197 protein-coding genes, 2 tRNA genes, 3 rRNA genes, 1 pseudogene and 3 riboswitches (2 of these 206 running past the window's edge) are annotated in these 230,686 nt (G+C 44.1%); of the genes and pseudogenes, 40 read left to right on the top strand and 163 right to left on the bottom strand.

Annotated elements, in window-relative coordinates:
- Positions 1-156, top strand: partial view of a sugar phosphate nucleotidyltransferase gene (locus CEF13_RS09895; protein WP_243864570.1) — the 3' end only. 1,068 nt of this gene lie to the left of the window's left edge; only the last 156 of its 1,224 coding nucleotides appear in the window; its start codon lies beyond the left edge, outside the window; the stop codon is at positions 154-156.
- 76 nt (positions 157-232) lie between these two features.
- On the opposite strand, the gene CEF13_RS09890 is transcribed toward CEF13_RS09895, so the two are convergent.
- From CEF13_RS09890 to CEF13_RS09870, 5 genes are all read right to left on the bottom strand, one after another.
- Positions 233-676: a YtxH domain-containing protein gene (locus CEF13_RS09890; RefSeq protein WP_102710522.1), complete on the bottom strand. Its 444-nt coding sequence runs from the start codon at positions 674-676 to the stop codon at positions 233-235.
- Between the two features lie 49 nt (positions 677-725).
- Positions 726-1,205, bottom strand: a complete 480-nt coding sequence (locus CEF13_RS09885) for a DUF948 domain-containing protein (protein WP_102710521.1) — start codon at positions 1,203-1,205, stop codon at positions 726-728.
- 232 nt (positions 1,206-1,437) lie between these two features.
- Positions 1,438-2,103, bottom strand: a complete 666-nt coding sequence (locus tag CEF13_RS09880) for a helix-turn-helix transcriptional regulator (protein WP_279588882.1) — start codon at positions 2,101-2,103, stop codon at positions 1,438-1,440.
- 86 nt (positions 2,104-2,189) lie between these two features.
- The gene (locus tag CEF13_RS09875) at positions 2,190-2,609 is read right to left on the bottom strand and encodes a DUF86 domain-containing protein (protein WP_102710520.1); all 420 of its coding nucleotides are present in this window, start codon (positions 2,607-2,609) and stop codon (positions 2,190-2,192) included.
- 151 nt (positions 2,610-2,760) lie between these two features.
- Positions 2,761-3,048 carry a Dabb family protein gene (locus tag CEF13_RS09870; protein WP_102710519.1) on the bottom strand — a complete coding sequence of 96 codons (288 nt, stop codon included), beginning with the start codon at positions 3,046-3,048 and terminating at the stop codon, positions 2,761-2,763.
- A gap of 106 nt (positions 3,049-3,154) precedes the next feature.
- On the opposite strand from CEF13_RS09870, the gene CEF13_RS09865 reads away from it, so the two are divergent.
- Positions 3,155-3,421, top strand: coding sequence for a hypothetical protein (locus tag CEF13_RS09865; protein WP_102710518.1), 267 nt, complete (start codon positions 3,155-3,157; stop codon positions 3,419-3,421).
- A gap of 64 nt (positions 3,422-3,485) precedes the next feature.
- On the opposite strand, the gene CEF13_RS09860 is transcribed toward CEF13_RS09865, so the two are convergent.
- The 6 genes from CEF13_RS09860 to CEF13_RS09835 form a co-directional block, all read right to left on the bottom strand.
- Positions 3,486-3,878: a cupredoxin domain-containing protein gene (locus CEF13_RS09860; protein ID WP_102710517.1), complete on the bottom strand. Its 393-nt coding sequence runs from the start codon at positions 3,876-3,878 to the stop codon at positions 3,486-3,488.
- A gap of 135 nt (positions 3,879-4,013) precedes the next feature.
- A complete protein-coding gene (locus CEF13_RS09855; protein ID WP_102710516.1) occupies positions 4,014-4,415 on the bottom strand; it encodes a YhjD family protein in 402 nt (133 codons plus the stop codon).
- Between the two features lie 693 nt (positions 4,416-5,108).
- Positions 5,109-6,989, bottom strand: a complete 1,881-nt coding sequence (locus CEF13_RS09850; RefSeq protein ID WP_102710515.1) for an ABC transporter ATP-binding protein — start codon at positions 6,987-6,989, stop codon at positions 5,109-5,111.
- Entirely contained in the window at positions 6,986-8,713 is a 1,728-nt protein-coding gene (locus tag CEF13_RS09845; RefSeq protein ID WP_102710514.1) for an ABC transporter ATP-binding protein, read from the bottom strand. The genes CEF13_RS09850 and CEF13_RS09845 overlap by 4 nt, the downstream gene beginning before the upstream one ends.
- 77 nt (positions 8,714-8,790) lie before the next feature.
- A complete protein-coding gene (locus tag CEF13_RS09840; RefSeq protein ID WP_102710513.1) occupies positions 8,791-9,024 on the bottom strand; it encodes a hypothetical protein in 234 nt (77 codons plus the stop codon).
- Positions 9,025-9,144: 120 nt separating this feature from the next.
- Positions 9,145-9,720, bottom strand: coding sequence for a GNAT family N-acetyltransferase (locus tag CEF13_RS09835; RefSeq protein WP_102710512.1), 576 nt, complete (start codon positions 9,718-9,720; stop codon positions 9,145-9,147).
- 117 nt (positions 9,721-9,837) lie between these two features.
- Here CEF13_RS09835 and CEF13_RS09830 point away from each other — a divergent pair, with 117 nt between their 5' ends.
- Positions 9,838-10,509 (top strand): class I SAM-dependent methyltransferase, encoded by a 672-nt coding sequence (locus CEF13_RS09830; protein WP_102710511.1) that lies wholly within the window; start codon positions 9,838-9,840, stop codon positions 10,507-10,509.
- 25 nt (positions 10,510-10,534) lie between these two features.
- Here the strand turns inward: CEF13_RS09830 and CEF13_RS09825 are convergent, their stop codons facing one another.
- The 4 genes from CEF13_RS09825 to CEF13_RS09810 form a co-directional block, all read right to left on the bottom strand.
- Positions 10,535-12,097, bottom strand: coding sequence for a sensor domain-containing diguanylate cyclase (locus CEF13_RS09825; RefSeq protein WP_244917069.1), 1,563 nt, complete (start codon positions 12,095-12,097; stop codon positions 10,535-10,537).
- Between the two features lie 172 nt (positions 12,098-12,269).
- A complete protein-coding gene (locus CEF13_RS09820; protein WP_102710509.1) occupies positions 12,270-13,643 on the bottom strand; it encodes a hypothetical protein in 1,374 nt (457 codons plus the stop codon).
- Positions 13,644-13,767: 124 nt separating this feature from the next.
- Complete coding sequence (locus CEF13_RS09815; RefSeq protein WP_102710508.1) at positions 13,768-14,373, bottom strand: DUF2087 domain-containing protein; 606 nt, start codon at positions 14,371-14,373, stop codon at positions 13,768-13,770.
- Positions 14,374-14,552: 179 nt separating this feature from the next.
- Positions 14,553-15,107 (bottom strand): SLOG family protein, encoded by a 555-nt coding sequence (locus CEF13_RS09810; protein ID WP_102710507.1) that lies wholly within the window; start codon positions 15,105-15,107, stop codon positions 14,553-14,555.
- Between the two features lie 89 nt (positions 15,108-15,196).
- Positions 15,197-15,299, top strand: a riboswitch (TPP riboswitch).
- 31 nt (positions 15,300-15,330) lie between these two features.
- Here CEF13_RS09810 and CEF13_RS09805 point away from each other — a divergent pair.
- From CEF13_RS09805 to thiD, 4 genes are read left to right on the top strand one after another with little or no spacing between them, the layout of a single operon-like run.
- Positions 15,331-16,158 (top strand): ABC transporter ATP-binding protein, encoded by an 828-nt coding sequence (locus CEF13_RS09805; protein ID WP_102716316.1) that lies wholly within the window; start codon positions 15,331-15,333, stop codon positions 16,156-16,158.
- Positions 16,139-16,915 carry an ABC transporter permease gene (locus CEF13_RS09800; protein WP_243864568.1) on the top strand — a complete coding sequence of 259 codons (777 nt, stop codon included), beginning with the start codon at positions 16,139-16,141 and terminating at the stop codon, positions 16,913-16,915. Before CEF13_RS09805 ends, CEF13_RS09800 begins: the two co-directional genes overlap by 20 nt.
- Positions 16,912-17,958: an ABC transporter substrate-binding protein gene (locus CEF13_RS09795; protein WP_102710506.1), complete on the top strand. Its 1,047-nt coding sequence runs from the start codon at positions 16,912-16,914 to the stop codon at positions 17,956-17,958. The genes CEF13_RS09800 and CEF13_RS09795 overlap by 4 nt, the downstream gene beginning before the upstream one ends.
- A 23-nt stretch (positions 17,959-17,981) precedes the next feature.
- Positions 17,982-18,806 carry a bifunctional hydroxymethylpyrimidine kinase/phosphomethylpyrimidine kinase gene (thiD, locus tag CEF13_RS09790; protein ID WP_102710505.1) on the top strand — a complete coding sequence of 275 codons (825 nt, stop codon included), beginning with the start codon at positions 17,982-17,984 and terminating at the stop codon, positions 18,804-18,806.
- Here the strand turns inward: thiD and CEF13_RS09785 are convergent.
- A complete protein-coding gene (locus CEF13_RS09785; protein ID WP_102710504.1) occupies positions 18,803-19,144 on the bottom strand; it encodes a hypothetical protein in 342 nt (113 codons plus the stop codon). The genes thiD and CEF13_RS09785 overlap by 4 nt on opposite strands.
- 111 nt (positions 19,145-19,255) lie before the next feature.
- Positions 19,256-20,065 carry a helix-turn-helix domain-containing protein gene (locus CEF13_RS09780; RefSeq protein WP_211297040.1) on the bottom strand — a complete coding sequence of 270 codons (810 nt, stop codon included), beginning with the start codon at positions 20,063-20,065 and terminating at the stop codon, positions 19,256-19,258.
- 261 nt (positions 20,066-20,326) lie between these two features.
- Between CEF13_RS09780 and CEF13_RS09775 the strand changes: the two genes are divergently transcribed.
- Positions 20,327-21,400 carry an alpha/beta hydrolase family protein gene (locus CEF13_RS09775; protein WP_166742819.1) on the top strand — a complete coding sequence of 358 codons (1,074 nt, stop codon included), beginning with the start codon at positions 20,327-20,329 and terminating at the stop codon, positions 21,398-21,400.
- A 13-nt stretch (positions 21,401-21,413) separates the two neighbouring features.
- Here the strand turns inward: CEF13_RS09775 and CEF13_RS09770 are convergent, their stop codons facing one another.
- From CEF13_RS09770 to CEF13_RS29670, 3 genes and pseudogenes are all read right to left on the bottom strand, one after another.
- Positions 21,414-22,076: an HD domain-containing protein gene (locus CEF13_RS09770; RefSeq protein WP_102710502.1), complete on the bottom strand. Its 663-nt coding sequence runs from the start codon at positions 22,074-22,076 to the stop codon at positions 21,414-21,416.
- Positions 22,077-22,225: 149 nt separating this feature from the next.
- Positions 22,226-22,546 carry a hypothetical protein gene (locus tag CEF13_RS09765; protein WP_243864567.1) on the bottom strand — a complete coding sequence of 107 codons (321 nt, stop codon included), beginning with the start codon at positions 22,544-22,546 and terminating at the stop codon, positions 22,226-22,228.
- A gap of 15 nt (positions 22,547-22,561) precedes the next feature.
- A pseudogene (locus CEF13_RS29670) lies at positions 22,562-22,696 on the bottom strand (helix-turn-helix domain-containing protein); the annotation flags it as partial.
- A gap of 198 nt (positions 22,697-22,894) precedes the next feature.
- Between CEF13_RS29670 and CEF13_RS09760 the strand changes: the two are divergent.
- Both CEF13_RS09760 and CEF13_RS09755 read left to right on the top strand, forming a co-directional pair.
- Positions 22,895-23,014, top strand: coding sequence for a sporulation protein YjcZ (locus CEF13_RS09760; protein WP_102710500.1), 120 nt, complete (start codon positions 22,895-22,897; stop codon positions 23,012-23,014).
- A 239-nt stretch (positions 23,015-23,253) separates the two neighbouring features.
- Positions 23,254-24,602 (top strand): IS3 family transposase gene (locus tag CEF13_RS09755; RefSeq protein ID WP_102710499.1). Its coding sequence is split into 2 segments (ribosomal slippage): positions 23,254-23,698 and positions 23,698-24,602, totalling 1,350 coding nucleotides; the frame shifts between segments, so codons are not numbered across the junction.
- Between the two features lie 72 nt (positions 24,603-24,674).
- Here CEF13_RS09755 and CEF13_RS09750 read toward each other — a convergent pair.
- From CEF13_RS09750 to CEF13_RS09690, 13 genes are all read right to left on the bottom strand, one after another.
- Entirely contained in the window at positions 24,675-25,862 is a 1,188-nt protein-coding gene (locus CEF13_RS09750; protein ID WP_102710498.1) for an acyltransferase family protein, read from the bottom strand.
- Between the two features lie 18 nt (positions 25,863-25,880).
- Positions 25,881-26,813 carry a carbohydrate ABC transporter permease gene (locus tag CEF13_RS09745; RefSeq protein ID WP_102710497.1) on the bottom strand — a complete coding sequence of 311 codons (933 nt, stop codon included), beginning with the start codon at positions 26,811-26,813 and terminating at the stop codon, positions 25,881-25,883.
- Positions 26,814-26,864: 51 nt separating this feature from the next.
- Positions 26,865-27,758, bottom strand: a complete 894-nt coding sequence (locus CEF13_RS09740; protein WP_102710496.1) for a carbohydrate ABC transporter permease — start codon at positions 27,756-27,758, stop codon at positions 26,865-26,867.
- A gap of 16 nt (positions 27,759-27,774) precedes the next feature.
- The gene (locus tag CEF13_RS09735; RefSeq protein WP_102710495.1) at positions 27,775-29,991 is read right to left on the bottom strand and encodes a DUF5696 domain-containing protein; all 2,217 of its coding nucleotides are present in this window, start codon (positions 29,989-29,991) and stop codon (positions 27,775-27,777) included.
- 16 nt (positions 29,992-30,007) lie between these two features.
- Positions 30,008-32,059, bottom strand: coding sequence for a tetratricopeptide repeat protein (locus CEF13_RS09730; RefSeq protein ID WP_102710494.1), 2,052 nt, complete (start codon positions 32,057-32,059; stop codon positions 30,008-30,010).
- Between the two features lie 20 nt (positions 32,060-32,079).
- Entirely contained in the window at positions 32,080-32,988 is a 909-nt protein-coding gene (locus CEF13_RS09725) for a carbohydrate ABC transporter permease (RefSeq protein ID WP_243864961.1), read from the bottom strand.
- Positions 32,989-33,005: 17 nt separating this feature from the next.
- The gene (locus CEF13_RS09720; protein WP_244917068.1) at positions 33,006-33,953 is read right to left on the bottom strand and encodes a carbohydrate ABC transporter permease; all 948 of its coding nucleotides are present in this window, start codon (positions 33,951-33,953) and stop codon (positions 33,006-33,008) included.
- A gap of 38 nt (positions 33,954-33,991) precedes the next feature.
- Complete coding sequence (locus CEF13_RS09715; protein ID WP_166742994.1) at positions 33,992-36,943, bottom strand: extracellular solute-binding protein; 2,952 nt, start codon at positions 36,941-36,943, stop codon at positions 33,992-33,994.
- Positions 36,944-37,033: 90 nt separating this feature from the next.
- A complete protein-coding gene (locus CEF13_RS09710; protein ID WP_102710492.1) occupies positions 37,034-38,377 on the bottom strand; it encodes an ABC transporter substrate-binding protein in 1,344 nt (447 codons plus the stop codon).
- Positions 38,378-38,515: 138 nt separating this feature from the next.
- Positions 38,516-39,613 carry a DUF4855 domain-containing protein gene (locus tag CEF13_RS09705; protein ID WP_102710491.1) on the bottom strand — a complete coding sequence of 366 codons (1,098 nt, stop codon included), beginning with the start codon at positions 39,611-39,613 and terminating at the stop codon, positions 38,516-38,518.
- A 27-nt stretch (positions 39,614-39,640) separates the two neighbouring features.
- A complete protein-coding gene (locus CEF13_RS09700) occupies positions 39,641-40,573 on the bottom strand; it encodes a helix-turn-helix domain-containing protein (RefSeq protein ID WP_102710490.1) in 933 nt (310 codons plus the stop codon).
- A gap of 61 nt (positions 40,574-40,634) precedes the next feature.
- On the bottom strand, positions 40,635-41,480 hold the full coding sequence (locus CEF13_RS09695) for a Gfo/Idh/MocA family oxidoreductase (protein WP_102710489.1): 846 nt from the start codon (positions 41,478-41,480) through the stop codon (positions 40,635-40,637).
- 22 nt (positions 41,481-41,502) lie between these two features.
- On the bottom strand, positions 41,503-42,561 hold the full coding sequence (locus CEF13_RS09690; RefSeq protein WP_102710488.1) for a Gfo/Idh/MocA family protein: 1,059 nt from the start codon (positions 42,559-42,561) through the stop codon (positions 41,503-41,505).
- A gap of 259 nt (positions 42,562-42,820) precedes the next feature.
- On the opposite strand from CEF13_RS09690, the gene CEF13_RS09685 reads away from it, so the two are divergent.
- The gene (locus tag CEF13_RS09685) at positions 42,821-43,021 is read left to right on the top strand and encodes a DUF6199 family natural product biosynthesis protein (protein ID WP_102710487.1); all 201 of its coding nucleotides are present in this window, start codon (positions 42,821-42,823) and stop codon (positions 43,019-43,021) included.
- Positions 43,022-43,119: 98 nt separating this feature from the next.
- Here the strand turns inward: CEF13_RS09685 and CEF13_RS09680 are convergent, their stop codons facing one another.
- The 9 genes from CEF13_RS09680 to CEF13_RS09640 form a co-directional block, all read right to left on the bottom strand.
- The gene (locus CEF13_RS09680) at positions 43,120-43,800 is read right to left on the bottom strand and encodes an FMN-dependent NADH-azoreductase (protein ID WP_424992005.1); all 681 of its coding nucleotides are present in this window, start codon (positions 43,798-43,800) and stop codon (positions 43,120-43,122) included.
- Positions 43,801-43,994: 194 nt separating this feature from the next.
- Positions 43,995-44,432 (bottom strand): Rrf2 family transcriptional regulator, encoded by a 438-nt coding sequence (locus CEF13_RS09675; RefSeq protein ID WP_102710485.1) that lies wholly within the window; start codon positions 44,430-44,432, stop codon positions 43,995-43,997.
- 180 nt (positions 44,433-44,612) lie between these two features.
- Entirely contained in the window at positions 44,613-45,110 is a 498-nt protein-coding gene (gene queF / locus CEF13_RS09670) for a preQ(1) synthase (RefSeq protein ID WP_102710484.1), read from the bottom strand.
- 31 nt (positions 45,111-45,141) lie between these two features.
- Positions 45,142-45,873: a 7-carboxy-7-deazaguanine synthase QueE gene (gene queE / locus CEF13_RS09665; RefSeq protein WP_102710483.1), complete on the bottom strand. Its 732-nt coding sequence runs from the start codon at positions 45,871-45,873 to the stop codon at positions 45,142-45,144.
- Positions 45,860-46,312 (bottom strand): 6-carboxytetrahydropterin synthase QueD, encoded by a 453-nt coding sequence (gene queD / locus CEF13_RS09660; RefSeq protein ID WP_102710482.1) that lies wholly within the window; start codon positions 46,310-46,312, stop codon positions 45,860-45,862. The genes queE and queD overlap by 14 nt, the downstream gene beginning before the upstream one ends.
- Positions 46,312-46,977, bottom strand: coding sequence for a 7-cyano-7-deazaguanine synthase QueC (queC, locus tag CEF13_RS09655; RefSeq protein ID WP_102710481.1), 666 nt, complete (start codon positions 46,975-46,977; stop codon positions 46,312-46,314). The genes queD and queC overlap by 1 nt, the downstream gene beginning before the upstream one ends.
- 145 nt (positions 46,978-47,122) lie before the next feature.
- A riboswitch (PreQ1 riboswitch) is annotated at positions 47,123-47,166 on the bottom strand.
- A gap of 124 nt (positions 47,167-47,290) precedes the next feature.
- Entirely contained in the window at positions 47,291-47,815 is a 525-nt protein-coding gene (locus tag CEF13_RS09650; protein ID WP_102710480.1) for a hypothetical protein, read from the bottom strand.
- Between the two features lie 154 nt (positions 47,816-47,969).
- On the bottom strand, positions 47,970-49,079 hold the full coding sequence (locus CEF13_RS09645; RefSeq protein ID WP_102710479.1) for a rhamnogalacturonan acetylesterase: 1,110 nt from the start codon (positions 49,077-49,079) through the stop codon (positions 47,970-47,972).
- A gap of 186 nt (positions 49,080-49,265) precedes the next feature.
- A complete protein-coding gene (locus tag CEF13_RS09640) occupies positions 49,266-49,745 on the bottom strand; it encodes a DinB family protein (RefSeq protein WP_102710478.1) in 480 nt (159 codons plus the stop codon).
- Positions 49,746-49,957: 212 nt separating this feature from the next.
- Between CEF13_RS09640 and CEF13_RS09635 the strand changes: the two genes are divergently transcribed.
- Positions 49,958-50,860, top strand: a complete 903-nt coding sequence (locus CEF13_RS09635) for a type 2 periplasmic-binding domain-containing protein (RefSeq protein WP_102710477.1) — start codon at positions 49,958-49,960, stop codon at positions 50,858-50,860.
- Positions 50,861-50,941: 81 nt separating this feature from the next.
- Here CEF13_RS09635 and thrS read toward each other — a convergent pair whose 3' ends face one another.
- Positions 50,942-52,855: a threonine--tRNA ligase gene (gene thrS, locus CEF13_RS09630; protein WP_102710476.1), complete on the bottom strand. Its 1,914-nt coding sequence runs from the start codon at positions 52,853-52,855 to the stop codon at positions 50,942-50,944.
- Between the two features lie 793 nt (positions 52,856-53,648).
- Here thrS and CEF13_RS09625 point away from each other — a divergent pair.
- Entirely contained in the window at positions 53,649-53,969 is a 321-nt protein-coding gene (locus CEF13_RS09625; protein ID WP_102709796.1) for a helix-turn-helix domain-containing protein, read from the top strand.
- 35 nt (positions 53,970-54,004) lie between these two features.
- Positions 54,005-54,901, top strand: a complete 897-nt coding sequence (locus CEF13_RS09620; RefSeq protein WP_102709795.1) for an IS3 family transposase — start codon at positions 54,005-54,007, stop codon at positions 54,899-54,901.
- Positions 54,902-55,119: 218 nt separating this feature from the next.
- On the opposite strand, the gene CEF13_RS09615 is transcribed toward CEF13_RS09620, so the two are convergent.
- The 10 genes from CEF13_RS09615 to CEF13_RS09570 form a co-directional block, all read right to left on the bottom strand.
- Positions 55,120-55,845 (bottom strand): FadR/GntR family transcriptional regulator, encoded by a 726-nt coding sequence (locus CEF13_RS09615; RefSeq protein ID WP_341806450.1) that lies wholly within the window; start codon positions 55,843-55,845, stop codon positions 55,120-55,122.
- 36 nt (positions 55,846-55,881) lie between these two features.
- A complete protein-coding gene (locus CEF13_RS09610; RefSeq protein WP_102710475.1) occupies positions 55,882-56,607 on the bottom strand; it encodes a LutC/YkgG family protein in 726 nt (241 codons plus the stop codon).
- On the bottom strand, positions 56,600-58,132 hold the full coding sequence (locus CEF13_RS09605) for a LutB/LldF family L-lactate oxidation iron-sulfur protein (RefSeq protein WP_102710474.1): 1,533 nt from the start codon (positions 58,130-58,132) through the stop codon (positions 56,600-56,602). The genes CEF13_RS09610 and CEF13_RS09605 overlap by 8 nt, the downstream gene beginning before the upstream one ends.
- A 1-nt stretch (position 58,133) precedes the next feature.
- Positions 58,134-58,856, bottom strand: a complete 723-nt coding sequence (locus tag CEF13_RS09600; protein ID WP_102710473.1) for a (Fe-S)-binding protein — start codon at positions 58,854-58,856, stop codon at positions 58,134-58,136.
- Positions 58,857-58,969: 113 nt separating this feature from the next.
- The gene (locus tag CEF13_RS09595) at positions 58,970-59,728 is read right to left on the bottom strand and encodes a DeoR/GlpR family DNA-binding transcription regulator (protein WP_102710472.1); all 759 of its coding nucleotides are present in this window, start codon (positions 59,726-59,728) and stop codon (positions 58,970-58,972) included.
- Positions 59,729-59,741: 13 nt separating this feature from the next.
- Positions 59,742-61,238 carry a rhamnulokinase gene (locus tag CEF13_RS09590; RefSeq protein ID WP_102710471.1) on the bottom strand — a complete coding sequence of 499 codons (1,497 nt, stop codon included), beginning with the start codon at positions 61,236-61,238 and terminating at the stop codon, positions 59,742-59,744.
- Entirely contained in the window at positions 61,235-62,455 is a 1,221-nt protein-coding gene (gene rhaI, locus CEF13_RS09585; protein ID WP_102710470.1) for an L-rhamnose isomerase, read from the bottom strand. Before rhaI ends, CEF13_RS09590 begins: the two co-directional genes overlap by 4 nt.
- Before the next feature lie 30 nt (positions 62,456-62,485).
- Positions 62,486-62,860, bottom strand: a complete 375-nt coding sequence (locus CEF13_RS09580; RefSeq protein WP_102710469.1) for a sensory rhodopsin transducer — start codon at positions 62,858-62,860, stop codon at positions 62,486-62,488.
- A gap of 9 nt (positions 62,861-62,869) precedes the next feature.
- Complete coding sequence (locus tag CEF13_RS09575; protein ID WP_102710468.1) at positions 62,870-64,939, bottom strand: bifunctional aldolase/short-chain dehydrogenase; 2,070 nt, start codon at positions 64,937-64,939, stop codon at positions 62,870-62,872.
- 600 nt (positions 64,940-65,539) lie between these two features.
- The gene (locus tag CEF13_RS09570) at positions 65,540-66,445 is read right to left on the bottom strand and encodes an ArsR/SmtB family transcription factor (RefSeq protein WP_102710467.1); all 906 of its coding nucleotides are present in this window, start codon (positions 66,443-66,445) and stop codon (positions 65,540-65,542) included.
- A gap of 190 nt (positions 66,446-66,635) precedes the next feature.
- On the opposite strand from CEF13_RS09570, the gene CEF13_RS09565 reads away from it, so the two are divergent.
- Positions 66,636-67,802: an iron-containing alcohol dehydrogenase gene (locus tag CEF13_RS09565; protein ID WP_102710466.1), complete on the top strand. Its 1,167-nt coding sequence runs from the start codon at positions 66,636-66,638 to the stop codon at positions 67,800-67,802.
- 15 nt (positions 67,803-67,817) lie between these two features.
- Positions 67,818-68,645, top strand: coding sequence for an aldo/keto reductase (locus tag CEF13_RS09560; protein ID WP_102710465.1), 828 nt, complete (start codon positions 67,818-67,820; stop codon positions 68,643-68,645).
- Between the two features lie 64 nt (positions 68,646-68,709).
- On the opposite strand, the gene CEF13_RS09555 is transcribed toward CEF13_RS09560, so the two are convergent.
- The 3 genes from CEF13_RS09555 to CEF13_RS09545 form a co-directional block, all read right to left on the bottom strand.
- Positions 68,710-69,870: a sn-glycerol-1-phosphate dehydrogenase gene (locus CEF13_RS09555; RefSeq protein ID WP_102710464.1), complete on the bottom strand. Its 1,161-nt coding sequence runs from the start codon at positions 69,868-69,870 to the stop codon at positions 68,710-68,712.
- 148 nt (positions 69,871-70,018) lie between these two features.
- A complete protein-coding gene (locus CEF13_RS09550; protein WP_102710463.1) occupies positions 70,019-71,071 on the bottom strand; it encodes a Gfo/Idh/MocA family protein in 1,053 nt (350 codons plus the stop codon).
- Between the two features lie 30 nt (positions 71,072-71,101).
- A complete protein-coding gene (locus tag CEF13_RS09545; protein WP_102710462.1) occupies positions 71,102-71,989 on the bottom strand; it encodes a sugar phosphate isomerase/epimerase family protein in 888 nt (295 codons plus the stop codon).
- Positions 71,990-72,113: 124 nt separating this feature from the next.
- Here CEF13_RS09545 and CEF13_RS09540 point away from each other — a divergent pair, with 124 nt between their 5' ends.
- The 3 genes from CEF13_RS09540 (at position 72,114) to CEF13_RS09530 (ending at position 74,633) form a co-directional block, all read left to right on the top strand.
- On the top strand, positions 72,114-73,001 hold the full coding sequence (locus tag CEF13_RS09540; RefSeq protein ID WP_102710461.1) for a helix-turn-helix transcriptional regulator: 888 nt from the start codon (positions 72,114-72,116) through the stop codon (positions 72,999-73,001).
- A 69-nt stretch (positions 73,002-73,070) separates the two neighbouring features.
- Positions 73,071-74,000 carry a DUF4358 domain-containing protein gene (locus tag CEF13_RS09535; protein ID WP_102710460.1) on the top strand — a complete coding sequence of 310 codons (930 nt, stop codon included), beginning with the start codon at positions 73,071-73,073 and terminating at the stop codon, positions 73,998-74,000.
- Between the two features lie 81 nt (positions 74,001-74,081).
- Entirely contained in the window at positions 74,082-74,633 is a 552-nt protein-coding gene (locus CEF13_RS09530) for a GNAT family N-acetyltransferase (protein ID WP_244917067.1), read from the top strand.
- Between the two features lie 93 nt (positions 74,634-74,726).
- Here the strand turns inward: CEF13_RS09530 and CEF13_RS09525 are convergent, their stop codons facing one another.
- The 6 genes from CEF13_RS09525 to CEF13_RS09500 form a co-directional block, all read right to left on the bottom strand.
- Positions 74,727-75,905: a sugar ABC transporter permease gene (locus tag CEF13_RS09525; RefSeq protein WP_424992004.1), complete on the bottom strand. Its 1,179-nt coding sequence runs from the start codon at positions 75,903-75,905 to the stop codon at positions 74,727-74,729.
- Positions 75,902-77,407, bottom strand: coding sequence for a xylose ABC transporter ATP-binding protein (locus tag CEF13_RS09520; protein ID WP_102716308.1), 1,506 nt, complete (start codon positions 77,405-77,407; stop codon positions 75,902-75,904). The genes CEF13_RS09525 and CEF13_RS09520 overlap by 4 nt, the downstream gene beginning before the upstream one ends.
- Positions 77,408-77,505: 98 nt before the next feature.
- Positions 77,506-78,582: a D-xylose ABC transporter substrate-binding protein gene (gene xylF, locus CEF13_RS09515; protein ID WP_102710459.1), complete on the bottom strand. Its 1,077-nt coding sequence runs from the start codon at positions 78,580-78,582 to the stop codon at positions 77,506-77,508.
- 132 nt (positions 78,583-78,714) lie between these two features.
- The gene (locus CEF13_RS09510; RefSeq protein ID WP_102710458.1) at positions 78,715-80,262 is read right to left on the bottom strand and encodes a response regulator; all 1,548 of its coding nucleotides are present in this window, start codon (positions 80,260-80,262) and stop codon (positions 78,715-78,717) included.
- A complete protein-coding gene (locus CEF13_RS09505; RefSeq protein ID WP_102710457.1) occupies positions 80,255-81,706 on the bottom strand; it encodes a sensor histidine kinase in 1,452 nt (483 codons plus the stop codon). Before CEF13_RS09505 ends, CEF13_RS09510 begins: the two co-directional genes overlap by 8 nt.
- Positions 81,703-82,680, bottom strand: a complete 978-nt coding sequence (locus tag CEF13_RS09500) for a substrate-binding domain-containing protein (protein ID WP_243864953.1) — start codon at positions 82,678-82,680, stop codon at positions 81,703-81,705. The genes CEF13_RS09505 and CEF13_RS09500 overlap by 4 nt, the downstream gene beginning before the upstream one ends.
- Positions 82,681-82,915: 235 nt before the next feature.
- On the opposite strand from CEF13_RS09500, the gene CEF13_RS09495 reads away from it, so the two are divergent.
- Positions 82,916-83,686 (top strand): aminoglycoside adenylyltransferase domain-containing protein, encoded by a 771-nt coding sequence (locus CEF13_RS09495; protein ID WP_102710456.1) that lies wholly within the window; start codon positions 82,916-82,918, stop codon positions 83,684-83,686.
- 24 nt (positions 83,687-83,710) lie between these two features.
- Here CEF13_RS09495 and CEF13_RS09490 read toward each other — a convergent pair whose 3' ends face one another.
- From CEF13_RS09490 to CEF13_RS09470, 5 genes are read right to left on the bottom strand one after another with little or no spacing between them, the layout of a single operon-like run.
- Positions 83,711-83,920: a hypothetical protein gene (locus CEF13_RS09490; protein WP_102710455.1), complete on the bottom strand. Its 210-nt coding sequence runs from the start codon at positions 83,918-83,920 to the stop codon at positions 83,711-83,713.
- Positions 83,921-83,953: 33 nt separating this feature from the next.
- Positions 83,954-84,388 (bottom strand): L-fucose mutarotase, encoded by a 435-nt coding sequence (gene fucU, locus CEF13_RS09485; RefSeq protein ID WP_102710454.1) that lies wholly within the window; start codon positions 84,386-84,388, stop codon positions 83,954-83,956.
- Between the two features lie 21 nt (positions 84,389-84,409).
- Entirely contained in the window at positions 84,410-85,906 is a 1,497-nt protein-coding gene (locus CEF13_RS09480) for a rhamnulokinase (RefSeq protein ID WP_102710453.1), read from the bottom strand.
- A gap of 56 nt (positions 85,907-85,962) precedes the next feature.
- Positions 85,963-86,622, bottom strand: coding sequence for a class II aldolase/adducin family protein (locus CEF13_RS09475; RefSeq protein WP_102710452.1), 660 nt, complete (start codon positions 86,620-86,622; stop codon positions 85,963-85,965).
- Between the two features lie 15 nt (positions 86,623-86,637).
- Positions 86,638-88,428, bottom strand: coding sequence for an L-fucose isomerase (locus CEF13_RS09470; protein WP_102710451.1), 1,791 nt, complete (start codon positions 88,426-88,428; stop codon positions 86,638-86,640).
- A gap of 126 nt (positions 88,429-88,554) precedes the next feature.
- Here CEF13_RS09470 and CEF13_RS09465 point away from each other — a divergent pair, with 126 nt between their 5' ends.
- Positions 88,555-89,577, top strand: coding sequence for a LacI family DNA-binding transcriptional regulator (locus tag CEF13_RS09465; RefSeq protein WP_102710450.1), 1,023 nt, complete (start codon positions 88,555-88,557; stop codon positions 89,575-89,577).
- Between the two features lie 63 nt (positions 89,578-89,640).
- On the opposite strand, the gene CEF13_RS09460 is transcribed toward CEF13_RS09465, so the two are convergent.
- From CEF13_RS09460 to CEF13_RS09440, 5 genes are all read right to left on the bottom strand, one after another.
- Positions 89,641-90,402 carry a hypothetical protein gene (locus tag CEF13_RS09460; RefSeq protein ID WP_102710449.1) on the bottom strand — a complete coding sequence of 254 codons (762 nt, stop codon included), beginning with the start codon at positions 90,400-90,402 and terminating at the stop codon, positions 89,641-89,643.
- A 91-nt stretch (positions 90,403-90,493) separates the two neighbouring features.
- Complete coding sequence (locus tag CEF13_RS09455; RefSeq protein WP_102710448.1) at positions 90,494-91,111, bottom strand: DUF2812 domain-containing protein; 618 nt, start codon at positions 91,109-91,111, stop codon at positions 90,494-90,496.
- 16 nt (positions 91,112-91,127) lie between these two features.
- The gene (locus tag CEF13_RS09450; protein WP_102710447.1) at positions 91,128-91,436 is read right to left on the bottom strand and encodes a PadR family transcriptional regulator; all 309 of its coding nucleotides are present in this window, start codon (positions 91,434-91,436) and stop codon (positions 91,128-91,130) included.
- Positions 91,437-91,637: 201 nt separating this feature from the next.
- Positions 91,638-92,645, bottom strand: coding sequence for a DUF1835 domain-containing protein (locus CEF13_RS09445; RefSeq protein ID WP_102710446.1), 1,008 nt, complete (start codon positions 92,643-92,645; stop codon positions 91,638-91,640).
- A 128-nt stretch (positions 92,646-92,773) separates the two neighbouring features.
- Positions 92,774-93,631, bottom strand: coding sequence for an AraC family transcriptional regulator (locus tag CEF13_RS09440; RefSeq protein WP_102710445.1), 858 nt, complete (start codon positions 93,629-93,631; stop codon positions 92,774-92,776).
- Between the two features lie 155 nt (positions 93,632-93,786).
- Here CEF13_RS09440 and melA point away from each other — a divergent pair, with 155 nt between their 5' ends.
- Positions 93,787-95,085, top strand: coding sequence for an alpha-glucosidase/alpha-galactosidase (gene melA, locus CEF13_RS09435; RefSeq protein ID WP_102710444.1), 1,299 nt, complete (start codon positions 93,787-93,789; stop codon positions 95,083-95,085).
- A gap of 54 nt (positions 95,086-95,139) precedes the next feature.
- Here the strand turns inward: melA and CEF13_RS09430 are convergent, their stop codons facing one another.
- The 3 genes from CEF13_RS09430 to CEF13_RS09420 all read right to left on the bottom strand — a co-directional run bounded on the left by CEF13_RS09430 (position 95,140) and on the right by CEF13_RS09420 (position 97,857).
- Entirely contained in the window at positions 95,140-95,412 is a 273-nt protein-coding gene (locus tag CEF13_RS09430) for a DUF6171 family protein (protein WP_102710443.1), read from the bottom strand.
- Positions 95,413-95,424: 12 nt separating this feature from the next.
- A complete protein-coding gene (locus tag CEF13_RS09425; RefSeq protein ID WP_102710442.1) occupies positions 95,425-96,918 on the bottom strand; it encodes an alpha-N-arabinofuranosidase in 1,494 nt (497 codons plus the stop codon).
- A 201-nt stretch (positions 96,919-97,119) separates the two neighbouring features.
- The gene (locus CEF13_RS09420; RefSeq protein WP_244917066.1) at positions 97,120-97,857 is read right to left on the bottom strand and encodes an MOSC domain-containing protein; all 738 of its coding nucleotides are present in this window, start codon (positions 97,855-97,857) and stop codon (positions 97,120-97,122) included.
- 199 nt (positions 97,858-98,056) lie between these two features.
- Between CEF13_RS09420 and CEF13_RS09415 the strand changes: the two genes are divergently transcribed.
- Both CEF13_RS09415 and CEF13_RS09410 read left to right on the top strand, forming a co-directional pair.
- Positions 98,057-98,350: a hypothetical protein gene (locus tag CEF13_RS09415; RefSeq protein WP_102710441.1), complete on the top strand. Its 294-nt coding sequence runs from the start codon at positions 98,057-98,059 to the stop codon at positions 98,348-98,350.
- 171 nt (positions 98,351-98,521) lie between these two features.
- On the top strand, positions 98,522-98,869 hold the full coding sequence (locus tag CEF13_RS09410) for a VOC family protein (protein ID WP_102710440.1): 348 nt from the start codon (positions 98,522-98,524) through the stop codon (positions 98,867-98,869).
- A 187-nt stretch (positions 98,870-99,056) separates the two neighbouring features.
- On the opposite strand, the gene CEF13_RS09405 is transcribed toward CEF13_RS09410, so the two are convergent.
- The 6 genes from CEF13_RS09405 to CEF13_RS09380 form a co-directional block, all read right to left on the bottom strand.
- Positions 99,057-99,141, bottom strand: a tRNA-Leu gene (locus tag CEF13_RS09405).
- A gap of 15 nt (positions 99,142-99,156) precedes the next feature.
- Positions 99,157-99,232: transfer RNA gene (locus CEF13_RS09400), tRNA-Lys, on the bottom strand.
- 109 nt (positions 99,233-99,341) lie between these two features.
- Positions 99,342-102,386: ribosomal RNA gene (locus CEF13_RS09395) — 23S ribosomal RNA — on the bottom strand.
- Positions 102,387-102,693: 307 nt separating this feature from the next.
- Positions 102,694-102,810, bottom strand: a 5S ribosomal RNA gene (gene rrf, locus CEF13_RS09390).
- Between the two features lie 170 nt (positions 102,811-102,980).
- Positions 102,981-104,535: ribosomal RNA gene (locus CEF13_RS09385) — 16S ribosomal RNA — on the bottom strand.
- The 16S, 23S and 5S rRNA genes sit together here with 2 tRNA genes alongside, the layout of an rRNA operon.
- A 1,454-nt stretch (positions 104,536-105,989) precedes the next feature.
- Positions 105,990-106,769 carry an alpha/beta hydrolase gene (locus tag CEF13_RS09380; RefSeq protein WP_102710439.1) on the bottom strand — a complete coding sequence of 260 codons (780 nt, stop codon included), beginning with the start codon at positions 106,767-106,769 and terminating at the stop codon, positions 105,990-105,992.
- Positions 106,770-106,986: 217 nt separating this feature from the next.
- Between CEF13_RS09380 and CEF13_RS09375 the strand changes: the two genes are divergently transcribed.
- Both CEF13_RS09375 and CEF13_RS09370 read left to right on the top strand, forming a co-directional pair.
- Positions 106,987-107,967, top strand: coding sequence for an aldo/keto reductase (locus CEF13_RS09375; RefSeq protein ID WP_102710438.1), 981 nt, complete (start codon positions 106,987-106,989; stop codon positions 107,965-107,967).
- A 167-nt stretch (positions 107,968-108,134) separates the two neighbouring features.
- Positions 108,135-108,617, top strand: coding sequence for a C40 family peptidase (locus tag CEF13_RS09370; protein ID WP_102710437.1), 483 nt, complete (start codon positions 108,135-108,137; stop codon positions 108,615-108,617).
- Positions 108,618-109,034: 417 nt separating this feature from the next.
- Here the strand turns inward: CEF13_RS09370 and CEF13_RS29430 are convergent, their stop codons facing one another.
- Positions 109,035-114,425: a LamG-like jellyroll fold domain-containing protein gene (locus CEF13_RS29430; protein WP_102710436.1), complete on the bottom strand. Its 5,391-nt coding sequence runs from the start codon at positions 114,423-114,425 to the stop codon at positions 109,035-109,037.
- Between the two features lie 393 nt (positions 114,426-114,818).
- Positions 114,819-115,481 carry an ATP-dependent DNA ligase gene (locus CEF13_RS09360; RefSeq protein ID WP_166742814.1) on the bottom strand — a complete coding sequence of 221 codons (663 nt, stop codon included), beginning with the start codon at positions 115,479-115,481 and terminating at the stop codon, positions 114,819-114,821.
- Positions 115,482-115,614: 133 nt separating this feature from the next.
- Here CEF13_RS09360 and CEF13_RS09355 point away from each other — a divergent pair, with 133 nt between their 5' ends.
- Positions 115,615-115,824 carry an alpha/beta-type small acid-soluble spore protein gene (locus CEF13_RS09355; RefSeq protein ID WP_102710434.1) on the top strand — a complete coding sequence of 70 codons (210 nt, stop codon included), beginning with the start codon at positions 115,615-115,617 and terminating at the stop codon, positions 115,822-115,824.
- 59 nt (positions 115,825-115,883) lie between these two features.
- Here the strand turns inward: CEF13_RS09355 and CEF13_RS09350 are convergent, their stop codons facing one another.
- Both CEF13_RS09350 and CEF13_RS09345 read right to left on the bottom strand, forming a co-directional pair.
- Positions 115,884-116,312, bottom strand: coding sequence for a MarR family winged helix-turn-helix transcriptional regulator (locus CEF13_RS09350; RefSeq protein ID WP_102710433.1), 429 nt, complete (start codon positions 116,310-116,312; stop codon positions 115,884-115,886).
- Positions 116,313-116,349: 37 nt separating this feature from the next.
- The gene (locus CEF13_RS09345; RefSeq protein WP_102710432.1) at positions 116,350-118,182 is read right to left on the bottom strand and encodes a UbiD family decarboxylase; all 1,833 of its coding nucleotides are present in this window, start codon (positions 118,180-118,182) and stop codon (positions 116,350-116,352) included.
- A 249-nt stretch (positions 118,183-118,431) separates the two neighbouring features.
- On the opposite strand from CEF13_RS09345, the gene fabV reads away from it, so the two are divergent.
- Positions 118,432-119,622 carry an enoyl-ACP reductase FabV gene (gene fabV, locus CEF13_RS09340; protein ID WP_102710431.1) on the top strand — a complete coding sequence of 397 codons (1,191 nt, stop codon included), beginning with the start codon at positions 118,432-118,434 and terminating at the stop codon, positions 119,620-119,622.
- A 75-nt stretch (positions 119,623-119,697) separates the two neighbouring features.
- Here fabV and CEF13_RS09335 read toward each other — a convergent pair whose 3' ends face one another.
- From CEF13_RS09335 to CEF13_RS09275, 14 genes are all read right to left on the bottom strand, one after another.
- Positions 119,698-120,330 (bottom strand): hypothetical protein, encoded by a 633-nt coding sequence (locus CEF13_RS09335; RefSeq protein WP_102710430.1) that lies wholly within the window; start codon positions 120,328-120,330, stop codon positions 119,698-119,700.
- 118 nt (positions 120,331-120,448) lie between these two features.
- Positions 120,449-123,016 carry a beta-mannosidase gene (locus CEF13_RS09330; RefSeq protein ID WP_102710429.1) on the bottom strand — a complete coding sequence of 856 codons (2,568 nt, stop codon included), beginning with the start codon at positions 123,014-123,016 and terminating at the stop codon, positions 120,449-120,451.
- 44 nt (positions 123,017-123,060) lie between these two features.
- Positions 123,061-124,536 (bottom strand): glycosyl hydrolase, encoded by a 1,476-nt coding sequence (locus CEF13_RS09325; RefSeq protein WP_341806303.1) that lies wholly within the window; start codon positions 124,534-124,536, stop codon positions 123,061-123,063.
- Between the two features lie 49 nt (positions 124,537-124,585).
- A complete protein-coding gene (locus CEF13_RS09320) occupies positions 124,586-125,620 on the bottom strand; it encodes a glycosyl hydrolase (protein WP_102710428.1) in 1,035 nt (344 codons plus the stop codon).
- 58 nt (positions 125,621-125,678) lie between these two features.
- Positions 125,679-126,635, bottom strand: a complete 957-nt coding sequence (locus tag CEF13_RS09315; RefSeq protein WP_102716304.1) for a carbohydrate ABC transporter permease — start codon at positions 126,633-126,635, stop codon at positions 125,679-125,681.
- Positions 126,636-126,706: 71 nt separating this feature from the next.
- A complete protein-coding gene (locus tag CEF13_RS09310; protein WP_208414507.1) occupies positions 126,707-127,606 on the bottom strand; it encodes a carbohydrate ABC transporter permease in 900 nt (299 codons plus the stop codon).
- Positions 127,603-130,179, bottom strand: coding sequence for a DUF5696 domain-containing protein (locus tag CEF13_RS09305; RefSeq protein WP_102710427.1), 2,577 nt, complete (start codon positions 130,177-130,179; stop codon positions 127,603-127,605). The genes CEF13_RS09310 and CEF13_RS09305 overlap by 4 nt, the downstream gene beginning before the upstream one ends.
- A 14-nt stretch (positions 130,180-130,193) precedes the next feature.
- On the bottom strand, positions 130,194-130,814 hold the full coding sequence (locus CEF13_RS09300) for a Yip1 family protein (protein WP_102710426.1): 621 nt from the start codon (positions 130,812-130,814) through the stop codon (positions 130,194-130,196).
- Positions 130,811-132,304 (bottom strand): NHL repeat-containing protein, encoded by a 1,494-nt coding sequence (locus CEF13_RS09295; protein WP_146022692.1) that lies wholly within the window; start codon positions 132,302-132,304, stop codon positions 130,811-130,813. The genes CEF13_RS09300 and CEF13_RS09295 overlap by 4 nt, the downstream gene beginning before the upstream one ends.
- 14 nt (positions 132,305-132,318) lie before the next feature.
- A complete protein-coding gene (locus CEF13_RS09290) occupies positions 132,319-133,185 on the bottom strand; it encodes a carbohydrate ABC transporter permease (RefSeq protein WP_102710424.1) in 867 nt (288 codons plus the stop codon).
- Positions 133,186-133,189: 4 nt separating this feature from the next.
- Positions 133,190-134,155 carry a carbohydrate ABC transporter permease gene (locus tag CEF13_RS09285; protein WP_102710423.1) on the bottom strand — a complete coding sequence of 322 codons (966 nt, stop codon included), beginning with the start codon at positions 134,153-134,155 and terminating at the stop codon, positions 133,190-133,192.
- Positions 134,112-137,042 carry an extracellular solute-binding protein gene (locus CEF13_RS09280; RefSeq protein ID WP_244917064.1) on the bottom strand — a complete coding sequence of 977 codons (2,931 nt, stop codon included), beginning with the start codon at positions 137,040-137,042 and terminating at the stop codon, positions 134,112-134,114. Before CEF13_RS09280 ends, CEF13_RS09285 begins: the two co-directional genes overlap by 44 nt.
- On the bottom strand, positions 137,039-137,191 hold the full coding sequence (locus tag CEF13_RS28740) for a hypothetical protein (RefSeq protein ID WP_166742813.1): 153 nt from the start codon (positions 137,189-137,191) through the stop codon (positions 137,039-137,041). Before CEF13_RS28740 ends, CEF13_RS09280 begins: the two co-directional genes overlap by 4 nt.
- 38 nt (positions 137,192-137,229) lie before the next feature.
- On the bottom strand, positions 137,230-138,582 hold the full coding sequence (locus tag CEF13_RS09275; RefSeq protein WP_102710422.1) for an ABC transporter substrate-binding protein: 1,353 nt from the start codon (positions 138,580-138,582) through the stop codon (positions 137,230-137,232).
- Between the two features lie 515 nt (positions 138,583-139,097).
- Here CEF13_RS09275 and CEF13_RS09270 point away from each other — a divergent pair.
- On the top strand, positions 139,098-140,102 hold the full coding sequence (locus CEF13_RS09270) for a LacI family DNA-binding transcriptional regulator (RefSeq protein WP_102710421.1): 1,005 nt from the start codon (positions 139,098-139,100) through the stop codon (positions 140,100-140,102).
- 188 nt (positions 140,103-140,290) lie between these two features.
- Here CEF13_RS09270 and CEF13_RS09265 read toward each other — a convergent pair whose 3' ends face one another.
- Positions 140,291-141,256 carry a glycoside hydrolase family 113 gene (locus CEF13_RS09265; protein WP_208414506.1) on the bottom strand — a complete coding sequence of 322 codons (966 nt, stop codon included), beginning with the start codon at positions 141,254-141,256 and terminating at the stop codon, positions 140,291-140,293.
- 204 nt (positions 141,257-141,460) lie between these two features.
- Between CEF13_RS09265 and CEF13_RS09260 the strand changes: the two genes are divergently transcribed.
- The gene (locus CEF13_RS09260) at positions 141,461-142,303 is read left to right on the top strand and encodes an AraC family transcriptional regulator (RefSeq protein ID WP_102710420.1); all 843 of its coding nucleotides are present in this window, start codon (positions 141,461-141,463) and stop codon (positions 142,301-142,303) included.
- A gap of 59 nt (positions 142,304-142,362) precedes the next feature.
- On the opposite strand, the gene CEF13_RS09255 is transcribed toward CEF13_RS09260, so the two are convergent.
- From CEF13_RS09255 to CEF13_RS09230, 6 genes are all read right to left on the bottom strand, one after another.
- Complete coding sequence (locus CEF13_RS09255) at positions 142,363-144,735, bottom strand: CBM35 domain-containing protein (protein ID WP_166742812.1); 2,373 nt, start codon at positions 144,733-144,735, stop codon at positions 142,363-142,365.
- 200 nt (positions 144,736-144,935) lie between these two features.
- A complete protein-coding gene (locus CEF13_RS09250) occupies positions 144,936-146,396 on the bottom strand; it encodes a cellulase family glycosylhydrolase (RefSeq protein WP_102710418.1) in 1,461 nt (486 codons plus the stop codon).
- 632 nt (positions 146,397-147,028) lie between these two features.
- Entirely contained in the window at positions 147,029-147,694 is a 666-nt protein-coding gene (locus tag CEF13_RS09245; protein WP_102710417.1) for an HNH endonuclease, read from the bottom strand.
- A gap of 75 nt (positions 147,695-147,769) precedes the next feature.
- A complete protein-coding gene (locus tag CEF13_RS09240) occupies positions 147,770-149,209 on the bottom strand; it encodes a DHA2 family efflux MFS transporter permease subunit (protein ID WP_102716300.1) in 1,440 nt (479 codons plus the stop codon).
- A gap of 59 nt (positions 149,210-149,268) precedes the next feature.
- On the bottom strand, positions 149,269-149,853 hold the full coding sequence (locus CEF13_RS09235) for a TetR/AcrR family transcriptional regulator (protein WP_102710416.1): 585 nt from the start codon (positions 149,851-149,853) through the stop codon (positions 149,269-149,271).
- A 170-nt stretch (positions 149,854-150,023) separates the two neighbouring features.
- Positions 150,024-151,256 (bottom strand): multidrug effflux MFS transporter, encoded by a 1,233-nt coding sequence (locus CEF13_RS09230; protein ID WP_244917063.1) that lies wholly within the window; start codon positions 151,254-151,256, stop codon positions 150,024-150,026.
- A 359-nt stretch (positions 151,257-151,615) separates the two neighbouring features.
- Between CEF13_RS09230 and CEF13_RS09225 the strand changes: the two genes are divergently transcribed.
- The gene (locus CEF13_RS09225; protein ID WP_102710415.1) at positions 151,616-152,557 is read left to right on the top strand and encodes a ribose-phosphate diphosphokinase; all 942 of its coding nucleotides are present in this window, start codon (positions 151,616-151,618) and stop codon (positions 152,555-152,557) included.
- A 399-nt stretch (positions 152,558-152,956) separates the two neighbouring features.
- On the opposite strand, the gene CEF13_RS09220 is transcribed toward CEF13_RS09225, so the two are convergent.
- From CEF13_RS09220 to CEF13_RS09200, 5 genes are all read right to left on the bottom strand, one after another.
- Positions 152,957-153,712, bottom strand: a complete 756-nt coding sequence (locus CEF13_RS09220) for a DUF3891 family protein (RefSeq protein ID WP_166742811.1) — start codon at positions 153,710-153,712, stop codon at positions 152,957-152,959.
- A gap of 59 nt (positions 153,713-153,771) precedes the next feature.
- A complete protein-coding gene (locus CEF13_RS09215) occupies positions 153,772-154,071 on the bottom strand; it encodes a chorismate mutase (protein ID WP_102710413.1) in 300 nt (99 codons plus the stop codon).
- Positions 154,072-154,231: 160 nt separating this feature from the next.
- On the bottom strand, positions 154,232-155,305 hold the full coding sequence (locus tag CEF13_RS09210) for an LLM class flavin-dependent oxidoreductase (protein WP_102716298.1): 1,074 nt from the start codon (positions 155,303-155,305) through the stop codon (positions 154,232-154,234).
- A gap of 270 nt (positions 155,306-155,575) precedes the next feature.
- Positions 155,576-156,526, bottom strand: a complete 951-nt coding sequence (locus tag CEF13_RS09205; RefSeq protein ID WP_102710412.1) for an aldo/keto reductase — start codon at positions 156,524-156,526, stop codon at positions 155,576-155,578.
- A gap of 20 nt (positions 156,527-156,546) precedes the next feature.
- Complete coding sequence (locus CEF13_RS09200) at positions 156,547-157,548, bottom strand: Gfo/Idh/MocA family protein (protein WP_102710411.1); 1,002 nt, start codon at positions 157,546-157,548, stop codon at positions 156,547-156,549.
- Between the two features lie 119 nt (positions 157,549-157,667).
- Here CEF13_RS09200 and CEF13_RS09195 point away from each other — a divergent pair, with 119 nt between their 5' ends.
- On the top strand, positions 157,668-158,504 hold the full coding sequence (locus CEF13_RS09195; protein WP_102710410.1) for an AraC family transcriptional regulator: 837 nt from the start codon (positions 157,668-157,670) through the stop codon (positions 158,502-158,504).
- Between the two features lie 129 nt (positions 158,505-158,633).
- Positions 158,634-159,716 carry a Gfo/Idh/MocA family protein gene (locus CEF13_RS09190; protein ID WP_102710409.1) on the top strand — a complete coding sequence of 361 codons (1,083 nt, stop codon included), beginning with the start codon at positions 158,634-158,636 and terminating at the stop codon, positions 159,714-159,716.
- 69 nt (positions 159,717-159,785) lie between these two features.
- Here CEF13_RS09190 and CEF13_RS09185 read toward each other — a convergent pair whose 3' ends face one another.
- The 9 genes from CEF13_RS09185 to CEF13_RS09145 form a co-directional block, all read right to left on the bottom strand.
- Positions 159,786-161,222 carry a sialate O-acetylesterase gene (locus CEF13_RS09185; protein ID WP_166742810.1) on the bottom strand — a complete coding sequence of 479 codons (1,437 nt, stop codon included), beginning with the start codon at positions 161,220-161,222 and terminating at the stop codon, positions 159,786-159,788.
- A gap of 243 nt (positions 161,223-161,465) precedes the next feature.
- Positions 161,466-162,173 (bottom strand): ECF transporter S component, encoded by a 708-nt coding sequence (locus CEF13_RS09180; RefSeq protein WP_102710407.1) that lies wholly within the window; start codon positions 162,171-162,173, stop codon positions 161,466-161,468.
- Positions 162,158-163,798: an ABC transporter ATP-binding protein gene (locus CEF13_RS09175; RefSeq protein ID WP_102710406.1), complete on the bottom strand. Its 1,641-nt coding sequence runs from the start codon at positions 163,796-163,798 to the stop codon at positions 162,158-162,160. Before CEF13_RS09175 ends, CEF13_RS09180 begins: the two co-directional genes overlap by 16 nt.
- Positions 163,771-164,652, bottom strand: coding sequence for an energy-coupling factor transporter transmembrane component T (locus CEF13_RS09170; protein WP_102710405.1), 882 nt, complete (start codon positions 164,650-164,652; stop codon positions 163,771-163,773). The genes CEF13_RS09175 and CEF13_RS09170 overlap by 28 nt, the downstream gene beginning before the upstream one ends.
- A gap of 5 nt (positions 164,653-164,657) precedes the next feature.
- Entirely contained in the window at positions 164,658-165,497 is an 840-nt protein-coding gene (locus tag CEF13_RS09165) for a DUF4430 domain-containing protein (RefSeq protein WP_243864526.1), read from the bottom strand.
- A gap of 11 nt (positions 165,498-165,508) precedes the next feature.
- Positions 165,509-167,008: an S-layer homology domain-containing protein gene (locus CEF13_RS09160; protein ID WP_102710404.1), complete on the bottom strand. Its 1,500-nt coding sequence runs from the start codon at positions 167,006-167,008 to the stop codon at positions 165,509-165,511.
- A gap of 69 nt (positions 167,009-167,077) precedes the next feature.
- Positions 167,078-170,212 (bottom strand): S-layer homology domain-containing protein, encoded by a 3,135-nt coding sequence (locus tag CEF13_RS09155; protein ID WP_102710403.1) that lies wholly within the window; start codon positions 170,210-170,212, stop codon positions 167,078-167,080.
- Positions 170,213-170,377: 165 nt separating this feature from the next.
- Positions 170,378-170,577, bottom strand: a riboswitch (cobalamin riboswitch).
- 163 nt (positions 170,578-170,740) lie between these two features.
- Complete coding sequence (locus CEF13_RS09150; protein ID WP_102710402.1) at positions 170,741-170,920, bottom strand: hypothetical protein; 180 nt, start codon at positions 170,918-170,920, stop codon at positions 170,741-170,743.
- Positions 170,921-171,105: 185 nt separating this feature from the next.
- Positions 171,106-171,585: a hypothetical protein gene (locus CEF13_RS09145; protein ID WP_102710401.1), complete on the bottom strand. Its 480-nt coding sequence runs from the start codon at positions 171,583-171,585 to the stop codon at positions 171,106-171,108.
- Between the two features lie 189 nt (positions 171,586-171,774).
- On the opposite strand from CEF13_RS09145, the gene CEF13_RS09140 reads away from it, so the two are divergent.
- On the top strand, positions 171,775-172,242 hold the full coding sequence (locus CEF13_RS09140) for a MarR family winged helix-turn-helix transcriptional regulator (protein ID WP_102710400.1): 468 nt from the start codon (positions 171,775-171,777) through the stop codon (positions 172,240-172,242).
- A 75-nt stretch (positions 172,243-172,317) separates the two neighbouring features.
- Here CEF13_RS09140 and CEF13_RS09135 read toward each other — a convergent pair whose 3' ends face one another.
- Positions 172,318-172,545 (bottom strand): hypothetical protein, encoded by a 228-nt coding sequence (locus tag CEF13_RS09135; protein ID WP_102710399.1) that lies wholly within the window; start codon positions 172,543-172,545, stop codon positions 172,318-172,320.
- 176 nt (positions 172,546-172,721) lie between these two features.
- Between CEF13_RS09135 and CEF13_RS09130 the strand changes: the two genes are divergently transcribed.
- On the top strand, positions 172,722-172,958 hold the full coding sequence (locus CEF13_RS09130; protein WP_102710398.1) for a hypothetical protein: 237 nt from the start codon (positions 172,722-172,724) through the stop codon (positions 172,956-172,958).
- A gap of 603 nt (positions 172,959-173,561) precedes the next feature.
- Here the strand turns inward: CEF13_RS09130 and CEF13_RS09120 are convergent.
- From CEF13_RS09120 to CEF13_RS09085, 8 genes are all read right to left on the bottom strand, one after another.
- Positions 173,562-173,756 carry a DUF2188 domain-containing protein gene (locus tag CEF13_RS09120; protein WP_102710396.1) on the bottom strand — a complete coding sequence of 65 codons (195 nt, stop codon included), beginning with the start codon at positions 173,754-173,756 and terminating at the stop codon, positions 173,562-173,564.
- 142 nt (positions 173,757-173,898) lie between these two features.
- Positions 173,899-174,678 carry a squalene/phytoene synthase family protein gene (locus CEF13_RS09115; protein ID WP_102716296.1) on the bottom strand — a complete coding sequence of 260 codons (780 nt, stop codon included), beginning with the start codon at positions 174,676-174,678 and terminating at the stop codon, positions 173,899-173,901.
- 223 nt (positions 174,679-174,901) lie between these two features.
- Positions 174,902-175,117 carry a hypothetical protein gene (locus CEF13_RS09110; RefSeq protein ID WP_102710395.1) on the bottom strand — a complete coding sequence of 72 codons (216 nt, stop codon included), beginning with the start codon at positions 175,115-175,117 and terminating at the stop codon, positions 174,902-174,904.
- 75 nt (positions 175,118-175,192) lie between these two features.
- A complete protein-coding gene (locus tag CEF13_RS09105) occupies positions 175,193-175,633 on the bottom strand; it encodes a MarR family winged helix-turn-helix transcriptional regulator (RefSeq protein WP_102710394.1) in 441 nt (146 codons plus the stop codon).
- A gap of 203 nt (positions 175,634-175,836) precedes the next feature.
- Positions 175,837-176,874, bottom strand: coding sequence for an NADH:flavin oxidoreductase/NADH oxidase (locus tag CEF13_RS09100; RefSeq protein WP_102710393.1), 1,038 nt, complete (start codon positions 176,872-176,874; stop codon positions 175,837-175,839).
- 135 nt (positions 176,875-177,009) lie between these two features.
- Positions 177,010-178,167, bottom strand: coding sequence for a TlpA disulfide reductase family protein (locus CEF13_RS09095; RefSeq protein WP_102710392.1), 1,158 nt, complete (start codon positions 178,165-178,167; stop codon positions 177,010-177,012).
- A 35-nt stretch (positions 178,168-178,202) separates the two neighbouring features.
- Positions 178,203-179,105, bottom strand: coding sequence for a LysR family transcriptional regulator (locus tag CEF13_RS09090; protein ID WP_102710391.1), 903 nt, complete (start codon positions 179,103-179,105; stop codon positions 178,203-178,205).
- Complete coding sequence (locus CEF13_RS09085; protein ID WP_102710390.1) at positions 179,102-179,542, bottom strand: MerR family transcriptional regulator; 441 nt, start codon at positions 179,540-179,542, stop codon at positions 179,102-179,104. The genes CEF13_RS09090 and CEF13_RS09085 overlap by 4 nt, the downstream gene beginning before the upstream one ends.
- Positions 179,543-179,712: 170 nt before the next feature.
- On the opposite strand from CEF13_RS09085, the gene CEF13_RS09080 reads away from it, so the two are divergent.
- The gene (locus tag CEF13_RS09080) at positions 179,713-180,570 is read left to right on the top strand and encodes an SDR family NAD(P)-dependent oxidoreductase (RefSeq protein ID WP_102710389.1); all 858 of its coding nucleotides are present in this window, start codon (positions 179,713-179,715) and stop codon (positions 180,568-180,570) included.
- 78 nt (positions 180,571-180,648) lie between these two features.
- On the opposite strand, the gene CEF13_RS09075 is transcribed toward CEF13_RS09080, so the two are convergent.
- Positions 180,649-182,424, bottom strand: coding sequence for a glycoside hydrolase family 2 protein (locus tag CEF13_RS09075; protein WP_102710388.1), 1,776 nt, complete (start codon positions 182,422-182,424; stop codon positions 180,649-180,651).
- A gap of 182 nt (positions 182,425-182,606) precedes the next feature.
- On the opposite strand from CEF13_RS09075, the gene CEF13_RS09070 reads away from it, so the two are divergent.
- The gene (locus CEF13_RS09070; RefSeq protein ID WP_102710387.1) at positions 182,607-183,521 is read left to right on the top strand and encodes an ArsR/SmtB family transcription factor; all 915 of its coding nucleotides are present in this window, start codon (positions 182,607-182,609) and stop codon (positions 183,519-183,521) included.
- Between the two features lie 18 nt (positions 183,522-183,539).
- On the opposite strand, the gene CEF13_RS09065 is transcribed toward CEF13_RS09070, so the two are convergent.
- The 7 genes from CEF13_RS09065 to CEF13_RS09035 all read right to left on the bottom strand — a co-directional run bounded on the left by CEF13_RS09065 (position 183,540) and on the right by CEF13_RS09035 (position 193,301).
- Positions 183,540-185,165: a response regulator gene (locus tag CEF13_RS09065; protein ID WP_102710386.1), complete on the bottom strand. Its 1,626-nt coding sequence runs from the start codon at positions 185,163-185,165 to the stop codon at positions 183,540-183,542.
- Complete coding sequence (locus tag CEF13_RS09060) at positions 185,158-186,978, bottom strand: cache domain-containing sensor histidine kinase (RefSeq protein WP_102710385.1); 1,821 nt, start codon at positions 186,976-186,978, stop codon at positions 185,158-185,160. The genes CEF13_RS09065 and CEF13_RS09060 overlap by 8 nt, the downstream gene beginning before the upstream one ends.
- Positions 186,979-186,988: 10 nt before the next feature.
- On the bottom strand, positions 186,989-188,302 hold the full coding sequence (locus tag CEF13_RS09055) for an ABC transporter substrate-binding protein (RefSeq protein ID WP_243864525.1): 1,314 nt from the start codon (positions 188,300-188,302) through the stop codon (positions 186,989-186,991).
- 38 nt (positions 188,303-188,340) lie between these two features.
- Entirely contained in the window at positions 188,341-190,092 is a 1,752-nt protein-coding gene (locus tag CEF13_RS09050) for a family 43 glycosylhydrolase (RefSeq protein WP_102710384.1), read from the bottom strand.
- A 91-nt stretch (positions 190,093-190,183) separates the two neighbouring features.
- A complete protein-coding gene (locus CEF13_RS09045; protein ID WP_243864524.1) occupies positions 190,184-191,017 on the bottom strand; it encodes a carbohydrate ABC transporter permease in 834 nt (277 codons plus the stop codon).
- Entirely contained in the window at positions 191,018-191,914 is an 897-nt protein-coding gene (locus CEF13_RS09040; RefSeq protein WP_243864523.1) for a carbohydrate ABC transporter permease, read from the bottom strand.
- A 103-nt stretch (positions 191,915-192,017) separates the two neighbouring features.
- A complete protein-coding gene (locus tag CEF13_RS09035; protein ID WP_102710383.1) occupies positions 192,018-193,301 on the bottom strand; it encodes an ABC transporter substrate-binding protein in 1,284 nt (427 codons plus the stop codon).
- Positions 193,302-193,531: 230 nt separating this feature from the next.
- Between CEF13_RS09035 and CEF13_RS09030 the strand changes: the two genes are divergently transcribed.
- Entirely contained in the window at positions 193,532-194,887 is a 1,356-nt protein-coding gene (locus CEF13_RS09030; protein WP_102710382.1) for a dipeptidase, read from the top strand.
- 71 nt (positions 194,888-194,958) lie between these two features.
- Here CEF13_RS09030 and CEF13_RS09025 read toward each other — a convergent pair whose 3' ends face one another.
- The 5 genes from CEF13_RS09025 to CEF13_RS09005 form a co-directional block, all read right to left on the bottom strand.
- Positions 194,959-195,573 (bottom strand): glycerol-3-phosphate acyltransferase, encoded by a 615-nt coding sequence (locus CEF13_RS09025; RefSeq protein ID WP_102710381.1) that lies wholly within the window; start codon positions 195,571-195,573, stop codon positions 194,959-194,961.
- Entirely contained in the window at positions 195,570-196,664 is a 1,095-nt protein-coding gene (locus tag CEF13_RS09020; protein ID WP_102710380.1) for a glycosyltransferase family 2 protein, read from the bottom strand. Before CEF13_RS09020 ends, CEF13_RS09025 begins: the two co-directional genes overlap by 4 nt.
- Before the next feature lie 190 nt (positions 196,665-196,854).
- Complete coding sequence (locus tag CEF13_RS09015) at positions 196,855-197,730, bottom strand: carbohydrate ABC transporter permease (protein WP_166742809.1); 876 nt, start codon at positions 197,728-197,730, stop codon at positions 196,855-196,857.
- Between the two features lie 20 nt (positions 197,731-197,750).
- Positions 197,751-198,554 (bottom strand): carbohydrate ABC transporter permease, encoded by an 804-nt coding sequence (locus CEF13_RS09010; RefSeq protein ID WP_244917062.1) that lies wholly within the window; start codon positions 198,552-198,554, stop codon positions 197,751-197,753.
- Positions 198,555-198,713: 159 nt separating this feature from the next.
- Entirely contained in the window at positions 198,714-200,054 is a 1,341-nt protein-coding gene (locus CEF13_RS09005) for an ABC transporter substrate-binding protein (RefSeq protein ID WP_102710378.1), read from the bottom strand.
- 312 nt (positions 200,055-200,366) lie between these two features.
- Here CEF13_RS09005 and CEF13_RS09000 point away from each other — a divergent pair, with 312 nt between their 5' ends.
- Positions 200,367-201,053 (top strand): cupin domain-containing protein, encoded by a 687-nt coding sequence (locus CEF13_RS09000; RefSeq protein WP_102710377.1) that lies wholly within the window; start codon positions 200,367-200,369, stop codon positions 201,051-201,053.
- A gap of 72 nt (positions 201,054-201,125) precedes the next feature.
- Here CEF13_RS09000 and CEF13_RS08995 read toward each other — a convergent pair whose 3' ends face one another.
- From CEF13_RS08995 to CEF13_RS08895, 21 genes are all read right to left on the bottom strand, one after another.
- Positions 201,126-203,144 (bottom strand): glycoside hydrolase family 2 TIM barrel-domain containing protein, encoded by a 2,019-nt coding sequence (locus CEF13_RS08995; protein ID WP_102710376.1) that lies wholly within the window; start codon positions 203,142-203,144, stop codon positions 201,126-201,128.
- Positions 203,145-203,173: 29 nt separating this feature from the next.
- The gene (locus tag CEF13_RS08990) at positions 203,174-204,046 is read right to left on the bottom strand and encodes a glycoside hydrolase family 16 protein (protein ID WP_102710375.1); all 873 of its coding nucleotides are present in this window, start codon (positions 204,044-204,046) and stop codon (positions 203,174-203,176) included.
- 13 nt (positions 204,047-204,059) lie between these two features.
- On the bottom strand, positions 204,060-204,995 hold the full coding sequence (locus tag CEF13_RS08985) for a carbohydrate ABC transporter permease (protein ID WP_102710374.1): 936 nt from the start codon (positions 204,993-204,995) through the stop codon (positions 204,060-204,062).
- A gap of 13 nt (positions 204,996-205,008) precedes the next feature.
- A complete protein-coding gene (locus CEF13_RS08980; protein WP_102710373.1) occupies positions 205,009-205,869 on the bottom strand; it encodes a carbohydrate ABC transporter permease in 861 nt (286 codons plus the stop codon).
- On the bottom strand, positions 205,869-208,124 hold the full coding sequence (locus tag CEF13_RS08975) for a DUF5696 domain-containing protein (RefSeq protein ID WP_102710372.1): 2,256 nt from the start codon (positions 208,122-208,124) through the stop codon (positions 205,869-205,871). Before CEF13_RS08975 ends, CEF13_RS08980 begins: the two co-directional genes overlap by 1 nt.
- Positions 208,111-210,150, bottom strand: coding sequence for a YIP1 family protein (locus CEF13_RS08970; RefSeq protein WP_102710371.1), 2,040 nt, complete (start codon positions 210,148-210,150; stop codon positions 208,111-208,113). Before CEF13_RS08970 ends, CEF13_RS08975 begins: the two co-directional genes overlap by 14 nt.
- An 11-nt stretch (positions 210,151-210,161) precedes the next feature.
- Positions 210,162-211,034, bottom strand: coding sequence for a carbohydrate ABC transporter permease (locus tag CEF13_RS08965; RefSeq protein WP_102710370.1), 873 nt, complete (start codon positions 211,032-211,034; stop codon positions 210,162-210,164).
- Positions 211,035-211,045: 11 nt separating this feature from the next.
- On the bottom strand, positions 211,046-211,933 hold the full coding sequence (locus CEF13_RS08960) for a carbohydrate ABC transporter permease (RefSeq protein ID WP_102710369.1): 888 nt from the start codon (positions 211,931-211,933) through the stop codon (positions 211,046-211,048).
- Positions 211,930-214,902: an extracellular solute-binding protein gene (locus CEF13_RS08955; protein ID WP_102710368.1), complete on the bottom strand. Its 2,973-nt coding sequence runs from the start codon at positions 214,900-214,902 to the stop codon at positions 211,930-211,932. Before CEF13_RS08955 ends, CEF13_RS08960 begins: the two co-directional genes overlap by 4 nt.
- 81 nt (positions 214,903-214,983) lie before the next feature.
- Positions 214,984-216,399 (bottom strand): type 2 periplasmic-binding domain-containing protein, encoded by a 1,416-nt coding sequence (locus CEF13_RS08950; RefSeq protein ID WP_102710367.1) that lies wholly within the window; start codon positions 216,397-216,399, stop codon positions 214,984-214,986.
- 196 nt (positions 216,400-216,595) lie between these two features.
- The gene (locus CEF13_RS08945) at positions 216,596-217,609 is read right to left on the bottom strand and encodes a LacI family DNA-binding transcriptional regulator (protein WP_102710366.1); all 1,014 of its coding nucleotides are present in this window, start codon (positions 217,607-217,609) and stop codon (positions 216,596-216,598) included.
- A 233-nt stretch (positions 217,610-217,842) separates the two neighbouring features.
- Positions 217,843-219,447 carry a response regulator transcription factor gene (locus CEF13_RS08940; protein WP_102710365.1) on the bottom strand — a complete coding sequence of 535 codons (1,605 nt, stop codon included), beginning with the start codon at positions 219,445-219,447 and terminating at the stop codon, positions 217,843-217,845.
- The gene (locus CEF13_RS08935) at positions 219,440-221,218 is read right to left on the bottom strand and encodes a cache domain-containing sensor histidine kinase (protein ID WP_244917061.1); all 1,779 of its coding nucleotides are present in this window, start codon (positions 221,216-221,218) and stop codon (positions 219,440-219,442) included. Before CEF13_RS08935 ends, CEF13_RS08940 begins: the two co-directional genes overlap by 8 nt.
- Before the next feature lie 79 nt (positions 221,219-221,297).
- Positions 221,298-222,677 (bottom strand): ABC transporter substrate-binding protein, encoded by a 1,380-nt coding sequence (locus CEF13_RS08930; RefSeq protein WP_102710364.1) that lies wholly within the window; start codon positions 222,675-222,677, stop codon positions 221,298-221,300.
- Between the two features lie 33 nt (positions 222,678-222,710).
- On the bottom strand, positions 222,711-223,541 hold the full coding sequence (locus CEF13_RS08925; protein WP_102710363.1) for a carbohydrate ABC transporter permease: 831 nt from the start codon (positions 223,539-223,541) through the stop codon (positions 222,711-222,713).
- 10 nt (positions 223,542-223,551) lie between these two features.
- On the bottom strand, positions 223,552-224,421 hold the full coding sequence (locus CEF13_RS08920; RefSeq protein WP_102716290.1) for a carbohydrate ABC transporter permease: 870 nt from the start codon (positions 224,419-224,421) through the stop codon (positions 223,552-223,554).
- 264 nt (positions 224,422-224,685) lie between these two features.
- Positions 224,686-225,105 (bottom strand): HIT family protein, encoded by a 420-nt coding sequence (locus CEF13_RS08915; protein ID WP_211297039.1) that lies wholly within the window; start codon positions 225,103-225,105, stop codon positions 224,686-224,688.
- Between the two features lie 106 nt (positions 225,106-225,211).
- Positions 225,212-226,072, bottom strand: a complete 861-nt coding sequence (locus CEF13_RS08910; RefSeq protein ID WP_102710362.1) for a sugar phosphate isomerase/epimerase family protein — start codon at positions 226,070-226,072, stop codon at positions 225,212-225,214.
- A 4-nt stretch (positions 226,073-226,076) separates the two neighbouring features.
- Positions 226,077-227,222, bottom strand: a complete 1,146-nt coding sequence (locus CEF13_RS08905; RefSeq protein WP_102710361.1) for a Gfo/Idh/MocA family protein — start codon at positions 227,220-227,222, stop codon at positions 226,077-226,079.
- A 2-nt stretch (positions 227,223-227,224) separates the two neighbouring features.
- On the bottom strand, positions 227,225-228,112 hold the full coding sequence (locus CEF13_RS08900) for a sugar phosphate isomerase/epimerase family protein (RefSeq protein WP_102710360.1): 888 nt from the start codon (positions 228,110-228,112) through the stop codon (positions 227,225-227,227).
- The gene (locus CEF13_RS08895; RefSeq protein ID WP_102710359.1) at positions 228,109-229,032 is read right to left on the bottom strand and encodes an AraC family transcriptional regulator; all 924 of its coding nucleotides are present in this window, start codon (positions 229,030-229,032) and stop codon (positions 228,109-228,111) included. The genes CEF13_RS08900 and CEF13_RS08895 overlap by 4 nt, the downstream gene beginning before the upstream one ends.
- A gap of 274 nt (positions 229,033-229,306) precedes the next feature.
- Here CEF13_RS08895 and uidA point away from each other — a divergent pair, with 274 nt between their 5' ends.
- Positions 229,307-230,686: the 5' portion of a beta-glucuronidase gene (uidA, locus tag CEF13_RS08890; RefSeq protein WP_102710358.1), read on the top strand. Its footprint extends 420 nt past the window's final position; the window shows 1,380 of its 1,800 coding nt (coding positions 1-1,380); the start codon lies at positions 229,307-229,309; its stop codon lies off the right edge, out of view.

Raw genomic sequence — 230,686 nt, 5'->3', positions numbered from 1 at the left:
TATATAGGCCGATTGGATGATGAAATATGTGTAGTCGGTCCAGGAGAAGTGGTTGCCGCCAGCTCCAAATCGATGAACGATTATAATCTGGAGCCGTTAAGCAGTATACTAAGCATAGCCTCAGATCATGAGCATAGCAATAGCAATATCGGATAAATAAAATAAGAAAAAAGCTTCGCGCTGTGAGTTTAGCAACTCCATTCGCGAAGCCTTTTGGCATGTATAGGTAATGCTAATTGTTAACAGAGGTTGAAATCTCCTTTGTCACTGCAGCTTCTGTTTCACCTGCTTCAACTGAATTCACGGTACTTGCTTGTGCCTCATTGTCCTCGATCGAAACCGCAATAAGCGCTGTAGAATCCGATAACGACTCTGCTTCATCCGTACCCTTACTCCGATTTCTCACACTGCATGCGACCTGAGCTGCAGCCTGTTTGGTTTTATCAACAATTTGTATGGCATGACCGCCAATTTGCTTGGCAATACGGCCAGTCGTGTCACTTACCTGAGAAGCAACCTCAACCGTTTTCTCACCAACCTTCTGGGCTCCTGCTGAAATATCGCTGCGCAGCTCTTTGCCTGCCTTTGGTGCCAGCAACAGAGCAGTGATCGAACCAATAACACCTCCAGCTAAAGCACCTAGCAAAAATCCTTTTGTTTGTTTACTTGTTGACATCCTATTCGCTCCCTTCGTTCATCATGTGCCCTTCGTCTCTGCCCCTTGATTAGGATTCCGATTCATTCGCGGTGGACTGAGCATTATTGTTGGCAGGCGCCGCTGCCTTTCGGCTAGTTTGCCACAGCTGCCACGCAGCCATTCCTAGCTCCGCCCATCCAAGTACTTCTCCGACTTGACGCTTTGTTTCATGACGATTCGCATGAACCTCTGCTGATTCCGACAATACAGCCGTTACCCGTTCGACAGTCGAAGTCGTATGTGCAATTGCTCCTCCGACCTGACCAGCCGCTTCGAACAGCTTGCTCACCGATTCCAGCTGTTGGTGTGCCGCACGTATCGCTTCCTCCGTGGGCTGAATAAGCCCACTCAGCTCGGATGCCAGCTTATGCATATCCAGCTGCATCTCTGCTGCTGCTGCTTGCACATGTCCAAGTCGGATAATCGCTGACCGCAGTGCAATTAGTATGCCTGCAACTAAGACGACAAATGCACCGGCAGCGATTGCCGCACTCCATGATATAACCATGCCCGCTTCCCTCCTCTTCCATCAATGGCAAGGCAAAACGTATGCTCATCTAGACGAATGCCCATTTGCTTAATGACAGTATAAGCAGCATGGGCTCGTCTTGACACAACCTAATCGAAATCGGTTATTCCATTACGATTAGGTTCCTATATCCAGATCGAAATAAAAAAAGTTGCCCAGGCAGATATTTAGGTCTGCTTAGACAACTCTATATATAATTCCAACTACTCATTTATCCAATTTGATAGCTGCATTTGCCGCCGCCCTTAGCTAAACATTCCGTACGTTCAACTGGAACCTCAAGCAAGGCTTTGAACAAAGACAACTCACATCTGCACGCTTGCTGATATTTGCCAGCAACCTGCGTAATGGGACAATTATATTCATACAACACGAAGCCGCCGTCACTTTGTGCTTCTACTTCAACCATATATCCGCCTGCGTTCTGGATGGACGCCAGCTCAGAAACCTTTTCTTCCAAGCTCTTGCCAACCATTCTTGGGGCATAGCGTTCTATGAGCTTCTTCTTGCGCCCTTCAAACATTCGGTCAATAAGTTCGGCAGTATCGGGATCATCAGCCAGCTCATCGAGGAGGTCCAATGTAAGTAAATGATAGTTTTTGGGAAACAACTCATCCGCCTCAGCCGTTAGCTCGTATGCATGAAGCGGTCGGCCCATGGCCTGCCGAACAGATACGATGCTGACACTTCCTTCGCGCTCTAACACATACATATGTCTACGTATAGCCATTTCCGTTAAATCAAGCTCACTGGACAAATCGCTTGCACTCATTCTTCCGACCGTCTTCAACAGCATTAATATTCGCTCGCGTGTTGAGCTGTCGCCTTGCAAATGTGCCGTAACAGTACCTGTACGCACCGTTCCACTCCGCTTCAATCCTTCACCACCCCTACAGGCTTGATAGCGTCATTGTAACGTATTTTTACATTTTCGTAAATTAACAAACTTTTCATTCGTACACATTATAGTTCGCGATCCAAATAGTTCTCAACCTCCTGCTTAAAGGCAGGCAAGAGTACGGAAAGCGTCCTTGTTAGCGGGTGGAGCTCACTTCTTGGCCAAGCATAATAGTCCTGTACAAGGGGCTTCCGCAGCTTGACAAGCTCTGTAAGCGTCCCAAGCATGTCCGCTGGAAATGCGTCTGCCTCAGCCGTAATTTCAATAATGTCCTCATAGCTGCTCGCATCTCTTAGTATAAAACCATCGATAAGGTAGCTCCCGACGTCGGTCACCGTTTCAATCGACAAATGGAGTGCTCTTTCCTGAGCAAGCCCTTCCAGCATACTACCCTGCCAATTCGCTGCAAGTGTATCCAGCACTGCTGCAATTTCAGGCAATGTCTCCAGCCTTACCGCTATTTGTTCACGATTCACATAATACATCAATCATTCGCCTGCTTTCAGCGTTTCTTTTTGTTTTTCGCTTTGATCTTCAACCATGCTACCATAATAATGCTGCTAATGATAATAACTAGCAAATAAGTAAACATTTCATATACATCTCTCATGTCTGCCATAATTCGTTACCTGCCTCTCAGCTTTCGAAGTCGATGGAGACAGAAGCTTCACGGACCTGGAGCATATGCTCAATTACTTTTTTATGAACAGGATGCACTTGATATATATCCAATGCTTCCATCGATTCAAATTTCGTAATAAGTGCGATGTCGTAAGAACGCTCCGAATGCAAAATATCGATACCGACTTCAATTGATTTCAGCACCTCAATTTTGCCTTCCATATCCCTTAATACTTGCGCCGTGCGTTCAACATTTTCTGCGTGGTTATCCTTTAATTTAAAAAACACGATATGAGTAATCATTCGTAATTCCTCCTCAGATTTCATCGCATGACTTTCTTCCTTTTGTCACATAATACCCTAAGCAGTCTCATTACGGCAATCGTTAACGTAAAGGGGTCGGTTCGTTATGCGCTATCCAGTAACCATTGCAGCTACAATTATTGGACTTGCAATCAGCTTATTTAATTACACGGGCTATGACCCGCACAACTTCATTTTCTTTATGCTAAGCATTCCCGCGTGGGTTGTTGATTTGTTTGTTGATGTGCATGAGGTAAGCGTCATGCTTATGTATGTGCTTACGGTCATTACTTGGGGACTGCTCGGATTCGCAGCCGATGTAATTATCGCGCGCGAAAGAGAACTTAATCCTAAACGCAGGTCAGCAAGTTAACGGTTTTTCCAACAAAAAGGAGCCTTTCGGCTCCTTTCGCATTTTCAGAGGATGTTTAGCCGCATTACGCCGCTTCAACAACCAGCTTCGATTTCATTGTTGGATGCCCTTGTCCACATGGGATAGAACAATAAATTTCATATTCACCTGGCTCAGTAAACTCCAGATCCGTTTCCGGATGGTCGTTGTCAAGAGCAACGTTCAGCGCATCAATATGAGCGCCGTGAATACCCAATTTATTCTCAAGCTTAAGCTTTACTTTGTCACCGACCTTAACGGTGTACACTTCTTCATTAAACTTGAAATCACTTGTTGTTGCTACAAGCTTCACTAGCACTGTGCCTTCTGGCAACGAAGCAGACTCGTCAACAGGCTTCTCAGGTAAGGCAAATGCGAGCAAATATACACCTAGCAACGATGCAGCAGTAAATAAAGTAAACATAATCCACTTGTGCATAGCTTCATACTCCCCCTTGCGATCATAATGTCTACCTCTTATATTACCTAAGATCGTCCGATGTTCTCAACCTTAAACTACAGAAAGAGGAAAATTTTTTTTGTTATTTTGACAAAACCATGAACATTTCCGTATTTAGCTGGACAAATACTGTTTCATCACTCGTTCGGACTCCGCTTTCACAAACCCCCACAGCATAAAAAAACGATGGTGGTAGCCTCGGCATACGTATGCGGCATGTAATCCGTCCGTTTCCCGCTTCTCTTCATACACCTTAATGCCCGTTTCACGAAAGTTTCTTTTGATGGCCGCGAGATCAAGCAGCACGCGATCTTGAATTCCTCGTAGCATCGATTCATAAAAACGTGGCAGCTTGATCGTCGACGTACCAATCACACGAATATCATGATCCAAAATACGCATTACAATACCAAGCAGCACATAATGCTTCACCCGTTCCAGCTCCTCCTCTGTCTGTATCGGCGGATGCGAAGCCGTCCTTACTCTTACGCGAGCCAATTCCTCATTACTCGCCATTGCCACCCCTCCACACAAGAACGTATGTTCTTATTATAGCGAGGAAAAGTTATTTCATGCAAGGGAAATTACGTGCTGTTAAATTTTACTTGTTCGTACCCTCATTCTTATTCTTCAGCACTTCGATTATTTTGCGCAGCCGCTCCGGCAACGGCAAACCGATTCGCCCATAGAGATATTGAAGGTTGTCCCCAGCGCAGCTAAGGAACTGGTAGTATTCTACGAAATAGGCAGCTGATTAGATTAAAATGTAAATAATGAGAAGAAACAGGAAACTTTCCGGTTAAGGTCGTAACAATTAAATGGATATCATACAGCTAACTTTGCTATTGAGACTTGTGTCCAAGGTCTACCTGTAAAATCTGCATCTAATTCGGTGATTATCCATATAATTCGGGGTTCAGCACGAGATTAACTGCAGCTTTTCCATTTAAATAAACCAAAAAAGCATTTGAGGGTAAAATTAGCTGTAGCTTTTGCAGTTAGCTAGGTTAGCTAGGTTAGCTAGGTTAGCTAGGTTAGCTAGTGCATGCATTATTGCATGCTTTTTCCCAAGTCAGATCGTAACTATTCGCTCCCCGTAAAACCGAGTACTGAATATAATGAAGGGGGATGTCCCTCAAGTAGATTATCTACTTGAGGAACATCCCCTGTTTCCATAAAGATTATAAGCGAAGCTCCTTCACTCCAGCATCAAGCGACCGAGTCTGGCTCATCGGAAAACTGACTATTATATAAATCTGCGTAGAAGCCTCCGGCAGCAAGCAATTCCTCGTGGCTGCCTTTCTCGATTACATCACCATGATTCATAACGAGAATCATATCGGCATCCTTAATCGTAGACAGTCTGTGAGCAATCACAAAGCTTGTTCGTCCTTCCATCAATTTGCTCATTGCTTTCTGTATTTGTGCTTCTGTCCGCGTGTCGACGCTGCTTGTCGCCTCATCCAGAATAAGAATGGCAGGATCGGCAAGAATGGCGCGCGCAATCGTAAGCAGCTGTTTCTGCCCTTGTGAAATGTTCGAAGCTTCTTCATTCAGAATGGTAGCATAGCCTTCGGGAAGCGTTCGTATAAAATGGTCCGCATGCGCTGCTTGCGCAGCCTCGATAATATCCGCTTCGCTTGCTCCCTCGCGTCCGTATGCAATATTATCTCGGATTGTGCCGTTGAACAGCCAAGTGTCCTGCAGCACCATGCCGAACAGCATACGCAAATCACCTCTGCGCAAATCTGTAATATTGACTCCGTCTATTGTAATACTGCCCTCTCTAATCTCATAGAAGCGCATTAACAAATTGACAAGAGTCGTCTTCCCTGCGCCCGTAGGTCCTACAATGGCGACCATTTGTCCCTGCTTTACATCAATATTCATGTCTGTTATAAGCGTGACGTCCTCCTTATAGCCGAACTTCACATGTTGGAACTGGACATTGCCCTGAGGCGATGCTAGTACAGCCGCATCCCTTGCGCTTGGTTCCTCAGATTCTTCTTTCTCGTCGAGCAGCTCGAATACTCGCTCTGCTGATGCGATCGTTGACTGAATAATATTCGCTATATTCGCTGTCTGCGTCAGCGGCTGCGAGAATTGCCGCGCGTATTGAATGAATGCTTGAATATCACCAATCTTGATCGCATGTCGAGTGACGAGAATACCGCCGACAACGCTAATCAGCACATAACCAATATTTCCGATGAATCCCATCAAGGGCATCATTATGCCAGTAATGAATTGCGCCTTGCGTCCGGAATGATAAAGCCGATCATTAATTTCGTCAAACGCATCAACCGATTTACGCTCATGCCCAAACGCTTTAATGATTTTGTGGCCTGTATACATTTCCTCAACATGGCCGTTCAGCTTCCCAAGCTCAGCTTGCTGCGACTTGAAGTAGCCCTGCGACCTTGACGCTATCGCCTTGATTACAACAAAACTAAGCGGCAGTGTAACTAACAGAATAACGGTCAATAGAGGGCTAATCGTCAGCATCATAATGATCACTCCGACCAGCGTAACAATAGAAGTAATAAGCTGTGTTAAGCTTTGCTGCAGCGTATTGCTAATGTTATCAACATCATTAACGGTTCTGCTCAATATTTCACCGTGTGTGCGAGAATCGAAAAATGACAGCGGCAGCCGTGCCAGCTTATGATTCACCTGATTGCGAAGCTCGTAGACCGTATTTTGAGCTACACCTGCCATGACGTATTGCTGCACATAATTAAATAGCGAGCTAAGCAAATACAATCCAATCAGAATAAACACAATGCGCATAATAGCATCAAAATTGATGCCGCTGCCTACAATGCCTTCATAAATTTCCGTCGTCGCGTTCCCCATCAGCTTGGGACTGACGATCGAGAACACCGTACTTAATACGGCCATCAACAGCACAATGATCAGCTTCATCCGATACGGCTTTAAATAAGCCAACAAGCGTCGAAGCGTTCCTTTGAAATCCTTTGCCTTCTGCACAGGCATCCCGAGCGCACCCATCGGCCCGCCGCCAGGAGGACCGAAGCCGGGTCTTGGACCCATGCCCTGCGGCCTTTTATCATGTGGACGCTCACTCATGCGATCTCCTCCTCAGACAGCTGTGACGATACAATTTCACGATAGACGCTGCAGGATTGCATTAATTCACTATGAGTGCCCATACCCGCAATCTCGCCTTCATCAAGCACGATGATTTTATCGGCATGAATAACTGTGCTGACGCGCTGCGCCACGATAATGACTGCTGATTGCTTCGTCTCTTCCTTCAAAGCCGCCCGCAATAATGCATCCGTCTTCAAATCAAGTGCGGAGAAGCTATCGTCAAAAATATAAATATCTGCTTGTCGCACAAGTGCTCGAGCGATCGACAGCCGCTGCTTCTGGCCGCCGGACACATTCGTCCCGCCCTGAGCGATGATCGATTGATAACCATCCAGCATCTCAGAAATAAACGAAGCAGCCTGCGCGACTTCTGCCGCATGGCTGATCTCCTCCTCCGTGGCATCTTCCTTGCCATATCGGATATTTTCACTGATTGTGCCTGTAAATAATACCGCCTGCTGCGGCACATAGCCGATCTTCTCCCTCAAGCTTTGCTGCGATAGGTTCCTTACATCTACGTCATTAATAAGCACGCTTCCAGACTGAATATCATAGAACCTTGGAATAAGATTGACGAGAGTCGATTTCCCGGAGCCAGTTCCACCAATAATCGCAGTTGTTTCACCATTCATAGCCGTAAACGAAATAGCTGACAATGCCGGCTTCTCCGCACCCGGATAACTAAAAGTAACTTCGCGAAACTCAACAAAGCCGCTTCCCGCTGCCAGCCCGCTAGTCTCCTCCGCATCCACAATATCCGGCTTCATCTCAATCACCTCATTAATACGAACAGCTGATACAGATGCACGAGGCACCATAATGAACATCATGGCTACCATTATAAGCGAAAACAGAATCTGCATTGCATATTGAAGAAAAGCCATTAAATCGCCAATTTGCATATCCTCATTACCGATACGAATGCTGCCGAACCATAAAATGGCTACACTCGATAAATTCAAAATAAGCATCATTATCGGCATCATAAATGCCATTACTTTGTTAACCTTAATAGCGGTTTGGGTCAAATCCTTATTCGTCGCATCGAAGCGGCGTTGTTCAAAGCCGGTTCGATTGAAGGAGCGAATGACACGAATGCCCGTTAAGTTCTCGCGAAGCACCAAATTAAGCTTATCCACCTTAATCTGCATCGCTTTGAACAACACGACACCCTTCGACCCGATAAAAATAATCGTCGCAGCGAGTACTGGAATAACAACGACGAAAACCAGCGACAGCGTAGCATCCTTAGAAACGGCCATAATAATGCCGCCAATGCACATCATAGGTGCCATTACCATCATTCGAAGCATCATGATAAGCACCTGCTGCACCTGTGTTACATCATTAGTCGTACGCGTTATGAGCGATGCTGTTCCGATCTTATCAAATTCGTTCAGGGAGAAATGCTCTACATGATTAAAAAGCTTCCTGCGAATCCGTTTGCCGAAGCCTGCTGCAATGGTCGAGGAGTAATAGCTTGCGGCTATTGAGAACACCACGCTCGCAGCGGTAATTAGCAGCATCAGCCCGCCGATCTTTACAATGTAGTTCGTATCGCCTTTACCAATTCCGATGTTCACGATGTCCGCCATCAGCGTTGGTAGATAAAGCTCAGATAATGATTGCAAAAACACAAGTAAAAATACAAAAGCGATCATTATCCAGTACGTTCTTAGGTCACGAAACAGTTTTAACAGATGCCATCATCTCCGCTCATCTTTCATTGGTTACCTACTTATTCTACCACAGGGAATTTATGTGATTCAAAGGGTGCTTAACCGATCAGCGTTTGTGTTTTTGTCGCCTTTAACATGCAAAAGGAACCATCGCTATAATTCGCGTGATTCCTTCGGTGTTTTCTATTTAGCTTCATCTGCTTCTCCTGCAAAGTCGGTGTGCGTTTGATTATTGGATTGACGCCCTGCCAGCTGCCTCGCAGCGCATCCGGCGCTATTTTCCCTTGCTTCTCCAGCTTCAGCCTTGCTTTCTTAGACTTGCTTATCGCCATGATTGATTCCTCCAGAGTCTTATTTAATTTTGTAATCCATATGCTTTGTTTTACACTATTTTATTATATGCTGAATTTTTATTTTCTGAAAGGAGCATTATTACTGCATGACGATTCTAATCAGTCCGGATAACGATCCATGTAATCACTGCGCAGCAGCGAATATAAATAAAGGTCGGAAAATGTTTCCTTTTCGAATACGTTTTCTCTCAATTTGCTCTCTTCCATGAATCCAAGCCTCGAAAGCAGCCGGATAGACGCTTTGTTACGGGGATCAACCTTGGCCACGATCCGATTTACATTCAAATCATTAAATCCAAAATCCAATACCGCCTCTGCTGCCTCAGACATAATCCCTCTTCCCCAAAAGCTTGGCGCCAGATCATAGCCTATTTCAATACGGCTGTGCTCCTTCAAATAGTTCAAATAACCACAGCTTCCGATCACCTTGCCTGATTCCTTATCCTCAATGAGCCATCTCAAGCCGATTTGCTGAGTATAAATTTCCCAATGCCAAATCATTTCCTGCCAAGCATCCTCACGAGTAATGAATGCATCCATAGGCGTGTGCTTCACCACCTCTTCATTCGCATACATTTCATATATGTCTTGAAGATCCCGCTTCTCCGTCTTGCGTAATATTAATCGCTTCGTCTCTCTACATGGAAATTTTTGAAAGGAAAATGCCTGCTCCATTTTTTCACAACACCCTTTCATTCTATAGTGCTTATTCAACGTTTCACTTCATAAACTTGTGAAATGAAGAAAGCTGATAATTGAACATTTCACTTTCGGCAGGAGGAATGATTATCGATGTCTAGTCCATTGAATCGAACGGAGGAAGCACGCTTCTTCATCTCAACGGATCCAAAGACAGAAACAATGGTTTATCCATTACCTGCGGCTTGGTGGAGCCGGCCGTATGAATACGAATGGTGCCGTACGCTCGTTTCACCTGAGGATGTTGCGCTTGATGCCGCCTGCGGCATTTCTCACCCGTTAAAATTTTATTTGGGCGGCGTATGTGCCGAGGTCTACGCTTGCGACTTCGATGCACGCATTAATTCCTGGCATACGATGCAGCAAGAAATCATTAATGACATTGGAGAGGATGCTCTCCATGCGATCGTCAGCCACAATGGCTGGTCCAAGGTACGCTATGCTCACGCAAGCATAACTGACCTCCCATATGAGGACGATACATTTGATATTATTTTTTGTGTTTCCGTTCTTGAACATTTGAATCATGTGGATCAGGATTTGTGTTTGAAGGAATTCGCCAGAACCGTGAAGCCCGGCGGCAGAATTGCGCTAACCTTTGATTATCCAACCGTGGATTTACAGCAGTTGAAACGATCGGCAGAATCTGCTGGCTTAGCCTTCGCCAACGAATTTGATGATATACTTGTCCAAAATGCCATTCATTCCGACATATGGGGCCGACTATATTGCTTTCGAGCCTTATTAACAAAACCGCAAATTTAACCGCAATTGTACATAAATAGGACAGCTAACACGGCTGTCCTATCTTGTCGTCCATGCAGACGGTTATTCTATTTCTGCCATTTTCTTTAGATTGATAGAGTGCTTTATCTGCCATTCTAATAATATCCATTGCCTCGAAATCTAGTTTATGAGAGCTGGAAATTCCAATAGAAACATAGATCGGGCTGCCAGAGGGACTTTCCTTAGCAGCGAAGCTTTCTCTTAATCGTTCCGCAGCTGCAGTCGCTGCCGTAATATCGCTAAACCGTGACAATACACCAAATTCTTCGCCCCCGTAGCGAAAACATAAATCATCGGTTTTGGAGCAAGCACGTATTTGCGAAGCGGTGTATTTCAGCACCTCATCCCCAACAAGATGGCCGTGTTCGTCGTTAATCCGTTTGAAATGGTCAATATCTAGCAGAATGAGAGCGAATGGGATATCGTCCTCCAGCCACTCCTTTATCGTTATATCAAATGTCTTCCTATTCGCAAGCCCTGTTAAGCCATCCAATTGGATTTCTTTATTCAATAGTTTCAAATGATTATTAATGCTTTCATTCAATTGCCTCACTTCATAAATAGATGATTTCGTTCTCGGGATTTCGGAACGGATCGCTTTCGCTGACGCAATCGCTTCTTCGGAGAACCTCGCCAGATCGTAAAGGGGCTTGGATATCAGAACCGAAACACGCCATGCTATGAGTAATATGAGAATAAAGAGCGGAAGCGATTTCAGCAAAATATCGAATATTAGTTTTTTTAATGGCTTGTCTAGAATTGAAGTAGGGGTCTGCGCCACAATCGCCCATCCGCTTAAAGGCTCATAAGCATAACCTGCATAAAATGATTTGCCTTTGGAATTAACAATTTGCTGTGCTCCGCTCTGTCCGGAGAGAGCGCGGTTCAAAACCTCATTATCCTTAATTATTTCTAAAAGTCGTGTTTTGTCTGGATGAAAAAGAAGTTGTCCAAGCTGATCCGTCACATACACATAAGAGCCGTTTCCGTAGAAATGCTCATTCAGCATCTTGCTAAGCACATTGCTCTCTTCTAAATAGATGGATCCTCCAATAAAGCCTAAATAGGATCCTTCATCATCGAATATAGGAGCAGAGACAAGCACGATAAGACGGTTCGTAACACCTAAGTAAGGCTCCGATATAAGATGCCTCTTCTGCTCGATCGCTTGGCGAGAGGCCACTGAGGATAATACAGTACCCACCTTCATACCGCCGTTTCTTGAGCTGACAGCCTGTACCCTGTTGTTCGCATCCACCATTATAATGGAATTGAAATAATGCTCATTTGCGTAATACCATATATTCATTTCATTCTGGGAAATGGTCTTTTTCCCCGCCATTGCAGCAATGGCATCTATATTGCTAAACATGATTTGAAGCATTTCAGTTGTATTCAAAGACAGCTTCTTAGCATACTGATAGTTGCTTTCCAAATAACCTGAGATTAATGAGGCTTTATTTGCCTTCCACGCATAATAACAACCAACAGCTGCTGTTAGAACGACGGAGCCAATGACCAAGAGCCCTAATATAAGGCGAAGCTTATAACCATTCCTGTTTCTCACAGCCGTTCCCTCTCTCGTTGCAAAAATACAATTCATTTTAGCCCATAACGATGTGAAAAGGAATAGTTATCTGGATATTACTACAAAAGACAGATTAAAAATGGCAGCTGACAAAACATGAAACAGCCCTGACTATCCGTCATAGTCAGGGCTGTTTCTCATTTAGTATCCATTATACTGATTCACCATGCAAATATCTGAAGAAAGGCTTATCTACCCAGAAATCCGTAGGTGTAATGATAGCTGCAGGATCAATCGCTTTCAAGCCTGCCACTACTTTAGCGGAATCTTCTTTCAGCGAGAAAGGATTTACGGTATAAGGACTGTCTTTTTCGGTAATAAAGTTGTTCGTAATAATTTCATAATTGTCTAATGCTGTTTTTGAATAGTACAACGGCTGCCACCAAGCGCTGGCGATTAAACCCGATTGGCCTGCTTCATTTTTTTTCGTATATGTTGAAATCACATTCTCGAAAGCTGCTTTATCTTGCACAGTTGCGAATTCAAATTCGAGATCATATTCCTTCGCATATTTAATAAAATTCCCATTTTCAATTTGAATCACATTTGGTCCTGGAGCGCCCCATTCCGCCAAATGGATGAATGCTGACGTTTTAGGCTCGAATTGCACTTTGGCATTAAGTCCCTCGCTGCGAAGCAATCCAATGAGCTGAATCGCATGCTTGAGATCATCATGCCCATAAATAAGCGATAATGAATCTATAAAGTTAGCATCGAAACGGGAATCCTTAATGTTGTAGCCTGTGATCAAATCCTGTTTCAAAGCTGTATTTACGAGATTTTTTAAGCTTGGGGCTTCAATAATATCGGATGATTCATATGCATGGCTCAGCTTCGCATAAATATCGCCATCGTTAATATATCCGATATATTTCTTGTAAAGGCCTTTGGTAATAAGCACTTTGCCTAGCAGCGTGTGAATCAATTGATCGCTTGCTGCGCTCTTCGGCTTGAAGCTGGCATACAAATCAGTAGTCAATAAACCCGTATCAACTGCAGCTGCTACCTCTTGTGCACCTTTTGTACCAAGCGCTTGGCTTGCAACATTCAGCTTGGCTAATGCTTTATTCACTTTAGCTGCCGGATAGGTATAAGCAAGCTCTTTCAAATCAGCTGCTCGTACAGCAATCGCAACAGCGACAGAAGCCGTCAACACTTGCTTGCCTTGAATGTCGGGGCCAGAAAGAATGCCCTTCTCATACAATGCCGCTGCTGATTGGTAGAGAGGATCATCTCCCTTTAAATCAGTAAAGGCTACAGCATTTCCTGAAGGCTCTATGCCTAGAATACTGGCTACCGCTTCAATAAATTGTCCTTTTGTAACCGTTCCTGAAAGTGTAACGCCATATTTTTCTTTCAAAAATTGCTTATACTCCGCTGCGCCATCCTCGTGCGGCACGGAAGCGGAAGTGACAGTTGCAGCAGCAGGTGACGCCGCAAAAGCGACCGATTGCGTGAAAACAATAGAGAAGGATAGGAGAAGGGCTGTCAGCAGTTTGATGTACGTCGTGCGTGATTTTCTCATGAATACGACCTCCAAATTGTAATAATTCCGATATGAACAGTTGGTTTATGTAATGTCTCATAGTATAGCAACCGATAACTAGCGGTGTCAATGATAATTTTTCCATGTCATCAAACGAACACCATTAAGCCAACGTCTCCCATTTCGCCCATAGCTCCTGAGGGTTCAGCTCATAAATGTCATTTTCTCGGAACATAAACTGGTGCATAATAAATTCTCTGCGTATAGTGGCAAAGTCCGCATGGAAGCCTTTGATAAAGGCGTTTATTTCCTTCTCCGTATATTTCTTATCCTTCGACAGTTGGGACACGATATGCTGCAGCACAATCAATTTTTTCTTAAGCTGGGCAGGTATATGTTTCAGCTTCCCATCTGTGGTGAAAAAATTTCTAATAACAGACTCTTGTAATCGTTGATGGCTCTCTTCCATGCTCTCCAATTCCCCTTCCACTGCGGCATTCCGATAAATAAGCTGTTCGGCTGCGCTCGCATTGCTTCTGATAAAATAATGATTCAATGAAAAATAAATCGTGTTCTTCTCCCTGCGCTCATTGATTAGGCTCGCCGCGCGCAGCTTAGATGCATGATGCGTAACCGTTGCAGGTGTAATGCCTAGCTTCTCTGCCAACGCTTGACCGTTAAGCTCGCCGCCTGCCAGCATAATCAGCATTTTGATTCTTGTCGTATCAGCCATCGCCTTGTGATATGCAACAACTTTATCCAACTGCATGAATAGCCTCTCCCTTCTGTATTAAATTTAACGTTTATCTAATTAGATATTCAACTAATTAGATAATAGTGAATCAAAACCGGAATGTCAAACTAATTTATTTCAAAAAAGCATTTATGGTTGTTTCCGTCCTCAGCGCAACGCCATCATTGCGCGGCAAGTCCTTCTCCCAACACATTCTAATCCGCGTACAAATTTTCATCATCCGCTATTGTTTGAATATCCTCCGAGCTTATGCTGATGTAGGCATATCCCTCTGCCTGCTGTTTTTTCAATGCCTTTTCTTTAAAAAACTTCGGACTGCCCTCGCCCGCATCTTCATCGTACACGAGCAAAATACCATCCGTCTTGCGAAACAACAGCTCGTCCCGGGCCGTAAATTGCCATATGCCGTCATAGGGCTGATTGCTTACCGAGGCGTAATAATCGACCCCTTTCAGCACCTGAGCATAATATTCCTTTTTGTCGTCCTTCCACTTTTCCTCTGGATTACTGTATGCCGAAATAATCGACAGCCGCAGATGAGGATATATTTCCTTTAGCGAGATCACGACCTCGCAAGCCCATAAATCAACGCCAAATTGTCCGGGAGTAATGACCCATTCTAATCCATCTTCAATAAGCGGAACCAGCTTTCCCGCCAACGCTTTTTTAATATAAACGATGCCCTCGTGCTTCTGGTTAAAAATATTAAGCTCATGCGCACGATAGCCGGTTACGAGTAAATTTTTCATTTGTGTTCCACGCCTTTTCGAATAATTATGGTTTACTTCTCTCCAGTGTATGCTATAGTATAAAAAATACAAATTGAATAAAGACCTATTTAATTCACTAGGGGGGCCTAACGGCTGAGATGGAGCGCAAGCTCTGGACCCTTGGAACCTGATCTGGATCATTCCAGCGGAGGGAAGTGGAGCTAAGGCTTTCATATCTACACACGCGCAAGCGTTGTTGAGCATGGGACCCGCTCGTTTCCTTTCGGAAACGGGCGGGTCTTTATTCGTTACAGGAGGGCTGCCTATTTCCGCCATCATTTCACTTCAGCAGATTAACTATTCCTTCGCCCAAGGGGATAAAGCGCCGATCATTACAGACTTGTCATTAGATGTGCGCGCAGGTGAATTCGTATCCATTATTGGTGTAAGCGGTTCGGGAAAAAGCACGCTGTTCAAGCTCATCGCCGGTTTGCTTGAGCCTCAAAGCGGAGAAATTCGATTGAACGGCAATCCAGCGCCGAAGCGGTTAGGTAAAGTCGCATACATGCCTCAGAAGGATCTGCTTCTTCCTTGGAGAACCGTCCTCGACAATTGCTTGCTTCCATTAGAACTGGCACGAGGCAAGAGGCGTGGCGATAAGGCATCCATTCGCGATAAGCTGGAGCGCTTTGGTCTTGGCGGCTATGCGGATGCCTACCCCGACGAGCTGTCAGGCGGCATGAAGCAGCGGGCCGCGTTCCTGCGTACGCTCGCATCCGGTCAGGATTTGCTGCTTCTTGACGAACCTTTCGGAGCCCTCGATGCCATGACCAAACGCGGCATGCAGCGTTGGCTGCTTGCGCTCTGGGGCGAGCTGAATAAAACTGTACTCTTCATTACACATGATCTGGAGGAAGCGATTTTGCTTAGCGATCGCATCTATATCATGCCAGGCAATCCCACACAAGCTTTACAAGAATGGAAGGTTACACTTCCAAGGCCAAGATATTACGAAATGAATTATGAGCCAGAGCTTATTATGCTTAGGCAAGATTTGGAGCAACAATTGCATGCGCAAACCACCTTTTAAAAAATGGCTTAATAACTACGGTCTCTTTGTCCTTCTGCTCATGCTCATTCTAGTCGCTTGGGAAGGGATTGTACGCTTCGGGTGGGTGCCTGCGTTTATTATCCCAGCTCCTACCTCCGCGGCCACTGCGCTGATCAAGGACAGCCATCTATTACTCGGTCGGCATTTGCTTGCTACATTAAGAGAAGTAGCGCTCGGTTTCCTGCTATCCACAGCTGTCGGAGTTGCTCTCGCAATCGCTATGCATTCGTCTCGAACGCTAGAGAAGGCGCTTTACCCCTTCATTGTCATTAGTCAAACGATTCCGCTCATAACTCTCTCGCCGATTTTCATCATGTGGTTTGGCTATACGATCTGGAGCAAGGTGGCGGTCGTGTTTCTCACCGCATTCTTCCCGATCATTGTCAGCACCTATGATGGTCTTCGCAAGAGTGACAAGGAATATAGCGAGCTGCTATTGACTATGGGTGCTTCAAGCTGGGACATATTTTGCAAAATAAAAATTCCGATGGCACTGCCCTCCTTCTTCTCCGGTCTCAAGCTGTCCATCGTCTATTGCGTTGTTGGCGCTACAATCGGCGAGTGGCTCGGTGGCAACGAGGGTCTTGGCTATTACACCAGACGGATGTCGAGTAATTTAAAAACGGACTCCATGTTCGCTTCCGTTATGGTATTGTCTCTGCTCGGCATGCTCTTATTTGCAGCCATTGTGCTTTTGGAGAAAATATTACTTACGAGACGAGGAAGAACAAAATGAAAAATCATTTCATATTGAAAATAAAAGAGTCGTTTGCTATTGCACTCGCATGCCTATTGCTAATTGTAATGAGCGGCTGCAGTGGTACGAACAGCGTGAATAGCAAAGATACGGTAGCCTCACCAGATACCGCAGCGGAGCAGCCGCTTGAGAAAGTGAGCATTATGTTAGATTGGTACCCTAACGCGGTCCATTCCTTTTTGTACGCAGCCCAGAAGAACGGATATTTTACAAAGCATGGCTTAGATGTCGACATTCAAATGCCAGCTGATACGAATGACGCTTTGAAACTCGTTGCAGCTGGCAAAATAGATTTGGCGCTGAGCTACCAGCCTCAGGTATTAATGGCGCGAGGCGATGCCATTCCTGTTAAATCTATTGCAGCGATCGTCAGGCATCCGCTTAATCATTTGATGGTACCGGAAGAGAGCGGCATTCAATCCCCTAAGGATTTGGTTGGCAAGAAGATAGGCTACTCTTCTATTCCTCTCTATGAAGCGATGATGCGCACCATGATCAAGCATGACGGCGGCGACTCCCAGAACGTCGACATGATTGATGTAGGCTTTTCCTTCATCCCTGCTATTTCTACCCATAAGGTCGATGCAATCATTGGCGGTTTTATTAATCATGAGCAGCTATTGCTCGCCAAAGAAGGACATCCCATGACGGCCATTAATCCGACCGACTTCGGAGTGCCCGATTATTATGAGCTTGTGCTTGTTGCTAGCGATGACGGCTTAAAGAACAAACAGGAGCGGTTTAAGAGGTTTATTGCAGCTGTAACTGAAGGCCAGCATTTTGTTGAACAAAATACGGAGGATGCACTGGCGATATTATTCCAGCATGAAGACGGAAGCTCACCGATGGATCAGGAAATCGAGAAAAAAAGCTTGAACATATTGAAGCCTTTAATGAATGCGGGAGATGCGGCTTTCGGTTATCAGGATGAGTCATCCTGGGCCAAAGTTAGAGATTGGCTGGTAGCAAACGAGCTGCTGCCCTCTGGAATCAAAGCGGAGGATGCATTCCTCAATCTGTAATTACATTTGGAGGAGACATGATAATGAAGGTATGCAAAGCTTTAACGATTGCCGGTTCAGACTGCGGTGGCGGCGCAGGCATTCAAGCGGATCTGAAAACCTTTCAGGAGCTGGGTGCATATGGAATGTCTGTTATTACGGCCGTTACCGCACAGAATACACTAGGCGTCCAAGGCATCTATCCGCTTGATCCTTTAGCTATTAGCAGGCAGCTAGATTCCATAGGAGAGGACTTAACGCCGGATGCCGTTAAAACGGGTATGCTGTTCAGCGGAGAAATAATTCGTATAACAGCCGACAAATTCAAACAATATAACTGGCGCAACCTCGTGATCGATCCCGTTATGGTCGCCAAAGGCGGCTCCTCCCTACTCCAGCAGGAAGCCATTCAGCCGCTAGTTGAGCATTTAATTCCGCTTGCGCTCGTCACAACACCCAACATTCCAGAGGCAGAGCTGTTAACGAGAATGCCAATTCGCAGTTTAAGCGACCGGGAAGAAGCGGCTAGACGATTGATTGGGATGGGCTCCCGTTATGTTGTTATAAAAGGCGGACATGATACACATAGTGAGCGAATTGTTGATCTTGTATACGATGGAGAAAGCTTCGTCTATATGGAGAGCGATCGAATCGAAACGCGTCATACGCATGGTACAGGCTGTACCTATTCTGCTGCGGTAGCGGCTGAGCTGGCGAGGGGTAAAACAGTTGTGGAGGCCGTTCAAACTGCCAAAAGCTTTATCCAAGCTGCTATAGAAGACCAGCTTGGAGTTGGCCGCGGCCACGGACCCACAAACCATTTTGCTTACAAACGAAGACTGCGGGGATTAAACCCGATTACGAGTTAGTAAATCCGGCGCAGGAGCAGGGAGCTTTTCTCTGATATGCTCCTTATGTACGAGGGGCTGCTGAACATGCTGATCGCTTGGCTGCTGCAGCTGTCCGCCTGATTCTTCTCAGGATGGGCTGGAGCATCCGCTTCAGCTTGCTCCTCTGAAGTGTTCTCTGCAATGTAACTGGTCCAATTTTCAAATTCTATGCGTGCTTCCTCTGACAACATCTTGGTCGTCTTCTTTTGTCCTTCAGAAATGTCAACGCTCGTCAATGCTGCGGCCAGCGTACATAATAAGACCGACATGCATAGAGCATTTTTAAAAATCGAATTTCCACTCATACTCTCACCCATTCTTTCCGTTCATCTCCTTATTATAGTGGTTTCCACAACAAAGCAAATGGACTTAAGGGACGGGCTTATACTGGACTTTAGACTGGGACGGCAGAAACTAGAAAATAAGTACTAGCTCTCTACCTGATCAATGTTCGAATGCGGTAAGCAAGCCTGTGAGATAACTCCCGGCTTTCCGATTGAGTGAAGAAGTACCCCTAGAAGCCGAAGAAGAACCTCCGCTTTAATACCTACCCGATAACCCCCTTTACCTTTTTCTATAATCCCCGAGTCGATCAGCTCATTTACAGCTATATCAAAGCGAGTATCTAAAGAGGAATCTTGCTGAAGTGACGTTTCCGTAATTGCGGCATCTGAATTAAAAAAATTTTTCTTCTGTGCCAATAGAGCTGTTATCACTGAATTCCATTCCGTTCGGAATAAATCAAATGGCAAGTGCTCATCATTCCAGACATTTTCCGTTTCACGTAAAGCTTCAATAGAAACATTACAAAAAAACTTGCCTTCCCACCACAATGTGACCCCTTCTGGCCCTGCATGCACAAAAGGCAATCTTTCTTCAACTGAATTGCTCTTTAACGAGGAACTGACATTTACTTCAGATATTTCGTCAATCAAATTAAAAATTTTAAACGCTAAATCGATTTTTTGACTTGGCTTCAATTCTCGCAAACGCGACTCCATCGATGGTATAAGTCGGTTAACATCACCAACCTTATCAGCGCCAAGTAAAAAATCAGTTGTACAATCAAGCGATTGAGAAATTCCAGCCAAAAGTGTGATGTCAGGCAATGAATCACCATTTTCCCACTTTGATACAGCTTGACCCGACACATTCAATTGCTTTCCTAATTGCTCCTGTGTCATTTCTTTACGATGGCGAAGCTCTACAATTCGCTTACCCATTTCTGAAATGGTCAATTTACAATCACCTCTCATTAAGAAAATAGAATAATTAGCGTGAGGGCGTTTCGGAAACTAGTCGTATCCCCCACCTTGCATTTTTATTATAGTTAATTGGTTATGGTTAAGGTATGGAGGCATGCTATATGTTCTCAACTCATAGTTGATTATTTCTACTGCAGGTTGGGGCTCGTTTTCTTATGGACTTTAGACTGGGACGGCAGTATATTAAATAAATTGAATATATTATACGATCTCGAAATAAAAGGATGGTATTTTATGAGAATCGGACGAGTGACTAGAGAGATGACCGATACAAGCAGAGATAACCCATTTAACCAAGATGGCAGCAAGCGGCGCTTTATGATCAGTATGTATTACCCTGCTGATCACGAACAAGACTTCACACATGAACTGATGTATCCTGAGTTATTTCATCCCGGTGAAGATGTTGCCCTCGCATTTTTCAGAAATATTGGAGCCGATATATCCTATCTCAGCAGCTTGAAAACGAATGTTTTTCATAATGTAAGCGCTTCGAAACAAGGGGCTTTTCCTGTTATTGTGTTCTCGCCAGCTTTCGGAATAGAACGAGATATGTATTGGTTTACTATTTCCAATCTGGTCGCTAATGGCTTTATAGTCGTGACAGTTGGAGCAACCTATGATTCCGTATTTACGGTTTTTCATGACGGTGAAAGCATTGAGCAATCGAAAACTCTCGCTGATTTGGAAGGAACAGATATGAACGGCTGGGAATCCTTGCTGGAAATAAGAGTAGATGATGTTCGTTATATACTGCATAAACTACCGGAAATTAATGAGAAGGATTTGGCGCTGCGAGGCGAATTTGATCTGCAAAGGCTAGCGCTAATCGGACATTCGTTAGGTGGAGCAGCGGTGTATCGGATAGCACAAACGGAGTCAAACATTAAGGCGTGCATACTATTAGACCCTAGCTTGCATTTGCTCGGTTCATTCACGACATCCCTTTCCATTCCGTTTCTGCTTTTGCGGCAAAATTCATCTACGTACGAGATGCTTATGGAGGATGGCTGGAACGCAGCCGTTGCTCATGAAACCATGGTTGGACAATCAAAACTAGCGAGTGTTCTAAGCGGCTATAAGTCCTTTATGAAAATTCATGGAGCTAATCATGTCACATTTAGTGATGCGCCTATTCACTTCAACGAACCTGAAATAGCAGAAAAACATCACATTATTAATGAACTGACAGCTGCTTTCTTTAAACAATTTGTTTGCGGCCAGTTTGGGGAATATTCGAATACAATTGGTCAAAGGACCGGCTGCAGTCAGATAGATCACGCTGGACATGCCATCCCCAACGATTGATGAGCAACGGGCTTTACCATTCCCCTGCCCATTCCCGGTAAAAGCGTTCTACATATTGCTCCATATACAAATGTCTTTCCTCCGCGATCAGCCGAGCAGAATTTGTGTTCATAAGATTTTTAAGCTTTAGCAGCTTTTCATGAAAATGGTTGATGGCTGTGCTTTTCTCATTGCGATATTGATCAGTTGTCATGGAAACTCGCGGCGCAAGCTCTGGGTCATGAATGGCGTCGCCTTTCCAACCTGCATACAAAAAAGCTCTAGCAATTGCAATGGCCCCAATCGCATCGAGCCGATCCGCATCTTGGACGACTTTGCCTTCCAGCGTGCGCATAGGCGGGTTCGTTCCGGCATTGTAGGACATCGTTGCGATTATGTCCACGATATGTGCTCTTTCTTCATCAGCAAACGAATGTTCCTTGAGCCAATCCGTTACTTTGCGAAGGCCGGCTTCCTTCGAATCATTAAGCTTCTCGTCAGCTACATCGTGCAGCAGCGCAGAAACACGGCAAATGAACATATCTGCGCCTTCTTCCCGGGCCAATCTCTCCGTCATTTGCGCAACGCGATGAATATGCCACCAATCATGACCTGTTGGATCGTTCTCCAATTCCGATTTCGCAAACTTTTCGGCTTCTAACAGCTGCGCTTGTTTTCTATTTTCTTGAGCTTCCATTCCTATATACCTTCCTTCTATTTGAAAAAATGGTTTGACAGCAGGAAAAAAAGATGGAAGCAGCATAGCTCACTTAAATGGGTAAATGAGAATGTATAATCGAATCTGTTCCAAGAAGTGCTCTGCCTCCATCATTGATGGTTTGGTCTTTATGAAATAACTTCGCTCACCGCGATAAGCACTCTTCCTACAAAATTAGGATTTCCCCAAATGGTATATCGGCCTTTCTTCTCCACATCATCATAAAAATATTGAAATTTGGCTTGCCCATGGTTTGGAGTTGATTCATTCATATAATGCATAAAGACTTCAGAAATTTTCCGAGCCTCCTCCCGCGTGTCAACATAGTAATCAAAAATGGTACATACTTGATTCTTACCCTCAATCACACTGGTTTGCCCACTAATAAATGATTGAATTTCCTCTGCGCTGTCTGCTTTAATCTCATTGATTCGTCCACCAATAAACATTTCTGCATCCTCCCTTCGGATTCTCCATTCTCCGCCAACCTTTGAAGCTTTAAGCTGATTCTCACGAATATAACGTCTGATTGTCCTGGGATGCATGTCAAGCATTTGGGCTAATTGTTCAACTTTCAGCAGCTCGCCGATCTCAAACACCTCCTTTATGTCCGTATAATTACATTTTATTACCTTTTGTTCCTTCTGTAAATAGATGGATATAAAAGAAATCTGTATATTTTTTATATACTAATTAGATGAATTGGGCTAACATCATTACCGTACAAACACCCAATCATGCGGAGGAATCGGAGCATAACCTACAAGGTGTTCAAATGTAAGGAGGTGCATTTAATAATGTCAGCAGGCTATGGTGGTGCTTCCAACAATATAGGCTTCATTCTGGTGTTATTCATTCTTTTGGTTATTATCTCATGTAGTTGCGGCTTCTTCGGTGGAGGCGGCTTTGGTTACTAACAATTAATGCTGCGATATAATCTTTGAATAAAATGTCTAAAATAATCCGTTTGAGAAAGCCCTTATATGGCTTTCTTCTGCGGATTATTATTAATTTATCTAATGACAGCCAGCACTCATTAACTAACCAAAATCATCGTGCAAACAATGATTTTTATAGTCTTAAAATAAAAAAAGCCACAGCTATGTGAACTGCACCCCATTTGTTAGACACCATCTAACAAGTGGGGTGCATTTTTGTGGGGAAGTTTTCCGAAAGGGAGAAGTATCAAGCCGTACAGGCCTATTTAGACGGCAAAGAATCCTTCAGGGAGATAGGTGTACGCATCGGTGTGGACCATAAAGCTGTTGAAAAGTGGGTAGCCCTTTACCAAATGAACGGCATGGAAGGTTTGGCTAAGAGATATACAACCTACTCAAAAATGTTTAAACTAGACGTACTGAATTTTATGAATGAGTCAGGGACGTCAATTTTAGAAACAGCTGCTAGGTTTAACATTCCTGCACCTTCAACCATTCTGCAATGGAAGAGGGTTCTTGAGCAGCGAGGTGAAGACGCCCTGTTACCGAAGAAAAAGGGGCGTCCATCCATGAAGGAAGAAACGAAGAAAGCAACTCCAGCTGAAGGCTCTGTCGAAGCGCTACAAGCCGAATTAGAACGTCTACGTATGGAGAACGCCTACTTAAAAAAGTTGAATGCCTTAGTTCTAAGCAAGGAAAAATTACAAAGCAAGACAAAGCGCAAGTAATCTTTGAACTAAGGCTAGAATATCCCGTTACATCATTGCTTGAGTTGGCTCAAATTCCGCGTAGCACGTACTATTACTGGGTCAGCACCTTTGACCGCCCAGACAAAGACGCAGCCTTAAAAGTTCGTATTACAGCGATTTATCACGAACACAAGGGCCTCTATGGGTATCATCGTATTACAGATGTGCTGCACAATGAAGATGAGCGTGTAAACCATAAGAAAGTGCAACGAATCATGCAGGAGCTTGGCTTAAAATCCGTCGTGCGTATGAAGAAATATCGTTCATATAAAGGGAATGTAGGTAAAATTGCGCCGAACATACTGGAGAGGAACTTCATCGCATCAAAACCGAACGAGAAGTGGGTAACAGATATTACGGAGTTCAAACTATTTGGAGAGAAGCTGTATCTATCACCAATGCTCGATTTGTTTAACGGTGAAGTCATCGCCTACTCAGTGAATTCCCGCCCGACCTACTCCCTTGTTTCAAAGATGCTGGATAATGCGTTTGAACGATTGAATGATAAAGATGTCCTTCTTATCCATTCTGATCAGGGCTGGCATTATCAAATGCGTCAGTACCAGCAAGCATTAAAGGATCATGGGATCACACAGAGTATGTCACGCAAAGGAAACTGTTACGATAATGCAGTCATCGAAAGCTTCTTTGGCACATTAAAGTCCGAGTTCTTATACACGCAGGAATTTGAGAGTGTTGAAGAGTTTAAAGCAGAATTAGATCAATACATCACGTACTACAATCACAAGCGGATTAAATCAAAGCTAAAGGGCATGAGCCCGGTACAGTACCGGACTCACGCCCTAGAAGTAGCCTAATAATATAGTGTCTAACTTTTGGGGGTCACATCATTGCGGCTTCAAATAAATATCTATTTTTCTTCTGCTAATTCATCCACCTACTTGCTGTCCTTTATTCGCTTTTCGATTCGGGTCGCGGTCAAAAATACGCGCGCTATGCTTGGATAAAAAATCAATTGTTGGCTGATCAACATATCGATTCATGAGATGTGCCAACCCGAAGATAACGATTAGTGAAACGAGTACGGTTATCATTAAATTGAAACCATACGATAAATAAGGGGAAAGCTTCAAGAACATAAAGCTGGAAAGCGTACAAATGACAGTGAAATGAACCAGATAAAGCGAGAATGAGATTTTGCCTAAAAATGCGAATGGCTTGCTCGCAAAAAGTGTCTGCATCCCGCTGGAATTGAGTACAGCCGTCATGATGAAGAAAGCTCCTATTACGTGGTAGAAAATAAAAAATGAAAACGTTGGCTGGTTCCATACGAGTGGTTCATAAATCGTACCAACCCAGTTCACATACGGAAATGAGCCTACATACAATCCGACAACCATCAGCATCACATTAATCCACGGTCGCTTAATGAATTGTAGTCGGTTCTTTTCATTACTGTTGTGCAAATCGCTTAGCAGCAAGCCTAGAATGAAAGCCAAATAATACGAATCCAAAAAATAATACATGATAATGGGGTAAATGATGAACCGAATTTTGAAATGTCCAAACAGCAGCAGAAATGCGAAAATCAAAAATGAACCAAATAGCTCATAAGTCATCGTCCACAACACCGGATTGAACTGAGAACCATACGTGAAAAAATTGTGGTATAAGCCTTCTTTCAGCAGAGTCCATACGCTGGGCATGATAGTGTAAGGGTCGTGCATGGACGATTTGGTTACTGCGCTAACTTCCCCAAACCAGCCCGCACCTACTAAAATGACTAGATAAGCTAGCAAAACTGAAGCAAATGCAGGAACGGCTAGTCGAAAATACCTTCTAGCCGCGCTCGAATATATGATTGCATTATCCTTGCTTCGAAAAAAACGATAGCTGAGAACGTAGCCGCTTAAAACAAAAAATAGACAAACGGAAAAATTACCGTTAAAAAGTAGATTGAAAGGCGTTTTTGAAGCCGGTAATTCAAAAGAAAAATGAGAGATTTGTCCATTCCCTTCAAACACCGACGGCAAAAAAACTTGAAAAAAGTGAGCAAGTACAACGATAAATGCAGCTGCACCCCGTAATCCGTCTAAAAATATTAATTTTGATTTCATAATTACCCACCTATTCTATTAACCGACAATACCTGAACGCTCAATACTCTTCATAAAGTATCTTTGTACTTCCAGGTACATGATCACAATCGGTAAAATAACCAGCATACAGGCAGCCATAATTGTCGATTGATCAATATTGGAGGTTACTGTTCCACCTGTCGATTTGTTCATCGACTCCCCGAGCAGCGGCAGCATCATCGGCAGCGTAAATTTATCACGATCAACGAGCATTATAACAGGTTCGAAGAAATCATTCCAATGCCAGACCGTAGAAAGAATCGATACAACAAGCAGTGGAGGTGTAACAACTGGAAGCACGATCCGGAAGAAGGTTTTGAATGCGCCACAGCCATCAACCCGAGCGGCATCCTCAAGCTCGACTGGCAGGCCGCGGAAAAATTGCCGGAATATAAAGATGAATAATGCCCCGCGCAAACCATGAGCAAAGAAACTAGGAACGATCATTGGAAGATACGTATTGATCCAGCCCAAAGCCTTATACTCTATGAACATTGGAATAATGATCGTTTGCGGCGGCACGATCATCGTAAACATGGCAAGTCCAAACAATATTTCCCGGCCAGGAAATTTGAATCTAGCAAATCCATAACCGACAAAAGCACAGGAAGCAACTTGGCCGATTACAGATAAGATCGTGAGAAATGCTGTGTTTTTAAAGTATTGCAGGAAGTGTAGAAGTGAGTATGCCTCATAATACCCTCTAAAGTTGAAGTTTTTAGGAACCCAGTGAACAGTAGGATCAACGAGATCGGTAACCGATTTGAAGGATGTTGTGATCATGAACAGAAATGGATATAAGAAAACAAATGATAACCCAATTAAAAATAAATAAATAAATAATCGGTAAAAACGAAAACCTAGTCCCTTTAATTTAAGAAGTACGGGGTTTGTGTTTTTAACTGCCAGCGCCTTAGGAACCGATTGCATACTTCTACCTCCCGTGCCTGTTGAGCAGGCTTATTCGTGAGTACATGCCAATCACATACCGGTATAAACTATTTTTTTGCGAGTTAGAACAAAGATCAACACAATCAATATAAACACGAACAAAAAGTAGATCCAGCCGAGCGCTGACGCATAGCCCATTTCAATATTTGTAAATGCAGCATGCTTAATATACTGCATGACCTGGTTCCGAACATCTGTAAAGGAATCGACGAGCGTGAAAATGGCATTAAGCAGCAGGACCGGTGTCATAAGCGGGAAAGTAATTTTCCAGAACATCTCCCATGGAGTAGCGCCATCACATTTGGCTGACTCGTAAAGGGATTCGGAAATGCCTTGAAGACCGGCTAGAAACAGTAGAATTTGGATGCCTGTTTTCCAAAAAATTAGCGTCAATCGGCCCAAAATATCTCCGAGTGTTTCTACAATGTTTCCGGGCAAATATTGTGCGATAATCCCCGGGAGCTGTAGACCATTCGTTACTCCGGCATTAACGACTGTAGGATCAGCAGCTACCGTTTGCAGTGCGCCCACGCCTTGTCCAAGGAGCTGCTCCATAACAAAACCTGAACCGATGACGACGGGCAGGAAGAAAGCGCTGCGAAAAAACACCCTTCCGACAACCTCATGGTTGAGCAGGATGGCCATGAACAAAGAGAATACCAGAATTAACGGTATTTCCATAAAGGCATCCTGAATGGCTTGATAGAAAAGCGGGATAAAGTTGATGTCTTTTAAAACAGCTCTTGAATAGTTTTCCCCTCCGGTATACTCCATCTCCATGCCTGATACGCTCAACATTTTGCGAAAACTCATATAGAGCGACATGATCAAAGGATAGACGAGGAAAGCTAGAAATCCGATGAACCACGGAGAGATAAAGATATAACCGCTAATTACCTTTCTCTTCTCGAGTCCGAACTTCATGTATGATCCCCTCCTCCTATTTATTGACGATATAGTCTAGTGGTTGAATGAAAATCGTGTTTTCTGAATAAGGAATCGAATTATAGTTAACAATTACTTTCGTTCCATCCTCATAGGTCGTTTCATAGACGCCATGGCTCAGAATGCGATGTCCAGTCATCTGCAGCGGCCAGGTATGCCCGAGATTCTCATTAATCTCCTTATATTGCTGAATTAACTGAGGAGACCATTGCTCAAAGGTAGAACTGAACAGCTCATCACTGTACCAGGTATAACGAAATTCCTCAGGTTTTGCATGGGTCAGTTCGTAATAAGGCATGCTCCCGTATTCCAGCCATTTCAAAAACAGCTGACGGCCGTTATAGTGGCTGTTGATCGGAATATCACCACTATAGGGAATGTAGCCGTGAACGACCATCTGGAAAAATGGAACGGCTTCATCCGAGTATACGAACCCGGTATCGTTCAAAGGGATATCCGATAATCGATCTGCTTCGGCCAAAACATATAAATTTCCGCCATGTACGGCAGCTTTGCCATTTTGTTCCCGCGATTTATTCATGATGTCTATCCATTTCTGTACAGTGCCTTCTCGGGTTAAAGGATGGTACTCATTATAATCCGCAAGCGCGATTTGACCTATTTCTTCAAAATCGATACCGGATGCACGATAGCTAGCCAACGTATTGCCCTGTTTCCCATCGAACTTGGCTCTCGCTCTCTCTGCATTTAACAAATACCAGGAGCCATAATAATTTTGAAGTGCGAGCTTACTCGGTGATTTCATCACATCAAGATTTTTTCGTAAGCCAAGATTATGTTCGAATGCGTCCACGATATTAAAATTCAAATACAAATCGATTTGATTATCCTTCGCATACTTCGTCAATTCGGTCAATTTCTTATTTCCGCCTAGCGTACTGGAAACGCGGTAATGATCTGGATAATCACCCTCCCCGTCCTTCATCCAGCCCCTAAGGCTGACATTCATGTTATTGACACCAGCAGTCTTTAGCTCCTGCAGAAATTGCTTCGTCTGATCAAAGGTGGTGATTTTGAGAAATTGCTTTCGAAGAACACTGTCTTCTCTGATTCCTGAGAACAAATCGATAGCTGTAGGTATTTCCTTTTGGCTATCTGGGATTCGTTTTTGCAGCTTTCCGGTCTCAATCAAATAAGAGCGATAAACCTGAGCCATTTCCGAATAATTCGCACGATCCGACTCGAGAAAGACATAACGAAGACGGTGATCGACAGGCATCATTTTTTCTTCTACACGCTGAGAGAATTCACCACGCCTTATTGCAGCATCATAGAAGCGGCGATAGAAAAACTCACCCGATACCCGATTCAAGTTCACCGTGTACCCGCTTGGATAGTAGTTAACTTTCGACTCGAATTCTCCCTCCGTGACATAGGCGACGAATCCATTCCCATTTTTTACAGATCCATAAACGGGAAGATAAGCATTTTCGGTAGGCTGCCCCGAAGATTTCAGAACCTCCTCCGAGCCGTATACGATTTGTGAATATTTGTCTTTATACTGCGGATGTGTCTCCTTGAAATAGGAGATCGCACCACTGCCGTCGGGAAAGAAGATGTAGCCCTTATCCTGATCGGTACCCGAACCAAGATTAGGAAGAATCTCAAGAGAAACCAGCAAATTAGTTGTTGTTTCTTGGATACTTGCTGCTGGAATATACACATCCAAATGGTCCTTTTCAATCGTATACTCAATTACAAAGCTGATCCCGAGTGTGTCGAAATCATAATGTACCCGAATTCCTTTATTGATTTGTTCTTTTGTTATTTTCGGGGGAAGCATGATTGAGTTCGTTACCAAAGAATCGTGAACGGGTCTAGAGTAATCGGCGTAGGTCATATTGAGCGGTGCCCTAACGCTGTTTTTGAGAAGCTGGCTGCCTCCGAGAGCTTCATCTGTAATGCTTGCAGCAGACATCCAGGTGACGTCATTCCTCTTGTCATTAACCGCAATGGAAGAAGTGACAGGCTCGAAATATAGAATGAGATCATTATTTTCCGAAACCTTCTCATAGCTTGCCAAACTGTTCAATTGATCGATGATCTCTTTAGGTACAGGTACAGGCTCTGCAGCCTTTCCTGAGCCGAGCACATTTCGTGGTATTTCGTAATTTTCCAATTGATAGATAGCAAATACGCATAATCCTAACACGAGGACCCAGGAAATGATCCGCAACGATCGTCGAAGCATCTGTTCGCCTCCTCCCTTAGAACCATCTAATATATAACTCAAGGAATAGTTCTTTTACGAAATCGAATACGTGATCAATCAAAACATAGAATAGTACACCTACAAGCAATAATCCCAATGAGGTTAGGAGAGAAATAATGATGACAGAAATGGTCTTTCCGACTGTGTAGTCATTCATGACACTGATGAGAATAAAGGCAATTACAACGATCCAACCATACATGATTACAGAGATCATGTTATAAATCCCTAATTCGTCTCTTGTTAGAACGTTGCTTAACAGCGTTTGGGCCACTGTTCCGATAATATACGGAATCATCGCATACGAGCATGCTGCTAAGATCTGCTTCAACTTCGATTCGCCATCCATTATCGATGTAATCATCCATAACGAAATTACGAATATGAGAAAGGGTATGAGCAGCTGCGAGACTTCCAAATATAGATTAGCGAATTCGGGACGTGTCAAATTAAAGTGAAAGCTCGTAAAAAAGATTTGGAAGAACCTTGCCGCCAAAACGCCTAGAATAAGCAAAACAGACGGGACATACTTGGGTGCCGACTGAATACGCATGAATGCTTCCTGTGGAGCGAAAATCGTGAGCACCGCGTTATCCATGGCACTTCGAGATCCTTCCGGTAATACAAGCACTCTTCGGCTGTAGCTCATCAATTTGACAACCGAATAGTATAACGCCATACCGAGCGCACAAATAATCAACACAATCCATCCAAATTGCGATCTTAGCAGCTCATGGCGGTACTCTCTAAAAGCATTGGAGTAATTCCCCATGTCTTCCCCTAAGCGAAACTCAGCCATAGCTTCTTTCCATTGTTCCTGTTTATACAGCGCTTTACCTATTCCCCGATGTGCCAGAACATAGTTAGAATCGATTTCAACGACCTGTCTCCAAGGCACGAGCGCTTCTTCATACCGTCCATTGCTGTACAGCTTGCTGCCGTTATGCACGAGTGTCGTAAATAGATTCGCCTTAAATACCTGTACCTGGCCTCTTGCCTGATCCAGAACATACAATAATCCTTCGGAATCGTTCGCAACACTGACTGGATCCTGGAAATATCCCGTCATGTCGCCGTTCCCACCGAATACGAGCAGATTGTTGCCCTCTTGGTCAAATTGATATACTTTACGATGATTGGAGTCTACAGTCGTAATGATTCCATTTTTATCCACGGCTACATCTACAATGTTTGGCGAGGTAGTTACACCGCCTCTAAACCTGAGCTCACCATATGATTTATCTACGGGATAAGTATTAATTCCTAATAGATTAAATCTTTTGACCTGATCAATAGATGTATTCTCGATGGCTGTGTATAGATAACCTTCCTTAAGATCAATGGTCACGTTGCGATGATTGGGTGGAACTACTTTACCTAAAGCTTCCCGCTGCTCCTTTGTCGCAAACTTTCGTAAAATATAATCCTTAAGGTTAAATTTCAGCTTATTGGGAGCAATATAGCCTTGGAAATTGTTATTCCCATCGATGACCATTAAGCCGTGGTAATCATTGCCGCTTTGGACATACATATTGCCACTGTGGTCAATTACAAGCTTCACGGGCATGTAAGGGAAATCCGGATCAATCAAATCCGATTGGGGTGCGACGAACTCCTCAATCATTACTCCGTCCGGAGAGAGATGGACAATTCGATTATTTCCTGTATCGGCGATATAAATATCACCGTCTTCTTCTACGAATATCCCACTAGGATCCATGAGATTCAGCTTATCTTCCTTCGTACCATATACCTTCAATACGATTCCCAATTTATCCATCTTGATGATCCGATTGTTACCCGTATCCGCAATATATACGAAGTCCTTTGAATCGATAAATAGGTCCTTCGGATTTTTGAACATGCCATGCTCATAATCTCCATTTAATGCCCGTTCTACGGAATAGCCAAGAGGTATGGAGATGTTTTTCCCATCCGGTGCAATGACATAGCCATCCGCTGGAACGGCAAATGCCGAAAGAGTTCCAATAAACATAGATGCAATCAACATGAATATGACGACCAACCCATGGCGCAAGCTTCTCACCTTCTATACCCCCCTTATTTCTACGATTTGATGCCGGAGTGAGCCATCGTGTCCATGACCTGACGCTGCAGAATAATAAATAAAATGATGCTTGGCATAACAGTAACGAAAGCTCCTGCAGCCGCAGCACCCATCCTGCCGACAGTGCCGTTGGACACGCCTAACATGGCTAGCGGAAGAGTTTTCATCGCTTCGCTTGTTGTATAGATAAGAGGGGTGGAGAAATCGTTCCAGTTGCCGATAAAGGAGAAAATGACGACTGTCATCCAAGCGGGCTTCACAAACGGCATCACGATTTTCCAGAACATGATCCATTCGTTGGCGCCGTCTACTTTGGCGGCTTCTAACGTTTGATCAGGAATTTGATCCATAAACTGCTTAACGAGGAAAAAGTTAAACGGAACAGCTAATTTGGGCAAAGTTAAAGCCCAATAAGTGTTCAGAATTCCCATGTTGGATATAACGAAGTATGTTGGAATTGCTGTCACCTGCGGAGGAAACATGAGCGCGGATATGATGACCGCAAATATAAATGCCGTGCCAGGGAGTTTATACTTTGAAATGATAAATGCTCCCATAGAGCTTATGACGACGCTGAAAAATACGATGGCGACGGTTGTTATCACACTGTTAAATAAATAGCGTGAGAAAGGAACAAGCGAAGAATCTGTAGCCATCAGCAAATCATTGAAATTTTTGAACGTTGGCTTCATGACTAAAAACCGAGGCGGATATAAAAACAATTCATCCAGCGGCTTAAACGCTGTGGAAATGACAAATATGATAGGCGCTGACGTGAAAACGACAAGCAGGATCATAACGATATATAATGAAATCTTTTTGACTGTGATCCCTTTAAGCCACTTTCTATAAAACAAATAAGCTGTACGGCTCACTGGCTTGAAGACCATTTTGGCTGCAGTAATCATTCCAAGCTCCTCCTTCCTTATTCATCTTTTGAAGAGAACATTCTCATGCTGATGCGACCAAGCGTAAAGGTCAGCAGAAACAGGACGACGGAAATGGCCGATGCATAGCCTAATTCAAATCGGATAAAGGCGTAGTCGTACAAATGTGAGACGATGGTATGAGCTGCATAATTCGGACTCGGCATACCCGTCAAGACCACCGCGATATCAAAAACAGCAAACGAAGCTACAATAGACATGACCGCTCCGAACAAAAGCTGCGGTTTCATCATCGGGAGAGTGATCATCCACATTTCTTGAAATTTGTTGCGAATGCCGTCAATCGAACCCGCTTCATATAAATCTTGAGGAACATTGCGCAGGCCCGCCAGAAATACAAGGAAGCCAGAACCCATACTCATCCAAAGCGAGACGAACATGACGACATATAACATATAGTCCGGATTGGCTAGCCAAATGATCGGCGTATCAATAATGCCGGAATCGATAAAAAACTTGTTAATTAATCCATAGCGATCGCCCGAGAAAATATAAGTCCATACAACGCTTAGGGCGATCGAACTCGTAATGGAGGGAGCATAAAAGGCGAGAGCAAATGCATTACTGAATCTCAGGTTGCTTATAATCCAAGCAAAAAAGAACGATAGCAAGTAGCTTAAAGGTCCTGTTACGATTGCAAAAGCAAAAGTATTCTTAAGAGAAATCAGAAAGATGTCGTCTTCTAGAAAGAGAATTTTGTAATTCGTCAAGCCGACCCATCTGGGCGGCTGGAGCATATTATAATAAGTAAAGCTGAGCACAAAGGAGGATAGGACCGGAATAATATAAAAGACAATAAATAATAGGATAAATGGCGCGAGCATTAAATATTTGATTTTATTCGCTTTCAAATGTGCAAGCCAAGTCATTTTTTTTATTTTATAAGCTGGGGGATGGTTGGTTGCCACCATCGTTTGTCCTGCCACCCGAATCCATCCTTTCTAGCAAAACGAATTTGTTCTTTTTATTCCTTTGGGGCGGTAATGCCGAATTCTTCCTGCTTCGCTTTCAGTTCCTTATTTATATCCTTCACGGCTTGTTCAATCGATTCTCTTGGATTTGTGCCAGAGAGCACAACACGGTTCCAGGCATTTGAAATATGCCGAGTTGTGAAATATCCTCCAGGTACAACTGGACGTTCACGATACCATTTCCATTGTTCTTGAAAAGCTTCCAAATCTTCTTTTGGCCATGGCAAATCCTTGAAGGCCTCAGTATTAGCGGTGTTCCAGCGCGCTTCAACGCCGATGAGGGATTCGAGCTCCTGGCCGAAACGAAGCTGAACCTCTTTACTCATCCACCATTTCAAAAACTCCCAAGCCTCCTGTTGATGTTCTGACTGTTTAAAGATGACCGATCCATAGACAGCTCCGCCTGCAGTGCGGTCGATTGTGCCATCTGCCTTTATCGTACCCGGCGAAGGTGCAATCCCCCATCTTCCAGTGAGCTCTGGTGCGGCAACCGAAAACTGTACATACGACGTGTAGTTGGCAATTCCTATCGGCATTTCGCCAGAGCGCATCCGATTGAAGAAATTCGCCTCAATGGGCAGCTGATAGTTCGTGTAAATATCCGTCCACTCTTTAAAAGCCGTATATGCTTCTGGAGTATCCAATCCAGTGCGATTTAGACTGTCGTTATAGAAGCTTCCTCCCTGCTGATAAAGAAAAGGATCTAGTGATGCCGGAATCCAGGCATTCATACCGTTCCGCTGCAAAATTGGAAGTATTTTGTATAAATCCTCCCACGTATTAGGAATACCTAATTTAAGCTGAGACAAAATGTCTTTACGATAAAACACAAGATTGAAATCCTGTGTTTCCGGCAGCGCGTAATCTCCGCCGTTGTATTTGAAGGGAATTAATGATCCTTGCAGAAACTGCTCAACGGTTTTTTCATAATCATCGAATTGATTCAAATTAATAACCGCATCGCGAATCGCAAATTCAACAGGCAGCGTCGCTTCAAGGTTCGTGGCCACGTCAGGCGCCCTGCCGGAGCTTGCGGCAAGCAGCAGCGTATTCGCTGAACCAGAAGCCATCTGTCCAGCGGGAACAGTATTGATATTGACCCGTATTCCTGAAGTCGGCGTAAAATCTTCATCGACCAAATCCTTAATTAATTCAGCCCATTCACGTCCATTACCGATCCACACATTAATGACCGCACCTTCCTCGTCATTAAACGTATCCCCTACGCTGTCATAATCTTTCGTAAATGATCTGAAAAAGTTTTGTGTCATCGAGACTAGCCGTTCAAAAAAGGATGACTTTACCTTCGTCCATTTTTTATCCGGAGAGGCAATTGCGAGATAATCAAGAACAAGCGGAGATTCCTTCAGGCTGAGCAGCCAATTCCCTAGCTGCCCTTGTGTGTTCGTAATATCATCTAATTGTTTAGGAATGTCATCTGGATTATTTGCCATTTTCTGATACTGCTCCCGAATAGCCTTTAGACTCTGGACTACCGCAGGATTACTGCTGGACAATTGCTCTAACAAATCGATTTGATAGCTAATGCTGTCTGCTATCGATTTCAGATCTTCGATTAAATTGGGTACTCGCCGTTCCAGCTCATAGCGAAAGTTCATATCGGGTTTTGTACCCGTCACCATTATGATTTTCCGGTTCAGCTCGGAGATGGTGAAGATCGTATCGGATAAAGATTGTAGGACGTCCCGGTATGGTCCGAGCTGTACAGTGATGCGCATTGTATGCATTCCTTTCGGCAAATAAAACAAGAAATCTCCATCTTCATTGCCGAGACTTGTCATTCTCCAGTCCTTTGAGAAAGGAAAGGCATACTCCTCCAGTTCTTTAAATGGGACCTTCCCATCGAGCTCAATCTTACGGTAGGACGGCAAGCCATCTCCCCACCATTGACCATTTTTTAATCCGATTTTGTAAAGCCCATCCTCGGGAACATCAATCATCCAGGTCAAGTATTGACCACCCTTACGCCAGCGAAAATCTCCAATAACATTTAGCCGTTGATTTCCGTTAGCAGGCGGTTCAACATTCGGATCGGAGTTTGACTCCCTGCGAAGCGTCGGCTCCGTTTTATACCAGACCTTTTCCGCTTGGATTTTGACCATTTGGTCAACCGCTTTCTTATACCCGTTGTGCTCGTTCTGTTGTTTCACCTCGCTATAAGTAGGAACGGTTTCTGGCGAAACAAGAGATATTTGGGAAATAGCGATTGGTTCTTTTATGGTGTCAAACCGCAGCGTATGTATTCCTTGTTTCATATAGAAACGGAATGGCTCCGCGTATTTTCCTTCGTTATCCGTTAACCTGACAGTCTCCCAGCGGGGGACCTCAACTTGTTTGGGCCTAATGTCATCTCCCTGACTGTTTATTTTAGGTTCTGCCTGATCGGCCCACATTCGGTAAAAGGTTAACCTCTGTGCTTCATTAAAAGAAAACTCGTTATCTATCTTAAGGCTTCGATCAATCGAAGAACGTTTTCCTTCGATAGGATAATAGGTGAGCTCAATATTATAAAATCCATCTTCTGGAGCTTCTACCGACCACTCGATCCAATCGATTTCATCCTGCCAGACAACAGCCTGATCAAGCGTGTCACCGATTCCCGTTTGTACAACAGGCTTCACGTTCTTTTCAGATCCAGAACCGATAAAGGCAGCAGCTGGGATATCCACTCGTGAATCTTGTACATCCTTGGCCCCAGATTTCCTCTGCTCATTCAGTACCACAGAATAGGTCGGCAGCTGCGATTCGCTGTACGCAGAAAAATCAATAGGCTTCAGGTTAAGAGCATTCTTATATTTTTCAGCTAATTTATCCGCCGCGTCCCCTCTCTCCACCGGGTATACCACAAAGCTAAGTATCAGCAGACTGAGAAGGAATGCTTTCAGCTTGAACGTCTTCGACATCCGTTTTAAATGGTTTCGCAAGTTTCTTCCACCCCCCCGTAGCATTTACATCACATGAAACTCCTGTCCATGATAGACGGGCAGGAGTTTCATGTTTAACTGCGAGCCTACTTACTTCTTGAATTTCGGAAGCTCAGCGGACATTCTGTCAGCAATTTGCTTGGCACCTTGCTCCGCCGAAATATTGCCTAAGAGAACCTCATTAAAGGCAACACCGATCTCGTTTGTGTATACTCCCATATAAGGCGATGCTGGAAAGCTCGATAACAGAGGGTTCTTTGAACTTTCCAGGAACTCCTTGAATCCTGGAACGTTATTAAACAATGGTGAGTCAATTGCATCGATAACAGGTGTTAGATTACCAAGGCCGGCATCAAATTCGGCAATATTTTCTGCCTGCATGAACCATTTGATAAATTGCCATGCCTCATCCGGATGCTTTGCACCTTTGGGGATATAAAGCGTGCTGGTATCAACGGATGCTGCGCCTTTCATTTCCGGATTATTCTCATCATACGGCAGTGGAGCAATGCCATAATTCAAATTTGGGGCAAATTTTTCAATGAATGAGCCAGTCCATTCGCCTCCGATCATCATTGCGTATTTACCCGTAAAGAATGGATCATCCGCCGTCAACCAACCGCCAAGAGTCGAAGTAAACTGATTGATTTTCTCACTGCCGCCTGCTTTCTTCCACAGCGCTGCACTTTGCTTCATTGCTTGTATAAATCCTGGATCCTGCGGGGTTATCTCATTGTTTGCTTCATCTACGAACTTACCTCCATAAATATAGGAGTAGTCATAGATTGGAAGCTGCGGTGAGATTGCAAGGGACTTAATTACGCCATTTCCTTCGATTTTGCTAAGGCTATCAAAGTATTCGAACAGCTGCTGTACAGTCTCTGGCGCCTGATCATACCCCGCTTGTGCGAGCAGGTCCTTGTTATAAAACAACATACTGAAATGCATAGCCAATGGAAGCGCATACGTTTCACCGTTGTACTGCTGCTGTTTGATAGCACCGGGCACGAAATAATTGTCGGTCATGCCGCTCTCTTCCATATATTTGTCTAGTGGAGTGTTGGCTCCATTCTCACCATTTGGCACAGTTGCATTACCGAAGTTGGACGCTACATCAGGAGGATCACCAGCTGTAATAGCCGTAAGCTGCTTGGAGTAATCGCCTTCCACCGTACCTTTAACGACGATTTGGTCTTGACTGTCGTTAAATTTCTTAATCATTTTCTCCATTAGTTCGCCTTCAACGCCACCCCAACCGTACCAAAAACTGATTTCGACTTTATCTTTTGAAGCGGCTGTTTCGGCAGGCTTGTTCGTGCTCTCCTTTGTCGTCGGTGTTTCCTTCATATCGTTATTCTTGGATGAGCAGGCTGAAACCACAGCAACTAGTAATACCATAATGGCTACAAGCGATATGAACGATTTCTTTTCCATGTACGACCCTCCCAAATAAATAATAGTGGACAGAAACGTGAAGAACTTATACTTATTTACCGAATTCTTTCAGCCACATCACCACCTTTTTGAAAGGATTTAAGTATGAAGCATCTATAATTTTCAGAAGTTTACTTTTCATTCCTCCCGGAATAGATTTAAAGATTGGCCGAATTTCCCTTTAATGAAAAGATAGAAATCATCATAAACCTTTCTTCCTTGGTCACCTACATCATGATATAACTCGTAGAGAGCTTGCACGTCTTGATAGAAGGCAAGGACAGAATGGTTCATGTAACCAAATTCAATCCCCCCTTTCAAATATTGATATAATGCTCGCCTATGCCACTGGCTGGAGATTACCTTTGTATCGAATTCGATCTGAATACCTTGATTTGTTTTGGAGGCCAATTCAGCGCAATCCTGTATTCGCTCTGCGGTACTTTGCTCCTGAAAGTAATGGTTAGGCTGGACAATTGTAAAGTCGAATCCGAACTTAGCTCCGTCTCCTTTATGCTTGGCGCCCCACCAAGGCAGCCATCCTAATTTCAAATTTCGTTTATGTAAATAATGAAGAGTAAATTGAATGTTTTCGATTTCTCCAGGCTCATCAGGTTCAACATCTTCCTGCATCCAATAAAAGCCGACAAATTCGAGATTTGAGAATTCAGCCTGATGAAACTTGGAAAGATACAAATCGACGTACCATTGGATAGCTTTGTTGCGATTTTCCAACGATTCCAAGCTTTCAATAATGCCTTTACCCGATAGATCTCCAAACTGTTTGCAGCGTCTTTCCGGAAAAGGAATCATGGTCATCACTTTAATTTTCTTATTGGGAACGTTAAGCTTCGCTCCAATTTCTGCTGCGGCTTCGTTCAATGCAAACAATTGGCGTTCTTCTTCAAATAACCGATCGATCGCCCATTTCCAGTCGCTCATCTTACCCGGTTCGGAATCCAGCTCCCAGTCATAATATCTATGAAAGCTTCCTCTTCCTGGTGATTTTAACGCTAAAAACAAAAAGGTGTCGAATAGATCGTCCTGCGGCTCTCCTGCCTTATTCAAATAGGCTACATAAGGTAGAAACTTTTCCTTGCTCCAGTCTCCATATAATTGCTTATCATCTCCTCTTTTGTCGTAATGGCCGTAATAGACAAGCATTATGTGCTCTGCACCTGCTGTCTTCTCACTGCCTGGAGGAAGATATCCTTGTAAGCGCAGTTCAGTTGTCATTTACCTTTTTGCTCCTTTTGATTATAATCAACTACTTTTCATAGCATATTTTTTATAATAAGACGGAGACAAACCGGTATGTTTTTTAAATATTCTTGAAAAATAAGTCAGATCGTTAAATCCTACTTTGAAACAGACCTCTGTTATAGTAAGGCCAGGTTGAAGCAGAAGCTCCGTTGATTTTTTTATGCGTAAATCCAGCAAATAATCGGTTAACGTCTTACCTGTGAAATATTTAAATAAATCACAAAAATACGTTTTGGAAAGCATCGTAATCTTACACATATGATCCAATCGAATTTCCTCATTATAATAATTATGGATATAATCAACCGCCACATTAATAAGCGGACGGTACTTATCTAACTTATCCCCCATATCCTTAACGGTATCTTTTCTGAATTCTCTAATAATTAAGGATAATAATTTAAGCAGATTCCCTTTCAATATTAATTCGTAATAGCTTCTTCGTTCCGAATACTCTTCCAGCATTTCCATAAGAATATGACTCACTTTTTGATCGATGGTGCCTGTTAGGGTGATTTTCGGGGTTACCTTGTCTTCAGTGGTCAAGAACTGTTCCAAATACGCATAGTCGAAAAAATCTTTATCTAGCGGAAGCTGTCCATAACGGTCGTTTATAAAGTCGGGGAGAAATTCACATCCGATGATTTCGACTTCTCCGAAATTCCACTCGACCCGATGAACAGCATAGGGGGGAATCACGAACAAATTACCGGCAACCATCATATATTGCTGGTTATTAATGCAATGCTTGAACTGCCCTTTTGTTACATACCAAATTTGGATGTAGTCGTGTGCATGCTCTTCCTGAATGCCTTGATAGTTCTCGTTGATTTTATAAAGCTTGCATGGGATGCCTGCACTCATCTCCAATTCAGAATGAAAGAAAGTGATATTATTGGATGCCAAGCCATTAGCCAATCGTCCTAGCTGCATATTTTCGATCACCCCGCCCTTTGGCTATTTCACTCTAACGCCTTATCCATCATTCGAACAATTACCCGACGCTTGGCAGGTTCAGCCACTTCGCTGGGTTCTTAGCTGCTTGAAGTCCATATTCTATTATTGAAATGACTGCTATCGTTTCTACTGCAGGAACGGCAGGCTTTCCAGATTCAAAGAAGGAGACTAAATGACGGATAAATAAAGTAAAAAAATCAGATTCCGGCTTAATGATTTGGCATTGGTTCGTATTATAGTTAACAGCCATCATAAAAGGGCATCCATCTCCAAAAAGGTTAATGGTCGCTTGCTTTCCTGCGCCGAAATCAATCAGCAATGCAGAAGACGCAGCGCTACCGATCGACATTACTCTTTGTGGACGGCTTCCCATCATGGCTACAATGGGCTCGATTTGATGAATAGAATAATTCTCAAACCGTCCTGGCCCCCAACTGCTGATCGTCTCAATCCCTTCCTTAGCCACTTTCACATATTCATCAGCATAGCGAAGTGCGGAAGTAGAAAATAACGGTGTCTCATGCTGCTTCGCCAGCTCAAAAAGACGAATCGCTGCTGCTCGATCAGGCGCAAAGGTTTTATCGATATAAGTAGGTTTACCGGATTGCAAGGGGAGCTTTGAAAGCTCTTCATGAAATTCCGGATTGTCTGGAGATAAAACAATTAAATAATCGCTTAAACGAACAACTTCCTCTATAGAAGAAAGAAGCTTAATCCCTCTTCGATTGCACCATTCTTGATTGGACACCCCCTTCTCCTTGTCGACCTTTCCATATGCGTATACAACTTTCATCGCTCCACCCGTAGCCTCGGCAATCCACTCCGGGTATTCATTTGCATGAAATTCATCTAAATAATAGTCAATAAATCCTATTTTTTTCATCTACATCACCTCCATGAACGAATTAGAAAGTTAGCTCTCTCCCTGATTCGGATGAGTCATAAATAGCCTGAAGAATTTGAGAAGTAATAATAACGGTATCGATATGAGAAGAAAGCTTCTCACCAGTTTGAATCGATTTTATAAACTGATCAATCTCATTTTGAAAATGGTCACCCATATTAAGCTTTGGCTTCGTTTCTAATAATGCGCCATGCTGTGCGCTCCATAAAGTAAAATCGCCACCGTAATTTAAACGGATTCCTCCTTTGTCACCTAGAAAGTCAATATACATCTCATCGACACCAATATTTTGTGCCCAAGCACCATTAAGGGTAATTGTTGGTCCTTCTGTTCGAATCATTCCGGTTACAAAATCGTCTACATCATACGTTCCAGAATAATCGGGTGGACCTGCCCACATATTTAAGTAAGAGTAGTCCTTCATATCCTTGCCTAGCTTGCAATAAGCAGTGCCGGAAACGGTCTTCGGCTTAGGATCACCCGTACAATACATGACGATATCAAGGAAATGAACACCCCAATCGATCAATACTCCGCCACCCGCAATGGACTTCGTTGTAAATGCGCCTCCTAAGCCTGGAATCGAGCGTTGGGAGCGGAAGCTTACATAAACATGATAAATCTCGCCAAGGCTTCCATCTTCAATCATTTTCTTCATAACATTCACACCCGTGTTAAAACGATTCACGACTCCGATATTAAGGATTTTACCCGTTTCATGCTGAACCCGCTGCATCTCTAGAGCTTCCGCATAGGTACGCGCCGCCGGCTTTTCACATAATACGTTCTTGCCTGCCTGCAGGCATTCCATCGCAATCGAAGCATGCGAATCATTGGGCGTACAGATTGAAACGGCTTCAATCTCGGGATCGTTTAAGATTTCTTGATAGCTTTCAACTGCTGTTCCACAGCCGTATGCAGTAACAGCTTTCTCTGCTTTTTCCTTAATGATATCGACAAAGTATTTTATTTCTACATGCGGATTAGCTATATACGCTGGAATATGTGCATTATTGGCAATCGTACCACAACCAATAATGGCGACTTTTGTTGTACTCAAAAATATCACTCCTCTTTAGTTTAATAGCAAAGGTCTGAATATTTTGGCATTAATTAAACTCTCGGTTCATTATACTTTGATAGCTGGATCAATGTATTTAATTTTCGAACAATCAATTTGTATAATCATCCAATAATCGAATGAGGGAAATCGTTATTCTGCAAGATCGTTCCCCCCATTTACTGCAGCGTTAAAACCGAGCTTGTTTTGAAACATTTACCAAATATTGAACGTAAATATGAATAAGGAGATGATCATAATGGTGTTATTCGCGATTCTGTTTGTCCTCATCGCGCTGCTTAATATTTTCTTCCCTGCATTCGGTTGGTATATGAGGTATGGGTGGATGGTTAAGGGGAAGTCCGAGCCTAGTGATGCTTATATTCTGATGAGCCGGATTAGCAGTATCATTGTACTGGTCGTCTTTTTCGTTGTTATACTTCCTATTTTATTTAACTAGTTATGTAGATTAAAGCAAAAGATTATAGGCAACAAGCAAAAAACAGCCGATCGGTGTAGAAACCCCGATCGACTGTTTTATTATTTTATCTATTACTATTAAAATTTCGCTGCAGCTTTTGCTACGTTTTCTAAACCAGCTGCAATAATATCTTGCGAGCGGTCCGGATACTGGTTATGTCCTTCGATAACTACTTCTTCAGGGTTTGTAATGCCCCATAGGCTAATAATGTTTTTCACTAGGTTAAGAGCCATTTCTGCGGAAGCCATGCCTTCTAATGCATAATCTGAACCACGAGCGTTCAACAGCATTACTTTTTTGTCGCCGGCATAACCAATTGGGCCTTCAGCAGTGTATTTGAACATTTTACCGGCTTGCGCCAGGTAAGAAAGGTAAGTGATCAGCGGTGCAGGAACAGTTGAATTCCATAATGGGAATGCAAACACAATTTTATCTGAACCAAGGAATTGCTCCAAGTATTGATCAACTAGCTTAGTTGCTTTCTCCTCTTCAGCAGTAAGATCCCAGCCTTGGTTGCGTTTATACATACCAGTAATCGCTGTGTTGCCATAGTACGGAAGCTCTTCTTTAAACAAATCCAGCTCCGTAATTTCATCTGTAGGATTCGCTTCTTTGTAAGTTTTTGCAAAAGCGTCATACATTTTTGCACTTACTGCTTGTTCTAAAGGACGATCGTTAACTTGGACAAGTAATACTTTTGACATTGTTATTCCTCCGTGTTGATGATCATGATGTTGATCATATAATTGTATATAAATATTTGAAAAACTAAAATTTAATCGCAATAGGATTCGAATGCAATGCATTAAGAATACCCATTACTTATTCTTTTTATTTGTGCTCACAGCAAGCACAGTATATCCCAAAAATAAAAGCGCAGCCGTAACTGCAACTCCTATAAGCACATTATAATCGAATTTTTGCTATTTGGCTAGTAGTAACTATAAAAAAGTTAGAACTTAAAAAAATCAATCCGATTCATCACATCCGCAATCGTAAATTGCCGTAAATAATCAATCGTTTGCTGTTCGGCTTCGTGGAGAATTTTCTCTATTTCCCTGTCTAATAAATGTCCGGCTTCTCCACATTCAACTTCAACCTCGCATTCAGCGGAAGCTGTACGGACTGCAAAGTAAACCTCGCCTAACGTAATATGGTCAGGGCATTTGCGCAAGGTATACCCACCCTCTCGGCCGCCCTTAGACTCAACAATCCCTGATACTGCCAACGCTTGCAGTACTCTGCGCATAAAGGTTGCGTGTGAATCCACCTGATCTGCGATCATAGCACTCGATAATATGCAGCCGCTTTTAGCTAACCAGACGATCGAATGAACAGCTATTTTGAAACGAGGAGGCCCAATGTTAACACCGCGGTTTGCTGTACTCATTTAAGATCACTCCTTGAAATCGGTCTGATTTATTATTTCATATAGCCCCAGGAAAAATATTGCAACTTCAATAAGCACATTATAGAACAAAAAAATGGTTTGTTCAAGAATAGCCGGGAGAAAGCAAAAGAAAACGGCTGCTGCCGTTATCTAAGCAGCAGCCATCCCCTTGCTCACCGACTAACGATTGTCAATTTTTTCTGGATAAAGATCATGATTCATCAAACGATGCTCAGCCATTTGTTCGAATTTAGTGCCAGGCTGGCCCCAATTGCAATAAGGATCGATGGAAATGCCGCCGCGAGGCGTGAATTTGCCCCATACCTCAATGTATCTCGGCTCCATGAGTGCGATGAGATCATTCATAATAATATTCATACAATCCTCGTGGAAATCACCGTGATTTCGGAAGCTGAACAAATAAAGCTTTAGCGCTTTGCTCTCGACCATTTTGCGATCAGGAATGTATGAAATATAGATCGTGGCGAAATCAGGCTGACCTGTCATCGGACAAAGACTTGTAAACTCCGGGCAATTAAATTTCACAAAATAGTCTCGATTAGGATGCTTGTTATCGAATGCCTCCAATATTTCTGGTGAATAATTAAATAAATATTGCGTTCCTTGATTGCCTAGCAGTGTCACACCGTTCAGTTCTTCCTTGCTTCTTCCTTCCATTCCTACATCCGCCCTTCTCATTATATGTGTACTATACACCTTTCTTATTTCCCCATACCCAAGTATGGAGCTGCGGCAATACATGAACTCGGTTTAAATCACAATTTTGCATAACCCGCTCAATTAGCCATTCATAACGCTCTACCAAATAGGGAAGCATACGGTTAGAATCTGTTTCCTGAAGCTGACCATTTCCTGCTTGCAAATAGAAGGGAATTCCAGGGTATCTCAAATGGACGTAGACGGCATATTCCAAGTCCGCTTCATCGAAAACAACCGTTTTTAATGAGAATGCAGTTGCTCGTTCAGTGAGCTTCGCGACAATATCGTCGAGCTTCGCCCAATCCGTCTTCATTCCAGAGCTGGGTGGCTTAGGGGATAACGTTAACTCATCGATTTCCCAAAACCAGTCCTGCCAGCGGCTGCCCTGTGTCTCCAGAGCAACTTCCATCTGCAAAGCGTGCAGCTTTTCAATCAGCTCCCCCATCTGAGGAAGTAAAGCTGGATTTCCACCGGAAATCGTAACATGCTGAAAGAAACGACCTCCCGTTTCTTTCAACTGATCTATAATTTCATCCGCTGTTAACATGCGAATATCTTCTTTCCCGCTGCCGTCCCATGTGAATGCCGAATCACACCAAGAACAGCTGTAGTCACAGCCAGCTGTGCGTACAAACATCGTTTTTCGGCCAATGACCATGCCTTCTCCTTGTACAGTAGGGCCGAATATTTCCATCACGGGAATCCGTTTATTGCTGCTCATGGGATCCCGCCTTTCTCTTCGGCCGATAAATGCAATAGCTGGTTGGCGTTTCACGCAAATACACCTGCACGCATTGCGGTTTATTGACCATTCCATCCAAATAGTTCTGGACAATATTGTAGATGGTGCGTGCTACCACTTCGGTCGTCGGGAAATAATCAGAGCTCACGTCATTAAAGCTCTCCTTATCGTCATTGAGCACGGAATGATCAAATCGATCGTGAATGAGACGTTTAATAATAGCGAAATTCACCAGAAAGCCTGCTGAATCAAGCGTATCACCCGCTACCGTAACGTTCGCGTAATACGTATGTCCGTGAAGCTCGCGGCATTTGCCTGCCTCTTCAGCTGGGACATAGTGCGCTGCTGCGAACTGAAAGTCCTTATTCAGCTCATATTCATAGGGATGTTGAGCTGCCGGATAAACTTGCTGAAGCATTAGCGGCCAGCCCCCTGTACACGTTTAGATAAATAAGCATCCAAGCCTTTTTTGCGTAGCTGGCATGCCGGGCAATCTCCACAGCCATCCGCAATAATTCCGTTGTAGCAGGTGAGCGTCCGCTGGCGTACAAATTCGAAAGCACCCAGCTGATCAGCAAGCTCCCACGTTTGCTCCTTATCCAGCCACATGAGCGGCGTATCGATCACGTACGGATAGTCCATCGATAGGTTCAACGTTACATTCAAGGACTTCACAAAAACATCACGGCAATCAGGATAACCGCTGAAATCCGTTTCACAAACTCCCGTTACGATATGCTTTGCCCCCATTCCCTTGGCAAGAACGGCAGCGAACGTAAGAAACAGCATATTGCGTCCATCTACAGTTGTAGAAGGAAGCTCCCCTTCCTTATGCTCGATCGCAATATCATCCCTAGTCAGCGCATTAGGCGCCAGCTGATTAAGCAAAGACATATCCAGTATGTGATGCTTAACATTCAGCTCCTTGGCAATTTCCGCCGCGCATTCCAGCTCAAGCTTATGCCGTTGACCATAATTGAACGTAACAGCCTCCACCTCAGCAAATCGCTCTAATGCCCAAAATAAACAAGTCGTACTGTCCTGCCCGCCGCTGAATACAACGACCGCCTTTTCCTTCTTCATGCTGTATCTCCCTCTCTGTTTGGAGAAGATAGAGATCGCTTGAAATCCTTCATATGAAGCTAAAAAACCAAAGAAACGGCGCGAAGCGGTAGGACCCGCATCGCGCCGAACGCAAAAACGACGATACCTCCTGACGGGGCAATCGTTTCGCATAGTTTTTTATAGAGGGAGTTCGCGAACCTCTCCCGACTGCCAAGCACAAGGTGCGGCACCGGAATTTCTTCTTTAGTTGTCATTCTTCTGTACTATAGCATAGACGCCTGTGAATGTAACAGACATTTTTTAACTTAAACAAGATACGATCAAGCATAGGTTAGCGTAAGCTTACCGTTTCCAGTTCTTTAAGTGTTTGAAGCATATGCTTGATCAGCTCGGGAATGTCATCCATCTGCTCCTCGCTTATTTTACGATTAAAGTCCAGCTCTATCGTATTTGAATATACAGGCGGTTCCTCACCGAATAGATAGCTTATCTTTTGCGTGGGCTGTATTTCCGGTACCCAAATCCGCTGCAAAATCCGTTCGATGTTCTTGCACTGTGCTGGCATATCCTCTACCTGCATATGAAACCGCAATCGCAGCGAGCAGGCCGGCGCTCCTCCTTCCAGTTCTAATATTTCTGAAGCAAGCTCCTTTAGTGAAGCGGTGAGATGAATTTCCGCAGAAACGTCCTTGTGTCCGGCGAGTGTGAATTGAAGCACGAGCTCCCGTGATAATACGGCCATATCCAGCCGATCTATCCGATTAATAATATCCAGCTTTCTATCCAAGGTGTCCAAATCATAGAGCTGATTCTCGAATGCTACCTTCAAATTCTCAAATACAGTTGGATCAAACATGCTTTACCTCGCTTATTCTTCGTTGTTTTTCTCCTTCATTAAACCTTATGCACATCAAATAAGCAATAGGTGCGGCAAGCCGCTCCTATTGCTTTTCAAGAAAACATTTCTATTGACTGAATAATCCACGTTTTCAATCGAATGCTCGCATGCCTTAAATTCCTCTTAAGTAAAGATATAACGGGGATAAGTCCAGCTCGCGCACCCCTTCTGCTACAAGACCTGCTATTTGAATACCGCCCAGCTCTTGGAAATGCGTATCGTCCTGCACACCCTCAGGAAATGAAATAAACTCGCCTGGATAAGCCCACATAAATAAAGCCTTTGATGGCTCGTCCCCCAGCTGCTCGTATAATGCTTTGCTCTTCGCAGCCAAATCAAGCAGCGGAACTTCAAGCTCCTCAGCCAGCTCCTTCATCCCAAGCAAATAATCGCCATGCGTATCGATTATGCGGCCTTCCCCATCGAATTTGCGGCGATGGACCGGCGTAATCAATACTGGCTTCGCACCCCGTGCAATTGACTCCTTCACATATACAGAAAGCATTTCCTTAAAGGAGCCAAAGGGCTCAGTAGCACGTTCAGCGTCAGGCTTCTCATCATTGTGTCCGAATTGGATCCACAAATAATCATTCGGTTTGATTTGCTCTAATATAGCCGCCAGTCGGCCTTCATTAATGAAGCTTCGTGAGCTCCTCCCCGACATCGCATGGTTATCTATAGCCACATCCGTCTTGAAATATAACGGAAGCATCTGCCCCCAGCCGGCATAAGGAAACGTATCCTGATCCGTAACCGTTGAATCTCCCGCCAAATAAATGGTAGTCGCTTGCTTTGCCTCATCGATCTGAAGTGCGTTAATCCGCGGAGCGACGCCCGAGAACGCAAGTTTTAACTGCCCATCCGTAACCTTTACCGTAAAGCTGTGGACGTTGTATTGCCCAGCCGAGGTGACTGCATGATGAAGAACAATGCGTCCTACGCCATATTTGAGCGTAGTTGAGGTCGGCGCGATAGCGTCGCCAATTGTAGCCGTCACGGTATAGCAGCCATTGGGCAAATCTACCGTGAATACCGCTTCAAGCGGGATGCAGAAAGCGCCGCGCAGACGATCCGATGTATCCCGATTGCGTGAGCTTATACGTTCATTCGGCTCGAAGCCGTAACCCGAAACCCCACTGTAGATCGTACTCGGAAGCACCTGAATATAGGAGGAAGCCGGCGCATCGCCGATTCCAAAATCAAATTTGTACGATACAGTCATAAGAGCACCTGCCTATATGTTTTTTCATCCTATAATAAGCATAACAAATCAGAGGAAGATAGGAAGTTAATTAATCGTGTATTTTGTTTAAATTTCCGACTCGCACACTCTTATTCCTTTATTAGTAGTTTATATTGGGAAACAAGACAAAGTAAAAAAAAAAGCCCTATTTCTAGGGCTGATGCATTAGGCTTGCTCGTGTTTTATTACTTTTAACAAACAAGAGATCGTGTTGCTGTGCATTGTCTCATGAATTGTAGCAAAAGAAAATATTTCACCAAATTTTTCGAAATTCATATGTCCTAATTGTACTGCAGGTTCAAGCACGTTATCCAAAACCATAGGAGAAATCTCAGATAATGCTTGAAGTTGTTCACTTAGTTGCTTTAAAAGTTCTTCCTTGGAAGGAGGAGTGATATTCCAATCAGAAGGCTTGCTTCCAGTAAGGAAAAGAGTACGATAATGATCAGGTATACTGAAATCCAAAGTAAATCCGCCACGTGATAACAATCCATTTAGCGATATGATGATATGCCCAATGTTCCAACGAATCGTATTGTTAAATGCTGCTGGTTGAATGTCAAAAAGTTGTTCTGGAATAGCGTCTACTTGTCTAATAACCATTTGACGCACTAATTTAGATGTATTAATAATAACTTGAGACATAATAACAGCTCCTCTTAGAGAATGGTATATGTATAATGTTACCTTTGTTTGTTGCAGTAATCAAGTTTAGTAGATGACGATTAATCTCGTCCTTTTGACGGTGAACGATATCCATATAAACCTGACAATTTCGAGATTTGCGTTAGTTGCGGAATTCCGTATACTAGTAGATAGGGATGATAGAGGAGCTACTTACTAATTGAGGTGAAAGAGTGGAAGAATTAAAGCTAGCTTACGAGACGATGGGGCTGCCAGAGCTTGCAGCCAAAGAAGAAGTGGAGAAGCGATATACGATTCTGATGCGTCAAGCACGCTCAAGAGCAAAGCAACAAAATCAAAGCGCTGAGGAAGAGGACGATTCCTTTGCTAAGATTACTCAAGCCTACCGGCTTATTTTGGAGTATGAGGATCGCAAGCTGACCGATGCTTTCAATGATCAGGAATACGGCAAATACAAAAAAATGGCTGGACAAGCTCAGAAAATGGACCATTTCTGGCGCTATTACAAATTCCATACAATTGGCGCAATTGCTGCGGTTGCACTTATTATTTATGGAATCGTAAGCTTTATGAACTACAGAACCGAGCAGGAACGGCTTGCTAGCTTGCCGCCTGTGGATTTATCGATATCATTTATGGGCAATTACATGCTGACCGACGACGCTCCCAAGGTTGAGCCATTAGAGAATGCATTATTGACAGCGTTTCCTGAGTGGAAAAGATTCGTGACTTCCATCACTATGGTGCCTTCAGATGAGCAAGCGCAATATGCTTATTTGCAGAAGGCAATCCTTGTTCTTGCGACTGAGCATCCTGATGTTTATATTATGGACCGTAATATTTTCAAGTGGATCGGAAACCAAGGCGTACTATTGAACCTCGACAGCTATGTGGAAGGTGATTTGAAGCCATACATGATCGATGGCATCGCCATGAAGCTGCAGACTGATGAGGACAAGGAAGAGCATGTGTACGGCATTGATATCAGCAACAGCACGCTAGCCCAAAGTCTTCCGCTTTACAAGCAGGACATGATCATCACGATCCGCATCGACAGCAAAAACCCGGATAAAGCGAAGGAATTTATTAAAAAGTATATGTCTACAATTCAATAGCATTATATAGGGTCTGTACCGATTGTCAGCTTAATGACATTTCGGCACAGACCCTATTTCTTGGTTTTCAATAGCTATTAACTATTTTCGTGCATTCACTTCAGCGCTAATTTGGTTAAGGAACATTGAAATTTCAAGCTCGCCGACATCTCCCTCGCCGCGTTTACGAACGGAAACCAGATTGGCCGTTTTTTCTTTCTCGCCTAGTACAAGCATATAAGGTACTTTCTCAAGCTGAGCTTCCCGAATTTTGTAGCCAAGCTTTTCATTTCGTACATCCAACTCAATACGAATACCTGCTTCTTCCAATGATTTCTTTACCTGCAGAGCATAGTCGATATAATTTTCTGAAACAGGCAGCAACTTCACTTGAACAGGCGAAATCCAAACGGGGAAAGCGCCAGAGTAATGCTCGGTTAAAATTCCCATAAAGCGATCAATCGAGCCATATACAGCGCGGTGTATAACGACCGGACGATGCTTCTGATTATTTTCGCCAATATAAGATAGATCAAATTTCTCCGGCATCTGGAAATCAAGCTGAATCGTACCGCATTGCCAGCTCCGTTTCAACGCATCTTGAATATGAAAATCTATTTTCGGCCCATAGAATGCGCCATCACCTTTATTGACACGATACTCGATACCCCGATTATCCAATACGCTCTGCAAAGACTTCTCTGCTTGGTTCCATAATTCCTCTGAGCCCATAGAATCTTCAGGACGTGTGGACAGCTCAATTTTATACTGAAATCCAAACACTCCATAAATATGGTCGATGAGTGAAATTACTCTGTTAATCTCATCCTCGATCTGATCGGGCCGAACGAAAATATGGGCATCATCCTGACAGAAAGTACGAACCCGCATCATACCGTTAAGAGCGCCGGATGGCTCGTGGCGGTGCACCTGTCCAAACTCAGATAGTCGAATGGGCAGCTCTCGATAGGAGTGCAGACTGTTTTTAAATATGAGCATATGCCCTGGGCAATTCATCGGTTTAAGGGCAAAATCAGTCTCGTCCACTTTTGTGAAATACATATTATCCTTGTAGTGGTCCCAATGTCCGGATTGCTCCCACATGCGTTGATTCATCATAAGCGGTGTCCGAACCTCATCGTAATCCCGTTGTCTTTGCAAGCCGCGTGCAAAGTCCTCAAGCTCGGTACGAAGCGTCATCCCTTTGGGCAGATAGAAAGGCATGCCAGGCGCTTCCTCAGAGAACATAAACAGCTGCAGCTCTTTGCCCAGCTTGCGATGATCGCGTTTTTTGGCTTCCTCCAACATGTGCAAATGCTCTTCAAGCGCTGATTTTTTCGGAAAAGAAGTGCCATAAATTCGCTGCAGCATTTTATTATCCGAATCTCCGCGCCAGTAGGCTCCTGCCACATTTAACAGCTTGAACGCTTTAATGCGGCCTGTTGATGGAAGATGCGGTCCTCGGCACATATCCGAAAATTCACCTTGATCATAGACCGTAATCTCCGTATCCGCCGGCAAATCCCGTATTAGTTCAAGCTTATACGGTTCTTCAAGCTCTTCAAAGAGCTTAATCGCTTCTGCACGATCAACGACGCGGCGACGAATCGGTAAGTTCTCGTGGATTACTTTTTCCATCTCTTTTTCAATCGCAGCTAGATCCTCAATCGAAAGCGGCTTTTCGATATCGATATCATAATAAAAACCATCCTCGATGACAGGACCGATTGCGAGCTTGACTGCACTGCTGCCATATATACGTTTAATAGCCTGAGCCATAACATGTGCTGTAGTGTGTCTGTATATCTCTAAGCCTTCTTTGTCATCCATTGTAATGATTTCGAGATGGCAGTCCTGCTCAATCATAGCGTGCAGATCAACTAATCTGCCGTTTATTTTTCCAGCTACAGCATTTTTCTTCAATCCGATACTTATCGACTCAGCCGCTTGCCCTATTGTGGTGCCTTGCTGATACCTCCTATTTGTTCCATCTGGCAAAATGACATTGATCTCCATGATTAAGCCTCCATTTCTTATTTATTCATTATTTTTGAACGCAAAAAAACGCATCTCTCCCGATAAGGGACGAGTGCGTTCAGCTCGTGGTTCCACCCTAATTCGACCTGCAGTTCAGCAGTTTTAGCGATTCGCCAAAGCATGCCTATACGAGGTCCTTATTAGTATCCGTTATCGGGGATAAGACGGTGCCGCATACTGCCGTCCAAACAAATGAGCCGGTTCAACGCCACGGCTGCAAAGGGGTAATTTCTCAACCGATAACGGAAGAAGCTTTCAGCATTGCTTCTCTCTCTGGACCGTTCGTATTGGAAATCATGTCTTTGGTCATAGCCTGCTATAACTTACTTTGCTAATATAACATAATCATATATGAAAAAGTCAAGCAGAAAATATTTCTTCTTGGTGCCACGAGAATGGTATCGCAATGTTAGCGGAAGTGAGAAGATTAAGAAGCAAGCTCTGCACAGGGCTCTCTCGTCTAATCTGCATTTTTACATGATAGACGAAATCTAGAGCCTATTATGGCGCTCTATAATGGATGTACGGCTATGCCGCCTAAATCCGGAGTCTTGCCCAAAAAATTATTCACTCTTAGGTATGCTCCTTCTTTCGAGCGATTACATAGCTGGATGGCGGTTGTGTTGGGCCTAATGTGCTGCACTTTTGCATTACATACGCTGGATAGCTGCGGTGCTGGGCCTAATGTGCTGCACTTTCTCCTAGGCCCCCTAATTAAACTGGAGTCCTCCCATCCAATAATTTAAACTTAGGACAAGGGAGATGAAGCAGTATGGGAAAAAGGCTGAATGAGGAAGCACGCCTTAAAATTGTTCGAGAAGCGTTAGCTGGTATCAAGGTGGGGGTGTTATCCCGCATGTATAGCATCCATCCGGAAACGATCCGTGCTTGGATCAGGGACTACCGTGATACAATCCCACTAGAGGAAATCCCAATGGCAGATGAACATCTGCAAGAGCTTCAACGGCTGCAAGAGGTAGAACAACGCTATGAAAAGGCCGTTAAGGTGCTCGGTGAGAAGGAACTCGAAATCGAGATTCTACGTGAACTGCTAAAAAAGAAAGCCCCCGCTTATCCGAGAAATTCGAAATAGCAGACCTATTTATTAAGCGGGGGGAAGCAACTGCAGTGGTTCTGCGCATCCTTGGGCTATCCGAATCCACCTACTACGACCGTAAAAAGCGAGCCACCAGCCAGACAGTGGAATGTCCTGCAGGTGACCGGAGAGGTCGACCTGTTCCAGGCTATTCATTCACAGTAACAGGGGAAAAAGTTAGTGACGAACAAATTAAGGAATGGCTGCTAGAGCTCATTGAAGGCGAAGAACACGTCTACGGCTACAAGTTGCTTGCACACTGCATCCGGAACCAACGTGAGCTCCCTCTGAACAAAAAGAAAGCGTACCGTCTCTGCAATGAGTTAGATATCCTTCAAAAACAGCGTAAACGAATTCCGGCACATCCGCGCAGACTACCAAAGAACCGGGTAGTAACGGGGGCTAACCAGCTGTGGCAAATGGACATTAAATACGGCTATGTCATCGGACAGGAGCGTTTCTTTTTCGTGCTCAGTATCATCGATGTGTTTGACCGCGTTGTCGTTGGACAATATAGGGGGCCGGTATGTGAAGCCAAGCATGCTGTCCAAACGTTATATGGGGCGCTTCAGAACCGCATAGAATCAGGCGATACGATGCCGGTGATTCGAACAGACAACGGACCGCAATTCGTTAGCAAATTGTTTGGAGACACGTGCGAGAGTCTGGAGGTCGTGCATGAACGCATCCCACCCCGGACACCGAATATGAATGCCTACATCGAGTCGTTCCATAGCCTACTTGAACGAGATCTTTTCAGCCTTAAGAGCTTCATGACCTTTGAGGAAGCCTATGAGGCACTCGATCACTATATGGACTTTTACAATAATCGCAAGATGCACGGCAGCTTGAAGCTGATGCCTCCAGTTAAGTTTTCAGCGTGGGTCAATACACTGGAAGACTCATCTGCCTTCCATAAAGCCATGTAATAACTCAAAAAAACAAGTGAGTCTACGAAACCAGTAAAATTGTAGGGCAAGACTCCAGAATTAGGGGGCCTAGCCGCTTTTGCATTACATACGCTGGATGGCTGTGGTGCTGGGCCTAATGAGCTGCACTCTTGCATTACATACGCTGGATGGCTATGGTGCTGGGCTTAATGTACTGCACTTTTGCATTACTTACGCTGGATGGCTGTCCTTCACTTTCAGCCCTTACCCAGATGCTTCCGTACAATATGCTCGATATGCTGCAGATGCTGCTTCATCCGTTCTGCAGCCAGCTCACAGTCCTGCTCCTCAATCGCTTGAAAGATCGCTGTATGCTCCAGGCAAAGCCGCTCTGCAACAGCCGTACTCGCATAAAGCTCGACCCGTCTAATATCATGAATCGCCGTTTCAATATGATTCATAATCGATTCGAATAATCGCACCATTATGGAATTATGGGTCGCATGCGCTAATGTGAGATGGAATTGGAGATCCAGCCGTTCTCCTTCCGCCTCATCGCCAACGAAACGCTTCATCTCTGCGACAAGGCCACGCAGCACGGAAAGATCCACTTCTGTACGTTTGGCAGCAGCAATCGCTGCATTCGATACTTCCAGAGATTCACGCGCCTCCAGCAGCTCCAGCACCGTTTCTCGGTTGAGACGCAGCGACTGTAATTCCGGCAGCTCGACCTCAGCCGGAGCACTACTGATTACACGGCACCCCCCACCTTGACGAATTTCAATCATTCCCATCGCCTTCAGCGCGCTCAGCGCCTCGCGGGTTGTCGAGCGTCCAACGCCGAATTGCTCAGACATTTGTTTCGTAGAAGGCAGCTTGTCGCCTACCTTCAGCTTCCCGTCCATAATGAGACGCTTCAGCTGCTCCGTTATTTCTTCATAATGATTTCGTTTCGACAGCTTCACCACATCCAGCGGCGGCATAGCTAACACCTCCCAAGTTTCATATATGCTATATGCTTACCCTACTAGCAGCGCATAGACAATTCCAGGTCCATGAACGCCGATCGTCAAATCATTCTCAATGTCGGAGGAGCGGCTTGGACCGGATATGAAATGGATGCCTGCAGGCAAATGGTCATGACCCGCTTCATCAAACGTTGCGAGTACTTCTCCCAATCTTGTCTTCAAGCGTTCGATTGGAATAATAATGATCAACACAGTCGGCAGTAAGCTTACTGAACGCCCTTTATTCTCAGCAGATAAGACAGTGACAGAGCCCGTATAGGCAACCGCATGATCCGCAAGCACGATTCCGAAATCAGCCTCGGCCGCGCGCGCTCTCCAGTATTGCTCGGAATCCGTATTCCATACGGATACCTTGGAAGCGGGCAGCGCTCCTTCCAAATCAAGCGCATCCAGCTCGGGCTGATTTTGCCGGACCACATATTTGGCGCTCATTTCATCAGCCTTCTGAACAATAAAGGACTTTGCCTCGTCCATCGTTTCCAGGCGAGCCACATGTCCGCCTACCGATAGAAAATTATCGGTAAATTGTTTAATGCGCTCCTCCACCGACCACTCGAACGCATTCCAGAAATCAGGAGCGCCACGGAATGGATGCTGAGGTTTCAGGGCCATTCTGGGATGCCTCAGCTTCGCAGCAATATCATTCATAAATTGCTCCTGCTTCGCGCGTGAATCAGCCTCCAGCTTCTCCAGCCACTGCTTATGCGTATCAGCCATGTCCATGTCCCCCTTTGCCCTGCTTCTCTTCTTGCTCACGCTTTTTAACGAGCTCTTCCATCCGGTTTTGCATCGTAGGATCCATTTGCTTTAATCCGTGCTTCAGCTCCTGATCCAGCGTATCCCAGCGATCACGGAAAGATTCCTTCGGAAGGCTAGGCGTAACGCGGTAGGTGTTCCAGCCTTTCAGAGGACCGAGCTTGGTCTTAATAACACCGCTTCGTACAACAAGCTTTTGCCCTAGCTTTCCTAGGCGGAGCACACCTCCAAGACGTGCGGAGCTGCCCATAACGGCAGCAAAGCCTTGCATGCCGATTGATTCCATCATGCTGCCGTTGCCGCTCTCGACTTTGCGTCGACGCAAATAGACGAGCATATCATGCAAGGGGATTTTGACCGGACATGCTTCATAGCAAGCACCGCATAAGCTTGAAGCATTCGCAATATCATCCCACTCTGCAATATTTTTATTAAGTGACGGCGTTAAGACCGCGCCAATCGGACCGCTATACGTACTGCCATACGCATGTCCGCCGATATGGCGGTATACCGGGCATGCATTCAAGCATGCGCCGCACCGAATGCAGTTCAGCAGCTCTTGAAACTCTGGATCGCCTAACTGCAGCGAGCGGCCGTTATCAATAATAATGATATGCATCTCATCAGGGCCGTCCGCATCCTCCGCTCTGCGCGGACCTGTAATGCCAGACATATACATCGTTAGCTTCTGGCCAGTCGCTGAGCGCGGCAGCAAAGTGGCCATAACCTCCAGATCTGCCCAAGAAGGAATGATACGCTCCATACCCATTAGCGTAATTTGAGTTTTGGGCACCGTACTGACCATACGGGCATTTCCTTCATTCTCGAATAAAACCATGGAGCCTGTCTCGGCAATGGCAAAGTTGCAGCCTGTCATGCCAATTTCAGCTTCAAGAAATTTCTCCCGCATCTTCTTCCGAACAAAACCGGCAAGCGCCGTCGTATCTGGCGGCAGCGTATATCCCGCTTCCTTAGACAGCAAATCAGCTATTTGGTAACGGTTTTTGTGAATCGCAGGAATAACGATATGAGACGGCATTTCGCCAGCTAATTGAATAATATATTCACCCAGATCGGTTTCTACTGCTTCAACGCCAATAGATTCAAGGGCATGGTTCAGATGCAGCTCCTCCGACACCATCGATTTTGACTTCACAACGGATTTGGCACCTGCATGCTCCGCAATATCAAGCGTAAGCTTTACGGCCTCCTCAGCCGTATTCGCGAAGTGCACATGAACCCCGTTAGCCCGGGCATTATTCACGAATAGGTTCAAATAATAATCGAGATGCGCAATTGTATGAAGACGGATTTGTCTGCCGCGCTCCCGCCATTCTTCCCAATTTCCATGCTCATCCGTCGCCTTTTTCTTGCCATTTCGCAGCCGCTCCGTCGTAAAACGAACCGCTTTGCGCAGAAATTCATCATTTAGGGCTAGATCTGCTCTCGCTTTTACAGTTGCTCCTGTTTTTGCACCCGTACCCATCTTATTTCACCCCTTCATACAGCAGCTCTGCCAGATGCATAACCCGAACTGGCTCGTTCCGATAGCGCAGGTTGCCGGCAATATTGAGCAGGCATGCCATATCAAGTCCAACCAGCACTTCCGCTTCCGTCTCTAATACATGATCAACTTTCTCCGATACCATCGCCCCGGAAATATCGGCCATCTTCACCGCGAAGGTGCCTCCGAAGCCGCAGCAATCCTCGGCGAAGGGCAGCGGAACAAGCTCAAGCCCCTTCACTTGCTGAATAAGTGCGAGTGGCTCATCCTTAACTCCTAATATCCTACTGCCATGGCAGGAAGGATGATACGTAACCTTATGCGGGAAAGCAGCACCTACATCCGTAACACCAAGCACCTGAACAAGAAATTGAGTAAATTCATAAGATTTGCTTTGCAGCTTATTCGCTCGTTGAAGCATGATGGGATCATCCTCAAACAGCTTCGGATAATGGTGAATCATCCCCGTACAAGAGCCGGAAGGAGAAATCACGAAATCACTGTCCTCGAAAGCATCCAAGATCGTTTTTGCCGAGTCCCGGGCTTCCTTCCAATAGCCGCTGTTAAACGCTGGCTGGCCGCAGCACGTCTGGACAGTAGGAAACTCCAGCGAAACACCGTATTTCGCCAGTAGTCTTACCATCGCTTCACCGACACGCGGAAACAGCGCATCGCTTAAACAAGTGATAAATAACGAAACCTTCATCCCTGTACCCCTCTCCAAAAAAATAGATAATTAATCAGGTTATCAGACAAGTCGATTTAAAAAACACCTCGTAAGATTGGCACTGCCCTCCATAAAGGTGCAGCGCCATTCATTTATACCGTTTTTACGGAAATCTGCTTCTCTTCCAGCTGTGACAACAGCTCTGATGACAGATATTTGTCCGTAATAATCGTATGAATATCCGTCAAATCAGCTACATGAGTGAACGCTTGGACGCCAAATTTGCTGGAATCCGCCAGAAGAATAACTTGATCCGCCATCCCGACCATTTTGTGCTTAATTCGCGCCTGCAGCTCATTCGACTCGCTTATCCCCCGCTCCAGATGAACACCTTTGCAGGAGAAAAACGCTTTATCCACATGATACGCATCAAGCGAGCGCTCTGCTAATGGTCCTACATAGGACAAGGAACGGGAAGCCAGAATGCCTCCGGTCGAGATAACTTCAATCTTCTCCTTGCTGCTAAGCTCCATCGCAACTTTAATGGAATTCGTCAGAACCGTCAGTGGGATGTCCGGCATACTGGCTGCCATATACCAAGCTGTCGAACTTGCATCAAGCAGAATACGATCCTTTGGTTGAATTAGCTTAATCGCATCCTCAGCAATTCGCTTCTTCTCCTCCGTATGCGTAACCTCACGCTCGAAGTAAGGAATTTCCGGCTGCTGATCCTTTACGCTAACCGCACCGCCATGGGAGCGGCGTAACCGTCCGGCTTGCTCCAAGCGGTCAAGGTCGCGCCGAATCGTTTCCTCGGTAACTTGACATAGCTCGCTCAGCTCCGTTACACGGATACTGCCTCTCTCATTGACTAGCTGTACAATTTTATCGTATCGTTCCGCAACCAGCATAACTTACCTCTTCCTAACTTATATTATTTTGTTTCTTACTGACCTGAATTCCTGTCTTCTCTTTGAAAGAAGCGTAAGCGTCCTGCCACTCCTTAGTCTGCTCTGGCTCGTATACATCAACCGGGAATGATTCGCGAATGACTTGACGCGCTTCCCATATATCAGCAAGCTCACCGCTTGCAATCCATTGCACGACCATGTTTCCGATGGCGCTGCCCTCTATGGGGCCTGCCCAGACCGGCTTGCCGATCGCATTCGCAGTCCACTGGCAGAGCAGCGTATTCTGAATGCCGCCGCCAACCATATGCAGCCCATTAAATGATTGACCTGATAATTGCTCGGTAAGCTCCAGCACATAACGATATTTTAAAGCGAGACTCTCCAGTATGCAACGAACGATTGAGCCAGCATCCTGCGCAAGCGTCTGTCCCGTGCGCAAGCCGTACTGGGCCAATCTGGCTGGCATATCACCAGGATATAGAAATAACGGATCATCCGGATCAATGAAAGCTGAGAAGGGCTTCGCCTCACTCGCCAGCTTAACTAATTCGGGGAATGTATAGGACATTCCTGCACGCTCCCAGGAACGTCTGCATTCCTGCAAAATCCACAGACCCATAATATTTTTCAGCAAGCGATACGTTCCGTAAGCGCCGCCCTCATTCGTGAAGTTCAGCTCCTGAGCCAGATCGTTAATGACCGGCTCTCCGACCTCAGTTCCCATTAGCGACCAAGTGCCGCAGCTTAAGTAAGCGAATGAACGATCAAGCGCAGGCACTGCCGCAACAGCAGAACCCGTATCGTGCTCGGCTACCGCATAGACCGGAACGGACTCGATATCCAGTTCCTCACAAATAGACGTTTGCAGCTGGCCTACTCTTGCCCCCGGCTGAACAACCTTTCCGAATATATCCGGCGAAATGCCGATCGCCCGAATAAGCTCTTCATCCCAAGCTTCTGTAACGGGATTATATAACTGCGTCGTCGTTGCATTGGTGAACTCATTGAGCATTTCCCCAGTAAGGAAATAGCGAAGCAAATCCGGAATCATGAGAAAATGCTGGGCTTCACGCAGTAAAGGCGAGTCAGCCTGCTTCATGGCAGCAAGCTGATAAATCGTATTAAACGGCAAAAACTGAATGCCCGTATGTTCGAAGATTGTTGCTGCCGAAAGCTCCTTCACGACCTGCTCCATAACCCCGTCTGTATGATGATCTCGATAATGATACGGATTGCCAAGCAGCTCACCATTGCTTCCGATTAAGCCAAAGTCGACCGCCCATGAATCAATTGCAATGCTGTCTAATTGGATTCCTCTGTGCTTAGCCTTGAGCAAGGCCATCTTAAGCTCATGAAGCAGCCGTAGAATGTCCCAATGCAGCCGATCACCGACTCCCACTGGATCATTCGGAAACCGATGCAGCTCCTCAACCTCAATCCTGCCTTCTTTCAGCCGGCCAAGCAGCGCTCTTCCGCTGCTCGCCCCAAGATCATAAGCAAGGATCGTCACCAGCTGGCACCGCCCTTGCCTCTCACCAGAATATCTTTGCCGTAGCTGCTGTTAAGGTATGTCTTCATCGGATCAAGCGGCAAGCCCTGCTCTTCACGAATCGCATGCAGAAGCGGTGTTACGTCGAATTCGAATGCGCGACGAACTGCATCCTCTGCGCCGAGCACATCATTGCGTGATGCAGCTTCTTCCACTTCGTCATGATTAATGAGAAGCGCCTTTGCATATTGCGTTTGCACATTCAGCACGGAACGAAGCATTGCCGGGATTTTCTGCTCAATATTATGCGATTGGTCAATCATGTAAGCAATATTGTCCACATTCTGGCGGATAGCAGCATCAGAATCACCCGCAGCATCCAAAATTTGATAGAAAATGAGAAATAGCTCATAAGGATTAACCGATCCAACAATCAGATCATCATCGGCATATTTACGGCTGTTGAAGTGGAAGCCGCCCAGCCGCTTCTCATCAATAAGATAAGCTACGATATGCTCGATGTTAGCGCCTTGCAGGTGATGACCCGTATCCACGAGCACCTCAGCTTGAGGCCCCAGCTTCTGAGCCAGATTATATGCCATGCCCCAATCAGCAAGATCAGTATGATAGAAAGCAGGCTCAAAGCATTTGTACTCAATAAGCATCCGCATGTCCGGTGTCATTGCTTTGTACATTTCAGCTAAAGCTTCATTCATCCATGCTTTGCGCTTGCGGATATGACCTTGTCCGGGATAGTTTGTGCCATCTGCAAACCACAAACTAAAATCCCTTGAACCGGTTTCCTTCGCAATGTCTACACACTCCAACAAATGATCAGTCGCTTTGCGGCGAATTGCTGCATCTGCATTCGTAATGCTCCCCAGCATATATTCTTCATCTTGGAACAAGTTAGGATTAACCGCTCCGATCGTAAGACCAAGACCTTCTGCATGGCTTCTCAATTTGCTGTAATCGTCAACCTTATCCCAAGGTATATGAATAGCTACCGATGGAGCAATTCCAGTCAGGTTGTGAACTTGTGCAGCATCCTCAAACTTCTCGAACGGATTGCGAGGAACGCCTTCCTTCTGAAACACCTTGAACCGAGTGCCGGAATCACCGTAGCCCCATGAAGGCGTTTCGATTTTGAGCGCTTTCAATTTGGCTTTGACATCTTCTAAATCAACACCTCTTGCCTTCTGCTGCTCCTCAAAAAGTACATATGCGCGATCAGACATCCATGTACACCCTTTCGTATAAGAGATTCGTTATTTAATAGCAAAAGCCATCGTAGACATAAGTGTGTTCTCCGCTTGTGTCGAATCGAGTCTGCTGTATTGGACAATAATCGGAATATCGCTTAGCACCTCTATCGCGTAAGGAACGCCAATTGGAATTGGCACCCCTTCCTTAATCAACGAACTCGTGCGTATATGCTTCGTGCGTCTGCCTGGAACGACAACAAGAATGTCCTCCATCGGTTCGCGGTCCTCAAAAAATATTGTAATACGTATAAGTGCCTCTTCAGATGAGCAATTCAGCACACAAACCGATTCATGGCTGGTAAGTGCTCCCGTGCTGTCCGGAGGAATATAGCCGTCCGGTATGAACCAATGCTTCTCTCCTCTTGCCTGGAACATCATAACTCCTCCTTAGCGGGTGAACGCTGCCGGTACACCGCCATCAATTGTAAGCATACAGCCTGTCGTTTTGTCTGATTTGGACGAAGCGAAGAATGCAATTCCTTCCGCAATATCACGCGGATATATGTTAACAAGCAAAGTTGTCCGTTTACGGTAATGCTCTTCCAGTTGATCCGGCTCGATGCCATAGGCTGCTGCACGCTCTGTACGCCAGCTTCCGTTCCAAATCGCTGAACCTTGCAGAATGGCATCTGGCAATATCGTATTCACACGAATGCCGAATTCGCCGCCTTCCGCTGCAATACAGCGCGCCAGATGCGCTTCGAGTGCTTTAACGGAGCTGTATGCGGAAGCATTCTTGCCCGCATAGATAGAGTTTTTCGAACCGATAAACACCATATTTCCGCCAATGCTTTGCTGCTTCATGAGTTTAAAAGCTTCACGTGCAACGAGGAAGTAGCCTGTACCGAGAACGTTCATGTTCAGGTTCCATTCCTTGAGTGAAGTTTCTTCGAACGGGCTTGATGTTGCAAGACCCGCATTGTTGACGATGATATCAACTCCGCCATAGGTCAATGCTGTCTCCGCATATGCAGCTGCTACCTGCTCTTCGGATGTTACATCCATCTTCACTGCGATCGCACGGAAGTCGCCGTATTGCGCATTGATTTCAGCTGCCACTTTCTGAGCGCCTTCCAGATTAAGGTCGGCCAGCACCACATGTGCTCCTTCCGATACTAAGCGGCGTGCAGTTTCGCTGCCGATCCCGCCCGCTCCGCCAGTAATAAAGGCAACCTTGCGCGAGAATTCCGTTTCAGCTGGAGCAAGCGATAATTTGTAAAGCTCAAGCGGCCAATATTCTACGTTGTACGATTCGTTCTCGCTAAGAGATACAAATTCACCAAGTGCTGTAGCTCCGCGCATAACGGCGATAGCACGGTGATAAAGAGCACCGCTCACACCTGCCATAGCCCAGCTTTTTCCTGTATTGATCATCCCGATGCCTGGGATTAAGATAACGCGCGGCGCCGCTTCAAACATAACGTCGCTTTCGTTTTTGTTGCGGTCAAAGTATGCTTTGTATTGCTCTTTGTAGGCAGCGATGCCTGCTTTTAATTTCTCCTTCAAGCCATCAATATCCTCTGCGTTAGGCGTCCAGTCAATAAATAATGGCACTACCTTTGTATGAACAAGGTGGTCTGGACAAGCTGCGCCGACTTGAGACAATTGCGGAGAATCCTGCCCGCTCACGAACGCCAGCACATCTGCTTCATCGTCGAAGGTCAAGATCATTTTCTTTGCATCGCTTACTGCGCCGCGGATGGTTGGCATTACACTTGCAGCAACGCTTCTGCGAACGTCTGCTTCAAGCACTTCATACTTCACTCCGCCGAACAGGGACGCTTCATCAAAGCGTGATTCGATGAACGCTTCCGCTTCGGAAATGATCTTGATCGTTTGTGCGTAGCATTCCTCGGAAGTTTCACCCCAAGTAACGAGGCCATGCTTCTCCATCAGCACAAGCTCGGCATTGGGATTAGCAAGTACGCCCTCTGCAATCATTTTCGACAGGTTAAAGCCTGGACGCACATAAGGAACCCACACGAATCGGTCGCCGAATATTTCTTTCGCGAGCTCCTTCCCGTTATCAGCGCAGCAAAGGCTAATGATAGAGTCCGGGTGAGTGTGATCCACGTGCTTAAATGGAAGGAAAGCATGAAGGAGCGTCTCAATAGATGCACGCGGGTGCTTGGAATCAATCATGCAGTTAACGAGGTAAGCAACCATTTCTTCGTCAGGCATTTCGGAGCGTTCGAATAGGGGACGAATATCATCCATACGCAGTCCTGTGAAATTGCCCGCCTTCATTGAAGCCAAGTCGGAACCGCTTCCCTTCACGTACATAACCTCTACGTCACGGCCGCGGAAATCCTTCACGATCGTTTTGCTGGATGTATTACCGCCGCCGTAATTACAGACGCGGCGATCTGCGCCGATAATGTTGGATCGATAAACGAGCTCGGCTAGGCCGCTTTCAAGCTGTGATGCTTTTTCGTTTTCCCATAAGCTTTGTACCATGAATTTACCTCCGGATAGTGTATTGTTTTATGTTTGAATTCATCTTATCATATTTGTTTATTTTTGAATATATGAATTTCAAACAAAAACGGAAGTAAAAATGCACTTGAATATAAAAAAAATAAGTTCAAAACAAACATGGTTTTGCTTCTTCATACTATTAAATAGGTGAACAGTTAAATTCAATGAAATCAAAAACCAATATGGAAGTTTGTTTATTAAAGAATGGCAGACGTTGGCGGGTATTGGGCGGGTTTTGTTTGGGTTGATAGGTTTTTGAGCTCTGTTGGAGGGCTTTTGAGGTTTAGTGAGCTTTCAAAAATTTTGTCGAGGGAATAATGAGCTGTTGTAGTGTAGTGAGAAATCCGATGTGTTGGTGTGGCTGATCAAGACCACCGAAAAAACTTAGAAAATGAAGCAGGCATCTATTCGCAATCTATTTCAGCGAATGATGCCTGCTCTCACGTATCAGATTAGTTGGGTAATACTATCAAGTAAAATCGTCAAGCCACATTCTCATTTAACATCATTATTTTGCATGATTTAATTTCAAATGTTGAAATTAACCCCCCTCATTTCGCGGGACGGTGAATCGATTGGCTACTGACAGCGCAGCGTTACTTCGATGTCCTGATTATAGTTTCCGAAGCCTTTGCCGAACAGCGTAACACCGCCGCAGTTTTTGGCTGTGGCGCTGCTCGTAATGCGAAATAAGATTTCTTTGTCGTAAGACAACTTAAGATGTTCGATCGTGACGTCGGACACATGGATGCCATCAATGAATGAGCCTTGCCGATTGACACGTATCGTCTTAATGAGCCCGTGCTGGATGTTCTTGTGCCACCATTGAGGCGTGTACAAGCCGCGAGCGGTGCCGAAATCGCCCGGATAAGTCCAGGTGCCGACGCCAACGCCGTTTAATGAAAAAGCAATGTCAGAAGGCAAATGATTAACCGTACATGGCGTTTCCGAACAAATTTCCATGGAGATCTCCAGCGATTCCGGGTTTTCGTTATTAACCATGTAGTTTGGTATGCGGTATTCCACAAACCCTGATCCGAACCATAACACTTTTGCACCAACATGCTCCGGATCTGCAAAATATCTTGGATCGTCGCACATGCCGATCATTTGGGTATCCGATGCCAGCCCGCAGGTCGGTTTTATTTGATAGCTCGAATAATGCCCCACCGGAAGCGATACTACGTAACGCTTTAAGTTTTCAACTGCCGGTGCTCCTTTAAATAGAAGAGTCGCTTGCGTGAGCTGCAAATGACATATCTTCTGCATTCCTCTTTTGCCGGCCACGCTCTCCGAACGGACAATTCCCGCTTCTTCCAGCATATGAATATGCCTGGTAACAATTGGGGACCTTATATCCAGCGCAGCAGAAAGACTCTTTATGTTCATAGGCTGAATATTCAGCAATTCAATTATTTTGACGCGTGTTAGCGATGAGAAGCATTCCAGAAACTTCATATTTCGACTACTTACTTCAACTTCCATTGCTGCTTCCCCTTCTAATGCCAATTCTCATTTCATTTATTCCATCATTATATAACTTAAAAGTTAACGTTTCAACAATAAATTTCGTTAAACTTGACAATTTTACTGCTTTTCACTAAAATAAACGGCATATACATAACTTATAAGATATTTAGTTACTTTTTTAGTTAACTAATAATTGGAGGTAATCATGAACTCTTTTCAATTCAAAAACCCAACTCACATCGTATTCGGTGAAGGTACAGCAGATCAAGTTGGAAAATTGGCATCACAATACGGCAAAACAATTTTGCTCGTATATGGATCTGGCAGCATTAAGAAGACAGGCTTGTACGATAAAACAATATCGCAGCTGACAAATGCTGGCCTTACCGTCCACGAGCTTCCTAACATTGAACCGAATCCACGTTTAACTACTGTGAACAAAGGGATTGAAATCTGCCGCACGCAAGGCGTTGACTTCATTCTAGCCGTAGGCGGAGGCAGTGTAATCGACGCGGCCAAAGCCATTGCAGCGGGTGTTCCATATGAAGGCGATGTATGGGACTTCTTCACCAACAAAGCGGTTATTAAGGAAGCACTTCCGCTTGGCACTATTCTTACTCTTGCTGCAACCGGTTCAGAAATGAACGGCTCTACAGTCGTTACGAACTGGGAAGAAAATTTAAAGCGCGGCGCTGGCAGCCCTCATATTTATCCTGTGTTCTCCATTCTCGACCCGACACTTACCTACTCCGTACCTCGCAATCACACGGTAAACGGTGCAGTAGACATTATGTCTCATGTATTTGAGCAGTACTTCAGCTTGACCAAAAACACGCCGCTGCAGGAGCGCTTATGCGAATCCATCTTGCTAACTGTTATTGAGAATGTCGAAGATGCCTTAGCCAACCCTGAGGATGCGGTTGCACGCGCTAATCTTATGTGGTGTGGAACGCTGGCGCTGAACGGCGGCCTTATTAGCCTCGGTATGGCAAATGATTGGGCTTCGCATGGCATTGAGCATGAAGTAAGCGCGATTTATGATATTCCGCACGGAGCAGGTCTTGCTGTTATTTTCCCGAATTGGATGAAACACGTTTATGAGGAGCGGATTGATCGTTTCGTACAATATGCAGTTCGCGTATGGGGAATTAACCCAGAGGGCAAGTCGGATAAAGAAATCGCTCTTGCGGGCATTCAAGCTACAAGAGATTTCTTCACGCGCATCGGCGCTGAATCACGCTTGGCTGACTTCGAGATCGGCAGTGACAAAATTGACCGTATGGCAGAAGAAGCTGTTCGTTACGGGGCTATCGGTTCCTTCAAGCGTCTAGAGAAGGAAGATGTGAAAGCTATTCTAGAATTATCACTATAATAGGAGGCTACTACAATGACGAAAGCACTGACAGAATCAACTGTACTAAGCAACGGCGTGAAGATGCCTTGGCTAGGCCTTGGTGTATGGAAAGTGAAGGATGACGGCGAAGCAGAAAGAACAGTAGCTTCTGCAATTGAGGCAGGCTACAGAAGTATAGATACGGCAGCGGCATACAACAATGAGACAGGTGTTGGAGCAGGAATTCGTAACAGCGGCATTCCCCGCGATGAAATATTTATCACGACCAAAATTTGGAATTCCCATCAAGGCTATGAAACCTCATTGACAGCTTTTGAAGACAGCAGACGGAAACTTGGCGTTGAGGTTGTCGATTTGCTGCTCATTCACTGGCCGGTTAAAGAAAAATTCACAGAAACATGGCGCGCACTCGAAAAGCTTTATAAAGACGGCTATGTACGTGCGATTGGAGTAAGCAATTTTCATATCCATCATTTGCAGGCAATCGAGGAATCAGGCAATATCGCTCCAATGGTGGATCAAGTGGAATATCATCCGCTTCTGACTCAACAAGAGCTGCTTAAATATACCAAAAGTAAAGGAATTCAGCTTGAGGCTTGGAGTCCGCTCATGCAAGGAAACCTGGATCACAGCATCCTAGCAGAGATTGGAGCCAAATACGGCAAATCCGCTGCTCAGGTTGTTCTGCGCTGGGATCTTCAGAATGAAGTAATTACAATTCCGAAGTCGATAAATCCAATTCGATTGAAGGAAAATGCTGCTATCTTCGATTTCTCCTTAACGCCTGAAGAAATGACTCAAATCAGTGCTCTTAATCGTGACCAGCGTTTTGGCTCTGATCCGGAAAAATTTGATTTCTAGACCACTCATCTAATAAAAGGCAGTCCGAAAAGTAGATTTTTCTACTTCTGGACTGCCTTTTCATTTAAATCGTATTAAAAGCTCTAAGCAGCGTGTAGCGGTTTGGTCTCACATGATGTGCTTCCTGCAGACTTCGCATCAGCAGCTCCGCATCTATACCCAGTTCCTCTGTCGTAGACGGCCCGCCAACTTGTCTGAGCCAATTGCGAAGCTCCTGCTCGGTCGGAAGTGCCGCAATGGCTTGACGTACCTTCTCTGGATTAACCGTAAAAGCAAGCCCCGACTCCTCCATGGCAAGGCGATTATAGAGCTTGGATATTTCCGCGCATGCTACGCCAACCTTAGCACCGTGAAGCAGCTGCCGATTGCCTAATCGGATATATTCCATTTCCCAGAAATGAGATAAATGATGCTCAGCGCCCGATGCTGAATGAGACTGGCCAAATAGAAGCATCGCAAGTCCAGACTCAATTAACGCTTCTATTAGAATACGAATGCCTTCTGGATCACGATTTGCTATGAGTTCTATATTGTCCACGCACTTGTTCAACGCCACGCGAGTGATTTCAGCCACTTCTGCAGAATAAGGCTCACCGCCTTCTAGCTCGCCGAAGCTCCAATCAAATAACGATGTATATTTACCCAGCATATCGCCAAAGCCAGCCGCAACCATAGCAGCAGGAGCATTCGCCAAAATATTCAAATCAGCAAATATAGCATCAGGTCCGATAGCTGCAATTGTTTTCTTCTCGCCCCGAATAATGATCGGAGCGCCCTTGGAATTAAAGCCGTCTACAGAAGGCGCTGTCGGTACGGATACGAACGGAATCGAAGAGGTATAAGCAGCATACCTCGATATATCATGAATGGTTCCCGAGCCCACAGCGACTACAACCTCCGCACGTCGGAGTTGAATATCCAGCAATAGCTGCACAATCGACACCTCATCCGCAATAACATCGCCTTGACGATCAGGCTTTATCAATGTCGTGTGTGCAGCAATGCCAAGTGCCGCTACTGCTTCTTCAAGTCTCTTTCCCGCTATTTCATAAGTAATAGCATCCGCTGCTATAACAACACGGCTATGGTTCTGTTCCTTTAAATAAGGGGCCACCTCTTGAATGGCACCTGCTTCAACGATAAGCGGACTAATTTCGATAGATTGGAGTGTTTCTTCGTCGAACCCAGCAGCCAGTTCTTTAACTCTATTAATAAGTGTTGACAACAGATACACCTCTTTCCTGTTAGGAGTTATCCTTTATTCTGCTCTTGAAGGGCAGTACTTGTCAACAATTGGAGAATAGGTGTTAATGCGTGCCTGCTGATGATGTCAAATTCATTCATAAGGGTCTATCTCAAAACCTATTAACCGATTAGATCTTCTTCGAAGCCGCATCCATGAAATCAGCAATCAGCACTTTTTGGCCGGTCTTAGCACTCTCAAGTGCTGCAAGAACCATTGCCATGCTATAAATATTGTCGCTGCAATCCGTTTCAGGCTTGCGTCCCTCTTCTAGAGAAGCGAACATTTCATCCAGACAGCCATGATGTCCTGTTTTATCCATAATCGGCAGCTGCCCGTCTACCCGCTCAAGCTCGCGTGTAAATCCGGTTTGCTCGCCAGGTGCCACGTATTCCGCATAAATTCCATCATGTCCATCCCAAATAGCGGTACCCTTTTCTCCTGTAACCCGCCATGCAGCTTCCCATGATGTAGACGCGCCTTCAGCGCACCACGAGCCTCTATAGTTGAATATGGAGCCATCCGACATTTCATAAATACAAACGGCCATTGCGTTGCCAGCATACCAAGAACCGGACGGGTTGAACTCCTGACAGTAAACAGACACCGGATTGGCATCAATAATAAATCGAGCTTGGTCGAACGTATGAATCGCCATATCAAGCAGAAGCGGGCTGTCCATCGCATCACGGAAACCACCGAAATGAGCGCCTAGGAAGAAATCGGCACCTACAAAGCCCGGTTTGCCAATCGTTCCTTTCGCAATCAAATCATGATAAGCGCGAATACGCGGGTCGAAGCGGCGATTTTGCATCACAGCATGCGTTCTGCCTGCTTCGGTTGCAATTCTTACTATATCGCTGCACTCGCTCATCGTTTCCGCAAGCGGCTTCTCGCCAAACACATGGCAGCCAAGCTCTAACGCTGCTGTACCTACCTTGTAATGGCTTGCCGGAATCGTAACATCAAATATGATCGTAGCGCCGGTCTCTTTAATTGCTTGCTTAATATCAGTAAAAATAGGACAAGTCAATTCCTTACGGTCAGCCATTGCTTGCGCGAATTCTTCTTTGATATCAACCAGCCCGACGATTTCCGTATCGTCTCTGTCTTTCGCATAATCTACCCAGGTATTGGCCATTCCGCCGCAACCAACAACAACTACCCGATGCTTGATTGTCATCTTGAATCGACCTCGCTCTCATTCATTTGTTTATACTGGATTTGGTACGAAGTCGCCGCCGCGGCAGCGCTTCAAATAATTGAGGGCATGCACTTGTCCCGTCATCTCAAGCTCATCTTTATAAACCGGATCATGCCAGCCTTCTATATCAATAGTTCCTTTGTAGTCGTTCTGTCTTAGAATCGTAATAATATCCGACCAGTTCGTATCGCCAAAGCCCGGTGTACGGTGCCAAACAAACGGCTTCGGTCCATGTACGCCATGCTCCTTAACTACGTCCCAAGCAATCGTTGCGTCCTTGCCATGCACATGAAATACTTTATTTGCCCATTTGCGCAGCTGCGGAATAGGATCAATTAGGCTGACCATTTGATGACATGGCTCCCATTCTAAGCCGATGTTTTGCTCAGGCACCGCATTGAACATAAGCTCCCAAGCGGTTGGGTTGTGAGCAATATTCCAGTCTCCTGTTGCCCAAGTGCCGCCCATATCACAGTTTTCGAAAGCAATGCGAACTCCGCGGTCTGTCGCTCTGCGCGTTAGCTCGCCGAATACTTCCTTGAATTTCGGAATGGATTCATCAATCGGTTGGCCCGTCAGGCGTCCTGTGAAACCGGATACAATATCAGCGCCAAACAAATGAGCATGATCAATTAGACGTTCCCAGCTTTCCAGCGTATCTGCATTGTCGCCTTCGCCCGTCAACGGGTTTCCAAACACACTAACAGCAGGCACAACGAAATCATGCTCTTCCGCAAGCGCGCGAACTCGCTTCGCCATTTCTACTAAATCTGTTTTCCCCGTCGATTGCCAAAACGTTAAGTTAAACGATTCGAAGCCGTGCTGTACGATTTGCGGAATAATCTGATCCGCATTTCCCCCGCCTACAAGTGTTCCGATTCTTAATTTATTTTTCATCTTGTTTATCACTCCAATATTGGCTTATAGTATTCATAACAACTCCATTATAGCTAGGAGCTTAGCATATTACTCTACAATATCTTGCGCATTACTAGTCTAATCTTGTGGTGGTGATAAATATATGACCTATCCTCGGGAACTTTGGGAGAATACCCGCCTCGAACATAAATCATACCCTATTCAGCTGTTTCAAAATCATTGTGGTCCAACGAAGCCTAACGATTGCATACTCTACTTGCATTGGCATGAGCATTTTGAAATTATTTTCATGCGGCAAGGCAGCGGAGTATTCCATATCGATAGCAGGCCTTATATCGTCAAAGCAGGAGAAGTGATCATCATTCCGGGCGGAGGACTGCATGTCGGATACGCTCTTCGTTATGAGGAAGTCTATTATGATTGTATTGTTCTAAATGCTTCTCTGTTTAATGACTGGGTTCATGACCCCGTTCATGCCAAATTTGTTGCTCCTTATTTAGAGGGTCGATTGCGGTTTCCCGTAAAGCCGGCAGAGCAGGACGAGACATGCTTCAACTATTTCTCCTTGCTGGATGAAGCAATAGCAGAGCTCGCGGCGAAACCTCCGGCCTATCAGCTGGTTGTAAAGTCAAAGCTGTATGCCTTTTTCACATTAATGTCCCGTACATTTCTGAATCACCAGCTTGCTGCCAAGCCTGCAGAGCCTTATTTCATTAATCGCGATCGCTTTAAACTGCTTATTCAACGTATCGAATCCCAGTTTTCCGAGAAAATGAGCATCGAACAAGCAGCGAAACATGTTAGCTTAAACCCTTATCATTTCTGTAAGATGTTCAAAAAACTAACCGGCCGCACCTTCGTTGAGTATGTTAACGTATGCCGCATGAATGAAGCAGAGCGTCTTCTTCGCGAAAACGATGATACGATTTCCGAAATCGCAGTCAAGGTAGGCTGCGATAATCCAAACTATTTCACAAAGCTGTACAAGCAGTATAAAGGAATGACTCCTTCGCAGGCTCGAAGAACTTAAGCATAGACGGCAACTATATGAAACCTATTAGCGTCTAACTATACAACGATGAATAAAGGAGACTAATAGATGCCTAGTCATAAATATAAATTTTTCCACCTAGCCATTGTTGCTGTAATCTTGATGATCATCGCTGCAGGCTGCAGCAGTCAAGACAGCCATAAAGATACTAATTCTACTTCGGCCTTGCCGCAAATAACGAATGAGCCTGAGGCTGCTATCGTACCCTCGGCGGCGAACGATTCTTCTAATGAAGGTAAATTAGTACAGCCTACCGCTTCTCCGACACCCGAACCGACTGGGGATAATGCTGCAGAAGAACCAACAGCTACTAGTCAGCCAGCGGAACCAACTGCTACTAGCAAACCGTTAACTAAACCTAATCCAACTACGAAACCGTCGACTAAACCTGCTGGTTCTTCTAAACCTGCACCAAAACCGACCGCGACGCCTGTACCGGTAAAGCCAACGGCAACACCGACTACTGTTAAGCCGAGCACGGCCCCATCGACCGCGCCAACGACTTCTCCGCTTCCGATCGCGACGCCGAGCCCTACTGTTAAACCAACCGCATCGCCGAAGCCAGGACAGGAAGACCCAATAGCCGATGTTACAGCAGAAACGATTTCAGCCAAAATCATCGCAGATATTACTTTAGGCCCGTTAATGGTCGTAGAAGGCGATCAAATCAAAGAAAATTATGGGATCAATGTAGAAAAACAGCTTGTGGAAGGAATCTTTCATCAACCGAAAATGATGATACAAGCAGGAGAATTCTCTATTGTTAAATTAAAGTCAGACGAGGATTATGATGCGGTGGCAAGCGGCTTCGAAACTCGCGCTAAAGCTATTCAAGATTTATTCAAGGACTATCTAGAGGATCAATATGAGCAAGCGCAAAACTATCAAATAATTCGAAATGGTCGGTTCGTTCTCTTCTCTATCACTCCTGACCAGAAGAAGACAGCTGAAATATTTAATAGCTTTTTCAAAAAATAAATCTTCAACCTCATAGGATGATTGTAATTACTACATTTTCCTTTATACTAAATTAAAATTCAGTAAAAGGAGATGTTCGCAGTGCCTATTCTGCATACCGATAGACTCATCCTGCGCCCATTAGAAGAAGGCGATGCTGATGCTTTGGAGCTGTTAATTAATGATTATGATATTGCTCGAACGACTCTGAACATCCCCTATCCGTATCCCAAGGGGTCTGCCATTCCCTTTATCCATAAACGGAGGGAGGTCGAACTTAAAGGGGAAGGTTATTCCTTTGCGCTCATCGACAAAGCGAGCCATGCATTTATGGGTTCGATCGGCATGCAGATTGATAAGAATAACCATCGTGCTGAATTAGGCTATTGGCTGGGAAAATCCTTTTGGAATAAGGGCTTCGTCACGGAAGGCGCAAAACGCGTTGCACAGTTCAGCTTTGAGGAGCTCAAGCTGAATAAGCTTTGTGCGGCAGCCATGACGTTCAATCCCGCCTCCTCCAGCGTTATGAGAAAAATCGGCATGCAATATGAGGGTACATTACGACAACAATATTTGAAATGGGATCAGTACGTCGACATCAGCTACTATGGCATATTACGAGATGATTTCTTAAAAAACTGTTCCAATCCATAAAGTTGTTTAAGCGGAATTTACAAGGGCTGTTCCAAAAAGTCTTATACACTTTTTGGAACAGCCCTTGTTTGCAACATCGTCTGCAGCCAGCCTTTATACCTTCTTGCGCTGCCTCGTATAAATATCAACGTATACCGCGAGAATTAAGATTCCGCCCTTCACGATATACTGCCAGAATGACTCCAGATTCATTAAACTCATCCCATTGTCTAGACTGGCCATAACGAGCGCGCCAATGATGGCTCCGACGATTGTGCCCGTACCGCCCATTAAGCTTGTACCACCGATGACACATGCTGCTATCGCATCAAGCTCGTAGTTTTGGCCGGAGCTCATTGTCGCTGCATTTAATCGTGCGGTTATTACTAATGCAGCAATGGCTGCTAAAGTATTGCAAAGTACAAATACGAGCAGTATCCGTCTCTTAATATTAATTCCAGATAGGCGTGCTGCTTCCGCATTACCGCCAATCGCGTAAATCTGACGTCCAAAAATCGTATTACGTGAAATAAACGTAAAGATTAATGCCAGTACGATGACCATGACGAATGGAACAGGAATTCCCTTATAGCTATTCATTAAATAAACAAATCCAATAACAATCGCACCTATTACAGCCAGACGCAGCACGCTTACACCAACCGGTTCCACCTCAAAACCGAATTTCGCTCTTGAAGACCGCTTGCGCATGACAAGATAAGCCGCAACAGCTAACGCAATAATTCCGAAGATCCATCCGATTACATCGCCAACATAGGATTGGCCGATGGATTTCATCGAAGGCGTAAGCGGTGCAATCGTAACACTGCCGGTCGTTCCGAACAAAATCCCTCTAAATATGAGCATCCCGCCTAAGGTTACAATGAAAGCCGGTACCGCTCGATAAGCAATAATCCAACCCTGAACAAACCCGATAGCTGCTCCGATCGCTAACGTTGCAATGATGACCGGAATGGTATTCCACTCATACCAAACATTCAGCATCGCCGCTATACCGCCTGTTAGTCCAACCAATGAACCGACTGACAAATCGATTTGCCCTGCAACGATGACGAGAACCATTCCAATTGCCAGTATAGACGTAACCGACATTTGCAGAAATAAATTGGATATATTGGTTGGTGAAAGAAAGCGTTCATGGAGCAGTGAAAATAACACCCAAATGGATAATAATGCTCCTATCATCGTATAGGCGCGGGCATCGAATTTAAACCAATTCGGCCGTTTCTTTCCGGTGGACTGACTTAATATTGTTTCTTGATTCATGCTCATAGCCCTTTTCCTCCTGTTGCCGCCGTCATAATCATTTCCTGCGTCGCTTCTTCCGCTACAAATTCTCCCGTTTGTTTCCCCTCTGCGATGACGATAATACGATGGCTCATGCCAAGCAGCTCGGGAAGCTCGGATGACACCATAATAATAGAAACGCCCTGCCGAATTAAATCATTCATAATATTATAAATTTCGAATTTCGCGCCAACATCGATGCCGCGCGTCGGCTCATCCAATATAAGTATTTTGGGGTTTGTCATCAGCCATTTGCCAAGAACAACTTTTTGCTGATTGCCGCCGCTTAACGTGCCAACGATAGTTTCTACCGAATTCGCTTTCACACGCAGCGAGTTTAAATATTGGTTTCCTGCTGCAATTTCCTCGTTTTGACGAAGAACGCCTCCAGATGAGATCGACCTTAAGCTAGCAAGACTCACATTGCTCTTAATATCCATCCCCAGCACGAGTCCATATTTTTTCCGATCCTCGGATACGAGTGCTAACCCTGCTTTAATGGCCTGCTGCGTATTTTTTAACTTTACTGGCCTTCCTTCAATCTCAACCGTACCAGTATGGCTTCCAGCATAGGAACCGAACAAGCTCATTACTAGTTCTGTACGGCCTGCACCCATTAAGCCGGCAATACCAAGTATTTCGCCTTGGCGAAGCTCGAATGAAAGGTTGTCAATGACCTTCTTGCCCTCGCGCTCAGGATTCATGACCGTATAATCCTTCACTTTGAGCACAATTTCACCTGGATTTGAGGCAATGCGCGGAAACCGTTCCTTCAGCTCCCGCCCTACCATAAGCGAAATCACTTTATCTTCATTCATATCCGCTATAGGATAAGTGCCTATCGTTTGCCCGTCCCTAAGCACCGTAACCGTGTCCGCAACCGCAAATACCTCATTCAGCTTATGAGAAATATAGATGCATGTAACGCCTCGTTTCTTGAACTCACGCAAAATGTCCAGCAGAATATCAACCTCTTGTTCCGTTAGAGCCGCGGTCGGCTCATCCAGAATAAGAATATTTGCATTTTTTGATAGTGCTTTCGCAATTTCAATCTGCTGCTGTTTGCCTATCCCCAGTCCACCTATAGACTGCTCCGGATTCACATCCTGCAGTCCGACCTCCTTCAGCCACCGCTCGCTCTCCTTGAATACCTGTTCCCAGTTGATGATGCCGAACACAGCAGGTTCTTTGCCCAGAAACAAATTTTCACCTATCGACAATTCCTTGACCAAAGCAAGCTCCTGATAAATAATGGCGATACCCGCTTCTTCCGCATCTTTAATTTTCCCGAAAGCCTTCTCTTCTCCATTTATGAGAATTTGCCCCTCATAAGAACCATGCGGGTATAACCCGCTAAGCACCTTCATTAAAGTGGATTTGCCAGCGCCGTTCTCCCCGCACAAGGCATGAACCTCCCCTTTCTTAACCAGAAAGGTTACGTCATTAAGAGCCTTGACACCTGGAAATTGCTTCGTTATATTTCTCATTTCAAGTACAGCCGTCAATGTGCTATCACCTCGCAAATGGCAAAGAGGGGAAGAGCGTCATGGTTCACCATCGCTTCTTCCCCTCCCTTAGCCAAAAGTTATTTCGCGTTTTTGTATACGTCTTCTTTGGAATGGAAGCCATCCGCAATGACGGTTGCATCCATATTGGATTTATCAACCGCCTTAGGATCAAGCAGGATAGATGGAACATCAATTTTACCGTTATTTACTGTCTTATCAGCGCCTACATCCTCGCCCTTCGCCATCTTAACAGCAAGATCAGCCGCTCTCTGTGCCAAATCCTTGATCGGTTTATACACCGTCATCGTTTGTGTTCCTTCAACAATTCGCTGCGCTGCCGCAAGCTCGGCATCCTGCCCGGACACCGGAATTTTACCCGCTAGCCCTTGTGAGGCAAGCGCTTGAATGACACCGCCAGCAGTACCGTCATTTGCTGCAACTACTGCATCGATTTTATTATCATTCGCCGTAAGAGCATTCTCCATATTGGACAGTGCATTGGCCGGATTCCAATCCTTCGTCCATTGATCGAATACGACTTGAATATCGCCTTTGTCAATTAAAGGCTGCAAAATATTAAAGGCGCCTTTCTTGAATAAATGCGCGTTATTATCGGTTTCTGAACCACCGATGTATACAAATTTCCCTTTTGAAACGACCTTAAGAATAGCCTCGGCTTGCAGTTCGCCTACCTTCTCATTATCAAAGGAAACGTAAAGATCAAGATCCGAGTTTTTGATTAATCGATCATACGCGAGCACTTTAATTCCTGCTGCATGGGCTTTCTCCACTATAGCGGCCGTAGCTTCCGCATTGTGGGGAACGACAACCAGTACATTCACACCCTGGCTGATTAAGTTTTCAGCTTGAGAAATTTGCTTCGCATCATCACTGTTCGCTGCTTGAACCTCTACCTTCGCGCCAAGCGCCTCGGCTGCTGCGATAAACAAATCACGGTCACGCTGCCAGCGCTCCTCCTGAAGGGTATCCAGCGATAAACCGATGACGATCTTCTTGTCACCCGACTTCGTATTCGACCCCTTGTCGGTTGTTTTAGCGCCCCCATTGCCGTTTCCACTGGAACATGCAGCCAGTACAAGCATCAAGATCAATACAATCGATAATGCCCCGCTTCTAGTAAACCTTTTCCCCATTTTATTCGCTCCCTTATCCCTCGGAATGTAACTGCTTACATTGCAAATATAGCATGAGTTAGAGAGCTGGGAATGGAGCTATACCAGTACTCTTTTGTTATTGCCTGCATTTTTTTAAGGGAAAAGCTTCCATTACCCTTTTTTTCCGAAAATTGCCTTACGGTAGTCAGTGGGTGACACCCCGCATGACTTTTTAAACACTTTGCTGAAATAATTGGGGTCATTATATCCTACCTCGTATGTAATTTCTTTCAGGCTAAGCCGAGGATCAGCAATCAGCTTCTTCGCCCTCTCGATTCTACACTCAGTAAGAAAGTCAATATAATTAATTCCCTCCTGTTCCTTGAACATTTTGCTCATATAAAAGGGGCTTAAACCAATATACTTCGCCATACGTTCAAGAGAAATATCCTGCTCCGAATGCTCGATTATATATTGCTTCATCTGCCCAACCGCATCGGGCTGTACTCTGCTGTGATAGGTAACTATCGCTTCAATGAGCTTGCTCAGCAAAATATCAGTTTCGGCACGCAGCTGCTGATATTGCCGAACTTGGAACGAAAACAGCGGCTTCTCCACCTCGATGCCCATCTCTTGGGCAACCCGTGCGATAATCCATAATCGCTCAAGCACCCATTGGCCGGACTGGGCTAACGGCGCGTTGGTCTGATCATGCCTATCAATTAATGCCATGACCGTCTTACGTACCGTATCCCATTGGCCAAGACGGATACTGTCTACGAATTGCTTCTCTGTCTGCTTATCCTGATAACCACCGGCTGATGCCCCTTGCTTACCCATATCCTCGTAATAACGATGCTTTGTCGGCAGTCCAGCGTTCGCCGTAGCAAGCAATGCTTCTTGATAGCTGAGTCTTACCTGTTCGAGACCGGCATAGGGATGGCCAATCCCAATGAAAAAATCACCGCCTGCATTCCGCTCCTGAAGCATTAAAAATTGCTGTACGAGCAGCGCCGCTTGGGAACGATAGGTTTTGCCCTCTACACAGAACACAATAATCGGTATTTGATGCCCTGACATGGCACCGACCCATCCGCTTTCCGTATGTCTCACTTTTGCTTTAATCGCACTATATAAGGCTTCTGTCGCAGCTTCTCCTGGAAGTGTAATGAGCATAACAAAAGCTTCGCTTGTCAGTTCTCCTCCTAACAATTTAAGCATATCGTCGATATGAACATCATGAACATGATCAAATAAAAGCTGGGTCACGACATCAGACTCCACAAGCGGCATTACCTTCTGCAGCGCATTCTCCTCGTATGATCTTTTCTCAAGCTCTGCTCGATCGCGCTCGATCGCTTCAATCACTTTGCCTATCGTTGCTATTATTTCACTTGCTTTGCTGGGCTTAAGCAAATAATCCTTAACACCCAGTTTCAGCGCTTGTCTCGCATAATCAAACGTTTCATAGGCTGTAACCATAATAAATTTAGCAGTGGGCAAAAATTCAGATATACGCCCGATGGCTTCTATTCCATTGACTCCTGGCATTTTGATATCCATTAGAATGAGATCGGGCTTCCATACGCCGGCCGTCTCTATAGCTCTAGCCCCGTTTCTCGCCTGCGCATACTGGCATGTCGGAAACCCTTTTTGCAAGATGGCCTGCAGCCCTTCCCGCTCCACCTGCTCATCATCTACGATCAATATTTTAAACATTTTTGGCTGCGCTCCTCGCCATTGGTATTTTTAGCGTTATTTTTGTTCCTTGGTCAGGCTTGCTTTCAATATCGATTACATCTTCGTCTCCTACGAATAATCGCAGCCTTTTCACCACATTGCTGAAGCCGATACCTGTTGAATGCCCCGTTCCGTCTGAAATACCGCTCTCTGTTAAAATATGTCTGACCTTCTCTTCCGACATACCTGTACCGTCATCCTTAATTTCAATCATGACACACTCTTCTTTCGCATAAATACGAAGCGATATGATTCCACCTTCCTCAAGCGGTTCAACGGCATGAATAACCGCATTCTCAATAATCGGCTGTAGTGTCAGGCATGGAAGCTTTATGTGCAAGCAGTTCTCATCTATCTCCTGCAAGAAGCGGAGTCGGTCCGTAAATCGCGCACTTTGAATTTCTATATATTTCAGTGTAACGGACAATTCTTCCGCTAGTGTGACCGCTCGATCCAGGCGCCGTAAATTATAGCGCAGCAAGCCTGCTACATTAGCGATGAGATCACTTGTATCCTCTGATCCATCCAAATAAGCTTTTTTCGATAAGGTGTCTAAGGTGTTAAATAAGAAGTGTGGGTTGATTTGACTTTGCAGGCTAATTAATTGACTTTCCTTCAGCAGCAGCTTGCTCTCCTGAAGCTCGCTCTCAAGCTGAGCCTTCTGCTGAATCTCAAAAATCAAATTATTAATATTCACGCGCATGCGGTCGAATGTTAGGGCGAGGAATGATATTTCGTCATTAGAATGTACTTCGATTGGCTTGTCGAACTTTCCGCGCGAAAGCTCCTTAGCCGCGATGGTAAGTTTATGAATCGGTCTCGTAATGCTAAGCGAGAACCAATAGGTAAAGAGAAGAAGCATAATTGTAATCAAAGAGAACAGCAATAAACCAAGCCGCTTCAGCTCCGTACTTTGCTCAATGATGCTCCGATAGAAAGAATCATACGTTCGAACCTCTTTATCGATTAGCGTAATGGTTGTTTCCGCAATATATTTATCAATACGGGCTGCCTCTTCAAATTTCTCCGCCGATTGCTCCGGCAGTTTTTCCTCCAGAAACATGACAGAAAGATCCGCTGCAGCTACTAAGCTATCAATCATGTTGATATAACTTGTCAAGGTATAGGCATTATCTTGGTTGCGCAGGCTGACGGACTGCAGCTTAGCAAGTATGATTTGCTCCTTGCTCTGATTAAATGCGTCACGCAAGACAGTCGACGGCTTCTGCAAGTAATTGTTTAACGCAATGATAGTCTGATGGCTATGTTCCGTCACTTCATTCATGTGCAAATAACGCTGCAAAATATCATTGTATTGCTCCTGCGTTTTCTGGTTGTAATAGGTAAGCACCACCCAAATCGTAGCCATAATAAACAGTACGATAACCGACATGGTTAATATTTTCCGTTGTATGCTGCTCATGGCGTATCTCCTGCACGCAGCACTTTAATGTCTGTGAAATAGCCGTCTGGATTTAGCGGAAACTGCTCGCCTGTCAACCACTTGACCATATGCGAAACGCTCTCCTCACCCATTGCTTCCGGAGATTGAGTGATTAAGGCGTCAATCTTTCCCTGCTGCAGGAGCGAAAGCGTCGCTGGACTGTCGTCGAAGGAATAAATAAAAAATTTCTCAACTTGCATTCTCTTGCTAATTTCTTGAATGATAGAGCTGGCATGATTGGCCGACACGGCAATGAAAGCGTCTGCATCCGGCATATCATTAAGAAGCTGATTCGTTGCTTTTGCCACTTCCTCTCGTGAATCGCCCGCAGCGACTATCTTAGTTACGATACCCTCATATGGACTCAGTACGTTCAATATGCCGGCAAGACGTGATCGTTGGGAATATTCTTGCCGATCCGACACCATAAGGACCACTTTCCCCCTAAACCCCATATCCGAAACCAATTGGCGCGCGATTATCTCTCCTGCCACCAAATGGTCTGAGCCTACATAGGTACGGCGCAGGCTCTCATTCATCGGTACATCATTCGCTACTGTTATTACTGGAATGCCTCTGCTAGCCGCCTTCACTTTCGTCAAATTTTTGAACTCATCCGTATCAAGTCCTTGAACAATAATGCCATCTACTTTGGAGGCAATCGCCACTTCAATATTTTTCAAGAAATCATCGCGATTCGTTCCGTATGTTCCCCAAACCTCAAGACTTACGTTGTACTTCTCCGCTGCCGCCTTAGCCCCTTCTTCTACTTTAGCCCAAAAGGGTGTATCAAGCTCAAGTGTAATGAGCACGAGCCGATAGCTGCTGTGCATCTCTACAGAGGCAGAAGGCTCTTTCAAATGGGAAGAAAACATCTTGACCATTGAAGTCAACGTAAAAAACAAAATAATTAAACAACCTGCAAATAAGCTAATTATAATATATTTGCGCAAGCCGTTAGCCTCCTGCAACCGAAATAACGAACACTTATTGATAACGTTTACATTTTCATTGCAAAAGATAGACTACAGTACTATTCTCCTCATTCAAACTAGGAACTATGACCCATTAGATGTTTTGTGATATTATTTTACCATGAAAGGATATTATTTGCTGATAGAAAGAAAGAAAGAAAAAAGAAAGGAATACCAACTAATATATTATAGACATTTCACATCGGGGGCAATTATGAATACGAATCAAATATTAGTTCAATTAACAAATCTGTTCAAAAATATGATTAGCAATGAATTGGTGGGCGTTTATTTACACGGCTCGCTTGCTATGGGCTGTTATAATTCCGCTCGAAGCGATATTGATCTGCTCATCGTTGTTAATGAAACGGTTTCAAAGGATATGCTGAAACAGCTAGCTGCTAGGCTTCTGCTTCTAGAAAGCGAGCTCTCTAGCACTGGCGGATTCGAATTAAGCATCGTGCTAAAGAGTAATTTGGATCCTTTCATTTACCCGACTCCCTTTGAATTCCATTACTCGGGTGTTCATCGCGAGAGATATAGAATAGATGAATCCTATTTATGCGGTGGATATGAGGACGGTGATTTGGCTGCACATCTTGTCGTCGCTTATGAGCGTGGGATTGTTTTATACGGCAAGCCTATTCAGGAATGGCTCACACCGATTCCAGCCAAATATTTTGTCGCATCAATTCTCTCAGATGTTGCAGGAGCAGTAGACGGAATTGTAGAATCGCCTATCTATTATGTATTAAATCTATGCAGAGCGTTCTATTATTTAAGAGAGGGAAAGGTTGCCTCAAAGAAAGAAGGCGGCGAATGGGCGATTTCTATGCTTCCGCTAGAATTCAGCCAATTAGTTTCACAGTGCCTAACACAATATGGAGGAGAAGCGGATCCAGGCAAGCTGGATGACATGCTGCTTCGTTCATTTGCAGCCCACATGCAGCAGAAAATAAGGCATGCTAGTATGGCGTACCTCTAGCAATTGAAATCGCAGCCTATACAGCTAATGCCTTGTATTATAACCTACAATTTCTTCTGATTCGGTATTAATATATTTAACAATAGGTCCGAGCAGCTCATCTTTGGTAGTAAGAAATGTAACTTTGACAATAGACTGCTGCTCCTCCTTCACCTTTTTAAGCGGAACCTGTTCCCAATTCCACGGTTCTACCAGGAGCGCACAAAGAACCGACTGCTGATCTCCAATGATCAACAGACGGCCCCATTCTCAAATAGCAAATTGTGATTAAGATTCCGCAATAACGCCCTTCTTCAAAATCAAGTTGGCATACAAAGCGCTTTCACCTGTCGCAATAACGGCATAGGCCTTCTTCGCCCGCTCATAAAATTCAAATCGTTCAACACTTTCGAGAGGCTCAGTTATACCCGTATGCGCCTCAATAATAGAACGGTATTCCTCCCAAATCGGTGTTTGCACATGATCTCCAGGAACTACCTGCATAAGAGCTGCTGGCCTCGGCACATATTGATCAAGCGGGAATAGCTGCAGAATGGCATCAAGAAGTTCTGGCACCATTTGGCCGTCTGCACGAATCAGACGCTGAGCGTGGCTTGCCGCTGGGAAATTTGCATCCGCCAGCACGATCTCGTCGCTATGCCCCATCTCGCTGAGCACCTTAAGCAGTTCTGGTGAGATAAGCTTAGATATGCCAATCAACAAATTAATCTCTTCCCTTCCTCATCATTCGCTTAGCTTCTCAAATCTAGCATAGGCAGTATTCCAATAATCGGCTTGTTCCCATGCATATGCTTCTACCGGGAAGGATGCGGCTGCAAGGCGGCGTGCTTCCCGCAGATCCGAGCATTCCCTTAACGCTGTTAGCTGCATGAGCATGTTGCCGATTGCACTCGCTTCCACAGGACCCGCCCACACTGGACGGCCGATTGCATTTGCCGTGAACTGACAAAGCAGCTTATTTTGAATGCCTCCGCCAACCATATGCAGACCCTTGAATGCTTCTCCGGTCAACACTTCCATTTGTTCTAAAGCCTGACGATATCTTAGCGCCAAGCTCTCCAGCACACAACGTGCCAATTGGCCGATTGATTCGGGAATAGGCTGCGATGTTTGTCGACAGTATGCCTGAATACGTTCTATCATTCCCGAAGGGGAATAAAACAAAGGATCATCAGGATGAATAATGCTTCGGAACGGTTCCGCACGTTCAGCTTCCGCAACGATATCAGCGAAGGTCAGCTTCTTTCCCTGCTCATCCCATTCTCGTTTGCATTCTTGCAAAATCCATAATCCCATTATGTTTTTGAGCAGCTGATACGTGTCGCCGACTCCGCCTTCATTAGAGAAATCAAGCGCCATCGCTTCCGATGTAACAAGAGGCTGTTTGCGCTCTGTACCAAGCAAGGACCACGTTCCGCATACCAGATATGCAAAAGCTGAAGCCCCCTCTGCAGGAATTGCTGCAATCGCAGATTCCGTATCATGGGTGCCTACCGCAATCGCCTCAATAGGCGGTACATCAAGCTCCGCGCATACTTCCGAGGTTAGAGGACCAATACGGGTACCAGGATGGATCGGATCAAGAAACAAGACCTTCGGAATGCCAAGACGCTCCATCAGCGGCACATTCCAAGCTTGCTCCTTCGGCAGAAACAATTGTGTAGTCGTCGCCATTGTAAATTCGCATACCTTAACTCCTGTTAGGAAATAAGCTAGCAAGTCGGGTGTAAGCAGCAAGGTACTGGCCGCTGTCAGCATCGCAGAGCCTGCTTTCTTCATCGCGTACAGCTGATTTATCGTATTAAACGGCATGAATTGCAAACCGCCCTGCTCATACAGCGTATCCTTGCCTATAAGCGCGATGAGCTCCTCCACAATGCCTTCTGTTTGCGGATCGCGATAATGGTATGGATTGCCGAGCAATTCGCCATTGGCATCAAGCAGCCCGAAATCAACGCCCCACGTATCGATCCCGAACGTTTGCGGCGCATAACCGTCTTGAAACGCCTTGCGGATCGCTATTTTCAGCTCCTGCAGCAAGCGCAGAATATCCCAGTGCAAATGCGGACCTACTGCAACTGCCTCATTCTGAAAACGGTGAATTTCCGTCACCTTCAGCCGCGGCTGCCCACCTGCTTCATCAGACATCAGCTCTCCAATTAACGCTCTGCCGCTGCTTGCACCTAGATCGAAGGCAAGCACCGTAGCAAGCTTCGTCATTTCCAGATCCTCCTTGGTCAGTTCGGCCTCAGCCGCCAATTTCTAGCGGCAGCAGCTTATTTCATCTTTTGCAGCAATTCGATTCGATACGCTTCGCTCTCCAAGGAGGCTATTTCCTCGAATTCATCCTTCGTCAATACTTTAGGCTCGCGAATCGCCTTCGCAATCAAATAGATTTTGGTGCTTTCCTCCACAACCTCTGTCCGGTAATACGCTTCTCGTAAATTTCTTCCAGACGTCACGAGACCATGATTGCCGAGCAGAACAGAGCTAGCTTCATTCACTTTCTCTACATAAGCATCAGCTAGTTTATCCGTAGTTGGCAGTACATAAGGCACGTATACGGTTTTCCCTACCAGCGCAGCTTGATCTGGAAACATGATCGGAAGGTCCTGCTCAACGAGTGTAAAAGCGATGCAATAAGGCGGATGCGTATGCACAATAGCTCCAATATCCGGGTTCGCGCGATAGGCGTATAAATGCATCAGCACCTCAGACGATGGACGCAAGCCGATATCCGTTATTTCTCCCGTTTCGATATCAACCTCCACCCATTGATGCGGCTCTACCTCATCAAGCGCAAAGCCGCTTGGTGAAAGATACATTTTGCCTTCAAACTTAGCGCTTATGTTGCCTCCCGGACCTACTACTAATTTGTTAGCAACCGTCTTGTGGGCATATTTGCAAAGCTCATTGCGAATATCTGTGCTGCTCATTGTAAAACCTCCGTTTTATTTATAAATAGGACCAAAATTTTGGCAGGCGCGGTAGTCAGCACCCTCCGAGTTCGCCGTTCCGAACAAGCCCCAAGCCCGCGGACGGAAGACGCGCTCATCAGGCACATTGTGCATATTGACTGGAATCCGCAGAATCGACGCGAGCGTAATAAGATCCCCTCCAATATGACCATAGCTTATGGATCCATGGTTTGCCCCCCAATTGTCCATAACCTCATATACAGAATGGAAGGCTCCCTCTCCTGTCAATATTGGCGCGAACCAAGTGGTCGGCCAAGTAGAATCGGTGCGCTTATCAAGTGTTTCATGCACATCTTCTGGCAAATCAACTGAATAGCCTTCCGCAATTTGCAAGACAGGGCCGATTCCCTTCACAAGATTTATGCGTGACATCGTCATTGGCATGCCTCCGCGAGTCAAATAATCGGAGGAATAACCGCCGCCGCGGAAATATTCAACGGAAGCAGGACGCCAAGAGGTTGCATCCAGACATTTCTGCGCCTCAGCCTCTGTAATTTCCCAGAATGGCTTCATAGCCGGCTCTCCGTTGATCGATTGCTCACCCGTTCCGTCCAGCGTTGCCGAGCCCGAGTTTATAAGATGAAGAATACCGTTTTCCGCTGCGCCACTCAGCTTATGTCCTGTTACACGCTCTACCGATTCCGGACTCCAATAAGTGCGTACATCTGCGAAAATTTGTGCTGTATTCGTTAGCAGGTAACCAAATAGCATAGCTGCACCGTTTAAGCTGTCATTTTCCGTTGCTACGATATATGGAGCGCGAATTCCATTCCAATCGAAGGAGGAGTTAAGCATGGCTTCCATAAAGTCGCCATTTGGGAAATGGTCTGTCCACTGCCGCTGACCCTGGAAGCCGGATACGATCGCATTATGACCAAACGCTTCCTCGCCGAAGCCCAGCTCAGCAAGCTTTGGGTTGCCAACCATCAGATCGCGGGCTATTTGAGTCATTTTCACAACCGTTTCCCAGTCGTTGTCCTTGCGTTCCCTGGATGTCTGATTGTCGGCCGGATTATTGTCTGGTCCTTCCACACAGTTTTCTTTCACCCATGCAAGCGCTTTCTCAAATTCTGCAGTATCATATATATTCTCTTCCATGCGGCGCACGAACTCAGTCATATCGATATATTCAGTCCGCATGCCTAAGTATTCTTGAAAGAAGGTATCATTCACGATAGATCCTGCAATACCCATCGATACAGAGCCCATCGATAAATACGACTTGCCGCGCATGTAAGCGGCTGCAAGAGCTGCCTTGGCAAATCCGATCAGCTTGTCTTTCACGTCGAATGGGATGGATGTATCGCCTGCATCCTGCACATGCTCACCGTAAATGCCAAACGCCGGAAGTCCTTTCTGCGCATAACCGGAAAGTACAGCGGCCAAATATACGGCGCCTGGACGTTCCGTTCCATTGAAGCCCCATACCGCCTTCGGAATGGCAGGATCCATATCCATTGTTTCAGTTCCATAGCACCAGCAAGGTGTTACCGTTATCGATACCCCAACTCCGGATTTGGCAAATTTATGTGCGCATGCTGCTGCTTCCGCAACTCCGCCAATACAACTGTCCGCGATCACGCATTCAACCGGCTCACCGTTCGGATAGCGCAAATGCTCCGATAGCAGTTTCGCTGTTGCGATAGCCATATTCATGGTTTGTTCCTCTAACGATTCGCGTACCCCTTTGCGCCTGCCGTCAATAGTTGGACGAATGCCGATCTTAGGAAAGCCGGATTGGAAACGTGAGCTTGTATCCGTCATGATAAAACCTCCAATGGATATAATAATGTTATCGATAACATTAAATTATCAATAAAAAAGATTGCTGTCAATGGCTACTTTTTTGTATGATAGAGACTATGATTTGCTTAATAAGGAGACTTAATAATGATAACGATATACGATGTAGCGGCCAAGGCAAGCGTATCCGCAATGACCGTCTCCAGAGTTATCAATAACACTGGAAAAATAAGCGAGAAAACAAAAACGAAGGTAATGCGAGTCATGGAGGAACTAGGCTACGTTCCGAACCAAACTGCTCGAAGTCTTGTGCTTCAACAGACTAAGCTGCTCTTCTTGCTGATAACAGATATTATGAATCCATTCTATACGACGCTGGCCCGAGGCGCGGAGGATGCTGCCAAGCGTTCCGGCTATCGCCTTCTGTTCGGCAACAGCGACGAAAGCATAGAGAAGGAAGCCGATTATATTACGACGATATTGACAACACGCGTGGACGGCGTTCTTGTTGCTCCGGCTGGAGATCCCTCACTGCCGCACTTGGAATCGCTTCGCAAGCATAAGGTTCCATTCGTATTGCTTGACCGCGAAGTACCAGGCATAGAATGCGATATTGTTCTCGGCGACAGTAAAGAAGGCGCAAGGATGCTTGTCGAACATCTTGTTGCGCATGGTCATCGCAGCATCGCTATGGTCAATGGCTCTTCTTCTATCTCAAGCGCGCGTTTAAGGATGCAGGGCTATCAAGAAGGTATGAAATTAAATGATTTGAATGTGGATAACCGGTATGTATTTGAGACGAGCTTTGGCACGATGACTGATCTGTCAGAGATGGAGCAGTGGATTGGGCATATGGATCCTCCCCCTACCGCGATGATTGCGGGGAATAACGTCCTTGCTGTAGAGGCTATGAAATTGCTGCGAGATCGCGGCATACGTGTGCCAGAGGATATGTCAATTGTCTGCTTCGATGATTTGGGGCCTTACTCGGAGCTTGATCCTTTCTTAACAGTAGCCGCTCAGCAAGCCTATCAATTTGGTTATATGGGTATGCAAATGCTTATCGAACGAATTCAAGAGCGTGAAACGACTGTGCCCTGGAAAAAAATCGTACTACCCGCTGATTTAATGATACGTAGGTCGGTTAAGGATATCCGTAAACACTCATAGAAGAAATAAACGAAAACGAGTCCAAGCATCTCGATGTTTGGACTCGTTTTCGTTGAGTGTTCATTATTCATGATTGCTGCTATTCATTTCACAAAGTGTTTGATCAAATAAACGTGCAGCTATTTCTATTTTTGCTTCTATATCCGTTACAGAGTTAACTTTGTACAGATGCTCCAGCCGGTCAAGTACTTCCACTGGCAGCTGCCTTGATGCTTGAACCAAGTAATAGTCATAATGAATCGGCGCATATTTTATTCTAAGAAGCTCGACTAATGGCGTTAACACAAACTTCTGATAATAAGCGAATGCTTCAAGAAATTTGTTTCTTTTGGCGTATTTAATTGCTCTCCCGCGCTGTTTAAAAGTATTTTCCAAATGATATAATCGTTCTTGAATTTGGTTATGAAGCTTATCTTGGTTCAAGCTTTCATATTGGATGATGCCTATTTTATCAAAAATGACTTTTGGTATTACACTTGTGTCTTCCCTAAGAAACGTATATTTATGACTTTGGCTCTGGATGCTCACATCTAGAAATAAGGAATCAGCCGTATTCAGAAGATGGAATACCGTATAGGATTGTTGATCGTTTTTATATTCTTTGTAATTAAGATCTAAAGGGCCTATAGCTGCCAGCAGAGCTTCCAGCTGTTGTAGAGCTTGCTCTTCAAAGCCGTCTGCCACATTAAGCACAATATCAAGGTCAGAGAACTCATCCAGTTTTCCTGTACCATCCGAACCCTCCAGCCAAAAAGCATTCACATATGAGCAATCCTCTAATCCCTTTTTCAAACTTTCTATAATAAAGTCTCGACTAATGTACATAATATCCTCGTCCTTCTTGGTCTTATTAGAAATTATTGTACCAAATAAACGATCGGATTCGATGGGAAAACATCATTATAATTAAACTCTACTACTTTCCTTCATTCGTTTTCTGATATTGTCGATTTGCTCGATAAGCAAAAATAAGATATAAAACAATCAAAACCGGAAAGAACAACCACAGAAATCCTCTAATAATCGCAAAAGGCGTTTCAAAGAGAAAAGCACTCAAAAAGGAAGCTCCCGTTTTCTCCCAAAGTCCCGGTGTGTAGTACAATGATTTCAAATTCCAGATGGGCGACAATTTAATCGAACCCGTTGTCATCAGTACAACAAACAAAGGGAGGAACGTTGTAGCCATTGTGATCCACATTTGAGACAGTCTTTTGTATCGTCCCGCTTTGGAATCCGCATCCGAAAAAATATCTTCGTTCTGGTTCTCATTTATATTTTTAAAATATTGATAGCCTGAGCTTTTCGTTCCTGTGATATGCTTCCAGCCGCTGTCTTCAAAAAGAGCGCAGTAATCTTCAAAATCTTCACGTCTTTTAAAGGTGCGGTAGTCTATCTTTATAACAGAATTTTCGGGTTGTGCCTGTTGAAATTGATAGCCGAGCAGCTTTCTGGTCAATTGATAGCCTTGTTTAGCCATTTCATTCAGCCATATTTCTTCTTTGTCAATATCAGTAAAAAACTTGAGTTTTCTCATTTCGGTTCCTCCATTCTCATCTTAAGATTTCTTTTGTTACTTGCATCATGTGATTCATTCTTTCAAAATCAAGCCGCAGCATTTCCATTCCTGTTTCTGTTATGGCATACACCTTGCGCCGGCTGTCCTCGCTTCTGACTGGCTGTATAAATCTCAGCTTCATGAGATTCTCCACCGCTCCATACAATGTCCCTGCCGCCATTCTTACTTGCCCTCCGCTTAGCTCCTCTACCTTCTGCATAATCAAATATCCATGAGCCGGTTCTATCAAGGCTAGAAGTATATAATAAACGGTTTCCGTAAGCGGTAAATTTTTATCCCTCATCCTGTTATTCCTCCTTGTCATTTTAGTCAACGCAACTGTATATCGACCAACTGTATAGTTATACTATATACAGTTAGACTGAATAGTGCAACAATAAAAAAGCCGGTTAGCAAAATAATTTCTGCTCGCCGACTATTTTTATGGCTCAACCCCAAAGTTAGTGCTTGATTCCATTATCCAACCATTTGTGCACCAGCAATCTTAATTCTCACCGCTTACTTCATATAGCGCTTGTCTATACATATCCCAACGCCATCTCGGGAAATTCCCTTGCAGATGCACACCGCCATACCACTGGTCTATTCCTTTCTTCGCGATCCAGTCCTCTTCGCCATTCAAAACTTTCTTACCCAGCTCTGTCAAAACAGCTTCACAGTCACGAAGTGCTATCGAGGATTCGTTATAGGCAGGAAAAGCCTTTAATCCGTGAATTTGCAGCAAGGGGTAAGGAGCTTGAGATAGTTTCATTAGAATATGCCAGTATTCTAGATCCCCCATACCTAAAGCGTTCAGCTTATTTCCTACTTCCTGAAACAATTGTAATGGGCTGCTTATTCCAGCTTGAATCATCTCTAGCGTTGTCTGCTCTACGATGCCAAGTCCATTGAATGTAGAAGGAAACCGCGATAAATGCATGTGAAATGCATCATTCGCGAATGGCAACGCGGAGGTATCTCTATTTAGCAATTGTTGCAGCAAGCTTGGATCTGGGGACGTGTAAGCCTGCCAAAATGCTTTGCCTAGCTCCAATTCTTTTGCCCCAATAGTCTTCCATGTTCCCGACAACGTTTCCATTTGCTCCAATGATAGCTGCCCTAGCCCTCGAAACAGCTCAATTCCCGGATATTCGCCTATGCACAATAAGCTCAGCTTCGTTTTTAACAATGACTGTCCTGAGAACCAATGCAGCAAATAGCATAACATCGTCTGATCGAATAAATCATGTTCAAACCATAACACAATCTCCTCATATTTATGAAAATCAGCCAAGGATTTCTCTTGTGCCTCGCTGCCTTGGATAAATTCCGTTTGAGGAATTCCCATCGTTTGCTCCAGATATTGTGCCCTGACAGAGCGATTATTCCAATCAGCAGGATATAAACTTACAGGACCTTGAGGGTATAGCTCCCTCCACACTAGAACATCTCCGTGCACGATTCCTTGCCGCAGCTTCTCCGCCACTGAATCCCCGTTTACAATGTGCAGCATTCCTTTTCCTCCTTCGTACAAATGGTTGGAACCAATATCAAATCTGCTACAGGCAGCGATCCCTTCAACCGAGAGGATTTTATGCCACCGCATTCGCCATCGTTGAATAATGCTTTTCGGGTAGAGCTTTATAATCTATTTGAGGTCTTTCGCCGAAACTCTGTGGGCGACTGCCCACTCCATTTGTTGAACTGTTTAGTGAAAAACAGTGGGTCATTATAGCCTACTGAGGAAGCAATCTGTGCGATGGTCAACTCGCTCTCAAGCAGCTCCTCCGCTTTCTTCATCCGCACCTTGAATAAGTATTGCATGGGGGACAGACCCGTCGCATCCTTGAAAAGTCGAGTTAAATGGGCACGATGGTAGCCTAATGTGTGGGCAATTCCTTCGATCGACAGCTGCTGCCCGTATTGCAGAGACAGCAAGCGAATAGCTTGGTCAATCTGCCGATAGGAGCGAGACGGAGGCGCTTCAATTTGACTGTCCTCTATTTGATGGAGACGTGCAAGCTCATACATAATCAGTCTCAGCCATCCTGAAGCCTCCATACTGCCAAGCGCTGGATACTCCTGCCGATCTAAGCTTTTGCGCAAATTGCGGAACATGCGCTCCATGGCTGGCAACGCGCAGCCGCGGATAACTGCCCGATCAGGCGTAATGCCAATGGATAGTAAGGAGGATTCTACAATATCGCCTGAGAAGGCTACCCACATATACTTCCAAGGATGATCTGTATTAGCTTGGTATTTCACTAATATATCCGGAAAAATAACAAAAGCATCGCCTGCTTTACAAGGATAGGACTCGCCTAGCGTCTCAAACACGCCTTCGCCATCAAGCACAATATGTATAAGATAATAATCATGAACGGCCGGCCCGATGAAATGCCCTGCTACCGGATGTGCTTTTCCGCTAAATAATACCGACATTTCACCTTTTATCGGAGCCGCATTCAAGCTTAATACAAACTGATGGTGTTTTTCCATTACTGCGCCTCCCCTAAATCCGTTCCCCACATTATACTATTTACTGCAACATTCCTCCATATATTGATTTCTTTCTTCCATATTCATTTGTCCTTCACATCCTTATACTAAAGGAGCCAGTTCATTTCAAAACCTATTTAGGAGGAAAAATCCACATGCCCAAAATTACATTTATCGGCGCAGGAAGCTCCGTATTTGCCAAAAACATACTCGGTGACGTCATGCAGACACCAGCGCTGCAAGGATTTGAAATCGCTCTCTTCGATATTGACGCTGTACGTCTGAACGATTCTGAGCAAATGCTGCTCAACATTAAAAAAACAAGTCAAAGCACATGTGAAATTAAAGCTTATACCGACCGTAAAGAAGCACTGCGCGGCGCAAAATATATTATTAATGCCATTCAAGTAGGCGGTTATGATCCTTGTACCATTACCGACTTTGAAATTCCGAAGAAATACGGCCTGCGTCAAACGATTGCTGATACAGTCGGCATTGGCGGTATATTCCGAAACTTGCGCACCATTCCCGTTATGCTGGATTTTGCGCGCGACATTAATGAGGTTTGTCCTGATGCGTTATTCCTGAACTATACGAATCCAATGGCTGTTTTAACTAACACCATGAACACATACGGCGGTGTCAAAACAGTTGGACTGTGTCATAGCGTACAAGTATGCTTGCCTGATCTATTCCGTCATTTGGACCTTGATTCCAAAGGCGTTAAATACAAAATTGCCGGTATCAACCATATGGCCTGGCTGTTAGAAGCAACAAAGGATGGTGTAGATCTTTATCCGGAAATTAAACGCCGCGCTGCAGAGAAGCAGAAGGAGAAGCATCATGATATGGTGCGTTTCGAGCTTATGCTGAAATTCGGCTACTATATTACAGAATCATCCGAGCATAACGCCGAATACCATCCGTACTTTATTAAACGTAATTATCCGGAGCTTGTTGATCGCTTCAACATCCCGCTCGATGAATATCCACGCCGCTGTATTGAACAAATCGCAGGCTGGAAATCCATGCGTGAATCACTGATCAATGATACCAATTTGGAGCATAACCGTAGTCATGAATATGCTTCCTATATTCTTGAGGCCATTGAAACGAATAAACCGTTCAAAATCGGCGGAAACGTCATGAATACAGGACTTATTACAAATCTGCCTAAGGAAGCATGCGTCGAGGTGCCTTGCCTGGTAGATGCAAACGGTGTTACGCCAACCTATGTCGGCGACTTGCCGCCGCAGCTGGCTGCTCTGAACCGCACCAATATCAACACGCAATTGCTGACGATTGAAGCTGCGATCACCGGCAAACGCGAGCACATTTACCACGCTGCTATGCTGGATCCGCATACATCCGCCGAGCTGTCGATAGACGACATTGTTGCCCTCTGCGACGAATTGATCGAAGCACACGGCAGCTGGCTGCCAAGTTACAAATAATAATAATGGCCTTACCTCACATGATGTCATGTGCGGTAAGGCCATTTTTCTTAACTATTCATACTTTGCCCAGCGGCTTTCGCCAGGCATGGGACATGCACGCTCCTTGTATTTGGCAGCGATTCGTACGAAGCAGCCGCAGATTGCACAGGTTGTGCCCCCTTGAAATTTCGGACAACCGCTGCACGCCTTTAAACGCTGCTCATATACATCATCTGGCACGCTGATGTCTGTTTGAAACATGGGAGCGGCCAGAATACGATCGATTTGTTCATCCGTCACACGGTATTCGTCACGGCAGCCTTTACACCTTCCATTGCTGCTCATACGCACACACCTTTATTCTGAAATAAGCTCAAGCACCGTGACCGACATTGGGGAAAGCTTCGCGCTTATCACTGTTCCATCAACGCTAAATGCTTGATATGCTGTCGGTGCAACAGTATCAGGCTGCTCGAACGTATTATGAGCATCCTTCATAGAAGCTGTAAGCTCTGTTCCCGTAACCTTCAGAGCTTGTCCAGCAAGGCCGCGAAGATCAATTTCAACGTCAGCTCCTGAAAGGTTATCCATATTACACAAGCTTACATGGATACGGCCCTCTGCGTCTTTGGAAGCCGAAACGGATACTTGCGGTATCTTCTGGTCGTTATGTGCATAATCCTCGCTTGTGATTGCAGTTGTGAGAAGAGTCGCATCCTGGTGCACCTTATACATATCAAATACATGATAAGTTGGTGTCAGAACCATTTTCTCACCCTCGGTAAGAATGACCGATTGCAGCACATTGATCACCTGCGCAAGGTTCGCCATTTGAACCCGATCGCAATGATCGTGGAAAATATTGAGCGTTACGCCAGCAACTAAAGCGTCGCGAATCGTATTTTGCTGGTACAAGAAGCCTGGATTAGTGCCTGGCTCAACATCGAACCATGTACCCCATTCATCAACAATGAGGCCAACACGCTTGCTTGGATCATATCGATCCATAATCGTGGAATGACGTGTAATAAGCTCATCCATCTTAAGCGCTTTCTTCATTGTCGTGTACCATTCGTCTTCTGTAAATCCGGTCGCCGGGCCTTTGTTTGACCAGAATTCACCTGGAACCGTATAGTAATGAAGCGAGATGGAATCCATCATCCAGTGCGCTTCTTTCATCAATACATCCATCCACCGGTAATCATCTACGTTCGGTCCGCAAGCAATTTTGTGAATTTTATTCTCTCCGTAATTGCGTACATAGGTCTGATATCTTCTATATTCATCCGCATAATATTCAGGACGCATGTTGCCGCCGCAGCCCCAGTTCTCGTTGCCGACTCCGAAATATTTAACGTTCCAAGGCTTTTCTCTGCCGTTCTCTCTGCGCAAATCCGCCATTGGGGATACGCCGTCGAAGGTCATATATTCAACCCATTCTGACATTTCCTGAACCGTACCGCTTCCCACATTACCAGAAATATATGGCTCACACTCCAGCATCTCGCACAGCATTAGAAACTCATGGGTACCGAAATGGTTATTCTCAAGTACTCCGCCCCAGTGCGTATTAATCATCCGTTTACGCGATTCGCGCGGCCCGATGCCATCCTTCCAATGATACTCGTCGGCAAAGCAGCCGCCCGGCCAGCGAAGAACCGGAATTTTGAGATCTTTTAACGCTTTGACAACATCATTGCGAATACCGTTCGTGTTTGGAATAGGCGAATCTTCGCCAACCCAGATGCCTTCATAAATGCACCGACCCAAATGCTCGGAGAAATGTCCATAAATATTGCGGTTAATTGTGCCTGCTGCTAAATCAGCGTTAATCGTCACGCGGTTTGCCATGAATACTCGCCCTCGCTTCTGTATGATTAGAATATACTTGGTCAAAAAAGTTGAATTAATATAATGATTAATCCTATAACGTGTATATTAATCCTACTTAGATCATAATGGCAGCGGATTCATTTTGCAACTCTAAATTATATTTTTTAGAAACATTTTTTAATAGAATAAAGCGAAATTACAATTTTTCATCCAAAAAGCCTATTCATCTGCTAGAAATACTTTATCGCCTACGCTAATTATCCCTCTTTTTTTAACAGAAGCGTAAATCCCGAATTTCAAATTCATTTCTTCATTTATTTTCTTTAAAAGAGAAGGATCACGTTCCAATGAATCTGGATCAATTGTTATCATCGAGCATCGTTCGCAGTAGCTATCAACCTCTAATTCAGCACTGCCTATTTTTAAACGTTTTCCAAACCATTCGCTTTCATTATCTGTTTCATCGCTTAAAGAAACGACTAAATTTGCCCGAAAACGACCCTTATTTAACTGTTTCCCCCATAGGTTTTCTAGTTTTCGTAATGAAGCGTCTGTTATGATCAGAATACTGCTGTCATCAACAGCTAATAGTTCCTCACTATGCGGTTTATAATCCAGCAAAGTTATTTTCTTTTTTGAATATGTTTGCATTTCTGCTAACAAATCTTCATCCCAATTAAATATTCGACCATCCTGTGAAGTGATATGTACCTTAGGAAATTCATGTTCAGAGCCCTCGCCAATTAGTCTTGCTTTGTAACCGAGCATTTGAGGGATGCCTCTAGCCGTTATATACCTTGACCAGCCTTCTTTTGTTTCATCAATAAATGCATGACTGCGGTCGCCATATAGTCCATACATCTCAACCTGGCTAGTTTCTACACTCTCGCCTGCAAATGATTTCACAGGGTATCTATTCATTTGTACGATTTCTCCAACCGGCAGCTTGCCCAACATATTTCCCTCATTTCGATTTAACTAACTGATTTGATACTGCGATATACACTAGTATAATCCAAGCTGCGACAAATAGTCCCAAAAATTTCTTCTACCATTTGACACCTTTCTTATGCTTCTTCCTTTATTCTATTCTTGTAGCTCTACTATTGAATGATAGAAAACCCCTATACCAAATATGAAGAAAAAGGTGATAAATATGCTCATTAAAAAGAAAACAGATATTGTTTTTGTATTAGAAAATTTTACTTCATTGGCTGAATGGGATGCTATAGGGGAAAAATACTATTTCGTATTTGCTGATCGCAAACGTGGAGGACAATGGACATTAATGCGCTATTCAGACAATCGCTACAGTATACACGGACGGGGCAATCATTATTTCGATGAGAATGAATGGTTCTTCGAGGAGCTGGACCAAGTCTATTCATTCCTATGGGAAAACCGTTCAGCTTTCAATGCAGCTGTTAAACCACTTACCATTGCAAATTGATCGATTAGCCTCTTAATAAGTTTTGTTCCGCACTCGTAAAGATTAACGAATGGATTACATTTGTTGCACATACTTACGATAGTTTTATAGTTGAAAAAGGAACTTAGATTTAAATCTCGAATATCTAATGTAATCGGCTAAAAATTTGATGACAGACAGGAGTTAGATACGATGATAAAAGGTTTTGGAGGAATATTTTGGAGAACTAAAAATATTGAAGCTGTAAAAAAATGGTACAGTGAAGTGTTGAAGATTGAAATAGAAAATTGGAATGGGACTGTGATAAAACCCCAATTAGAAAATGAGACTATCTTTTCTTTCTTTACCGAGGATGACAGTTATTTTCCAACAGAGCAACAAGTGATGTTGAATTTCCAAGTACATGATCTAAACGAGACTATTAAGCATCTTGAACATATTGGTGTACCTCTTGCAAAGAAACAAGAGAATAGTGAATTCGGAAAATTTATTTGGATTGAAGATCCTGAAGGCCGACTGATCGAGCTTTGGGAGAAATAACGCATTGTAATTCATTTGCTATTGAGCTAACGGGGCGTTAGTTGAACAAGAATGGGGAACCTCGACAAATGATGGTTCCCCTAATTGCTTTATAAAAACCAACATTTGAATTTAAAAGAGCCAAAAACAAAAAAAACCTTGCATCGCAAGGATTGGATTTATATTATTAGAGAGCTTAGTTCATCAATGGTGCGCGTAGAGGGACTTGAACCCCCACGTCGTGAAACGCCAGATCCTAAGTCTGGTGCGTCTGCCAATTCCGCCATACGCGCATGATGATAAAAAAATGGTGAGTCATGTAGGATTCGAACCTACGACACCCTGATTAAAAGTCAGGTGCTCTACCAACTGAGCTAATGACTCATATAGGTCAGGCCTCATTATTACGCCCTGAAAACTGGATACGAAAGGTAGGTTTGCTGAAACCTTATTGCTGCTGTCTGCCGGATGTATGGGTCCATGCAAACTGTTTTAGGATAAGCCCTCGACCGATTAGTATTCGTCAGCTCCACACATTGCTGTGCTTCCACCCCGAACCTATCAACCTCGTCGTCTTCAAGGGGTCTTACATACTGGGAAATCTCATCTTGAGGGGGGCTTCACGCTTAGATGCTTTCAGCGCTTATCCCGTCCGTACTTGGCTACCCAGCGGTGCTCCTGGCGGAACAACTGGTACACCAGCGGTACGTCCATCCCGGTCCTCTCGTACTAAGGACAGCTCCTCTCAAATTTCCTGCGCCCGCGACAGATAGGGACCGAACTGTCTCACGACGTTCTGAACCCAGCTCGCGTACCGCTTTAATGGGCGAACAGCCCAACCCTTGGGACCTACTTCAGCCCCAGGATGCGATGAGCCGACATCGAGGTGCCAAACCTCCCCGTCGATGTGGACTCTTGGGGGAGATAAGCCTGTTATCCCCAGGGTAGCTTTTATCCGTTGAGCGATGGCCCTTCCATTCGGTACCACCGGATCACTAAGCCCGACTTTCGTCCCTGCTCGACTTGTAGGTCTCGCAGTCAAGCTCCCTTATGCCTTTGCACTCTACGAATGATTTCCAACCATTCTGAGGGAACCTTTGGGCGCCTCCGTTACATTTTAGGAGGCGACCGCCCCAGTCAAACTGTCCACCTGACACGGTCCCCGAACCAGTTTCATGGTCCTAGGTTAGAACTCCGATACGATCAGGGTGGTATCCCAACGTTGCCTCCACACAAGCTGGCGCTCATGCTTCAAAGGCTCCCACCTATCCTGTACAGATCGTACCAAAGTTCAATATCAAGTTACAGTAAAGCTCCATGGGGTCTTTCCGTCTTGTCGCGGGTAACCTGCATCTTCACAGGTATTAAAATTTCACCGGATCTCTCGTTGAGACAGCGCCCAAGTCGTTACGCCATTCGTGCGGGTCAGAATTTACCTGACAAGGAATTTCGCTACCTTAGGACCGTTATAGTTACGGCCGCCGTTTACTGGGGCTTCGGTTCACAGCTTCGGGTTTAACCCCTAACCGCTCCCCTTAACCTTCCAGCACCGGGCAGGCGTCAGCCCGTATACTTCGCCTTACGGCTTCGCACAGACCTGTGTTTTTGCTAAACAGTCGCTTGGGCCTTTTCACTGCGGCCCCCTCAGGCTATTCACCTTACCGGGGCACCCCTTCTCCCGAAGTTACGGGGTCATTTTGCCGAGTTCCTTAACGAGAGTTCTTCCGCGCGCCTTAGCATGCTCTGCTCGCCTACCTGTGTCGGTTTGCGGTACGGGCACCTAGATCTCACTAGAGGCTTTTCTTGACAGCCGGAGTACATGACCTTCGCTACTGCAATTTTCGCTCCCCATCACAGCCCAGCCTTTATGATCGACGGATTTGCCTATCGATCAGCCTCACTGCTTGGACGGACTATTCCATCAGTCCGCGTCACTGCCCTTCTGTGTCACCCCATTGCTCAAACGATCTTCGGTGGTACAGGAATTTCAACCTGTTGTCCATCCACTACGCCTTTCGGCCTCGCGTTAGGTCCCGACTTACCCTGAGAGGACGAGCCTTCCTCAGGAACCCTTAGGCTTTCGGCGGACAAGATTCTCACTTGTCTTTTCGTTACTCATACCGGCATTCTCACTTGAATACAGTCCACCAGTCCTCACGGTCCAACTTCAATCCGTATTCAACGCTCCCCTACCCAAGTCGTAGCCTTCACTTCACTCTGGTGGTTTAGCTAGGGCATTTGGTCAGAATCTTGATTAGACGTTAGACGTCGATTCTGACAAATGTCCCGGTGCTCGACCAGAACAAAGTGAAGACTACGACATGTCATAGCTTCGGTGGTGTGTTTAGCCCCGTTACATTTTCGGCGCAGAGTCACTCGACCAGTGAGCTATTACGCACTCTTTAAATGATGGCTGCTTCTAAGCCAACATCCTGGTTGTCTTTGCAACTCCACATCCTTTCCCACTTAACACACACTTGGGGACCTTAGCTGATGATCTGGGCTGTTTCCCTCTTGACAATGGATCTTAGCACTCACTGTCTGACTCCCGAGTAGCACGTCTATGGCATTCGGAGTTTGACTGGACTTGGTAACCCTTGGCGGGCCCCGCACCCAATCAGTGCTCTACCTCCACGACGCTCATTCCTCGAGGCTAGCCCTAAAGCTATTTCGGGGAGAACCAGCTATCTCCGAGTTCGATTGGAATTTCTCCGCTACCCCCACCTCATCCCCGCACTTTTCAACGTGCGTGGGTTCGGGCCTCCAGTGCGTGTTACCGCACCTTCACCCTGGACAGGGGTAGATCACACGGTTTCGGGTCTACGACCACGTACTTATTCGCCCTATTCAGACTCGCTTTCGCTGCGGCTCCGTCTTCCCGACTTAACCTTGCACGTAATCGTAACTCGCCGGTTCATTCTACAAAAGGCACGCCATCACCCATTTAACGGGCTCTGACTTCTTGTAAGCGCACGGTTTCAGGTTCTTTTTCACTCCGCTTCCGCGGTGCTTTTCACCTTTCCCTCACGGTACTGCTTCACTATCGGTCACCAGGGAGTATTTAGCCTTGGCAGATGGTCCTGCCGGATTCCGACGGGGTTTCTCGTGTCCCGCCGTACTCAGGATCCGTCTCGGAGAGTGCTTGCTTTCGGTTACAGGGCTTTTACCTGCTCTGGCGGGCCTTTCCAGACCTCTTCGCCTACCAAACACTTTTGTAACTCCATGTGAGACGTCCTACAACCCCAAGGAGCAAGCTCCTTGGTTTGGGCTAATCCGCGTTCGCTCGCCGCTACTGACGGAATCACTATTGTTTTCTCTTCCTCAGGGTACTTAGATGTTTCAGTTCCCCTGGTATGCCTCTTACTAAGCTATGTATTCACTTAGTAGTAACTGCCCATTACGACAGCTGGGTTTCCCCATTCGGAAATCCTCGGATCAATGCCTGCTTACGGCTCCCCGGGGCGGTATCGTTGTTCGCCACGTCCTTCTTCGGCTCCTGGTGCCTAGGCATCCTCCGTGCGCTCTTACTAGCTTAACCTAGCGTTCCGGTTGATTCGGCTTGTGCGCCGTTTTCATTTTGTTTCCCTGATCTACTAAGACATCAAATGGTTGAAACAAAACGAAAAGATGTCGCAACAATCTCGAACAACCTTCACTGGTAATATAGTCAGCTTAAAGGATGTTTCAGCAATTCTTTTCTTTCGTTATCCAGTTTTCAAGGTGCAATTTTTTAGTTGACCATGCCACAATTCGTGGCAGGAAAACCATCTTATCATGTTCGTTCACTACAATCGACACATAAATGTTGGTAATGAATTCGCGTGGTAAGAGATGCTTTCGCATCTGCTTGGCGACGTCCTGCTCTCCCAAGACCCTGCGGTCTAAGTACCATCGGCGCTGGAGGGCTTAACGGTCGTGTTCGGTATGGGAACGTGTGGTTCCCCTCCGCCATCGCCACCAAACGGATGACTTCATATATCGAAAGAAAATATCCGGTAATCTCAACAATTCAGAATCAGCATAAAGCCATATCTTCATCTATGTATTACGGTTGCTCTTTCAAAACTGACAACGAGTAAGCGATACACTGCCATGTTTATCCGAACCTCATCGGGTTCGGGTATTTCCTTAGAAAGGAGGTGATCCAGCCGCACCTTCCGATACGGCTACCTTGTTACGACTTCACCCCAATCATCGACCCCACCTTCGACGGCTAGCTCCCTTGCGGGTTACCCCACCGGCTTCGGGTGTTGTAAACTCTCGTGGTGTGACGGGCGGTGTGTACAAGACCCGGGAACGTATTCACCGCGGCATGCTGATCCGCGATTCCTAGCAATTCCGACTTCATGCAGGCGAGTTGCAGCCTGCAATCCGAACTGAGACCGACTTTGATAGGATTGGCTCCACCTCGCGGTTTCGCTTCCCGTTGTATCGGCCATTGTAGTACGTGTGTAGCCCAGGTCATAAGGGGCATGATGATTTGACGTCATCCCCACCTTCCTCCGGTTTGTCACCGGCAGTCATCCTAGAGTGCCCACCCGAAGTGCTGGCAACTAAGATCAAGGGTTGCGCTCGTTGCGGGACTTAACCCAACGTCTCACGACACGAGCTGACGACAACCATGCACCACCTGTCTCCTCTGTCTCGAAGGAAAGCCCTATCTCTAGGACGGTCAGAGGGATGTCAAGACCTGGTAAGGTTCTTCGCGTTGCTTCGAATTAAACCACATACTCCACTGCTTGTGCGGGTCCCCGTCAGTTCCTTTGAGTTTCAGTCTTGCGACCGTACTCCCCAGGCGGAATGCTTAATGTGTTAACTTCGGCACCAAGGGTATTGAAACCCCTAACACCTAGCATTCATCGTTTACGGCGTGGACTACCAGGGTATCTACTCCTGTTTGCTCTCCACGCTTTCGCGCCTCAGCGTCAGTTACAGCCCAGAAAGTCGCCTTCGCCACTGGGGTTCCTCCACATCTCTACGCATTTCACCGCTACACGTGGAATTCCACGTTCCTCTTCTGTACTCAAGCTTTGCAGTTTCCATTGCGACTCGGGGTTGAGCCCCGAGTTTAAACAACAGACTTACAAGGCCGCCTGCGCGCGCTTTACGCCCAATAATTCCGGACAACGCTTGCCCCCTACGTATTACCGCGGCTGCTGGCACGTAGTTAGCCGGGGCTTTCTTCTCAGGTACCGTCACCTTGAGAGCAGTTACTCTCCCAAGCATTCTTCCCTGGCAACAGAGCTTTACGATCCGAAAACCTTCATCACTCACGCGGCGTTGCTCCGTCAGACTTTCGTCCATTGCGGCAGATTCCCTACTGCTGCCTCCCGTAGGAGGCTGGGCCGTGTCTCAGTCCCAGTGTGGCCGATCACCCTCTCAGGTCGGCTACGCATCGTCGCCTTGGTGAGCCGTTACCTCACCAACTAGCTAATGCGCCGCGGGTCCATCTCTAAGTGATAGATTGCTCCATCTTTCCCGATTCAGTCATGCGACCGTATCGCGTATCCGGTATTAGCATTCGTTTCCGAATGTTATCCCAGTCTTAAAGGCAGGTTACCCACGTGTTACTCACCCGTCCGCCGCTAAGTATCAGAGGCGCAAGCACCTCTTCAACTCCGCTCGACTTGCATGCATTAGGCACGCCGCCAGCGTTCGTCCTGAGCCAGGATCAAACTCTCCAAATTGGTGTTTGACTTGCCCAAAAACTTTTATCGCTTTTTCGCTCATCCCGTAGGATTTGCGAGGCAGCTTGTTACTCGTTGTTCAGTTTTCAAAGAGCAATCTATTCTTTCGTTTATTGCTTGTTTTGCTTGCCGTCCGCGTGTATCTCTCGGCCGGAATTAGAATATATCATGTATGCCTATACCATTGCAAGTGTTTTTTTTAAAAATTCATTTTAATTATTATCTTGCTTCAAATATCGATATTTGTACGCTTTTTCAATTCATTGTTCGTTATTTTTCAGTAGAAGTCATGATACGTACTCTCGCTCGCGCAACACTTACTGTAAAACCTACATCTATTTCGTTTATTTTTACCCTAACAGCGTGTTTAAAGGTATTCCTACATCTAATTCAGCCTTTTCTCATCAATAAGGCTATTTTCAGGCTAATTAATTGTATCTTTTACAGCAAAAGGTTTCATATTGAAGGTAACTAGCTGAATTAACTGTAGCTTTTACAGTAAACGATTTGTTATGCGCGAGTATCGCATATGATACTAAGCTACTTCTAATTTAAGCTACTCTACACCAAACACAAACTGTTCCCACGGATTAATTAGCTAGGCTAGCATTAAGATTACAACTCCATTGAATAAGTTTTGACTAATTGAGTGCAATGAATCATCTATATAGAAGGATAACATGAAAACCTACATCTAATTCGCTTATTTTTAAGCTCGGGGAACGTTTAGATGGATTTTCTACATCTAATTCAGCCTCGCCCCCTCGATATGGTTACTTTTAGCCAAATTAACTGCAGCTTTTGCAGCAAACGAGTCAAAACAAAGGTAACCAAGTGAATTAACTGTAGCTTTTACAGTAAACGGTTTGTTATGAGCGAGTATCGCATATGATACTAAGCTACTTCTACTTTAAGCTACTCTACTCCAAACACAAACTGCTCCCGCGGATTAATTAGCTAGGCTACCATTAAGATTACAACTCCATTGAATAAGTTTTAACTAATTGATTGCAATGAATCATCTATATAGAAGGTTGACATGAAAACGTACATCTAATTCGCTTATTTTTAAGCTCACAGAACGTTTAGAGGGATTTTCTACATCTAATTCAGCCTCACCCTCTCGATATGGTTACTTTTAGCCAGATTAACTGCAGCTTTTGCAGCAAACGAGTCATAACAAACGGTAACCAAGTGAATTAACTGCAGCTTTTACAGCAATCGGTTTGAAATAAGCAGATACCGCATATGAGTCTAAACAACTCTACTCCAAACACAAACTGTTCATGCGGATAAATGAAGCTAGGCTAGCAGAATCTACATAAGTGAGCAAATGCAGCAAATAAACCCGCCACTATATCATCTCGCAAAAATAGGCTATCCACTCTCACACGAAGAGTAAATAACCTATTTGCTGTTGAGCAGCTATTATCATCTAACTAGCGAACTTCTACTTACTCTCTCACTAACGGAATGAAACGGAGAAACTCCTGAATATGCGTGTCCCAGTAGCCCCATTCATGATTGCCCGGTCCTTCCACATAAGTAAGCGGATAGCCCGATTGCGCACAAGCATCACGGAAAGCAAGATTATCATTATATAGAAAGTCTTCTGTTCCGCAGCATTGATATAGTAAAGGCTTCGGCGAATCAGTCTGAGCACCCTCGGCAACAAGATGAAGCAAGTCCTCATTCGTGCCCGTTATATCTTTCTCACCATATATAAGCCGGAACAGCGGGTTCATATGCGGATTTGAATTAACATGGTTAGCCATATCAAGAGCCCCAGACAAGCTTGCAGCAGCAGCAAAGCGGTCTGGATGACGAAGTGCCCATTTGAATGCGCCATAGCCGCCCATCGACAAGCCTGCAACAAAATTGTCCTCGCGCGCGTCTGATAAGGGAAAGAAGGATCGTGCTATTGCCGGAAGCTCCTCCGAGAGAAAAGTCCAATACTTATTTCCATATTCCATATCTGTATAAAAGCTTTGATGCACATTCGGCATAACGACTGCCAAGCCTAGCTCAGCTACATATCGTTCAATAGATGTTCTTCTTGACCAAATCGTATCGTCATCCGATAAGCCGTGCAGTAAATAAAGCGTAGGATGCAGCTTTCGACTGCTTCGATTATTCAAACCAATTTGTGAACTTGTTTGCTGCGGCAAAATAACTGTCATAGACGTACTGAGTCCCAAGGATTCCGAAAAAAAGTTACAAGTAATTAAAGCCAATTGGTATTCCTCCCTATTAACTAAATAACGAATGATAATTTAAATCTAGCATTAAAATAAAACGCTTGCAATGAAACAAATATATCTGCTTTAAGAATAGAGCAATAAACAGCTTAAGGGTAGTTAGTGAACTTTTTTTCAGTGCTTATATCATTGGTTATTGAAAGGTATAATAGAGGCGATTCAAGTTAAATACTAATCCGGAGGTTGATGGACAATGAAATTGATGCCGCTAGAACGTCGAGGAATATCGAATAGCCGTCTTGCACTTGGCTGTATGGGGCTAGGCGGAAGCTGGGATCTTGCAGACGCCATTACAGCTGATCATATTCGACAAGCAGAAGAAGCAGTGGAAGCTGCGCTTTCGATTGGCATTACCATGTACGATCACGCGGACATTTACACAAGAGGCAAAGCTGAATCCGTATTCGGACAAGTTCTCAAAAGCCAGCCAAAGCTTCGCGAGCAAATCGTTATTCAATCTAAAGTAGGAATAAAGCTGGCTGACGGAACATTACCGGGTCGCTTCGACTTTTCGAAAGAGCATATTTTGCCTTCTGTTGACGGCATTCTGGAAAGATTGGGTATCGAGTATCTTGACGTGTTGCTGCTGCATCGCCCAGATCCGCTTATGGAACCAGATGAGATTGCGGAAGCTTTCACGAAGCTGAAGCTTTCGGGCAAAGTTCGAAACTTTGGCGTATCGAATATGAGCCCTGGACAAATCCGCTTTCTGCAGCGTTCACTGCCTGATCCTATCGTCGTTAATCAGTTGGAAATGAGCTTGCTTCGACACGACTGGGTTGATAAAGGGATACATGTTAACCAGAAGGCAGGTCTAAAGGATAACTTCGCAGAAGGTCTAATGGAATTCATGCAGATGGAAGATATTCAAATTCAGGCATGGGGGCCACTTGCACAAGGAAGATTTTCAGGGAAGGTAACGGAGAATGCTACGGAAGCAGAAATCAAAACAGCAGCGCTGGTGAAGCAGATAGCGGACGAGAATGAGACAACACCTGAAGCGATTGTTCTTGCTTGGTTAATGAAGCATCCTGCTCGTATCCAGCCTGTTATCGGAACTGTAAATCCTAAGCGAATTCTCGCTTGTCAGGATGCTGTTCGGCAATCTGAGCTGATGACGAGAGACCAATGGTATTCCCTCCTAATTAGCGCAAGAGGCGTAAATATGCCTTAATGAATGATGCAATCCTATTTTCATTAAGATTTTTTCATTTTTTTCTCATAATGTCCTGAATGCTTTGATATAGCTAACTTTTTGCTCTCATATGCCAAAAACCCCCTGTTTCGGATGTGTTATAGTCATAATACATTAAACGAAACGCGGAGGGACATCCTAACAGCATGAGAAAAACGAACATAATCAAATCGATTGCCAAAGCAAGCCTTTGCAGCGCGATCGTCCTATCGTCCATCACTTTTGGCTCTTTTGCGCAAAAAGCGCACGCAGCAACTCCAACATCCATCGGATTAATTGACACTGGAAAAGAATATATCGGCACACCTTATCAATTTGGTGCACCTGCAGGCGTTACATACGCATTTGATTGCTCATCATTCACACAATTTCTATTTAAGGGCCTAGATGTACAGCTTCCACGTACTTCTGCTGCACAAGCATCAGTAGGCAAAAAGGTTGCTAAAGGATCACTAAGCATGGGAGATCTTGTTTTTTTCAACACTAATGGCAAGTCAATCAGCCATGTAGCTGTGTATGCAGGAAATAACAAAATCATACATAGCGCAAGCCAAGGTGTAACCATTACCAGCCTTAGCAGCAGCTACTGGGCGAAAAAATACGTAACAGCAAGACGTGTATTGAGCTAGAAATTTTTATGAAGAAGGATCTGCTTTCGCTATGTGCGAGGTAGATCCTTTTTGTTTTGTTGGTCTAGTAAGGTTAGTGCCCTCGTCTAGCAAGTTTATACCGATGCCCGTTCGTTACTACTATTTTCTTAAACACAAGAAGAAAATATGAAACATTTGGATATTCACCACGAACAGGAAACAGCTCTTTTCCGCCTTCGACTCGCTTCTTCAACCTCCACTAACCCTCTCCTTCGAATGATTGCCATCACAGTTAAATGGTGAGCAATATATTTTTTTATTTTTATCTCCTATTCAAGAGCAAACCACGTTATCCTCAGAAATACAAACAAGAACCCCTCCAATTGGAAGGGTTCTTGTTTGCTTTTTTAATAAACAACTACAGCGCTAACCATCATGCTTTGGTTAATATTTTACCTACACCCCAGCTAGAATCGCAATCTCTTCCGCAGTTAACGCTTTACCGTACATACGGAACTCATCCATTGCACCATTAAAGTTTTGATCCCAGAAGTTTCCGCCTATAAAGTGCTCATTAAAGCCTTGCGTCGTTCTAACATTGGAATTCACTTGCGCGGCCTCGACACCATTTAAATAAACCGTTGTCTTGCCGCCGGGTGTTACAGTCATGGCTACATGCGTCCAAACTCCAACTGGCAGTTGATTGCTGGAGGTCGCCAATGGACTACCAATAAACAATTTAGTCGAATCAATTAATCCAAAATTCAAATAATAGTTTAATAGATTATCCGCCGATACAAAAGTATCACTGAAATAAATACTCGACCATGCTTGTGACCAGCCTTCTACAGTCCCATTCCACTTCACCCAAGCAGCAACGGTATAGGCTTGATCGCCATTAATTAAATTTTGAGGCAATACGACTGGAATATTATCAAATGGTGACCCTCCTGTGGCTTTCAAAAACTGTGCAGCTTTCTCACCAGAAGTACGTCCATCCACGTATTCCACTCGCCCGTTTTTGATAGCCGCATCATGACCGTTCCCGCTGCTATCCTTAACATTACCGTTGAAATCCAGCTTCACGAGTAGGCCGTCTAACTCATTGAATTCGGGTGCAGATGCTGTGACTGTAATTGTTGCAGCAGCCTTTATAGCAGCATCAGTGCTGGAAACGGAAGTAATGGTTGCAGTTCCGGCAGCTACTGCCGTAACGACTCCAGAAGCATTCACCACTGCCACTGATTCATCGCTTGAGCTCCAGACAACATTTCGATTTGCGGTTAAGCTAACTTCTTCACCAACAACAAGTGATTTTGATTGTACATTCAATATAATCATGTTGGTTTGCTCGAATTGCAGGGCTATCTGCTCTGGCGTGAGCACCTTGCTGTAAATCTTCAATTCATCCATCATTCCAACAAATGGTTTATCCCAGTAATTTACTCCTAATCCGAATACGGCATTTTTATTTGTAAATACATTTGGAAATTTAGTACCCGAAAACTTTAGCACACCGTTTATATAAATCTTGACCGTACCATGATCAACCGTGAACACGACATGCGTCCATTTGCCGATACTTATTTTCATACCTGTGTTCCCGTCATACCAGTCCGTACCAGACCAAAGCATGGTAATTGACCCTGGGCCTCTTGGAACAAAGCTAATCCAGCTGTCCGTTGTTCTAGCTCCGAAGAATGTCGTCGAATAATCATTCGCTTCTGTCGGATTAAGCCACATGGATACAGAATAAACCTCTCCATCAATTAATCCATCCGGAAGACGGATGCCTGAAAAGCCATTAAATACGGCTGCATCGCCAGTGATGCCAGGGCCATAAGAAATCGTACCGCCTGCTTTATCAATTCGGTCGCCTGTTACGCTACCAGCGCCTACACGATTCAATGTGTCTGATAGATTATTCTCGAAAGCATAGTGAGCGACTAATCCATCATTGACATTAATCCTATAGGACACTGTCACTTGCCCACTATCTGCTGCAGTTGCGGTGATCGTTGTAGAACCAATTCCTATACCTTTAACTTGACCTGTTGATGCATTTACAATAGCAATGCTTGTGTCTTCTGAAGTCCAAACAACTGATTTGTTTCCAGCATTTTCAGGAAGAATAGTAAGCTTAGGCGTAAAGAAGGTATCCTTCGCCAAATCCTTAGATGAGGTGTCTAATTGAATTTTGGAGACAAGCACGGATAAATCCGGTTCGCCATGGACCAGCCAGTTAATCTTTTCTGCATTCAATACCACGTCATAAACTCGCAGCTCATCAATCAAGCCTTTATACGGCGCATTCCAATAATTCACTCCAAGACCAAAAACACCATTCTCATCCGTGAAAATATTCGGAAATCCTGTGCCTTCATACTTGAGAACACCGTTCAGATATACCTTAACCGAACCGTCCTCGACTGTGAATGCAACATGAGTCCACTTATCGACAGCTATTTGTGTACGCGTCGTTGCATCGTACCACGCTTCTCCTGACCACAGCATTGAATATTGCGTATCGCCAGGCCCTCTAGGTACCAAGCTAATCCAGCTCGACTCTGATTTGGCTCCAAAAAAGGTAGTCGTAAATGGTGTAGCTTCAGAAGGCTTTAACCACATGGATACGGAATAGTTATTTGTCGAAATCAATCCATTAGGCAGCAGTACACCTGATTCCCCATTAAAGCTGGCAGCCTTGCCCTTTCCGGTCGCCCCTGGAGCATAAGTAATCTCTCCGCCAATATTATTTATTCTATTACCTGTCACTGTGCCGGCTGCTGCATTGCCAGTAAGCTCCTCTAAATTATTTTCAAAATCATACTGTGCAATTAATCCATCCTCTAGAGGTTTATTCTTATCCGGTTCCTGCTGAACCATTAATGTGAATACTTTGCTTGCCTTCTCTTCTCCAATTGTAATGGTTGCAGTTAATTGCACGGCAATATTGCCTGAGCCAGCAGCTGGCCGTGTAACAACTCCGCTTGCCGAAACAACAGCAGCATTTGAGGACTCCCATGTAATTGGCCAATTATTAGCCGCTTTTGTCGGAAGAATTACATCTTGATAAATGCGTTTCGTATTGCCTAGCGTTAATAAAGCAACAGCATTAGCAGCCATCTGTTGATCTGTTAATGGCTCGAATTGACTGCCCCAGACGGCAATGCCTTTCCCAGACATGACGGTGAATGCCATAACATAAGCTTCACGAGTAGGGTCCCATTGACGAATAAATACACCCTTATAAACGGTTTGTACAGCGATGCCGCCTACAACTTCGTCAACAACAAGCTTGGCAAAATAATCATCCTCCAGCTTCCAAGTTCCTGTTACGGAACCGGAAATAGTACCGTCTGCAAGCAGCTTAACAAACTGTGAGGACTTGATGTCCTTCGTGATGTCTTTGCCATGGTTAATATATTGATAAACGCCAACTATATCACTTGCAGAAACTTGAGCAATGGTCTCGCCCGCATACCGATGCGGAGCCACAACTGGCCAGCCATCTTGATTCATAAACATTTGATGTACACGAACCTCATGAGCTTCCCCTCTGAAAGGAAAACGGCTGTGAAAAATATTGAACCACTTGCCTGTCGCATCATCGAAATAAGTTGAGTTATGCCCAGGTGAAACATAGCCATAGGTTGGGAAATCCGCTTCACCATTTAAATTGCTGTATAAGAAATTTCCGAATAGCTTGACGCCATAAGGCTCGATCGATTGATCATCAAAAAACGATCCTGCAGCACCATGTGCAGCAATCATATCTTGACCTTCATAATCCACATAAGGTCCGTCTGGGCTAAGCGAGCGGGCCACTCTCATATTGTAGCCGCCATCCGCACCCAGTCCTCCGAACGTGACGAACAGATAATAATAGTTGTTTGTTGGATTGAATTCAATATATGGAGCTTCAATTCGGCTATGATTATTACCCATCAGCCGCTTGCCATAGCCTTGACCTTCAAGTGGAAAGCCGGTAATCGGATTCATCTCCAGAATGAAAATACCGCCGGAATATGAACCATACACCATCCAAAGCTTACCTTCCTTATCAAAAAAGGCATCAGGGTCCACTACATTTGGCTGTTTGGTTCCATCATAGCCTGGTGTGCTGCCACCAGATTTCAAGAATATTCCCTTATTCACATAAGGACCTTCAATGTTGTCGGCCACCCCCACTCCCATGGCTGAAAGCGGTTGGTCACCCTTACATGCGTTATAATACATATAAAATTTCCCATCCGCGAGCTGTATAACATCCGCTGCCCAGAGCGTATCGCTCTCCGCCCATTGAAGCGCTTCTGCCAGCTCCTTCTTCACGTTGCTTTCCGCACTTTTAAACAATTTATTCGTATCCGTAACACCGGAATCAATAAGCGTCCAGCTCATTAAATCATCTGTTTTGGCCGCTGCCAAATGAGATCCAAATACGTAATAAGTGCCATCTACTTTAATGACAGATGGATCATGTACGCTTACATTTTTAAAAACGGGCTCTGCTGATGGTGTTGGTGTTGGCGCTGTATTCGAAGAAGACCCGCCAGATGGAGCCGTATCGCGTTCTATCTTTGCACCGTTTTTGGAATCGCTTTGCACCTTTCCGCTGCCTGTAATTTTGATCTTCCCATCAAACGATAAAATGATATCTTTGATTTCTGCAGCCCCATCCACATGCAGAGCTGCCAGCTGCTGCAAAATCATTTTACTAATGATGCCTTTCAGTATCTTGATAGCAGGAGCTCCGAGTGAACGCACCTCAACCTGGTCGAAGCTGCCGGACAATTCGACGGTTATATGGGGAGCAGCACCCTCGTCAATAACAACCGTTCCAAATCCCGCTCCAGTAATAGCCATATCCTCTTCCAGCTTTACTCCAGACTTCACGATTACACGAAGTACACTGGTACTGCCGCTTGTCACGATGCGAAGCTTGCCGTTTTTCTTATCAACGATTGCATCTGCAATATTAGAATTACGAATGGTGATGCTGTTCTCACCTCCGCCATATACATGCAGCATGCCTTTCACCGTTATATTGTCAAGAATAATATCGCCTTCTACTATTCCCTCTGTTAAGTACAAATCTCCTTCAATCTGTGTGTCCTTCAACGTAATATTCGCTTTATTAATGACTATATTCCGAGCTGACACATTCGTATAAGTGCCTTCCTTTGTTAGAATTTCACCAGAAATATTGTTCATCATGCGAATGGCTTCCGCTCTAGTAATGTTTTTGCTCGCTTTAAAGGTTTGATCCTTGTAGCCGTTCACATATCCTTCGGCAACAATGGTCTGAACGGCCGTCTTGCTCCACTCCGGCAAGCTGGCAATATCTGTGAGACTACTGTTTCCGGCTGCCTTGCTGTTCAAATGAAATACTCTATACAAAATAACCGCAGCCTCTTGACGGCTGATCGGTTCCTTAGGTCGAGCTGTTCCGTCGTTGTAGCCTGCTATGTAGCCCGCTGCAACCGCTTTCTTTATATCATGGTAAAAATAGCTTGTTGAGGGAACGTCTGCGAATGAAATCTCGCTCTCCTCCACAAAGTTAAACACTCGATTAACCAAGGTCACAAATTCTGCTCGATTAATAGCTTGATCCGGCTTAAATGAACCATCAGCGTAGCCCGTAATCAACTCCTTCTCTTGCCAAGCTGTGAAATCCTTCTCAGCCCAATGACCGCTCACATCGGAATTCGCACGAATGGTTCCTCCACTTGCGCTTGTGTTCTTCGACTCTCCATGATCACTGCTGGCTGCGGCAAGCAGCTGCACTGGCAACAGCATCGTGAAAATTAGAATAATAGCTAAACATTTATACAGCTTTTTATTCATTTTGGTTCATTCCCTCCTATTTGATCTGTTAACCTCATATGTCATTGCTTTTTCAATCATTATCCTTATAAAAAGCTATCACCTCTCTTTTCTCTCCTAATTAAAAAAGCGCTTTCATTTCTGTCCATTAGCTTCTGTCTATCAAGCTTTAACCTTAGACATTAACAATAATTAGAGAATGTTTTTATTAACCAATTATCATTAATGTTAACGATTATATTGTACCGACCATTTCTACAAATAGTCAATAGTAAAAACGAAAAAAAGGACGGAATCAGTGGCTTCTGATTCCATCCTTTTTGAATAACCTTCCCCTTTTCAATATTCCCATTAAATTAATATATATATTAATAAGTTATCAAAAGTTCATTAACAATAGGGTTTACATCCACGTTAGCTAAAAAGCTGTATAGCCGATTTTGCAATCTTCGCCTCTTCAGAAGTGTCGGTACCGCGTAAATAGGCATAATCCTTATTTTTAACTTTTAACCAGTTGGCCGTTTTTCCTTCAATATATAAACTGTCCGAGCGTTTGCAGGAGACACCTTCGAGCTCAAATCGCTTCACTATATCAAATAATGCCATTCCTTTTCCTTCGACGTATTGCAGCTTCTTGAAATAAGCGTTTTCCTCCAATATCGTGTCCAGCAGCTTCTTTCGTTCAAGCAGCGGTGTAGTCCGCATATCCATTCCATTATAATAGAGAATATCAAAAACAAAATAACAGACCGGCATCACCGCTCTGGCATCGCGAATGCGCGATGTTTTTTTCATTTTGTAACGCTCAATCAGCTTTTGAAATTGTATCGCTCCCGTATCAGGATTCATATAGGCAACCTCGCCGTCTAATACGATATCTGCAGACTCCGTCAAGGGGACATTATGTAATTCCGGATATTGCCGAGTGACGTCATTACAATGTCTTGTATATAAAGCTGCTTTATTTCCGATAAAAGATAGCTGCAGCCGGTGCCCGTCAATCATTGGCTCGAATAAATAACCTTCATCATCGAAAGGCTGCTCGTACTCCAGCATAAGCATAGGTTTCATAAACATAAGGACAGACTCCTCTCGTATTCCCATTTTAACACGTACTTATAGGGCAAATGAGCGGTAAATATAGGCTTAATTAGCGAATAATCCATATCGGAATGTCGCATAATAACAACAAGAAGGAGGATGAACTTAAATGGCAAATCGAACCAATCAACTTCTTATACCCGAGGCGCGTGCTGCGCTCGAACAGCTCAAATATGAAGTAGCTCAGGAGCTTGGCATTCAACTTCCTCAAGACGGCTATTATGGTCATATGACAACTCGTGATATGGGGTCCATTGGCGGCTCGATTACACGCAGGCTTGTTCAAATGGCTGAGCAGCAGATCATGAGCCGAAGATAGCTCCGTCAGTGCACAAATAAGGAAACCGTCCATTGTCAAATAAATGGACGGTTAAGCTTTTATTTTAAATTTTGAATAATTTGAGTTAATACGTCAGAGCATATTTGGAGGCTTGCTTGATCAATTCCTTTAAGCTCGGCTGCGATCTGATCCTGTATTTGCTGGGCAACCCCCAATTGCAGCTCTTTTCCTTTTTCTGTAACGTAAATTAATTTCGTCCGTCGATCAGTTGGGTCCGTATTGCGTTTGACAAGTTCCTTCTTTATTAAATGATCAATTAATCTGGAAATAGATGTGTGATCCTTGACTGCTAGACGTGCCAGTTTATTCTGAGATAAACCATCCTCTTCCAAAAGGATATTCAGAATAGCCCACTGCTCGGCAGTTACGGGAATGTCATTATCATTAAATCGTTGATTAAGACGATTGTTCATCAATCGTGAAGATACTTCAGCTATGTGCCCCAATGAATGCTCAGAGAAGCTCATATAAAACCTCCATTCACCAATAAATAAGACAGATTAACTATGACTTTAATCCAGCCAAGCTGGCACCTTTGACAAACAGCCGCTCAATGTTTTTCTCTACTTCGGGATCAGCTATTAATGGAGGTGCTTGATGCGGCTTAATCCGTGCGTCAATAATGACCGTATCACATGCCCAATGCTTGTTCTCATAATAGCTGTTCACGCCATACATATCATGCGATGGGTTGCTGCGCGTAAAGGTAGCCCACAGGAAGTTGGAAATGGATGCACTTATAAATGAGCTGTCATCTGCTACAATAATCATTGGACAGGAAGAAAGCGAGCCTTTTGCCCCAATAGCCTGACTTAATCCTTCCATTTCCTGCTTCGCTTCTGCATAATCAGTAAAGGCAGCCCCTTGAATGACAACAATCCCTGGCATCACCAAGCGTGCATTCTCGAAACCGCGTATTTCATTCAGAAGATCAGGGGTTTCTGTGCACAAATCCCGTTTCTTGTCACCAAAAGCGGCGAAAACTACTTTACTTCCGCTATTTAAACCGGTGCCTGAATAATCCAGCGTATCGATGGTTGTATTCGTATGGAAATGGATGTCTCGATGCAAATCGATACGCTCCAATATATAAGTCATAAAACCAACTTCATCATGTGTGTCTAAAGATTGATTTTCTTCCGCCGTTATAAACAAATACTTCGCCAAGCTTAATTGACCGGTTCCCAAAATGCGATTAGCGATTGTAAGCAGCTCGGCTGGCTGTTTGACTTGCTGATAAGGCGTATAACGCTCGCTCCCAATAGCAAACAGCAGCGGATGAACGCCCGCAGCATCCACTGCGTGGACTTCCTTGACGCCGGGAATTTCTTGCTTGATCGCATCTCCAGTCAACTCATGAATGAGCTCGCCGAATGCGGTATCCTCCTGCGGCGGTCGGCCAACAACGGTAAATGGCCAAATGGCATTTGGCTTTGCGTACACTTTATGTACCTTCATAACGGGAAACGGATGAGTAAGGCTGTAATAGCCCAAGTGGTCACCGAAAGGTCCTTCCGGTTTGGTTTCTCCGGGATGAATTTCACCGGTTATGACAAAATCAGCATCATTGCTGATACAAAAACCATCGACATAGCTGTAGCGAAAACGTTGTCCTGCAAGCAAGCCGGCAAAAGTTAATTCGCTCATTCCTTCTGGCAGCGGCATGACGGCTGATAGAGTATGTGCAGGCGGTCCGCCTACGAAGCAGCTCACCTTCAGTGGGGCTCCCTGCTTATTTGCTTTATCCTGATGAATTCCAATTCCGCGGTGGATTTGATAATGCACGCCAATTTCTTTATTCATTTCATATTCGTTGCCGCTTAGTTGAACACGGTACATACCCAGATTGGAATTCATAATCCCTTGCTTCTCGGGATCCTCCGTATACACTTGAGGCAAAGTGACGAAAGCGCCTCCATCCATTGGCCAATGCTGAATGAGCGGAAGATCGGATATGCTGATTTCCTGCGCGGTAACCGGCGTGCTTCCTGTTTTCTTCATAGGCAATGCTTTCCAAGCAGCCAAACCCGTTTTCACATGTTTAAATGGATTTTTTAATGCTTTCATTGGGTCGTTGCGTAAAGCCATTACATCCTGTACAGCATCCCAGGTATGTCGAAATATAAACTTGCTGCGTTCTACTGTGCCAAATAGGTTGGATACTGCGCGAAACTTCGAGCCTTTGACATTCTCAAATAGGAGCGCTGGACCCTTAGCCTCAAAAACTTCCATATGAATCGCAGCCATTTCGAGATACGGATCTACTTCTTCTTTTATACGAATCAAATGTCCATTTTTTTCGAGATCGATTAAGCAATCTTCCAAATTGCGATACATCATTGATTATCCCCAATCATCTATAATCATTCTTCTCATATGTGTATATGCACATAATTTATAGTAAAGCAAAACAGATGTAGATGCAATTATACTGAATAGTGCTTACAAACAAATATTTTATATAATAATGCCTATATGCTCATTACGGAACTTCCCTTTAGCGCCAAAAGTCGGTAAAATAAGATAGAGTTATACTGCTACATAAGGAATACAACCAAATTCCATAATAGAAAGGAATATTCTAATATGATTATTCAACCGAAAACTCGCGGTTTTATTTGTACAACCGCTCATCCAGAGGGCTGTGCCCAGCAGGTACAGCGTCAAATCGATTATGTACAAGCTCAACCGTCCATTGAAGGACCGCGTAATGTTCTTGTTATTGGTGCTTCTACTGGCTACGGTCTTGCCTCGCGTATCGTTTCCTCATTCGCAGCAGGCGCTAATACAATTGGTGTCTACTTCGATAAAGCTGCTGAAGGAGCACGCACTGCTTCAGCGGGCTGGTACAATTCAGCTGCCTTCGAAGAGGCTGCTGCTGCAGCTGGACGCAAATCCTTCAGCATCGTTGGAGATGCTTTCTCCGACGAAATTAAAGCGAAAACAATTGATCTAATTCGCACCGAGCTTGGGAAGATTGACCTCGTTGTTTATAGCGTAGCTTCACCGCGCCGTACTCATCCTAAGACAGGCGAAACCTTTGCTTCCGTAATCAAGCCTCTCGGCGGCACATATTCAAACAAAACCGTTAATTTCCATACAGGTGACGTGACGCAAGCAACGATCGAGCCTGCAACAGAGGACGAGCTTCGTCAGACGATTGCTGTAATGGGCGGCGAAGACTGGCAAATGTGGATCGACGAGCTCCAAGCAGCAGGCGCGTTGGCTGATGGGGCAACTACGGTTGCCTACTCTTATATCGGACCTGAAATTACACATGCTGTTTATCGCGATGGCACAATTGGCGCTGCTAAGAACGATCTTGAAGCAACGGCTGGACGTCTTAATACACAGCTTAGCGCAAATGGCGGACGCGCTTTCGTATCGGTGAACAAAGCACTGGTTACGCAATCGAGCTCAGCTATTCCGGTTGTTCCGCTATATATTTCCGCGCTTTACAAAGTAATGAAGGAAAAAGGCATTCATGAGGGCTGCATCGAGCAAATGTACCGTCTATTCTCAGAGCGTCTGTACGGGAATAACGAAACACTCGTTGATGAGAAAGGTCTTATCCGTGTCGATGATTTAGAAATGAGACCAGAAATTCAAGCTGAGGTTGCTGAGGTATGGGCTAAGCTTACAACAGAGAACGTGTACGAGCTTTCTGATCTCGAAGGCTACCGCAGGGAGTTCTTCCAGCTGTTTGGCTTCGAAACCGACGGCATCAATTATGAGGCTGATGTTAATCCAGAAGTGAATATTGCTAATCTTCGCTAGTTTCATAGTAAGAGCAAAGAGGCTCATTCAATCGGAAGTTTAATCCGAATGAATGAGCCTTTTTTTCCTAGCATCCTATCTACGATCCTTCGGGCGTTTAAAACGGATAATCAAATAAAACATAAAACTTATGCACAATATAACGCCTGCTATAATGATTCTATTATTCGTTTCGTCTGACTCCAGGTCTTTCTGTATGCTCTCTACAACCGTATTCTTATTCGCTGATAAGTGAGTCACATCCATATCGTGATTTTGAAGAAAGTGTGACACCTCGTCCGTCGAATAATACCTCGATGCCGAAGTACCATTCTCTAAGAGAATAAAGCCCTGGTGCACTCCGCTAATCCCATAAATTCCTGAATCCGGGTAAAGAAGAAAGAGATATCGTTTGCCTTTATTTAATACGCCTTCATCTGACCACTGCAATACTTTGACGGAGATAGCATCCTCCTGCGCCACAACTATGTCCGAATTCGCATCCCCACCCTTAATAACCTGTTCAACGTTAACCTTATAAATGAGTTTGTTATCTACAGCAGCTTTCTTACTATTCATTACGGTTCCAATTAGGATTACATTCGAGTTCTCAGCCAATTCCTCTAAAGGAAAGGTTGCAAAATCCAGCGCATACACAGGCTGTCGTCCAATGTACAGCAGGAGCATGCATAATGCCAGACCACATGCATACTTTGATATCCTTTTCATTGCATCACCTCTATTTTCAGACGCATACATCGATGATATGTTGCAGCTGCGCTATTGCTATTAATTAAACAAGATTAAAAAAGCCGCCAGCAACCTTCCGGTCACTAGCGGTTTTCATTTAATTTACACTTACTTTGGCATCAGCCAAAAAGTCAATCATCGAGCGTGCTTGAATATGTCCTGCAGCTGCTGGTTTACTCGTCTCTTCACCGCTTGCGCGCAGCTGGAATTCCACCGTCTTCGCTACACCCGGAATAAGATCGAAGAAGTTATCAGAGAATATGCCCTCATTCTCTGCTGTAAGCCATACTTGCTTAACTAGAGCATCACTCTCCAGCGAGAATTTTGTTCCGGCGCTGCCTTCCAATTCAACGATTCGGATCGTACCAGCAGACAGCTTCTGATCCTTCGCATTTACGAAATAATACGATTTGCTGTCAAGGAGCTGATCTCCTTGCACAAGCTCGGCATGCAGCAGAATGCTGCCTGCATCTCGGCCTTCCAGCCACTCTTGCTCATTAAGCGTGAATGCAATAGTCGAGCTGTTGCCCTGCGCCGATACCGCGGAGGAAGCTTGCTTAAGCTTCGCACCAGCAAAATCATATAGTGTCACTTGCAAATGGCCAGCAAGAGGAGCGAGCAGATCCGTAACTATATATACATGGATTAAGCCGCTGTCAGTGCGCTCAAACGAGAGCATAGTGTCCGCAAAGCTTCTTTTTGCGTAATACTGCAACGCTTTCCATTTGCCATAGTAGTCCATGCCAGACCATGAAGCTACAGGCCAGCAGTCGTTCATTTGCCAGTAAAGCGTGCCCATGCAATAAGGCATTTTCCGGCGATGCGCTTCGATTGCCATCTTCATAGCTTCAGCTTGAAGCACTTGGCTCATATATAGGAACGAAGGAAAATCTTTGGGCTCGCTCATATAAATATCCATGTATTCCTTGATTAGACGATTGCCGTCGCCATTCTTCTGATGAGCCCGCATAACCTTAGAATCAAGTGCTAAGTCCTGCTCCTGCGCGAAGGTCATAACGGTATCATATTCAGGGAAAGACTGGAAGCCGTATTCGCTCATGAAACGTCCAATTTTCAAATTATAATTCTCGAACGGCTCAACTGCGTGCCATACGCCCCAGTAGTGCACATCCCCTTCTGTCGTTAACGGATGCGAATGCTGATTAATGTCTTCCGAGAGTGAAACGAGCGGTGATGAAGGCCAATATTCCGCACCAGGGGCAAACGCTGTAACCGCTTCTGGAAGAATTTCATGGAATATGGCTTCATAGTCATTCCAAATAGTGGCGCGCTGCTCTTGGTTATAATTTTTCTTCCAGCCCCAGCCGCCAGTCTCATCATACTGCGCCCAAGCGCCATCGATCTCATTGTTTCCGCACCAAAGCACGATTGAAGGATGATTGCGCAGACGCTTCACATTCTCTTCCGCTTCGATCCGCACATTATTCAAGAATGCCTCATCGCCTGGATACATGCTGCAGGCAAACATAAAGTCCTGCCACACCATGATTCCGTATTCGTCGCACAGCTCATAGAATACAGACTGCTCATAAATGCCGCCGCCCCAAATTCTCAGCATATTCATATTGGATTCCGCAGCTGTTGCAATTTCATGCCGGTAGCGTTCATCCGTCACATCCGTTATGAAGCTGTCATTCGGTATATGGTTAGCGCCTTTAGCGAATACAGGAACACCGTTTAATTCGAAACAAAAAGAAGTGCCCGCTGCATCTGCATCCTTATCTCTTACTAATCTTACGGACCGCAAGCCGCTTCGAACCGATTTAGAGGCAATTGGCTGCTCTTCCTTAATCAGCTCTGCTGTAAATGTGTACAGATGAGCATCTCCAAGACCTCTGCTCCACCATAATTTCGGCTCTGCCAAACGAACTGGAAGCTGAACCACATTCGTGCCCGCGTTCAAGCTTACCTCTTGCTCCCAGACGAGATCTTCTGTACCTACTCGAACCAAACCATGCCATGCATTCTCCGATTCGATTTCTACATTTACAGTCAGATTTGCTTCCAATGCTGTCACTTGGTTCTGTTGAATATACACATCTGTTATTTTGCTGTCGGACCAGCCCTCTAAGCGAGCTTCGCGCCATATTCCGCTCGTAACAAAGCGAGGACCCCAATCCCAACCATAATGATAAGGAGCTTTTCGGGCAAAAATACTAATCTTCTGCTCGCCAAGACCGCCAAGCTCGGATTGATCATTTGTAGCTGGCAGGTTATAGCCCAGCTTTTCGATTTTTGGCAAATCCTCTTGAACCGGTGACCGGAAACGAATCAACAAAACGTTATCCTTTGGTGTCACGATAGACTTTACGTCTGATTTCCACGTTCTGAACATATTGTCAGCGGACAGCACGTGTTTGCCGTTCACATATACATCAGCATAAGTATCCAAACCGTCGAATACGAGCTCTAACGAGGAAGAGCTTAACAAATTATCCGACACATCGAAGCTGGACTCATATTCCCAATTCAATTTGTCAATCCATTGCAGGTCATGCTCGTTTGTCGCATAGAACGGATCAGCTATTACGCCGTTGCGCAGCAGATCGGTGTGAACACAGCCCGGTACGATGGCAGCCATCCATTCCTTCTCTTCACATGCTTTAAATTTCCATTTATCTAGTACTTGCTTGGTTTCTCCCATTATATCCTCCTGTAGGAAATCCATTATGTATTCCTATCGCTTTCTTACTTTTCTATATCTGCTTCTTTTTTCATTCCAAATAAATTACCCAGCTTATCAAGAGTTATGACATCCGGATGATTATAAACTTTTATAAGAACATCCTGACTATTATGCTTGCCGTCATCCAAATATTCGCCCTGCCATGTAGAGAACCAACTCCAGATTGCGCCATACTCCTTCATTAGATCTGGGTCGGGTATAGAGCCATTTTCAGTCATCGCTGCTATTTTTTTGTCTTTAACCAATTCAACAAGCTTATCGAATTGATTAATGACCGGACTGTGGTCTCCCGCGATCGGATAGCTGTCCACACTAACAATATCTACAACATCGTCACCTGGATACCACTCTGGCAGAACAGAGTTCCAAACCCAAATCAAATTATTTAACTCATGTTTGTTGACTAGTCGGTCATAAAGAAGTCGGTACAGCTCTTTCGCAGGCTCTGGACCTTTAGCCCCCCACCAGAACCAGCCGCCTTCCGCTTCATGGAGAGGACGGAATAGAACAGGCACATTAGCATCACGCAGTCTTTTCAGCTGCTCCGCAATAACATCGATGTCGCTCAGCAATAGCTTATAATCCTCTGTATCAGGATGACTAAGCGCATATTCCAAGTCAAAAGTGACAGAATCGGCATAAAAACCTCTCCACCACTCTTTTCCTGGCTCATCAATAATGCCTTTAGGAGCATTCCAGTGCCAGATGAACGAAACGATACCGCCTTGCTTGTGCCAGCCTAATGCCTTTTCAACTTCATAGGAAACGGAGCCATGCTCTACTCTTGTAGGCGAATACTCAATGAAATCAAACCCGACCATCGCTGGTTTTTTACCCGTAATCTTATTGATCCAATCCACATTCTCAAGCTCAGTCTGTCCAGCTATTGTGGATTTGCCGTATTGCTCAACCAAATAATTCATCAGCGTCTTCGCTTCATTCGAAGCGTTCGGGTTTACTAGCTTATTGGTTACATCATGTATAGTAACAGGCTTCGTTTTTTGGATTTTAATATAATCAATATCGAAATAACCCCAGCCGCGAGTGAAGCTAATCGTATTGACACCTTTGTTAAGCAGCATTTTACCTGCTTTAATCTCAGTAAACTTCTCGGTTGGCTCTAACGCTATATCACCTTGCGGGCTGCCATTGAGCAGCAAGCCCGCCACTTTATTACCGTTAGGCGCTCTATAGCTGACAAAAACGTTATAAAGCGAAGCTTTGGGAGCATCGACCGTTATCGTAAGCTGATCATGCTCATCTGTGAATTCTGTTACAAAGCCTTTACCTGAGAATCCTTCGGCTGCTTGCGAGACTACTGTCCCCTCTAACAGACCTTCTTCCGCTTCATACAAAATAATGGCTTCTTTCTTTTTCCCCGTGATAGATGATCCAAATATAGCAATCATACAGATGACAATGACGCAAACGGCGGCAACAATGCCTATCACAAGTCGCTCTCTCTTTGGATTGGCCACCGAAATAAGCCCCCTCAAAAAATGATCAAAACTGAATTTGCTGCGGCTGTTAATCGCTAAGCCTGTAAGAAAGCAGATCTGGCAGCTCGTCTTTCGTTATAGAGAATGGATGATTATAAAACTTAATCAACTGCTCTCTATCCGTAAATTCACTGGAGTACTCTCTTACACCATCCTTGGTTGTATAAACGAACGTACCGTACCATGTACAATTCCATGCCCAAGGTACATCGTCCCGCAGCATAAGGTCTGGATCCGGTATCGGTCCATTCTCAGACAATGCAATAATCTTATTCGTCCCGGTATAAGACAACGCGGTTTGGAAGCGCTCCTGCTGTGATTCATAATTTCCAGCAGGAGGATAAATATCTTCACCAATAATATCGACATATTCGTCGCCCGGATACCAGTCTGCATGCTGACCGTTCCACACCCAAATCAAATGATTGAGTTTATGCAGGTTAGTCATACGATCGTACATCAGCTTCCAAAGCCATATGCAAGGAGCCGCTCCTTTGGCTCCCCACCAGAACCATCCTCCGCTTGCCTCATGCAGCGGTCTCCACAACACAGGTACACCTGCATCTTGCAAGCGCTGAAGCTCAGCAGATATAGCATCAATATCTCTTATTATCAGCTTATATTCTTCTGATTCAGAATCATCCATCGCCTTTTGCACATCAAACGTAGTTGCATTTGTATAGAAGCCTCTATCCCAAGACTGCTCTGGCGGTAAATCAATCAAATCTTTAGGTGCATTCCAATGCCAGCAAAAGGTAACAATTCCGCCGCTTTTCCACCAATCTATGGCAATGTCGGTATCGCTGCAAATTGATCCGCGTTCCGTACGTGATGGCGAATAATTCATGAAATCAAAGCCATACACAGCTGGATATTTGCCAGTTACCTCATGCAAAATATCCAGCTCGGGAGTAGATACGACTCCGATTTGTTGACCAGTCAAAATGCGAGATCCGTAAATATCGCATAAGTAGGTCATTAACCTTCTCGTTTGTTCATCCGCATTTGGATTTACAAGCTTTGGCTCTACATTGAATCTGGATTGCCGGTCCACTTGTGTCATTCTAAATTCTCCTGTTCATGGTGACTTCTATTTGTTAGATCTGAAAGATTCATTTCAATTAACCAATAATACCGCTCCGCTCAACACTCTCAACAAAGTAACGTTGTACAAGCAGATATAATAAAATAAGCGGAATAATGGCTAATAGAATGCCTGTATCAATGACCATAGCAACATGATTCGGATCCGCTTTCACATTAGCGCTGTTCCCTATGCCGAGCAAGCTTGGAATCAATTGATTCGCTTGTGCGGATAGAGATGCAATCTTAATCGGCATAAGGGATGATTCGCTCATGAAGAGCGAGGTAAAGAATGTGTCATTATACTGCCATACGAAGCAGAATAATACGACTGTAATAATCGGTGGTACCGCGTTAGGAAGCATGATCTGCAAGAAGGTTTTTACTCCTCCAGCACCGTCAATTAAAGCGGCTTCTTCAATTTCCTTCGGCATGCCTTTAAAAAATTGTCGGAAAATATAAATGAATAATCCCGCTTTTAATCCAATAGCTGTTGCTGAAGTAATAATGGAAGGCCAGTAAGTATTGAGCAAATTAACTCCTTGCTTGCCCGTAAACAGATGAACCAATCCCAAAATATCAAAGCTTCTGAAATGCAGATACATCGGTACCATCAGAGTGCTTGTCGGCACGAGAATCGTCAACACTACGAGCGCAAACAGTATATTATTACCTGGGAATGCGAAACGAGCGAACCCATATCCCGCTAGCGCACAGGAAGCTGCTGTCAGCACTGTCGTAACAACAACAAATAACAATGTGTTACCTAGCAATGGGAAATAATTTAATATAGTCATCGCCATCTTAATGTTATCGAACGTAAAATGGACAGGCACCATATAAATAGTTGGATTATAAATATCTTCTCTAGCTTTGAACGCTACTGAAAATTTCATCAGCAGTGGATAAACGATGATAAACGAGATACCGATGATCAGCAAGTAACGAAATATTGAATACAAAATATCAACCGTCTTATTTCTTGCTTTCTGCATACGATATTTATTCACATCATTGGGAACGGCTTGAGGTGCTTCCATATGCTAATACCTCCTTTGCTATTAACTTAGTTGTAATGTACTCTCTTAGAAAGCACGAAACCAATAATAACTAAGACAAGACTGACAATGATCGTATAGATCCAGGACATTGCCGAGCTGAGTCCAAAGTTTTGAGTTTTGAATGCAGTATTGAAAATCGTAGTTGTTACTTTGCTGCCCGAGAAAGAATCGATTATCGTGTAAATGACATTTGTCAAAATGAGCGGGCTTACCATTGGAAACGTAATCTTCCAGAACGATTCATACGCAGTAGCCCCTTCCATCTTGGCGACCTCATACATCGAGCTCGGTACAGACTGCAGCGCAGCTAAGAAGATTAGAATTTGTACGCCAGAGTGCGTAATAATGTCATAAATACGTACGATGGCTTCTGTGATGTAATCAATGAATGACAGCGGCAATCCGATATCAGCAAGCATCATAACCATCGACATAATATTGTAGCTCGATGCAGATGTACCCATCTCGTTAACAACGCTTGCGTCCCCGACAAGGTTGATTAAACCTTGACTTTCAGCAGACGAAATGGCATTTGAAGCCAATATAACCGGTAGGAAGAAGATGGCTCGCGCTAGAACTCTTCCCTTAAACTTCTGATTAAGAAGTGTTGCGGAGAAAAGGCTGAAAAACAAGATCATCGGTACATTCAGAGCCATTTCCGTTACAGACTGCGAAAGGATCCGATTAAATGTAGCGTCAATAAGCAAGGCGTCTTTAAAATTTGTTAGTCCAACAAACTCTAATTGATATCCCGATGGCGAGATGGTTAGTTTACTCAAGCTAAATTTAATAGATTGAATCAGCGGTGTTGCAAACATCAGCGCGAAACCAAGAAACCAAGGCGTAATAAATGCTAATCCGAGAAGAGAACGCTTGCGGTTCAATGTCAGCTTCGTTCCAATCATGACTGCCCACCGCCTATCCAATAATGTTGTGCTTCTATCTTTTTACCATCAACGAAAACGACTTTATCCGTGTAGTTAACAATGATCGACTTTCCATTGCTGTATTTCATTTCTACTACACCGTCTTGATGGCGAATATGGTTGACCATTTGTTCATTTCTTACCTCAGATAGCACTTCATTCACTTCTTTGTACAACGACACGGCCTGATCATACCAATCCTTATAGTAAGTAGAGTACAGCGTATCAAAAGGCGTAAATTTTAAAGTGGATGATGGCTTATATGTCCATAAGAAATGCGGTGCTGTACCGAGCTCAATGGAATGAAGCATTTGTTTTTTGACATCTTGCTCATCATTGATATTAATGACATTGCCGGTATAATCTTTATAACCGTGAATGACCATTTGATAGAAAGGTACTTCCTCATCCTCAATAACAAAGCCGCTTGATGATGTCGGTACATTGATCAGGTGATCGGCGAATGGCCATGCATATGCGTTACCGCCTGCTATCATTGTCGTTTCAATTCCCTCATCGATTTTACCTAATTGCTCCGTCACGATTTGTTTTGATGTTTCCCGTTGAACAACTCGGCTGACACGATAATCCGCGCTTAGCACACTGCCGAGGTCTCGGAGTGAAACGCCTTTTGAATCAAAGGACTTGAATTCTTTCAAGAAGCTATCAACAAAAAACGGTAGCTTCGCGGACGATAACAGATAAAACGATCCCAATCTCATATCCATCCGATTCAAAGCTCGATTGTATGGATACAGCTCCGCTTCTTCTCTTGTAACGAAGCGTGCAGCATCAGATGATGGTGTGAAGGCTGCATCATCATGATAAATTTGCTGGAAAGCTACATCCGGGAACAACATGCCGCCCGATTGTTCTAGCTGCTCTGACAATTTTTTGAAATCAGATTTGCTGCCGAGCACACTATCTGTTTTTAATTTAACCGGTGTTTTATGATTGACGCCTTTGCCGAACCATCCCGAATAACGCATAAGAAGCCGATCAATTCCGTCCTGCTTCATTTGCTCTGCTATTTGAGAAGCTTGATCAAAGGTTGTCATTGAAATAACAGACTGATAAGGAACACCTAGAAAAAACTTCTGCTTGTCTACAGCTCCAATAACATCCAGATAAAAAGGAATATCTTCCGCCTTGCTTAATGGTTGCAGCGCGTTGCTGGCGACAAGCTTGTTTCTATATAGCTCTGCCATGCCAGAATAGTTAGCCTTTTCGCTCGGCAGGAAGTTATATCTAACTTCAATATCGCCCTTGTATATTTCATCGCTCAGAAGCTGAATTTCTTGGATAGTTGAGCCGGTATACAGCTCAAGCCAGTCTTCCCCACGCAGCGCATAGCTGCTATGCACATAGTTATATGAGTTTTTCTTGCCGCTAATATCAGCAGCAATACTCGCCATTGCATCTCCTTCTTCAATAACAGCGAACCAAGCTGCGTCCCCTGCCTTCATCCCGAAGACTGGCATACGAGCATTTTCGGTTACTTGTCCGCGTCTCCAGCTATTGTCGTTCGGATCGGGACCGTATACCTTCTGCACATATTGCTCTTCCTTCACTTTGCCGTTGTTTAAATGAATAAGACTGCCTGAGCCGTCCGGCACGAATATATATCCGTCATTTGTCGAATCAGCAGCCCCGAAGAAATTGAGCAATTCAATGCTGCGAATTTTGTAGCCGGTGCTCTCTTTAATCTGGTTGACCGGTATCGATGCCAATAACGATGCACCGTCAAGACGGTATTCTAACGGAACAACAAAGTTTGGTTTGTTCAATCCGCTTCCGCCAGATGATGCATTCTCCTCGTTGTCGAATGCCAGATCATCTTCCGTGTAATTAGCCTTTTGAAAAGCTGCCGTCATTTTAGTAAGTACAATTTGTTTCGAAATTTGTTCATCCAGTCGCTCCAACACTTCTGGATTCGCCTTAGTCGGATAATAACGCAGAGCTACATATTTAGCCGACGATTCATCTAACTTTGAGAGGACTTTCTCATCGAGTCTGGATTTACTAATATATTTAGGTAAAGCATCAATGCCTAGTGACATATCACCAATGGTGTAAGTGATACGAATACCATTCTCAATGCTTTCAACTGTAAATTGTTTGTTGCTAATGCTTCGTGTGAAGTTGGTGTACGTATCTAATGTTCCTACGGTATCACGGAATAAAACCGTTATTTGAGAGGACATAACTTCCTTCTCGAAAGCCGATGCTTTCGCGTCCTCATCTCGATTTACAGGATTACTGTAAAAAACTCGGCCTTGGTGCTTATCCTTTACAGCAATTTCTGTCGTTTCTGTGTTGTAATACAAGGATAAATCGGAATTATCCGCAACAAGCTTCATTCCCGGCAAGCCCTTCGACGAATCTGGCAATGCTTTCAATTCATTACCGGTTTCTAATTCCGTTGTCACTTTAGTATAAGCGGTTGCATCAATTGCCCGTGCTCCACGATTCATGAAGAACAAAGAGCTGACAATCACACAGATTGCTGCGGCACAGGCCAGCACCGCAACGAGCATTTTACGTTTTTTCACGGTTGCGGCCTCCTTTACGTACGGAAAATGATTTCTCGGTAAATATTAACGATAAACTCATAGATTTGCTGCATCATGCTTAGCACCAATGTTCCCAGAAATACGATGATCCCCATAACGATGACCGTTAAGAGCATAATTATGATTGTTTTCGTTGCAGAAAACTGATGAATCGTCATCATACCTACAAATAGAAGAGCGATAAACCATATGGTGGATATCGAAGTAACCAGATAATAAAAGGCAGTCTCCTCTTTTACCATAAATCGGCTGGCAATTGTCATAGGTATATAGGTAAGCACGATCGGTAGAAGCGCATAACCTGTTGCCATCACGATTTCCTTGAACTTTCCTTCTCCATCCATCAATGTTGTAATAGCCCAGTTTGATACACACCATAGAAAGAATGGAAAAATAATAGTAATGAGCTGAGTAAGACTGTTTAAATAACGCGGGTCATTAAAGTTAACTAGAAATCCTGCGAACTGATTTCTTAATATAACGGATATGACGACAAGTACCAATATGGTTAAAGCCACTCTTGCCTTGCCCTTACCGTCATATTTCAGATCCCAGAAACCATCAAATGGATGCATAATGAGGTGCAGCGGAAATTTTATAAAATCTTGCTTCATGACGTTTTGCCCTCCTTAAGCTTTTGCGAAGCAAAACCCGATATTGGCTTCATCCGCTTTCGTCTCTGAGAGCTTACGAACTTGAACGCCAGCCAAGCTGCTACTATAACAAGCAACACCGTCATAAATGTTCCGAAATGCTCCTTCATTTGTTCCCTACGATATCTTTTGTAAGCTACAGAATAGTTTTCACGATCCATTCCAAGCTTGAAGTATTCAAGCGCTTCACCGTTGCGCTTCTCCATTAGCAGAGATTTACCGATTCCAATGTAAGCGATATCGTAGTTTGAGTTCAAACGCAGTACTTCCTGCCAAATCGGAACAGCCAGCTGATCATCGCCATTATAATGATAACCTACAGCTTCGTTTACTCTGGAACCGAATTTCGTTGGCTCGAATACAACAATATTGCTTTTGCCGCGATCAAGCACCAACTGATTTCCACCTATACTTTCTACCGCTACAGGTGTTTTAAAGGTCCCTAACTGGTTTCCTTTGCCACCATACACATATAAGAGATCGCCTTCGTCATTATATGTGAATATTTTCCCCTGGTTGGCATCGAGGACGCTGTACATCCCATTTTTCAATACTTTTACATCAATTAATTTGGATGGTCCTAAAATACGACGGAAAAGAATATCTCCTTTTACATCAAAGTAGCCAAACCGTTTAAGGACATCTTCGCCTGATGGATTAAGCCGCTTGACAGGCTCCTTAGAACCAGGATCGATATTAGTCGCATAAACGAATCCCTTTGCATCAATGTCAATGTTGGAAAACTCGGTTGGAATAAACAATACCATTTGCGACTTCTGTGCTTTCGTCGAAAGCAGTCTCCAAATATATTCCGTATAGTCGCGAGTAACTTTATTCGTCCCTACGTATCCGATAAATTCACCATTACTGTCGAATTGCATGATGCCCTCGTATACCCCTTTGGCTACAACAAACACGCGCTTCGCTTTATCCACTGTGACCTTAATCGGGTTGAATTTGAAATCAGCAGCTAATATTTCCGATTGAGGCTGATCAATAATACGGACCAGCTCTCCCTCTTTCGTCAATACAACAATCCGCCCATTATCGGAATCCGCAATATAAAGATTATCTTCATCATCTACGAATAATCCCGTTGGGTTTTTGAAGGTATCTTCTTTCCCTTCATTATTAAAGCGGCTAATGACGCCGAGCACCTTCCACTGCTCATCCACATTGACGATCCGTCCATTGCCTGTATCAACAATATAGATAAGTCCACTTTCCGTAACGACCATGTCGCTCGGCTCCAAGAAGTCGCCAATACCGAGATCAGCACCGGAAACAGAACGGCTAGGAACGTATGCTGCTGGTGAAGGAACAGATTCTTCCCAAAAGTTATAGTTGTAGCTCTCATATGGCGTCGACGCTGCGGACACCGGTGCCGGCGCTGCGTTTATAAATAGTAGGGAAGCCGCCGCGACCACGAGAAACCATTTTTTCGCTGCCAAGTGCATTCCCCTCCTTAGTCTTTCATTCCCGATGTTGCCATCGTCTCTATAATTCGGCTTTGCGAGAACACAAACAACGTAATCGGAACACTCATGAGAATGAGCGCCACAGCTGCGGCTGCGCCCGCACGAGCAATACCGCCTTGAACGATTTGATTCGCTGCGAAATGCAGTGATTTCAATTGTTCGCTATATATAAAACCATTTCCGTCACTGCCCCAAAGAATTTGGAACAATAAGATGATGAGCGTGAGCCACGCTGGTTTTACGTTTGGCATAACAATCGTCCAAAAAATGCGATATTCACTAGCACCGTCTATCTTCGCTGCTTCCAGCAATACATCCGGGATTTGCTCCATAAATTGCTTCATTAGATATAATCCAAGTGAGTATGCAAATGCCGGAATGATGACTGCCCAATACGAGTCTATTAATCCGAGCCAAGACATAATCATGTAAGTCGGAATAGCTGTAACGGCCGGAGTGAACATCAACGATAGTACAACAACGGTGAACATAAGCTTCTGGCCTGGAAACTTATGCTTGGCTAAAGGATAAGCTGCAGCCGATGCCAACAGCACGTGTCCGATTATCCCCATTCCAGTAATAAACACCGTATTGAAAATATACCTTGAGAACGGAACCCATGAATTGCCGAGTAAATTGATCAAATCAATGAAATTGTTCATGGTCGGATTGCGAACGAACAAGGTCGGAGGGAACATGAAAATCTCATCCAACGGCTTGAATGCGTTATTAATCGCATATATGAGCGGCAGTATCATGAAAGCTCCGAAGATCGCCAACAAGATAAACAGCGAGAAGCTGCCCATGAATGAACGGTTCACCCGTTTCTTACGTAATCGAAACGAGAAGGTCATGATGTTATTCACCCACCTTACGAAGAAGTTTTTGTACGATTAAGTTCGATCCCACCATAATCATGAACAGTACGGCTGCGATGGAGGAAGCGTAACCCATTTCAAAGCGGGTGGTACCAAAGTCAATTAAGTGCGTAACAATGGTTTCTGCTGCGTAATTGACGCTCGGAAAACCTGCAAGAGCAATCGAGACGTCAGCTACTGCAAACGCGCTCGTGAGTTGAATAACAGCCCCGAACATCAGCTGCGGTCGCATCGAAGGCAAAGTAATATACCAAAGCTCCTGCCAACGGTTCTTGATGCCGTCCACTGCTCCCGCTTCATATAATGTGCTATCGACGGTTTGAAGACCTGCAATAAAAGCAAGAAATCCAGTCCCTAAGCTAAGCCATAATTGAACGAGAATAATAATGGGCAAGATGTACGCTTCCGTTTTCAACCATTGAAGTGGCTCTAGTATAAAACCCAACTTGAGCATCAATCCATTGGCAATACCGTAGCGATCTCCCGAGAAAATCATAAGCCAGATAAAAAATACGTTACCTGAAATAGAAGGCGCGTAGAAAACAAGAGTCATAACAGCTCTTAATTTCGGTGAAAGCTCATTAATAATCCATGCAAACACAAAACAAGCTACATAACTGATAGGACCTGTAATGACAGCGAACAGCAAGGTGTTCTTTATTGCAATAAGAAAAACGTCGTCCTCTAGAAATAAGCGGGTATAGTTCTGCCAGCCAATAAATCTAGGAAACTCCAACATATTAAAGTACGTAAAGCTAAGCACAATCGATATAACTACTGGCAATACCGTAAATAAGGCGAATAACAACATGTATGGCCCCAGTAGAATATACGAATGCTTATTGGCTTTCACTTCCCGCAACTTCAGGCTCCACCAATTTTGCACGCTTGACCCTCCTCCATTATTGCGGTAAACCGAATTCTTTTCGTTTGGTATTGATTTCATCTTGCATGTATTGGACGTAATCCATGATAGATTCACGTGCTTCTACACTGCCTACGACTGTTTTGTAGAAGGCATTAAATAGATGCCTTCCCGTGAAATAACCGCCCGGTACTTCTGGTATGCCCTGCACCCATTCAAACTGAGCTTTTAAATTCTCGTAATCGGCAACAGGCCAAGGCAAGCTGTCTAATGCTTTAATGTTTGCTGTCGGATAACGCGCTGCAGCTCCCATTAAGCCTTCCATTTCCCGACCAAATAAGGTTTGAGTCGCATCGCTCGTCCACCATTTCATAAACTGCCACGCTGCGTCCTTATCTTTGGCTTTGTCGAGCATGATGACGGCGTTTCCACCGCTTGGAACCTCACGATTAATCGTGCCATCCTCTTGAAGCGTTCCAGGAATTGGCGCAAATCCCCACATTCCGCGGATTTCTGGTGCAAATACTGAAAGCTGATTATAGGTTGTATAATCGGCTATGCCGATCGGCATTTGTCCTGTACGGAAACGGTTGGAGAAGTCATACTCTCTTTCCAATTTGTAATCGGTATAATATTCCGTCCAAGTCTTAAACGTTTCAATGCCTACGCGAGAATCCAAGTCGGACTCCTTCCCACCGTTCCGATAGAATGAACCGCCATTTTGTAGCAGCAATGCTGCGTAGAACGAGTTCGGCGGGATGTTCTGGCCCTGAACTGCAGCCTGCGCAACGACCGGTAATCCGAATTGCATATGGTTTTTACTTAGAACAGCAAGCAGATTGGATACTTCATCCCATGTGTTCGGTACATCCAAGTGAAGCTCATTAAGTACATCCTTGCGATAAAACAGCATATTGAAGGTTTGTGTTTCCGGCAAAGCGAACACGCCATTCTCATAGCTGTAAGGAACAATTGCGCTAGGACGGAATCTGTCCTTTACTTCGTTAAAGTCAGCAAATTGGGTCAAATCAACGGAAGCGTTGCGCATCGCGAAGTTAACAGGAATATCGTTATCGATTTGCATCGCTACATCAGGCCCTTGACCCGCTAGCGTTGCAGGCAATAACGTCCCCATATTAACCAGCTTCAAATTAACATTGATGCCTGTCACTGAAGTAAATGTCTCATCAATCATAGCCTTCATCGTATTGGCCTGATCTCGCCCGCTTCCGATCCATACCGTTACGGAACGTTGATCTTTATCCTCCGTTACATTGCCAATTTGGTTATAATCAATAAAGAAGGAGGAGAAGAATGTCGCTGTCTCATGCTTGACCTTAGAAACAAAGTTCATCCCTTTTTTCGGGAATTTCTTATCTGGAGAAGCGAGATAAATAGCATCAAACTCCAGCGGCTGCTGTCTGGCTTGCTGAACCCAAGTACCGAGACCTCCAGTATTGGTTTTATAGGCAGCCAGTCTTCTTGATACCGTATCCGGCTTCTCGATCATTTCATCCAATTGCAATGCCATTGTTTTGAGAAGCGCTTCTTGATCACTCGATTGTCCAGCTAATGCGACTAATTCTTTCGCTATTTGTTTCAGTCGCGTACTCTCAGATTCAAAAACCTTAAGCAAATCCGGAACTTTCTTATTGAGCTGATAATCACGGAATTCATCCGGCTTCGTTCCTGTGATCATTAATATTTTGCGATACATTTCATTCAAGTTATAAAGGCTTTCCTCAACCTCTCGGATCAATGGTGCAAATTCTCCAAGACTAACTTCCATCCGCAGAACATGCTTGCCTTTCTCCAAATGGTATAAGTAAGGCTCGTCGCCGCCCATTACATCAATCCGGTACGGGCTTTTGTAGCGGAAAGCAACTTTTTCCATTTCCTTGAATGGAACATTACCGTCAATCGTCAGTCTTCGTGTCGAGTAGATCCCTCTTACAAAATTTTGCTGTGACTTAAAAGCCATTTTGTAAAGGCCTGTCTCTGGAACGTCAACTTCCCATTCGATCCACTGGCCTGGAATACGCCAGTTAAATCCACCTATCGTATTGATTTTTATTTTTGAAGCACTGTAGGGAAATACAGCAGCACTTGAACGTTCGCTGAGCGGATACAAAGTTGGCGACGATTTGGCAATCGCTGATTCGGCTTCGATTGTAATCAATTGATCTTTCGCTGGCTTTATACCGTTAGCGTCATATTGCTTAGTAAGATCCTCGTATGAAAGCGGCGAAATTTGTTGGAATAATTTCAACTGCTTGATCACCATCGGTTCTCTTGACGATTCTAGCTTTATCGTATGTGTACCCTTCGCAAAATAAAAGAGAAAAGGTTCATTCTCATACCCATCTGAATCCTGAAAAGTTTTCTCGCTCCATCTTGGCTTCTCGACCTGCTTCGGTCTAAGATCATTGCCCTGATTGTCCTGAATGATCTCAGCCTTCTGATTATCCCAAATGCGATCAAATTGCAAAAATGCCGCTTCACGGAATGGTCGCTCTCCATCAATATATAATGCTCTCTCGATCGATGAGCTCTTTCCTTCTATTGGATAATAGAGCAAGGATAAGTTGTATAATCCTGCTTCACCCACCTCAAAGGTCCATTCGGCGCTTCCCGACTCTCCTGTTAACAGCGAACTGCCGTCCATGCCCTCATATTGATTAAGCTTCTCGAAATCAGTACCTGTTACACGGCTGTAATCTGCCGCCTCCAATACGATTTCACGTTCTGGTCTAGCAGCGCTTTCGTAATCTGATAAGTATTGAACATATTTTCGTTCATTGAAGCCCATTTTTGCAGTTGTGCTGCTGATAGACTGTATGTCCGTTGACGATGCGTTTGGACTTGCAACTGCCTGAAAATTCGAACCGATTGGTAGTACAATTAATATTGCCAAAGCAACAGGCAGTATTTTCCTAGTAATATTAAATAGCCGATAATTGCTTATCACCAGAAGTCCTCCTTACAAGCGTATACGGTATCTCCATCCATTCCATTGATGGAGAAGCTTACGTTATGTGGTGAAATATGTTTAAACTGATTCATTGTGAAATGATCGGTTTTTTTCCCATAATAGAAGGAGGGGAGGCATGAAGTCATCCCCCCCTCCTTTTCACAAAATTGTGTACTATTACTATTTATTTTCCAAGCTTAGCAATAGATGCTTCTGCTAATGGTTTATACTTCTCAGCAGTCGCAGTTACCGATTGATTATTTACAAGGAAGTCTTCCATGAAAGCGTACGTTGGATACTCAGGGAAGGAATCATCAAGCAGGATTCTTCCAGTGCCGCTAATATGATCACGAGTCATAATAACATCTTCTTCATGCGTGTACATGCCTTCTAGCCACTCTTGGCTAGGGAAATCTTCTGTAGCTGGAATATCAAATGTTTCTTCATATACACGGTATACAAGATCTGCATCTTTGATGCCTTTTGGAATGAATTGCGCATTTGCTGCATTGTCTGCGTAAGTGACATCAGGGGTTCCTTGAGGACCGTTAGGAACAGGCACTACACCGATATCAAACGTAAGATCACCCAATTGCCATTGAGCAGCGATAAACATTGCTACATTTCCATCTTTAAATGTGTTTGATTCTTCCCAGTTCGTTTTATTTCCTGTTTTTACATTAACAACATTTTCCACATTATACATACGGTTCACAAATTCTGCTGCTTCAATTGTTCTTGGATCAGTGAATCCTTGTGTACCTGATCCTTCGTCAACGATAAACCCACCATTGGAAGTTGCTAAGTGACGGAATAGATCTATAGCCCAACCGGAATAGCCATATACATCAATTTTGCCGTCATTGTCTGTATCTTTTGTTGCTTGCTTCGCAACTTCCATGAATTTATCCCAGTTCCATTGTCCGCTTGTATACAGCTCTTGCAGATCTGGAAGGCCTTGTTTCTTAAACAAATCACGATTATAGTGAATGCCTACTCCGCCTGTGAACGGTGTGCCGAATGCATATTCGTCGCCTGCAATCGGAGCGCCTTTTGCCAACCAGTTTGCTTCATTATTAATGTTCGAAGCAGCTGTTGTAAATTCGCTTACTTTAAGCAATTGACCTTTCAAGATAGCCGGCAAAGCAGCTTTGTACTCCATTTGAACGATGTCAGCGAAAGGCTCACCAGCTAGAATAGTAGCTGTGAATTTTGGCATGTATTCTTCAAAAGGAACATTTACGAACTCAAATTTAACATTGTATTTCTTTTCAACTTCTTCGATTTTAGCAAGACGAGCTTTTTCGGACGTTGTATTGCCAGCAGGCTTCAGATCCCACCAAGATGCAACTTTAATGACACGACCGCCCATATCAACTGCTTCTTGAACCGGCTCCTCGGATGGAGCATCAGTCGCCTTATTGACAGCGTTTTCTTTCGGAGCGTTAGTCGCACTCGGAGTGTTTCCACCGCTGCATGCAGTAAGTACCATCATTAAACATAACACCAGAACGGATAAGCCTTGTATTTTTCTCATGACCGAACCTCCCATTTTTACATTCATCAGTTGGTAACGCATTCTTTCCAATTAGAGCGCTTACATAGAAAACGAAAAAAATAAAAACCCGCCTGAACTCCCCTTTTCACCACCGCCTTATGTATTTTGTTATTCATTTGATTTGCATCACATAACAAATGTATCACCAAAAACAATATCGGTCAATTGTTTTTTACATGTTATTTACAGTAACATGGATCATAGACACAACAAACATTTTTAATTCCTATTAAAACGCTTGTAATCCATACGAAATAGAGATATATTTAAGGAAATAACAAAATAACAAAACAAAATTCTAATGAATATTGAGGTGAACTAACTCCAACTATCGAATTACTTTAAAATTAGCATCATTTTAATCTATTTAGATAAATAAAGTTTTATTGCTGAGTACAATCATGTAAAATGAAATGCGAATCATATATTACATATAAATTGAAAGCACATCATAAATGGTTTTCAAACAATTTGAGTAAGGTAGGATGATTTGAATGAGGCGTAAAGTAACAATTCAATCCATAGCAGATTTCACAGGATTATCTAAATTTGCAGTATCGCGTGGTCTGGCTGGCAAATCGGGAGTCAGTGCTCAGACAAGGGAATTAATATTGAGAGCTGCAGGGCAGCTTGGATATTTCAAGGACTCTCATGTTGCTCATGTCTCGAATGAATTGATGGACACGGATAGTCGAAGTTGGTCAGGAACGATTCTTGTACTCTTTCCAAATGTTCGATATCAGAATACGGATTCACTATACTGGGGCCCGATATTTAACGGGATTTCTTCGAGGCTTAATCAGAAGGGTATTAACATTCTAACCTTAACAGAGCCTACAAATGACTCCATGTTCTCCCTGCTTAACCCTGAGGCAATTATGGGGATTATTACGGTTGGCACTATTTCAACGCCTGTGTTGCTCGACATTAAACGTTTAGGAATTCCAGTTGTAATGGTTGATCACTATGATCCCTGTTTCCACTGCGATTCGATCTTCACGGATAACTTGTCAACCATGAGGGAAATTATGACCTCTGTCATTTCGAAAGGCTACAAGAGCTATCAGTTCCTAGGCAACATAAGAGATGCTCAGAGTTTTTATGAAAGATTTCTCGGATTTCGTTCAGCATTGGAGGATAATGATATTGAGCTTAACCAAATCCCCGCTCTCATGGGGCCTGAAATAGAAACTTTTCACGAAACATTTCAAGCGGCAGTTGAGGAACATGGTTTACCCGAGGTATTTGTTTGCGCCAACGACATTTTCGCTTTTTTTGCTTTAGAAACGATGAGAAATATTGGAATGACTATTCCAGATAATCTTGTATTTACCGGCTTCGACAACACGCATCCACAAATTCCGTTCTTAGCTACAGTTAACGTTGATAAAGAATTGCTTGGCAAGAGGGCTGTAGACCAAATGCTTTGGAGAATACTCAATCCAAACACGAGCTATGAGAAAACACTTATTCAAGCCGAGGTTATTATCAGAAATTAAACTAAATAGGCTGTCTGATAAGGTACAATGACCTTAGCGGACAGCCTATTCTTTTATATTAGCCCCTGTGAAGCCGCTGGAGCTGACGATTTAAGTTTAAACACCATGCTTGCATAGTCCCCGTGCAAAGCCGGTACAGCAAGTCCCAGCCCCATGAGACGGTCTCCGCCTATAATTCATGTCCCATTCTATTTAGCGTAATACTCCTTTAATATCTGCTCTGCTTTCTTCCCATAAATATCAAAGCCTTTATTAGTCGCGGCTTCTTCCAGCGAATAAAGCTTTGTACTCCAATCCCACCAGAAAAATCCAGCGAACCAAGGCTCATTCCAAAAAACCTGCAGCGTTGATTGATAGAAATTAGCTTGCTCATCTTCACTGACAGGCAGATCGGTATGTGTAAAATCCCATGGCATTGTAGCGCATCCAAGTGCGCTTCTGCAGCCGATTTCCATGAAAACAACCGGCCTATTGAATTTCTTCGACAATGCTTCCAGCTTTGACTTTTGCTTCTCCCAGCCTTGAATCATGGATTCCAAGCTATCGCCAGCCATTTTGCCGACAGGGTAATAAGCGCTTGTGCCGATAAAATCAACTTCGTCAAACCAATCAATTCCTTCTTCTTTGCCATGATTGGCATTATAGATCAACGGTCCTTTATAAACGCTGCGAATCTCGGCAATCAAACGCCGCCAATGAACTGATTTGTACTCTGTCTTAACCATTTCACATCCGATGCACAGCATTTCGCAGCCTAATTCTTCTGCCAGCTCCGCATAATGAAGCATGAAATTAGTATAGGATTTAAACCATGCATCCCAATAAGGAGCTGCTCCATCTTCATTCGGAAATCCAATATGAGCTCTCCATATTCCGTCTCGTGAATTGACGACTGGCTTTAAACAAACTTTAAGTCCCTTGCTTTTGGCTTGCTTCACTGCAAATTCAATATCTCTATCCGTCATCGTATAGCCATAATCGAAAGAAATCGTAGTAGAATGTACATTGTCCTGATAGGTCCAGAACGAGAGCGCAATCCATTCGCTTCCTGTCTCACTAAGCTTCTCCAATGAATCTACAGCATAGGGCTGTCTGTATGAACCACGTGTAGAACTCCATCCATAAGTCATACCTTTAAAAAAGGTTTTATCCATTCGCATTCATCCTCCGTTTATGTGTGCAGCTTCTTTTAATGATGCGATCCAATATGTGTTAATACTAGTTCTTTGTTCGTTAAAAAACTTCACATACGAATCAATCAGATGTTCATTATTGAACTCCGTAAATGTAACATCGAAATGCAAATATGGTATAATACTAGAACTTCTAATGAATTGTTAACGACAAGGAGCAGCGGTATGATTGAATATTTATCAAGAAATGTCCAGCACATGGATTTACATATGAACCAATATGGGGTCGAACAATGCTCTCCAGGACATTTCCATGGACCGGCTATTCGAAATCATTATCTTCTCCACTATGTTCTTTCCGGAGAAGGCACGTTCGAGGTAGGAGACCAACTCTATCACCTAGGGCAAGGGCAGGGCTTTCTCATTTGCCCGGACGTGGTAAGCCTCTACCAAGCAAGCTTCGATAACCCATGGCATTACTGCTGGCTCGGATTTAACGGCCTTCAAGCTGAATCGCTTTTGAAGCAAGCTAATTTGACGAAGGATACGCCTATTTTTGCTTATAACAAGGTTGAAACATTTTTTCTCTATATCGAGCAAATGATACAAACCAAGCAGATGAATTATGCAAGCGATTTAATGCTAACAGGCCTGCTCTATCAATTACTAGCGCAGCTTGTGGAAGCCAATCCGGGTAAGAATGCTATCGATAAGAAAGAAAATAGGAAAGAAATTTATGTAACAAAAGTGATCGACTTTGTTGAGATGAATTATTCCAATAAATTCAGCATTGCAGATATCGCCAATTTCATCGGACTCGATAGAAGCTATCTTTGCTCCATTTACAAAGAAAGAAGCCATCTCAGCATTCAACAATATTTGATCCTATTTCGTATGAATAAAGCGGCCGTACTGCTGAGAAACAAGGAATTGGCCATTGGCGATGTGGCCCGCTCTGTTGGTTATGACGATCCGCTGCTCTTCTCCAAAATATTCAAAAAAACAAAAGACGTTTCGCCAAGAGAATACCGAAGCATGATTATAAATGATGGAAATGACACCCCATAATACCGATTGTCACTTTCATTCTCCAGCCTTATTCGGGTTGTTAATAGGTCAGCCTCAAATTAATTTCCAACATATTTAGGAGCAATCGTTGTGTATAAAGCATCTGCTAATTTTATTGTTGTTTCGGACTGGTGAACATCTATTATTTGATCGGTATCTCCTATCCAGCTGTCAAATTTCATTCCTTGGGCAGGAGGATCAGCAATAATGACCACTTCTGTGTCTTTATCGTACACACCTCCGCCTTTCCCGCTTGCGACATAAAGATGAAGCTTGGAATCCGTCCTGAACGGTGAGGCTGGCAAACCTTCTTTATTATACAGATTGGTTGTCGGAGAATCGCTCCAGCCGTATCTGACAGCGATCGGTTCACTAACCTTCTCCGATGATATAAGCACTGAGCTGCCATCGATTACCGCATCTGCAGCGTAATACCTTTTATCAGAGTCCGCTATCGCAAATCCAATCAGCTTTCCTGACTTTTCTTTCTTCACAGGCTGCAAACCATCCTTCATTCCAGCTATTAACCCATGATTTGCATGATCGAATTGAATCCGGATTGAGTTCCCCTCTTGAGCCATCGATTTATAGATTGGTCCAGAATACTCGATATCCTTGTCATAATATTTCCCCAGTGCACATATCGCGGCACGAGCCCCCACATCCTGCTTGTTCGTTGGATGAATGTCCGTGCTGTTACCGACATCTGTCGTGACGACCAAACAAGCATGCTTGTCATTCTGTACCGTTCTCAGCTGTGCTTCACGAACCTCTGGCAGTCCCTCGCCTGCTTGAGCCGGATTACCTTCGCTTTGAACCGTACCGAACGCTGAAATTTGAATGATGATAAACGGCAGTTCTTGATCTAAGAAAGCGGATCTCCAATCCTCCATAAGATCTGGCAGCAGCTTATTATAGCGATGCTCGCCCCAGTTGCTTTCCCCTTGATACCAGAGCACTCCTTTTAATTGATAAGGAGCTAACGGAGCGATCATTCCGTTAAATAGCGCAATTGGCGATTTAGCCGTCTCAATGGTAGTCGCACCCGTTTGGACTGCGTTCGCAGCTGTCATAAATTCAGGATTTTTCTGAAGGCTGTTATAGCTCATCCACGATTCCGCCTTCGTGCCGCCCACAGCAGAGAAGAGGATTCCAATCGGTACATTTGTTTCTTTATTTAATTTCTTAGCAAAGAAATAAGCTACAGCGCTTTGATCGGCAACCGATTCTGATGTCGTGATTTGCCACTTCGCATCAGCACTCATCATGGAAAGCGGATACGGACTCGTTGCTTGCGGGACCTTCATAAACCGAACTGCCGGGATATTCGCCTGCTTGATTTCTTCCTCTGCATTCATCGCATCCGGCAATCTAAATTCCATATTGGATTGTCCCGAGCTGAGCCATACATCTCCGAACAAAACATCATTAATATTTGTCGTCTGGGAACCGCTGCTTACCGTTATCGCATGAGGTCCGCCTGCAGAAAATATGCCCATATTCACTTTCCATTTGCCATCAGCATCTGCAATACCCGTTATAATTTTATGATCGATTTCAACGGTAACAGTTGCGCTTGGCTCCGCCCAGCCCCAAATGGCAGCCTCTGTTTCCCTTTGAATAACCATATGATCTCCGAACATCGGATTCACCAAGGGCTTATTCATATATGAAGGTAAAGCCATATATGAAACAATGGCTTCAGCCTGCTTTTCCGACTTGGAATCTAGTCCGCGTGTCATAACTTTAAGCTCATATTCTGCTGCAGCGGGTGGAAGCCAGGTGAAAAAAGGATGCCTGCTATAGTCGTTTAAAGCTATCCATTCGCCATTCTTCTCTCTGGCAAAATAACGATATTCAGCTGAATTATCAGCGCGGGCAACAAGCGAGACGGCAGCATCGGATGGCCCGGATGGTTGACCTTCAGATACTAGGCTAACGTGATTAACAGGCCCACCTGGTCCGCCTGTTAATTGAATGTAATCAACACCAATCCATCCCCAACTCGTTGAAATATCAAATGTATGCGTTCCTGCATTCAAGTCATATTGACCAATTACAGCGTCCTTCCATTCGGCGGTGTCCTTAAAGTTGTATTCTGCAAGTCGCTCGCCGTTTAATGCTAGAAAATTTGGCTTATCTCCGCCAAATGTTTTATAGCGAATCGAGATCATATAAGTACCTCGCATATCGACCTTAATGGTGAATCTTAGATTATCTTCACCCGAGTCGAAGCCTTCTACAAAGCTGCCGCCAGAAGCATTGGCGTCAGCCGCTTTCGTTACCCCAGAAAGCTCGCCATCTTCGGCTTCCAGCGTAATCGTTATACCCGCTGCACCTTGTTCTGCTTCCGATACAGCTGCCGTTGTCTCTGTCGGTGCTGCTTGCTCCGATAAGGCAGGTATTTTCTCTTCAGTTCTCGTTTGTTTCATTAATATCACTCCTGTTAAAATAACAGCTAGAACTACAATTAGAATTAACCATTTTTTATTCCATTTCTCATTCATCTCATCCTGCAAACAGCATCCAACTCTCTATCATTATTAATTAGCAGCTCTCTATGAGCGCTTTCTATATAACTAGATGAGGGCTGGTAAACCAGCCCTAACCTTCAAATAACAAGCCGAATCTATTAATTAATGACTACGCTGTCTAGATAAATGGAGGTCGATCCGCTAGAATTAGTCGGCGACATGAATACTACGCCTATTTCCCGCACATCACCCAAATTAGCTGCTCCTGACAAGTTAAGCGTGAGTGTTGTTGCACTGGAAGAATTTATATTTACCGAACCCGAATCATACCAAGTGTAGCTGGCTCCTGTTTTAATATACAGCTTCGCTTGCAGTCCGCTTCCAAGCGTTCCCCAAGCGGCATGCTTTACTTTGGCAGTTAGGGAAGACTTGCCGCTAAAATTATTAGATCCGGTATATTTTAATGTAAATTCGCCTCCGCCCAAAGTAACATCGGCTTTGAGTGAAGAAGATCCGCTCGTCGCCCATTCTGTTACGGACCATGGACCGCCAGTAACATTTGATGCTGTCCAGCTTTGTACGCTTCCACCTTCAAAATCATACAAAGTGGAGCTGCTGCCTCCACCTCCGCTGAATACGGAAGCTTTAACAGCCGTAGCTGTAATTCCATTTGTCCCATTAATAACGAGGTTCCCCCATGAAGTGAGTGTTTGCCAATCACTCGTCGTCATATCCAGCCATGCATTCCCAGAATCATTTCCTGTCCAGGACCAAGGCATGTAGCCAATTCCTTTGGATTGGCACTGATTCATAACCTCTTGTGCATTCACCTGGCTTCCCAGATTGTTATTTCCGTTATTGTAGTTATAACCGAATTCTCCAACCATCACTGCTAAGCCTAGATTTTTAATCGCTTGCAGCTCCGTTCCAATCCGACTTGAGTCATTCCAGGAGCCGTACATATGAATCGAAAACATAACATTGTGGTCCGGATCATGAGTAAGTAGCGCATTTCCATAAGCTTTGATCGGCGATGAATTTTGTCCCCAGCCAGATGCGTCAACGACAATCGTATTATGGATGCCTGCATTTCGAATCGTCGTAATAGCTGTCTTATATGCATCTCTCCAAGCCGTATCAGCTAGGTTGCCGTCTCCCCATTCGTTAGCTATATTGACCAACACATACTTTTCATTGCTGGTCAGAATGGATTTCACAGCGCTGCTCGCGAAATAGTTAGCCATATTGTTTAATGCGCTAGCACTGTTGGACCCCGTTACGTCATGCAATTCTACAATCGCAACCATACCGAGTTCTTTGCAACGATTGATGATTTGCTGTAATCGTGATGCGCTTCCGCTTGTTTGCCAAACGATTCTAACCGCATTCGCTTTTTTCGAGCTGATCGTAGACAGTGCGTTATAAGCTTGAGTGTCGAACCATGCATGCGGATTATTAACTCCACGAATAATAAAATTGTTGCCGTTCGCATCCTTCAGATTGGTACCGCTTACATAAAAACCATTAGCTGCGTAGCTGTTTTCCATTGAAATAAAGGGTACAATTAGCGAAAGCATTAGTGTAAACATTAGCGTTAACTTCATCTTCCGTATTCTCATAAAAAAATCCCTCCTTGTTTTGGTATTGCTGCCTTGGCTCTTAGTGATCGATCTAGTTGCAAATAAATCGGTACACCTCTAACCTCATTTAATCGATACGATCACCCCCTTCAATGGTAATGGAACTAGAAGAAGCGAAGCGTAAGCGTTTGGTGAAACAGACGGCAATCATGAATTTCAAAACAAAGCATGAATTAGGTTTATGTGCAAAATTTATCCTGTTATCAAAACATAACACAGATAACGATGTAGATTCAATATAATAATAAAATAATTTAAAATAACAAATTATTAAATTCGTTATTAAGAGGTCGGACGGACAAACATTCAGTTCCCAGTCATTATTTAGTTTCATTAGCTGATATTTAGCGGGCTGTGAGAGGCTTGATCCTTAATTAGTTAGTTCTGCTGAACGTGCTGCTACTGGCTTTAGAGCGTTTAGTTTCAGTAAACGATGCTAATGGCGCAAAATCATGGCTCTTTCTCGCAATAACGTCATTTCTTGAAACTAGCCCTCCCTCTAATGTGTGGTAACTCCTTGCCCATAAAAAAAGGACCTAACCAGCTAGTAACTGGAAAGGTCCGTCAGCGTTATTTATTATAACCTGTTGTGAATGAATGCTACTTTAGCTCTAGAAGGAAAGCTCATCATTTTTCATAAATGTATCGATATCCTGATCCGCTTTGGATTGATTACAATCATTACAGGCACAAACACAATTGTCAGGAGTCGTATGTCCGCCTCTCGCTCGCGGGAGCTTATGGTCGATCGTATCGCCGAATTTTCCGCAAAAATAACAGATATGGCCATCTCGTTCCAAAATAAATCTTCGAAATTCTTTGTTGCTGTAGAGCCGACGAATCGTATGCCGGTTTACAATTACCGCAGCGTGCTCCTTAACGAGCGTTACAGCAAGATCCAGCTCTATCTCCTGATGCCATCGCTTACCCTTGTCCGTTCGTCCGCGCATCCAGATCATGCCTCGCCTATTCGTTCTAAGCTGCGCTATTTCGACAGGAACCACAGCTTTAGGCAAAGATGATAGCATTACTGGCTTTATTGCCTCAGTCCTATGCGTCTGTGCTTGGGGATTGGTTAGCCTCGTCTTCTGGGAAGGAACAAGCACCGGAGTGTTATTCGCAGCTGCTTGCTTCTTCGCTTTACGGCATTCTCTGCAGGTTCCGCGGCGCGCTCCCGATCCAGATCGCCTGCCAGAACGGCGTAAGAAAAAAGCTAGAGGCTTAATTTCTTTACAGTTTACACATTGTTTTGTATTGAACTGCTCCGTTTCGTCCATTTGTTGTTCCTCGGAAGCTCGCTACTTAGCGAGCCCGCTTGCCCTCTCGACGTTTTCTCCTATTGTAACATTAATTTAATGTTTTTCGACCTTCACTCTTTTAATAAAGAATGCCAATATCAAGCCTGCAATAGCGACGATCGTAGCGAACACAAAAGCGTTCTGAATGCCAGATGTCATCGCAAGCGGACCGTTAGCTGGATCGGTAGGATCCGCAACACCCTTCATATAGCTGCTGATACCCGCAGTCATTACACTGACAGCAACTGCTGTACCAATTGCGCCTGCCACTTGCTGAAGTGTATTCATAATCGCTGTTCCATCCGGATACAGCTCTCTAGGAAGCTGATTCAATCCATTCGTTTGTGCTGGCATCCACACCATAGAAATACCAATCATCAAACATGAATGCAAAACGATAATAAGTGTAAGTGTTGATGCTGTCGTTACGCCTGAGAAGAACCAGAGCACGGCAGCAACGATCACAAGACCAGGAATAACAAGCCATTTCGGACCATATTTATCAAATAATCCTCCCATAATTGGGGACATAATGCCATTAATCAATCCGCCTGGAAGCATCATTAAACCAGCTGTCAGTGCAGACAAGCCTAGTCCCCGAATTAGGAACATAGGAAGAACAAGCATGGAAGATAAAATGACCATCATACATATGAACACCATTGATGTGCCCACTACAAACATTGGAAATTTAAAAGCACGAAGATTCATTATTGGCTGCTTCATTGTCAATTGACGTACAGCGAAGATAACAAGAGCCAACACGCCAACAATCATCGAAATGATGACTTTAGAGCTGCCCCAGCCCGTATCGCTTTCGCCCGCGCTGCTGAATGCGAACACGATGCCGCCAAAACCTATTGTCGACATAACAATTGAAAATACATCAATTTTCGGTTTTGTAATTGTCGTTACATTTTGCATGAAAGCAATTCCAAACAAAAGGGCAATAACAAGGAAAGGAAATGACAGCCAGAAAATCCAATGCCAGCTCAAATTCTCAATGAGAAGCCCCGCAATCGTTGGGCCTACAGCCGGCGCTACCATAATTACAAGTCCGATAATGCCCATTGCTGCTCCCCGCTTCTCTGCAGGGAAAATAATTAGAATCGTATTAAACATAAGCGGCAGCAGTAAAGCTGTCCCGATAGCTTGAATGACGCGCGCTGCCATCAGCATCTCAAATCCAGGCGCCAATGCTGCAACAAGTGTACCTATTATCGAGAAACTAAGCGCCGCAATAAACAATTGCCTCGTTGTAAACCACTGCAGCAGAAGACCAGAGATCGGAACCAAAATACCGAGTGTCAACAAGTAACCCGTGGTCAACCATTGAACAGTCGCTTCCGAAATGTTAAATATTTGAATCAAATCACTTAACGCCACATTCAAAGCCGTTTCGCTGAACATACCAATAAAACCGGCAATCAATAATGAAATCATAATAGGCAACACTTTAAATTTCTTCTGTGCTTCTACTTCTGCTCCTTGCATTGCTGCTTGCAAAATTCCCACTCTCCTGCTGTCTCTAAAATGTGATTCTCATGTCCTATCTATAGACAAGGACATTGATTTATTAAGTATGGAATACATCTTGCGGCGGTTAACAGCGGCTGCTTGTCCCTATTTGTTTGAGCCAGTATAAGCGCTCCCTCTAGCAAGGAAACAATAACGCTTGCCACCTCTCTCGCTCGGTTATCCTCCATACCGGTTTCTCGCAAACGATCAAATATAACGGCTTGCCATGAAGAAAAAACACCTTGTCCTGCTTCTCTCAGCTTTTCACTGATTAGAGACGTCTCGACCGCCATCCAGAAGCTGAATGGCATAAAGCCTTGAAAATTAAACTTCTCGGCATCTTCAGCCAATTCATACGTAAAAGCTTGAACTGCTTCAGCGGGCTCTTCGCATGCAGAAAATTTCGCCTTCCATTTATGGATGACCAGCTCTTTGGTACAATCAATGCAAGCAAGAGCTAGTTCTTCCTTGCCATTAGGGAAATAATAATACAAGGAGCCTTTCGGACATTTGCTCTCTTTAATAATCTGGTTTAAACCGGTAGCATGATAACCTTGGGTGAAAAAAAGCTTTGCTGCCGTGTCCAATATTATAGTGCGAGCATTTTGTTTTTCTGACATGAATTCACCTCATAATTATAACGATCGGTCTATATAATAAAAGCATTAAGAAGCCTCGTGAGTCAACCTTTTTTTCTGGTTTGGAAAATGGTACTACATGCAAAAAAGAGACATTCGGACAATTGCCCGAATGTCTCCTCTGTTTAAGAGATTAGAATACGAGAAGCATCTTATTTTTTAACTGTTTTTTTTCGAATCATGAATATATAACACAACACGGCACCAAGCTCGGCAATTACGATCCAAATACCCATTGGCAGTGCATTCGCGCTTCCTCCGAGTCCGACCAATGGGGCCATTATACCGCCAAACGTGAATGACATTAAACCAAGCAGCGCAGACGCGCTCCCAGCGGCATGACCATGCGCTTGCATCGCCAAAGAAAAGCCTGTCGCGCTAATGATGCCTACACTGGATACAACAAAGAATAGTGGGATAAGAATAGCTATTAATGCGGCTTTAAGCATAATCATAATAAGCAGCAAGGTGCCCCCTGTAGACGCTAACGCTAATCCAACAACAAACAGCTTTTTCTCTCCTACTTTTGACGCTAGCCGTCCGGCAGTTTGACTGAAAATAATGATCCCAAGACCATTGATGGCAAACAGCAAGCTGAAACTCTGCGGAGTAACCCCGTACAAATTTTGCAGAACGAAAGGAGAGCCTGCGATATAAGCGAACATTGCAGCCATTACAAGTCCCTGTGCAAGCGCGTAACCCATGAATGTACGATCGCGAAGCAGAATGGCGAATGTAGATAATGTCTGACGCAAACCGCCCGTCATGCGCTTCTCAGGTGCTAGTGTTTCCGGCAATCCAAATAATACAGCTAGAAAAATAAGCACTCCCCATAAGGCCAATACGATAAAAACGCCTTCCCATGACGTAAATTTTAACAGCTGCCCACCCGCTATCGGAGCAAAAATAGGCGCTGCTCCATTCACGAGCATAAGCATAGCAAAAAATTTGGTAAGATCAGGGCCTGAATACATATCCCGAACAACAGCCCTCGAAATAACAATACCTGCTGAACCGGAGAAACCTTGAATGAAACGCAGCGCGATAAGAACGCCAATTGACGGAGCAAAAGCACACAGTACCGAGGATAAGCCGTATATAGCAATAAAAATGAGTAAAGGAAAGCGTCTGCCTCGGATATCACTCCACGTGCCGGCAAACAATTGTCCGAAGGACAATCCGATCATACAGGCTGTTAAGCTCAATTGCACGAGTGAAGAGCTTGTATTTAAATCTACTGCAAGCTTAGGCAGTGCCGGCAAATACATATCAAGCGATAATGGACCGAAGGCGGAGAGCGATCCTAATAAAATAATTAACCAAATTCGCTGCAATCCGGTTGATTGATATGCCTTTATAGATTGTATTCTGCTAAGATTGGGCAAGCTAATATCTCCTTTTTTTATATAAGATTTCATTTTCATACTTTATCACTTTTTCACATCCAATAGAACAATATTTCTAATCGTTTGTTCTCTTATGATCATTTTGTTATGATTGTGTTAATAATGCTTACGAGGCAGATATGCTTCGCAAACCTTAGACCATGCTTACGAAGTAGGTTTGCTTCGCAAACCTTAGCCTATGCTTACGAAGTAGGTTTGCTTCGCAAACCTTAGCCCATGCTTACGAAGTAGGTTTGCTTCGCAAACCTTAGCCTATGCTTACGAAGTAGGTTTGCTTCGCAAACCTTAGCCCATGCTTACGAAGTAGGTTTGCTTCGCAAACCTTTAAGGAGGATAACATGCAAAAGATTAAAGTATTTTCCGGTTCCTCGAACAACATGCTTGCGGAACAACTATGTAAAGAACTAGAATTGCCACTTGGCAAAATCGCTATTTCCCGTCATCAAAGCGGAGAAATTCATGTGTCCTACCAAGAATCGATTCGTACCTACGACGTGTTTATTGTCCAATCTCTCTCTCACCCGGTGAATGAGCATTTGATCGAGCTGCTCGTTATGATTGATGCGGCGAAACGCGCCTCAGCCAAAACGATTAATATTGTGATGCCTTACTATGGATACGCCCGCCAAGAACGTAAATCAGCGCCGCGTGAGCCGATCTCGGCAAAGCTTGTTGCCGATGTGCTAACGACTGTCGGCGCTAATCGTATTATCACTGTAGATTTGCATGCTGATCCGATACAGGGCTTCTTCGATATTCCAGTCGACCATTTAACAGCGCTCGATATGATTATCGATTATTTGAAGAGCAAAAATATTACCAACCCTGTTGTCGTCTCACCTGATGCCGGTCGTGCAACTACAGCTGAGAAGCTGGCTGGAAGATTAAATTGTCCATTTGCGATTATGATCAAAAATCGTCCCGCTCACAATCAATCCGAGATTACGCATATCATTGGCGATGTTAATGGCATGACCCCGATTATTATCGAGGATTTAATCGATACGGGCAGCACCATTGTGAATGTAGTAGAAGCCCTTAAGAAGAAAGGTGCTCATGATGCATACATATGCGCTACACATGGCTTATTCTCTGAGAATGCGATCGAAAAGCTGACTCACCCCAACATTCGTGAGGTTGTCATTACAGACACGATTGCTCAGAATCAACAGCATTCTGACAAATTCATCGTGCTTCCCATGTCGCCATTGCTTGGAAATGCAATTACAATTATTAAAGAAGGCGGATCAATCGCCACCTTGTTCAAAACACGTCCATAGGTCGTAGCTGTGAATAAACTCTAGTCCGTTTCGCTATTCATAAGGAAAAGCGGCGGCTACGAGCTCATATGACGAAGGCTGAACCGAATAGAGCTAGAAACTAGCTCTATTCCACAAACTTAGGTTACTTCGGGCTAAATAGAGCTAGAATTTAGCTCTATTCTCACGAAAAGCGGCGGATATGAGCTCATACGACGAAGGCTGGACCGAATAGAGCTAGAAACTAGCTCTATTCCACAAACTCCGGTTACTTCGAGCGAAATAGAGCTAGAATTTAGCTCTATTCTCACGAAAAGCGGCAAATATGAGCTCATACGATTAAGGCTGATCAGAAAGAGCTGTTCTCAAAGCAGATAACACCGCTTTGGGGACAGCTCCTTTTGTTTTCTCTATGTTCCACTAGCCGGCAACGAATTTCAGTGTATATTCACGAGTGTGCGCTCGCTGATAGGCTTCGGAAATGCCATACTGCTCAGCATCTGACTTACTCACTTCTTTGTAAGGAAGCTTTGTTTCGACCTCTTTCTGGAATGGAAATGGATCCAACAGTATCGTTCTGTCATCCTTCCAGTCCGCAATCAAGGTAGCCTGCTCCGATTCACCGAACCAGTACGAGAAACCGTTAGCGAACCATTCATATTCACGCCTAGGTGTTCCAGGCTGCTCCATGCATACGAATAATGATAGCTCATCGCATAATAAAAGTGCCTTCACATGCATCTGAAGCAGCTTAACATTTACATTTAATCGTTCGATAATAGCGCTCTGTCTTGAAAATTCATGCTCAACGAAATCGATTGTATCTTCATTTCTGAATTTTTCAGCTAGTGTTGTGTACAAAATACTGCCTAACAATGCAGCATATGCATTTGTTTCCTCAACCTTGTCCAGCCCTTTTGTATAAAAAACAAACCGAATATTTCCCGGAAAATCACGGAATGAAAATGGACTTTGGGCAGCATCATTCCAAAGCGGAATTCGATCTAGCTGAATCCAGCTGCTATCATGCTCATAAGCCGCATAATTCAAATCTTCCCTTCGATCTTCACTCAAGAACATCTCATTGCGCCATGCTGAAACAAGATCACCGGAAACGCGAGCATGGTCATGCTGTGCGATTAGAATAAATGCGTCTTCCTTCTCGTATACAATCATGAGTATCATCCCTTCAGGCAAAATTGGTTCGGCTGCTATCCAAAAAAGAGTTTGTTAGCTTATACGTTCGATTTCTGTATCGTCTCTTCCAGCTCTTTATGCCGCGAAATGACAAGGTCCATTATGCATCTGTAAATAGCAGTACCATAATCGGAATTCATGCCATGCTTATTCGAAAGCTGAATAATTTTCTCGAATTGCTTAAGCTCACGGCTTTTATCCTGAGCATTCAGCTTATTCTCCGCCTTATACACGCCTACCTTTTCAGTTAGCTCGAATCGCTTCGCTAGCAGTATTAATATTTCATTATCAAGCTTATCAATTTCAATTCTTAATTCATTCAGTCTAGAAGCTTCCATGCGCCTCTCCCTTTATCATATTTTTTAATCCATTGTACCATCTCTTGGATGCTTCATGTTGCGAATCAACCATTTAACGAATGCAGCTCCGCAAAAAAGACTGTCTACTAGGTCAATGACCTGAGACAGTCTCTTAAGTAGCATATTAACTAGACTAATGCTATTTAGCTTTTTTATTCAACTCTTTCCTGACTGCCGGCGCAACCTTCGTCGCAAACAGCTCGATGGAAGAGGCGATTTTGGAGAAAGGAATTCCCCCGATGTCAAACTGAAGCATATAACGTTGATGGCCAAATAGCTCATGCTGAGCAAGGATTTTCTCGATAAGCTGCTCCGGGCTTCCTACAGCCAAAGCGTTCACAGGATCTGTTAACTGCTGGAATTGATCCCTTGTCAACAGCTTTCCTCGCGTTTGTCCGCCCATGAACTGCATATCGTAATTAGCGTAATAAGGATAAAACTCGTCTCTTGCCTGCTCTGCCGTTTTTCCAATAAAACCATGGCTTGTAATGGCAACTTTCAGATGTTCTTGCTTATATCCAGCTTCAACCCCTGCCGCACGATAATGTTCGACAAGCGTCTTAAATCTGGCAGGATCGCCTCCTAGAATAGCAAGCGTCATCCCCGTTCCTAGTGTCCCAGCCAACTCCGCGCTTGCCGTCGTTCCGCCGACGCCAACCCATATCGGCAGCTGCTTTTGTTCAGGCCGCGGCGCAATTTCTGCATTCGACAAAGCCGAGCGAAGCTTGCCATTCCACGTTATACGCTCATGTTGGTTCAATGCCAGCAGCAGATTGATTTTCTCATAAAATAATTCCTTATAATCTTCCAATTTATATCCAAACAGTGGGAAGGACTCCAAATAAGCTCCTCGTCCTGCAATAATTTCTGCTCTTCCTGCGGATAATAAATCCAATGTGGCGAAATCCTCAAATACTTTAACGGGATCTGCTGTTCCTAACACGGTCGTAGCACTCACAAGTCTAATCCGCTTCGTTACTCCAGCAATAGCAGCCAAAACAACAGGCGGTGAGGAAACAGCAAAATCCAAGCGGTGATGCTCGCCAACTCCAAATAAATCCAGACCAGCTTCATCGGCGAGCTTTGCTGCTGCTATGATTTCCTTTAAACGTTTGCTAGCGGTTATGCTATGGCCCGTTACGGGATCAGCGCTCAAATCGCCTAACGTATATAGTCCAAACTCAAAGCCAACATCTTGATTAGCATCTTCCATCTTGCTCATACAGCTCCCCCTTGGTGTAAAACAATAATTAAAACCGTATTTCGTAAACACAAAGCATACTTTACAAATATTAAGTTACTTTATGTAAGTAATGATACATAAGTTATTTAGTTGGGTCAAGTAAACAACAACTTAGCTTCCTCATTTTCTTTATTTATATTCCGCAAATTATTAAAATTTATAGGTCCTTCCATCAAAAAAAGCCCGATTGGACAAATATTGTCCTTTTCGGGCTTTCTTTTTCCTTATTCGTATTCCAGCTTACTTATTCAGAGGCATATTAGCTGCTTCGAGGTCGAGCCATGCCATCTCTTCCTTGGTCAATTGAATGAGCGAACCAGCATCGCATGAATGCAGCTCCTCTGCAGATTGTGCCCCAATCAGCGCACAAGTAGGGAACGGCTGATTCAGCACGTACGCGAGAGCGATTTGAATAGCACTCACGTTTTTCTGCTCTGCAAGCTGCTTAGCTCTCTCCAATCTCTCCCAGTTATCATCACTATAGAACACACGCACCAAGTCCGCATTATCACGAATTTCCGGTGAGAATCTTCCTGTGAAGAAGCCTCTCGCCTGGGAGGACCAGGATAATAACGGGAATTGCTGCTCCTCATGCCAAGCACAAGTTTCTTGATCAGCCGATACGCAGCCAGCCCAGAACGGCTCGTTCGCTTTCGCTAAGCTAAGATTCGGACTGTTGAATGAGAATCCGACCAGCCCATTCGCAGCAGCATATTTATTCGCTTCTTCGATACGCTGCCACGTCCAATTGGATACACCGATCGCTCTTATTGCACCCGATTGGATATGCTCATTAAGAATATCAATGACATCGCCAGCTGGAACAGCAGGATCATCGCGATGCAGAGCATACAAATCAATATAATCGGTTTGCAGTCTTGCGAGACTGTCCGTTAAATCAGCTCTAATAGCCTCTTTATTTACACGCGGGCCGTTATGGTCGTGATGCGCGCATTTCGTCAAAATAACCATTTGCTCGCGGTTATCCCGCTCCTTCATATATCGCCCGATTACTTCCTCGCTTTGTCCGCCGCAATAAATATGAGCCGTATCGATTGAATTTCCGCCAATGGACAGAAATGCATCTAAATTTGTAGCCGCTTTCTCATAGGTATCATGGAAGAAATAATCCGAGCCCTTCATTAGGCGCGATACTGGTTTTGGACAGCCTTTAATATGAATATGTTCCATTGTAAAATCCTCCTTCAATATTATAGTGTTATTCTTGCACGCTCATGTGCCGATAGCAGACAAGCATCCAGTACCTTCATATTGTTCATTGCATCGTCCGGTCCGAATTGGAGTGGCGATCCGTCAATAATAGCGCGTGCAAGGTGATCGGCTTGCAGCGTGTAGGCATTGACATGCGGCACTTCAATCTCACGGCGTTTGCCATTTGCGCTCACGAAGAAATTACCGCTTCCTTGCTCATTCGTTAAATATGCGGAAGGGACTTCGATTATGCCCTCCGTACCAACCACTTCCAACGGATTGCGGAATGCAGCCCACATGCCGCAATCGAATGTAAGCGAGGCACCTCCTTCAAATTCAAGCAGTCCCGAGGCCATCATATCAACATCGCCATGCTCAGGTGAGAATAATGCTTGTACGGTCACTGCTTCGGGCTCTTTGCCTAGCAGCAGGCGCGCCGCATTAATCGGATAACAGCCGACATCATAAAGTGATCCGCCGCCCCAGTCTTTACGGAATCTAACATTCCCCTTACTGCCCGCACTATTGAATGTGAACGCGCTGCGAATGCCGCGAATGTCCCCTATTTCTCCAGATGCAATAATTTCCTTCATCGTTTCATAGCGTGGATGGTATCTATACATGAAGGCTTCGGAGAGCAGCACGCCGGCCTTGGCACATGCATCTGCCATCTCCGCCGCTTCTTTCTCCGTAAGCGCAAGAGGCTTCTCGCACAAAATATGCTTGCCCGCCTCTGCAGCTCTTATCGTCCATTCCCTATGTAAATGGTTTGGGAGCGGAATGTATACGACATCAATGGAATCGTCCGCAAGCAATGCCTCATAGCTGCCATAGGCAGTAGGAATATTCAGCTCTTCAGCTGTCCTCTTCGCATTATCCTCGTTGCGGCTCGCTATAGCTGCTGCTTCATTTATATTTGAAAGATGAAGACCGGGAATAACCGCACGTTTAGCAATTCCTGCACAGCCAAGAATGCCCCACTTTAGTTTTTTTACTGTCATTACATCATCACCTCAACATTTATTTATGACTATATTGTGATTATAAGTTGATAGAATTAAAATTAAAATGATATTATTTTGTTATACACTAAAACAATATTGTCATTGAGGTGATCGACTTGGAGCGACAAAGCCATCTGCTCACATTACCCCACAATCCTTTCTTTTGTTTTCCCGAATCGGTAGGCAACTATTGGGATCACCCCGAGCACTATACGCTTAGAAAGGCTGGAGCATTAAATAATTTCAATATTCACTATGTGGTTTCTGGCAAAGGATATGTGGAATGGGACGGAAAGGTCCATTGTCTTGAAGCAGGGGAAGCTGTACTCTATTTCCCATTGCAGCGGCAGCATTACTACAGTGATGCCGATGACCCTTGGGATATACGCTGGGTGCATTTCTATGGCAACGGCCTGCAGGATTATATGATTGAAAGAGGCTTTCACAAAAGCCAGCTTTGGACTATAAGGAATATGGCTGCATGGGAGAAGGCGCATGAGGAGCTTCTCGTCGAAGCCGAAACTCATCGCATGCTGCATCCTACTGCCTTATCCGCCCTTACCTATGCCATTCTGGCAGTCTTCGTCGAGCAAGCCATTCCGCTGTCTATTAATAAATCAAACTCTTCAGGCAAACGTATATTAGAGCTGCTTCCCATTATGCAGCTTGAGGCCGCGCAGCCTTTTAATTTGGAGCACTGGGCCGAACAGGCTGGTGTCAGTCCAACTTATTTCTGTAAATTATTCCGCAGTGTAATGGAAATGACGCCGATGGACTTTATTACGCGCAGCAGGCTTCAGATAGCCAAGCAATGGCTGCTGGAGCGCAAGGATGTCAATATCGGACAAATTGCCGCAGATGCCGGTTATCCTAGTGTCAGCTATTTCAATAAGCGATTTATGGAGCATGAAGGCATGACGCCCACTGTATATCGGCAATTGTATGGTCTCTGACATTTCGCTAAACCCCTATTTAAATTGGCTATGTCACTATTTTATAGTAAACATGTCCTTTTATCGCGATGTTAAGCATGAAAATCCTATGCTAAAGTAGATACATGTTAATGAAAAGGGGCAGATGGAATGTCTAGAATTATTCGTATTGGTATTATTGGTAGCGGCGGTATTGCAAGATCGCATGCTTCTGCTTATAAAAAGCTTCTTAATGTTGAGATCGTTGCAGTAGCAGACAGCATGGAAGGAAGAGCACAAGCCTTTATTGAGCAGGAGCAGCTGCTGGGTGCAGTTGCGTTCGAGGATCACAAGAAGCTGCTTGAGATGGATCTAGATGGTGTAAGCATATGTACGCCGAACTTTGCCCATCATGAAACCTCGATAAATGCTCTGAACGCAGGCAAGCATGTGCTGGTTGAGAAACCGATGTCCGTTACGCTGCAGCAATCCATCGAAATGGTGGAAGCCGCTGAGCTGAGCGGGAAAATGTTAACCGTAGGCTTTCAACCCAGATATGACCCAAATATGTCCTTGATTAAAGACATCGTTCAATCGGGAAAGCTTGGCAATGTCTATTTCGTGGAGACAGGCGGTGGAAGACGGCGCGGAATGCCGGGAGGCACTTTCATCCGCAAGGATCTAGCTGGCGCAGGCGCTATGGCTGATATCGGCTGCTATTCACTAGATATGGCGCTGCATGCTCTTGGCTATCCGAAGCCTTTAACTGTATCTGCTTATACATCCAATCATTTCGGAACCAATTCGAAATACCATAATGAAGCGGCTGGCTTTGAGGTCGAGGACTTTGGAGTAGCTATGATTAGATTAGAAGGCGATATCGTACTTAATTATAAAATAAGCTGGGCAATGCATATGGATACGCTTGGCGCAACGATGTTTCTTGGTACGGACGGCGGGCTTAAAGTAACACCAGCTGGATCAGGTCCGTGGAGCGGCGTATGGGATGGCAGCGTAGGCAGCATGACGCTCTATCATGACGTTGTGAATCAGCATATTGAATCCACCATTCCAGTCATTTCGCACGGCTTGAATTTATTTGACGAGAAGGTGAAGGATTTCGTCGTCGCCATTCAGAATAATCTTCCGGCACCTATTCCGGGCGCTGAAATCTTATATAACCAAGCTATTATCGACGGCGTGCTTCGTTCGGCTGAGAGCAAGCGTGAAGTTACAATTGACTTGCCCTATTAGAAAATAGTTAATGCCAATAAGCCGCAAGGGCTCACCCCTTGCGGCTTATTTATTTGACTCCAACCGTGCTTATCCTCTTACACAATCTGAGCGGAACGGAACTGCAGGAAGCCCGAATCGGTTGTGTAAATTAGCTGTCGTAAAGTTGGCCCATCCATATCGAATTTTGCATGGATTTATTACCTGATCGGACCATACCTCTACTTTCCCATTTCGGACCCTGGCCTCGGCCTTCACATATGGTCCATCCGCAGCAGCTAAATCAAATCCAGTAATCTCCTGAGCTTCGCCCTCTGATCTATCATCAAGCTCGAGGAAGTCAAATGAAACTACAGCTATATTTTCTTCAAATGTCACTCCGTTAAATGTAGGGCCCGAGCTTGCTATAGGCCGTTCATACACATGTTCTAGCGCAAGCCGCGCAAGCCGTTGTCCAATTTGTCTCTTATGGCGAGGATGAATATCATCCTCCTCACCGCAATCCAAAGCAACAGCCATAGTTGCTCCAGATACATGATTGCTTACTAGCTGCTGTGATTCTCTTAGCAGTGCCCAATCCTCGCCTTCTGGATTACCATCACAGCCGAAAGCTGGGAGTTGGACGAACAGAAACGGCAATTGCTCGTTTGACCATAATTCCCGCCAATTGCAAATCAGCTTAGTAAGCAGCTTGTTGTAGAGAAGCGGCTTATTCCCATCTGACTCGCCTTGATAATAAAGAAAACCTTTTAGCGCATATGGTGCTGTCTTCTCAAGCATCGTATGATATAGTCCGTTTGGCCGTAAAAAGCTATGCGGGCTCATCGGAGGAGGCCATGGATAATTAATTTCCTCACGGCTAACGCCTTGTGATTCTAATTTTGCATACTCAGCAATTAAATCATCATAACGTTTTCTATCGATCTTAAATTGATCCCAAGAAAAATCCTTAAGCTGCTCCTGAAATTCATCTATGTATACTCGAAGCTCCTCGTCCTCTATCAGCGCCTCTTCCTTCACCCAGCAGGAAGCCGACGTACCACCCCAGTTGCAGCCAATAATCCCGATTGGCACATTAATTTCCTTATGTACATCTTTGGCAAAATGATACGCAACAGCTGAAAACATGGGTGCATCCTCAGGTGTGCAAACCTTCCATTCTCCCTTTTGCTCGGCCCCATTCTCCCATTCACACTTCGGGACTTCATAATAACGAATGAATGAATATTGCGCTGCTGGAATTTCTTCTTCTCCCTCCGCTGATTGAGCCAGCTTATATTCCATATTAGATTGCCCGCCTGCCAGCCATACATCACCGAACAGTACATCGCTGAGCAGCAGCTCGCCTTGTTCTGAACGAATGATTATTTCGCATGGTTCAACACTATTCATTGGAGATAAAAGCGCTTTCCATTTGCCAGCCTCAACAACAGCCTCCGCTTGCAACCCACCGCACTCTACGGTTATAACTGCGCCTTCCTCACCTGTACCCCAAATAGGAACTTCCGTATTTCTCTGTAAAATCATATGAGTTCCGAACATCGCATCCAGTTCAAAGTTTAAAGGTTTAATGTTAAATCCTCCTAATCCTCAGATATATGTATATATTAATCTCGGCCTTGCAAGCTGTCTACTTTTTCCGTTAATATCATCATCTCTACTTTTCTAAGGCAAGAAAATAACACGATAAAAAATAATATTAAAATGAAAAAGAAATCGCTCATAAGTTCATTGAACTTAAGGACGATTTCTTCCGATTGCAACGAATTGCTACTGCAATATACCGTACTTTTGCTTAAGCCGCTCCAATTTCTCTCCAATTGGTTTAGCCAAGAGGAGCAAAAAAATGACATTTGATACGGCATATATAATCGTAAAGGGCAAAGCAGATGCTATTGCAGCGATAAACGCTTCCTTCGAGAACATTCCTGCAGTTGAAATTGCCCCCCAAATGTCCATGCCGAATGAGAAAAATAGACCAGCAAAAACGCCGAATAGAGCAAGTAGAATTTTACGTTGCATAATTCCTGTCTTGCCTAGCAAGCCTGCGATAAAACCAATCATCCCCCATGTAAACATTTGAAATGGTGTCCACGGTCCTTGTCCGAAAAAAAAGTTGGATACGAGTGCGGTTGTCGCTCCAGTTATAAAGCCCGCTTCAGCTCCAAGCGAGATCCCTGTAATAGCCGTAATGGCTGTAACCGGCTTAATAGCTGGCGTTACAACAAATAAACATCGACCTGCAACTGAAATAGCGGCCATAACCGCAATCGTTAATATTTCGCGCGGCTGTGGTCGACGGCGTTCAAAACGAAGGAAAAACGGCACACATGCAAGCAAAACAAGTACAATCGAAACGAAATAATATTTCCGGTCTTCCAACACCGTCACACCTAGGTAAATAACAAGAGGCATTATAATAAAAAAGATGATGCTTGAAATGATCATTCGAAGGTTTATTGTTACATTTCGCGGCATGAAGCAACCACATCCTCACACGTTATTGCCTGATCAAGCACATGGCGAGACATCCGGTGTGCGGCAGTGGTATAGAAACGATTGCCGCTATAAAATGCCCGCGGATTATCGCAGGACACAATATTTCCGTCAAAAAACAAAGCGCATCGCTCACTATACATCGCAGAAAACTCAATATCATGTGTCACAATGACTACCGTAAGTCCTTTTCGCTGAAGAGACTTCAAAAGATTTGCTAAGGACTGCTTGGCAAAAGCGTCAATCCCTTTCGTCGGCTCATCAAGCAGCAATAGTTGCGGCTCTAACAATAATACTTTTGCTAAAGCGACTTTCTGCTGCTCACCGCCGCTTAAGTCATACGGATGTCGCTCCAGCAAATGTCCGATTTCAAGTAAAGCAATTAGCTCTTTAAGCTGTACGTCTACTTCTTTTTTTCCATGGACCATCTTCGAGAGCTCATCCTTCACTTTCTTTTCAACGAATAACGTTCGAGGGTCTTGCGGAAGGACAGCAATCACATTTCGATACAACTCCGCATTTGAATATTTTTGGAGCTTTTTTCCTTTTATATGTACATCTCCGCGATATGGTTTCTCAAGGCCAGCGAGTACTTTTAGTGCAGTCGACTTGCCAGTTCCATTACCGCCCAGAATCGTCAATATTTCTCCTTCATAAACTTGCAATTGGAAGGAACGTAATATATCCTCGCTATCACGCTCATAACGAAAAGAAATGTTTTTCGCTTCCATTAGAATAGGACGATTCGTCCCCAATGGCTCTTCGATCAGCTTCACCTTTTCAATGTGCTGAGCTGCCAACCATTTTTGACCTTCCTTTATCGTTAGCGGCGCTTCCCCTGTTTGGTTAAATGCATGAAATACACGCATAGCAGTCGGAAGAGCTTGAATCATCGTATGATTCTGAGGAAGTGAGGCAAGCGCCAATCTCGGGCTGCCATCATAAATAATTTGTCCTTGCTCCATTACGATGACTCTATCAGCTACTGGCAGTACTTCCTCTAGACGATGCTCGATTAAAATAATCGTTATGCCCAGCTCTTCATTTAATCGATGCAGCGTTGCGATAAATTCCATTGCCGCGATGGGATCAAGCTGTGAAGTCGGCTCGTCCAGTAGTAAAACCTTCGGTTGCATTACCATAATAGAAGCTAAGTTAAGCTTTTGCTTCTGCCCACCCGATAGTTCAACGGTCTTTTGTCGAAACCATGTATGCATGCCAAAAAAACTTGCCATTTCAGCAACTCTTCGACGAATGGTTGGCGTATCCATACCTAAGCTTTCTAAACCGAAGGATAGCTCATGCCACACTTTGTCGGTTACCACTTGGTTTTCAGGGTTTTGAAGCACAAATCCAATGTCGGAAGTCGCGATTTTGGGATCAAGCTCTTCTAAAGGAATGCCGTTATATTTAATCGATCCGTTTCTCTGTCCATGAGGAGCTAATTCTCGTTTTAACTGTCTCAGTAACGTGCTTTTTCCACATCCTGATTGCCCAACTAAGACAATAAATTCTCCTTGTTCAACGTAAAGTTGTATATTTTGTAATACCAATTGTTCATCATTAGGATATTGAAAGCTTACATCGTTGATTTCAAATATCGCCATTTCAATCCCTCCACAAGCTCTATACCAACAGGAATGACTATTAGCATGGCATACACACTATAAAAAAATAAATGCTTCAAAGTCGAGGAAATCCCCGTTAAGGCTGGATAAAAATAAAACGTTGTTGATCCGAGCAAACTCCCGATTCCACTTATAACAAATAATAAGAAAATAACGGCTAACAGGATACCGTCCCGTTTCTCAAATACAAAAAGTGAAAATGTCGTACGCTTCTGTAAGCCATAGCCTCTCGCCTTCATGGAATCTGCCGTTTCTATCGCATTCTCCAGCGCCCACGTGATTAATATCGATAAGATTTGCATAATACACCGAATACGATGCCATAGCGATCCAATGGTGTAATCCATCCCAATCGTTTTTTGTGATTGTCCAATAAGCTTCAGCTGATAGGTAAAGCGTGGTATAAGCCGCATCGTTATAGAAAGCACTAGGGAAAAGACCGGTGATACACGACTAAACAAATACAGGAACTTATCTGAAGTCATCACGCTGTTATAGCAGCTGCACCAAAGCATTACCGATACAAGCATCGTTGCCATCGCAAGCCCATACAAAATCGCTTCCAACGTTATTCGATTATCATTCATATAGAACAATACCATTTCACCATTATGGCTAATGAGTGGATTAATGATCATGATGAGCAAAAATACAGGGATATACATTTTCAAGCTTTTAAAAAAGTCCCGGCCATTCAACACCAAATTTAAGCTCATCGCTCCAATTAACGTAATGGCTAAATAAACGGGGTGCATAAAGAACATCGTCATGAAAATAATTACTGCAAAATAAGAAAACAAAACGATTGGATGATACTTTTCAAATACCCTCATCGCCCTTACATCCCCGCCCCTAAATCACGTCCTAAATCAACCGTATAATGCCACTTAATAACATCTCCGTCTTTCAATACATATTGACCGCAGCCGTAATTTGGATAAGTCCCATTCACTTGATACATCCAGCCGCTTAACTCTCCTGCACTAAATTCATACAAGTGGTTAATGCCTTCCACATAAACGCTTTTATAAATATTTTTGGATGCACCTTGATATTCAAGCTGAATTTTATGCTCCTTTGTCGCACGGAGAAGAACATCCCACACACTTTCATCGTCAGTTAAAAGCTCATATTTTGTTGCTTTCAAAATAACGCCGTCTTTTGGCACATATTTTTCATCCTGCAATTCAGAATCTAGTAAGTCCCAGTTTTTCAAAAGGGTTTCTGCATGAATAGCAATCGTAACATAACGCTTCTCCTTCTTTATGGGTTCCTGCTCGGCAGGTTTACTTGTTGGTTTAGGTGAAGGTTTCGTTGACGGTTTAACGCCAGGTTTACTTGTCGGTTTAACCTGCTGCTGCACTTCGTTGGTTACAGTCGGTAATGGAGTCTCAGGCTGCCCTTCTTGCTCCTCATTTGATTGAACCGAATGGGTCGCAGCTGGATTGTCCTTACTTACTGCCTCTTCCTCTTTCGCAGCGCCCTTTTGAACACTATCATCTTCATGCACCTTATCTAACTCATCGTTAATAGCCAATTCATCTTGTGTAGTTTCTTGATGTTCAACACTTCGTTCCTCATTGGACATACGATCATGCTGCTCAACGCTTTGAATGGAACATGAAGCGAGTAAAAGGGAAAGCGTCATTAAAATGAGTGCTCTTAACAAATATTTCAACGTTATTCACCTCATTTCACTAGATTATAGAAGTTGACGAACAACTTAGACGCTTCTGCTCTTGTCGTATAGGCTGATGGATAGAATAGGCCATTCGATCCTTCTGCCAGTTTTAAATCATAGAGAAACGTAATTGCCTGTTTGGTTTCGTCATTAAAGCGTGCTATATCGGAGAATGGAGCCGGCTTGGCAGCTTCGTATTTCGTACCTTCCTTATATTGATAGCCTCGCACCAACATAAGAGCAAGCTCGGCGCGCGTCAACTTATGATCAGGATTAAACTTGGCTGCGTTCAATTGAATAATTCCTGCTTCAAAAACGGCTGCAATTTCGTCCTTTGTTGCTTGGTTGTATTTGGCTATATCGCTATAAGGGGCATCTTGTGTATGTTGAAGCTTTAGCGTTCTCGCTATTAACGATGCTGCTTGCACACGAGTTAGCTGCACTTGTGGTCGAAACGTTCCATCCTCATAGCCTTTCATCAAACCTAGCTCAAATGCTTGTTCGATCACCTCATTCCCCCAGTGATTCGATATATCTGAAAAGCTGCTTTCTCTTGGCTTTGCATCCGTCATATCATAGAGCTTTGTCTTTCCTGCAAGCATTCTCTCGTATGCCGCAATGGCATATGCTGCTTGCTCCGTTGCCATGCCATTGGATACCTTCTCAGTAAGCTGATGTTTAAAGCCTCCATCAGCCGCATAATAAAATTGAAACAGTCCATCAAAGACGCCATTAAAGCGGTCATCCATCAAAGGATTAATCGATAAGCTGGTTAATGCCGTAATAAGCTGAGCAATATTTTCAACATTTCCCGTCTCTGCGTTCTCATACTTTCCTTTGTTCAGCAATGACTGACTTAACTCTGCAAGTGCTTTATTAATAGCTGCTTTGACATCTGCTCGGTCTATATAAGAGGATAGAGCTTGAATAGCCATAGCTGTTATATCCGAATCTGATTGCGTCCCTGACAATGAAAACCCACCATTATCAAGCTGTTTGTCCAATATATAATCGATCATCTCTTTACGACTATTCGTTGCAGTCTTAGGAATGTCATACTGCCAGGAATCAAGAGCAATGAGTGCAAAGATAGGCCCATTAAGACCTTGCCATTTTACCTGATCAAAATCATAAAGCTTTTCAACTAAATTATAACCGCCTACATTCCGTGCATCTTTGCCGATCGCTGACAATGCTAAAATAACACGCGAGTACTCGGTGTATTTGCGACTATGCAGTTCCCCTTTTCTCTCCTGCACTTCCTTTACAAGATTTGTATAATAGTTCTCATAATAATGTGCAGGCACCTTATATCCACCGCGAGCAAGCGAAATGATGAACCATTCATTGTTATATGTAGGATTTGGCACATTCTTGACCATGTACGCGCTTGCCGTTTCATATGCAGCTGATACCGGTTCTCTTGCAGACATGTGCTGCGTCATTATCCCAGAGAATAAAAATAAGACCATAGTGATGATCATAATACTGCGTTTTAAAACTTGCATCTTAACACTCCTCTTCTAGAAATAACGGAAGAGCTGTTCTTGTACATGACAAGAACAGCTCCGCTATCATTACATTAATCCGCTAACATTTAATGTCCGTTTTAGGATCTTCGCCATTTGTGCGCGCGTAAGCTTGCCTTCTGGGTCAAATGTACCGTCGGATTTACCTGCCATAATGTCTAAGGCTTGAAGCAGCTTAATATCATCAAGGAAATAGGAATGAATAGCACCAGCATCCCAATAATTTTCCTTTGATACCTTATCTGTTTCATATTTCACGTATGCTAGGACACGAGCCATTAATGCCGCAGCCTGCTCCCGTGAAATGGATGCATCCGGATTAAACGTTGTTGCAGAAGTTCCTTCTGTAATTCCTGCTTCAAATAATGCTTGCACTTCTCCTTCATACCATTTGCCAGCTGTATCATCAAAGCTGCCTTTACCGCTGGATTGTAATCCGAGTGCACGCGAAATCATTGCCGCAAACTCGCCTCGTGTAATCTCTGCAAGAGGATTGAAGGTTCCCGCATCTTGGCCTTTAATAACATAACGTGACGCCAAAAATTCGATTTCATCTTTATTATTCACGCGATCCAGGTCATTGAATGATACATTTGTTGTCGTAATTACAAAATCATTATTTACTTTCGTATAAATAACGATCTGATTATTAACGATTGTATGAGGTACTGCGCGATACTCCCCATTTACTTTTACTAAAACAACCGTTTTATTCGCTAGATTTGCCGCTGGTATCGTTACTTTCACATATTCATTTAAAGTAGCGAATGGTATCACTTTACCATCCTTGTCTACTACTTCAACATGAACAGAGATTGCATCTCCACTTTGTTTCACTGAAACAACAAGCTTAGCTGCATCTGTTAGTGAAGCAAGCTTCGGCAGTTCAATTTTAGTGCCCGTCTTATCTGCAATGACAATCACATTTGTGGTTTTATCCTGCAGCTTTTGCTTGATGATTTCAGCTGATACTTCAGCCTTCATCACACCGTCTTTGCTTTCAACAATAATGGCTGGTACTTCGACAGTAGGTGTACCGCCACCAACATCATTCCCAAGGTTTTCCGTGTAAACCCATTCTATACGATCGCCAGCTTTTACCGAATAAGCATCTGACGAATACTCTGGGAATACACCATTTACACGATACATCCAGCCACTTAGTGGACCCTTATCGAACTCTTTTAATCCATTAATTCCTTCCACATATATACCCATAGAAGTATTCCGTGTTTGTAATGAAATACCGTTTAAACTTGCAGCCTTTTGCAATACATCAAACGCTGTTGCATTGGCAGGAACATCAGCTTTAAACTCATTTAATACAGTCGTTTTGCCTGTACGAATTGAAATATAAGTTGAAATCGTTTGATTTTCATTGCCATTGCCATTGCCATTCCCGTTTCCGTTACCGTTGCCGTTTCCATTCCCAGGATTTCCCTCGCCTGTACCCGGCTCTTCAACCGGCGGAATGCTTGTGTCTTCTTTGAGTCGAACGAAGGTTGATTCTTGGTTTAAAGCGTCCGAGAATGCGATGTATACCTGCTCTAAAGCCATTAAATTAGATTTAGTATCAGTCGCTCTCCATCGAATTCCGCCATCTTCAAGCTGATATTTTTCCGCTAAGTAGCTTACGATATTAATCGTTTTCCCGTCTTTTTCATACGTCCATTTATCAGAGAATAAATCCTCTCCTACAGACGCTAAGCCGGAAATAATAGCAGCCATTGTGTTGGAGTTATCTGTAAAACCTTTTTCTTTAAATGTTTTATTATAGCTTGCTATTGCTTTTTGAATAGCTGCTTCAACTGCTGGTTGATCACGATGAGGTGCCAAAGCAAACAGCATCCATCCTGTTCCATCCAAATCGCCAAAGTAACCCGTTGTTGCATTTTGCAATTTTAAAATAGCATTAATCTGTTCATCTTGCTTGTATTGTCCATTTACAAGATCAAGCGCGACCAAAGCAAATGACTCGCCCCAAATGGTTGAGAATAACCCCGATGAATTCTGCTTGGCAATTAAGTCTTCCACAATATTGCGTGATTTTAAGTTTGTTGGATCCAGGCCAAGTAGCTTTGCGCCAATGACCGCGCCTGCATCTTCATTTGATGTACTGGCTGCTTGTCCCACAGCCTTCGTCCAAAAGGTATCGTTACTTGTTGGTGCAACAAGCCAAGGATATTTATGAATATCCACCCCAGCTGCATACATGGCTGAAAGCATCCAATAGCCGCTGTGCGACCCATTAACACGATTATTGACTACGTTTTTTTCATTCAGGAAATAGGTTTTGCCTTTTTCAAGAGCCTTTTCTACCCTCTCACGATGGGATGGCTGAATCGTTATTTCTTTGTATGTACGAATAATACGCGGATAAGATGGGATTTCCTTCGTTTTCATTCCAACGTACAGCGAACCCGGTAAGTCCTTTGTGAATTTAAGTTCATACGTACCTGACTTCACGTCTTCAGCAGGTATCGTTGCTTCACCGTTCTCGTCTGTTTTATATTGCTTGCCATTCATTTCAATCGTTACTTGATCCAAATTGATTATCAAATTGGATTGTTTGGGTGTATCCCAATCATCGAAACTAAAGACATCATATTGTCCCGTAACTTTAATTCGGATAGGTTCGCCCGCCATAGATGCAGCCGGCATCGTAATTTTCGGCTCTAAGGTTAACTTATCTGCCGTGTCTACACCTGTACCGTATATTGTGCCCGAGTAATTCCCGTTCTCGATAACAGAAGAATAGTTTATATAATGCCAAACCACTTCGTCGCCGTCTTTGATTTCAAAATCTGGCGCATATACATCCGGATAGACGCCATTTACTATATACATCCAACCGCTGGCAATACCTAGCTCGCTATCATCTTCGCCGTTAATAGATTGGAAATAACCAGACAGATTATTATAAGGAATTGCATTAGCATCTAAGAATTGCTCCGTTACCTCTTCTGCCGTAATGTGTGAATTTCCCGTTGCTACAAAATTATGAATATTTGCAACTGTACCTTTATAACCTTCTACACGCATATCCACTTTAACGGATACTTGCTGGGAGGCTCCCTCGCTTGGTTCCTCCGCTCTTACAGTCGAAATAGGCAATACAAGTGATATTGCCAGCATGAGTGCGATGACAATATTAAGCCATCTTTTTTTCAATCCCAGTCCCACTTTTAAAAAACCTCCTCATTTTTTTGGTGAATGTCCTGCAAGATAGGCACAGCAAAAACCGCCATTTCTCATAAAAGAGAAATGGCGGAAAACAGTAGAATCGCATATTTAAATAGATACCCGTTCTTCTATTTGCCGTACATCCTCTTAACTTCCGAAGAGAGTTGATACGATCAGAGAAAGGTAGGTCTCCTGGCTTGTGCGTCTTTTTACTTTAACGCCTTCCCATCTATTAGAAGCATTAATCTTCTTCAGACAGTGGCTATCGTTATTTCATCGGCACATACAGTTGCGGAAACAGCTTCGGATTTTCACCGAATTCCCTATTAAGCTGACGAATCAGCACCTTTATCCTGCAATCATTATTCACTTAGATATGAGTATATCATAGAAAACTGTTGATATGGAGTAAGTTTTTCACTTTAAATACCGTACTGTGATCATATTTCTTACTAAAATTTGCATAATTGCTTTAACAACAAGAAACCCAGCACAGAATCTGCGCTGGGTTCTTTCTCAGACATTTGCCTACACAGATGAAGATAAAAAACCGCGATTTGTATTTTTGGCGTAATTGATGATTGATTCATATTGTGTCTTTGCTATGCGACGGTCTGACATCGGAAGATGCGGGTTTTTGACAATCTCAGCTAATTTCTTGAGCTCCTGCATTTCCTCGGAGGTCACTTTGACCGTAATTTTCCCCACGCGTTCAACCCTCCTTCAAGGTTTGTGTAACAAACCTACTTCGTAAGCATTCGCTAAAGGTTTGTGTAACAAACCTACTTCGTAAGCATTCGCTAAGGTTTGTGTAACAAACCTACTTCGTAAGCATTTCAAATCATATTCTTACCCGTACGGTATTATACGCAGATCACAGATATTATTGCATGTTATGTTGGCGGCGTTCGCGGATTTTGATCATCGATCTCCTCTGGGAACAGATCAGCAAATTCTTTGTTCTGCTTCCCCTTCAAATAAGACAAGCCAGCATAGCCTGCTAACAAGGAGCTGCTCACAATGGCGAAATTATCGGATGTATTCGCCATTGACAGCGCGGCTTTGGCAAGTATGCCTGTGCCTATAGCAATTAATAAGTCACCGAGAAAACCTAGATCGAAAAAAATCTTCTGCTTTGCATTTCCATGATTTCTTAAGCCAATTACAAATATGATGAAATAATAGATCCGCTGTATCCATTTCACAAACCAATTGCGTGAGAGGTCTAAACCTTCCTCATTATATTCAATAACTAGTTTTGGCAATTCAATTATCCCGTTTTTCACAAAATGACTAATGAGACCGCCAACTAAGCTCATCGAGACGGGCAGCCCGAATACATCCATAAATTCACGAACGGTTGTTATGTTCATTAGCTTAGTCCCACCCTTCAATAAAGAATGGATTGGCAGTCCTTGATCACATTACTTCAACTCATTTCATATGTATTCTTCAAATAACACAATCATGCTGTCATATTGACTAATTCATCGTTTACTATCTATAATTACGTTGGTAATCTAATTTAAGCAGAATAAAATATATTTTCTGGGGTGAGTCAAATGAGCTTCAGTTATGATGATAATGTCACTCATATATTGGAAATATTTCAACGGTTCAGTAGAGCGGACTGGCGCAAAAAGAAGTTATGGGGACTTAAAGCCAGCGAAATTCGCTTATTAATATGCGTCAAAAAAGGCAATGAAATGAGCGATTGCAGCATGCGTGTATCGGACATTAGCAAAAGGCTGGATGTGACCTCTCCCACCGTCACGCAAATGATCAACAGCCTTATAGAATCCGGACATGTTACCCGCACGACAGACTCCAAAGACCGCAGAATGACAGAAATACAGTTAACCGAAAAGGGCGATCAGATTGCCAAGAAAGCAATGGATCGTTACTACTCTTTATTTGCGGGCATGATTGACCATCTTGGCAAGGAACAAAGCCAACAGCTAGCAAGCCTGCTTGATCAGGTATATCAATATTTAAATAGTGCCAAAGACAAGGAAGAGGAAGAAGAATAAACAAAAAAAGGACTCCGCAACAATGCATCAGCTGCAATGTTTCGAAATCCCCATCTAGGAGCCTGTTCTTAATGATTAATTAAGGGCTGGCTCTTTTTTCAATTTATCCTCATCCACTTCATTCGCTTTTGCTTTCATATCATTGGAAGTACGCGATGGAATTTCTTTCAAGAAGATGACAAGCACGAAAGCAACAATAAGCAAACTCATGCCAAACAGGAATACAACCGTATGCGAATCACTTAATACCGTCCGCACCATCTCAATGATATGTGTAAATAGCGGCTGGAATTGTTCAGGCAAAGTTACTAAAACAACTAGTAGTTAAGTTTCTATTTTCCCTTTTCCACCGGTGTTATTTCCCTTCTATATAGGCGATTCTCTTATACAAGCTGTTTCAAATTTGTTCAAATAGGTTATAGACTTACAAATAAATTCATATATTAAGAGAAGCTTATACAAAACGGGAGGAACATCATATGGAGTATGTATTAAACAAACAGTTCAAGGACCAGGACATATATTTTGACAACACGCATTATATTGGATGCTCGTTCACAAATTGCACGATTCATATTTCTTCCTTGCATTTTAATTATGACCGCTGTACTTTCTCAGGATCAAAATTTAAGCTTAGCCGCAAGGTTTTCATGCTGCAGAACGTTTATTCGCTGCTGCCTTCGGCGATGAAAGGGAAAGTTGTATTACAGGCTTAGGTTTAAGATGCAGACTGTAACTCGCCGTCTCTATTCGCATGAAAAATTAAAAAAAACAAGCTGACGCCGATTAATAATCGACAGAAGCTTGTTTTTTAGTTTACATATCCTCAAATATCTCGCAAGGCATTGGCACAAGCCATAGCAGACTTCTGTACATACCCTATATAGAATCCTAGGAAAGGAGCTGACTACTATGTCTTGCAAACCATTTTGCCCAACAGTCCGGGTTTATGATCCGCCTCGAACCGTAATCAATGATGTATTTCATCCACAAATCGTGGAAGTTGTTCATCAGATTAATGTCGTCACCCGGCATCACTGCGTACCTGTTGAGAAACATCTCTATCAATATTGCTATCACGACGAAACTCAAGGACAGGAAGAACACAATTCTCGTTCTGGACATTCCCGCTCTGGTAACAGGAGCAGAAATGAGAGATCCTATATTTCAAAGTTGAAAAAAACTCAAAAAAAGAAATAACAAATTTTTTTTGGTTACCTCACTCGTCTGATTTCTAGATTATATAATAAACAAGCTGAGTCGTTTACAAACGAGCTCAGCTTGTTTTTGCTGTAATGTTATTCAGATGTAAGAAGGACTTAATGGCCCTTCTTACGAATTTGTTTATCCCTATTTTCGCCCCACTCCTTGGCTTGCGAGGTGGCAATTGCAATCGCCCGCCCTTCCTCGTAACCATCCTCAAGCAAGGCATTGGCAATCTCAACGGCCTTATTGCGTATCGGGGCAGTGAAGTTGCTCAAAGAGGGTGGATAATCATCTTTCGTCCATGGCATATCATTCACTCCTTCCAGAATGCTTTTCGATATTACTAACATATAGCCATTTTTTCATTTCTTAAAACAAAGCTGCAGCTCATCCATCGTATGAACAGTGAAAATAAAACAACCCCCGAATATCTCGAGGGTTGTTTGTTTATTAATTAATACTGCCTACCAGCTTCATAACCGCTTCTCTTGTTAATTTATTGCCGCCAGCTGCTATGAGCTTCACTGTGGCATGCGCCAGCGTAAGCGGAATTTTGCAAAATTCTAACGCAGGACCACCTTTTAATTCTAAAATATACGAATCTGCTGTTTTCAGATTGCGGCGAGTATACTGAAGCATCTCCTTCATCCCCCAGCCTTCAGGATAAAAGTTTACGCCTCGCTTTAAATCCTCTGCTCTATTGCGAAGAATATTTACCGCTTGAAGTCCTCGACCGAATGCTACAGCCTTCGTATGATCGGTTTCTGTGCCATCGTACCAAAACCAGATTTCGGAAAGCATTTCTCCCACCATACCCGCTACGCTGTATGTATACCGGTCCAAATCCTCTTCCGTACGAATGTTCCAGCCCTCGTGAACCCACTCGGCCATCTGCTTCGCCATCATAGCAATATAACGATATACAACAGGGTTTACTGTGGCGGGACAAAGCAGCGCCCACTCATCCAGACGCATAGTAACTGCTGGCAAAACATCACGATATGGAGACAATCGTTTTTGTGTTTCAGTAATAGCATCCGAGGATTGGAAGGCGTCATGAACTCCGTTTAACAGCTCAACTTTCAGGTCATCTGCAAGCTCTTCGTGATCCTCAATTTCATCAATAGCCCTCATACACAGATAGGCAGAAGCGACAGCTTCTTTCAATCCTGACTCTAGGCGACTAATCGGGATATAAAAAGTCCTGCTCGTTTTCTTAAGCATCATCATCGCATCATTCAAAATAAAAAACTCCTTCAAGAAAGCGCTTTGCTTTTACTATTTTTTATATTATATACATGATAGCATAGATGGATTTAGATATGGAAATCCAGAATGACGATTTAACAACCTTATTTTTTGCCACCGTATTCCAATTAGAAATATTGACCATTTAGAAATACATAAATAGGCTGTCATAAACGGCAGCCTTTAGCTTATTTTGGGTTTTCAGCTATTTAATTAATTGTTTATTCCAGAAATCGATGACAGTGTGACCCGACAATTCCATAGAAGCCCAAGAAACTTTTTTCTTAAAACCATAATTATCCATAATTTTTATTGTGTTTTCTATTTGCGAATTTTCAACCCTAAGCTCCAATGACATACAATTATTCATAATATTAGTAAGCTCATTTATTTTTTCTTCATTATGATCAGATAAAGTCATTCTGTATACATCCCTTCACAAATCTTTGGTACGTCCTGAATGATTTTACCCTAAGTACGAAATTATATCCAGACGCTAGGAAGTCTCTTCTTTGAAACGAACCATTTGCCTCAGCAGCTGTTCAACTTTTTTTTCGGGGAAAGTCGTTAATAAACGTTCGTTGAACGTAATTAAAGCATGATCCAGCTTATTTTGACCTATTTCTGTCAACGAGGTGTAGATGCTTCTACGGTCATTGTCACACGCATGCCTTTGCAGAGCTCCGCAGCCTTTCGCCTCAAATCGACTGACTAGTCTCGACACGGCGCTCTGGCTTAAACCGACCATCGACTCTAAATTTTGCAATTTCAGCTTCTTCTCAGGTGCCTCGGACAAAAACAGCAGCAAATAAAACTCTTTCAATGACAAGTCATGTTTCTCCTGCAAGCTTGCTTCCAATTCATTGGCTACGTTCATTTGTATATGTGTTAAAGCCAACCAGTTATTTATAATGTCATGATTAAATACAGATCCCATCTCACATTCCCTCTCCCGTGAGTCAAGCTAATGATGAATTTATTTAACTATTCTGTTCCCATTATAGCATTAGAATAATCATTAAACGACCATGCTTTCCCCCTTTCATGCGATCTTGCTCATACCCTTCTCGTAAAAAAGGAGATCTGCTTAGATTAATAAGCCGATCTCCTTAAAGGATTCTAAATATTCATCTATAGCCTTTATTTTTTAGAGCTAGGAAACCCAAATCGATATTGTTTTGGAATATCCGTTTCCTTATTCAGCTGTGTTGCAGCCTCCAACGTCCAATAAGGATTTCTCAGCATTCCTCGACCTACCGCCACTAGATCGGCATCCTCATTGCCGATTACGGCATTGGCAAGCACAGGCTCGTCTAACCTTCCGACAGCAATGACTGGAACATTCAAACCATGCTTGATTTCTCTAGCTAATGGAACTTGATAACCCGCATGCGTCCCCGGCTGCCCTGCTGCTGCAATCGGACCTTCACCGCCTGCGCTAATATGGAAAATATCCACTCCGGCTTCTTGATAAACCTTGCTGAATGCCAAGCTCTCGTTAATTCCATATCCGCCTTCTACATATTCCTTTGCGGAAATACGCATGATTAATGGCATGCCTTCCGGCATTTCACTTTTTGCCGCTTGAATGACTTCTTTGCCAAACAACGTAAGCTCTTGTCCGTATTCATCCGTTCTGCGGTTCGTTAACGGCGATTGAAATTGATGAATGAGGTAACCGTGCGCGCCATGAAGCTCAATAACATCAAATCCTGCTTTGACAGCACGTTTTACGCCCATACGGAATTTCTCGACCATTTGTTTCACTTCTTCAGTCGTTAGCTCCTTTGGTGTTTTGGACTCCGCGTTGAATGGAATAGCTGAAGGAGCCACCGGAACTGCTGCATCTTCGGCTTTACGGCCTGCATGCGCAATTTGAATGCCTACTTTAGCGCCGTAAGAATGACAAGCATCAACAATTCTAGCTAAAGCAGGAATGTGTTCATCTGACCATATTCCGAGATCGTAATCCGAAATCCGACCGTCCGGCTCCACATCAGTCATTTCTATAATAATCAAACCGGCTCCTCCGACTGCTCGGCTGACATAATGCATATAATGCCAATCGTTAGCGATTCCATCCTTTTTGCTGACTGAGTATTGACACATCGGAGGCATAACTACACGGTTTTTCAATTTCAAATTGTTTAGCTCATATGGTGTAAATAAATCCTTCATAAATGATCTCCTCTTCGAAAAATATATTTGCGTTCAGCATGCGCATGAACCTCAATAATTAATCTTGTTTTATAAATGCATGCTCATGCATATAATATAATAAATGCATAAGCATCTGTCAATACGGCAACAGCACTACTTATCCATTAACTGGATGATCATCGCTTCGGATAGCGGGCCCGTGAATGGTCTGGACATTAAGCCATTCTCATCAATAATGAACGTAGTCGGAATAATTCTGACTCCATAGCTTGATGCGATGGAAGAATCTTCATCCAAAAAAACGGGGAAAGACAGCTTGTTTTTGTCAATCAACGCTTTTATTTTGGAACGTTTGGTATCCTGATAGGTTAAATTGACCGAAACGATCTCCACGTTATGCAAATCTCTATAGTTATCATAATACTTTTGCAGATGAGGCATTTCCGCTTTGCAAGGAGGACACCAAGAGGCCCAAAAATTCAAGATGACCTTCTTTCCTCTATAGTCCTTCAAGGAATGATTAATGCCTTCTATCGTCTGTGCTGTGAAATCGGGAGCCAGCTTGCGATTGTCATACGCACTGCTATCTGCAAGCACATTCCCATGAGAATCAGATCGTACCTGATCATAAACGACCGAAAGAAGCATACCGAACATCATCGCAATAACGGCTAAGCTCACTGCCTTCTTGCTTAGCTCTACGCCTTCCTTTCTTGCCACCACAATCAACAATAATCCAAACAAAACGCTGGTCAGCATATAAGTATTCCATAACGTGCCGAACTGCACATAAATAATAGCTCCATAGACAATTATCATAGGAACGATTCCATTTGCAAGCTCTGCCTGCTTAGTCCTCAAACCTATCCCTATGAATCCTGCTGCCGCTGCAATCGAAACAATAATATCCAAGTAATCTGACCGATTCAGCAACACCAATAGAACAAGATACATACTGTAGAACCATATATAAGCCAGAAAGTTCGAGTGAACATTCGAATCATGCTTTTTTATGAAAATTTCATATATGTTTCTGAGCGCTATACATGCAGCACCTATATATATCCCGGCTGCCCCTCCAGAAAAATATAATAGTGAAACTGGGTTTTTTATTACTAGTGAGAAATCAGTCCAAATGACGCTTACTTTCCACACAAGAACAAAAAGCAGCACCTCATTCGTATACCTGCTGGAAGCTTCCTTCCCAAATCGGAAATACAGCATGAATATGGTTACAATAACTGCGCCAACAAATGCCAGCCACGTTGACGGCACTGTTGTTTTATAAATTTGGTACCACTGACTCGCCACCGCTCTTCCATCTCCATCCTATTGGGGGTTCTGATTTATTCTGCTATAGCCTGCTGCAGTGCTTCAACATAGGCGGTAGCAAGCTTGGAGAGCGCTACATTTTTGTGGCATACCCATCCCACATTTATCGTTTCATCACAAGCCAACGGAACTGGAATAATATCATTTCCATTCAAATCAGCGCTTAGCACCCCAGTCGAAATCGTATAGCCGTTCAATCCAATTAATAAATTAAAGAGCGTTGCCCTATCGTTCACACGTATGCTTTTGGGATGCAACAACGTGCTTAATATTTCCTCAGAGAAATGAAATGAATTGTATTCCCCCTGATCAAACGACAAATAAGGGTAATGCTGAAGCTGATCAATGGTAACGATAGACTGCTTGGCCAACGGATTGCTCGTACTAATAAAAATATGCGGCTTTGCGGTAAATAAGCTGTTGAACTGCAAATTTGCAGCTTTCAACAAATTATTAATCACTTTAGCGTTAAAATCATTGAGATATAATATTCCAATTTCACTGCGCAACGTTTTGACATCCTCAATTATTTCAAAGGTTTTGGTCTCACGCAATGACAATTCGTATTCTTCTTGCCCATATTCTCGAACCAGGTTCACAAAGGCGTTAACCGCAAACGCATAATGCTGAGTCGAAACAGAGAAATGCTGCGGAGACGGCTTCGCATCCAAATAACGGTTCTCCAGCAGTTCCGCCTGTTCAACAACTTGACGTGCGTATCCGAGAAACTCCGCTCCCTCCTTGGAAAGGGTAATGCCTTTATTGGTTCTCTCAAAAATAATAATTTGAAGCTCCTCTTCCAAATCCTTAATCGCGTTAGACAAGCTGGGCTGGGATATGAACAAGCGCTTCGCTGCCTCATTCATCGAACCGCGGTTTGCGATCTCAATGACATACTTCAATTGTTGTAACGTCACGGCGTCTTATCCTCTCTACTTTTCATAGGCATGGTTTGCTTGCCTCCTGTGATCGTGCATGGTTCTGAAATCACATTTCCCTGCAGCAATTTGGAGTCAATTAAATCCATAATTTGCTGAAGAGAGGCCATTTGGTTTTCAATTTTTTTCTTATGCTCTTGAAGAAGCTCATACAGCTCAGGGGATGCCGTTAAATCATCATTAAAGGAAGACAGATTCATATATGGCCTTATCTCGTCCAGAGACATTCCCGTTTTTTTCAGACATGTAATGATCTTCATCATAAACAAATCCTCCGAGCGATACACACGATGGGTGTTTCCCTTCCGCTTCGCCCGCGGAAGCAGCTCTATTTTCTCATAGTAACGAATCGTATCCTCCGATAATCCCGTTTTCTCCGAAGTTTCCTTAATGGAGTATAATTCAGTGTCACTCATCCTTTATCCTCCTGATCATTTTCCTTTATTGATTTTATAACTTGGAGTCAGCTCCAAGTCAAGTTGATTTACATTCTTATATAAACGCTTGACTTGGAGTTGACTCCAGGATTTACAATGAGCGCATCGAATCGATACTGAATCGAACACAATCTAAGGAGGATATAATATTGAAAAAAAATCTAATAGACCAAACGGCGCTCATAACGGGCGCAAGCTCCGGCATCGGACTCCAGCTGACACGCAGAATGCTCTCCGAGGGTTGGCAGATCATTGCATTAGTACGATCCGAATTTCCTGCGGACGATACGCTCATACAAGAGAATCTGGGTAAAAAGCAGCTTCGAATATACAAAGCAGACCTTACAGATTTCGGTAGCCTGAGGTCTGCTCTGAATCAAATCAAAGCCAAGGAAACGAAGATTGACCTGTTGTTCAACAACGCTGGCGGCAGCTTCGCAGAGCTAGGCTTCTCTAGACAGAAACGAGAAATGCATTTCGAGCTGCAAACAGTAGCTCCCTACATCATTTTAATGGAGCTGAAGGACCTTCTGCTTAAAGGAAATTTGAAAACCGTCGTCAATACATCCACTACTGCCTTTAGGTTCACCAAAAAATTTGACCCGGACACACTGGAGCATCCCGTTTCATTTAAAAAGCTAATTGGTCCATACGCGGCGACAAAACTAGCACTATCCTTATGGACTCACGAGATCGCACCTCTAATAGGCGCTGATGGAATAAAGATTCGTAGCGCTGACCCAGGGGGCAACAACACCATAAGAAGCGGAAAAAAATCAGGACTGCCCTTTTACCTAATACCGATAATGAAACTGTTTTTCTCACATCCAAGTCAAGGAGCTTCACGCCTGTACGAGGCGGCTATGGGTGCAAGTAGAGATATGTCCGGTGTCTTTCTAGTAAAAAATCAAGTAAGGGAGCTTCCCTTCGCCGAGGAAAGCCGGAAGGTTCTGGAGAAAGTAAGGGCCATTTATGAACAAGAGTTCGCGGTAATTGCTAATACCTAACCACCTCCTGAATTTGCCCTATACACAATGAAGGTGCCTCTAAAGCCTATGGCTTTTGGGACACCCTCTTCCAATTTATTATTTTTGTCCCGTAATTATTTTTCGAATCACGTCTAGCGGCGCTTTCGGTTCTCTATCATAAGTAAGTAGTCCGTTAATTTCCTGCTCGACATCCGTCAACTGCGTATAACAGAAGCCTTGAATAATCGGTGAAGAGAACATCGGATCCAGCACAGCCTTCAACCGCTTCAGGAAATCTTCCTCGTTGTCAGCACCGGAATAACCCCAGCCTTCCCAATCGCTTTTCTTGAAGGCAATACCGCCGAACTCGGATATGAGAATTGGCTGACCCTCGTAGGACGCTCCGCCTACAAAAATTCTACGATTAGCCGGCATAGCACTTATGGCAGTTTCAACGGATGCGTATCGCGCTTCCAGCACTTCCTGACGGCTCTCATAATCATGAATGGTCGCTAAATCGGTTGTCATTTGCTCCCATCCGTCGTTGTATACAACCGGTCTAGTCTGATCAAGAGATTTGGTCAGATGATACATAGCAAGGCCGTGCTGCTGCTGCTGTTTATCGTTTTGAACATTAGGAATACCCCAGCTTTCATTAAGAGGTACCCATGTCACAATGCATGGATGGTTGTAATCCCGTTCAATGATCTCCTGCCACTCTTTCGTAAAGCGCCTTACATATTCCTCGGAATATTCGTAAGCATTCGCTGCTTCGCTCCACAAGAGCAGGCCCAGCTTGTCACACCAATAAAGAAAGCGTGGATCTTCCGTCTTCTGGTGCTTGCGTACGCCATTAAAGCCCATCTCTTTGGTAAGCTCAACATCACTCTTCAGCGCTTCATCGCTAGGTGCTGTCAGAATGCCTTCAGGGAAATACCCTTGATCAAGTGCCAGCCGCTGATAATAAGGACGATTGTTCAGGCAGAACTTTCCGTCCTCAATTGATACTTTACGCATGCCGAAGTAGCTGACTGCTTCATCAATTACGATTTCATTCTGCTTTAGGCGGAAAGTAATATCGTATAAATTTGGATGCTCCGGACTCCACAAACGGCCTAAGCCGTGATCCGTAGAATCATTAAGCCGAATATTCCTGCTTTCTTCAGCAGAGTGTACAGAGTACGTATCATTCGAAACCATACTGCCTTTGTAGGATATAATAACCTGCAGATTCAATCCGTCCACTGATTGAATTCCCTCTATAAAAGTTCGAACCTGAATCTCATTTCGGTCAATATTTGGTGTAAGAGCAACCTTTCTAAGATGAATGCGATCTACAGGCTCCAGCCATACGCTTTGCCATATGCCCGTCGTCCGCGTGTAAAATATACTGGCCGATTTCTCTAGCCAATACTGCTTGCCTCGAGGCAGAGTCAGATCACGGCTGAAATCCTCTGCTCGCAGAACAACTGTATTGCTTCCCTCTATAAGTAAGCTGGTAATATCTCCTTGGAATGGTGTGTGACCGCCTTCATGAGTGAAAGCAAGCTGTCCGTTGACCCATACGCTGGCGATATAATCAACAGCACCGAAATGAAGAATAACCTGTTTGCCTGACCAAGCTTCCGGAATATTAAATCTCTTTCTGTACCAGACTACATCGTGAAATGCAGGATCTTCTATACCGCTAAGCTTGCTTTGGAATGTAAACGGTACCGTAATTTTCCGAGAAAACGCCAAATCCGATTTGTACCATTTCTCCTCTACCCCTACCCGGCTATCGTCGAAAGTAAATTCCCATTCTCCATTCAATCCTAACCATTCTTGGCGTGAAAACTGCGGCCTCGGATATTCTGAGCGCAAAACCTGCACTTTAGCTTGTTCATTTGGCATGATTGATCTACTCCTCATTTAATTAATAAAATAGTTAATCATTAACTTATGACGACCTTAAAACTGATTGTAAAATAATGCCCTACTTTAGTCAACGAATAAATTGTTTAATTAATCATTTGGTTATACAATAGGACTATCTATTATTTTTATGCTCATGTTATGGAAGGAATGAAAAATAAATGGAGCTGGATGTTAACCAAAGCAATCTCGCCTTATTTGAAGCACTCGCCTCACAAACACGAATCAAAATGATTGAGCTGCTGAAACATGAAAGCCTTAATATAAAGGAAATGTCACTTAAGCTGGACGTATCTTCAGCCATTGTCACCAAGCACGTGTATCAGCTAGAGGAAGCTGGAATTGTTACTACTGAAATGATCGCCGGGAAACGCGGGATGCAGAAATTATGCAAACTCCGATTAGATAAGGTTACTCTATTGTTTAAACCGGAAAGTCCTGAGAAACAGGAGCAGACACGAGATCATTACAATGTATCGCTCCCCGTCGGCCAGTATGCTGACTATCAGGTACGGCCAACTTGTGGATTAGCCTCCGAAACAAAGCTGATTGGCATGCGGGACGATCCCCGTTATTTCGCAGAGCCAGAGCATGTAAAGGCGCAGCATATTTGGTTTGCCAGCGGCTATGTCGAATACCGCATTCCAAATTATCTGGCAGGAAAAAAACCGGTTAAGACAATTCGAATATCATTAGAAATTTGCTCGGAAGCGCCCGGCTACGCCGAGGATTGGCCGTCTGATATTACTTTTTCATTAAACGATAGGACGGTTTGCATTTGGACTTCTCCTGGAGATTTCGGCAGTGTTCGCGGAAAGCTCACTCCGCAGTGGTGGGAGCCCGGAAGCACCCAGCACGGTCTGCTGAAAACATTGCTTATTGCGGCAGACGGCACATATATGGATGGCGTTAAGCTCTCTGATGTAAGTGTGAAAGATATTCCGATTGTCCCCTCCGAAGAAATTCTATTTCGAATTACATCCAGCGAGGATGCCGACAATCCTGGCGGAGTAAGCTTGTTCGGCAAAAATTTCGGCAACTACGAACAGGATATTGAGGTCATGATCAGCTATTGATCTGCTTTCAGCCTAATGTTAACCCGCATTCTTATCTTTTTTCTCTTGGATTCGATCACGGTACTCCTTTGGCGAGAGTCCGGTTTCATTCTTGAATACACGGTTAAAGTGGCGAATGTTCGTGAAGCCTGTTTGCTCTGCAATAATAGCAATTTTATGGTCGGTATGAGCCATTCGCCGCTTTGCTTCCAAAACTCGGATCTCGGTCAGACGTTCCACAAACGATTTTCCTGTCCGCTGCTTAAACAAGGTGCTGAAATACGCTGCATTTAAATAAACGTAGTCTGCCACCTCTTTCAGTGTCAGCGCCTTCGCGTAATGAAGCTCGATATAACGAATTGATTTCTCAACCGGATCTGCTCCTTGTACAATAGCGCTTTCAGCAATGCAAGCAGCCAACCGAACGAGGAGCAGTCCGCATTCCTCCATCAGCTCCTCCTGTGAGGAAATGGAGCATATATCGAACAGCACAGCCTTCATATCCTTCATGCCAAGCCATTGTTTCGTCAATCCCAGCTTTCCCGCCAGCTCATAATATTGGATAAGCAGCTTGCACAGCTGCTGATGCACAGTCTCCGGCGTTCGTGCGCTCATACAGAGCTCATTGACATATGCGCGAGCGGCAACTCCTGCCTGTTCACAATTCCCCTCATTTATCGCTTGATCAAGCTTCTCCCACGAGCAGGGGTTCACTTCGCCTTGAAGCTGCTCCCTCTGCACCATATCGCCGTATTCAAGAACCTTATCCCCTCCGACAATGAGCCGGTAGAGCAAGGCGATTTGCGCTTCATTGTAAGAATGGGATATCGAGCGTACCCCTTCAGCCGCCTGTCCGATACCAATAGTAACGGTCATATTCGATAGAGTTGTAATTTGCCTTCGAATCGTCTCTCCGATTTCCTTCACGTTCAGCATCGCTTTATGCCGGTCTGTTATATTAAGCAGCGCCACGACTTCTGTCTCCGACAAAATAAAGCAAATGCCGTTAGATCTGCGAGTAATTATCTCTTGCACAAGCTGCTGTATATATAATTGAAATAATGACGGGTCCGTCACATTGTAACGATCGCTGCCAATGGAATGCTTATCCAGCTTAATGACCATGCATGTGAAATAAGGCCACTTGAAATCGATGCCGATCGTGTGAAGAATTTTTAAATCCGATTCATTCACGCTGCCGCGAAGCAAGCCTGTTACAAGATGCTCGCTAACATGCTGTCTTATTTGCTGCTCCTCAAGATGTGTTTTGCCTGATGAAGCAATTTGCTGCTGATGCAGCTTCTCCTTTAGCAGCCGTAGAACCTTGACCAGCTCTTCCCGCTCGATAGGCTTCATTAGATAATCCCGAGAGCCTTGCCTCATAGACTGCTGCACATATGAGAAATCATCATAACCGCTTATGACGACGCACAGCAGCTGCGGAAACCGCTCACGAATCATCTGCTGCAGCTGAATACCGTCCATTCGCGGCATTCTAATATCGGTTAGAAGCGCATCCGGCTGAAGCTCCTCAATTAATTGCAGCGCTTCATACCCATCTCTTGCCTCACCAGCAATCTCCCATTCCGGATCCAAATCCCCGATCATTTTGCGCAGTCCTTTGCGGAATATCGATTCATCGTCTACGATAATGATGCTAGGCATGCAAATCCCCTTCCTTCAAGTAAGATTCCCTCGTCACTGCCGGCAAGGTTATCATAACCTTCAGTCCCTGATAAGGCATACTTTCCAGCGTTAGGCCATACGGCTCTCCGAAATGAAGCACGATCCGTCGATGCACATTCAATAAACCGTTTCCTGAGCTGCCTCCGATATCCTTTGTGTGCGCCAATCGAGAGCGAATCAGAATCAGCTGCTCCTCTGTCATCCCAATGCCGTCATCCTCTACTGCAATCCGTAGAACATTCTGGTCAACTTTGCAGGCTAACCGGATTTTCCCGCTGCCGGCGCCTTTATCAATGCCATGATTGATGGCATTCTCTACGATAGGTTGAATCATCAGCGGGATAACTTTACAAGCAAGAGCAATCTCGTCGGCATCAAGCTGAAAGTCAATCCGATCCTCATAACGCATCTTTTGAATGGTCATATAGCCTTTCACATGATCAAGCTCATCGCCAAGGCTTACTCGCTCCTTCTGGCTGCTCAAGCTGTAACGAAGCAGCCTGCTCAAATGATTCGTCATCTTCACTACCTCTTGATTGCCCTCAACCTCTGCATACATGCTGATAGAGCCCAATGTATTGTACAAGAAATGCGGATTAATTTTGCTTTGCAGGGCGGCGATTTGCGCATCCTTCTCGCGAATCTCCGTCTCGTAGAGCAGGTAGCCAAGCTCGCTCAGCTTCGATACCATCGTGTTGAACGCTTTGCCCAGATGGCCTACTTCATCCCACTGTTTTACAGGAAAGGAAACGAGCAGATCGCCCCGCTCCACCTTGCGCATCAGTTTAATTAAGCCGCGCAGCGGCTGTGTAATTCGAAACGCAAGGAAAACCGATATAAGCATAGCCAAGCCGATGCTTATCATGCCAAACAGCATGATGGAGTTGCGAATAAGGAGGCTATCCTTCATCAGCTCAGACACAGGCACGATTCCTACCGTCGTCCAGTTCGTAATCGATGAGGTTACATAGGCTACAAGCTGCCGCTCTCCATTCACTGCAGAGTGGGTAACCCCCTCCAGAGACTCGCTTGGAAGCTTCATTGTATGGTACTGCGAATGCGCTTCGTCCTTGCCCTCTACCATTCTGCCGGCTTCGTCGACAATGAATAGCTGTTCCCTGCTGCCTAGCGTAACCTGAGCTAGTATGCCATGAATAACTTTTGGATCCACGTCAATAACAATATAGCCAAGCCTCATACCGCTATCAAAGCTCCGCAGCTCGCGTGCAATTGAGAATACAGGGTAAACCGTACCGCTCGTCGATTGAATATTATGCGTCGCTATGAATGTGGATTGGCCGCTGCGTCCGTGCTCCTTTTTGAGCCATTCCGCGTTCTCATCAAGACTATAGGTGGTCACATACTGGCTTTCAGGCATCACTACATAGGAGGCTCCTCCCTCTCCGAACAGGGAGACGCCAACTATATCGATTCGGCCATTCAAGAATACCTGTGATACGAAGCTGTTCATTTGTTTAATCTCATCCAGCGTAAGCGGTTGTCCCTGCTCACGCTTGCTCTCGAGGAAAGCTATTATTTTCTCATATTGATAAGGCATTAGCGTAAGCCGATCCAGCTCCGTCATATACGTATCCAAATTCAACGTCAGCTGCTTCAGCGTTTGCAGCTGGTAGTCGCCTACCTTTTGCTCTAGCGTAGCCGCGAATCGTGTAAAGGCAAAATACCCCATGACGCTGAGAGGCAGCACTATCAGAATGAAATTAATGATCATAAGCTTCCGAGCCAGTTCCTGATTTCTAAACCACCATATCATTGCGCGCAGCCACTTCATTGCTATCTCCTTACTTGTTCAGTTCATTGTTGACCCGCTTCACAGCGATTTCCAGCGCCTGCTCAGCCGTTTGTTCGCCATAGTTGATTTTCTCGAATTCCTGAATAAGAATTTCGACCATCGACCACTGCTTGACGTGACGCGGCCAATAGGCGACATAATTAGCTGAAGCAGCATAATCGCTCCGGTTTTTCAAGCTTTTGAACGGCTCGCTTTCAATAACTTCGGTCATGCTTGGCACATGTCCCGCTTCCGCCCACATGGCGCCATGCTGGGCCGTCCACTTCATAAACGTCAGCGCAGCCTGCTTCTTCTCTTCCGTCATCGAATGCTTGGTCGGTATAGCAAGCGTATGTGAATCTCCCCAGACTGCCGGATGATCATATAAAACAGGCATCGATATAACGCCGAAATCGAGCTTTGCCGCTTTCTCGAATGCCCCCATTCCCCATACGCCTGTAATGAGAACCGCGGCTTTGCCGTCATAAAATAGCTTGAACGCATCATTGATATCTGGAGGAATAAGCTTCTTCTTATAAAGACTGCTTATAAAATTCAAAGCCTTCAGCGCTTGCGGATTGTTGAAAGTGGCTTTGCTGGCATCTTCATTATAGAATGCACCGCCGCCGCTTAGCTGATTGTAAAGACTCCACCATAACCAAACCGAATCAATACGCGTGCTAGGCTGCGCCATCGGCGCTACATCAGCAGGCACAGAATCCTTAATACCCTGTAGAAACGCTTCAAACCCGTCGGCACCAGGCCCGATCCTCGGTTTATCCGTGCTGTCAAGCAGCCCTGCTTTACGCAAATAGGTTTTATTGTAATACATGACCAAAGCATGCGTATCAAGAGGAACCGCATAATGAATATCGTCATAGACAGTGGAATTAACAATGTTGGCACGAAAAGCAGACCAGTCCAATCCGATTTGGCGCGCAGGCTCATCCAATTTCTCAATGTAGCCGTTCTGTACGAATTGGGGCAAGCTGGTCTGATGCAAAATAGCTAGATCAGGCGCATTTCCGGACAGAATCGCTGTCCTTAGCCTGGAATAATAATCATCAAGTCGCGAATTGACTTGAACAACCATAATATGGGGATGTTCCTTGTTGAATTTTTCCACCATTTGCGTCATAAACTGATTGTCACCGCCGCTGAACGGCGTCCAGTACTCAAGCCTTATTGCAGATTGCTGCTCCTGCGCATTTGCCTTGTTCTTGCCGGGCTGCTCCCCGCTGGAGGAACAGCTTGTCATTAGCGCACTTAGGAGGCCCATAAGCGCAATAATGACAACAAGCATGCTTCGATTTTTTTTATTCATGGCTGAAAGCCTCCATTAAGGTCGATGTCTTCGTTTACTTAGTTCGTTACGGCACTTATATCTATATAATCCAACTCGATCAGGCCTGTCGCTTTCCCAACTACGAAAGTGTTGCCCTCTGCTTTGAGCTCCACAGACACCGTCACCTCTTCGAATTTATTCCGTTCCCCAGGCGCAATTTTAATTTTGTATTTACGCCCGCCATTTACGATGAGCTCAAGCTCCTGTACCTGTTCTGATCCGTTCGCCGCTGCAATATGGACGGTGTAGGTGCCGCTTTGCGGAACACGGATATTATCAAAGCGGATTTCCTCCGCCCCGCCTTGTTGAATAAGTGCCGAGCGGCCGTTTGAAGCAAAAGGATTGTCCTGAACCTCTCCATCATTGGCTATTTGTGCATTCTCCGCTTCATATCGAATGATTTCCATAGCAATAATAGTACTCTGCACATTGTCAGCATTAAGTTTAATTGCATTCTGTCCAGCCTGCAGCGGTATCCGGATGTAAATATAACCAGCTTCATTTTGTTTCGTAGGAGGCAGCTCTGTCGTTACGGCAGCTCCATCATTGACACCAACTTGAATAGGAATGGGCTCCATCGTGTCGTTCTTATAATGCAGCAGCATGGAAGCTTGCGTATTGACCGCTGCCGGAATGTTGTCAAAACGCAATTCACCGTTTACGTTCACGGCATGCTCAGCTAGAAATACGCCTGTTCCAGACGGAACTGGTATGGCAGTGGACAGCGATAACGGCTTGCCGAATAGCGGCTTGCCAGCTTCATTCCATGTCACTCGTTGAGCGCGAGCTTTCCGATTGTTCCAGCCATCGAACTCGCTGGTCGTTCCATGATAAACAATCCAATCCTCTAATCCGTCTGGTGATGACACGAAGGTGTTATGCCCTGGCCCATATACACCTGCATCCGCATCCATTGCCATTAGCGGCTGCTCAGACTTCGTCCAATTGGCAGCATCAAGCGGATCTGCTCCTGCCTCTAAAGAGAGCAATCCAATGCTGTAGAATGGCGTCCAGCTGCCCGCGCCAGAATACGCAATAAATACCCTTCCATTCTTTTTCAGAATGGCTTGCCCTTCATTGATAAATGGCGGGCCGCCTGCGCGTTCCCAATCCAAATCCGGTTCATTCAGCAGCACCCGCGGGCCGCTTATGGTGTCCGGCTTGCTCATCGGAGCGATATACGTATTTTGCTGAATATTTGTGTCGCCTTCCCAGCCCGACCATACGAAATAAAGCTTGTCTTCATGCTCCAGCACGAGCCCATCGATTGCCCATTTATTCGTATCGTCCGTGACTTGCCCTTTAAACGTATAAGAATCCATAGGATCATCCGTGTCCCCCTCGAGAACATACATCCGATGATTCTCGTTCGAGCCATCGTCGGCAGCGAAATAGATATACCATTTCCCTTGCAGGAATTGAATTTCCGGTGCCCAAAGATTGGCGGAATACATCGTATCAACCGGCGGATACCAAACAACCTTTCGTTCTGCTCCATGGAAATCCAATGTTCTTGATTTCATAATCATAATATCTGAACCATGATGCGTAAACGTCATATAATAATAGCCGTCTTTGTATACAATGCTTGGATCGGGCGTATCGATTTCTGCCAGCGTGTTCTTCATCGTTCCACCGTGGCCGTTGTACACTTTCGAAGTAAGGGCTGTCTCGCTTTTCGTGTTCATCTGCCAAACCCCAATCATCATTAAAATTATTACAGCTAGTAATAACGTAAATAAAACAATCCTCTTCCGAGATTTGTTCATTCCATTGCCTCCAAGTTTTAAGTTTCGCAGCTAAAGTGCAGCAAAGAGTTTCTAATCTATTAGAAACTTTTTGCTGCACCAATTGTATTCTTCATTTAACAGCCGTTTGTGTAATCGCTTTAACAAACGAGCGTTGTCCGATAATGAATACAATAACAACAGGGAGCGTGGCGATTGTCGTCATAGCCATCAGCTTGCCGTAGCTTTGTGTGTAGCTGCCTGTTGCCATCATCGCGATACCTGCAGTAATGGTACGCATTTCCGGCGAAGTTGTCGCGTAAAGCGGCCATACAAAATCATTATAAATACCCATAAAAGTAAAAATGCCGAGCGTCACCATAATAGAAACCGCCGAAGGAAGCAATATCCGAGCATAAATCTGCCACTTGTTAGCGCCATCTATACGCGCAGCCTCTTCAATTTCTTTCGGAAACGAAGAGAAAAATTGATAAAGCAGGAATACGCCAAATGCTCCAGCTGTGGCCGGTAATATTAATGCAGGATACGTATTGATCAGACCTAGTGCATTAAATTCCATATACATTGGCAAAAAAGTCAAAACGCCAGGAATCATCAGTGAAGCAATAAATAGTGACAGCATCACTCGGCGAAGCGGCAAATCATGTAATCTCGCAATCGCATAAGCAGCCATTGAATCTATGATTAAGACAATTGCTGTACCGGCTATACCTACAGACAGTGAATTAATAATCCAACGGGTAATCGGCACATTCATCAGCTCGCCATTGAGCCCCTGCACAAAATTAGCGACCGTCGGCTTTAACGGAAAGAAGTTCATTTGTCCAGACAAAGCTTCGAAATCATTTTTAAACGATGTTGAGATCATCCAAACAAGCGGCAGCAGGAAAATGACTGCAACAGCAGCGGCCAGCACAACCAGCCAAAGCTTTCTCATTCTGACCATTTATGCATCTCCCTTTCTGCCATTTGTCAGCTTGAATTGTGCGATTGAAATAAGGATGATCAGCAAAGCCATAACAATCGCCATCGCTGAGGCTGAGCCAATCTCCTTGCGGATAAAGGCTTGATCCAGCACATTAATAAGCAGCACCTTCGTTGTATCTCCAGGGCCTCCGCGTGTGAGCAGGTAAGGCTGTGCATAAATATTAAAGGAAGCTATCGTCGACGTAATCATAATGAACAGCATGACCGGACGGATCGACGGAAGCGTTATTTTCGTAAATTTATGCCAGGAATTTGCTCCATCTATCGAAGCGGCTTCATAATAATCCTCCGGCACTTCATTTAATGCGTTGATGAATATAATCATATTAAAGCCAATCGTCCACCAGAGCGTCGTAAAGATTAAGGACACCCATGCCCAAGGCGTGTCGGTAAGCCACGGAATGCCATTCAATCCTAATCTCAGAAGCATGCTGTTCAGAAAACCCGCATTCGTATCAAACATCATCAGCCAGATTACAGCCATGACCGATGCAGATAATGCGTAAGGAAGGAAATAAAGCGTGCGGAACAGTCCGCGCACTTTGCCGGGCAGCGCATTAACAAGCATGGCAAGCGACAAACCTACCACGATCAGAAGCGGAACGGAATAAATGACGAACTGTACCGTCACCCACAGCCCCCGGAAAAAAATATCGCTCAAATACGTCCCCGGCGTAAAAATCTCGATATAGTTCGCTAACCCAACAAATTTATGCTCAGTAGAGAGAAGCTCGAAATTATGAAGACTGATATACGCCCCGTATAGAATCGGGAATAAGAGAAAAATACAGAAGGCAGCCAAATAAGGCAAAACAAATAAAAAGGATGTAAAGCGAGACATGACTGAACTTTTCAAGCGGAGTCCCCCCTTGGGCCATACGTTATTTTGAATTCAAAAAAGGAAGAAGGGAACGGACTCAGCTATTCCCCTCTTCCTGCTCTTTTTATGTGCAGCGACGTTATTTCTTCAACGCCTGCAGGGATTTGGCAGCCGCATCGTCCAGCGCCTTCTGTGCATCCTTCTTCCCAAGCAGAGCATTATTCAGCTCTCCCCAGATCGGCTCAGAAATCGTTCCCCAATTCAATACGTTTGGAGCGAACTGAACATAAGAGAATGCGGAAGCTACGCTGCTTTGGAACGCCATCGCTTTGAATTCTGCGCTATCAAGCATCGGTTTAGAAGCGAGTGCTTGACCGGACTCCGCCCAATCCATCGAATTCGTAGACACATATTTCAAGAAATCTCCAATACCAGCCGTTACTTTCTCATCGGATACGCTCTTCGGAACAACAAAACCGTGAGAGCCTGCGAATACGGCTTTCTTTACTTTCCCAATTTGCGGTACCGGTGCAACGCCATAATTCAAACCGGCTTCATCGAATTGCGATTTCATCCACGGGCCGTTGAATTGAATCGCATTTTTCCCTTGCAGAAATAGAGTGTTCTCCCCATCCTGCTGAACGTTGGCCGGCGAGATGCCGCTGTCTATCATTCCACGCATCCATTTCACCATTTCTACCGCTTCAGGTGAATTGTAGGCAACAGTTGTTCCATCCCACAGCTCTCCTCCATTCTGCCAGACAAGCGTCGGGAAGATGAACTGCTGCGGCCATAAGGTAGGTACAACATAGCCGAATACGCCTTTATCCTTATTGGTCAGCTTCGCTGTCGCCGCATCGAATTCCTCGCGATTGGTCGGCGGGCCTGCGACGCCTGCTTGCTCGAACAAATCCTTATTGTAATACATAACTAGCGGATGGATATCGAGCGGGATCGTATACCATTTGCCGTCGAGCGTAGCATACTCAACTGGCGCCTCAGCGAAATCACCTTTATTGATGCCTGCAGCAGATGCTAAATCATCAATTTGCTTTAATTGATCTTTGCTTGCGTATGTCGGCACTTGATCGACGTGCATAATCATCAGGTCTGGTCTTTCTTTACCCGTGCTGAGAGCTACGTCCAATTGTTTGTAATATTCGCCATTTGGCTGAATAACGAAATTAACTTTGTATTGATCCTGCGAGCTGTTGTATTTGTCCACGATTTTCTTCATAAACGGACCGTCAGAGCCAGAGAACGGCGACCAGAACAAAATGTTCGTCTTTTTCCCTCCACCTGTGTTTTTGCCTCCGCCAGTCGTTTCCTTGCCGCTGTTGCTGCCGCTGCAGCCTGCTGCAATTAATGCGATAATTGTAACCAGCATAAGCAGCATTGAAAATTTCTTGCTTGCTTTATTCATTTTTTGTCCCCCTAAAAAATGATGTTGGGTCGGCGCTTTGTCCTTCCTCTCTCATCATAAGCGGACGGCGTAGCCGGTCATATGTCACATTTATAGATCATGTGGACATATTTTTGGGTATACACTCTTAATCCAAAAAGCTGCTTTTGCTTAGACCAATCCTACTGGCGGTTTTACTTATTTGTCCGAAGGCGTATACTTAAGCTATAACGTATTAGGAGGTACATACTGTGAATTACGAAACTTATTTTCAGAATATGAGAGAGCAGCACCTGGATGAGTTGAAACAATTTTTAACCATACCAAGCATCTCGGCTTTGTCCAATCATAAGAACGATATGAACGAGGCTGCGCAATGGGTTGCTGCTAAACTAGAGAAGGCTGGTCTAGAAAATGTGGAAATTCACCCTACGGATGGGCATCCCATCATATATGCGGAGCATATTCATGCTCCAGGCAAGCCAACGGTACTTATCTACGGTCACTATGATGTGCAGCCTGTAGACCCGCTTCATCTCTGGGAGACCCCTCCATTCGAGCCTTCCATTCGCGATGGCAAGCTTTACGCAAGGGGAGCAACAGATGATAAAGGGCAAATGTTCCTCCATGTGAAGGCGGTTGAAGCTCTTTTGAGCCAAGAAAAAGCGCTGCCGGTAAATGTTAAATTTTGTATTGAAGGGGAAGAAGAAATTTCTAGCCCTAATCTTCCTGCCTTCATGAAAAACAATGGAGACAAGCTGGCAACAGACGTCGTACTCATATCAGACACTTCACTTCTCGCCAAAGGAAAGCCCGCAATCTCCACTGGCCTGCGCGGACTATGCTCGCTTGAAGTAACGATAACAACCGCTAATACTGATCTGCATTCAGGCACATTCGGCGGCGGCGTTCCCAACGCGCTTCACGCGCTGATTTCTCTGCTCAACTCTCTTCATGATGACAAAGGCCGGGTCGCTGTCGACGGTTTCTATGAGGGTGTTCCTGAGCTTTCTGCAGTTATGCGTGAGGAATTCAAAAAACAAAACCATAATGATGAGGAATTAAGAAAAAACCTCGGCCTCGATGCTTTATACGGAGAAGAAGGTTATTCTTTCGTTGAACGGACGGGAGCAAGACCGACGCTTGAACTGAACGGCGTATACGGCGGGTTTCAAGGCGAGGGTACAAAAACCGTTATTCCTAAGGAAGCACATGCCAAAATTACTTGCCGGCTTGTCGGAGATCAGGATCCTTCGAACGTATTGGATAAAATTGCAGCTCATCTTGAGTCCCATGTTCAATCAGGATCAAGGCTCATTATTAAGCGCGGCGAGAAGGCACGTGCATTCAATATGGACCCCTCTAATCCGATGCTTCAAAAAGCGGCTGATGCGTACGAGAAAGTGTACGGCACTCGAGCACTGTTCACGAAAGACGGCGGATCGATTCCAATTGTGGAAACTTTCTCACGTGTATTAGGCGCTCCTGTGGTGATGATGGGCTTTGGTCTCCCGGATGAGAATCTGCATGCCCCGAACGAACATTTCAATCTAGAGAATTTCGACAAAGGTCTGCTTACCATTGTTGAATTCTTAAAGCAGCTATAAGTAAATTAGGGACTGGGCTTCGCAAAAGTTGCGGCGCTCAGTCCCTTTCTTTACCAATCAGATTACTCCATTCATGCGCCTTTGCTAAATAATCTTTTCAACCATTTAGCCATTTCCAATCTATGTGTATAGACTAGAATCAAAAAGTTTCCCAACCAAACCCATAGGATGGCAGCCGAGAATGACCTCATTAAGATATAGACGGATAGGAGCAGCATACCGCATACAACCTGCAAGCCGTCTGCCTCTGTGGAAGTAGGCTTGTTTTTGTAGATCCAGCGGGACAAAGCAAGCATAAGCGCTAAAATAATAGCATAAGCGAGCGAAACCTCGAATGCTGTCAACGCACTCCATACCCCGAATGTGACAGCAATGGCCTTGCCGCCCTTCCCTTTTAGAAATGGTGAGAAGGCATGGCCCGCTATAGGGGCTATGGCAAGCGGAACGATAAAATAGCCTCCGCTATATCCACTTCTGATGAACAATAGCAGCGGAATATATCCTTTGCAAAAATCGAGCACAACGCCAGCAATACCTAGTTTATAACCTGATGCTTTCCATAGGTTTAGAGCACCCGGATTGCCGTCACCTATCGCTTTTAGGTTTTTTCGGCCCACTAAACCGAGCCAGTATGAGAACATGAGCGAACCCGATAGAAATGAACCCACAGTCATCAAAATAATCATTGATTCCGCTTGCCCCCCACTCGGACTTGCCTTCCTTTCCAGCTTACATGCCCCAGAAATACGACCTGATACATCGAATAAATCATAATAATGATAAAAAATAAGGAAGCTGCGATATGAAGAACAGGCATCATAATCCCAAATACACCTACATACTTAATGAAATAAAATAATTGAAGCATATACATAAGATAACCGACCAACAACGGCACAGCCCATGCAGAGTTTGCGAATATAAACACCGTTTCCGACATAAGGAGTCCCACTACCCAAATGGCTATGGGGGCTATTGTCCACGGACTCAGCGTGCCGGTACTTAAGACGGCGCCTTTACTAAAGCCTTCAATCTCACTTCGGATGCCCTGCGGATACATTCGGAATGAAACCAAGCCGTACCCGATAAAATTGGTGACCGGAATACCGGCTGCTATAAATTTCGATCCAAGAAACAAATCATCCAGCACTTCAGATTTGACGCTTTCATGACCATTAATTTTTTCGTAATCCTCTCGCAAGGCGAGTATACAGGACCCATATAAACCTTTCTTCGGATTCCCCTTTTCAAAAACCGATGTAAACGTGAATATGCCCAGCATATTCATAATTAGAGCAAGCTTCTCATACAGCTTCTCCGTATGATGGAAAGGAACAACCGATATAACCCCCTTCGACCGTTCTCTTGCTTTCATCAACGATGAAAGCGCGTTAGGCGCCAGTCTTATATCAGCATCCAGAAAGGCAAAAACATCTCCGGAAGCATGCAAATATCCATTCCATACAGCCCAGCTCTTACCTGTCCACCCTTGAGGCAGATTGCTGCCCGCAATAACGGTGACGCCATAGCTTTCCGCTATTTCTTTCGTCCGATCATTAGAAAAGTCATCGACAACAATAATTTCGAAGGGTTGAAAAGTTTGCGACTTGAGGGAATCGAGAAGATGAGGCAAATTGCATTCTTCATTTCTAGCAGGAATAATAACGGATAGTTTACGTAAACCCTGATAACATTCATGAGAGTTGATCAACGTATTTTTTCTGAACAGAACAAAACCAGAGATACATCCAACTAGCATTAGAATGATTATCCACATTTGCTGAACCCCCTTCATGTATGTATATATATGAGGGATTGGCATTTAATATATTCATTTCAAGAAGGTATGATCTCCTTAAAAAACATAAAAAGCCTGTTCCAAAAGGTCTTCGACCTCAGGAAACAGACTTTTCCATATAATGCGGATGATTGAACATACTCCTGAACCTCAAACTAAGACTCGTTCATTAGCCTTTAATAGCACCCTCAGTCAAGCCTTTCTCAATGAACCGTTGAATAAATAAATAGACAACCATAACTGGTATGACTGTAAGGGAGACTGCGCTCGCCATAAGTCCGAAATCTGTTCCGTACTGTGAGCTAATCTCATTTAATAAAGCGACAATTGGGCGCACATTCTCTTTATTCACAAATATTAAGGAAGAAAACAAATCATTATAAGACCACAAGAAAACGAAAATACTGGCTGATGCAAATACGGGCCTAGATACTGGCAAAAATATTTTCGTAAACATTTTATATCGGTCACAGCCGTCAATAAACGCTGCTTCCTCTAAATCCTTCGGAATGGTAGCCATAAATCCGGCAATAACTAATATAGCAAAAGCTAAATTACCAGAAGTATGAGGCAATATCAGTCCTAAGTAAGTATTCACCAATTTCCATTTGATCAGAAGCTCATAAACGGGAACAATTGTCGCGAATGTAGGGATTAATAAGGTAGCGACCAGCAGGGAATAAATGACATTCCTTCCGCGGAATCGAAATCTTGCGATCACATATGCGGCCAAGCCGCCAAATATTAAAACCAACAAAACTGTGCTAATGGACATAATCAAGCTGTTCATATAGCTATGTCCCATATTGATTCGATCAAAAGCTTTCTCATAATTCGTCATAACGGGATTCGACGCGAAGCGGAATGAATTGTTCATAACATCTCTAGACACTTTGAACGAGTTGTTCACTACCCAGAACAGCGGATAGATCGTTGTTAAAGCCCACAAGGATAAACAAATATAAACAAATATATCACTTGCTCCAAAACGTCTTTCTAATCTCGCCATTTTCTTCGTGCGTGTAACCCTATTTACTTGTTGCATTTGCAGCCCCCCTTCCCCCGTTAGTAAGTTACTTCTTCTTTTTTCAACAATCGATTCGTTAGAACCGACAACAGTACGCCGAAAACAACGATATAGACAGCTATTGTTGAACCGTAGCCAAAGTTCAAATCAATCATCGCTTTCTTGTACATATAAGTTCCTAGTACTTCCGTACCGTTCTGGCCCCTTGCCAAAATCCAAATAAAATCAAACACCTTCAGCGTACCGGTAATAGCCAATATGATTACAACCTTGATATCACTCATAATTAAAGGAATAGTTAGATAAACGGTTTTCTTAAATCCGGAAATGCCTTCTATCTTCGCCGCTTCGTAGAAATCCGAAGGAATTTTGGACATCGCGGTTAGGAACAAAATAAAATAAAAACCGACATAATGCCATACCGTTGGAACTGCGATCGCCTTCAACGCGCTTGTCTCACTCAGCCATAACACTTTATCCATCCCGAAATTGGACAGAGCGCTGTTCAATAAGCCGAATTGATAGTTGTAGATCAATACGAACATTAAACTGATTGCAGCGCCGGATATTACGATTGGGAAAAAGAACACCGTCCGGTAAAAGGCTTTCCCCCATTTAATGCTGTCAACCATAACAGCCAGCACTAATGCAAAACCGACTTGAAAAATGACAACATAAAGCATGATTTCTAACGTATTTAACGTTGCCGCACCGAGCAAATCATCCGAAAACATCCGTTTGTAATTTTCGAATCCAACGAATTTCTTCTCAAAAAATCCTTTTGTCCGGAAAAAGCTTAAATAAATACTTTTAAGAAAAGGATAGTAAATGAAAATTGACATTAAGACCGCAGCCGGAAACAAAAATAAAAATATATACTTCTTATCGCCCTTCATACTATCACCTACGGTGTGTTTTTTTTATAATGCTTGAAATGATTTCGCCGCCCCTGCTTCAGAGGGCGGCGAGTATCATTTGAGGTTTAATGAATTGCTGCTCTATTACTTATTTGCATCCTCGATTTTTTTAGCTGCCTCAAGAGCCTCTTTAGCTGTTTTCTCACCTGTTACAATCGGTTTAATAAAGGAGCGAATCGTAGTAAACGTTTCAGGCGACATTTTGCCGTCTACTGCCGAGCTGATCGAATTAGCCTTGGAAACCATTGCAAATCCATCCAGCGCAACTTGTGGTTGGCCTGTAATTTCTACATCAGCTGCAGGTGAACCGCCGTTTGATTGTGCGATCGTCTGAATGCTTGTTTTCGAAGTCAGATGTTTCAGCAAAGCAATTGCAGTATCTTTTTTCTTCGCATCGTCAAATGTTTTTTGGGCTAAATAGAAGCCTGAGCCGAAGCCGCCAACAATATCATTACCGCTTCCTTTGCCGCCAGGAACGACAGGGTATGGAATTACGGTTGAGTTATCTTTCACTTCAGGAGACATTCCGCCAATTGCCCAAGAGCCTTCAATTAGCATAGCTGCAAGACCTTCGTAATAGTAGTTTTGCGCCATTCCAAGATCAATTGTCGCTGCATCCTTAGGGAATGCGCCCAGCTCATAAAGCTTTTTCAAACCGTTTAATCCCAATTCCCAGTTTGGATCAATATCGCCTGTTAGCGCTTTCGATTGACTTTCTGGACCAGCAGCAGTTAAGATCGAATGCTCGATCAGGTAGTGAGATTGATCGAATGGTGCAGAGATTGGAATAATTCCTTTAGCCGCGAAAGCTTTAACAGCAGCTTCTAATTTATCCCAATCCGTTGGAAGCTCAATATTGTTATCTGCGAATAGCTTTTTGTTGACGAACATGCCTTCATAATATCCTGTTACAGGTATCGACATTATTTTCCCATCAGGCTGTTTGACCAGTTCTAGAACCGCTGGATTTATGCCATCTTTCCATGCCGAATCTGAATCCAGAATATCATTCAAAGGAACCACTTTGCCTGCGTTTACAAAACCTTCAGCGTCTTTGCCGATAAAGTAGAACGTCAGGTCAGCTTCATTGCCGCTGTTCATATCTGTGTTCACTTTTGTTCTGAAGCCGTCATCATTTGCGGACATGACATCATTATCAATCGTAACGTTCGGGTGGGCATCCGTAAATTGTTTGAGAACCTTCTCGAATGCTTCCTTAGCCGGGTCAGTACCGCCGAACGTTGAGAATACGCGCAGCTTAACTGGTTCAGGAGCAGGCTCTTTCGTCGCTTCCGTCGTCGGAGCATTTGTTTCTTTCGGAGCATTAGTAGCTGCACCTTTGTTACCATTGTTGCTACCGCAAGCGGACAAAATTAAAACGAAGACTAGCGATAATGCCATTAACATCTTAGATTTTTTTCCCATTTCTGTTAATCCCCCTCGAAATAAATTGGTTTTTTGATGCGTGCATCGTCGTGCTGTATCTAAAATTTTAGGGGATTTTTCGTGATGTTACAATGCTGTAAACCGCCAAAAAGGGGGCAAATAACTCTAGAAACGGGGATAAAATTGTGCAGATGATGCTTGTCTGGGGGTAAAAAAATACTATTAATATTTAACCTATATTTCCATTTGCTAGAGCCATTAAAAATAAAAATTTCACTTTCTGAGGTGAAGGCACATAATATATCGCATCAGGCAAAAGCCTATTTTATTAAATGAAGGGTTGGGAATCTTGTGTCGGTTTCTTATTTGGACTATACTTCACCATCCATACAGTTCTCGTATGATTTAAGCAATAACCCGTTTTTCAGAAAGGATAGCCAGAATTACATTAATACTCTTTCCATCCATCAGCTTAATACTTTAGGAAATGTATCTCTTCTTGATATCTTTCTTAGCACAGGAAACGTAATCGAGCCTCATACCCATCAGAATGCTACTGAATTGGTATATTGCATTTCAGGTGCGGCTGTTGTTTCCCTCATTAATCCGTTTACGAAAGAGCTTCTCAACTTCCCTATCCAGCCAGGCCAAGTGGCTAATGTGCCACAGGGATGGTGGCATTATGAAATTGCTTCCGTTGACAATACGCATTTATTAGCCATATTCGATGCTCCGATTCCGGAGTTCATAGGCGGTTCCGATCTATTGCGATTGACGCCAGCAAGTGTGTTCGCTCATACGTACTGCCTCAATGAAGCACTTGTTAAGGAAACGTTGGCTCCTATTACAGATACCGTCTTTATTGGACCGCCGAACAGCTGCCAATCCAATCAAGTGCAAAGCGCTCAAAGTAATGCCTCAGCTAATATGTCGTATACGAGTCAAGCATACTACAACCACGGGGATGCTCAGATGCGTCAACTCTATGATTTCCCGCAGCTGCAGCCTGTTATCGGCAATGGATGGCAATATAAATAAAAACCGCTATTTAAATTAAAAAGGACAGCCAATCGGCTGTCCTTTTGCATAGTTTTTCTTTACCCTAAGGCACTAACTCTTCGGCTGCTTCACAAATCCACCCTCGTATGCGGTAAATCGTTCATAATCATGACTAAGAGCTTCTCCAACCGGCTTCATCGTTTTCCGATCCATATGATAAATACCGAATGTATCGATCCAGTTGTTGTGATTGACATACCAATCATACATAATCCAGAAATCAATGCCGACAAGAAAGCCGTCAGCCCTTTGCTCAGCCTTGCCGTCATCAGAGATGACAGCCCGCTCCATTAATGCCTGAAGCGTTTCCTTGTAGGTTTTCAGCTGCTCCGACGCCATGGTATCCTGATCGGAGGACCAATGGCCAAACTCGGTATTCCATATTGGCTTGTTCGGCCAAAGCTCATGTGCCTTCTGAAGAAAATCCTTCGTGCCGTCATAATACGTGCTGCCGTGGAATATGCCGAAATACATCGTCCAGCCCGCCACATCCAGCGGCTCCATAGAAGCATCATGCGCACCTGGCTGATCTGCCGCCGCACTTTGAGTAGTAAGCCTTCCATCCGCATAATTGTTTTTCAAATCCGCGACGAGACGTTTGTTGTATACGGTACGAAGCTCAACTTCAATAGATTCGTTCTGCGTACTCCACATCAGAATGGAAGGACTGTTGTATTGGGAAAATATCATTTCCCTCCACATTTGATCGGAGAGCCGCTTCTGCTCCTGAGCCTCGAAATGCTCGCGCCTAAATTGCCAGAGCGGAATTTCGCTGACAGTCGCAAGTCCAAGCCGGTCCGTCAATATCGTTGTGTACACATGGTTCGGATAGTGTGCTGTTCTGACGAAATTGACAAACATGGATTGCCTCATCTGAACAAGGTCATCACGAATTTGATTCCAAGTAGCTGATCGTCCTGTATCCGGCCACTCTTCATGACGCGCAACGCCAGCGAGAAACGCCGGACGTCCGTTCAACAGCAAATTCGTCCCTTCCGTCGTTACGGTACGAATGCCGAACTGCGCAGCAAAGCGATCTACCGCTTCCGCCTGATCCCCCATTGTGACTGAAAATTCTGCTACGTACAGCTCAGGCTGCCAGAATGCCCATAATCGAGGAGCTTGGATTTGTACACTGGCTTCAAATACCTGAGTCTCAAAGGGAGCGAGTGCTGCTGTCCAGCTTAAATCACCGACCCATAATGCTTCATTTCCCTTGATATCCGCAGCGAGTGGAGAATTCAAGAATGCTTCTGAATGACAATCCGCATCAAAAATATGTCCGCGAACGATCGCCTCCATTGCCTCAGAGCCGCGATTTTCTAGTACTACACTAAATTTCACTCGTCCCTCTATGTCGAGCGGCACGATATTAACTCTCGGTACGTGACATATAGAAGCACCGCTAATATATAAGTCATGTATCACGCCGGTGTAATTAAAGAAGTCTGTTCCCGGCGTAGCTGGTATAATATCGTCCCGACTGCCCCAAGGCGGATTATCAATTCGAAGCGCAATCGTGTTTAACTCGCCAATTTTTACAAAAGGAGTCAAATCGAGAGCAAACGGCGTAAATCCACCCTCATGGTAGCCGACCCAGTGTCCATTCACCCATACATCGGCTACATAGCTGATCGCAAGCGCATGCAGCGTAACCGACTTATTCAGCCATTCTGAACCCAGCGTGAATGAACGACGATACCACACACCATCTTCGTACGTTTCGCTTGAGTTCGGTTCCTCTTTCCCGCGAATCTCATTTTCTGGAAACGGCAGCTGGCGCTGCGCCCAAGTTGAATCATCAAATGCCGCATCGATACGTCCGCCGGCTTCCATACGCACACGTTCAAACCATTCGTCATTACGCTGAGACAACGAGAAATCATGATCCGCAGCAAATCTTTCCTTCTTCCAAACACCTTTCAAGTCAAGCTTCAAACGCTGCTGCGCATCAAAAGACGGTACGGGAATGCCATTCTGAAAAGGGACTGTCACTCCGTTTACTTTACGCAATTCCATCGTCGTTTGAATCATGTTCTTCTTTTCCTGCTGTACCAAACGATGATCCATTGTATATTCCTCCAATTATGATAAAAGCTCTATTTGGCAGTATCGTTATTGAAATCATAATTGCCGTTATCAGGCCGATACACTCGAACATACTCAAGCTCGAACGTTTGCGGGAAAACCGTTGTTTCATCCGGATATCCAGGCCAATTGCCGCCAACCGCCAAGTTCAGCTGCAAGAAAAAAGAACGGTCGAAAGGCGCTGGAAATGGTTCGTTGTCAGAAGCTTCATTGTTGCGCATGAACCATTTGGATGTCCGATAATACTCCTTGTCATCGACATACCATCTCATCTCGGTTGGCGTCCATTCCAGAGCAAAATCATGGAAGGCTTCTGCGAACGTCCCTTCTGACAGACTCATTTGGCCCCCTTCATAGAAATGCGGATTACCCATATGCAAGGTGCCATGCACCTGTTTCGGCTCATGCCCAAGATATTCCATAATGTCAATCTCGCCGCAGCTCGGCCATCCGCCGTATTTCTGCATATCGGTCGGCATCATCCATATGGCAGGCCACATCCCTTTGCCAAGCGGCATTTTAGCACGGAATTCAAACCTCCCGTACGTCCAATCCGCAAGCCCCTCCGTGATCAGCTTCGCTGAAGTATACGGCTTACCGCCATGCTCCTGCTTCAACGCTTTAATGACCAGCTTTCCATCCTCAATATAGGAGTTAGCTGCATCATTCGTATAAAATTGGTCTTCATTATTGCCGAATCCTGACCCTCCGGTTATATGCTTCCATTTCGTCAGGTCGATTTCTTTGCCGTCAAACTCATCGTTCCATACCAGCTTCCAACCGTTCTTCTCCTGTGGAACTTCGATCTTAGTTTCCATACTGCACCCCATCATTAATAGAATAATTACGGTAATCGTACACCCTGCATATCCGAGCCTCTTCATTCGCGCTCCCCTCTTACTCACCGGTAATACCAGCCCGGTCAACGCCTTCCACAAACCAGCGCTGCAGCACAAAGTACAAAATAAGCAGCGGAGCAATGGTTAGAATCGTTCCGGCCAACTTGATGGCTTCGTTCAGCTGGCTGCCAGGACTGCCTGGAGGATACACTTTGTTATAGCTGTCTGTAAATTTTTGGAGTTCCAGCGGTAATATCGTCAGTTCATTTCCGAAATAGAGTCCAGCTAAATACGTTTCATTCCAGTACCAGACAAATGAGAACAAAAAGACAATAATAATCGCAGGCACGGCCATAGGAACCGCAACACGGTAAAAGATTTTGAAGCTGCCCGCGCCATCGATTTCAGCAGCCTCCTCCAGCACATCCGGCATGCTTCTAAAAAACTGATAAAAAATAAGGATGAATAGTGCACTCTTTAATCCTTGGCCGAGAATGGCCGGATAAATAAACGTCTCCAGCGAACCGAGCAAACCATACTGTTTAAATAGAAGGTAAGTCGGCATCATCGTAATTTGCGGCGGGATAACGAAAGTGATCAGCATTAATACGAATAAAATTTTCTTGCATGGAAACTCGAACCTCGCGAAGCCATATCCGATAATGCCAGCCGATATCGTCTGCAGCAAAGCGGGAAGCCCCGCAACCATAATGGTTTGCATGAGCGTGTCTCGGTAATGGAGCACGTTCAACGCTCTCGAGTAGTTCTCTACATACAACGTCGATGGAATCCATTTGATCATCGAGTTGACCAAATCATCCAGACTCATAAAGCTGTTGACCAGCATGAACAGCATCGGATACAAATAGACAAATCCGATCGCGATCAGAAGGAGATAAACTACAGCCTTGAACACAAATCCGTCGTTTTCTCCCATACCGAACAACAGCTTACGGACTTTGTTCGCAGCGACTAACGTCTGTTTTTTCCACATGCAGCTCTCCTCCTTATCGTTTCTTCATTCTGAGTACACCGGTCCAAAGCGCAAGCATAAGCATAATAATAATGAAATAAATCCATGCTATTGCGGTTGCGTATCCGAACCCAGTAATAGTGCTGAACATATTATTTTTGATGAGTAAAATAATTTCATTTAGAGCAAACGTCGATACATAAACGATCGTATAGATCACATTGACGATAACGAGCGGCATAAGCACAGGCAGCGTTACTTTCCAGAAAGATTCCCATGGTGACGCACCGTCAATCCGAGCCGCCTCGTACATCGACCGATCTACCTTCTGCAGGCCTGCCAAGAATATAAGAATCTGAACGCCAGAGAACCACAAAACCATAATGATCTGCTTGAACAGATACAGAATAGGTTCAGCTAATATCGGACTTAGGCTGCTTTCAATCAGAGTAAACATGCCGTACTGCTCAATATTCGGGATCGATGACGCTCCCTGGCTAAGCAGTTCATTAATAACCGGTCCACTAGTAATGATTACAGGCAGGAAAAATATCGTCCTAAACATCCCGCGAAACTTAATCTTCTGATTAATAAGAAGAGCAATAATTAGGGAGAAAACGATAATGACCGGCACGTTAAGCACCATTTCCATCAAATAATTCAGCAGCTTCTCTACAAATACCGGGTCGGAAAAAAATGCGTAATTGAAATTATCGAATCCGACATATTTCGTCTTCACTCCGACTGGCGTGATTTTCACCTGATGGAAACTAAGAAACAAAGAATATAGCATAGGATACAAAGTGAAAATGAGAAATCCGACGATCCACGGTGAGACAAATGCAACTCCGATGACTGCCTTCCTGCGCTTGTTTGATATTTTTAGCTTGGCCATCAGCGGTTCACCTCTTTTACTTGAAAGCCTTTTGCCGGTACGCTAATGCCTTCCCATTGATAATCACGGCTCGTATAATTGACGAGCACTTCAATTCCGTTATCATACGTAACTTTCACAATGCCGTCGCTCAGTCGCTCATGGTTTTGCATCTTTGCACCGATTGTCGGCTGCAGCGCTTCGTTCAGAATACGATAGGTATCCGTCATCGATTCGCTCCAATCTGCATAAGCGGACGTGTAGACATCATTGGAATTCGTATGCTTCAGCTTGTAGGAAGTCTCATACGTTAAATAATAGGACGGATACGAAGCTGTTTCGATCATACGCAGCAGACTTGCCTGCGGATTGGCGAAGAAGTTGCTGTAAGGAGCAAAATAATCCTTGTAGCCCTTCAGCACCATTTGCACAAACGGCACGGTCTCACTAATATAAATGTATTGCGATGTATCCATTGGAACGTCTAGCACGCGATCCGCAAAAGGAAGCATATAATCATTTGGCCTATACATCAGTATCGAAGGCATCGTTTCCGAGAGCGTTTGCATGGACGCTTTATACGTTTCCGCTGTTTGGCTGCGGCTTGACGAGCCATTGCTTGTCATCTCGGAGAAGAGAACAGAACCGGTCGTATCTACCGCAATTCCGGAAATATTCTGTTCCGCATACAGCTTCGCATTTTGCTTAACAAGACTGCTAGTCGTTTCTGCTGATAAATAGTACAGCGTTTTGTATACTTCATCATAGGTCGGTATCGTCAAAATTGACTTATCGATTTTTTTGGCTGCATGTGATCGGACAGAAAATCGTTTAGACCCTTCATTGCCGATTGTAAAATCACTGTACAAATAAAGAGGGGTGCCTATTTCATTGAGCGATGCAGCGAGTCGCTGGAAATCCTTCTTGGAGCCCAGCGCCGTCTCGTACTTAACTGGCGAAGGACTTGTTCCCGAATAACCGCCTTCATTCCAGCCCTTGTAGACGACATTCACATTGTCAATTCCATTAGTCCTCATGTCCTCCAGCATTTTTTCCAATTGTCCAACTGTGGTCATTGGAATAAGTCGCTTCGATAACATTCCATTTTCTGTATCGGCTCCAAGAACATCCATTTGCATAGGAATCTTTGCATCTGCGTCTTCGTTTTTCCTCGCAAGGATAGACTTCTCTTCCAGATAGGCTTGATACGTCTTAGCCATTCCAACATAGCTTGCGTCCTTACCGCTTAGGAACGTATAACGAATTCCAATATCCTCTGGGTTACGAGACTTCTCATATACGATGATACCGCCAAGCGATCGACTCGTCGGTTGAAGATAAGATTCCCGCGATAGAAACTGTGCAGTTGTCCAGTTATACGGCGTATTCACACCATTCGGATACGCAACTATCTTCGCGTTATATTGGCCGTTCTCTACAATTCCGAATAGTCCGTTTCCTCCTTCGCCGTGCACGATACCGAATACAGGGTATTGCACGGTAAGCGGCGGATTAGTGAATATACCACGGTTAACGCTCTCAATTCCTTCGTTAATGCCATAAATTTTCGCTTCGAAAGGGATTTTGAACTTCCCCTTATTGTCCGCAAGCCGGATCAATGCCCCTGAACCATCTGGAATGAACATATACCCTTCTTTTTCTCCAGCCTTGGTTGCACCGAGAAACGGATATACAAAAACAGAACCCAGTTTCTTATTATTTCCTTCCATTATGCTTTGCTGTGGAATACGGACAACCAATTGATCCTGCTCAAGCATGACGAAGAGCTCCATCCCGATTTGGAGATCGTTTAGACGGATAATGGCTTTAAATCCATTATCAAGAGTTTCGAATGTGATAGATTTGTTTGCTTGCGAGACAATATCTGTCCGTATCGCATTAGGTTTGTTTTCTTGAAAATATTCTAATGACAATCCAGATGCCATAAAGTTTCTCCAAGATTCATTAGAGTCAGAGTCTATGATCTCTGAGGACCACACATAGCCCGAGCTTTTGTCCATCACTTGAATAGACAAGCTTTCTTCCTTGAGCCATAGCTCCAGTCGATTATTGTCTGCCACCTTGCGATATTCAGGCGATAGCTTCGCCCCCGTCGCCTCTTTCTCAGAAAACGCTGTCTGAAGCTCAGCATCTGAAATCGAATTTATACCCTTATTAGAACGAGCGTTACCGAACAACAGTAAATACACTACGGCAATAGCTGCTAATAGGATGCCGGCGGTTGCAACAGATCTTATCCAATTAGAGTTCCGCACGAACCATCAGCTCCCGTATAACAGAGTAAACAAAATCAAACACTTGATCGAGCAGTACATAAATAATAAATACGACTAGGCTTAAGATCAGCATACCGAATAATGTAATTAGAATATTGCCTATCGTTTCACGGACAGTGTAATCGTGGATTTCCTTCACCATAATAAATAGGAGCACCGCACACCAAACGATTATAATCGTATTGGCGAAGCTGTACAGGAAAGCATCATTGTTTGTAAGTACATTCGAAACGATGACGATAAACGGACTGAATACCAAGTAGGGTGCCATCGCATAAATCGTACCTTTGAACACCTCGGAAAATTTGCCTTCGCCTTCATTTATTGTACTTACCAAGTAGTTAGCGATAATCCAAAGCGCAATCGGAGCAAATACTATTCCAATTTCCTTTAATAGGATCAAGCTGGACGGCTCTACATTGTTGAATATAAAGCCCGTGTAATACAACGCAAACACATATTCTACGAAGAAGAGTGCATAGAAGAAAGCTGCGGACCAATGTGATGCCTTCTGCTCTTCCTTAATGCCATAAAAACCTTCAAAAGGATTTTTAATAAACCGGAATATAAACCGTATTTGACGAATAAACGTTGTTGATAAAATCTGATTCTTAATTCGATGTAAAGAATCAAACATACCGGTTTTTCGTTGCAGCCAGCGCAGCAGCAGTCGCAGCAAGAACAGTACGATCACGATGTAAATGACATAGATCAAATTGTTTTGGAGCCAGCTATTGCGAACTTCCCAGAAAGCATTTGAGTAGCCTTCCTTGTCATTTGCAATAACATATTCCTCGATCGCTTCCGTATATAATTGCTGTTTGTAGTAAGCATCTGCCAGTCCTTTATGTGCCAAGTCAAACAAATTATTTCTTTTCAACACTTGACTCCATGGCTCTCGGCTCTTGACGTAATGCCCTTCCTTATATAGCTCAAGCGCATGGTGCACCATGCTTGTGAACTCGGTAGGCTCGAATACTTGGATATTATTCCGTTCTTTATCGACAACATAAATGTTCTCACGTGAATCAACAGCAATGCCAGACGCATTTATGAACATGCCGACCCGCGACTTCCCATCATCGGGCGCCCCAAATGAGAACAATAAATTGCCTTCCGTGTCGAATTCGAAAATAATGCCATTTTGACTAATTGTATAAATATTTCCGCTTTTTGAAATGAATAAGTCCGTATAAAGCGGATGAAACGTCATATCCGTTGGCAATAGATTAAAGCCGGAAATGTTTAAGCGTTTGACAGAACTTCCATCATTGCCTTGGGTTATGGTATAGATTAACCCCTTCTCATCAATATCGATGCTTGTGGGTGAAGGCGGCACGTTCTTGAACAGCTTTGCTCTCTGTGCATCGGTAAAGAAGAAGCGCTCCAGCATAACACGTAAATTCGCCTGCGATTCGTTGCTGCCGAAATATCCGAGAAAGTCGCCATACGAGCTCATTTGAATGACTCCGTTCGTCGATCCCTCGCTTATGATATATACGTTCCCGCGCTTATCTACCGTTACTTTCATTGGTTTGAATGGATTGTTCTTTCCAAAGAGCGGAGAATCCGGCCTTACAAACGTTTGCTTCACTTCATTATCAGCACCAAATTTTACAACTTGGCTGATTCCGCTGTCTGCTACATACACATTGCCCTGATGATCAACGAACACACCCGTCGGCATCTTCAAGACATCTTCCCCAATAATTTGAATCAAATGTCCTTCCTCATCAATGACGACGATGCGATGGTTGTTCGTGTCTGCAACGTAAATACGGTTAAGCGCATCAATATAAATATCGGAAGGCCCGGAAAAATCAAGATCGCCGACCTTCTCGATTGATTTCGAAGGATGATAAGCATCCTGAGTTCGAACAAAATGCCTGTTATGGTCTTCCGTATAGGTCTTGTAAGGCGCCTCCGCCAACACCAGGGTTGAGGAATCAAGCCATAGGAAGACGACCAGAACAAGCAACAAGACCTTGCCGTTAATGTTCTTCATGGGAGTCTCCTCTATTTCAGTCCTGAATGCGCCATTGTGTTCATCACTTTACTTTGCAGCAATATAAAAATAACGAGGTTAGGAACAAACATAAGCAGAGATGCTGCCGCCGACATGCCTTGACCTGCAATCGTATTGCCAGATCCCGATGCGACCGAGCTCATAAAGAAAGACAATGTCTTCAAGCTCTCATCGTTGACATAGTAATTGGAAGTCTCAATATTGTTCCAAACAGCCTGAAAGGCTAGAATCGCAACTGTTGCAAGTGCCGGCTTGATGACTGGTACAATGACCTTTCGGAATACAGTGAATTCGCTTGCCCCATCCATTATCGCGGCTTCTTTAAGCTCTTCAGGCACTTGATCAATGAACTGCTTGAGCAAGAATAGCCCTATCGGCATCGCCAGCAGCGGCAATATATGAGCAAAATAGGTATCCAGCAAGCCAGTTTGATCTACGACCAAATACCGTGGAATTTGTACGGCGATGGGCACGAACATTAGGGCAAGCGTGTTAATCTCAAACATCGCCTTGCGCAGCTTAAATTTCATCTTCGCCATCGCATATGCAGCCAAAGCACTTATAAATACCGATAGAAACATGACCGAGACTGTTACTAAAAGGCTGTTGAAAATAAACCGGCTGAACGGAATACCGGAGGTTGACGTCGTAACAAATAAATCTCTAAAATTATCAAACGTCGGCTGCTGCACGAGAAAGCGCGGCGGGAATGCAAACAGCTCATCAATTGGCTTGAAAGCATGAGATATAATAAATACAATCGGCAGCATCATAAAAAATGCCAAAGGAATGAGAACGGCATAAAACTTCAACTGGCTCGTGTGGAATTTGGATGGATTTACTTTAGTACCTTGATAAGACAAGCTTGCACCCCCTACTCTTTCTCACCGAATAATTTCCATGAAAGCTTTGAAAGCATATATACACCTATGAGCAGAACAACTGATATGGCGCTTGCATATCCCATCTCATATCGAATCAGACCATAATCTGCAATGTGGTTGACGATCAATTGTCCAGCGTACTGAGGTGTCGGATTTCCTCCTGAGAGCTGAACCCCGATTTCTCCGGCTTGGAAGGTCGTAACGACCGCCATAACCGCGCCGAACAGCATCTGCGGCTTCATCGATGGAATAGTAATATAAATAATTTCCTGGAATCGATTCTGAATCCCATCGATATATCCAGCTTCATAAATCGTTTGGTCAATGTTCAGAACTCCGGCTAACATCGCAAGGAATCCTACGCCCATGCTGCTCCAAAGCGACACGATGATCATAATGGTCATCAAATATTCCGGAGATTGCAGCCACTGAATAGGGGCATTGATCAGCCCTAAATTAAGCAGCAATGAGTTAATATATCCCGCCTGATCGCCGCTGAAAATGATCGTCCAGACGACAGACATCGCTACGCCCATCGTCATGGAAGGAGAATAAATAATGAGTGCGAGAACGGTCCGCGGCTTGCTAGGGATTTGCGCCAGCATCCACGCGAGCAGGAAGGATATAATATACCCCCCCGGACCTACGATCAAAGCAAACTTAATCGTGTTGGGCAGAACATTTTGCATAAAAATTTCATCATGAGTAAGCAGATCGATATAGTTTTTGAATCCGATCCACACCGGTGCCTCTACCGTATTAAAGTAAGTAAGGGAGAGAGCTGCTGCCACCAATACGGGGATAATGATGAACGTGCCGAACATTAAAATATAAGGCGTCAGAAATAGATAAGCTTCATTCCATCTGCGTGTCTTCATTTTCGCTCAACCCACTTGTCTATCGTTGTTATGGTCGGAACCGGATACGGCTTGATCATTTTGCCTTTTGCATAATAACCGAATTCTTCCATTTTGCGCAGTATTTCACGATTCGTTCTGACCACCGCATCATCAATGGCCGTTCGCGGATTGTCTCCGTTAAACACGACTCGGTTCCATACATTGCTAATTTCCCTCTCAACCATGTAAGCGCCTGGAACGCGAGAAGCTTCTCTCACCCATTCGAATTGTTCAGAAATAATCTTCTTATCTTCTTCCGGCCAAGGAACCTGCTCGAGCGCCTCAAGATTTGCTGTGTTCCACATAAATGTCATACCATAGGTAGTCTGCATGAGATTCGCAAATTCAACCTGAACGGGAGTAGATAACCACCAATCAAGAAACTGCCAGGATTGCTCCGCATATTTGGTTCCTTCAAAAATCATCCCTGTTTGCCCGCCTGACGGCGCCCATCTCGCTACAGTTCCATCCGGCTTCTCCACACCTGGGTGCAGTGCAATCTTCCACGTGTTGGCGATTTCTGGTGCAGCTGCCTTCAATTGAATGTACGTATTAAAGTCAGATATGCCAATCGGCATCGTACCATAACGGAAATGATGGTAGAAATTAGGTACGTCCTGCGGCAAATTATAAATCGTAAATAAATCGGTCATAAATTTCATGCCTTCAAGCGCATGCTCGCTATCGATTGCCGTGTTCATTCCGCTCTCATCAAACAATTCTCCGTCAAACTGATAAATAAACGGTGTCGTTGCATTAAATGGCTTGAAGCCCTTGTATAGAGCGAGAGGCTCGTAGAAATTCATACCGAGCCGCTGCAGCTCAGGCAGCATTTCTACTACCTCCTCCCAAGTATCCGGTGGGGTCAGCTTGAGAGAATCCAAAATGTCCTTACGATAAAACAGTACCCAGAAATTTTGTGTTTCCGGCAATGCGTATACGCCATCCTCGAACGAGAATGGAATAATAGCTCCTTTAGAGAATCGCTTGATTGTCTCCTCATAACCTTTGAATTGCCGCAGATCCATAGCGGCATTTCGAATAGCCAGCTCATAAGGGATCCAGTTGCTTACCCCTAGTGCGACATCAGGTTGACGATTGGATGCATTAGCGAGTACGAGCTTATTTTCATCCGGCATAATAGACAACTTGACCGCGATACCCGATTGCGGCGTGAACTGCTCATCAATCATTTTCTGCATGAGCTCAACGAACGGTCTTGGTCGATTGACCCAAACCTCCAGCTCACCATTTATTTTGTTCGAGCTTGAATAGGATTGTTTCGTAAAAGATAAGAAAAAGCGTTTAACGGTTTCCCACAGCTTTTCAAAAAAACCTGCATTGGGAGAAGGGAGCTTCCCTTCCTGAAAAACATAAATACGATCAAGTGCAAGAGGTGACTTCGAAATGCTCTGCAAAAGCGTACCAAGCAATTGAGATGCAGACGCTGACCCCTCAGAAAACAGATTTAAACGATTGGGTAATTCATTCGGGTCTTTCGCCAGCGATCGCAATTGCTTAGAAGCCAACTTCAGATTGACGACTTCACCGATCTCTTTCACCTTCGGATTAAGCGCACTGATCTCCACAAAGTGTTGATCAAGATCATCCGCAAAGCCTTCAAGCTGTTGTTTGATATCTGGCATATATTCAACAAGATTCCAGTCACGGTACAAATCCAGCTTATTGCCAGTCAGCTTCTTAATTTCAAGTGTCATTCGGCTGATCTCTTTCATTTTCATGAAGATATCCTCAGCCAGAGAACGCATGTTGGATAAGTTAACTGTCATGCTTAACGTATGCTTGCCCTTTGTCATATAAAATTGATAGGGCTTCCCTTCGCTGCCTAGCGTTTCATTTCGCCATTTCTTCGTGTAAGGGAATGCATAATTGTCCACCTCACGGAAAGGTACCACTCCATCCAGCTCAATTCTGCGAAATGCAGGTAAATCATATTGCTTATCTTGCAAATATTTAATAGAAATATGATAATACCCGTCCTGAGGAACATCCAGCTCCCAAGTTAGCGATTGTCCGCCTTCTTCATAGGATCCCGCTTCTATCATATTGAGCAGAAGCTTACTTGTGTCGTAGGGTGTTACTTTGCTGTCACGCGACGAAGCAGCTCGAATAGATGAATCGTTCTTATACAGCAACTGCTCTGCTTCTGTTATGAGCAGCGTGTCAATGCGCTTGGCGCCTTCTTCTTCCGCAGGGAATCTCTTTAAATAATCTTCATACGTTTCTATTTGGGCAGGAGCTTCTACTCTAATGTTGCCAAGCAGCAATTCACCCCTGGTATTGACTAATGTAACGGTGTTTAAGCCTTTCTCTAATTTGAACTTTAAAGGCTCCATATGAAAATAACTAGAATCCATCGCATATACTGTCTGCCAGTGCTTCACTTTCTGAGATCGCGGCAGCAGCTCATTGCCGTATCGATCCCATTTCTCTGCGAGAGGCTTATTCTCCCAATTGCTCGGAAACAATAGATTGCGGCTTTCATAAAACTGATATTGTCCATTTATTTGCAAATAGCCCTCCGTGGGCAATATGCTCTCATCCAGCATGTAATAATCGAAAGCAAGCTGATATAAACCCGTTTGATCAACGTTTATATCAAATGTAATTTTCGCGTCTTTAGACCAACGCAATGTTTCTTGGTTATAATCGAAGCTGTCCTGCTGGGAAACAATTAAACCTTTGTTCTCCTTATTCTGAGAGGGTGAAACGGTAATGCTTGTGTTTGGAATGATGGGAACCTCGGACCACTCTTGAAGCTTCTCTGAATAGGTATGCTCTAATAGATTAAGCGAATCCGCTGAAGCTTCTGCCTGGGGCGCCGCCGCTTGATTCGTTTCCGCTTGTACTTGCTGCCCCTGAAAGCCGCTAACAAGAAGAGCTGTAATCATCAAGCATATCAACAATGTTCGATACGTTTTTTTCATGGTCTCTTCCCTGCCTATACATCTTTAATGCCGCAGATGCGAAAGAGAAGAATGCTTCTTCCGCATCTGCGGTCAATCGTTTTATTGGTTTAATCTTTGCAACGCTTGACTTACGAACTCATTCGCTTTGTCTTCCATCTCTTGTGCTTTATCAGCTGGTTTCAACTCGCCCGTTTCGAATTTCTCAAATATTTTCTGTTCATCCGATGCCCAGGCGCTAAATTCTCTCCAGCCCGGAAGTACTTTGTTGTAATCGGGAACTGCATCGCCTAGCAGGCCAATCGCAGCTATCGCACCACCCAGCTTCAGCTCGCCTTTCAGCTTTTCCCATACGTCAGGGAAGTCAGCAACCGGGAATTTATCGATGTTCATATCTAATTCCTTGCTAAGCTCCAGACGCTTCAACCATCCTGCTTTGCTCCATGACATAAACTTCATTAGCTCATAAGCCGCTTCTGGATGCTTCGTCGTGGAAGAAACACCGATATAATCAAGAATGACTGGCATCCTCTGACCGGCATTACCGGCTGGGTATGGATAGAAATCAACTTCGCCTGCACCGGATTTCTCCATTTCAGGCGGTAAGGAGTTCATATTCCAAGAACCATCAATACCAAATGCAACGTGGCCTTTCTGCAGTGTCCATGCATTTTCATCGCCAAATACTTTAATTTTCTCTTCTTTAGTCATATGCTCTTCGACTTTCAATCTGCGAAGTTCAAGCTTCTGATTGTATCCATCAATCCATTGTTGGTTAGTGAAATGAAATTTCTCACCATCAAATGTGTTGTAGCCTAAAGAACTATCATTCGCCATCGGCCAATGCTCATTAAAGGCCAGGTTGCCCCACGGGCCGCCTATACCATAAATATAATCGGTAGGCTTGGAAACCTTCTTAGCAATATCGATCATCTCTGTGATGGTCCAATCATAACCTGGCAGTGGAATGTTGTTTTTCTCCAGCAGCGTTTTATTCACATAAACGCCCATAATGAACTGGAAGGTAGGCGATGCTAGGCGCTTGCCGCCATATACGGCTTGCTTCGCGATATTCGGATAAATCGCTTGGGCTTCATCATCTTTTTCCCAATAAGGATTCAGATCAAGCAGCCATTCGTTCTCTACACCTACAGGTACGCTCTCTAACCAGAATACGTCAGGCAAATTGCCTGCACTTGCTGCGGATGTCAATGCATCAGTCCACGGCCAGTTAATGGATTCGTCCTTCTCAACTGTAATATTCGGGTATTTGTCCATGAAGGCTTTCATCATTTCGCCTTCCATCTTCGGGTCTTCCCAGCTTGCGAATTTTAGCGTAAACTTCTCTGTTTGCCAGGAAGGCTGCTCTTCTACTTTCGCAGAATCATTTGTTGGTTTGTTTGTAGAAGCCGTATTGGTTTCTACGTTATTCTTGTTGTTTCCACCGGAACAGGCGGCTAATACAGATACGACTAACGATAAAACCAGTAATAATGAAAACATTTTCCTACTGTTCATCTCACTATCCCCTTTTTTCGAATGATGTATCGATACACTTGCATGTACCTAAAATTGGGCCTTGATTATGGAATCGATTTCATAAGTGGATGCTAATAATTACGAAATTATATTCGTATATGTAATTACATTATTATTAACACTTGAAATCGATTTCATTTTATTAAAAAAGAGTTTTCATCATCGATAATTATGATTACACTCTCCTATAATTAGAAGAAGCACGTATACATAACTGCGAATCTACAACGACAAGGCGCTCATCATCATCCGACATCTCGCCATTGATTTTCTTGATTAGCATTTCCGCGGCGAAATAACCCATCTCAATCTTTAGTTGATTAACCGTACTAAGCGGAGGAACCAGATACCTGGAGACCCGTTCATTATCTACACCAAAAACAGCCAAATCCTCAGGAATTCTTATATTAGCTTCTCTGCACGCTTCATAAATGCCTAATGCCATCTCATCATTCGCTGAGAATACAGCCGTAAATGTGTGCCCAGCATCCCAAAGCCGTTTAATGGCTGAGTACCCGCTTTTTTTGTAGAAGCCACCATTCTCCACAAACTCAGGCCGATATGGAATACCGTGTTTCTCTAATCCCCTTATGTAGCCTTCAAGACGGTCTCGGCTGTCAATCGCATTGTCATAGCCGCTAATAAATGCAATTTCTCTGTGTCCCTGCTCGATGAGATGCTCAACGACTTGCATGGCCACATCTGTCGTATTCGTTTGGACGTTAAAGATTTTGGGATCTTCAATACTGCGTCCGATTGCTCCGATAACATATCCGCGTTCGACCAATTCCATAACGACCGGTTTGGACAATAAGGACTCAATCAGAATCATGCCGTCTACCGTCTTGTTCGTTAACAATTGAAGGTATTCGAGCTCGATTTCTTTGTTGTTTTGCGTATCACAAATAATAACTTTAAACTTCTCAGCATGCGCTTTATTCTGAATTCCCTTCACTATATTGGAGTAGTATGCAACCATAATATCCGGAACAATTATTCCAATGGTGAACGTTTTTTGCTGACGTAGATTTTTGGCTGCAGCATTAGGGACATAGTTCAATTGTTCGATGACCTTTAGAACCTTTTCCCTCGTTTTACTCTTAACCAACGGGTTATTGTTCAACACCCTGGAGACGGTAGTTGGTGATACTTTAGCCGCTTTAGCTACATCTACGATATTAAAATCCATTACAATCGACCTTTTCAATAAATTTTGTAGGAACTATTATATAAAGCGCTTTCTTTTTGCTAATTAATAATATAGCAAAAAATGAAATCGATTTCAATAACTTTATTAAAAAATTATTCCATAATAGGAAACATCCCCGCTCTACTCATTCCAAGGAAAGCCGCCAATGATCGTTGCGGTTGAAAATACGCGGAAGAGGCTGAGGCTCCTCTCCCGCTGATACCTTGTTTCACCTATATTTTTTTGCGGTATTCATGGGGGGACATGCCTGAGAAAGCACGGAATAACTTATTGAAATAACTGGAATGATCATAAGCAAGCTCTTGAGCAATCGAATCTATGCTCTGATTCGATTGATCAAGCAGCTCCTTTGCTTTTTCCATTTTTCTTTTGGTTACAAACTCAACAAAGGTTTCCCCTGTTTCTTTTTTGAAGATGCGGCTGAAGTGAGTCGGGTTAAGGTTTAGTCTTCTAGCCATTTCATCCATTGAGATTTTTTCATTGATATGTTTTATTACATATCGCTGCGCTTCCGCGACCTCTCTGCGAACAGAATGATCTTTATCCGCGCCAATAGAATTCATTTTCTCCACCAAGAATAGGAATAGCCAATCTTTCAGATGATTCAACGTGTCTATATCATATATTTTCTGCTGCAGCAGCTCAGAACTATAATTCGTCAGAAAATGATGGATAGCCGAGTACTTCAACTCCATATCCGAAACGATCTTCAATACCCAGCCGCGCACCGAATCTACCGGATATTTTTGTACATCAATATGCTTGAACCATTTCTCGATCATACTCCTCAGAAGGTCGGCATTCTCGGATTGAATCGCTTTTTTCATATCGTTTGCTGCTTCAATATAATGAATGAATAATTCCTCATCCGTGGTGTTCATTTGCTGCACTTTTTGAATTTGCATTTCTCCTGAATAGAATCGAAGTGTTTTTGTCGTTTGCAACGCATTTATCTGCTTCTTTAGCGTTATCATTGAATCAAAGCCTTCACCCAGATAAAAGGAGATACCGATTTTGATGTTGCGAAGGAACATTTTTTGAGCCTCACGCAATTCTTCCGTAATTCTGTCCATAATATTGAATTTAAGCGTCTTAGGGAACGGATAAAGAATGTAATAAGTTCTTTCATCAAAAGTCAGTACGATATGGTCTGCCAGTTGCACTGATTCATTCAATGCATTTTCTACTACAAACCGAACCTGATTAGCACCTCCAAATCGAGATTCTATATCCGAAAACCGTTCAAGCTTGCAAAGTACCGGCAAATAGCGGCAGCCTCCCATGATATGAATGCCTAAGCCCTCAGCTCTATTCGCCCACTCCGTTTCATTCCAAATCGGCTGGTCGATTAAGGATCGAAGAAATGTTGTTTTTAACGATGAAAGACCTTGGGAAACGACAGATTGCAGTTTCTGATGATCGCTCTGAACAGCTTTTTCTTTCTGAAGCTGTAAAGTTAATTGACTTAATATATCTACCAACTGATCGATACGCAATGTTTCCTTCAATATATAATCATTTACATTTAGTTTCACAGCTTGCTGTGCGAAATGAAATTCCTCATGACAGGACAAAATGACCGTCTTAAGTCCGGGCTTCATCTGGCGTACTTCTTCGATTAATTCTAAACCATTCATAATGGGCATGCCGATATCCGTAATGAGAATGTCAGGAGGCAGTTCTCTGCATGCTTGAAGCGCCTCCTCGCCATCCGAGCAAACGGCTATTAATTCTAAGCCGAGCTCACTCCAAGGGAGCGTTGCTCTCAAATATTCGAGAACTGGCATATGATCATCTGCGATGATTACTTTATGCATTATGATTTCCCTCCGATCTGGATGCGGGGAATAGGAATATAGCTGTCGTTCCTTTCTGCTGCTGGCTCTCCAAGCTCATCTGAAAAGAATCACCATAAATGAGTTTCAGGCGATTATATACATTAGTTAGCCCAATACCTGCCGTTGAGCCCTCGTAATGATCATATCTCTCCATAATTTGTTTCTTGCTTAGCTTTAAACTCTCATTTACACGACTCAGCATTTGAGGACTCATGCCGGCGCCATTATCTTCAATTGTAATACTTATTACTTCATCTGTTTTATTCACTCGAATGGAAATACGGCCTCCTCTTCTTGAAAACCCATGTTTATAACAGTTCTCAATAATGGGTTGGAGAATAAACCTTGGAACGGTTTCCAAATACAGCTCGGTATCGACTTCTATGATTGACTCAATCTGATGACGCAAAGAAAAATTCATCAATTCCATATACTGCTCAGTAATTTCGATTTCGGTTCGTAAAGGCACAGACTCTTGTTGGGATGACAAGGTCGTCCGCAGCAATGAAGATAAGGAACCTACGAGCTCAGCATTCTCGTCATCCCCTTTCATTAACAGCTTCAAACGAATAGAACTTAATACATTAAATAGAAAATGAGGGTTGATTTGCACCTGCAGCATGGCAAGCTCCGCCTGTCGCTTAAGCTCTTGCTCCAGCTTTACTTGCTCAATCATCTCTGAGATCCGGTCCAGCATATGGTCGAAAGCTCTGCCTAGCCGTCCAACCTCGTCTCCTGATCTCACGTTTGATCGAATTTGCAAATCACCTGTTTCAACTTGGATAGCTACATCACTTAATATACGTATCGGTTTCGTAAATCTCCGGAGCAAATAGGCGAGAAACAGTAGAAATCCAGCGACAAACAGAACTTGTAATAAAATACCTGATCGGTATATTCGGTTCACTTTATCCGTTAATTGCTCATACGGGACCAAGCTCACCAAGGACCAATTTGCATAATGAACAGGCATCGAGACATAGATTTGATTTTGTCCGGCTAAATTGATAATACCCGGTGATACAAACGTACTAGTCGTCATCAGACTTCTGAAATCCTTACCAATGTTTTCTTCATTTCGATGTGATACTATTCCTTGATTCTGATCCAACAGATAGATATCCTCAGACAGATTGTCCATAATATCGCTAATCGAATTTTCCGTACGGCTTACAATTAAATAACCAAAAGGCACAGAGGAATAGTCCGTCAAGGCGCGTGCAGTCATAATAACAAAATGATCGTTCTCTGCTTGCTTTTTCAAATAATTAGGTTGTACGCCCAAATACAGCGTATCATAGGGCGATAATTGCGATAAATTGTGAAACCACGGCATCTCCCTGAAGGATGAAGGATTGTATTCGTAATAAGAATAATTGGAGTAGGAGCGTCCATCTCTCATTAGCAAGCTAAGTCGGATATCAGGACGAGCACTTGCCATCTGTTCCAATTGGGCAGTGACTGCCATAGCTACTATCGGATCATCCGGTTTATGAAGTGCGCTCCTTAGCTCATCGTTAAATTGAACCCGATTGGATACTTCAACCATTTCTTCTAGAAGGCCATGAATTTGATATTGGACTATTCTTAAAGACTGATTTGCACTGTTTAATGCTTGTTCACGAATAATTTTTTGAGAGAAAGAACTCGTGCTATAAAGCATAATAACGGTAGGAACTACTAAACAAGCAATAGACGTCGCGATCAATCTTTGTCGAAAAGACAGCTTACGAATGATGTTCAATCTCAAACTAATTCCGACCTTCCTTTTTAAAATCACTAAAGCTAGAGCACCAAAAAGGCTGCCCTAGCTTCGTATTCCTATGCAATTATTGATTCGATTCGACTAATTTTTGAATTTTCTCTTGTGCCGTATTAATCGTTTTATCGATATCCTGGCCTTTTAGCATCATGAGATCAAACTCTTCCTGCATGATTTTCTCCACTTCCGCTGAATAGGCTGGTGGATTTTTGACAGGGTTCATAACGCTATTTTTCAGGAAATTCAGCGCCGATTCCTTATCCACCATTGCTGGATTTGCTGTAGCAGCAATAATTTTATCCAATACCTCTTCCATATTGGCACCTTTCCAGGATGGAATATTTCTGCCCTGTACCATAAGTCCTTTTGTCGTGAACCAACGGATGAACGTATAAGCTTCCTCTTTATGCTTCGACTTGCTATACATCGTCACAAAATCCGAAGAAACAGTAGTCGTATTCTTGTCTTCTTTATTTATTTTTGGATAAGGTGCAAATACCGTTTTGAACGTAGCCGGCACTTTTTCGGTTCCGCCCACCTCAGGAATGAGAAACGTTCCAGTCAATATCATACTTGCGTCTTGATTGAAATACTGTGGTCGATAGTTCAGCTTCTGGCTAAGCACTTCAGCGTAAGGTGTCGCTGATTTGTCCTTCTCCGCTTGCAAACGAATCTCCAGTGATTTGCGCATAGCCGGATTCGTAATATTTGCCGCTTTAGAATCATCTGTTACGAGGTAAGCATTCTCCGATTGATTCGCCAATGCAAGCATTGCGAATGGATTGGTCCAAGTATGGAAGTAGGTGCCATACCGTTTTTTCTCTCCATCCAGCTTTGTCATTTTTTTGGCGTAGTCAAGAAACTCGTCCCAAGTCCAATCCGTTGGAAGCGTCAGACCTGCCTCTTTCAGATGGTTCTCGTTAATGGCAACGAAGAAGTTGACCGATTTCCCTGGCAGTCCATAATATTTCCCGTTTTCTTTCGTATTGACAACATATTCGTCATCAAACTTAAAGCCATCTTTGTTAATGTAATCGTCAAGCGGCTCCAGCATGCCAAGAGCAAGCCGCTGTACATAATGAGCTGGCGACGAGAACATAATGACGTCCATATCTTCACCAGAGGCGGCAGCTAAATCGACTTTCTTTAAATGCTCAGTAGCATTGTTATCTCCAGCGGATACGTATTCGAGCTTAATGTTCGGATATTCCTTCTCAAATTCCTGTTTCACGATATCAAATTTTTCATTTTCCAAGTTGTACCACGTATAAATCTTAATCGTGACCGGCTTCGCATCCTTGCCCTTGCTCGTCTCTGCATCTGTTTTATTCGTACCTGTTGAACCCGTTCCAGTTCCCTTTCCGGTTCCTGTTCCTGAACAGCCCGCGAGCAGTACTGCTGCAATCATCATAACAATTGCTGTGCTTGACATCCATCTCTTAAACATACATTTTCCCCCTTTTTTTGACTATCCTTTGATCTATCCTTTGACACTTCCAGAGGCCACGCCTTCAATTACATGCTTTTGGCCAATGATGAAGATGATCAACAGTGGTAATATGGCAGACACCGCGCCAGCCATCATGAGCGAATAAAACTCTCCGTTCACGTCAGAAAACTTGGTCATCCCGAGCTGAAGTGTAAATAACTTATCGGACCTCAAAAAAATGAGTGGATTCTGATAATCATTCCATGTCCAAATAAAGCGAAGAATCATTACGGTAGCCAAAGCTGATTTCACTAATGGAAGCGTAATTCGAACAAAGATAGTTAGATGGTTGGCACCGTCAATACGCGCTGATTCAATAATTTCATTATGAATACTCATATAAAATTGCCGAAGCAGGAACGTCCCGATTACGGAGGAACCGCCTAGAAGAACGAGTCCGGTATGACTGTCAAATAGACCGAGCCAACGATACATCATAAATTGAGGTACAAGGATAGCCTGACTCGGAATCATGAATGTCGCGAGAATAACGATGAACAGCAAATCGCGTCCTCTGAACGAAATTTTCGAGAATCCGTAGGCAGCCATAGATGAAATAATAAGTGAGAATACGGTTGTCAGTAATGTAATTTTGATCGTGTTCAAATAGTACAAGCTGAAGGGAAGCGCGCCAAACCAAACCTCACGGTAATTTTCAGCTGCATTCCATGTTTTCGGTATCCATTGGATCGGATAAGTCAACACATCCAGCTCTGGCTTGAATGAAGCGGAAAGCATCCACAGGAAAGGCATAATAAACATGATTCCTGCAGCACTCATCAACAAAGTAACGATGACACGGCTAATACGTAACGAGCTCATAGGAATCCCCCTAGTAATTTACCCATCTCTTCTGGCCGATCCATTGAACTACTGTAATCGCCAGAATTAAGACAAGAAGTGTGATGCCAATTGCCGACGCATAGCCGGATTTCAATTGAATGAATGCAACTTCGTACAAGTAGAACACGATGACTGATGTTGATCCCGCAGGACCGCCATTCGTTAGAATCATAATTAAATCAAAAACTTTAAAGGAACCGACGATGCCTGTAATGAGCAGGAAGAACGTCGTTGGCGAAAGCATAGGAATGGTTACAGTGAAAAACTGCCGGATTTTTGAAGCACCGTCGATATCAGCAGCTTCATAGAGATCTCCCGGAATGTTCTGTAGTCCGGCCATAAATATAATCATCTCAAAGCCTATCCCAGCCCATACCATAATGATCATGACGGATATGAGCGAAAAACTCGGATCTGCCAGCCATGTCGGCGGATTATGGATTCCGATCGACATTAGAAATTCATTAATAGGACCGCTGCTTGGATGAAATAATACCCGCCACAGGACAGCTATCGCAACGAAGCTGGATATGAAAGGCATGAAATAAATAACTTTAAAAAAACTTTTGAAGTAAGTTGCTTTATTAATGAGAACCGCTAATGTCAACGAAATAAATAAGGAGACGGGTATAACAAAAATCAAGGCAAAATTGTTAGTTAACGAGCGGATGAAATGATCATCGGAGAACATTTTCAAATAATTATGGAATCCAATGAATTTGATCGTGTCTAATCCTGCAATAAAATTCCAGTCTGTAAAACTGATTATTCCGGATAGCAGAATCGGTATAATCGTAAGAACTGTGGCCGTTATCAACATCGGCGATATAAACAAATACCCAGCTAATGTGTCCTGCATAAATCTCTTTCTTTTTTTTCGGGGAACCTTATGTGCGGCAGCTCCGGTCTCTTGAAGCGCTTCCAATTCAATCACCTCTTGTTGTTCGTCTATGTTTTCATTATAGAGAGGCCCCCTTTGGAATACAGGTCAATAATTTTTCTCTTAGAAAAATAATTTGCTTATTAACCAAAAAAAACTGTTGGAAAGAAGAAAAGGCCATTCTCCGCATTACACGGTAAGAATCACCTTTTCATCCCGTCTATTCAAATTCGAACATTGATCCTATAAATATTTTTTTATTTGCTCGATCAGCTCTTGATACTCCGCTTCATCTAATTGCTTATTGTCCGAAGGATTCATTACAAACATACTTCCCCATTCCGGCCCATTGATTTGTTTGGGTACAATGTGGAAATGGACATGCGGCATCGTATCGCCGAACGCTCCATAATTGATTTTGTCGGCTGAGAAGGCTTGCTCTACAGCACGCGCAACCTGAGCTACATCCCTCATGTAGGCGTCCTGCATATCCTGGTCCAAATGGAAAAATTCCTTATAATGCTCGTTTAATGCTACAACACATCTGCCTTTATAGGTCTGCTCTCTGAATAAAAACACCGTTGAAACCCGAAGCTTGTCTATTTCAATCATAAGCTTCTCCAGCCTGCCGTCATGCGCACAGTACATACATTCCTTTATCACCTAGCAGCTCTCCTTCTCTCATAACACGCAAACTAAATGGATATGCAGGAAATGACAACGTTGTTAATTTAAGTTGAAATTATTGCTGCATATGCTTAAGCAATGGTTAAAACCAATCGGCATAACCCAATTTTCTCAAGTTGTCTCCAGAGGTTTTCAAACAATCAAAGGGATCACGTCCATATAATTCGTCCTGCTCCACCAGAAAGTATTGTGCGCCGCTCTCAAGACCAGCTTCAATAATACCCTTCATATCTAGATTGCCTTCGCCGACTTCTGCAAATTCAATAACATTGGTGAATGCTTGAAAAAACTTAGACATATCTTTGAAATCGATCTCACTCAAATCCATTTGCCCGATACGATAATCTTTCAGATGCAGCAAAGAAATCCGTCCCGCATAGTTTTTAATGAGTTCGATAGCATCTACGCCGGCTCGTTGTATCCAGTGAACATCCAGCTCAAAACCAAGCTTAGAGGTACTGTTCTTCATCAAATCAAGCAAATATTCACCATCATATTTCGCGAACTCAATATGGTGATTATGATAATATAATTCAATGCCGTGCTCAGCCAGCCTGTTCGCCATAAGCTCCGCTTTTTCGATAAAAGCCATTATTTTATCCTTATTGTCCATAATGTTTAACGGCAGCATGCCTATGCGCAAGAAATTGCAATCTAATGTTCGGCAGTCGTTTACGATCTTATCGAAATCATTTATTAACGTTTCTCCCGGCATGCCTGGCATCATTGGCTCAAGGGCTGCTGAAAGAGAGGCTATCTTAATATCGAAATCCGCACATGCCCGCTTCAGCTCAGATACATTGACTGCTGTCATCGGAATTTGGGATACTTCCACACAATGGTATCCAAGCTCATTCAGCTTTCTCATCGTCTCATAAACGCCCAATTGTTCAACTTTCCCTTTGAGCATCATCATTTGAACGCCAATTTTTCCTTTTTTCATGAAATTAGCCCCTCTCTGCTGCAATCTTTTTGTTTAGTTCAGCTGCATACAGTTCTTCATCAAATGGTATTTCAACTTCTTTGCCTAACCAGCTAGAAAGATGGATGGCATTTGCCAGCCTTACACCATGAATTCCATCGCTCCCAGGTGCAAGCAGCGGTGTGTTGTTTACGATATTAGCCGCAAAGTTTTCCAATACAGCTATATGCTGAGCACCCCATACACTTTCGAATTCGAGCACTTCTTCCTCGTATATTTGCGATAGGCCCTGACCCATGAAAATTTTTGTAACATCCGCCCAGCTCATCGTTTTGCTCATTTCGGACTCAGCTGTAAGCAGCCGTTTGATCGTAACCTTCTTGCTGTCATCAACAACGATTTTTCCTTTATCACCTAAAATTTCGAACCGGTCTGTGCCAACTACATCATGCGTACAAGTAACAAATACACCCGTAGCGCCATTGCCGTAATCAAGAATCGCTGTTACGTCATCCTCAACGGCAATATCTCTTTGGTAGCCATATTTCACATTGGAATATACCTTCTTCGGCATCCCACAAATCCACTGCAGCAAATCCAGTTGATGCGGAGCTTGGTTCACTAGTACGCCGCCGCCTTCGCCGCCCCAAGTTGCTCTCCATTCGCTTTGCTCATAATAGCCCTGTGGTCTCCACCATGTCGTAATTAACCAATTGGTTCGGCGGATCTCCCCAATCTCACCACTATCAATAATCGCTTTCACTTTCTGATAGAGCGGATTGCTTCTTTGGTTGAACACAATGCCAAAGGTCAAATCCGGTTTTGTCGCTGCAAATTCATTCAGCTCCTGCACCTGTTTGGTGTAAACACCAGCCGGCTTTTCTACCAATGCATGAATATCTCTTTTTAAAGCCTCTATTCCCATCTCGGGGTGCAGATAGTGTGGTACGCAAGTCACGACAGCATCTACATGGCCGCTTTCAAGCATTTCAATATAATTGTCATAGAAAGGGATGTCGGGATACTTCTCTGCACACATGGCTTTCTTTGCCGGATCAATATCACAGATGGCGCCAATCGTCATATGAGCCACCTTGCCCTCTGCCAGAAAACCAGCGTAAGCTCCTCCCTGTGCTCCTATACCAATAATACCCATTCTTACTTTTTTCATTTTCATTTCTCCTCACCATCGATTTTGTTAATGATTCTTATTAATGAATCATATTGAAGCTTGTATCCACCTGCACCATCTAGTCCCTTGTTGTCCTTAATTACTTCTGCTGCATCCTCAAGCTCTAAATCCTTTAAGGAATCAAATAATACTAAATGCGGCTCCAGCGTTAGAAATCCCTTGTAACCGCTTTCGAGTGCCTGTGCGAGAATCTCTGGTATTTTTCCTTCACCTGTGCCGCATACCACATTTTGGCTATCCGTAGAAACCGCGTCTTTAATGTGAATATAAACGACCTCATCCTTCAGTAAATCATAGCAAGCTTGCGTATCCTCACCACACTGCACGAAATTAGCAAAATCAAAAATGGCTTTAAAATAGGGTGAAGCAACCGCGTTCAACATTTCACTACAGCGTCTTGCAATATCGCCATAGATATCCTTCTCATTCTCATGCAATAAAATAATTTCGTATTTCCCTGCAATAACAGCAAATTCCTTTAGCTTGCTTATGACTGCTTCTCGATACTGGTCTGCATTCTCACCCTTTGGAATATAGAAGCTGAATATACGAATGTATTTGCAATTTAACAAATGGGCAATATGGCAAAGCCTCTCCAACATGAGCTTTTGTTTGGCAAAGCCCTCTTCATCGTTAATGAATACTTTGCCAATAGGCGAGCCAATTGAAGAAACGCCGATTGCATATTTATGAAGACGAGGAAGAACCTTTTCTTTTATCTCCTCTATAGTGAAGTCTCCAATATTTTTTCCGTCAATGCCCCGCAATGAAATATAATGCATGCCTAACTCCGATACCACTTGGAGCTGCGTATCGAAATCAGATGATATTTCATCTGAAAAACCAGAGATCATAAGGTTTTTATTCATTTGTGACTGCTCCTCCGTTGTATTCGCTTATTTTCACGATAACGTGACGGTGTAATTCCTATTTTTTCTTTAAAAAAACGGCTGAAATGCGCCACGCTCTCAAAGCCTGCTGCACGAGAAACGTCAGTCAGAGACTGATTAGGCTCCATTTCCAGCAAATACTTGACCTGATTTAGTCGACAGCCCATTACATATTCCATCACCGTAAAGCCTGTCACTTCTTTAAATATATGTGATGCGTAATACTTGCTTAAGTTCAAATCCGCTGCCATTTGATCCAAACTGATTCCTTCGGTGTAATGCTGGTCAATCCAAGATGAAATTTCCTCGGCATGCTTTTCTTTGCTCGTCATTTTTTTCTTTACATGCGTAAATTCTTTCTGAGCCATTTCATATATGCCAAGCAGCAATTGAACGAGCTCCATCTTCACTTCCGCTTCCAGCATTATGTTTTTTTGGCCTGTTCGCTGCATTTCCTCATCAATTTGGACAAGCTTGATCGCAAGCTGCTTCATTCGTCCATCTACAAATTGCCCCGATTCATCATTCCCCGTTCGAAGCAAACAATTATTCAAGTTTTGAAACGGTTCCAGCACATTCGAGATGCCAAGAACAGACAACAGCTCCTGCAGCCAGTCGGGCGAGAAATGGATCATACTTCTTGTATACGTACTAATGTCTCGCGGATTTGGCTTATGCAAGGTCAATCCATCCAATAAAATGATATCGCCAGGCTCTAAATCATAAATCCGATTATTGATTAAATATTTACACTCCCCTCCACAAAAAAAATAAATTTCGTATTCATGGTGCGAGTGGAAATTAACAATAGGCTGCTCCATTCCTTTCACCCGATAAAAAGCCGTCATCCATTCATCTAGTATTTTGGATTGGAATAACGGAGATTTCCATAGATCCATTTCACTCACGCCTTTACAAGTACAGACTATCAAACAAAATGATGTTCAACGGAGCTGCTTTTATGATATTACAAGGAAGGACAAATAGCTTTCTACAGCATTGCTCAAAAAATCGTAGTATTTGACTCAAATTGCTTATTATTTCACCCAACCTGATCCACGTTAATTAAATCCTGAAAACGCAATATAAATCCTTTTACCATCAGGTAAATATGATTATACTCTGTTTGTAAGCATTTTCACGCATGTGGCATTCGATAAGGAGTGAACTGAAATGTTGTATCCGATTATAACAGATTCTCGTGGAATCATTGAACTAAACGGAATTTGGAATTTCAAGCTGGATAATGGTGACGGATTTAAAGAGCATTGGTACGCTTCCAAGCTTACCGATATCATGCATATGGCAGTACCCGCTTCTTTTAATGATGTAGGCGTCACAGCCGATGTTCGCAATCATGTAGGCTTTGTATGGTATGAAAGAGAATTCACTATACCGAATCTGCTTTTATCTCAGCGTATCGTATTACGATTTGGATCAGCTACACATGCAGCAAAGGTTTATGTGAATGGACAGCTAGTTGTAGAGCATAAAGGCGGATTTACACCATTCGAAGCCGAAATTAATTCATTCCTGCAAAACGGCAAAAACCGCTTAACAGTTGCTGTAAATAATATTTTGGATGAGACGACGCTTCCGATTGGGTCCTACAGCGAGAAAGAAGTTCCCGGTCTTGGCAAAGTCATTCGAAATACACCCAATTTCGATTTCTTCAACTATGCCGGTATTCATAGACCTGTGAAAATTTATACGACACCTCAAACTTATGTCAAGGATGTAACGATTGTTACAGCAATAGAAGGAGCAGCGGGTGTTGTACAATATGAAGTCGATACGGCTGGCGATGCGCAAGTGACAGCAAGCATTATTGACCAAGATGGCTTTATTGTTGGGGAATTCGAAGGGCATAAAGGCAGCATCACTATCAATGACGTGAAGCTCTGGGAGCCGTTGAATGCTTACCTTTATAATCTTCGCGTAACGTTAACCAGCAATGATGAAACCATCGACGTATATGAGCAGCCCTTCGGTGTTAGAAGCGTCGAAGTGAAAAACGGACAATTTCTCATTAACAATAAACCGTTTTATTTCAAAGGGTTTGGCAAGCATGAAGATTCACCGATTCACGGAAGAGGCTTTGACGAAGCCGTTAATGTAACCGATTTCCGGCTAATGAAATGGATCGGCGCCAACTCTTTCCGTACGGCTCACTATCCTTATTCCGAGGAGTTAATGAGATTAGCCGATCAAGAAGGACTTGTAGTCATTGATGAGACGCCTGCAGTTGGCTTGCATTTGAACTTTATGGCTACCTTCTTTTCTGGTGGGAAGAAAAGAAACACATGGAGCGAGCTTACGACAGGAGAATATCATCAGGAGATCATCCGAGAGCTGATTGATCGCGATAAAAACCATGCATGCGTGGTGATGTGGTCCATTGCGAACGAGCCCGCTTCCGAAGAAGAAGGCGCTTATGAATACTTTAAGCCGCTTGTTGAATTCACCAAAGCTTATGATCCGCAGAACAGACCCGTAACGATCGTGACTCATTTAATGGCTACACCGGAAACGGACAAAGTGGCAGAGCTTGTT

The sequence above is a fragment of the Paenibacillus castaneae genome, from assembly GCF_002884445.1.
GTDB lineage: Bacteria > Bacillota > Bacilli > Paenibacillales > Paenibacillaceae > Pristimantibacillus > Pristimantibacillus castaneae.
Note: the sequence above shows the minus strand (reverse complement) of the source record. Positions and strands in the feature narration are given on the sequence as shown.

Coding starts and splice junctions, on each gene's coding strand:
- CEF13_RS09475 (WP_102710452.1), bottom strand. CDS start 86,622: ATGAGCAGCACAGATATTCGCAATGAGCTTTGCAAATATGCCCACAAG.
- CEF13_RS09595 (WP_102710472.1), bottom strand. CDS start 59,728: ATGCTGGTTGCGGAACGATACGATAAAATTGTACAGCTAGTCAATGAG.
- CEF13_RS09330 (WP_102710429.1), bottom strand. CDS start 123,016: ATGGGAGAAACCAAGCAAGTACTAGATAAATGGAAATTTAAAGCATGT.
- CEF13_RS08950 (WP_102710367.1), bottom strand. CDS start 216,399: ATGAACAGTAGGAAAATGTTTTCATTATTACTGGTTTTATCGTTAGTC.
- CEF13_RS09850 (WP_102710515.1), bottom strand. CDS start 6,989: ATGAGTGAGCGTCCACATGATAAAAGGCCGCAGGGCATGGGTCCAAGA.
- CEF13_RS09505 (WP_102710457.1), bottom strand. CDS start 81,706: ATGAGCAGCATACAACGGAAAATATTAACCATGTCGGTTATCGTACTG.
- CEF13_RS09455 (WP_102710448.1), bottom strand. CDS start 91,111: ATGAGAAAACTCAAGTTTTTTACTGATATTGACAAAGAAGAAATATGG.
- CEF13_RS09085 (WP_102710390.1), bottom strand. CDS start 179,542: ATGAGTGACACTGAATTATACTCCATTAAGGAAACTTCGGAGAAAACG.
- CEF13_RS09725 (WP_243864961.1), bottom strand. CDS start 32,988: ATGATTACTGCAGCCAAAATGGTCTTCAAGCCAGTGAGCCGTACAGCT.
- CEF13_RS09545 (WP_102710462.1), bottom strand. CDS start 71,989: ATGAAAAATAAATTAAGAATCGGAACACTTGTAGGCGGGGGAAATGCG.
- CEF13_RS09140 (WP_102710400.1), top strand. CDS start 171,775: ATGAGCTTCAGTTATGATGATAATGTCACTCATATATTGGAAATATTT.
- CEF13_RS09170 (WP_102710405.1), bottom strand. CDS start 164,652: ATGAGGGTATTTGAAAAGTATCATCCAATCGTTTTGTTTTCTTATTTT.
- CEF13_RS09050 (WP_102710384.1), bottom strand. CDS start 190,092: ATGAACAAATCTCGGAAGAGGATTGTTTTATTTACGTTATTACTAGCT.
- CEF13_RS09760 (WP_102710500.1), top strand. CDS start 22,895: ATGTCAGCAGGCTATGGTGGTGCTTCCAACAATATAGGCTTCATTCTG.
- CEF13_RS09260 (WP_102710420.1), top strand. CDS start 141,461: ATGATTGAATATTTATCAAGAAATGTCCAGCACATGGATTTACATATG.
- CEF13_RS09440 (WP_102710445.1), bottom strand. CDS start 93,631: ATGGAAAAACACCATCAGTTTGTATTAAGCTTGAATGCGGCTCCGATA.
- CEF13_RS09335 (WP_102710430.1), bottom strand. CDS start 120,330: ATGAAAAGGATATCAAAGTATGCATGTGGTCTGGCATTATGCATGCTC.
- CEF13_RS08945 (WP_102710366.1), bottom strand. CDS start 217,609: ATGGATTTTAATATCGTAGATGTAGCTAAAGCGGCTAAAGTATCACCA.
- CEF13_RS09645 (WP_102710479.1), bottom strand. CDS start 49,079: ATGACTGTATCGTACAAATTTGATTTTGGAATCGGCGATGCGCCGGCT.
- queE (WP_102710483.1), bottom strand. CDS start 45,873: ATGAGCAGCAATAAACGGATTCCCGTGATGGAAATATTCGGCCCTACT.
- CEF13_RS09795 (WP_102710506.1), top strand. CDS start 16,912: ATGAAAAATCATTTCATATTGAAAATAAAAGAGTCGTTTGCTATTGCA.
- CEF13_RS09450 (WP_102710447.1), bottom strand. CDS start 91,436: ATGAGGGATAAAAATTTACCGCTTACGGAAACCGTTTATTATATACTT.
- CEF13_RS09605 (WP_102710474.1), bottom strand. CDS start 58,132: ATGGGTACGGGTGCAAAAACAGGAGCAACTGTAAAAGCGAGAGCAGAT.
- CEF13_RS08905 (WP_102710361.1), bottom strand. CDS start 227,222: ATGAAAAAAGTAAGAATGGGTATTATTGGTATAGGAGCACAGGGAGGA.
- CEF13_RS09180 (WP_102710407.1), bottom strand. CDS start 162,173: ATGCCGCGAAATGTAACAATAAACCTTCGAATGATCATTTCAAGCATC.
- CEF13_RS28740 (WP_166742813.1), bottom strand. CDS start 137,191: ATGACTTCATGCCTCCCCTCCTTCTATTATGGGAAAAAAACCGATCAT.
- CEF13_RS09810 (WP_102710507.1), bottom strand. CDS start 15,107: ATGAAAAATTTACTCGTAACCGGCTATCGTGCGCATGAGCTTAATATT.
- CEF13_RS09355 (WP_102710434.1), top strand. CDS start 115,615: ATGGCAAATCGAACCAATCAACTTCTTATACCCGAGGCGCGTGCTGCG.
- CEF13_RS09235 (WP_102710416.1), bottom strand. CDS start 149,853: ATGTCAGAAAAACAAAATGCTCGCACTATAATATTGGACACGGCAGCA.
- CEF13_RS09065 (WP_102710386.1), bottom strand. CDS start 185,165: ATGCCTAGCATCATTATCGTAGACGATGAATCGATATTCCGCAAAGGA.
- thrS (WP_102710476.1), bottom strand. CDS start 52,855: ATGGAGATCAATGTCATTTTGCCAGATGGAACAAATAGGAGGTATCAG.
- CEF13_RS09695 (WP_102710489.1), bottom strand. CDS start 41,480: ATGAAAAAAATAGGATTTATTGACTATTATTTAGATGAATTTCATGCA.
- CEF13_RS09210 (WP_102716298.1), bottom strand. CDS start 155,305: ATGGAAGATGCTAATCAAGATGTTGGCTTTGAGTTTGGACTATATACG.
- CEF13_RS09430 (WP_102710443.1), bottom strand. CDS start 95,412: ATGAGCAGCAATGGAAGGTGTAAAGGCTGCCGTGACGAATACCGTGTG.
- CEF13_RS08895 (WP_102710359.1), bottom strand. CDS start 229,032: ATGGATCTATGGAAATCTCCGTTATTCCAATCCAAAATACTAGATGAA.
- CEF13_RS09470 (WP_102710451.1), bottom strand. CDS start 88,428: ATGACGGATACAAGCTCACGTTTCCAATCCGGCTTTCCTAAGATCGGC.
- CEF13_RS08995 (WP_102710376.1), bottom strand. CDS start 203,144: ATGGATCATCGTTTGGTACAGCAGGAAAAGAAGAACATGATTCAAACG.
- fabV (WP_102710431.1), top strand. CDS start 118,432: ATGATTATTCAACCGAAAACTCGCGGTTTTATTTGTACAACCGCTCAT.
- CEF13_RS09200 (WP_102710411.1), bottom strand. CDS start 157,548: ATGACAGTAAAAAAACTAAAGTGGGGCATTCTTGGCTGTGCAGGAATT.
- CEF13_RS09570 (WP_102710467.1), bottom strand. CDS start 66,445: ATGGAAGTTGAAGTAAGTAGTCGAAATATGAAGTTTCTGGAATGCTTC.
- CEF13_RS09375 (WP_102710438.1), top strand. CDS start 106,987: ATGAAATTGATGCCGCTAGAACGTCGAGGAATATCGAATAGCCGTCTT.
- CEF13_RS29430 (WP_102710436.1), bottom strand. CDS start 114,425: ATGAATAAAAAGCTGTATAAATGTTTAGCTATTATTCTAATTTTCACG.
- CEF13_RS09770 (WP_102710502.1), bottom strand. CDS start 22,076: ATGGAAGCTCAAGAAAATAGAAAACAAGCGCAGCTGTTAGAAGCCGAA.
- CEF13_RS09255 (WP_166742812.1), bottom strand. CDS start 144,735: ATGAAACAAACGAGAACTGAAGAGAAAATACCTGCCTTATCGGAGCAA.
- CEF13_RS08970 (WP_102710371.1), bottom strand. CDS start 210,150: ATGAAGAACATTAACGGCAAGGTCTTGTTGCTTGTTCTGGTCGTCTTC.
- CEF13_RS09740 (WP_102710496.1), bottom strand. CDS start 27,758: ATGAAGTTCGGACTCGAGAAGAGAAAGGTAATTAGCGGTTATATCTTT.
- CEF13_RS09035 (WP_102710383.1), bottom strand. CDS start 193,301: ATGAATAAAGCAAGCAAGAAATTTTCAATGCTGCTTATGCTGGTTACA.
- CEF13_RS09565 (WP_102710466.1), top strand. CDS start 66,636: ATGAACTCTTTTCAATTCAAAAACCCAACTCACATCGTATTCGGTGAA.
- CEF13_RS09625 (WP_102709796.1), top strand. CDS start 53,649: ATGGGAAAAAGGCTGAATGAGGAAGCACGCCTTAAAATTGTTCGAGAA.
- CEF13_RS09130 (WP_102710398.1), top strand. CDS start 172,722: ATGGAGTATGTATTAAACAAACAGTTCAAGGACCAGGACATATATTTT.
- CEF13_RS09520 (WP_102716308.1), bottom strand. CDS start 77,407: ATGAGAAATATAACGAAGCAATTTCCAGGTGTCAAGGCTCTTAATGAC.
- CEF13_RS09580 (WP_102710469.1), bottom strand. CDS start 62,860: ATGATGTTCCAGGCAAGAGGAGAGAAGCATTGGTTCATACCGGACGGC.
- CEF13_RS09025 (WP_102710381.1), bottom strand. CDS start 195,573: ATGATTATTTTGATGACTGTGGGTTCATTTCTATCGGGTTCGCTCATG.
- CEF13_RS09550 (WP_102710463.1), bottom strand. CDS start 71,071: ATGACAATCAAGCATCGGGTAGTTGTTGTTGGTTGCGGCGGAATGGCC.
- CEF13_RS09840 (WP_102710513.1), bottom strand. CDS start 9,024: ATGGCGATAAGCAAGTCTAAGAAAGCAAGGCTGAAGCTGGAGAAGCAA.
- CEF13_RS09190 (WP_102710409.1), top strand. CDS start 158,634: ATGTCTAGAATTATTCGTATTGGTATTATTGGTAGCGGCGGTATTGCA.
- thiD (WP_102710505.1), top strand. CDS start 17,982: ATGAAGGTATGCAAAGCTTTAACGATTGCCGGTTCAGACTGCGGTGGC.
- CEF13_RS09575 (WP_102710468.1), bottom strand. CDS start 64,939: ATGGTACAAAGCTTATGGGAAAACGAAAAAGCATCACAGCTTGAAAGC.
- CEF13_RS09860 (WP_102710517.1), bottom strand. CDS start 3,878: ATGCACAAGTGGATTATGTTTACTTTATTTACTGCTGCATCGTTGCTA.
- CEF13_RS09535 (WP_102710460.1), top strand. CDS start 73,071: ATGCCTAGTCATAAATATAAATTTTTCCACCTAGCCATTGTTGCTGTA.
- CEF13_RS09855 (WP_102710516.1), bottom strand. CDS start 4,415: ATGGCGAGTAATGAGGAATTGGCTCGCGTAAGAGTAAGGACGGCTTCG.
- CEF13_RS09005 (WP_102710378.1), bottom strand. CDS start 200,054: ATGGGAAAAAAATCTAAGATGTTAATGGCATTATCGCTAGTCTTCGTT.
- CEF13_RS09420 (WP_244917066.1), bottom strand. CDS start 97,857: ATGTTGGGCAAGCTGCCGGTTGGAGAAATCGTACAAATGAATAGATAC.
- CEF13_RS09120 (WP_102710396.1), bottom strand. CDS start 173,756: ATGCCATGGACGAAAGATGATTATCCACCCTCTTTGAGCAACTTCACT.
- CEF13_RS09285 (WP_102710423.1), bottom strand. CDS start 134,155: ATGAAATCAATACCAAACGAAAAGAATTCGGTTTACCGCAATAATGGA.
- CEF13_RS09560 (WP_102710465.1), top strand. CDS start 67,818: ATGACGAAAGCACTGACAGAATCAACTGTACTAAGCAACGGCGTGAAG.
- CEF13_RS08990 (WP_102710375.1), bottom strand. CDS start 204,046: ATGAAGAGGCTCGGATATGCAGGGTGTACGATTACCGTAATTATTCTA.
- CEF13_RS09735 (WP_102710495.1), bottom strand. CDS start 29,991: ATGCTTCGACGATCGTTGCGGATCATTTCCTGGGTCCTCGTGTTAGGA.
- CEF13_RS09425 (WP_102710442.1), bottom strand. CDS start 96,918: ATGGCAAACCGCGTGACGATTAACGCTGATTTAGCAGCAGGCACAATT.
- CEF13_RS09020 (WP_102710380.1), bottom strand. CDS start 196,664: ATGTGGATAATCATTCTAATGCTAGTTGGATGTATCTCTGGTTTTGTT.
- CEF13_RS09700 (WP_102710490.1), bottom strand. CDS start 40,573: ATGCAGCTAGGACGATTGGCTAATGGCTTGGCATCCAATAATATCACT.
- CEF13_RS09775 (WP_166742819.1), top strand. CDS start 20,327: ATGAGAATCGGACGAGTGACTAGAGAGATGACCGATACAAGCAGAGAT.
- CEF13_RS09290 (WP_102710424.1), bottom strand. CDS start 133,185: ATGACCTTCTCGTTTCGATTACGTAAGAAACGGGTGAACCGTTCATTC.
- CEF13_RS09640 (WP_102710478.1), bottom strand. CDS start 49,745: ATGTCTCAAGTTATTATTAATACATCTAAATTAGTGCGTCAAATGGTT.
- CEF13_RS09510 (WP_102710458.1), bottom strand. CDS start 80,262: ATGTTTAAAATATTGATCGTAGATGATGAGCAGGTGGAGCGGGAAGGG.
- CEF13_RS09410 (WP_102710440.1), top strand. CDS start 98,522: ATGATAAAAGGTTTTGGAGGAATATTTTGGAGAACTAAAAATATTGAA.
- queF (WP_102710484.1), bottom strand. CDS start 45,110: ATGGAAGGAAGAAGCAAGGAAGAACTGAACGGTGTGACACTGCTAGGC.
- CEF13_RS09145 (WP_102710401.1), bottom strand. CDS start 171,585: ATGAACATAACAACCGTTCGTGAATTTATGGATGTATTCGGGCTGCCC.
- CEF13_RS09870 (WP_102710519.1), bottom strand. CDS start 3,048: ATGATTACTCATATCGTGTTTTTTAAATTAAAGGATAACCACGCAGAA.
- CEF13_RS09060 (WP_102710385.1), bottom strand. CDS start 186,978: ATGAAGTGGCTGCGCGCAATGATATGGTGGTTTAGAAATCAGGAACTG.
- CEF13_RS09345 (WP_102710432.1), bottom strand. CDS start 118,182: ATGTATCGCAATTTGGAAGATTGCTTAATCGATCTCGAAAAAAATGGA.
- CEF13_RS09070 (WP_102710387.1), top strand. CDS start 182,607: ATGGAGCTGGATGTTAACCAAAGCAATCTCGCCTTATTTGAAGCACTC.
- CEF13_RS09710 (WP_102710492.1), bottom strand. CDS start 38,377: ATGGAAAAGAAATCGTTCATATCGCTTGTAGCCATTATGGTATTACTA.
- CEF13_RS09370 (WP_102710437.1), top strand. CDS start 108,135: ATGAGAAAAACGAACATAATCAAATCGATTGCCAAAGCAAGCCTTTGC.
- CEF13_RS09350 (WP_102710433.1), bottom strand. CDS start 116,312: ATGAGCTTCTCTGAGCATTCATTGGGGCACATAGCTGAAGTATCTTCA.
- CEF13_RS09600 (WP_102710473.1), bottom strand. CDS start 58,856: ATGAAGGTTTCGTTATTTATCACTTGTTTAAGCGATGCGCTGTTTCCG.
- CEF13_RS09800 (WP_243864568.1), top strand. CDS start 16,139: ATGCGCAAACCACCTTTTAAAAAATGGCTTAATAACTACGGTCTCTTT.
- CEF13_RS09705 (WP_102710491.1), bottom strand. CDS start 39,613: ATGACAACTGAACTGCGCTTACAAGGATATCTTCCTCCAGGCAGTGAG.
- CEF13_RS09445 (WP_102710446.1), bottom strand. CDS start 92,645: ATGCTGCACATTGTAAACGGGGATTCAGTGGCGGAGAAGCTGCGGCAA.
- CEF13_RS09480 (WP_102710453.1), bottom strand. CDS start 85,906: ATGACGAAGCTTGCTACGGTGCTTGCCTTCGATCTAGGTGCAAGCAGC.
- CEF13_RS09240 (WP_102716300.1), bottom strand. CDS start 149,209: ATGCAAGGAGCAGAAGTAGAAGCACAGAAGAAATTTAAAGTGTTGCCT.
- queD (WP_102710482.1), bottom strand. CDS start 46,312: ATGCTTCAGCAAGTTTATCCGGCAGCTCAACATCCCTATGAATATGAG.
- CEF13_RS09320 (WP_102710428.1), bottom strand. CDS start 125,620: ATGACACAAGTGGACCGGCAATCCAGATTCAATGTAGAGCCAAAGCTT.
- CEF13_RS08960 (WP_102710369.1), bottom strand. CDS start 211,933: ATGAAGACACGCAGATGGAATGAAGCTTATCTATTTCTGACGCCTTAT.
- CEF13_RS09885 (WP_102710521.1), bottom strand. CDS start 1,205: ATGGTTATATCATGGAGTGCGGCAATCGCTGCCGGTGCATTTGTCGTC.
- CEF13_RS09360 (WP_166742814.1), bottom strand. CDS start 115,481: ATGTTTATGAAACCTATGCTTATGCTGGAGTACGAGCAGCCTTTCGAT.
- CEF13_RS09215 (WP_102710413.1), bottom strand. CDS start 154,071: ATGGAAGCTTCTAGACTGAATGAATTAAGAATTGAAATTGATAAGCTT.
- CEF13_RS09310 (WP_208414507.1), bottom strand. CDS start 127,606: ATGATTGGAACGAAGCTGACATTGAACCGCAAGCGTTCTCTTCTCGGA.
- CEF13_RS09875 (WP_102710520.1), bottom strand. CDS start 2,609: ATGTATTATGTGAATCGTGAACAAATAGCGGTAAGGCTGGAGACATTG.
- CEF13_RS08930 (WP_102710364.1), bottom strand. CDS start 222,677: ATGTTTAAGAGATGGATGTCAAGCACAGCAATTGTTATGATGATTGCA.
- CEF13_RS09010 (WP_244917062.1), bottom strand. CDS start 198,554: ATGTCAATTTTCATTTACTATCCTTTTCTTAAAAGTATTTATTTAAGC.
- CEF13_RS09220 (WP_166742811.1), bottom strand. CDS start 153,712: ATGATTGTATACGAGAAGGAAGACGCATTTATTCTAATCGCACAGCAT.
- CEF13_RS09750 (WP_102710498.1), bottom strand. CDS start 25,862: ATGAAATCAAAATTAATATTTTTAGACGGATTACGGGGTGCAGCTGCA.
- CEF13_RS09865 (WP_102710518.1), top strand. CDS start 3,155: ATGCGCTATCCAGTAACCATTGCAGCTACAATTATTGGACTTGCAATC.
- CEF13_RS09055 (WP_243864525.1), bottom strand. CDS start 188,302: ATGAATAAAAAAAATCGAAGCATGCTTGTTGTCATTATTGCGCTTATG.
- CEF13_RS09835 (WP_102710512.1), bottom strand. CDS start 9,720: ATGGAGCAGGCATTTTCCTTTCAAAAATTTCCATGTAGAGAGACGAAG.
- CEF13_RS09115 (WP_102716296.1), bottom strand. CDS start 174,678: ATGATGATGCTTAAGAAAACGAGCAGGACTTTTTATATCCCGATTAGT.
- CEF13_RS09270 (WP_102710421.1), top strand. CDS start 139,098: ATGAGGCGTAAAGTAACAATTCAATCCATAGCAGATTTCACAGGATTA.
- CEF13_RS08980 (WP_102710373.1), bottom strand. CDS start 205,869: ATGGCCAAGCTAAAAATATCAAACAAGCGCAGGAAGGCAGTCATCGGA.
- CEF13_RS09495 (WP_102710456.1), top strand. CDS start 82,916: ATGAATACGAATCAAATATTAGTTCAATTAACAAATCTGTTCAAAAAT.
- CEF13_RS09250 (WP_102710418.1), bottom strand. CDS start 146,396: ATGAGAATACGGAAGATGAAGTTAACGCTAATGTTTACACTAATGCTT.
- CEF13_RS09525 (WP_424992004.1), bottom strand. CDS start 75,905: ATGAGCATGAATCAAGAAACAATATTAAGTCAGTCCACCGGAAAGAAA.
- CEF13_RS09820 (WP_102710509.1), bottom strand. CDS start 13,643: ATGAGAAAATCACGCACGACGTACATCAAACTGCTGACAGCCCTTCTC.
- CEF13_RS09075 (WP_102710388.1), bottom strand. CDS start 182,424: ATGCCAAATGAACAAGCTAAAGTGCAGGTTTTGCGCTCAGAATATCCG.
- CEF13_RS09615 (WP_341806450.1), bottom strand. CDS start 55,845: ATGCCGCCGCTGGATGTGGTGAAGCTGTCGAAACGAAATCATTATGAA.
- CEF13_RS09185 (WP_166742810.1), bottom strand. CDS start 161,222: ATGATTTTACAGAGAAATACGGAAGTTCCTATTTGGGGTACAGGTGAG.
- CEF13_RS09245 (WP_102710417.1), bottom strand. CDS start 147,694: ATGGACGAAACGGAGCAGTTCAATACAAAACAATGTGTAAACTGTAAA.
- CEF13_RS09540 (WP_102710461.1), top strand. CDS start 72,114: ATGACCTATCCTCGGGAACTTTGGGAGAATACCCGCCTCGAACATAAA.
- CEF13_RS09045 (WP_243864524.1), bottom strand. CDS start 191,017: ATGGTCAGAATGAGAAAGCTTTGGCTGGTTGTGCTGGCCGCTGCTGTT.
- CEF13_RS09745 (WP_102710497.1), bottom strand. CDS start 26,813: ATGCAATCGGTTCCTAAGGCGCTGGCAGTTAAAAACACAAACCCCGTA.
- CEF13_RS09465 (WP_102710450.1), top strand. CDS start 88,555: ATGATAACGATATACGATGTAGCGGCCAAGGCAAGCGTATCCGCAATG.
- queC (WP_102710481.1), bottom strand. CDS start 46,977: ATGAAGAAGGAAAAGGCGGTCGTTGTATTCAGCGGCGGGCAGGACAGT.
- CEF13_RS09175 (WP_102710406.1), bottom strand. CDS start 163,798: ATGGCGATATTTGAAATCAACGATGTAAGCTTTCAATATCCTAATGAT.
- CEF13_RS09815 (WP_102710508.1), bottom strand. CDS start 14,373: ATGCAGTTGGATAAAGTTGTTGCATATCACAAGGCGATGGCTGATACG.
- CEF13_RS09415 (WP_102710441.1), top strand. CDS start 98,057: ATGCTCATTAAAAAGAAAACAGATATTGTTTTTGTATTAGAAAATTTT.
- CEF13_RS08910 (WP_102710362.1), bottom strand. CDS start 226,072: ATGAAAAAAGGAAAAATTGGCGTTCAAATGATGATGCTCAAAGGGAAA.
- CEF13_RS09015 (WP_166742809.1), bottom strand. CDS start 197,730: ATGCAACAAGTAAATAGGGTTACACGCACGAAGAAAATGGCGAGATTA.
- CEF13_RS09265 (WP_208414506.1), bottom strand. CDS start 141,256: ATGGATAAAACCTTTTTTAAAGGTATGACTTATGGATGGAGTTCTACA.
- CEF13_RS09300 (WP_102710426.1), bottom strand. CDS start 130,814: ATGAAGCAAGATTTTATAAAATTTCCGCTGCACCTCATTATGCATCCA.
- CEF13_RS09100 (WP_102710393.1), bottom strand. CDS start 176,874: ATGAAGGATTTATTTACACCATATGAGCTAAACAATTTGAAATTGAAA.
- CEF13_RS09460 (WP_102710449.1), bottom strand. CDS start 90,402: ATGTACATTAGTCGAGACTTTATTATAGAAAGTTTGAAAAAGGGATTA.
- CEF13_RS09675 (WP_102710485.1), bottom strand. CDS start 44,432: ATGAGTACAGCAAACCGCGGTGTTAACATTGGGCCTCCTCGTTTCAAA.
- CEF13_RS09785 (WP_102710504.1), bottom strand. CDS start 19,144: ATGGGTGAGAGTATGAGTGGAAATTCGATTTTTAAAAATGCTCTATGC.
- CEF13_RS09610 (WP_102710475.1), bottom strand. CDS start 56,607: ATGGCTGATACGCATAAGCAGTGGCTGGAGAAGCTGGAGGCTGATTCA.
- CEF13_RS09160 (WP_102710404.1), bottom strand. CDS start 167,008: ATGCAAGTTTTAAAACGCAGTATTATGATCATCACTATGGTCTTATTT.
- CEF13_RS09765 (WP_243864567.1), bottom strand. CDS start 22,546: ATGTTTATTGGTGGACGAATCAATGAGATTAAAGCAGACAGCGCAGAG.
- CEF13_RS08900 (WP_102710360.1), bottom strand. CDS start 228,112: ATGAATAAAAACCTTATGATCTCTGGTTTTTCAGATGAAATATCATCT.
- xylF (WP_102710459.1), bottom strand. CDS start 78,582: ATGGGGAAAAGGTTTACTAGAAGCGGGGCATTATCGATTGTATTGATC.
- CEF13_RS08955 (WP_102710368.1), bottom strand. CDS start 214,902: ATGAAAAAAACGTATCGAACATTGTTGATATGCTTGATGATTACAGCT.
- CEF13_RS09650 (WP_102710480.1), bottom strand. CDS start 47,815: ATGTTTGATCCAACTGTATTTGAGAATTTGAAGGTAGCATTCGAGAAT.
- CEF13_RS09805 (WP_102716316.1), top strand. CDS start 15,331: ATGGGACCCGCTCGTTTCCTTTCGGAAACGGGCGGGTCTTTATTCGTT.
- CEF13_RS08925 (WP_102710363.1), bottom strand. CDS start 223,541: ATGAGCTCGTTACGTATTAGCCGTGTCATCGTTACTTTGTTGATGAGT.
- CEF13_RS09890 (WP_102710522.1), bottom strand. CDS start 676: ATGTCAACAAGTAAACAAACAAAAGGATTTTTGCTAGGTGCTTTAGCT.
- CEF13_RS09685 (WP_102710487.1), top strand. CDS start 42,821: ATGGTGTTATTCGCGATTCTGTTTGTCCTCATCGCGCTGCTTAATATT.
- CEF13_RS09275 (WP_102710422.1), bottom strand. CDS start 138,582: ATGAGAAAAATACAAGGCTTATCCGTTCTGGTGTTATGTTTAATGATG.
- rhaI (WP_102710470.1), bottom strand. CDS start 62,455: ATGTCTGATCGCGCATATGTACTTTTTGAGGAGCAGCAGAAGGCAAGA.
- CEF13_RS08920 (WP_102716290.1), bottom strand. CDS start 224,421: ATGCAGGACACATTAGCTGGGTATTTGTTTATATCGCCGATGTTGATA.
- CEF13_RS09105 (WP_102710394.1), bottom strand. CDS start 175,633: ATGGGATCTGTATTTAATCATGACATTATAAATAACTGGTTGGCTTTA.
- CEF13_RS09315 (WP_102716304.1), bottom strand. CDS start 126,635: ATGCAGAAAGCAAGAAATAAGACGGTTGATATTTTGTATTCAATATTT.
- CEF13_RS09110 (WP_102710395.1), bottom strand. CDS start 175,117: ATGACTTTATCTGATCATAATGAAGAAAAAATAAATGAGCTTACTAAT.
- melA (WP_102710444.1), top strand. CDS start 93,787: ATGCCCAAAATTACATTTATCGGCGCAGGAAGCTCCGTATTTGCCAAA.
- CEF13_RS08985 (WP_102710374.1), bottom strand. CDS start 204,995: ATGTGGAAAAAACAGACGTTAGTCGCTGCGAACAAAGTCCGTAAGCTG.
- CEF13_RS08940 (WP_102710365.1), bottom strand. CDS start 219,447: ATGCATAAAGTAATCATCGCAGATGATCATATGCCAGTTCTCGAATAT.
- CEF13_RS09830 (WP_102710511.1), top strand. CDS start 9,838: ATGTCTAGTCCATTGAATCGAACGGAGGAAGCACGCTTCTTCATCTCA.
- CEF13_RS09225 (WP_102710415.1), top strand. CDS start 151,616: ATGCAAAAGATTAAAGTATTTTCCGGTTCCTCGAACAACATGCTTGCG.
- CEF13_RS09205 (WP_102710412.1), bottom strand. CDS start 156,526: ATGGAACATATTCATATTAAAGGCTGTCCAAAACCAGTATCGCGCCTA.